The 230,159-nt window shown below is 66.2% G+C and carries 216 protein-coding genes, 1 tRNA gene, 7 pseudogenes and 2 riboswitches (1 of these 226 cut by a window edge); of the genes and pseudogenes, 132 read left to right on the forward strand and 92 right to left on the reverse strand.

Annotated features, from left to right (window positions below; translation table 11 throughout):
* Positions 1-3: 3 nt before the first annotated feature.
* Both crp and A7G45_RS08725 read right to left on the reverse strand, forming a co-directional pair.
* A complete protein-coding gene (gene crp / locus A7G45_RS08720; protein ID WP_020100982.1) occupies positions 4-678 on the reverse strand; it encodes a cAMP-activated global transcriptional regulator CRP in 675 nt (224 codons plus the stop codon).
* A gap of 103 nt (positions 679-781) precedes the next feature.
* Positions 782-1,132: a hypothetical protein gene (locus A7G45_RS08725; protein ID WP_043985070.1), complete on the reverse strand. Its 351-nt coding sequence runs from the start codon at positions 1,130-1,132 to the stop codon at positions 782-784.
* A gap of 21 nt (positions 1,133-1,153) precedes the next feature.
* Between A7G45_RS08725 and nth the strand changes: the two genes are divergently transcribed.
* The 4 genes from nth to marP are packed head-to-tail and all read left to right on the forward strand — an operon-like array spanning position 1,154 to position 4,611.
* Complete coding sequence (gene nth, locus A7G45_RS08730; protein WP_377042065.1) at positions 1,154-1,984, forward strand: endonuclease III; 831 nt, start codon at positions 1,154-1,156, stop codon at positions 1,982-1,984.
* Positions 1,981-2,631, forward strand: a complete 651-nt coding sequence (locus tag A7G45_RS08735) for a TlpA family protein disulfide reductase (protein ID WP_260935885.1) — start codon at positions 1,981-1,983, stop codon at positions 2,629-2,631. Before nth ends, A7G45_RS08735 begins: the two co-directional genes overlap by 4 nt.
* 25 nt (positions 2,632-2,656) lie before the next feature.
* Positions 2,657-3,421, forward strand: coding sequence for an NUDIX hydrolase (locus A7G45_RS08740; RefSeq protein WP_260935889.1), 765 nt, complete (start codon positions 2,657-2,659; stop codon positions 3,419-3,421).
* Positions 3,418-4,611 carry an acid resistance serine protease MarP gene (gene marP, locus A7G45_RS08745; RefSeq protein WP_043397273.1) on the forward strand — a complete coding sequence of 398 codons (1,194 nt, stop codon included), beginning with the start codon at positions 3,418-3,420 and terminating at the stop codon, positions 4,609-4,611. The genes A7G45_RS08740 and marP overlap by 4 nt, the downstream gene beginning before the upstream one ends.
* Here marP and A7G45_RS08750 read toward each other — a convergent pair.
* The gene (locus A7G45_RS08750; protein ID WP_260935892.1) at positions 4,600-5,550 is read right to left on the reverse strand and encodes an alpha/beta fold hydrolase; all 951 of its coding nucleotides are present in this window, start codon (positions 5,548-5,550) and stop codon (positions 4,600-4,602) included. The two genes, marP and A7G45_RS08750, sit on opposite strands and share 12 nt — an antisense overlap.
* Positions 5,550-6,059, reverse strand: coding sequence for a phage holin family protein (locus A7G45_RS08755; protein ID WP_043397457.1), 510 nt, complete (start codon positions 6,057-6,059; stop codon positions 5,550-5,552). Before A7G45_RS08755 ends, A7G45_RS08750 begins: the two co-directional genes overlap by 1 nt.
* Before the next feature lie 117 nt (positions 6,060-6,176).
* Between A7G45_RS08755 and A7G45_RS08760 the strand changes: the two genes are divergently transcribed.
* A complete protein-coding gene (locus A7G45_RS08760) occupies positions 6,177-6,839 on the forward strand; it encodes a S1 family peptidase (protein ID WP_456094106.1) in 663 nt (220 codons plus the stop codon).
* Between the two features lie 55 nt (positions 6,840-6,894).
* Here the strand turns inward: A7G45_RS08760 and acs are convergent, their stop codons facing one another.
* Positions 6,895-8,841, reverse strand: a complete 1,947-nt coding sequence (gene acs, locus A7G45_RS08765; protein ID WP_260935896.1) for an acetate--CoA ligase — start codon at positions 8,839-8,841, stop codon at positions 6,895-6,897.
* A gap of 99 nt (positions 8,842-8,940) precedes the next feature.
* On the opposite strand from acs, the gene A7G45_RS08770 reads away from it, so the two are divergent.
* Positions 8,941-9,711, forward strand: coding sequence for a Fic family protein (locus A7G45_RS08770; RefSeq protein ID WP_043397460.1), 771 nt, complete (start codon positions 8,941-8,943; stop codon positions 9,709-9,711).
* Between the two features lie 447 nt (positions 9,712-10,158).
* Here A7G45_RS08770 and A7G45_RS08775 read toward each other — a convergent pair whose 3' ends face one another.
* Complete coding sequence (locus A7G45_RS08775) at positions 10,159-11,028, reverse strand: HAD-IB family hydrolase (protein WP_043985074.1); 870 nt, start codon at positions 11,026-11,028, stop codon at positions 10,159-10,161.
* A gap of 493 nt (positions 11,029-11,521) precedes the next feature.
* Here A7G45_RS08775 and ssd point away from each other — a divergent pair, with 493 nt between their 5' ends.
* The 7 genes and pseudogenes from ssd to A7G45_RS08805 all read left to right on the forward strand — a co-directional run bounded on the left by ssd (position 11,522) and on the right by A7G45_RS08805 (position 19,387).
* Positions 11,522-12,595, forward strand: a complete 1,074-nt coding sequence (gene ssd / locus A7G45_RS08780; protein WP_043397285.1) for a septum site-determining protein Ssd — start codon at positions 11,522-11,524, stop codon at positions 12,593-12,595.
* Positions 12,592-13,191: pseudogene (locus tag A7G45_RS08785) on the forward strand (ATPase, T2SS/T4P/T4SS family); the annotation flags it as partial. The gene ssd and the pseudogene A7G45_RS08785, both read left to right, overlap by 4 nt.
* 41 nt (positions 13,192-13,232) lie before the next feature.
* A pseudogene (locus A7G45_RS32665) lies at positions 13,233-13,625 on the forward strand (site-specific integrase); the annotation flags it as partial.
* 198 nt (positions 13,626-13,823) lie between these two features.
* Positions 13,824-14,618: a site-specific integrase gene (locus A7G45_RS32670; RefSeq protein WP_377042073.1), complete on the forward strand. Its 795-nt coding sequence runs from the start codon at positions 13,824-13,826 to the stop codon at positions 14,616-14,618.
* Positions 14,602-16,515, forward strand: a complete 1,914-nt coding sequence (locus tag A7G45_RS08795; protein ID WP_260935906.1) for a site-specific integrase — start codon at positions 14,602-14,604, stop codon at positions 16,513-16,515. Before A7G45_RS32670 ends, A7G45_RS08795 begins: the two co-directional genes overlap by 17 nt.
* A complete protein-coding gene (locus tag A7G45_RS08800; protein ID WP_260935909.1) occupies positions 16,512-18,977 on the forward strand; it encodes an integrase in 2,466 nt (821 codons plus the stop codon). The genes A7G45_RS08795 and A7G45_RS08800 overlap by 4 nt, the downstream gene beginning before the upstream one ends.
* The gene (locus A7G45_RS08805) at positions 18,974-19,387 is read left to right on the forward strand and encodes a hypothetical protein (protein ID WP_260935913.1); all 414 of its coding nucleotides are present in this window, start codon (positions 18,974-18,976) and stop codon (positions 19,385-19,387) included. The genes A7G45_RS08800 and A7G45_RS08805 overlap by 4 nt, the downstream gene beginning before the upstream one ends.
* A 105-nt stretch (positions 19,388-19,492) precedes the next feature.
* Here A7G45_RS08805 and A7G45_RS08810 read toward each other — a convergent pair whose 3' ends face one another.
* From A7G45_RS08810 to A7G45_RS08825, 4 genes are all read right to left on the reverse strand, one after another.
* On the reverse strand, positions 19,493-20,221 hold the full coding sequence (locus A7G45_RS08810) for a DNA-binding protein (RefSeq protein WP_260935917.1): 729 nt from the start codon (positions 20,219-20,221) through the stop codon (positions 19,493-19,495).
* 296 nt (positions 20,222-20,517) lie between these two features.
* Complete coding sequence (locus A7G45_RS08815) at positions 20,518-21,222, reverse strand: hypothetical protein (RefSeq protein WP_260935920.1); 705 nt, start codon at positions 21,220-21,222, stop codon at positions 20,518-20,520.
* Between the two features lie 52 nt (positions 21,223-21,274).
* Positions 21,275-21,538, reverse strand: a complete 264-nt coding sequence (locus tag A7G45_RS08820; protein ID WP_260935922.1) for a hypothetical protein — start codon at positions 21,536-21,538, stop codon at positions 21,275-21,277.
* Positions 21,539-21,745: 207 nt separating this feature from the next.
* Positions 21,746-21,949 (reverse strand): hypothetical protein, encoded by a 204-nt coding sequence (locus A7G45_RS08825; RefSeq protein ID WP_260935925.1) that lies wholly within the window; start codon positions 21,947-21,949, stop codon positions 21,746-21,748.
* Positions 21,950-22,064: 115 nt separating this feature from the next.
* On the opposite strand from A7G45_RS08825, the gene A7G45_RS08830 reads away from it, so the two are divergent.
* Complete coding sequence (locus A7G45_RS08830) at positions 22,065-22,337, forward strand: helix-turn-helix domain-containing protein (RefSeq protein WP_260935928.1); 273 nt, start codon at positions 22,065-22,067, stop codon at positions 22,335-22,337.
* An 812-nt stretch (positions 22,338-23,149) separates the two neighbouring features.
* Here the strand turns inward: A7G45_RS08830 and A7G45_RS08835 are convergent.
* The 6 genes from A7G45_RS08835 to A7G45_RS08860 form a co-directional block, all read right to left on the reverse strand.
* On the reverse strand, positions 23,150-23,902 hold the full coding sequence (locus tag A7G45_RS08835) for a nitroreductase family protein (RefSeq protein WP_260938069.1): 753 nt from the start codon (positions 23,900-23,902) through the stop codon (positions 23,150-23,152).
* Positions 23,899-24,528 carry a 7-cyano-7-deazaguanine synthase gene (locus A7G45_RS08840; RefSeq protein WP_260935931.1) on the reverse strand — a complete coding sequence of 210 codons (630 nt, stop codon included), beginning with the start codon at positions 24,526-24,528 and terminating at the stop codon, positions 23,899-23,901. Before A7G45_RS08840 ends, A7G45_RS08835 begins: the two co-directional genes overlap by 4 nt.
* The gene (locus A7G45_RS08845; RefSeq protein ID WP_260935934.1) at positions 24,522-25,772 is read right to left on the reverse strand and encodes a PfkB family carbohydrate kinase; all 1,251 of its coding nucleotides are present in this window, start codon (positions 25,770-25,772) and stop codon (positions 24,522-24,524) included. Before A7G45_RS08845 ends, A7G45_RS08840 begins: the two co-directional genes overlap by 7 nt.
* Positions 25,769-26,095 (reverse strand): hypothetical protein, encoded by a 327-nt coding sequence (locus A7G45_RS08850; RefSeq protein WP_260935937.1) that lies wholly within the window; start codon positions 26,093-26,095, stop codon positions 25,769-25,771. Before A7G45_RS08850 ends, A7G45_RS08845 begins: the two co-directional genes overlap by 4 nt.
* A gap of 9 nt (positions 26,096-26,104) precedes the next feature.
* Positions 26,105-26,635 (reverse strand): 8-oxoguanine DNA glycosylase, encoded by a 531-nt coding sequence (locus A7G45_RS08855; RefSeq protein WP_260935939.1) that lies wholly within the window; start codon positions 26,633-26,635, stop codon positions 26,105-26,107.
* Between the two features lie 248 nt (positions 26,636-26,883).
* Positions 26,884-27,153: a helix-turn-helix domain-containing protein gene (locus A7G45_RS08860; RefSeq protein WP_260935942.1), complete on the reverse strand. Its 270-nt coding sequence runs from the start codon at positions 27,151-27,153 to the stop codon at positions 26,884-26,886.
* A gap of 246 nt (positions 27,154-27,399) precedes the next feature.
* Here A7G45_RS08860 and queD point away from each other — a divergent pair, with 246 nt between their 5' ends.
* From queD to A7G45_RS08885, 5 genes are all read left to right on the forward strand, one after another.
* Positions 27,400-27,792, forward strand: coding sequence for a 6-carboxytetrahydropterin synthase QueD (gene queD, locus A7G45_RS08865; RefSeq protein WP_260935945.1), 393 nt, complete (start codon positions 27,400-27,402; stop codon positions 27,790-27,792).
* Positions 27,789-28,493, forward strand: coding sequence for a 7-carboxy-7-deazaguanine synthase QueE (locus A7G45_RS08870; RefSeq protein ID WP_260935948.1), 705 nt, complete (start codon positions 27,789-27,791; stop codon positions 28,491-28,493). The genes queD and A7G45_RS08870 overlap by 4 nt, the downstream gene beginning before the upstream one ends.
* Before the next feature lie 324 nt (positions 28,494-28,817).
* Positions 28,818-30,164, forward strand: a complete 1,347-nt coding sequence (locus tag A7G45_RS08875; protein WP_260935950.1) for an MFS transporter — start codon at positions 28,818-28,820, stop codon at positions 30,162-30,164.
* Positions 30,165-30,780: 616 nt separating this feature from the next.
* Positions 30,781-31,128 carry a hypothetical protein gene (locus A7G45_RS08880; RefSeq protein ID WP_260935953.1) on the forward strand — a complete coding sequence of 116 codons (348 nt, stop codon included), beginning with the start codon at positions 30,781-30,783 and terminating at the stop codon, positions 31,126-31,128.
* A 1,144-nt stretch (positions 31,129-32,272) separates the two neighbouring features.
* Positions 32,273-32,698 carry a hypothetical protein gene (locus tag A7G45_RS08885; RefSeq protein WP_260935956.1) on the forward strand — a complete coding sequence of 142 codons (426 nt, stop codon included), beginning with the start codon at positions 32,273-32,275 and terminating at the stop codon, positions 32,696-32,698.
* On the opposite strand, the gene A7G45_RS08890 is transcribed toward A7G45_RS08885, so the two are convergent.
* Positions 32,656-33,926 (reverse strand): IS3 family transposase gene (locus A7G45_RS08890; RefSeq protein WP_260932028.1). Its coding sequence is split into 2 segments (ribosomal slippage): positions 32,656-33,653 and positions 33,653-33,926, totalling 1,272 coding nucleotides; the frame shifts between segments, so codons are not numbered across the junction. The two genes, A7G45_RS08885 and A7G45_RS08890, sit on opposite strands and share 43 nt — an antisense overlap.
* Positions 33,927-33,988: 62 nt before the next feature.
* Between A7G45_RS08890 and A7G45_RS08895 the strand changes: the two are divergent.
* The 10 genes and pseudogenes from A7G45_RS08895 to A7G45_RS08940 all read left to right on the forward strand — a co-directional run.
* Positions 33,989-34,342 (forward strand): annotated as a pseudogene (locus A7G45_RS08895) (ester cyclase); the annotation flags it as partial.
* Positions 34,339-35,811 carry a flavin-containing monooxygenase gene (locus A7G45_RS08900; protein WP_260935959.1) on the forward strand — a complete coding sequence of 491 codons (1,473 nt, stop codon included), beginning with the start codon at positions 34,339-34,341 and terminating at the stop codon, positions 35,809-35,811. The pseudogene A7G45_RS08895 and the gene A7G45_RS08900, both read left to right, overlap by 4 nt.
* Entirely contained in the window at positions 35,808-36,677 is an 870-nt protein-coding gene (locus A7G45_RS08905) for a short-chain dehydrogenase/reductase (RefSeq protein ID WP_260935962.1), read from the forward strand. Before A7G45_RS08900 ends, A7G45_RS08905 begins: the two co-directional genes overlap by 4 nt.
* A gap of 2 nt (positions 36,678-36,679) precedes the next feature.
* Positions 36,680-37,826, forward strand: a pseudogene (locus A7G45_RS08910) (acyl-CoA dehydrogenase family protein).
* A gap of 3 nt (positions 37,827-37,829) precedes the next feature.
* Positions 37,830-39,629, forward strand: coding sequence for a fatty acid--CoA ligase FadD11 (gene fadD11 / locus A7G45_RS08915; RefSeq protein ID WP_260935965.1), 1,800 nt, complete (start codon positions 37,830-37,832; stop codon positions 39,627-39,629).
* Between the two features lie 244 nt (positions 39,630-39,873).
* Positions 39,874-40,401 (forward strand): Abi-alpha family protein, encoded by a 528-nt coding sequence (locus tag A7G45_RS08920; RefSeq protein ID WP_260935968.1) that lies wholly within the window; start codon positions 39,874-39,876, stop codon positions 40,399-40,401.
* A 152-nt stretch (positions 40,402-40,553) separates the two neighbouring features.
* A complete protein-coding gene (locus A7G45_RS08925) occupies positions 40,554-41,333 on the forward strand; it encodes an MBL fold metallo-hydrolase (protein ID WP_260935970.1) in 780 nt (259 codons plus the stop codon).
* 379 nt (positions 41,334-41,712) lie between these two features.
* A complete protein-coding gene (locus tag A7G45_RS08930) occupies positions 41,713-42,402 on the forward strand; it encodes a TetR/AcrR family transcriptional regulator (protein ID WP_260935974.1) in 690 nt (229 codons plus the stop codon).
* Positions 42,403-42,547: 145 nt separating this feature from the next.
* A complete protein-coding gene (locus tag A7G45_RS08935) occupies positions 42,548-43,207 on the forward strand; it encodes a hypothetical protein (protein WP_260935977.1) in 660 nt (219 codons plus the stop codon).
* Entirely contained in the window at positions 43,204-44,019 is an 816-nt protein-coding gene (locus tag A7G45_RS08940) for an SDR family oxidoreductase (RefSeq protein ID WP_260935980.1), read from the forward strand. Before A7G45_RS08935 ends, A7G45_RS08940 begins: the two co-directional genes overlap by 4 nt.
* Positions 44,020-44,214: 195 nt before the next feature.
* Here the strand turns inward: A7G45_RS08940 and A7G45_RS08945 are convergent, their stop codons facing one another.
* On the reverse strand, positions 44,215-45,093 hold the full coding sequence (locus A7G45_RS08945) for an SPL family radical SAM protein (RefSeq protein ID WP_260935983.1): 879 nt from the start codon (positions 45,091-45,093) through the stop codon (positions 44,215-44,217).
* Between the two features lie 186 nt (positions 45,094-45,279).
* Between A7G45_RS08945 and A7G45_RS08950 the strand changes: the two genes are divergently transcribed.
* From A7G45_RS08950 to A7G45_RS08990, 9 genes are all read left to right on the forward strand, one after another.
* Positions 45,280-46,056, forward strand: coding sequence for an MBL fold metallo-hydrolase (locus tag A7G45_RS08950; RefSeq protein WP_260935987.1), 777 nt, complete (start codon positions 45,280-45,282; stop codon positions 46,054-46,056).
* A 64-nt stretch (positions 46,057-46,120) separates the two neighbouring features.
* Positions 46,121-46,537 (forward strand): PPOX class F420-dependent oxidoreductase, encoded by a 417-nt coding sequence (locus A7G45_RS08955; protein WP_276555064.1) that lies wholly within the window; start codon positions 46,121-46,123, stop codon positions 46,535-46,537.
* 81 nt (positions 46,538-46,618) lie between these two features.
* A complete protein-coding gene (locus tag A7G45_RS08960) occupies positions 46,619-47,101 on the forward strand; it encodes a MarR family winged helix-turn-helix transcriptional regulator (protein ID WP_260935993.1) in 483 nt (160 codons plus the stop codon).
* A 512-nt stretch (positions 47,102-47,613) separates the two neighbouring features.
* Positions 47,614-48,711 carry a hypothetical protein gene (locus A7G45_RS08965; RefSeq protein WP_260935995.1) on the forward strand — a complete coding sequence of 366 codons (1,098 nt, stop codon included), beginning with the start codon at positions 47,614-47,616 and terminating at the stop codon, positions 48,709-48,711.
* Positions 48,708-50,270 (forward strand): aldehyde dehydrogenase family protein, encoded by a 1,563-nt coding sequence (locus A7G45_RS08970; RefSeq protein WP_260935998.1) that lies wholly within the window; start codon positions 48,708-48,710, stop codon positions 50,268-50,270. Before A7G45_RS08965 ends, A7G45_RS08970 begins: the two co-directional genes overlap by 4 nt.
* Position 50,271: 1 nt before the next feature.
* Positions 50,272-51,132: an SDR family oxidoreductase gene (locus A7G45_RS08975; RefSeq protein ID WP_260936000.1), complete on the forward strand. Its 861-nt coding sequence runs from the start codon at positions 50,272-50,274 to the stop codon at positions 51,130-51,132.
* Positions 51,129-52,553, forward strand: a complete 1,425-nt coding sequence (locus A7G45_RS08980; RefSeq protein WP_260936002.1) for a cytochrome P450 — start codon at positions 51,129-51,131, stop codon at positions 52,551-52,553. Before A7G45_RS08975 ends, A7G45_RS08980 begins: the two co-directional genes overlap by 4 nt.
* Complete coding sequence (locus tag A7G45_RS08985) at positions 52,550-53,473, forward strand: oxygenase MpaB family protein (protein WP_260936005.1); 924 nt, start codon at positions 52,550-52,552, stop codon at positions 53,471-53,473. The genes A7G45_RS08980 and A7G45_RS08985 overlap by 4 nt, the downstream gene beginning before the upstream one ends.
* A 43-nt stretch (positions 53,474-53,516) precedes the next feature.
* A complete protein-coding gene (locus A7G45_RS08990) occupies positions 53,517-54,206 on the forward strand; it encodes a TetR/AcrR family transcriptional regulator (RefSeq protein WP_260936008.1) in 690 nt (229 codons plus the stop codon).
* A 60-nt stretch (positions 54,207-54,266) separates the two neighbouring features.
* Here A7G45_RS08990 and A7G45_RS08995 read toward each other — a convergent pair whose 3' ends face one another.
* A complete protein-coding gene (locus A7G45_RS08995; protein WP_260936011.1) occupies positions 54,267-54,986 on the reverse strand; it encodes a TetR/AcrR family transcriptional regulator in 720 nt (239 codons plus the stop codon).
* A gap of 202 nt (positions 54,987-55,188) precedes the next feature.
* Positions 55,189-56,889, reverse strand: coding sequence for an AMP-binding protein (locus A7G45_RS09000; RefSeq protein WP_260936013.1), 1,701 nt, complete (start codon positions 56,887-56,889; stop codon positions 55,189-55,191).
* Positions 56,890-56,994: 105 nt separating this feature from the next.
* Here A7G45_RS09000 and A7G45_RS09005 point away from each other — a divergent pair, with 105 nt between their 5' ends.
* On the forward strand, positions 56,995-58,239 hold the full coding sequence (locus A7G45_RS09005) for a phosphotransferase (protein WP_260936016.1): 1,245 nt from the start codon (positions 56,995-56,997) through the stop codon (positions 58,237-58,239).
* 754 nt (positions 58,240-58,993) lie between these two features.
* Here A7G45_RS09005 and A7G45_RS09010 read toward each other — a convergent pair.
* Positions 58,994-59,320 carry a hypothetical protein gene (locus tag A7G45_RS09010; RefSeq protein ID WP_260936019.1) on the reverse strand — a complete coding sequence of 109 codons (327 nt, stop codon included), beginning with the start codon at positions 59,318-59,320 and terminating at the stop codon, positions 58,994-58,996.
* Between A7G45_RS09010 and A7G45_RS09015 the strand changes: the two genes are divergently transcribed.
* A complete protein-coding gene (locus A7G45_RS09015; RefSeq protein ID WP_260936022.1) occupies positions 59,319-60,530 on the forward strand; it encodes an alpha/beta hydrolase fold domain-containing protein in 1,212 nt (403 codons plus the stop codon). The two genes, A7G45_RS09010 and A7G45_RS09015, sit on opposite strands and share 2 nt — an antisense overlap.
* Positions 60,531-60,671: 141 nt before the next feature.
* Here the strand turns inward: A7G45_RS09015 and A7G45_RS09020 are convergent, their stop codons facing one another.
* Entirely contained in the window at positions 60,672-61,814 is a 1,143-nt protein-coding gene (locus tag A7G45_RS09020) for a 2-methylaconitate cis-trans isomerase PrpF family protein (RefSeq protein WP_260936026.1), read from the reverse strand.
* Positions 61,815-62,100: 286 nt separating this feature from the next.
* On the opposite strand from A7G45_RS09020, the gene A7G45_RS09025 reads away from it, so the two are divergent.
* The 5 genes from A7G45_RS09025 to A7G45_RS09045 all read left to right on the forward strand — a co-directional run bounded on the left by A7G45_RS09025 (position 62,101) and on the right by A7G45_RS09045 (position 68,091).
* Entirely contained in the window at positions 62,101-63,492 is a 1,392-nt protein-coding gene (locus tag A7G45_RS09025; RefSeq protein WP_260936029.1) for a GntP family permease, read from the forward strand.
* A gap of 116 nt (positions 63,493-63,608) precedes the next feature.
* A complete protein-coding gene (locus A7G45_RS09030) occupies positions 63,609-63,830 on the forward strand; it encodes a hypothetical protein (protein WP_260936032.1) in 222 nt (73 codons plus the stop codon).
* Between the two features lie 75 nt (positions 63,831-63,905).
* Positions 63,906-64,784 (forward strand): GntR family transcriptional regulator, encoded by an 879-nt coding sequence (locus A7G45_RS09035; protein ID WP_260936035.1) that lies wholly within the window; start codon positions 63,906-63,908, stop codon positions 64,782-64,784.
* Positions 64,785-64,832: 48 nt separating this feature from the next.
* Entirely contained in the window at positions 64,833-65,609 is a 777-nt protein-coding gene (locus A7G45_RS09040) for a fumarylacetoacetate hydrolase family protein (RefSeq protein WP_260936038.1), read from the forward strand.
* A gap of 1,228 nt (positions 65,610-66,837) precedes the next feature.
* Complete coding sequence (locus tag A7G45_RS09045) at positions 66,838-68,091, forward strand: alpha/beta hydrolase (protein ID WP_260936040.1); 1,254 nt, start codon at positions 66,838-66,840, stop codon at positions 68,089-68,091.
* Between the two features lie 184 nt (positions 68,092-68,275).
* Here A7G45_RS09045 and A7G45_RS09050 read toward each other — a convergent pair whose 3' ends face one another.
* A complete protein-coding gene (locus A7G45_RS09050) occupies positions 68,276-69,799 on the reverse strand; it encodes a sensor histidine kinase (RefSeq protein WP_260936043.1) in 1,524 nt (507 codons plus the stop codon).
* Between the two features lie 38 nt (positions 69,800-69,837).
* On the reverse strand, positions 69,838-70,620 hold the full coding sequence (locus A7G45_RS09055; RefSeq protein ID WP_260936045.1) for a response regulator transcription factor: 783 nt from the start codon (positions 70,618-70,620) through the stop codon (positions 69,838-69,840).
* 382 nt (positions 70,621-71,002) lie between these two features.
* Here A7G45_RS09055 and A7G45_RS09060 point away from each other — a divergent pair, with 382 nt between their 5' ends.
* Complete coding sequence (locus tag A7G45_RS09060; protein ID WP_260936049.1) at positions 71,003-73,192, forward strand: SulP family inorganic anion transporter; 2,190 nt, start codon at positions 71,003-71,005, stop codon at positions 73,190-73,192.
* Between the two features lie 564 nt (positions 73,193-73,756).
* On the opposite strand, the gene A7G45_RS32675 is transcribed toward A7G45_RS09060, so the two are convergent.
* The 5 genes from A7G45_RS32675 to ctaD all read right to left on the reverse strand — a co-directional run bounded on the left by A7G45_RS32675 (position 73,757) and on the right by ctaD (position 78,294).
* Positions 73,757-74,350: a TFIIB-type zinc ribbon-containing protein gene (locus A7G45_RS32675; RefSeq protein WP_407667531.1), complete on the reverse strand. Its 594-nt coding sequence runs from the start codon at positions 74,348-74,350 to the stop codon at positions 73,757-73,759.
* A gap of 1 nt (position 74,351) precedes the next feature.
* Positions 74,352-74,882 carry a hypothetical protein gene (locus A7G45_RS09070; RefSeq protein ID WP_260936054.1) on the reverse strand — a complete coding sequence of 177 codons (531 nt, stop codon included), beginning with the start codon at positions 74,880-74,882 and terminating at the stop codon, positions 74,352-74,354.
* Between the two features lie 187 nt (positions 74,883-75,069).
* The gene (locus A7G45_RS09075) at positions 75,070-75,774 is read right to left on the reverse strand and encodes an MspA family porin (RefSeq protein ID WP_043985090.1); all 705 of its coding nucleotides are present in this window, start codon (positions 75,772-75,774) and stop codon (positions 75,070-75,072) included.
* A gap of 86 nt (positions 75,775-75,860) precedes the next feature.
* Positions 75,861-76,523, reverse strand: coding sequence for an MspA family porin (locus A7G45_RS09080; protein ID WP_043985091.1), 663 nt, complete (start codon positions 76,521-76,523; stop codon positions 75,861-75,863).
* A gap of 52 nt (positions 76,524-76,575) precedes the next feature.
* A complete protein-coding gene (gene ctaD, locus A7G45_RS09085; RefSeq protein WP_260936061.1) occupies positions 76,576-78,294 on the reverse strand; it encodes an aa3-type cytochrome oxidase subunit I in 1,719 nt (572 codons plus the stop codon).
* A gap of 1,107 nt (positions 78,295-79,401) precedes the next feature.
* Here ctaD and A7G45_RS09090 point away from each other — a divergent pair.
* From A7G45_RS09090 to A7G45_RS09125, 8 genes are all read left to right on the forward strand, one after another.
* On the forward strand, positions 79,402-79,800 hold the full coding sequence (locus A7G45_RS09090; protein ID WP_043987688.1) for a BlaI/MecI/CopY family transcriptional regulator: 399 nt from the start codon (positions 79,402-79,404) through the stop codon (positions 79,798-79,800).
* A complete protein-coding gene (locus A7G45_RS09095) occupies positions 79,797-80,738 on the forward strand; it encodes a M56 family metallopeptidase (RefSeq protein WP_260936067.1) in 942 nt (313 codons plus the stop codon). Before A7G45_RS09090 ends, A7G45_RS09095 begins: the two co-directional genes overlap by 4 nt.
* 195 nt (positions 80,739-80,933) lie before the next feature.
* Positions 80,934-81,170, forward strand: a complete 237-nt coding sequence (locus A7G45_RS09100) for a hypothetical protein (protein WP_260936070.1) — start codon at positions 80,934-80,936, stop codon at positions 81,168-81,170.
* Between the two features lie 256 nt (positions 81,171-81,426).
* Positions 81,427-82,842, forward strand: coding sequence for an SIR2 family protein (locus A7G45_RS09105; RefSeq protein ID WP_260936073.1), 1,416 nt, complete (start codon positions 81,427-81,429; stop codon positions 82,840-82,842).
* Between the two features lie 66 nt (positions 82,843-82,908).
* Positions 82,909-83,784 carry a DNA-processing protein DprA gene (locus A7G45_RS09110; protein ID WP_260936076.1) on the forward strand — a complete coding sequence of 292 codons (876 nt, stop codon included), beginning with the start codon at positions 82,909-82,911 and terminating at the stop codon, positions 83,782-83,784.
* A 164-nt stretch (positions 83,785-83,948) separates the two neighbouring features.
* Positions 83,949-84,539: a ComF family protein gene (locus A7G45_RS09115; RefSeq protein ID WP_260936079.1), complete on the forward strand. Its 591-nt coding sequence runs from the start codon at positions 83,949-83,951 to the stop codon at positions 84,537-84,539.
* Between the two features lie 119 nt (positions 84,540-84,658).
* A complete protein-coding gene (locus A7G45_RS09120; protein ID WP_260936081.1) occupies positions 84,659-85,420 on the forward strand; it encodes a primase 1D-like protein in 762 nt (253 codons plus the stop codon).
* Between the two features lie 181 nt (positions 85,421-85,601).
* On the forward strand, positions 85,602-87,782 hold the full coding sequence (locus A7G45_RS09125) for a hypothetical protein (RefSeq protein ID WP_260936083.1): 2,181 nt from the start codon (positions 85,602-85,604) through the stop codon (positions 87,780-87,782).
* Between the two features lie 413 nt (positions 87,783-88,195).
* Here the strand turns inward: A7G45_RS09125 and A7G45_RS09130 are convergent, their stop codons facing one another.
* A complete protein-coding gene (locus A7G45_RS09130) occupies positions 88,196-88,822 on the reverse strand; it encodes a methyltransferase family protein (protein WP_260936085.1) in 627 nt (208 codons plus the stop codon).
* Positions 88,823-88,897: 75 nt separating this feature from the next.
* Positions 88,898-89,560, reverse strand: coding sequence for a DsbA family protein (locus tag A7G45_RS09135; protein ID WP_260936086.1), 663 nt, complete (start codon positions 89,558-89,560; stop codon positions 88,898-88,900).
* A gap of 46 nt (positions 89,561-89,606) precedes the next feature.
* On the opposite strand from A7G45_RS09135, the gene A7G45_RS09140 reads away from it, so the two are divergent.
* From A7G45_RS09140 to A7G45_RS09170, 7 genes are all read left to right on the forward strand, one after another.
* On the forward strand, positions 89,607-89,984 hold the full coding sequence (locus A7G45_RS09140; protein WP_260936088.1) for an ArsR/SmtB family transcription factor: 378 nt from the start codon (positions 89,607-89,609) through the stop codon (positions 89,982-89,984).
* Entirely contained in the window at positions 89,977-92,136 is a 2,160-nt protein-coding gene (locus tag A7G45_RS09145; protein ID WP_260936090.1) for a heavy metal translocating P-type ATPase, read from the forward strand. Before A7G45_RS09140 ends, A7G45_RS09145 begins: the two co-directional genes overlap by 8 nt.
* 35 nt (positions 92,137-92,171) lie before the next feature.
* Complete coding sequence (locus A7G45_RS09150) at positions 92,172-92,570, forward strand: hypothetical protein (RefSeq protein ID WP_260936093.1); 399 nt, start codon at positions 92,172-92,174, stop codon at positions 92,568-92,570.
* Between the two features lie 223 nt (positions 92,571-92,793).
* Positions 92,794-93,117 carry a TFIIB-type zinc ribbon-containing protein gene (locus A7G45_RS09155; RefSeq protein WP_260936096.1) on the forward strand — a complete coding sequence of 108 codons (324 nt, stop codon included), beginning with the start codon at positions 92,794-92,796 and terminating at the stop codon, positions 93,115-93,117.
* Positions 93,118-93,311: 194 nt separating this feature from the next.
* A complete protein-coding gene (locus A7G45_RS09160; protein ID WP_260936098.1) occupies positions 93,312-94,358 on the forward strand; it encodes a cation diffusion facilitator family transporter in 1,047 nt (348 codons plus the stop codon).
* A gap of 158 nt (positions 94,359-94,516) precedes the next feature.
* Complete coding sequence (locus A7G45_RS32680) at positions 94,517-94,753, forward strand: hypothetical protein (protein ID WP_276554753.1); 237 nt, start codon at positions 94,517-94,519, stop codon at positions 94,751-94,753.
* Between the two features lie 54 nt (positions 94,754-94,807).
* Positions 94,808-95,836 carry a cytochrome c oxidase assembly protein gene (locus tag A7G45_RS09170; protein ID WP_260936100.1) on the forward strand — a complete coding sequence of 343 codons (1,029 nt, stop codon included), beginning with the start codon at positions 94,808-94,810 and terminating at the stop codon, positions 95,834-95,836.
* Positions 95,837-95,918: 82 nt separating this feature from the next.
* Here the strand turns inward: A7G45_RS09170 and A7G45_RS09175 are convergent, their stop codons facing one another.
* The 3 genes from A7G45_RS09175 to A7G45_RS09185 form a co-directional block, all read right to left on the reverse strand.
* A complete protein-coding gene (locus tag A7G45_RS09175) occupies positions 95,919-96,437 on the reverse strand; it encodes a DUF305 domain-containing protein (RefSeq protein WP_260936103.1) in 519 nt (172 codons plus the stop codon).
* A gap of 700 nt (positions 96,438-97,137) precedes the next feature.
* Positions 97,138-97,419 (reverse strand): type II toxin -antitoxin system TacA 1-like antitoxin, encoded by a 282-nt coding sequence (locus tag A7G45_RS09180; RefSeq protein WP_308204048.1) that lies wholly within the window; start codon positions 97,417-97,419, stop codon positions 97,138-97,140.
* On the reverse strand, positions 97,304-97,735 hold the full coding sequence (locus A7G45_RS09185; RefSeq protein ID WP_260936111.1) for a helix-turn-helix domain-containing protein: 432 nt from the start codon (positions 97,733-97,735) through the stop codon (positions 97,304-97,306). The genes A7G45_RS09180 and A7G45_RS09185 overlap by 116 nt, the downstream gene beginning before the upstream one ends.
* Before the next feature lie 374 nt (positions 97,736-98,109).
* Here A7G45_RS09185 and A7G45_RS09190 point away from each other — a divergent pair, with 374 nt between their 5' ends.
* Positions 98,110-98,598: a helix-turn-helix domain-containing protein gene (locus tag A7G45_RS09190; protein WP_260936112.1), complete on the forward strand. Its 489-nt coding sequence runs from the start codon at positions 98,110-98,112 to the stop codon at positions 98,596-98,598.
* Between the two features lie 132 nt (positions 98,599-98,730).
* Positions 98,731-99,120 (forward strand): annotated as a pseudogene (locus tag A7G45_RS09195) (ATPase, T2SS/T4P/T4SS family); the annotation flags it as partial.
* 144 nt (positions 99,121-99,264) lie between these two features.
* Here A7G45_RS09195 and A7G45_RS09200 read toward each other — a convergent pair.
* Both A7G45_RS09200 and phoU read right to left on the reverse strand, forming a co-directional pair.
* Positions 99,265-99,543: a DUF3349 domain-containing protein gene (locus A7G45_RS09200; protein WP_260936115.1), complete on the reverse strand. Its 279-nt coding sequence runs from the start codon at positions 99,541-99,543 to the stop codon at positions 99,265-99,267.
* Between the two features lie 362 nt (positions 99,544-99,905).
* Positions 99,906-100,547 carry a phosphate signaling complex protein PhoU gene (phoU, locus tag A7G45_RS09205; RefSeq protein ID WP_260936118.1) on the reverse strand — a complete coding sequence of 214 codons (642 nt, stop codon included), beginning with the start codon at positions 100,545-100,547 and terminating at the stop codon, positions 99,906-99,908.
* 478 nt (positions 100,548-101,025) lie between these two features.
* Here phoU and A7G45_RS09210 point away from each other — a divergent pair, with 478 nt between their 5' ends.
* Positions 101,026-101,385 carry an XRE family transcriptional regulator gene (locus A7G45_RS09210; protein ID WP_260936121.1) on the forward strand — a complete coding sequence of 120 codons (360 nt, stop codon included), beginning with the start codon at positions 101,026-101,028 and terminating at the stop codon, positions 101,383-101,385.
* A gap of 475 nt (positions 101,386-101,860) precedes the next feature.
* Entirely contained in the window at positions 101,861-102,247 is a 387-nt protein-coding gene (locus A7G45_RS09215; RefSeq protein ID WP_260936123.1) for an STAS domain-containing protein, read from the forward strand.
* Positions 102,248-102,548: 301 nt separating this feature from the next.
* Here the strand turns inward: A7G45_RS09215 and A7G45_RS09220 are convergent, their stop codons facing one another.
* Together A7G45_RS09220 and A7G45_RS09225 are read right to left on the reverse strand one after the other, a co-directional pair.
* Positions 102,549-103,298, reverse strand: a complete 750-nt coding sequence (locus A7G45_RS09220; protein WP_276554754.1) for a GAF and ANTAR domain-containing protein — start codon at positions 103,296-103,298, stop codon at positions 102,549-102,551.
* Positions 103,299-103,646: 348 nt separating this feature from the next.
* The gene (locus A7G45_RS09225) at positions 103,647-103,862 is read right to left on the reverse strand and encodes a hypothetical protein (RefSeq protein WP_260936126.1); all 216 of its coding nucleotides are present in this window, start codon (positions 103,860-103,862) and stop codon (positions 103,647-103,649) included.
* An 891-nt stretch (positions 103,863-104,753) separates the two neighbouring features.
* Between A7G45_RS09225 and A7G45_RS32500 the strand changes: the two genes are divergently transcribed.
* A complete protein-coding gene (locus A7G45_RS32500) occupies positions 104,754-106,451 on the forward strand; it encodes a diguanylate cyclase domain-containing protein (protein ID WP_260936129.1) in 1,698 nt (565 codons plus the stop codon).
* A gap of 305 nt (positions 106,452-106,756) precedes the next feature.
* Here A7G45_RS32500 and A7G45_RS09235 read toward each other — a convergent pair whose 3' ends face one another.
* From A7G45_RS09235 to A7G45_RS09255, 5 genes are read right to left on the reverse strand one after another with little or no spacing between them, the layout of a single operon-like run.
* The gene (locus A7G45_RS09235; RefSeq protein WP_260936131.1) at positions 106,757-107,167 is read right to left on the reverse strand and encodes a DUF6262 family protein; all 411 of its coding nucleotides are present in this window, start codon (positions 107,165-107,167) and stop codon (positions 106,757-106,759) included.
* Positions 107,164-109,398 (reverse strand): site-specific integrase, encoded by a 2,235-nt coding sequence (locus A7G45_RS09240; RefSeq protein ID WP_260936134.1) that lies wholly within the window; start codon positions 109,396-109,398, stop codon positions 107,164-107,166. The genes A7G45_RS09235 and A7G45_RS09240 overlap by 4 nt, the downstream gene beginning before the upstream one ends.
* Positions 109,385-110,587, reverse strand: coding sequence for a tyrosine-type recombinase/integrase (locus tag A7G45_RS09245; RefSeq protein WP_260936138.1), 1,203 nt, complete (start codon positions 110,585-110,587; stop codon positions 109,385-109,387). The genes A7G45_RS09240 and A7G45_RS09245 overlap by 14 nt, the downstream gene beginning before the upstream one ends.
* A 25-nt stretch (positions 110,588-110,612) precedes the next feature.
* Positions 110,613-111,854: an ImmA/IrrE family metallo-endopeptidase gene (locus A7G45_RS09250; RefSeq protein WP_308204049.1), complete on the reverse strand. Its 1,242-nt coding sequence runs from the start codon at positions 111,852-111,854 to the stop codon at positions 110,613-110,615.
* Between the two features lie 58 nt (positions 111,855-111,912).
* A complete protein-coding gene (locus A7G45_RS09255) occupies positions 111,913-112,629 on the reverse strand; it encodes a hypothetical protein (RefSeq protein ID WP_260936143.1) in 717 nt (238 codons plus the stop codon).
* Positions 112,630-112,976: 347 nt separating this feature from the next.
* Between A7G45_RS09255 and A7G45_RS09260 the strand changes: the two genes are divergently transcribed.
* The 6 genes from A7G45_RS09260 (at position 112,977) to soxR (ending at position 115,801) form a co-directional block, all read left to right on the forward strand.
* On the forward strand, positions 112,977-113,765 hold the full coding sequence (locus tag A7G45_RS09260; RefSeq protein WP_377042044.1) for a type II secretion system F family protein: 789 nt from the start codon (positions 112,977-112,979) through the stop codon (positions 113,763-113,765).
* Positions 113,762-114,328 carry a type II secretion system F family protein gene (locus A7G45_RS09265; protein WP_043397291.1) on the forward strand — a complete coding sequence of 189 codons (567 nt, stop codon included), beginning with the start codon at positions 113,762-113,764 and terminating at the stop codon, positions 114,326-114,328. The genes A7G45_RS09260 and A7G45_RS09265 overlap by 4 nt, the downstream gene beginning before the upstream one ends.
* Positions 114,329-114,351: 23 nt before the next feature.
* Positions 114,352-114,555, forward strand: a complete 204-nt coding sequence (locus A7G45_RS09270; protein WP_043397293.1) for a DUF4244 domain-containing protein — start codon at positions 114,352-114,354, stop codon at positions 114,553-114,555.
* Positions 114,533-114,874, forward strand: coding sequence for a TadE family type IV pilus minor pilin (locus tag A7G45_RS09275; protein WP_043397295.1), 342 nt, complete (start codon positions 114,533-114,535; stop codon positions 114,872-114,874). Before A7G45_RS09270 ends, A7G45_RS09275 begins: the two co-directional genes overlap by 23 nt.
* A complete protein-coding gene (locus tag A7G45_RS09280) occupies positions 114,864-115,208 on the forward strand; it encodes an Rv3654c family TadE-like protein (protein WP_082068071.1) in 345 nt (114 codons plus the stop codon). The genes A7G45_RS09275 and A7G45_RS09280 overlap by 11 nt, the downstream gene beginning before the upstream one ends.
* 119 nt (positions 115,209-115,327) lie before the next feature.
* Entirely contained in the window at positions 115,328-115,801 is a 474-nt protein-coding gene (soxR, locus tag A7G45_RS09285; RefSeq protein ID WP_081936734.1) for a redox-sensitive transcriptional activator SoxR, read from the forward strand.
* A 27-nt stretch (positions 115,802-115,828) separates the two neighbouring features.
* Here soxR and A7G45_RS09290 read toward each other — a convergent pair whose 3' ends face one another.
* Together A7G45_RS09290 and A7G45_RS09295 are read right to left on the reverse strand one after the other, a co-directional pair.
* Complete coding sequence (locus tag A7G45_RS09290) at positions 115,829-116,872, reverse strand: PAS domain-containing protein (RefSeq protein ID WP_071287414.1); 1,044 nt, start codon at positions 116,870-116,872, stop codon at positions 115,829-115,831.
* A 55-nt stretch (positions 116,873-116,927) separates the two neighbouring features.
* Positions 116,928-119,291, reverse strand: a complete 2,364-nt coding sequence (locus A7G45_RS09295) for a DNA 3'-5' helicase SftH (RefSeq protein ID WP_260936159.1) — start codon at positions 119,289-119,291, stop codon at positions 116,928-116,930.
* A gap of 224 nt (positions 119,292-119,515) precedes the next feature.
* Between A7G45_RS09295 and A7G45_RS09300 the strand changes: the two genes are divergently transcribed.
* From A7G45_RS09300 to topA, 3 genes are all read left to right on the forward strand, one after another.
* Positions 119,516-119,719, forward strand: a complete 204-nt coding sequence (locus tag A7G45_RS09300; RefSeq protein ID WP_043397302.1) for a cold-shock protein — start codon at positions 119,516-119,518, stop codon at positions 119,717-119,719.
* A 168-nt stretch (positions 119,720-119,887) separates the two neighbouring features.
* Complete coding sequence (locus tag A7G45_RS09305; RefSeq protein ID WP_260936162.1) at positions 119,888-120,481, forward strand: hypothetical protein; 594 nt, start codon at positions 119,888-119,890, stop codon at positions 120,479-120,481.
* Between the two features lie 145 nt (positions 120,482-120,626).
* On the forward strand, positions 120,627-123,452 hold the full coding sequence (gene topA / locus A7G45_RS09310) for a type I DNA topoisomerase (protein ID WP_260936165.1): 2,826 nt from the start codon (positions 120,627-120,629) through the stop codon (positions 123,450-123,452).
* A 17-nt stretch (positions 123,453-123,469) separates the two neighbouring features.
* Here topA and A7G45_RS09315 read toward each other — a convergent pair whose 3' ends face one another.
* Positions 123,470-125,065, reverse strand: coding sequence for an adenylate/guanylate cyclase domain-containing protein (locus A7G45_RS09315; protein ID WP_043397311.1), 1,596 nt, complete (start codon positions 125,063-125,065; stop codon positions 123,470-123,472).
* Positions 125,066-125,148: 83 nt separating this feature from the next.
* Between A7G45_RS09315 and A7G45_RS09320 the strand changes: the two genes are divergently transcribed.
* Together A7G45_RS09320 and A7G45_RS09325 are read left to right on the forward strand one after the other, a co-directional pair.
* Positions 125,149-126,381, forward strand: a complete 1,233-nt coding sequence (locus tag A7G45_RS09320; protein ID WP_260936167.1) for a DNA polymerase III subunit delta' — start codon at positions 125,149-125,151, stop codon at positions 126,379-126,381.
* Between the two features lie 57 nt (positions 126,382-126,438).
* Positions 126,439-126,514 (forward strand) — tRNA-Thr (locus A7G45_RS09325).
* Between the two features lie 10 nt (positions 126,515-126,524).
* Here A7G45_RS09325 and A7G45_RS09330 read toward each other — a convergent pair.
* The 3 genes and pseudogenes from A7G45_RS09330 to A7G45_RS09340 form a co-directional block, all read right to left on the reverse strand.
* A complete protein-coding gene (locus A7G45_RS09330) occupies positions 126,525-126,896 on the reverse strand; it encodes a hypothetical protein (RefSeq protein ID WP_043987664.1) in 372 nt (123 codons plus the stop codon).
* A gap of 51 nt (positions 126,897-126,947) precedes the next feature.
* Positions 126,948-127,292: a hypothetical protein gene (locus A7G45_RS09335; RefSeq protein ID WP_260936172.1), complete on the reverse strand. Its 345-nt coding sequence runs from the start codon at positions 127,290-127,292 to the stop codon at positions 126,948-126,950.
* Positions 127,293-127,386: 94 nt separating this feature from the next.
* Positions 127,387-129,224 (reverse strand): annotated as a pseudogene (locus A7G45_RS09340) (hypothetical protein).
* On the opposite strand from A7G45_RS09340, the gene A7G45_RS09345 reads away from it, so the two are divergent.
* From A7G45_RS09345 to A7G45_RS09355, 3 genes are read left to right on the forward strand one after another with little or no spacing between them, the layout of a single operon-like run.
* Positions 129,190-130,122 carry an NAD-dependent epimerase/dehydratase family protein gene (locus A7G45_RS09345; RefSeq protein WP_260936175.1) on the forward strand — a complete coding sequence of 311 codons (933 nt, stop codon included), beginning with the start codon at positions 129,190-129,192 and terminating at the stop codon, positions 130,120-130,122. The pseudogene A7G45_RS09340 and the gene A7G45_RS09345 sit on opposite strands and share 35 nt — an antisense overlap.
* A gap of 57 nt (positions 130,123-130,179) precedes the next feature.
* Positions 130,180-131,964 carry an N-acyl-D-amino-acid deacylase family protein gene (locus A7G45_RS09350; protein ID WP_260936176.1) on the forward strand — a complete coding sequence of 595 codons (1,785 nt, stop codon included), beginning with the start codon at positions 130,180-130,182 and terminating at the stop codon, positions 131,962-131,964.
* Position 131,965: 1 nt separating this feature from the next.
* Positions 131,966-132,562: a TetR/AcrR family transcriptional regulator gene (locus tag A7G45_RS09355; protein ID WP_043397329.1), complete on the forward strand. Its 597-nt coding sequence runs from the start codon at positions 131,966-131,968 to the stop codon at positions 132,560-132,562.
* On the opposite strand, the gene A7G45_RS09360 is transcribed toward A7G45_RS09355, so the two are convergent.
* The 6 genes from A7G45_RS09360 to A7G45_RS09385 form a co-directional block, all read right to left on the reverse strand.
* Complete coding sequence (locus A7G45_RS09360; protein WP_043397331.1) at positions 132,553-132,912, reverse strand: DUF2304 domain-containing protein; 360 nt, start codon at positions 132,910-132,912, stop codon at positions 132,553-132,555. The two genes, A7G45_RS09355 and A7G45_RS09360, sit on opposite strands and share 10 nt — an antisense overlap.
* Positions 132,909-133,601, reverse strand: a complete 693-nt coding sequence (locus A7G45_RS09365; RefSeq protein WP_260936178.1) for a polyprenyl-phospho-N-acetylgalactosaminyl synthase PpgS — start codon at positions 133,599-133,601, stop codon at positions 132,909-132,911. Before A7G45_RS09365 ends, A7G45_RS09360 begins: the two co-directional genes overlap by 4 nt.
* Positions 133,602-133,622: 21 nt before the next feature.
* Positions 133,623-134,831, reverse strand: a complete 1,209-nt coding sequence (locus tag A7G45_RS09370; protein WP_260936180.1) for a hypothetical protein — start codon at positions 134,829-134,831, stop codon at positions 133,623-133,625.
* Entirely contained in the window at positions 134,828-136,162 is a 1,335-nt protein-coding gene (locus tag A7G45_RS09375; RefSeq protein WP_071287406.1) for a M1 family metallopeptidase, read from the reverse strand. The genes A7G45_RS09370 and A7G45_RS09375 overlap by 4 nt, the downstream gene beginning before the upstream one ends.
* Positions 136,159-140,043 carry a Pls/PosA family non-ribosomal peptide synthetase gene (locus tag A7G45_RS09380; RefSeq protein WP_260936185.1) on the reverse strand — a complete coding sequence of 1,295 codons (3,885 nt, stop codon included), beginning with the start codon at positions 140,041-140,043 and terminating at the stop codon, positions 136,159-136,161. The genes A7G45_RS09375 and A7G45_RS09380 overlap by 4 nt, the downstream gene beginning before the upstream one ends.
* Positions 140,044-140,105: 62 nt before the next feature.
* Positions 140,106-140,621 (reverse strand): 2-oxo-4-hydroxy-4-carboxy-5-ureidoimidazoline decarboxylase, encoded by a 516-nt coding sequence (locus A7G45_RS09385; RefSeq protein ID WP_260936188.1) that lies wholly within the window; start codon positions 140,619-140,621, stop codon positions 140,106-140,108.
* A gap of 118 nt (positions 140,622-140,739) precedes the next feature.
* Between A7G45_RS09385 and A7G45_RS09390 the strand changes: the two genes are divergently transcribed.
* Complete coding sequence (locus tag A7G45_RS09390) at positions 140,740-142,062, forward strand: HNH endonuclease (RefSeq protein WP_260936190.1); 1,323 nt, start codon at positions 140,740-140,742, stop codon at positions 142,060-142,062.
* Between the two features lie 56 nt (positions 142,063-142,118).
* Positions 142,119-142,505 carry a thiol-disulfide oxidoreductase DCC family protein gene (locus A7G45_RS09395; RefSeq protein WP_260936192.1) on the forward strand — a complete coding sequence of 129 codons (387 nt, stop codon included), beginning with the start codon at positions 142,119-142,121 and terminating at the stop codon, positions 142,503-142,505.
* Here A7G45_RS09395 and A7G45_RS09400 read toward each other — a convergent pair.
* The 3 genes from A7G45_RS09400 to A7G45_RS09410 are packed head-to-tail and all read right to left on the reverse strand — an operon-like array spanning position 142,497 to position 145,952.
* Positions 142,497-143,396, reverse strand: coding sequence for an NAD-dependent epimerase/dehydratase family protein (locus A7G45_RS09400; RefSeq protein WP_260936194.1), 900 nt, complete (start codon positions 143,394-143,396; stop codon positions 142,497-142,499). The genes A7G45_RS09395 and A7G45_RS09400 overlap by 9 nt on opposite strands.
* Positions 143,396-144,547 (reverse strand): cytochrome P450, encoded by a 1,152-nt coding sequence (locus A7G45_RS09405; RefSeq protein WP_260936196.1) that lies wholly within the window; start codon positions 144,545-144,547, stop codon positions 143,396-143,398. The genes A7G45_RS09400 and A7G45_RS09405 overlap by 1 nt, the downstream gene beginning before the upstream one ends.
* Positions 144,537-145,952 (reverse strand): ABC1 kinase family protein, encoded by a 1,416-nt coding sequence (locus A7G45_RS09410; RefSeq protein WP_260936198.1) that lies wholly within the window; start codon positions 145,950-145,952, stop codon positions 144,537-144,539. The genes A7G45_RS09405 and A7G45_RS09410 overlap by 11 nt, the downstream gene beginning before the upstream one ends.
* A gap of 130 nt (positions 145,953-146,082) precedes the next feature.
* Between A7G45_RS09410 and A7G45_RS09415 the strand changes: the two genes are divergently transcribed.
* On the forward strand, positions 146,083-146,643 hold the full coding sequence (locus A7G45_RS09415) for a TetR/AcrR family transcriptional regulator (protein ID WP_260938073.1): 561 nt from the start codon (positions 146,083-146,085) through the stop codon (positions 146,641-146,643).
* A gap of 21 nt (positions 146,644-146,664) precedes the next feature.
* On the opposite strand, the gene A7G45_RS09420 is transcribed toward A7G45_RS09415, so the two are convergent.
* Positions 146,665-147,153: an inorganic diphosphatase gene (locus A7G45_RS09420; protein WP_260936200.1), complete on the reverse strand. Its 489-nt coding sequence runs from the start codon at positions 147,151-147,153 to the stop codon at positions 146,665-146,667.
* 101 nt (positions 147,154-147,254) lie between these two features.
* Between A7G45_RS09420 and dacB the strand changes: the two genes are divergently transcribed.
* The 6 genes from dacB to A7G45_RS09450 all read left to right on the forward strand — a co-directional run bounded on the left by dacB (position 147,255) and on the right by A7G45_RS09450 (position 154,761).
* The gene (gene dacB / locus A7G45_RS09425) at positions 147,255-148,625 is read left to right on the forward strand and encodes a D-alanyl-D-alanine carboxypeptidase/D-alanyl-D-alanine endopeptidase (protein WP_260936201.1); all 1,371 of its coding nucleotides are present in this window, start codon (positions 147,255-147,257) and stop codon (positions 148,623-148,625) included.
* The gene (locus A7G45_RS09430) at positions 148,622-149,671 is read left to right on the forward strand and encodes an Rv3626c family coenzyme F420 biosynthesis-associated protein (protein ID WP_260936202.1); all 1,050 of its coding nucleotides are present in this window, start codon (positions 148,622-148,624) and stop codon (positions 149,669-149,671) included. Before dacB ends, A7G45_RS09430 begins: the two co-directional genes overlap by 4 nt.
* Positions 149,650-150,606, forward strand: a complete 957-nt coding sequence (gene tilS, locus A7G45_RS09435) for a tRNA lysidine(34) synthetase TilS (protein ID WP_260936204.1) — start codon at positions 149,650-149,652, stop codon at positions 150,604-150,606. Before A7G45_RS09430 ends, tilS begins: the two co-directional genes overlap by 22 nt.
* A gap of 58 nt (positions 150,607-150,664) precedes the next feature.
* A complete protein-coding gene (hpt, locus tag A7G45_RS09440) occupies positions 150,665-151,240 on the forward strand; it encodes a hypoxanthine phosphoribosyltransferase (RefSeq protein WP_260936205.1) in 576 nt (191 codons plus the stop codon).
* Between the two features lie 123 nt (positions 151,241-151,363).
* Positions 151,364-152,485: a GGDEF domain-containing protein gene (locus A7G45_RS09445; protein WP_260936207.1), complete on the forward strand. Its 1,122-nt coding sequence runs from the start codon at positions 151,364-151,366 to the stop codon at positions 152,483-152,485.
* A 59-nt stretch (positions 152,486-152,544) separates the two neighbouring features.
* Positions 152,545-154,761 carry a molybdopterin-dependent oxidoreductase gene (locus A7G45_RS09450; protein ID WP_260936209.1) on the forward strand — a complete coding sequence of 739 codons (2,217 nt, stop codon included), beginning with the start codon at positions 152,545-152,547 and terminating at the stop codon, positions 154,759-154,761.
* On the opposite strand, the gene A7G45_RS09455 is transcribed toward A7G45_RS09450, so the two are convergent.
* From A7G45_RS09455 to A7G45_RS09465, 3 genes are read right to left on the reverse strand one after another with little or no spacing between them, the layout of a single operon-like run.
* On the reverse strand, positions 154,758-155,468 hold the full coding sequence (locus tag A7G45_RS09455; RefSeq protein WP_260936212.1) for an SIMPL domain-containing protein: 711 nt from the start codon (positions 155,466-155,468) through the stop codon (positions 154,758-154,760). The two genes, A7G45_RS09450 and A7G45_RS09455, sit on opposite strands and share 4 nt — an antisense overlap.
* Positions 155,469-155,489: 21 nt before the next feature.
* Complete coding sequence (locus A7G45_RS09460) at positions 155,490-156,665, reverse strand: LLM class flavin-dependent oxidoreductase (protein ID WP_260936213.1); 1,176 nt, start codon at positions 156,663-156,665, stop codon at positions 155,490-155,492.
* On the reverse strand, positions 156,662-157,585 hold the full coding sequence (locus A7G45_RS09465; RefSeq protein ID WP_260936215.1) for an alpha/beta fold hydrolase: 924 nt from the start codon (positions 157,583-157,585) through the stop codon (positions 156,662-156,664). Before A7G45_RS09465 ends, A7G45_RS09460 begins: the two co-directional genes overlap by 4 nt.
* A 151-nt stretch (positions 157,586-157,736) precedes the next feature.
* Between A7G45_RS09465 and ftsH the strand changes: the two genes are divergently transcribed.
* The 11 genes from ftsH to A7G45_RS09520 all read left to right on the forward strand — a co-directional run bounded on the left by ftsH (position 157,737) and on the right by A7G45_RS09520 (position 167,220).
* Positions 157,737-160,001, forward strand: a complete 2,265-nt coding sequence (gene ftsH, locus A7G45_RS09470; protein WP_260936218.1) for an ATP-dependent zinc metalloprotease FtsH — start codon at positions 157,737-157,739, stop codon at positions 159,999-160,001.
* A gap of 19 nt (positions 160,002-160,020) precedes the next feature.
* Entirely contained in the window at positions 160,021-160,629 is a 609-nt protein-coding gene (folE, locus tag A7G45_RS09475) for a GTP cyclohydrolase I FolE (RefSeq protein WP_043397380.1), read from the forward strand.
* Between the two features lie 50 nt (positions 160,630-160,679).
* The gene (gene folP / locus A7G45_RS09480) at positions 160,680-161,474 is read left to right on the forward strand and encodes a dihydropteroate synthase (protein WP_260938075.1); all 795 of its coding nucleotides are present in this window, start codon (positions 160,680-160,682) and stop codon (positions 161,472-161,474) included.
* Positions 161,467-161,841 carry a dihydroneopterin aldolase gene (folB, locus tag A7G45_RS09485; protein ID WP_260936221.1) on the forward strand — a complete coding sequence of 125 codons (375 nt, stop codon included), beginning with the start codon at positions 161,467-161,469 and terminating at the stop codon, positions 161,839-161,841. The genes folP and folB overlap by 8 nt, the downstream gene beginning before the upstream one ends.
* A gap of 30 nt (positions 161,842-161,871) precedes the next feature.
* Entirely contained in the window at positions 161,872-162,387 is a 516-nt protein-coding gene (gene folK / locus A7G45_RS09490) for a 2-amino-4-hydroxy-6-hydroxymethyldihydropteridine diphosphokinase (RefSeq protein ID WP_260936223.1), read from the forward strand.
* Positions 162,387-162,863, forward strand: a complete 477-nt coding sequence (locus A7G45_RS09495) for a DUF3180 domain-containing protein (RefSeq protein WP_260936224.1) — start codon at positions 162,387-162,389, stop codon at positions 162,861-162,863. The genes folK and A7G45_RS09495 overlap by 1 nt, the downstream gene beginning before the upstream one ends.
* A 67-nt stretch (positions 162,864-162,930) precedes the next feature.
* Complete coding sequence (locus A7G45_RS09500; RefSeq protein WP_260936227.1) at positions 162,931-164,034, forward strand: DUF6779 domain-containing protein; 1,104 nt, start codon at positions 162,931-162,933, stop codon at positions 164,032-164,034.
* An 81-nt stretch (positions 164,035-164,115) separates the two neighbouring features.
* Positions 164,116-165,042 carry a Rossmann-like and DUF2520 domain-containing protein gene (locus A7G45_RS09505; RefSeq protein WP_260936231.1) on the forward strand — a complete coding sequence of 309 codons (927 nt, stop codon included), beginning with the start codon at positions 164,116-164,118 and terminating at the stop codon, positions 165,040-165,042.
* Complete coding sequence (gene panC / locus A7G45_RS09510; RefSeq protein WP_260936234.1) at positions 165,039-166,007, forward strand: pantoate--beta-alanine ligase; 969 nt, start codon at positions 165,039-165,041, stop codon at positions 166,005-166,007. Before A7G45_RS09505 ends, panC begins: the two co-directional genes overlap by 4 nt.
* Complete coding sequence (gene panD / locus A7G45_RS09515) at positions 166,007-166,414, forward strand: aspartate 1-decarboxylase (RefSeq protein WP_043397397.1); 408 nt, start codon at positions 166,007-166,009, stop codon at positions 166,412-166,414. Before panC ends, panD begins: the two co-directional genes overlap by 1 nt.
* A 5-nt stretch (positions 166,415-166,419) precedes the next feature.
* The gene (locus A7G45_RS09520) at positions 166,420-167,220 is read left to right on the forward strand and encodes a type III pantothenate kinase (protein WP_260936236.1); all 801 of its coding nucleotides are present in this window, start codon (positions 166,420-166,422) and stop codon (positions 167,218-167,220) included.
* On the opposite strand, the gene A7G45_RS09525 is transcribed toward A7G45_RS09520, so the two are convergent.
* Positions 167,217-168,476 (reverse strand): alanine racemase, encoded by a 1,260-nt coding sequence (locus tag A7G45_RS09525; RefSeq protein ID WP_260936239.1) that lies wholly within the window; start codon positions 168,474-168,476, stop codon positions 167,217-167,219. The genes A7G45_RS09520 and A7G45_RS09525 overlap by 4 nt on opposite strands.
* Before the next feature lie 24 nt (positions 168,477-168,500).
* Here A7G45_RS09525 and lysS point away from each other — a divergent pair, with 24 nt between their 5' ends.
* The 8 genes from lysS (at position 168,501) to A7G45_RS09565 (ending at position 178,750) form a co-directional block, all read left to right on the forward strand.
* A complete protein-coding gene (gene lysS / locus A7G45_RS09530) occupies positions 168,501-170,003 on the forward strand; it encodes a lysine--tRNA ligase (protein WP_071287392.1) in 1,503 nt (500 codons plus the stop codon).
* A 108-nt stretch (positions 170,004-170,111) separates the two neighbouring features.
* The gene (lsr2, locus tag A7G45_RS09535; RefSeq protein ID WP_043397405.1) at positions 170,112-170,459 is read left to right on the forward strand and encodes a histone-like nucleoid-structuring protein Lsr2; all 348 of its coding nucleotides are present in this window, start codon (positions 170,112-170,114) and stop codon (positions 170,457-170,459) included.
* Positions 170,460-170,717: 258 nt separating this feature from the next.
* The gene (gene clpC1 / locus A7G45_RS09540; protein ID WP_043397408.1) at positions 170,718-173,240 is read left to right on the forward strand and encodes an ATP-dependent protease ATP-binding subunit ClpC; all 2,523 of its coding nucleotides are present in this window, start codon (positions 170,718-170,720) and stop codon (positions 173,238-173,240) included.
* Positions 173,241-173,297: 57 nt separating this feature from the next.
* Positions 173,298-173,443: riboswitch (adenosylcobalamin (AdoCbl) riboswitch) on the forward strand.
* Positions 173,444-173,445: 2 nt separating this feature from the next.
* Positions 173,446-173,673, forward strand: coding sequence for a CbtB domain-containing protein (locus A7G45_RS09545; protein ID WP_043397410.1), 228 nt, complete (start codon positions 173,446-173,448; stop codon positions 173,671-173,673).
* A gap of 13 nt (positions 173,674-173,686) precedes the next feature.
* A complete protein-coding gene (locus tag A7G45_RS09550; protein WP_260936246.1) occupies positions 173,687-174,595 on the forward strand; it encodes a CbtA family protein in 909 nt (302 codons plus the stop codon).
* A 58-nt stretch (positions 174,596-174,653) separates the two neighbouring features.
* A complete protein-coding gene (locus A7G45_RS09555) occupies positions 174,654-175,082 on the forward strand; it encodes a YbjQ family protein (protein ID WP_043397416.1) in 429 nt (142 codons plus the stop codon).
* Between the two features lie 26 nt (positions 175,083-175,108).
* A riboswitch (cobalamin riboswitch) is annotated at positions 175,109-175,315 on the forward strand.
* Positions 175,316-175,427: 112 nt separating this feature from the next.
* Positions 175,428-177,698: a 5-methyltetrahydropteroyltriglutamate--homocysteine S-methyltransferase gene (metE, locus tag A7G45_RS09560; RefSeq protein WP_260938076.1), complete on the forward strand. Its 2,271-nt coding sequence runs from the start codon at positions 175,428-175,430 to the stop codon at positions 177,696-177,698.
* A gap of 134 nt (positions 177,699-177,832) precedes the next feature.
* On the forward strand, positions 177,833-178,750 hold the full coding sequence (locus A7G45_RS09565; RefSeq protein ID WP_260936248.1) for an NADP-dependent oxidoreductase: 918 nt from the start codon (positions 177,833-177,835) through the stop codon (positions 178,748-178,750).
* A 12-nt stretch (positions 178,751-178,762) separates the two neighbouring features.
* Here the strand turns inward: A7G45_RS09565 and A7G45_RS09570 are convergent, their stop codons facing one another.
* The 4 genes from A7G45_RS09570 to prpD are packed head-to-tail and all read right to left on the reverse strand — an operon-like array spanning position 178,763 to position 185,688.
* Positions 178,763-182,158, reverse strand: a complete 3,396-nt coding sequence (locus A7G45_RS09570) for a pyruvate carboxylase (protein WP_260936250.1) — start codon at positions 182,156-182,158, stop codon at positions 178,763-178,765.
* Positions 182,151-183,269, reverse strand: a complete 1,119-nt coding sequence (locus tag A7G45_RS09575) for a bifunctional 2-methylcitrate synthase/citrate synthase (protein WP_043397422.1) — start codon at positions 183,267-183,269, stop codon at positions 182,151-182,153. The genes A7G45_RS09570 and A7G45_RS09575 overlap by 8 nt, the downstream gene beginning before the upstream one ends.
* Positions 183,266-184,186 carry a methylisocitrate lyase gene (prpB, locus tag A7G45_RS09580; RefSeq protein ID WP_260936252.1) on the reverse strand — a complete coding sequence of 307 codons (921 nt, stop codon included), beginning with the start codon at positions 184,184-184,186 and terminating at the stop codon, positions 183,266-183,268. Before prpB ends, A7G45_RS09575 begins: the two co-directional genes overlap by 4 nt.
* Positions 184,183-185,688 (reverse strand): 2-methylcitrate dehydratase PrpD, encoded by a 1,506-nt coding sequence (gene prpD, locus A7G45_RS09585; RefSeq protein WP_260936254.1) that lies wholly within the window; start codon positions 185,686-185,688, stop codon positions 184,183-184,185. The genes prpB and prpD overlap by 4 nt, the downstream gene beginning before the upstream one ends.
* Before the next feature lie 110 nt (positions 185,689-185,798).
* Here prpD and A7G45_RS09590 point away from each other — a divergent pair, with 110 nt between their 5' ends.
* The 5 genes from A7G45_RS09590 to A7G45_RS09610 all read left to right on the forward strand — a co-directional run bounded on the left by A7G45_RS09590 (position 185,799) and on the right by A7G45_RS09610 (position 189,976).
* Positions 185,799-187,223 (forward strand): short-chain fatty acyl-CoA regulator family protein, encoded by a 1,425-nt coding sequence (locus A7G45_RS09590; protein ID WP_260938078.1) that lies wholly within the window; start codon positions 185,799-185,801, stop codon positions 187,221-187,223.
* Between the two features lie 34 nt (positions 187,224-187,257).
* A complete protein-coding gene (locus A7G45_RS09595) occupies positions 187,258-188,151 on the forward strand; it encodes a mycobacterial-type methylenetetrahydrofolate reductase (RefSeq protein ID WP_260936256.1) in 894 nt (297 codons plus the stop codon).
* A gap of 87 nt (positions 188,152-188,238) precedes the next feature.
* Positions 188,239-188,706 (forward strand): DUF4334 domain-containing protein, encoded by a 468-nt coding sequence (locus A7G45_RS09600; protein WP_043400090.1) that lies wholly within the window; start codon positions 188,239-188,241, stop codon positions 188,704-188,706.
* 65 nt (positions 188,707-188,771) lie between these two features.
* On the forward strand, positions 188,772-189,323 hold the full coding sequence (locus A7G45_RS09605) for a TetR/AcrR family transcriptional regulator (protein WP_260936263.1): 552 nt from the start codon (positions 188,772-188,774) through the stop codon (positions 189,321-189,323).
* On the forward strand, positions 189,320-189,976 hold the full coding sequence (locus A7G45_RS09610; protein WP_260936268.1) for a (2Fe-2S)-binding protein: 657 nt from the start codon (positions 189,320-189,322) through the stop codon (positions 189,974-189,976). The genes A7G45_RS09605 and A7G45_RS09610 overlap by 4 nt, the downstream gene beginning before the upstream one ends.
* Here A7G45_RS09610 and A7G45_RS09615 read toward each other — a convergent pair.
* Complete coding sequence (locus A7G45_RS09615) at positions 189,960-191,309, reverse strand: serine hydrolase (RefSeq protein ID WP_377042043.1); 1,350 nt, start codon at positions 191,307-191,309, stop codon at positions 189,960-189,962. The two genes, A7G45_RS09610 and A7G45_RS09615, sit on opposite strands and share 17 nt — an antisense overlap.
* Positions 191,284-191,601, reverse strand: coding sequence for a mycobilin-forming heme oxygenase MhuD (gene mhuD, locus A7G45_RS09620; RefSeq protein WP_043400081.1), 318 nt, complete (start codon positions 191,599-191,601; stop codon positions 191,284-191,286). The genes A7G45_RS09615 and mhuD overlap by 26 nt, the downstream gene beginning before the upstream one ends.
* A gap of 87 nt (positions 191,602-191,688) precedes the next feature.
* Between mhuD and A7G45_RS09625 the strand changes: the two genes are divergently transcribed.
* The gene (locus tag A7G45_RS09625) at positions 191,689-192,447 is read left to right on the forward strand and encodes an alpha/beta fold hydrolase (RefSeq protein WP_260936275.1); all 759 of its coding nucleotides are present in this window, start codon (positions 191,689-191,691) and stop codon (positions 192,445-192,447) included.
* Here A7G45_RS09625 and A7G45_RS09630 read toward each other — a convergent pair whose 3' ends face one another.
* Positions 192,448-192,675, reverse strand: a complete 228-nt coding sequence (locus A7G45_RS09630) for a hypothetical protein (RefSeq protein ID WP_260936277.1) — start codon at positions 192,673-192,675, stop codon at positions 192,448-192,450. It abuts the gene before it with no gap.
* Between the two features lie 72 nt (positions 192,676-192,747).
* Here A7G45_RS09630 and A7G45_RS09635 point away from each other — a divergent pair, with 72 nt between their 5' ends.
* Positions 192,748-193,722, forward strand: a complete 975-nt coding sequence (locus A7G45_RS09635) for a helix-turn-helix domain-containing protein (RefSeq protein ID WP_043984530.1) — start codon at positions 192,748-192,750, stop codon at positions 193,720-193,722.
* Here the strand turns inward: A7G45_RS09635 and A7G45_RS09640 are convergent.
* Positions 193,719-194,069 carry a hypothetical protein gene (locus tag A7G45_RS09640; protein ID WP_260936283.1) on the reverse strand — a complete coding sequence of 117 codons (351 nt, stop codon included), beginning with the start codon at positions 194,067-194,069 and terminating at the stop codon, positions 193,719-193,721. The genes A7G45_RS09635 and A7G45_RS09640 overlap by 4 nt on opposite strands.
* A gap of 103 nt (positions 194,070-194,172) precedes the next feature.
* Positions 194,173-195,060, reverse strand: coding sequence for an iron-sulfur binding domain-containing protein (locus A7G45_RS09645; protein ID WP_260936287.1), 888 nt, complete (start codon positions 195,058-195,060; stop codon positions 194,173-194,175).
* A 37-nt stretch (positions 195,061-195,097) separates the two neighbouring features.
* On the opposite strand from A7G45_RS09645, the gene A7G45_RS09650 reads away from it, so the two are divergent.
* Positions 195,098-195,715, forward strand: a complete 618-nt coding sequence (locus A7G45_RS09650) for a carbonic anhydrase (RefSeq protein ID WP_043400125.1) — start codon at positions 195,098-195,100, stop codon at positions 195,713-195,715.
* Positions 195,716-195,810: 95 nt separating this feature from the next.
* Positions 195,811-196,608 (forward strand): hypothetical protein, encoded by a 798-nt coding sequence (locus A7G45_RS09655; RefSeq protein ID WP_260936290.1) that lies wholly within the window; start codon positions 195,811-195,813, stop codon positions 196,606-196,608.
* Positions 196,609-196,610: 2 nt separating this feature from the next.
* Here A7G45_RS09655 and disA read toward each other — a convergent pair whose 3' ends face one another.
* From disA to A7G45_RS09670, 3 genes are all read right to left on the reverse strand, one after another.
* Positions 196,611-197,732, reverse strand: a complete 1,122-nt coding sequence (disA, locus tag A7G45_RS09660) for a DNA integrity scanning diadenylate cyclase DisA (protein WP_043400066.1) — start codon at positions 197,730-197,732, stop codon at positions 196,611-196,613.
* 30 nt (positions 197,733-197,762) lie between these two features.
* Complete coding sequence (gene radA, locus A7G45_RS09665) at positions 197,763-199,157, reverse strand: DNA repair protein RadA (protein ID WP_043400064.1); 1,395 nt, start codon at positions 199,155-199,157, stop codon at positions 197,763-197,765.
* Between the two features lie 100 nt (positions 199,158-199,257).
* Positions 199,258-199,854, reverse strand: coding sequence for a copper chaperone PCu(A)C domain-containing protein (locus A7G45_RS09670; protein ID WP_192830171.1), 597 nt, complete (start codon positions 199,852-199,854; stop codon positions 199,258-199,260).
* Between the two features lie 358 nt (positions 199,855-200,212).
* Here A7G45_RS09670 and carD point away from each other — a divergent pair, with 358 nt between their 5' ends.
* The 4 genes from carD to rlmB are packed head-to-tail and all read left to right on the forward strand — an operon-like array spanning position 200,213 to position 203,568.
* The gene (carD, locus tag A7G45_RS09675; RefSeq protein ID WP_043400059.1) at positions 200,213-200,701 is read left to right on the forward strand and encodes an RNA polymerase-binding transcription factor CarD; all 489 of its coding nucleotides are present in this window, start codon (positions 200,213-200,215) and stop codon (positions 200,699-200,701) included.
* A 20-nt stretch (positions 200,702-200,721) separates the two neighbouring features.
* Positions 200,722-201,195, forward strand: a complete 474-nt coding sequence (ispF, locus tag A7G45_RS09680) for a 2-C-methyl-D-erythritol 2,4-cyclodiphosphate synthase (RefSeq protein WP_260936301.1) — start codon at positions 200,722-200,724, stop codon at positions 201,193-201,195.
* The gene (gene cysS / locus A7G45_RS09685; RefSeq protein WP_162625486.1) at positions 201,191-202,624 is read left to right on the forward strand and encodes a cysteine--tRNA ligase; all 1,434 of its coding nucleotides are present in this window, start codon (positions 201,191-201,193) and stop codon (positions 202,622-202,624) included. The genes ispF and cysS overlap by 5 nt, the downstream gene beginning before the upstream one ends.
* 2 nt (positions 202,625-202,626) lie before the next feature.
* Entirely contained in the window at positions 202,627-203,568 is a 942-nt protein-coding gene (rlmB, locus tag A7G45_RS09690; protein WP_260936306.1) for a 23S rRNA (guanosine(2251)-2'-O)-methyltransferase RlmB, read from the forward strand.
* Here the strand turns inward: rlmB and A7G45_RS09695 are convergent.
* The 5 genes and pseudogenes from A7G45_RS09695 to A7G45_RS09715 form a co-directional block, all read right to left on the reverse strand.
* Positions 203,565-205,121, reverse strand: a complete 1,557-nt coding sequence (locus A7G45_RS09695) for a purple acid phosphatase family protein (RefSeq protein WP_260936308.1) — start codon at positions 205,119-205,121, stop codon at positions 203,565-203,567. The two genes, rlmB and A7G45_RS09695, sit on opposite strands and share 4 nt — an antisense overlap.
* A 90-nt stretch (positions 205,122-205,211) precedes the next feature.
* Positions 205,212-205,619, reverse strand: coding sequence for a nitroreductase family deazaflavin-dependent oxidoreductase (locus A7G45_RS09700; protein WP_260936311.1), 408 nt, complete (start codon positions 205,617-205,619; stop codon positions 205,212-205,214).
* A gap of 22 nt (positions 205,620-205,641) precedes the next feature.
* Positions 205,642-206,820, reverse strand: a pseudogene (locus A7G45_RS09705) (SLC13 family permease); the annotation flags it as partial.
* Positions 206,763-207,698: an MBL fold metallo-hydrolase gene (locus A7G45_RS09710; protein WP_260936314.1), complete on the reverse strand. Its 936-nt coding sequence runs from the start codon at positions 207,696-207,698 to the stop codon at positions 206,763-206,765. The gene A7G45_RS09710 and the pseudogene A7G45_RS09705, both read right to left, overlap by 58 nt.
* Positions 207,698-208,456, reverse strand: a complete 759-nt coding sequence (locus A7G45_RS09715; protein ID WP_260936319.1) for a LamB/YcsF family protein — start codon at positions 208,454-208,456, stop codon at positions 207,698-207,700. The genes A7G45_RS09710 and A7G45_RS09715 overlap by 1 nt, the downstream gene beginning before the upstream one ends.
* A 24-nt stretch (positions 208,457-208,480) precedes the next feature.
* On the opposite strand from A7G45_RS09715, the gene A7G45_RS09720 reads away from it, so the two are divergent.
* On the forward strand, positions 208,481-209,281 hold the full coding sequence (locus tag A7G45_RS09720) for a sulfurtransferase (protein WP_260936322.1): 801 nt from the start codon (positions 208,481-208,483) through the stop codon (positions 209,279-209,281).
* Positions 209,282-209,300: 19 nt separating this feature from the next.
* On the opposite strand, the gene A7G45_RS09725 is transcribed toward A7G45_RS09720, so the two are convergent.
* The 3 genes from A7G45_RS09725 to A7G45_RS09735 are packed head-to-tail and all read right to left on the reverse strand — an operon-like array spanning position 209,301 to position 211,868.
* Positions 209,301-210,143: a metal ABC transporter permease gene (locus tag A7G45_RS09725; protein ID WP_043400032.1), complete on the reverse strand. Its 843-nt coding sequence runs from the start codon at positions 210,141-210,143 to the stop codon at positions 209,301-209,303.
* A complete protein-coding gene (locus A7G45_RS09730) occupies positions 210,136-210,948 on the reverse strand; it encodes a metal ABC transporter ATP-binding protein (protein WP_260936327.1) in 813 nt (270 codons plus the stop codon). The genes A7G45_RS09725 and A7G45_RS09730 overlap by 8 nt, the downstream gene beginning before the upstream one ends.
* 20 nt (positions 210,949-210,968) lie before the next feature.
* Positions 210,969-211,868: a metal ABC transporter solute-binding protein, Zn/Mn family gene (locus tag A7G45_RS09735; RefSeq protein WP_260936329.1), complete on the reverse strand. Its 900-nt coding sequence runs from the start codon at positions 211,866-211,868 to the stop codon at positions 210,969-210,971.
* Positions 211,869-211,965: 97 nt separating this feature from the next.
* Here A7G45_RS09735 and A7G45_RS09740 point away from each other — a divergent pair, with 97 nt between their 5' ends.
* Positions 211,966-213,066: an Rv3575c family transcriptional regulator gene (locus A7G45_RS09740; RefSeq protein ID WP_260936330.1), complete on the forward strand. Its 1,101-nt coding sequence runs from the start codon at positions 211,966-211,968 to the stop codon at positions 213,064-213,066.
* Here A7G45_RS09740 and otsB read toward each other — a convergent pair.
* A complete protein-coding gene (gene otsB / locus A7G45_RS09745) occupies positions 213,063-213,806 on the reverse strand; it encodes a trehalose-phosphatase (protein ID WP_260936332.1) in 744 nt (247 codons plus the stop codon). The genes A7G45_RS09740 and otsB overlap by 4 nt on opposite strands.
* A gap of 3 nt (positions 213,807-213,809) precedes the next feature.
* Positions 213,810-214,475 (reverse strand): cholesterol catabolism transcriptional regulator KstR, encoded by a 666-nt coding sequence (gene kstR / locus A7G45_RS09750; protein ID WP_043400021.1) that lies wholly within the window; start codon positions 214,473-214,475, stop codon positions 213,810-213,812.
* A gap of 195 nt (positions 214,476-214,670) precedes the next feature.
* Here kstR and A7G45_RS09755 point away from each other — a divergent pair, with 195 nt between their 5' ends.
* Positions 214,671-216,779 carry an acyl-CoA dehydrogenase family protein gene (locus A7G45_RS09755; protein WP_260936339.1) on the forward strand — a complete coding sequence of 703 codons (2,109 nt, stop codon included), beginning with the start codon at positions 214,671-214,673 and terminating at the stop codon, positions 216,777-216,779.
* Here A7G45_RS09755 and A7G45_RS09760 read toward each other — a convergent pair.
* Positions 216,776-217,630, reverse strand: coding sequence for a helix-turn-helix domain-containing protein (locus A7G45_RS09760; RefSeq protein WP_260936342.1), 855 nt, complete (start codon positions 217,628-217,630; stop codon positions 216,776-216,778). The genes A7G45_RS09755 and A7G45_RS09760 overlap by 4 nt on opposite strands.
* A gap of 208 nt (positions 217,631-217,838) precedes the next feature.
* On the opposite strand from A7G45_RS09760, the gene A7G45_RS09765 reads away from it, so the two are divergent.
* The gene (locus A7G45_RS09765) at positions 217,839-219,209 is read left to right on the forward strand and encodes a hypothetical protein (RefSeq protein ID WP_260936346.1); all 1,371 of its coding nucleotides are present in this window, start codon (positions 217,839-217,841) and stop codon (positions 219,207-219,209) included.
* 75 nt (positions 219,210-219,284) lie between these two features.
* Here A7G45_RS09765 and A7G45_RS09770 read toward each other — a convergent pair whose 3' ends face one another.
* The gene (locus tag A7G45_RS09770) at positions 219,285-220,139 is read right to left on the reverse strand and encodes a LysR family transcriptional regulator (RefSeq protein WP_260936349.1); all 855 of its coding nucleotides are present in this window, start codon (positions 220,137-220,139) and stop codon (positions 219,285-219,287) included.
* Positions 220,140-220,210: 71 nt separating this feature from the next.
* Here A7G45_RS09770 and A7G45_RS09775 point away from each other — a divergent pair, with 71 nt between their 5' ends.
* Entirely contained in the window at positions 220,211-221,215 is a 1,005-nt protein-coding gene (locus A7G45_RS09775) for a bile acid:sodium symporter family protein (RefSeq protein WP_260936352.1), read from the forward strand.
* A 10-nt stretch (positions 221,216-221,225) separates the two neighbouring features.
* Here A7G45_RS09775 and A7G45_RS09780 read toward each other — a convergent pair whose 3' ends face one another.
* A complete protein-coding gene (locus A7G45_RS09780) occupies positions 221,226-221,843 on the reverse strand; it encodes a TetR/AcrR family transcriptional regulator (protein WP_260936354.1) in 618 nt (205 codons plus the stop codon).
* Between the two features lie 83 nt (positions 221,844-221,926).
* Here A7G45_RS09780 and A7G45_RS09785 point away from each other — a divergent pair, with 83 nt between their 5' ends.
* Positions 221,927-222,415 (forward strand): Rv1443c family protein, encoded by a 489-nt coding sequence (locus A7G45_RS09785; RefSeq protein WP_260936356.1) that lies wholly within the window; start codon positions 221,927-221,929, stop codon positions 222,413-222,415.
* On the opposite strand, the gene A7G45_RS09790 is transcribed toward A7G45_RS09785, so the two are convergent.
* Positions 222,376-223,140, reverse strand: coding sequence for an amidohydrolase family protein (locus A7G45_RS09790; protein ID WP_260936359.1), 765 nt, complete (start codon positions 223,138-223,140; stop codon positions 222,376-222,378). The two genes, A7G45_RS09785 and A7G45_RS09790, sit on opposite strands and share 40 nt — an antisense overlap.
* 85 nt (positions 223,141-223,225) lie before the next feature.
* Here A7G45_RS09790 and A7G45_RS09795 point away from each other — a divergent pair, with 85 nt between their 5' ends.
* Positions 223,226-223,684 carry a MarR family winged helix-turn-helix transcriptional regulator gene (locus A7G45_RS09795; RefSeq protein ID WP_260936361.1) on the forward strand — a complete coding sequence of 153 codons (459 nt, stop codon included), beginning with the start codon at positions 223,226-223,228 and terminating at the stop codon, positions 223,682-223,684.
* Positions 223,685-223,737: 53 nt separating this feature from the next.
* Here A7G45_RS09795 and A7G45_RS09800 read toward each other — a convergent pair whose 3' ends face one another.
* Both A7G45_RS09800 and A7G45_RS09805 read right to left on the reverse strand, forming a co-directional pair.
* Positions 223,738-224,310, reverse strand: coding sequence for a hypothetical protein (locus tag A7G45_RS09800; RefSeq protein ID WP_260936364.1), 573 nt, complete (start codon positions 224,308-224,310; stop codon positions 223,738-223,740).
* A 22-nt stretch (positions 224,311-224,332) separates the two neighbouring features.
* Positions 224,333-225,394: a ferredoxin--NADP reductase gene (locus A7G45_RS09805; protein ID WP_260936367.1), complete on the reverse strand. Its 1,062-nt coding sequence runs from the start codon at positions 225,392-225,394 to the stop codon at positions 224,333-224,335.
* A gap of 154 nt (positions 225,395-225,548) precedes the next feature.
* On the opposite strand from A7G45_RS09805, the gene hsaA reads away from it, so the two are divergent.
* The 4 genes from hsaA to A7G45_RS09825 are packed head-to-tail and all read left to right on the forward strand — an operon-like array spanning position 225,549 to position 229,576.
* Positions 225,549-226,739, forward strand: coding sequence for a 3-hydroxy-9,10-secoandrosta-1,3,5(10)-triene-9,17-dione monooxygenase oxygenase subunit (gene hsaA, locus A7G45_RS09810; protein ID WP_133763993.1), 1,191 nt, complete (start codon positions 225,549-225,551; stop codon positions 226,737-226,739).
* Between the two features lie 15 nt (positions 226,740-226,754).
* The gene (gene hsaC / locus A7G45_RS09815; RefSeq protein ID WP_260936373.1) at positions 226,755-227,657 is read left to right on the forward strand and encodes an iron-dependent extradiol dioxygenase HsaC; all 903 of its coding nucleotides are present in this window, start codon (positions 226,755-226,757) and stop codon (positions 227,655-227,657) included.
* Between the two features lie 10 nt (positions 227,658-227,667).
* Positions 227,668-228,237 (forward strand): 3-hydroxy-9,10-secoandrosta-1,3,5(10)-triene-9,17-dione monooxygenase reductase subunit, encoded by a 570-nt coding sequence (gene hsaB, locus A7G45_RS09820; RefSeq protein WP_260936374.1) that lies wholly within the window; start codon positions 227,668-227,670, stop codon positions 228,235-228,237.
* Positions 228,238-228,244: 7 nt separating this feature from the next.
* The gene (locus A7G45_RS09825) at positions 228,245-229,576 is read left to right on the forward strand and encodes an MFS transporter (protein ID WP_276554758.1); all 1,332 of its coding nucleotides are present in this window, start codon (positions 228,245-228,247) and stop codon (positions 229,574-229,576) included.
* A 1-nt stretch (position 229,577) separates the two neighbouring features.
* Here A7G45_RS09825 and A7G45_RS09830 read toward each other — a convergent pair whose 3' ends face one another.
* On the reverse strand, positions 229,578-230,159 hold the 3' portion of the coding sequence (locus A7G45_RS09830) for an Abi-alpha family protein (RefSeq protein ID WP_260936377.1). It continues 234 nt past the right edge of the window; the window shows 582 of its 816 coding nt (coding positions 235-816); the start codon falls outside the window, past its right edge — the gene reads right to left on this strand; the stop codon is at positions 229,578-229,580.

A 230,159-nucleotide genomic window follows, 5' to 3' on the forward strand; every position in this document is an offset into this window, starting at 1 on the left:
GAACTACCTCGCTCGGCGCGCCAGACGCTCCGAGTCGGAGATCAGCACGCTCTTGCCCTCGAGCCGGATCCAGCCGCGGTGCGCGAAGTCGGCGAGCGCCTTGTTCACGGTTTCGCGGGAGGCGCCGACGAGCTGGGCGATCTCTTCCTGGGTCAGGTCGTGGGTGACGCGCAGCGCGCCGCCCTCCTGCGTGCCGAACCGCTGGGCCAGCTGCAGCAGCTGCTTGGCCACGCGACCGGGCACGTCGGTGAAGATCAGGTCGGCCAGGTTGTTGTTGGTACGGCGCAACCGGCGGGCGAGCACGCGCAGCAGCTGCTCGGCGATCTCCGGGCGGTCCGCGATCCACGCCCGCAGCGCCTCGCGGTCCATCGAGACCGCGCGCACCTCGGTGATGGTGATGGCGCTCGACGTCCGGGGACCCGGATCGAAGATCGACAGCTCACCGAACATGTCCGACGGACCCATGATGGTCAGCAGGTTCTCGCGGCCGTCCGGTGACCGGCGGCCGATCTTCACCTTGCCGGAGATGATGATGTAGAGGCGGTCGCCCGGCTCGCCCTCGGCGAACACGGTGTGTCCGCGGGGGAAGTCGACCGGTTGCAGCTGTTTGGTCAGTGCGGATACCGCGGTGGGCTCGACACCCTGGAAGATTCCGGCCCTCGCCAGGATCTCGTCCACGTTGCTCCCTAAGGCTGGTGAGTGATAAAAAACGCGCGCAAGCTAGCCAGTGAACTGGTTAACAAAGTCAGTCTAGTGGTAAGCCGTTTCGCAACCAGCCACGCTACACACGATTCGCCTGGCGAGTCTCGCGAAATTGCGGATTGCTCGCATAGTGGGCATAGGTGCGGCTGGGTAGTTCGGGTTCACCGAAGGCTCCGAGCGGGTTGTCCCGCGTCGGCGACGGGGCCGCCAGCGCGCGAGGTTCCTCGAATCGGGGTGCCGATCGGTGCGGCAATGTGTCCGCGGCTGCGGCCTGCTGTGACCACGCGGTTTTCACCTTGTCGACGAACGCTTTGACGTCGGCTGCGGTGTACGTCTCCTTGGACGTATCGAGCATGGCTTCGAGGCGGCTCAACCCGAAGGTTGCCAACATCAGCAACCCGGGAATGCACACAACCAGCAACCAGGACACACGCAGAAGTAAACACGCCGAATGTCTCAGGGTGATCACGAAACGACGCCGGTCAAAGTATCCTTACCGACTTCTCTCAGTACGCTTACCGGCGTGCCTGCGCGACGATCCACCGCAAAATACGACCGCGAAACCCACCTGGGTCTGGTGCGTCGCGCTCGGAGAATGAATCGTGAACTCGCGCAAGCGTTCCCGCACGTCTACTGCGAGCTGGATTTCACCAATCCGCTGGAGCTCGCGGTGGCCACCATCCTGTCGGCGCAGTGCACGGATAAGAGGGTGAACCTCACGACGCCGGCGCTGTTCGCCAAATACCCGACCGCGCTGGACTATGCGCAGGCCCACCGGACCGAGCTCGAGGAGCTGATCCGGCCCACCGGTTTCTACCGCAACAAGGCCAACTCGATCATCGGCCTGGGTCAGGAACTGGTGGCCCGCTTCGACGGCGAGGTGCCGGACACCCTCGACGAACTCGTCACGCTGCCCGGGGTGGGCCGCAAGACCGCCAACGTCATCCTGGGCAACGCCTTCGACGTCCCGGGCATCACGGTGGACACCCACTTCGGCCGGCTGGTGCGGCGCTGGCGCTGGACCGCCGAAGAAGACCCGGTCAAGGTCGAGTTCGCGGTCGGCGAATTGATCCCGCGCAAGGAGTGGACCCTGCTGTCGCACCGCGTGATCTTCCACGGACGCCGGGTCTGCCACGCCCGCACGCCGGCGTGCGGTGTGTGCGTGCTGGCCCGCGACTGCCCGTCCTACGGCATCGGGCCGACGGACCTCGCGGCCGCCGCGGCCCTGGTGAAGGGACCCGAGACCGAGCATCTGCTGGCGCTGGCCGGGATCACCGAGTGAATCGGTCCGCCCGCTGGACCGTCGTCGTGCTGGCGGTGTTCGTCGTTCTCGGTGTGGCGCTGTGGCGTCAGCTCGGCGACGACCGGACCGCATCCGGGCCGTCGGGCCAGCAGACCGGCCAGCTGAACGGGACCCGCGCCCATCGTGACGCCGACACCCCGGCGGCACTGGCCGGACCGCGCGCCAAGGCGGCGTTGCCGCCGTGTCCCGCGCCGCAGACCGGGCCCGGACCGCAGGCCCTGCAGGGCATCACGGTCGACTGCGCGGGTGACGGTGTGCCGGTCGACGTCGCGAAGGCCGTCGCCGGGCGTGCGGTGGTGCTGAACCTGTGGGCCTACTGGTGCGGCCCCTGCGCCGACGAACTGCCCGCGCTGGCCGAGTATCAGCGCCGCATGGGCACCAAGGTGACGGTGCTGACGGTTCATCAGGACGAGAACGAGACCGCCGGCCTGCTGCGCCTGGCCGACCTCGGCGTCAAGCTGCCGATGCTGCAGGACGGCCGCCGCCTCATCGCGGCCGCGCTGCGCGTGCCCAACGTGATGCCTGCGACCGTGCTGCTGCGCCCGGACGGTAGCGTTGCGCAGGTCCTGCCCCGGCCGTTCACCAGTGCCGACGAGATCGCCAGTGCAGTGAATTCAAAGTGGTGAATCTTCAAGCGTTAGGAGTGTCGGGGTGAACGTGCTGAACCCACAGGCCGCCCCGGCCTGGCTGCGGCCACTCGTCGACAACGCACCGGACCTGCCGCAGGCCTACCGCCGCCGGGTGCCGGCGACGGTGCTGGCGGCCATCACCGCAGCGGGTGCCACCGCGACACTGACCGGCAACAAGCGCGACGCCGCTGTCCTGGTGCTGTTCTCCGGGGCGCCGGACGCCCCGGCCGGTGCGCTGCCGCCCGACGCCGACCTGCTGGTCACCGTCCGCGCCTCGACGCTGCGGCACCATGCCGGGCAGGCCGCGTTCCCGGGCGGTGCGTCCGATCCGGGGGACGACGGTCCCGTCGGGACCGCATTGCGCGAGGCGACCGAGGAAACCGGTATCGACACGTCTCGGCTGCACGTGCTGGCGACGCTGGACCGAATGTTCATCCCGCCCTCGGGTTTTCACGTTGTCCCGGTGCTCGCGTACTCGCCCGATCCCGGTCCGGTCCTCGCCGTCGACCCGGCGGAGACCGCGATCGTGGCGCGGGTTCCGGTGCGCGCCTTCGTCAATCCGGAGAACCGGTTGATGGTGTACCGCAAGGAGAACACCCGCCGGTTCGCCGGTCCGGCATTTCTGCTCAACCAGATGCTGGTGTGGGGCTTCACCGCTCAGGTGATCTCGGCGATCCTGGACGTGGCGGGCTGGGCACAGCCGTGGAACGCCGACCGGGACTACGAACTCGAGGCGGCAATGGCGCTGCTGGGGGACTCCAACGGCTACCGTGTGGATCAACCATGACACCTTCACAATGGCTGGATCTGGCCGTTCTGTCCGTCGCCTTCGTCGCCGCCGTCTCGGGCTGGCGGTCCGGGGCGCTGGGCTCGCTGCTGTCTTTTCTCGGTGTGGTGCTCGGCGCTGTGGCCGGCGTGCTGCTGGCGCCCCATGTGGTGGCGCACGTGGACGGCGCCCGCAGCAAGCTCTTCATCGCGCTGTTCCTGATCCTGGGTCTGGTCGTGGTCGGCGAGATCGCCGGTGTGGTGCTGGGCCGCGCGGTCCGTGGCGCCATGCGCAACGAGGTGGTGCGCGGTCTCGACTCGGTTGTGGGCATGGCCCTGCAACTGGTCGCGGTGCTGGTCGCCGCCTGGCTGCTGGCCACGCCGCTGACGTCGTCCGACCAGCCGAATCTGGCTGCGGCGGTGAACGGCTCGCGGGTGCTCTCGGAGGTCAACGACCTCGCGCCGGCGTGGCTGAAGCGCGTGCCCACCCGGCTCTCGGCGCTGCTGAACACCTCAGGTCTGCCGTCGGTGCTGCAACCGTTCGGTCGCACCCCGATCGTCAGCGTCTCGGCTCCCGATCCCGCGCTCGTGGGCGATCCGGCGGTGGCCGCGGCCAAGGGCAGCGTCGTGAAGATCCGCGGCGTCGCGCAGAGCTGCCAGAAGGTGCTCGAGGGCACCGGCTTCGTCGTCGCGCCCGGCCGGGTGATGTCCAACGCCCACGTGGTGGCCGGCTCCAACAGCGTCACCGTCCAGGTCGACGACAAGAGCTACGACGCCAAGGTCGTCTCCTACGACCCCGAGGCCGACATCTCGATTCTCGACGCACCCGACCTGCCCGCGCCGCCGCTGAAGTTCGACATGCAGGAGGCCGCGACCGGGACCGGCGCGGTGGTGATGGGCTACCCGGGCGGCGGCGAGTTCGCCGCGACCCCGGCCCGCATCCGCGAGGTCATCAAACTCAACGGGCCGGACATCTACCACTCCACGACCGTCACGCGTGAGGTCTACACCATCAGAGGCAATGTCCGCCAAGGTAATTCGGGTGGCCCGCTGATCGACGGCAGCGGCAAGGTGCTCGGTGTCGTGTTCGGCGCAGCGGTCGACGACGCGGATACCGGCTTCGTCCTCACCGCCGACGAGGTGGCCAAGCAGATGGCCAAGGTCGACAACTCCGAAGCGGTGCCGACCGGAAAGTGCATCTCAGCCGGGTAGCTGGTGCAGGAACGTCGACAGCTCCGAGGTGACGGCCGACGGCTGCTCTTCGTGCGCGAAATGGCCTGCGCCGGTGACGGATACGAAGCGGGTCTGCGGGGCGTAGCGCTGGGTCCGGCGGACCGGATCATCGAGCACGTAGGGATCCGCGGTGCCGTGTAGGTGCAGGATCGGTACCGGGGTGCGCTGTTTCATCGCCCGCATGAAGCGCCGGCCCTCGCCGCGGACCTGACTGCGCGCCGCCCAGCGCTGGTACTCCAGCGCGGAGTGCGCCGCCGACGGGATTTGAATCGCGGTGCGCAGGTGCGCGGCGGTCTGGGCGAAATCCTCCGACGCCGGCCAGGCAGCGCCGGCGCGGCTGCGGACCAGCTGCTCGACGGCGGCGCCGCCCCGGCGGGTGAGGACATGTTCGGGCCACCACGGCACCTGGTTGCGCAGCATCGCGGGCAACAGGGCCGCGCGCTGGTCCCGATCGGTCAGCGTCGACGAGCGCAGCGCCACCGGATGCGGTGAACTGACCAGTGCGATACCGCGCACTGATCGCGGATGCAGCATCGCGGTGGCCCAGCAGACCAGGCCGCCGTCGGCGTGCCCCACCAACACAGCGGAACTGTGCCCCAGAGCGCGCACCAGGCCGGCGGTGTCGCCGGCCAGCGTCCAGCCGTCGTAGCCGGTCGGCGGTTTGTCGCTGCCGCCGTAGCCGCGCAGGTCCACCGCGACCACCCGGGCGCCGCGCAGGTCGCGCAGCTGATGCCGCCACGAGTACCAGAACGAGGCGAATCCGTGCAGCAGGATCACCAGCGGGCGCTCGCCGGCCGAACCGGTCTGGCTTGAGCCCGGATCTGCCTCCACGACGTGGAAGCGAATCCCGTTCGCGTGCACCTGAAGGTGTCGCCACGGACCGTCGATCCGGACGACCGACGGATCAGGTGGCGGCACTACCAGCCTGAGGTGTCGCTAGAAGCCGAGCGGGCGGTGATCTGACTCGAGGGCTTGTCGTGGCCAGGCGTCAGCGCCACCTTGGCCTCCTTGACCGTCGCGATGGTGTCCCGTGGGCCGCGGATCTTGCGGACCTTCAGGAACCCGACGAACGCCAGCGCTCCGGTCGTCAGCACCATGAGCGCGAAGACGATCAGGTACGACGCCCAGCTCGGCAGCCACAGCTCCAGCAGCGAACCGAGGAAGAAGAAGAAAAAGAACGTCGAGTAGAACAGCACCACGAGTGCGGCGATGAACAGGACGCTGCCGGTCAGGCCCTTCTTTACATCGGCGGTGATCTCGGCGCGCGCCAGTTCGACCTCGGCCCGCACCAGCGTCGACATCTGCGCGGTGGCTTCCTTGACCAGATCGCCGATCGACGGATCAGCCTTGGGCGCATGCGGATCCACCAGCGGGATCGAGGTCACCGTGGCTGGAACTGCGCCATTCTTGCGATCGCCATTGCTCACGAACACGTCCTCCCGGCGTCGGTGTAGTCCTGGCATATGTTGCCACGTAGGGCGCCGGTTAACGATCCGGGCCAGCGATACACTGCCCCGATGCGTTCGGCACCCGTGCTTGCTTCGATGTTTGGGATGGCCATTGCCCTGTTCGGTACGTCGGTCGGGGTGCCTGCCCACGCGGACGCACCGGTCCCGTTGGGCGGTGGCTCGGGCATCGTCGTGGACGGCGACACCTTCTGCACCCTGACCACGATCGGGCATGACAACCGCGGCAAGCTGGTCGGCTTCACGTCCGCGCACTGCGGCGGTCCCGGCCACCTGGTGTCGGCCGAGGGCGCGGAGAACCGCGGCACGCTCGGCGTCATGGTGGCCGGCAGCCAGCCCCTGGACTACGCCGTCATCGAATTCGATCCGGCCAAGGTGCAGCCCCTCAACAACGTCAACGGATTCCAGATCGACGGCATCGGCCCGGACCCGGCCTTCGGTGAGGTGGCGTGCAAGCTCGGCCGCACCACCGGCTACACCTGCGGCGTTACCTGGGGCCCGGGCCAGGACCCGGGCACCATCGTGGACCAGGTGTGCGGCCAGCCGGGCGACTCGGGTGCGCCGGTCACCGTGAACAACAAGCTGGTCGGCATGATCCACGGGGCCTTCAGCGACGACCTGCCGACGTGCGTCGTCAAGTACGTGCCGCTGCACACCCCGGCCGTGACGGTGTCGATCAACGCGGTGATCGCGGATCTCGACGCCAAGAGCCGGCCGGGTGCGGGTTACCAGCCCATCTAGCCCATCAATGTGAAACGGCCCCTTCTCGTCGGAGAAGGGGCCGTTTCACATTGACCTACTTGCTGGCGCGGATGGCCTCGAAGACGCTGGGGTCGACGAGGGTGGAGGTGTCACCGAGGTCGCGGCCTTCGGCGACGTCGCGCAGCAGGCGGCGCATGATCTTGCCGCTGCGGGTCTTGGGCAGCTCGGGGACGATGTGGATTTCTCGCGGCTTGGCGATGGGGGAGATCTCGGTGGAGACCTGGGACCGCAGTTCCTCGACGATGTTGTCGCTGCCGCCGTGTGCTGATTCCTTGAGGATGACGAACGCGCAGATGGCTTGGCCGGTGGTGGCGTCGGTGGCGCCGACGACGGCGGCCTCGGCCACGCCGGAGTGTCCGACGAGGGCGGATTCGACCTCGGCGGTGGAGATGCGGTGGCCGGAGATGTTCATGACGTCGTCGATGCGGCCCAGGACCCAGATGTTGCCGTCGGCGTCGTAGCGGGCGCCGTCACCGGCGAAGTACCAGCCCTGCTCGGCGAAACGCGACCAGTAGGTCTCCTTGAACCGTTCGTCGTCGCCCCAGATGCCGCGCAGCATCGATGGCCACGGCTTGTCGAGCACCAGGTAGCCGGTGACGTGTTCTTCCTCGTCGGCGCCGGGGACCAGTTCGTTGCCGTCGTCGTCGACGATCTTGGCGCTGATGCCGGGCAGCGGGGTCATGGCCGAGCCGGGCTTGGCGGCGGTGACACCGGGCAGCGGTGAGATCATGATCGCGCCGGTCTCGGTCTGCCACCAGGTGTCGACGATGGGGGTCTTACCGGCACCGATGTGTTCGCGGTACCAGCGCCAGGCTTCGGGGTTGATGGGCTCGCCGACCGAGCCGAGCACCCGCAGGCTCGACAGGTTGTGCGCCTCGGGGATCTGGTGGCCCAGCTTCATGAAGGTGCGGATCAGCGTCGGCGCCGTGTAATAGATGGTGACGCCGTACTTTTCGATGATCTCGAAGTGCCGGTGCTCGTTCGGTGAGGTGGGGGTGCCCTCGTAGACCACCTGCGTCACGCCGTTGGAGAGCGGGCCGTAGACGATGTAGGTGTGCCCGGTGACCCAGCCGATGTCGGCGGTGCACCAGTACACATCGTCGGCTTTGATGTCGAAGACGTTGTGGTGGCTGTAGGACGCCTGGGTCAGGTAGCCGCCGCTGGTGTGCACGATGCCCTTGGGCTTGCCGGTGGTGCCGGAGGTGTACAGCAGGAACAGCGGCTGTTCGGCGTCGAACGCTTCAGGCGTGTGCTCGGTGGATTGTGAGTCGACGATCTCGTGCCACCAGACGTCGCGGCCTTCGGTCCAGTCGACGTCGATGCCGGTGCGCTTGACCACCAGGACGTGCTGCACCGACGGCTGGCTCGCGACCGCTTCGTCGACGGCGGACTTGAGCGAGGCGGCCACGCCGCGGCGGTACTGGCCGTCGGTGGTGATGACGAGCTTGGCTTGGGCGTCTTCGACGCGGGCGGCGAGCGCGGTGGCCGAGAACCCGGCGAACACCACCGAGTGCATCGCGCCGAGCCGGGCGCAGGCCAGCATCGCGACGATGGCTTCGGGCACCATCGGCATGTAGATGGCGACGCGGTCGCCGGCGCGCAGGCCCAGGGCGGTCAGGGCGTTGGCGGCCTTGCTGACCTCGTCCTTGAGTTGGGCGTAGGTGATGTCGCGGGCGTCACCGACGGGCTCGCCTTCCCAGTGGATCGCGACACGGTCGCCGTTGCCGGCCTCGACGTGGCGGTCCACGCAGTTGTAGGCGACGTTGAGCTTGCCGTCGCCGAACCACTTCGCGAACGGTGCGTCTGACCAGTCCAGGACCTCGGTGAACGGGGTCGCCCAGGACAACCGCTCACCCTGGCGGCGCCAGAAATCCAGGCGGTCGGCGTCGGCCTCTTGGTACAGCGCGGCAGTGGCATTGGCCTGCGCGGCGAACTCGGCAGGCGGCGGGTAAGCCTGTGGCACAGCGGTGTCTTGTGTCATGGCTGTGAGCGTAGTCACTGGCAGGTTGCAATGACGTTGGTGGTGGCCCGCCACCGTGACGTTGGTGGTGGCCACCTGGTGGCACTACCCTGTGCGGTCGTGGCTGCACCTGACCCGCTGGCTCCTTTGGCAGAACTGCCCGGCGTGGCCGAGGCCGGAGACGAGGCGCGTGAAGCGCTCGGTAAGGCCCATCGGCACAAGGTGAACCTGCGTGGTTGGCCGGCCACCGCGGCCGAGGCCTCGATGCGGGCTGCGCGGGCGTCGTCGGTGCTCGACGGTGGCTCCCTGAGTTTCAGTAAGGACGGCGAGGCCCCGGCGAAAGGCGAGCGTGCCGACGCCGTGCTGGCCGGTGCGCTGCGGGTGGCCGAGGCCCTCGAAGGTGGCGCGACAGCGCTTGTCGGGGTGTGGCAGCGGGCGCCGCTGCAGGCGATGGCCCGGTTGCATTCGCTGGCGGCCGCGGATCTCACCGACGCGGACCAGCTCGGCCGGCCTCGCACCGATGACCCCGACGTGGGCCGGCGGCTGGAGCTGCTCGGCGAGCTCGTGGGTGGCGGGAGCCGGGTGCCGGCGACGGTGCTCGCGGCCGTCGCTCATGGCGAACTCCTGAGCCTGGCTCCGTTCGGTGTGGCCGACGGTGTGGTGGCGCGCGCGGTGTCGAGGCTGATCACCATGTCCAGTGGACTGGACCCGCACGGCCTCGGTGTGCCCGAGATGTACTGGATGCGCGAGGTCGGCCAATACCGTGCCGTGGCACGGGGCTTCGCGTCGGGGACGGCTGACGGGCTGACCGCGTGGTTGATCTTCAGCAGTCGCGGTCTGCATTCCGGGGCTCGTGAAGCGCTGTCGATCGCACAGGCTTCCGCCAAGTAGCGGCCCGGCGCGACCGCCCTCCAGCAAACACGCAGACATAAAAGCGGGCGGCGCTCCGTCGTCAGAGTGCATCTGACTCGGCTCGCCGCCCGCTAGCACGGAACCCCGGTTACCAAGCGTGCTTGTTGGGTTGTGTGGGTGGCCTCGGCGTCTTTGCAATGCGCTGCGGCTACAACTCCACCCAAGGAATTCTCTTAGCCGTTCGCTCTTCGCAATTACGCAGGCCCACAACGCTTTTACCATCATCGCGGTATGTGCTCCGCGTGGGTGCCGGTATTCCGTGCTGGGATGCCCGCTTCGGGAGGTCGAACCTTCTCTTCCGGTTCGGTCTTGGCCTTGGGGGCTTCCGTGCTTCCTTTGTACTACGTGACCGCAGTCACATCAAGGGCCAATCGCCGGCGATTTGTGATTGTTACTCCAAGGGACCCAGCAACTCGCCAGTAGCTTTCAGAAGTTCAGGCGGCGGAGCAGCGAGTACGTCACCGCGCCGGCGGCGAGGGCGCTGGCGCCGACGGCCAGAGTGGTGGCGACCGCAGCGCCGGACGGAGCCGGCAGCCGGTCCCGCAGCGAGACCGGACGCGTGAAGGTCAGCACGGGCCAGCCGCGAGCGACGGCCTCCTTGCGCAGGGCGCGATCGGGATTGACCACCGCGGGGTGACCGACCGCCGTGAGCATCGGCAGATCGGTGATCGAGTCCGAATACGCGTAGCAGTGCTCGAGCACATAGCCCTCGCGGGCGGCTAGCTCCTCGATTGCCTGGACCTTGCCTTCGGCGAAGCAGTAGAAGTCGACGCCGCCGGTGTACTTGCCGTCCTCGACCACCATGCGCGTGGCCATCGAGTGGTCGGCCCCGAGTTCGCGGGCGATGGGTGCGACGATCTCCTCGCCGGACGCCGAGACCACCACGACGTCGCGGCCGCACAGCTTGTGGTCGGCGATCAGGTTGGCGGCCTCGGCGAAGACCAGCGGGTCGACGATGTCATGCAGCGTCTCGGAGACGATCGACTTGACCTGTTCCACGTCCCAGCCGGTGCACATGTTGGTCAGGTAGGACCGCATCCGGTCCATCTGATCGTGGTCGGCACCTGACATCAGGAACAGAAACTGGGCGTAGGTGGACTTGAGCACAGCTTGCCGATTCAGCAGACCTTGGTTGAAAAAAGGTTTGCTAAAAGCGAGGGTGCTGGACTTGGCGATCACCGTTTTGTCGAGATCGAAGAAGGCTGCGGTGCGCACCGGACCGCTCGACTCGGCTTCCTGGCGCGGCGCGGCCGCGGCCTGGGCGGCCGGATCGGATGCGGTCACGGCTCCCAGCATATGCCCCGGAACGTCAGTACCGGGTTGGCAACGGCGTCGCCGTGTCGGTCGCCGGTGGCGTGACTGTCGCGGCGATTGACGTGCTGACACGCCCCTTTCACAGACAATCAACAGTTGCGCAGAGCCCTGTTGACGTGTGTATAGTGGGCTTTACCCGGCTAGCGCCGGGTGTGCATCAGCCCGACCCCCCGGGGCTGATCCACGACGACCTCCGCCTCCTCCCCCCCTGGCGGGGGTCGTCCCTTTTTCAGGGGTGGTGAATTTTCCCGAGGCGGGGCCTCTTCGGCGCCTTTCTATCGACGCCAGACTTTTCTTTTCCGCGTGTGGCGCGGCCACCGCAATCCCGGTTCTCCGAACATCGCGGGTAGTCCGCGAAAAGTTGCGGAACGACATTCTCACGAGTCCGTCAATAAAGTTGTCCACAGTTTGCGATCCATCCACATTCTGCGTGTGCGCTCTGGTGCCGCGGCCTGCTGCGCAGCACGGTGGACCCATGGCAACCACCGGGGCCTTGGCGCTGATCTCCGACGCCGGACTGCGCGCTGAGATCGAGCGGATCGCGGCGGCGGCGGGGATTCGGGTGGTGTACGCGGCAGAGCCTTCCGGCCGTAAAGCCTGGGTCGGCGCCGCGGCAGTGCTGCTCGATGTCGAGGCAGCACAGCGCTGTCGCGAGCTGGGGATGCCACGGCGGCCCGCGGTGCTCCTTATCGCCGCCGACACGCCGGGGACCCGCGAGTTCGAGGCCGCGATGGTGATCGGTGCGCAGGCGGTCATCACCTTGCCCGGCCAGGAGTCCGGACTGGTCGGTGTCCTGTCCGAAGCCGCGGCCGGCGAATCCGATGGGCGCCGCGGCGCCGTCGTCGCGGTGATCGGTGGCCGCGGGGGCGGCGGTGCATCGGTGTTTGCGATCGCCTTGGCGCAGGCCGCGGCCGAACCGGACCGCGAGTGTCTGCTCGTTGATGTCGACGCCTGGGGCGGCGGCATCGACCTGGCCCTCGGCGCCGAGTGTGATGCCGGCCTGCGCTGGCCGGATCTCGCGGCAGCGGGCGGGCGGCTCAGCTTTCCGGCCTTGCGTGATGCGCTGCCGCGCCGGCGCGGGGTGGTGGTCCTGTCGGCCGGACGCGCCGGCGTCGAGTTGAGACCGACGGCGCTCGCCGCGGTGGTCGAGGCCGGGAGCCGCGCCGGCGCCACCGTGATCTGCGACGTGCCGCGGCAGTCGTCGCCCGCGGCCGAGACGGTGCTGGCGGCAGCCGATCTCGTGGTCGTGGTGGCACCGGCGGAGCTGCGGTCCTGCGCGGCGACCCGGGTGGTGGCCGACTGGGTGACGGCGGTCAACCCGAATGTCGGCCTGGTGGTCCGGGGCCCCGCGCCCGGCGGCCTTCGCGCTGCGGAGATGGCGACGATCCTGGGGCTGCCGCTGCTGGCGGCCATGCGTGCGGAGAGCAACCTCGACGGTGCGCTGGAGCGGGGCGGTCTCGGTCGTAGTCTGCGGCGCCGGTCGCCACTGACCGTGGCCGCCCGCCGTGTGCTCGCGGTGCTGCACCAGCAGCCGGGGGAGGCGGCATGACGTCGTCATTGGTGGACCGCGTCCGGGAACGACTGGCCGCGCAGACCAGCGGTGCGCTGCATCCGAACGCGGTGGCTGCCGCCATCCGCGCGGAGTCCGGCGGTGTGCTCGCCGACAGCGACGTGCTCGCCGGCATGCGGCTGCTGCAGACCGAACTGACCGGTGCCGGGATTCTGGAACCGCTACTGCGGGCACCCGGTACCACCGACGTGCTGGTCAGCGCACCCGACGAGGTGTGGGTAGACGACGGAAACGGGTTGCGCCGCAGCACGATCCGTTTCCCGGACGAGACCGCCGTGCAGCGCCTGGCGCAACGGCTGGCGCTGGCTGCCGGCCGCCGCCTGGACGACTCGCAACCCTGGGTCGACGGCCACCTCGGTGGGATCGGCGGTGGCCTGAATGTGCGGTTGCACGCCGTGCTGCCCCCGATCGCCGCGGCAGGCACCTGCCTGTCGCTGCGGGTGCTGCGACCCGCGACCCAAGACCTGACCGGCCTCGTCGGGTCCGGGGCCATCGCGCCGCCCGCCGCCTCGTTGATCGCCGACATCGTTGCGGCGCGGCTGGCGTTCCTGGTCTCCGGCGGAACCGGAGCCGGTTATGTTGTGATGAGACATTTGTTTCATCCAAGGGGGAGCCAATGCCTGGCGACGGTAGCCGCATCGTCTTTAGCGATGTTTCGCAACTAGCACTAGCAGATGCGAGGTTCCCAGGCTCGACGCGTTGTGTATCTGAGTCGAGCGACCGGGTAGCGGACGGATTCCCACTGATTGTTGATGAAGATGGAGTACCAGTTGAGGTTTTCCTGGCCTACTTCATGGACAAGAGAGGGCTGGCGGCGAGCACACTGGCCCAGTATGCATATGCGTACGTGAGGTTTGCGGAGTTCCTGAACGATCGTGGAGTCGCCTCCCTGCTTGATGCGCGATCGCAGGACCTGACAGCGTATAGGCTCTACCGAACGAAGACACCGGAGAAACCGATTGCTCCGTACTCGTTTCGGGTCGAGGCTTCCGCGCTGCGCAGTTTTTACGGGTGGGCGACTGAGACCTCTCGGATTGACCGAAACCCTGTCAAATTGCTGTCTCGATCGGGTCGAGATGATCTGTCCACCAACAGAGTTCGACACTCGAAGATTCGACACGTGGATAGTCGACTGTGTGAGCTGCTCCTACGTACCGCGGGGAGCGGTTCAGCGGATTCAAGCGTTCGATGCTCCCCTCAGCGGAATGTGGCAGCTGTCAAGACCCTTGTCACGACAGGGTTGAGGCTGCAAGAACTCGCCAGTCTCCTCACTTTCGACCTTGATCACGCGGTCTCTATGGAGCGAGCAAATTCCATAGAGATGGAGTCCATCACCAAGAACCAGGTAAACCGGAACGCCGTGATTCCGTCCTATGCTCTCGATTCGATCCGCCGTTATCGCAGGACGGAACGACCGAATGTTGTCCTCCGCAATCAACGAAGTCTTCGGCGAAATCTTGACCGTTGCTTTGTGGTGGAGCATTTCGACCCGATGACCAGGGTTCTCGCCGGCTGGTGGCAAGGCGGTAGTCGAGAGTTTCGCCTACATCTGGTTCCCGTTGAAATGCGATTGCGTGCGGTAACGGTTGGCGTCGACGGCAGGATTGACCCGTTGTGCGTATTCCTCAGTGAAAGTAGAGGTTTGGGGATGACGCGGTCGGGGTGGGAGGGGGTGTTTGTTGCGATTAGCGATCAGATGCTGCGGGCGACTCCCGCTGAGCGCTGGGTGCGAAAAGTGACCCCACACGATCTGCGCCATACATTCGCGATCAACTATCTCCGGGCGGCGCTCGCTGAGAAGCTGAAAACTGTATCTGTGCCTGCGAATAACGCCCCGCCGCTGCGGGATCCATTGATCGATCTACAAGAGCTGCTAGGCCACGCGTCCTCCGCCCAGACGCTGCGGTATCTGCGGTATGTGGAAGACATCGATCGCATGGTGTCGGCAGCGGTGCCTGATTTTGGTCTCGATGAGGACTGCGACGATGCCCGCGAAGAATGAACGAAAGACCTTCAACCGCGAGGCGGCCGACGCGACCCGGGCTGTGACAAGGAAGCGGTTGCCGACAGTAGGTATCAGGGAGGTCCGTCACTCGGGGTGGGGGAGGGGTGCGGGTGCCGCCCAGATTGATCCGCGCGCGTACCGGTGCGCGCGGCTAGCGGGCCAGTTGGCTGATCAATGGGAGCAGATCGCTGCAGGCCAATCGCGATCTGTCGTTGCGGTTCATCGCCAGGCGCTCGATGCCTACCTCGATTACGTTGCCAATAGTGAGGATTGGTCTGCAAGTCTCGACAAGAACCCCGCGGCCGTTGTTCGGACGCTTTATGCCTGGACCAGGACGCTGATCGACAACTACGACGAGGTGTCGATCATGCCTCATCGGCTGTCCAACATTATCCAGACCCAAATCGCAGGGGCAACGGCTGACGGGATTGTGACCGACAGCGTGCTGGCCGCAGTGGCACAGGGGCCCAGCCTTGTGCGGAAGCCATCGACACAGCAACTAGACGAATTCACAAAAGATGAGCTCAACAACATCGTGCGCGCTGCTCGCGCCCATGTCCGGGCCATTAGGGCAACCCGGCGTTGGGCGCAAGCGACGATCGAGCAGTATGACGCGGGTACGCTAACAGACCCGAGGCTCTGCTGGATCGCACAGATGATGAAACGAGCCCAGGTTGGTGAACCGGTCGATCGCCCACCAGACAAATGGAGCTCAGCATCCCTAAATGAGTTGTTCCCCAACAACGTTCAGAAACTCTTCCGATCAGGCACCAGCACAGCGAAAGGCCGCGGCGGCGGTAGTTCCGTGCCAGCGTGGTGTCGCCGCGCGGTACTGCCATATGCAACTGATCTGACACCATTTCGGCTACTGCTCATGGTAGGAACAGGGGTCAGCGCCGACGAACTCACCTCGCTATGCATATCCGATATCGAGTGGACTGACGACGGAGTCCGACTCCAGATGACGAAGGCCCGCGCACAGCGATCTAAAGGCCGATTCTTCCCTGGGGCGCCGGGAAACAGCGGGTGGAGTGTTCCCAATGTATTGCGGTACTTAGTCGAGTACACGCAGCCGGCCCGCCGGCTTGCATCGGATGACTTGATCAATCAACTCTGGATCAGGGTCTACGAGTCCGCCAAAGATGAACGCGCGTACCGGCCGGCGCCAGCCTCGTTCGGCGCGCGAAATACCACCCTGCATCAGTGGATCAACACGGCTCAATCAGTGTATGAACTCGCGCCGATCTCTTCTCCGCACGATGTGCGACGAATACGGAAGGCAAAAGTCAGCCAGCGTGCTATCGACTTGGGCGGTGTGGTGGCCGACATTGCCGGCGACGACCACACCACACGGGTGTTCCATCAGCACTACGCGCACACCACGTCACTCAAAGTGTATGCAGCGAAGGTGATGTCGCGATTCCAAACCACGTTGGCAGAGGCGGTAACGACAGGTTTTACGGCATTCCTCTCCGCGCGATCCGCAGTACCTCTGGCAGCCCTGACTCAAGATTTAGATATCCAGCAATCGCAAGCAAAAACTCTGAAATCGGGCGGACTCGACATGGGCGTGGTCGACTGCCGCAACCCGTTCGACTCTCCGTTCACCAAGAAAGGGAAGTTGTGCGCATCGGCACCACTGTCATGTCTGCTGTGTGAAAACGCCGTCGTCTTCACCGACCATCTGCCCAACATCATCGCCCTCGTAGCAGCCATGGACACCGCCCGCAGCGCGCTCGGACCCGACGAGTGGATCGCCACATGGGGCGCTCAGTACAACGCAGCACAAGCACTGATTGCATCGCTGCCTGACGGTGTGCGCAAGGCGGCCGAGCATGAATCCATCAACGCGGGCACTGACCTGCCGGCGTGGACTTACGGGAGTACGCGGTGACCTCAGCTGAGACTCCACGAGAATCGACGTCCGGGAAACACCTGGAATCACAGCTGTTTTCCGATACGGAAGACGTGTTCGCCTCGCGCGCAGATCGGGTCAAAGGTGCACCGACCAGAGCTTTCGGAGATCAAATCTGGGATGGGAGGGGTGTGGTGCCGAGGCGGGCCAACGTCGGCGCCGATCGACTGCGCATCGTATTTCCGGATCACCCTGCGTGGTCGCTGCGCAGCCGAGAGGTTGCCATGGCACTACTAAATCCTCATGATCCGCGGCTGCTGGAGAGGTCAATCGCGTTCGGCAGCCGAAGTTTCGCGATAGGGCACGTCAGGGGTCGCTGTGATGCGTACCGCGTATGTGCTGCGTGGCAGCAGGATAACGATCGTCCCGATGACATCGCGTTGTGGGCCGCTGGCGATTGGGACGCTCTGGTCCGAAGTCAGATCGCGAAAGGATCGAGACGAGGGACAGTACGGAATCTGATTTGCGCGATTCGAGACCTCGTAGTGCTGGCGCCAATACTCACCGGTGGTGGGATCGAATCGGACCCGTGGGCAGGGCGTACACCCACACAGATAGCCAAGAACGCAAAGACCGGTGCTACCCAGGTGATCTCGCCGACGCAGTGGATACCGTTGATGACCGCTTGCTGGGCGTACATCAACACCTTCGCTGACGACATCCTTAGCCTGCGAGATACCCACCGATGCGACGTGCACTTGCACACGTCAGATCGGTCGGTTGCTGGGCGCACGGTCGTTAACTATGAGGAACTGTTCCAGAAATACCTCAGCTTGCCCGACGCGGTGATTCCGGTCCGCAATCACCCCAACAGTCCTCCGAAACCAAATTGGGTGCAGCTCTCTCGGCTGATCACTGCCGACCTGACCTCCCGCTTGTTCGAAACCGGTTCCGCGGCTGGCCGAGCACGCAGGACACGTGTCTATGAAGCCATCGCCGAAAAGCGAGTCACACTCACGGCAGTTAAGAGCCGCGAATACGACGACCTGCTAGCCCAACGGGTCGCCGCCGGTGTACTCGCCCCCGACATCGACCCGAGGAGAACTGGACGGCTTTGTGACGAGCTTTTGGACGACTGGATCGACGACGAAGCGAACCGCGTTCCGGTCTGGGACAGAACTATCACTGGCGTGCCTGGGGACATCACCGAAGCGGATATCAACTGGGATGCGGTGGAACGCCTCGTCTGGGGTGCGCGAGAGCCCAACAACCTGACTGAATCGACTCGCAGACGAGACAGAATCGTTCAAGTAGCCCGCTCCGGGCGAACATTCGCAGTGAGAAGGGGCTACGGGGGCCACCAACGTGCCTGCGTCGAGTTCGTTGAGGTCGGCTCTCCGGACGGACAGCGACGTCCATGGCGAACCGCAATGTCGGACTTAGAAGCCCGCGCCGAACTGCGCGCCCTGCGAGCCGCGTGCTACATCTACATCACGGCAATGACCATGATGCGTGACAGTGAAGTTCAAGACCTACAACGCGGATGTGTCCAGACGTTCCATGGCGTTGCGGCGGTCAAGTCACACAGCTACAAGGGCCGAGCATCAAAAACAGTCGCGCATTGGTGGATTGTGGATGGGGTGGCGACCGCGATCTCGGTTCTTGAACGCCTCAGCACGCATCCGGAGTACTTGTTCGCGCGGTTTGTCGACGGAGAGCGCGAAGACGCGGAACCCGGTATCAGGGCCGGCCATGAGATCGATTTCTTCGTGAACCATATTGCTGCGACGGGCTTTCACAGTGAGATCGCCCCAATCCCCGCTGGTCCCTCGATCGGACCGCGCGCACTGCGGCGCACCACTGCGTGCATCAGCCGTGAACTTGGCGGCACCGAAATTGCGCTCAGCCACCAACTCAAACACGCGATCAGCTACGGGTACAACAACGTGACATCGCGTTACATGGCTCCCGATCCAGAATGGGCCGAACTGCTGAACACCAACAGGTCTGCCGAAAATCTCGAGCACATGGTCAACGTCCTGCAGGAATCGGTGCGCAGCGCGCACCCGCTGGCGGGGCGGGGAGGCGAACGGTTAACCCAAGCCATGGTCGATGCGTCCGGGGGAGCATCTGGTGGTCCGAAGGCCATGCTCTTGGCGGATCAGGAGGTGCTGGCGCTACTGAAGAAGATCGCGCCGGAAATTCACTTCGGCCCAGCCAATGCCTGTGTCTTCGCAGAGGAAACGGCGCTCTGCCGTACACAGGCCGCTACCGACGTACCGGGTCCCCTGCTCGGGTTGTGTCAGCCCGCCCGTTGCCCAAACTCAGTGATCGGTGTGGAGCACCTTCCCGTGTGGATCAGCGAACTCAAGATGCTGGAAAAGACGATCGCCGATCACCGATTGAGCGCACCGCGGCGCGCCGCGCTGTCGAATCGCCTGAGCGATGTCAAACATGTTCTCGGCCAAGCTAAAAGCGATGTGAGCGGTGGCGCCGAATGACTCCGCGCGATGAGATCTATGCAGCGATGAACCGTCTTCTGGCCGGACAATCCCAGCACACCGATGGGCGATTGACCAAAACCAACCTCGCCCTGGAAGCGGGCATCGGTCGTGCCACGCTCTACCGTCAGCACGACCTCCTCGACGAATGGACGCGCCGGGTCGTCGAATCCGATGGTATGGATCTGCCGTCCTCGACAGCGTCCACCATTGCCCGCCTGACACGCCAGCTGGCCGATGAACGAGATCGTCGACGCGAATCCGACCGCGTTGCACAGGGTTTAGCTGTGGTCGTAGCGGAGCTATACCGCCAACTTGAATCCGACAGTCGCCACGATTCAGCGGGACGGATCATTCCTCTCAAGCCCCAATCTGTCGCCAGACGACGCTCAGCACGCACCGTCGACTGACCCCCGGTACCACTGCGATCCGGCCATTGCATCTCCCGGCGACCTGGGCAGCTAGCGCTGCGTGCGGTCGCCAACGGTGCGTAGATCTAAACAGCAGTCAACTTATCAGCCATCGACGGCATCGCGATCGGCGTATCGCACAGTGACCCTGCGTGTGGGCCGATCGCCCGCACGGAATCTGTCGAGCAACTCCTGCAGGACTCGGCGGCCGGCCGCTGATTCACGGGTGCCCAACGAAGCTGACATCAGGTCGACCGCAACGGCAGCGGTGAGCGTGCGGTCCACGGCGTAGCCGGCGTCATCGGCAACCACCCGCACCTGCACATCCCCGGACAGTGATTCGACCAGACCCAGAGCCGAGGTCACAGCAGGGAAATCGCGGGCACGGACGTAACCGTCAGTTCCGCCGCCGACTGCGGTCAGATCAAACAGCTCGCACATCGACGGGTCACGTAATGCACTGAGCCCGGTCCCGAGCAGCCCAGTGTCATCGCCCCATCCCTGCATCCGATGCACCACAGCACGGCGACGCACCATCCATGCCAGCGCGGCTGCGTCACCGGCGCGTAGTCGATGGCGTAGCCGGGACATCGCCGCAGCGCTGAGCCAATCGACTCGTTCGCCGGAAAGCAGCGCCAAGGCCGCCCACGCGGTCGCCGCCGACCAGGGGCGGCCCGGGTTCCGGCTCATCTGCGCCCACTGGTGGACCGATGCCCCGTCGAGCAGCAGCGCACCGCCGACGGTGCGCGTGACCGTCAACTCGCCGGAACGGGCCAGGCGTTCAACTTGCCGCGTCGATGTCGACAGGTGCACCGCCGCGTTCGCGGTCGTCATCTCGCTGATACATAAATAGTCGCTTAAGCGACGTATTTACTCAATATGAGCAGCTGAACGGCATGCTGCTGCGAGTTCTTGGTTCATCGGAACTGAATCGGGGCGCACGGCTCTGTGCGGCGGCCTTCGCGGCGGGGATTGATCCTTGATCGATTGGGTGCCCTCCAAACTGGCCGCAAGGAGAGGAGTGGATACGGTCGGCCAACGAGCGACCTGCGCCGCCGATTGCGATCGGCAGCGGCAAACACGGTGCTGGCGCCGGGACGGCTCTGGGACGCCGCAACTGATCAGCCCGCCTAGCGGCTGTACCAGTCAGACTCGGCCGCGCAGGTCTCGGCCGAGCTGATGTCGCCACCGCCACGCAGCCATTCCAGTGGTGTCTGTGGTCGGTCCCGATACAGGCCGGGCTGCGAGGTGTGCAGGAAACCGTCGACCGCTACGGGATGCAGATCCGCTGGCAATGCGGAAAGTACTCGCGCCAAGCCGCGTACCTGCCGCATCGGCCGCCGCCATGTCGCGTCGATATCGAACTGGCACGCCGGGAATCGCCACGACGAGCCGTCCGGGATTGCCCACAGCTCGCCGGCCACTCGCTTGTGCGCCACTTGTGAAGCGGTGATGCCCAATCCCGTCGCCACGTCCTCGGAGTCGTATGCAGTCGCCAGCAGTCGCGTGACGTGTTTGGTGACCTGTTCACGTTCAATCGCATCGGGCGACACCGCAGGTTCCTCGTGGCGGCCAGCGGGACTCGCAGGAGTTTGGTGTTGGGCGTAGTCGGCTACGCGCTGGAACTCGTCGTCGGTGAGTTCGCCGCGATAGAACGCCATACAGATGTCGTCCCAATCGCCGGAGATATAGGCATCGGTAACAAAGCTATCGACGTACACCACACTGCCGAACGAGTACGACCAGCTCAACAGCGCGCCCATCATCTCCTCGGTGGTGATGAAGCCGGCACCGCGCTGCGCGATGATCTCCGCGGGTGTCACGCGACTCGGCACGGGTGACATGATTTCATGGCGTTCTTCGATCCTTCTGACGAGCAGCGCCGACCTATGGCAGCGCGATACTGTCCGGTTCGCCCCAGATCCGTGCCACGGTTTCTCGCTGCTGCGGCGTGAGCATGTCAGCCGTGTAGCCCTCGACCACAAGGGCCCACCACGCCGTCTGGTTGATAACGCAGCCGGGGCATACGCGCGGGCTGACGACCCCGAACGTGCCCATTCTCGGCGGATAGTCCCACCCCGCTTCGAAGGCGGCATCAGGCGTGAGGTTTTCGTCAGCCCCGCACACCTCGCAGATGTGGCGCAGGATCACGTGTTTGGCGATGTCGACGCCCCCTCAGCACCCAACCTGCGAGCTTTGTGCGGCATCTCCGGTCGCATAGCCTCTACCGGAATACCGGCTTCGCCAAGAGCTTTCATCACCAACATCCTTCTCATGGGACTGGACACACGGTGCTGTGCCTTCGTCGAGGCGGCTTGCAGTTCGCCGCGGAACCGGAAAAGCTTTCAGCACAGCCGATTACGACGACTGGTGCGTGGACGAGGCAATGAGCGGCTCCAGCGTGGCGAGAATCAACGCTTGGCGACTGGCGTGGCCGTGTTTCTCAGCCAGCAAGCTCAGAGCCGCGCCTTCAGCGGGCAGTAATCGAAGGGACACCGTATCGGTGCGCTGCCGCGTTTCGGATCCGCTGCGCCGCGTCTTTGTGCTGGTGGCTTCCGACATGCGTTGCCTCCCTTTCATTTGTCGCGGCCCCTAGATGTGCGATGTGGCAAATACCTCCCGCAATATACAACTAGTTGTACAGACTTTTGTCGGCCGGACGCCATGACTACAGTGTGTGCCGACACGCCCCAGCCAAGACGATCCTGACCGAGCCGCGAAGTGGTCCGCGAGCCGCGCCGCGGTCGGTGGCCGCATCCGACAACTGCGGATCGAGCGGGCCTTGACCCAGGAGGAAGTTGCGCATCGCTCGGGAGTGGCCCGCCACATGCTCGTTCAGGTGGAACGCGGCCAGCGGGGGCTGCTGTATGAACGGCTTTTCGACATCGCAGACGCCCTCGATGTGTCGATCGTCGAACTGTTTGACAGCCGCCCTATCGCGGCCGGCTGAACCGGAATGCTTGTGCGGCTAGGGCAGTGATGTGTGCCTGACTCCATCGGCACGTGTTCGATCGCAACGGTGCGCAACGAGGAGCTAGGCCCTGATCGCTTCCGGCGGTCGCCATCGGGTTGCGGTCAGTGAAGACCGCTGGTTGCCGCTGTGTGCGGTGAGTTCAACGGCGGCGATCTGCAAACTGTCCGCCTGTCTGACCCATGCGAGCTGGTGCCTGGGGCATCTCGCAGTCGAGGTGCGGTCCACCGTTGGCGGGCAATGGCCGTCGGGCTGGTTGAACCCGCCGTGCGCGGCGCCAACCCCCGGCATCTGAAGCGATCCATCGAGTCCAACGGGGATTCGGCGCAACGTATTTGGGCGGGGTACCCCGGCATGCGTCGGCATCTAGAAGGCCAGACCTGGAGGTCGGCACTGACGACAAGTAGAGCCAAACCCGAAAGTTGGCAGAGGGGCACCCCGCCGTCGTATTGTACAAGTAGTTGAACAAAACTGTCATCCGGTTCGGCGGGGAAGCCGATGATCTGCACGTAGTCGGGGAATGCGGGACAAGCTCACGCTGACACTCGGTCGCCTTCTCGATTATCCGTAGGAAGTTGCGCTATGCGGTGTACCCGTTCGCGTGCATTTTTTTCGTGGTGGCGGCGTTGCGGACTGGAACCCCAAATGTGTGCCCCTGCGCTAGTCGGCCTGGGTGAGCCCTTGCTGTCGGCGTTCTTCACGTAGGGCGCGGCCCATGCGGCGCGGCTCACCGATCAGATACACAAATGTCACCGTACGCAGACATGGCACGAATGTCGTCGAACGATGACTTAGATTTGATTGCGGCTACTCACGGTGTTGCCGACTGCGACGGCGCCCAGATCGACGGGGGCGGCCAGTGTCTCGCCGATAGGGTAGAGCGCACCGCAGGTGCCTATGAGACACGAACCGAGCCCAATGTCCGTGGCGGCCAGCTGCACCAGCATGAGTAATGCACCAGTTTCGCGCCACAGCAGCGATACCCCATCGGGATAACGGCTGAAGGTCCGCTGCGGCACCCCGACTGCAACGACCGCCGCCGGCGGTGGTTCGTCCACGCCTAACGCGGCAGCGAAACGGTCTAGTGCGCTATCAATGGCGGCCGCGGTCAACGTGGCTGGGCGCAGCACCGCGGCGTCAGCGTCGAGGACCCAGGCGCGATCGTGCCTCGGCTGATCGAGCGGCTCTGCGGTGATGAGCACGAGCTGCAGCGGCTGGCGTGCGCCTGCCGAAGGTGCCGGGCGACTGGAGACCGGGTTGCCAAGCTCGGTGGTGGCTCCATGTCGCGTGAGGCCGGTCCGCGCTGCGATCAGTGCGAGATCAGCCATCGTAGGCGTCGATAGTCTCCGGACGCTACGGCGTGTTCGTGCAGTCTGAGCGAACGGTTGAGTGGGGCCGAGATCGGTGACCGGGATCGCGTAGCGGTCGGACCACAGGCGCGGCGCGCTCTCGGTAAGCGCACCGGCAGTTGTGGGTGTCGCTCGACGGGCTTGCTGCAGCGCATCGAGCCACGGGTGGTCTTGCGGCAGAGGTGGTTTCGTCACATTGATTCGTGTTGGCTTGCGCCGCAAAGGATTCCGACCTGTGCGAGGACCTCTGTGCGCTTGTGGCAGCCGGGGCAGGTGCCGCAAGGGAAGTTGGCACGGTGGCAGGACACGGTCCATCCCAATACATCCTCGCCCAGGCCACTGCGGGTAATCAGTTCCGCAGTGGTGTCGTGTAGGGCCGGGGCGCAGACACGGATGCTCCCTTCTTGCATGCTCACCAGCTGATCAAGGGACTCGTAGAACGCGGTGGTGCCATCGACGTGTCGTGCGCCGTCTGACCTGACCGAGCCGATCAGCACGGTGTCGAGGTGTTCGCGCAGCGCGACCGCGGCGGCGACGGTGACGAGAAGCTGGTTGCGGTACGGCCACCATTCACGACTCGGAGCGCCGGCGATCGGTTCGTCACTGTGCAAGAGGCCGGCGCCGATGTCGCGCAGGTCGATTGCCAGTGTCCGCACCGGTAAGCGGAGTGCTTTGGCTACGGCAGTCGCGGCCTGCGTCTCGGCTGTCGCGCACCGTTGGCCGTAGTCCACCACCACACATTGGGCTGGCCGGTGGAGGGCCGCCAGCGCGGTGCTGTCGAGTCCGCCGGAGAGCAGCAGCACGCTGCGTTCGCTCACCATGGGCTGGGGGTGCGGTCCGCGCTGATCGGATGGCCCTGGGCTGCCCACACCGCCCGGTACAGGGCGCTAGAGAGGTCTTCGTGCAATTCGGCACCGGACCCGACGAGCATCTTGGTGCCTTCGTGCCCGGCGGTGTTGAGGAACCCGACCACCGGCAACTGGTGGCGGTGCGCCCAGCCGACTTCATAGACTGTGCCGGGGTCCCAGCCGTCGAGCAGGGCCAACACCGCGTGAGCGTTGCGTAGGCCGTCCAGGTCCGGCTCGGCGACCTCGTCGCCGCCGCGCCCGACATCATGCAGCGGGCTGAACACGGCCGCTCCGAGCCCGCCGAGCACGGCCCTGCAGGTTTCCACCAGCCATCGTTCGGCCAGGCTGAAAAACGGGGCCGCGAGGTAGACGACCGGTGCGGTGTCCGGGGGACACAGTTCGGGTCCGGCGGTAGTAAGGACGGCGCTGACAGGTTGACCGTCGAGGATTTCCGCCGGTAGCCGGCTGCGCCGTGTCCCACACCACCACGCCGCACAACTGCTGGCAATCCGCGCGGCCTCCACCGGGGTGGCTCCGCGGCTCCACGCATGCGTGAATCCTGCGGCGAACACGTCCCCGCTGCCCAGGGGCCAGACTGTGCGAGTGGGAAACGGGCCGACACGCACGGCCTCGTCGCGGCCGCGCTCGAGCACGACACAGCCGCGCCCGCTGTCTTTGACCACCACGACGTCAGCGTCGCTGCGGCCCAACACATGTCGGGCCGCCTCGGTCAGATCGGTTCGGGTGCCGGACAGGGCGCGGGCTTCGCGAGCGTTGAGCAGGACCGCCAGCTGGTCGGCGGCGACGCCGGTCATGTCGAGGACGCGAAGGTCGCGGGGGCGTTGTGGGTCGACGACCGCGCGGCGCGCACGGATATCACGGTCACCGCTTTCGACCATGCCGAACACCAGGGCCGTGTCGTCGTCCGCGACGATGCTCGGGGCGTATGTCGCCGAGGGGCCATCGATGGTGGGCGGGGTGACGGGGGAGAAATACCGGAACCCTACGGGCGAGTCGCGGTCGACGGCATGCGCGACGACACCCAGTGTGGCGAACGACGATTCGGCTGCAATGCGCTGACTTTCGTCGAGCGCGGTGTGTAGTTCAACCCCGGGTTGGGCTGACAGCGCGGCGGCGGCGCGCAGACCACTACCGCCGATGACGTCGTATGCAGGGACTACAACATGTTCGGCGTAGGTGCCGCCAATGACAATCACCGAGCAGCCCGCACGTCCAGCTCGATGGCGGCGTCATTGATACGAACCACCTGCGCGACGTACTCGACACCGCGTTGCAGGCATTCGATGAGCTGGCCGGTGGGAAGGATCCCCCCGGCTTCGGCTCCGTCGGAGGTGATCGCCACGACCAGCGGCGGCGTCTCGCCGCGCAGGACAATCGACAGGGTGTCTCCCACGGCCAGACCGTCGATCACATCGGGAACCGGCCCTTCCAGGAACCGGGTCAGGCGCAGCTTGTCGCAGGCGTCACCACCGGACGCCGGCCCAACGTACCCTCCGACGTCGTTGCCGCTTCCACTCATGATCTCCCCCTAGGTCGTCATTGCATCCGTGATCCGGTCCCCACCGTGCAGCATCGCGTATACCGCGGGACGCCGCGCCCGTTCCGACCAAATTACCGAATCCAGGTCCGCCGGATCGACGCTGCCGTGGTGGGCCCATTCGAGGAACAGTGCCTCCAGCAAGTCGTAGTGGCGTGCGGCGGTGGCGTGCGCGGCGAACACCCCGGCGCTGATTCCTGCGCGCAACACATGGATGTCGATGATGGCCACATCGTTGCTGCCCAAGTGATTGCGCACAATCCAGCTGGCCGTCTTCGGTCCGATACCGCGACAGTTGAGCAGCCACTGCCGCAGATTCAGTGCGTCGGTCGGTGGCGGGTCCTCACGCAGCCGGGCCAATGCTTCGGCGAGATATGCGGAGCGCTGAACAGCGAATCGATATCGGACAGTCCGAGCATCGATGCGCAACGGTTCACTGAGCGCCACCTCGATGTCGTGGCGCGTCGCCGCTGCGCGCAATGCGCCACTCGACTTCACCGCCTCGAACGCTGCCAGCCCCACGTGGTGCGGAATCCCGTGTCCACCAAGCAGACACGCAGCGATTTCTTCAGCGAGGTCGGCGCCCAGCCTGTGCCGTGTCGTTTCACCGTCGTGTGTGCCATGGACTCGCGATTCGTGGGTCAACGCGATCCAGTACGCGGGTGTGCCGACCTGCCAGGAGTGTCCCCAAGCCACGTCGCGGGGTGGGTGTCCCGGGGGGTGTAGTCGCACGCGCGCTCCCGGATCGCGCAAGCTGGGAGCCGCGGCGGTCATGACGCCACACCGCCGCCAGCGGATGCCGATGCCTGGGCATGAAGGGTGTCGAGGCTGACACCCAACGTCGCGGCCAGCCGGGCCACCGTCAAGAACCCTGGTGCGGGCACTCGGCCGGTCTCCATGCTGCGGATCGCATCAAGGGAAACGTCTGCGTCCCTAGATATTTCGGATGCCGAGCGATTGGCCTGCTCCCGTGCCTGCGCTAGGAGTGCGCCGATGTTTTTCCCATGCGCAATCTCGAAGTCTTGCAGCTTCCGTCGCATGGTCGATAACAATACATGTATTTATATCGAAAATTAGGAACGCATCGCCGCGCTGACCTGCAAGCTGAGGTGGAATGGGCGACCGTTGTTGGTAGAAGGAAACGGTGTCCGGCCAGGGAGCGGGCGCTAGTGTGGCGGGGTGATCGCTGAGGGCGTGACCGGGGAGGTGGCGGGTTGAGGATTGGTCGACAGCGCGCCCATCTCATTGCCGTCCGCTGATCCAACTCCTGGGGAGGGGAACACACCGTGGGGCTTCGGATTTGCAAGGACTTCGAGTTTTCGGCGTCCCACGTCATCGCCGGATTGCCCGAGAGTCACAAATGTGCTCGCCTGCACGGACATTCGTACCGAGTCCGGGTCGCGGTGAGCGGCGCTGTCGACGAGGTCGGGTTCATCATCGACTACGGTGAGCTCGCCTGGATCCGGGAACTGATCGACACACGCCTTGACCACCGTCACCTCAATGACGTTCTGGCGGTCAATCCCACCGCGGAGAACATCGCAGTATGGCTTGCCGAGCAGGTCTGCTCCTGGCTGCAGTCTCGTCCTGAGCGCCAACGGATCCGCGGCGTGGAGATCGGCGTGTCAGAAACACCGACTACCTGGGCTATCTATTCCGCAGAGTTGCCATCAGTGTGAGCGCATTACCGATTTCGGAGATCTTCGGCCCGACGGTGCAAGGGGAAGGCCCGTACGCCGGACACCGCGCCATGTTCATCCGCTTCGGCGGCTGCAACCTGTCGTGCAGCTGGTGCGACACTCCATATACGTGGGATTCGTCGCGGTTCGATCTGCGTACGCAGATCGCCGCACGGACCGTCGAGGACATTCTCGGGCAACTGCCAGCATCGGGTGGACTGGTCGTCCTTACTGGCGGGGAACCGCTGATGTACTCCGAAAGGCCGGTGTTCGAGGAGCTTTTGGCGCAGCTACGAGCCCGCCAGTTCGTCATCCACGTCGAGTCGAACGCCACCATCGCACCCCCTCCGCCGGTGATCGAGTTGGTCGATGTGTTCGTCCTTTCGCCGAAGCTACCCAACGCCGGCCGTCACAAACTCCAGCAAGACCCGGCGCTTGCCCGGCGCTGGATTCCCATCGCCGCGGACAAAGAAGTGCACCTCAAGTTCGTGTGCGCCGGCCGGTCCGACGTTGAGGCCGCGGCCACCCTGGCCGCAACATGGGGCTGGCCTCCGGAACGGACCTGGGTGATGCCGCAGGGCGCAAACTCGCGCGATCTTCAGGCGCGCTGGCCACTGGTTCTCGATGCCGCAATCGACCACGGTCTCAACGCATCCCACCGCTTGCACGTTCTAGCTTGGGGAGACGTCCGCGGCAGGTGATGCCGGCGCATCAGGTCCAGGATCACCCACCGCATCCGCCGCGGGCGCGGCACTTGGCTCTCGCAGCCGAGATCGGCGACCAGGTCGCGCTGCATGTAGCCGACCGTGGCGATAGGCCCGCGTATCCGATCGCCCCGAGTTTGAGGAAGTAGAGCAGGAACCGCTCGAATCCCGGTGGCTGCACCGGTGCGTCATCGGCAACCGGGCCGGGAAACCGCGGGCCGGCGCGGTTGATTTATTATCTACGCAATCATGCAGATATAGGCTGGCCCGACAGCATCTGAGCAGCCACCTGCCCGACTACGCAGCTCCCGAGGACGACCCATGTCTCTGTTCAGCTACCGCGACTACCGGCACCTGTTCGCCGCACAAGTCGTCGCGCTGTTCGGCACCGGCCTGACCACCGTGGCCTTGAGCCTGCTGGCCTACCAGCTCGCCGGCGCCGACGCCGCTGCCGTACTTGGAACCGCGCTGACCATCAAAATGATCGCCTACGTCACCGTCGCACCAATCGCCGCGGCATACGCCGACCGCGTCCCACGCCGGCTCATGCTCGTTGCCCTGGACCTCGTCCGCGCCACGGTCGTCGTTGCGATGCCGTTCATCGACCAGGTCTGGCAGATCTATCTGCTCATCGCCCTATTGCAGACCGCATCGGCGGCGTTCACCCCCACGTTCCAGGCCGTCATCCCCGACGTGGTCACCGACGAAAACGACTACACCCAAGCGCTTTCGGCCTCCCAACTCGCCTCGACCATGGAAAGCCTGCTCAGCCCCGTCCTGGCCGCCCTCGCGCTGACCGTGATGAGTTTCCACTGGCTCTTCGCCGGCACCGTCATCGGATTCCTGCTCTCGGCGGCCCTGGTCATCAGCTCCCGCATCCCGGACGCCAAACCCAGCGACCGCCGGAGCATCTGGGATCGCACCGCCGCCGGCATCCGCATCTTCGCCGCCACCCCACGCCTACGGGCAGTGCTGGCCCTAGACCTCGTCGTGGCCGGATGCGGCTCCATCGTCATGGTCACCACCGTCAACTACGTCCGCGACGCCCTCAGCCGACCACAAGCCGACGTGGCCTGGCTGCTCGCCGCATCAGGCACCGGCACCATGATCGTCGCACTGGTGCTGCCGCCGATCCTGCACCGCATCTCCGAACGGCCCGTAATGTTCTGCGGCGCAGCGGTACTCCTGATCGCCGCGGCCAGTGCCGTGGCATTGTCGACCGCATCAGGGCCACAGCGCTGGACAGCGGCCCTGTTCGTCTGGTGGTTCATCGGCTCCGGGATGAGCCTGATCGTGACCCCAGTAGGCAGGGTGCTGCGCCGCTCCTCCTCACCAGCCGACCGGCCGGCCATCTTCGCCGCCCAATTCTCCCTATCGCACCTATGCTGGCTGCTGACCTATCCGATAGCGGGCTGGGGCGCAACACTTCTCGGGTTCACCACCACCTGGGCGATCCTCGCCGGGATCGCCGTCGCCGGGGCGCTCGCTGCTATCTTCGCCTGGCCCCGGCACGATCCCGAAGAGATCGCCCACACCCACGACGCCGCGACCACCAGTGACGACCACCTCTCACACGACGCGACCCCCCTCGGCAACGGGCTGTTCGAGCACGCCCACACCTTCATGATCGACCAAGACCACCTGCGCTGGCCCGAACCCACCAAGTGACACGACACCGCGCACCGCTGGCGTCTTACGCCCCAACGGTCAACGCCCAATCAGGACACCTGGGCAGCAACCTGTTACCGCTCACACACATTGACGATCTCGATGCCTAAGCGGGAACAGCAATACACGGGGAATCAAACCCCAGATAACCCATCGGCCCGGGAGCCCGGGTGCAGATCATCAAGTGCAGCCCTACAGATAAGACTGCCCTTCACCATCGAGACCGCAGCAATCCCATCCGTGAGCGACAGTCGAGTACACCCCACATCGGCCTACAGATCAACCGGTCGCGCCATTGAATTCCTCATCGACCACGACACGCAATGCGACCGCATCAATACGGGCGCGGCCGCGCAGATCGTTGCCGAGGGCTTAGGTCGGCAGTGTGAATGCAGTCGGCAGCCACCGAACCTCAGCGCCCCACTCCGGCGGACGCGCTGGGCATGAGATCGTGATCGACATCGCACTAAGCCGCAGTGAAGGATGCAGCAATCTGCTGTCGAGCCTTCAATTCGCAATGTCATTGTTGCTGTGTTGAGAACGAACGTGGCGCCGATGAGAACCATTGAATCCCAACGTTGTTAGATGTCTCGAACCTTTGAAAGGTGGAGCTGCGATGAAGTACATCGAAGACCGACGCGTGTTGGAGCTAACTGCCCGCAACATCACGACGTTGCTGGCGAAGCTGGACGATCGCATGTCGGCCCGAGCTCTGACCTCCCCGGAGGGACTGATGGTGCGCGCCGTTGAGGACGTTGCGGCACGCGGAAGTGAGGCAGCGACGCTGGCCGCTGGTTCTGAAGGCATCGTGACCCTGACCCGAGATGAGCTGCATGAGTTGGCAGCGCCCGGCGCAACGGTAGTGGTGGCGGGGTACACGGTGCAATCAGTGCCCGACGACGCGCACTACCGCGACAGAGCGCCGGGTACGGTCTACATGCCGGAGTCCGGGACGGTCTGGTAGCTACGTTCGGCAGACTTGAATAGTCCACTCGCACTGCGCAACTCGGTCGAAAAGGTGGGGCAAGGCCGTGGCCGGGGATTTCTTCCACGGTGCGTTCTCGTTGGCATCCGGTGCGCACTAGTCCGGTGCGTTTGACGATGTGAAGTAACGGCGTGACTTCGAGACCGCGCACGTGTTCGCGCGACGTAGTCGGCGACTTTGCCCACGGCCACGTCCGGCTCGGACGCCACTACAACAAGCTGCAGCGGCAATCCACCGACGCGCCTGACGGCCGACTAGGACATCCATTAATCCGTGTTCATTGAGTTGGTAGCGGTCCACCGCCGAGCACTGGAAGAACTGCCCGTTGCCGCAGATCGCGGGAGCGCTGTCGTTATTGGGGTGCAACCTCAGTGGTCCTGTCCAGCCTCCAGCGTCCACTGCCGATGTACCGAATGTCTATGCGCACCTTGGCTTCTAGCGAAACGTCGATGTACACCTGGTCTGGCAGCCGATCGTACCGCCAGCCCTGGACTGCTTCGAAACGGCACGGCCCTATTGGGCTTGAGGTATTCGGGCACCTCACCGCGAGTGGCGTCTGGCTGCACGCCTGCTGAAAGTGTTCTTCGGCGAACACGCGTTGTATCTCCTGGCGACGTTGTGATCGGGTCTGTCAGGCGTTCCGCGGCCGTGGAGCGCGGCGAGTCCGCCTCCCGCAAACCGGTAGTGCTCTATCGCTCGATGACCGACCATGCGAGGTCGGTGCAGTGGTGGATGAACTTATCCTGCGATGCTGCGAACCGGCCTGGTAACCGGCCGAGGAAGCCGAGGAACAAGACACACAGCGTGCCGGATAGGTCGCTGATCCGGAGAGTCTGGCGGCTGGTGTCGGTACTGGGTCGTTGCCGAATTCGCCTTCAAACGTCGCGACTATGAGGGATACGGACTGTGGGACGGCCTGGATGCTGCGCTCGCTGCAATGTTGACCAGTGTTTTGCGGTCACCACGAGGCGGTGTCGCGGCAGGGAACGATGCGCACCAAAAATGTGGTACAGTTTGGTGCCAGATTGGCGTTGGGTCGGACCGGGCCGCGGGCGTCAACCGCTGCGGAGGGCTGACTACTTGCCCGAATCTGGGGCGGCGTAAGCACGCCTCGCAGGTCGCGATGGACGGTGAGTGCGAACTTGATACATGTCAAAGCACAAGGAGGCGTGGGCTTCCCGTCGCCGAAAACTGTGGAGAGGTGACGGTGCAACAAACAACGAGGTTGGTCGAACAGGCGGCGTTCGACGAGTACTTCAGCGAGTTCGACGCCCGCCTGACCGACAGTTTCGAACTGTGGCGCCGTGGCGACTGCGATCCGGTCGGGTTCGTCTGGCGGTGGGTGCTGCACGGCTATCTCCGTCGCGATAGCGATTTTCTGGCGTCGATGGTCACCGAAGACTTTGCGCACCGGGACCCGTTGAACTTCGGTCATGTGGTGCGTGGTCCGCGCGAGTTCCGCCGGGTTCTCCAGGTGAACCGCCCCGGGTTTGATGCACACCGGTTTTATTGGTGTGCAGCCTCTGATTGGGCTGTCGCTGCAGCGTAGTAGATGGTCTCGTATTCGATCGGCGGGATGCGTCCGAGACGGTGCATGAGCCGGTCAGTGTTGTACCAGTGCACCCAGTCGGCGGTGAGCAGTTCCACGTCGGTGAGCCTGTTCAGTGGCCCTCGCCGAAACGGTGAGTCATCACGGACAGCTTCGGTCTTGTACAGGCCGATGGTGGTCTCGGCCAAGGCGTTGTCGAAGGCATCGCCGACGGATCCGATCGACGGCAACAGCCCGGAGAACAACAGCGTTTCACCAAACCGCACCGATGTGTACTGCGAACCTGCATCGGAGTGATGAATAGTGTTGCCCGACAATGGGTTACCTTCACGGCGCCGGAGTTCAGCGGCGTGCCGGATCGCCTGGCGCACGAACAGATCTGCCTTGCTGGTCGAGCAGGTCCAGCCCACGATCCGCCCGGCGTACGCGTCGATGGCGAATGCGGTGTAGACGAACACCCCGGTGGCCAGCGGCACGTAGGTGAAATCAGCCACCAACAGCATGTTGGGGGCGGGGACTCGGAATTGGCGGTCCACCAGATCCGGGGCACGCCCGGCGGCCGGATCGGCGATGGTGGTGCGGACCTTCTTGCGCCGGCGCACGCCCTGCCAGCCGTTGGCGCGCATCAAGCGTTCCACTGTGCAGCGGGCTACCGTGATGCCGTGGCGCTGCAGGTGCGCCCACATCTTGACCGCGCCGTACAACGACTCGGGCTTGCGGCGACCGTGCTCATCGGGCTCGTAGTAGCCGGCCAGCACCTCGGTGATGACGGTGTCCCACAAGGCCCGCGCCGACGGCGGTCGAGCCAGCCAGGCGTAGAAGGTTCTCGGGGCGATCTGGCAGCCATGCTCAGAGAGCACGCGGCAGATCGAAGCGACCCCGAACCGAGCACGATGCTCGGCGATGAACCCGCAAATCAGCGGCGTCGCGGGTCGCTCTCCCGCGCGAAGAAACTTGTTGCCGCCTTGAGGATTTCGATAGTTTCCTCAAGCTCACGATTCTTGCGTTTGAGCTCCCGTAACGCCCGTGCGGTATCGGACGGGACACCCTCGCGGACCCCAGTATCGACCTCGCCCTGGTTGACCCACCGGCGCAGCGATTCGTAGGACACCCCCAACCGCTTGGCCACCGCGGTGATGCAGGCCGTACGGGTGTCGTACTCCTCGGCATGGTCACCGACCAACCGCACCGCCCGGGCCTTGAACTCCTCGTCGTACTTCTTCGGCATGATGCGAACTACCTTCCCTCGAAAGAAGGTGTGCATCAAACCCGGGGTGATTCAAGGACACGTTTGTCGCGTTTCCGGATGCACGGTTTGCTGCCGCCGGTGCGCCCTATCTGGGGCTGGAAACAGGTGCGCTGATGATTCCCTGGCGGGCAATGGGCACTTTCAGCGGACCGTTGAACTGGGGCGCCCCGGGCTCGCGGCGTCATATCGCACCGACAGGCCGCAGGTTCGACTTCACGGGGGTGGACGAGTACATGTTGCGCGACGGCAAGGTGTGCCAGAGGCGCAGTCTGTATGACGCTATCGATGTGATGCGGCAGTTGGCACTGCTGCCCGATCCGGACTGCCTGGCGATGCGGTTGGCGCCCTGGGCGCAGGCCGCCGCGGCGGCAGTGATTAGGGCGGTGTCCCGATGAGCCGCCGCCGACCTGAACACTGCGAGATTGTCATCGTCGGAGCGGGTTTCGGTGGCATCGCATTGGCGACCAAGCTCCGCGACGCGGGGATCGATGACTTTGTGATCCTTGAGCGGGCCAACGACCTCGGCGGTACCTGGCGGGACAACACCTACCCGGGATGTGCATGCGACGTACCGTCGCATCTCTACTCCTTCTCGTTCGCACCCAATCCGGACTGGTCGCGAACCTACGGCAAGCAGCCCGAGATTCTCGCCTACCTCAAATCCGTGGCCGAGCGCGCAAATATCGTGCACCACATTCGATTCAACACCGAGCTGATGGAAGCGAGTTGGGACGAGAGCGCGAGGCGCTGGCTACTGCGCAGCAGTGCCGGTGCACTTACGGCCAAGGTGCTGGTCTCGGCGACGGGCGTCTATGGCGAAGCCAAGTACCCAGATATCCCAGGGCGAGAGTCCTTCACGGGCAACACTTTTCATTCGCTGCACTGGAATCATGACCACCAGCTCACCGGAGAGCATGTCGCGGTATTGGGTACTGGCGCATCCGCCGTGCAGATAGTGCCGGAGATCGCGCCCACCGTTGGGCGACTGCTGGTGTTCCAGCGGTCCGCACCGTGGATCATCCCGCGACTGGATCGCACGACCTCGCCGACTGAGCGTGCCCTACTAAGGCGAATTCCCTTAGTTAACAAGGCTCTCCGCAGCCTGTACTACATCGCCATTGAAGGTTTCGGTCTAGTGGGTTTCGTCGATAAGCGTTTCCGGCACCCGTATGAGCTGCTCGGCAAGCTCCAACTGCGCCGACAGGTGCGCGACAAGCAGCTGCGGCAGACGCTCACACCCGACTACATGATCGGCTGCAAACGTGCCATCTTCGCCGATGGCTATCTGCCCGCACTCACCCGTGACAATGTCGACGTCATCACTGCGGGTATCAAGGAGATTCGGGCACATTCGATCGTCACCCGCGACGGGGCCGAGCATCCGATTGACACCATCATCTACGCCACCGGATTCGTCGTCCCGCCAGCGGTCTATGAACGGATCCGCAGCACAGACGGCCACACCTATGCCGAGCTGAATGCCAAACGGCCGCAAAGCTACCTGGGCGTCGCAACCGCAGGATTCCCCAACATGTTCGCCACACTCGGACCGTTCGGGGCGGTCGGAAACCAGTCGGCCATCTACATGATCGAAGCCCAGGCGCGGTACATCGTCGATGCGATCGCCACGATGCGGCGCGAGGGCATCACTCGGGTGGAGGTACGTTCGGCCGTCCAAGAGGAGTTCATGGACGAGATGGACACCCGTAGCGCAAACACCGTGTGGCTCACCGGTGGATGCGCCAGCAGCTACTACCACACCGACGACGGTCGCAATAGCGGTCTCTACCCGGGATGGAGTTTCGAATATGCCTCCCGCACTAAGCAGTTCGACCGCGACGCCTATGAGCTGAGCAACCGATGAAGTTTCCGGTATTCCGCATTCACGGTCGCGCGCCACGTATGGAGTTGGCGGACCGGGTCGTACTGATCACGGGCGCTGCCCAGGGCATCGGACTGGCCCTCGCGCGAGCCCTGTACTACCAGTGCGCCGCTATCGCGTTGGTGGACGTCGATGAACGCGCGGTTCGTCAAGCGGCGGCCGACCTCGGTCCCCGCGCGGTCGGTCTCACAGCGGACGTCCGTGACCGCCGCGCCATGGCCGCAGCGGTCGACGCCGCCGCACAGCAGTTCGGCCGCTTGGACATCGTCGTCGCCAATGCCGGCGTCACACCGTCGCCGTCCACCGTGCGCATGATGGACAGCGACGAGTTCGATCGCGTCATCGGCATCAATCTGACCGGCGTGTACAACACTGTGAAGCCAGCGCTGCCGCATATCGTCGAGCGGCACGGGCACATCGTGGTGGTGTCCTCGAGTGCCGCGTTCGCTCCGGCCGTTGGTGGGTCGCCGTACATGGCCAGCAAGGCCGCTGTCGAACAGCTCGGCCGGGTACTGCGGGTCGAGCTGGCGGCCCATGGGGCGAGTGTTCAGATCGCGTATTTCGGCATCGTCGATACCGCGCTGACGCACAATGTGCTCGACGCCGACGACATTGGACGCCGGCTCGACGAGATGCTGCCGTGGCCGCTGAACCGCCGGATCACCGCCGACCAAGCGGCCCGCTCGATCGCCGACGGGATCCGCAACCGGTCGGCGCACACCATCGCACCGGCCGGTTGGCAGGTCTACAGCTGGCTGCGCGGAGCGGTGAACCCGTTACTCGATCACCTGCTCACCAAGGACGCCGACGTGCGCGAATTGGTCGGCGACCTGGAAAAAAGGAGATGACGATGAGCCTGCAGCTCACCGACGAACAAAACGACCTGGTACGGACCGTCCTGGATTTCTGCCAGAAGCACTGCGACACCCGTGAGCAGCGTCTGGTGCTCACTGATGGCGGAAAAGAGTTGCACAGCAATAAGATTGCCGCTGACATGGCCGCGCTCGGCTGGTTGGGACTATCCATACCCGAGGCGTATGGCGGTTCGGGCGGCAGTCTTTTCGACGCGTGTCTCTTCGTGGAAGCGATGTCGCGAGGCCGGGCGCCGTTGTCGAGCTACCCAGTGACCCTCATCGTGTCCCATACCTACCTGAAATTCGCCAGCGAATACCTCAAGCAGGAGGTCCTCGGTGGTGTGGCCACGGGGGCGGTCACCTCGATCGCGATGAGCGAACCGGGTTCAGGATCGGATGTGGCGTCGCTAACTTGCCGGGCAGACAAGGTCGACGGCGGTTACGTGCTCAACGGACAGAAGACGTGGTGCTCCAACGCGCACCTCGCCGAGTACGTGGTCATTGTTGCGCGGACTTCCCACACCGGTGCCAAACACGAAGGCATTTCGATGTTTTCGGTCCCCGCGAGGTCCCCGGGTATGGACATTCGTCAGATCGAGACGATGGGTGGTCGGGAGGTCAACGACATCTACCTCACCGACTGCTTCGTGCCGGAAGGCCGAGTCGTCGGTGTGGAAGGGCAGGGCTGGGGTCAGCTCGTCGCCGGCCTCAACATCGAGCGGATCATCATCGGCGCCATGTTCCTCGGGCTGGCTCAGCGCGCTTTCGATGACACACACCCTTGCCTACGTCAAACAGCGGACCCAATTTGGCAAACCCGTCGGGTCGTTTCAGGCGTTGTCGCACCGATTGGCTGATCTGGCAACGGAGTTGGAAGCGTCGCGGCTGCTCGTTTACGACGTGGCGCAGCGGGTCGACGAGCATCCCGACCGACTGCTGCCGCGCGAAGCGTCGATGGTCAAGTTGAAGACCACCGAGTTGGCCAAGCACGCTGCTCTGGAGGGTGTACAGATGCTCGGCGGCTACGGCTACGCCTGCGAGTACGGCATGGAAGAGATGCTGCGCGCCACCGTTGTCGGCACCATTGTCGGTGGCACCAGTGAGATTCAACGCGACGTCATCGCCAAGACCTTGGGGCTCTAAATCATGGCGCAATTACCCGGCACGACGCTCCCAGCGGCCTTCCAGCACACTGCCGCCATCGCCCCCGACGCGATAGCCTTGCGCACCCCAGGTGACGCCGAAACCATGACGTGGCGGCAGTACGCCGAGCAGGTGCAGCAGGTCGCCGCGGGCCTGGCCGCCCTCGGCGTCGAGCGGGGCGACACCGTCGCCCTGATGATGGCCAACCGCATCGACTTCTACCCACTGGAGGTCGGTGCACAGCACGTGGGGGCAACATCGTTCTCGGTCTACAACACCCTGTCGGCCGAGCAGCTTGGCCACGTGCTTGGCAACGCCGGGCCCCGAGTGATCATCTGTGAGGCCCAATATGTCCAACGAATCAACGCCTGCGGGGTTGTGGTCGATCACATCGTGTGCGTCGATGACGGTCCAGTGGGAACGCTCACAGTTGCACAGCTGATTGCCGGTGGGACAGCGGATTTCGACTTCGACGCGGCCTGGGGTTCGGTCGAGTCAGACGACGTCGCAACCCTGATCTACACTTCCGGCACCACCGGTAACCCGAAAGGTGTGGAAATCACCCATGCCAACTTGCTGTTCCAGGTGCACGGTCTGACCGACGTACTGGGAATCGAACACGGCGACACGATCACGTCGTTCCTACCGACGGCGCACATCGCCGACCGGCTGACAGCGCTCTACGTGCAGGAAATCGTCGGCACCCAGGTGACGGTGGTCGCTGACCCGGCACAGATTGGCAGCGCACTGGCCGACCTGCGACCGACCATCTGGGGCGCGGTACCGCGGGTGTGGGAAAAGCTCAAGGCGGCAATCGAACTCAGCGTCGCCAACGAGCAAGACGAAACGCGCCGCCAGGGGCTGCAATGGGCACTGGACATCGCTGCCCAACGCACCCGCCGCCAACTGGCCGGCGAACCGATTCCCGCGGAACTGCTCAACCAGTGGGCGGCCGCCGACAAATTGGTCCTCTCACACTTGCGCGCAAAGCTAGGCTTTGACCGGTTGCGCTGGGCAATGTCGGGGGCCGCGCCAATCCCGCCCGAGACGCTGGGATTCTTCGCCGGGCTGGGCATTCCGATCGCCGAGATCTGGGGCATGTCCGAGTTGTCGTGCATCTGCAGCGTCAGCCACCCACGCGACGCGAAACTCGGAACAGTAGGCAAGCTACTGCCCGGCATGCAGGCGCGCGTCGCCGAGGACGGCGAGATGCTCATCCGGGGTCCACTGGTCATGAAGGGGTACCGTGGCGAGCCGGACAAGACCGCCGAAGCCATCGATTCCGAAGGCTGGCTACACACCGGCGACATCATTTCCATCGATGACGATGGATTGCTCCGGGTGATCGATCGCAAGAAGGAAATGATCATCAATGCGGCAGGCAAGAACATGTCGCCGTCGAATATCGAAAACGCGATCAAGGCTGCCACACCACTGATTGGTGCCATGGCCGCCATCGGAGACGGGCGGGCGTACAACACCGCTCTGATCGTGCTCGATGCCGAGAGTGCCCGGCCTTACGCGATCAGCCGTCAGTTGCCTGATTCATCGGCGGCCAGCCTGGCTGCCGATCCGGATCTGATCAAACAGATTCGCGCGGGCGTGGCCGCCGGTAACGCCAAATTGTCCCGAGTGGAGCAGATCAAACGTTTCCGCGTCCTGCCCACTTTTTGGGAGGCCGGCGGCGACGAACTGACCCTCACTCTCAAACTCAAACGCAACGTCATCAGGGAGAAATATGCCGACGACATCGAGAACCTTTACGGTGTCTGCCCCCAGGAAGGTGTCCATGAATCTGACTGAGCTAGAACACCGTCACGGCCCAAAGTCGTTGGCCCCGGTACATACAGCGGCGCGATACGCAGCCACCGGCATCGCTGTGACCAACGCGTGCGCCCACATGGCGCTTCCGGGTCCCGCCGCCGCTCTGGCCAAGCTGAGTCGGCGACTGGTCAGTTGGACAGACGAACACGTCCGGGTGGTAGCGATCCACGGCCACGACCCGCTCGACGACCATTCGCAGACGATGCGCCGCACTGGCCCACCGGTGACCGGCGGCGGCGAACCCGAAACACGCCGATCGCTGCACGACAAGATGAACGGGCTACTGGATCGGGCCGTCGAACAGACCGCACACGACAGCCGCATCGAGCTCTACGGCCGGATCATCGAACAGCTCGTTGCCGACGAAGCACGGATTGTCGGTGCACTATCGGACGGATCGTCATCGCCGTTGGTCAACGTGTACGCAGCGGCTCCGATGCGCGGAGCACGGCGCGTAGTGCTGGAGCACGCGTCGCTGATCGGCAGAACGGCCGGCGTCGCGCTACCCGGCTTGGCCGCAACGTATGTCGCGCATTTGTTGGCACTCGGCTTGGTCGAGGTTGGCGGCGAGGACCCGGCAATGACAACCGAGTACGAAATTCTGATGAACGAGAGAACGGTTCTCCGAGCGATGAATATCGCCTCAACGGGCCCATCATCCGCACGAGTGGAGCGGCGCAGCCTCAAACTGTCCCCGCTGGGGCGAGACCTGTGGGACGCGACGATGACTTCTGCGCCAGCGGAAAACTAGAGGCAGCAACGCTTATCGGTCAGCTGAATGTTGGTTGGTCGATTCCGCGCTTCGCTCGGCATGTGCTGCGCAGGCCACCGTTGCGGCACTGTTCCCCGGGCCACGCAATGGCCCGCTCGCACTGCACCACTACCTCAGGAGGTTCCCGACCAATGTCCAATGATTCCAACAAAAAGGTCTCCGTACGAGTGCTAAGCGGGCCAACAACCCTCATCGAGTACGGCGGACTGCGGTTACTGGCCGACCCGACATTCGACCCACCCAGCGAATATCCCGTTCCCGGTTTCGGGGAGTACTACGCGCTGATCAAGACTGAACCCACCCCCGTCACTGTCGACGACCTCGGCTACATCGACGCGGTACTGCTTTCACACGACGAGCACCCAGACAATCTCGACGTGGCTGGTCGCGCTCTGCTGCCCACCGTGGCGGCGGTGTTCACCACCATCAGCGGCGCCGGCCGTCTCGGCGGCAACGCCCGGGGTCTGGAGTTCTGGGAAGCCGCCAAGGTAACCCGTCCCGACGGCGGCACGATCACTATCACCGGTGTGCCCGCCCGCCACGGCCCCATCGGCAGCTCCGACGTTAACGGCGACGTGGTCGGGTTCATGCTGACCGCCGACGATCTGCCATCGGTTTACGTCAGCGGCGACAACGTCGGACTGGAACACGTAGAACAGATCGCCGAGAGGTTTGCGCCCGTGGACATCGCAATCCTCTTCCTCGGCGCTGCCCGTCATGCCCCGATCCTCGACAATGCGCTGGTCTCGATGACCAGCGCACAGGGTGCCGAGGCCGCGAAAATCCTGGGCGCGCGTCGGGCGGTCGCCGCACACTTCGATGGTTGGGCACACTTCAAAGAAGGTCGCATCGAGATCGAGCAAGCATTCAGTGCCGCCGGCCTGGCGGATCGGCTCGACTTCGCCCGCTAGGCCCACCATTGTAGACCATCCCCGCCGAAGTCGGCTGGGGCACAACGGGAATCGACGTCTCCAGGAGGGCCTTGACAGTGACGCCGCGTGAGTCTGGCTACCCGCGGGTGGTATCAGCCCCGCCACGCGACTGGCTTTCTATGCCACCGTCATTCCGAGAAGTAGATATCGGAGAGGCTGATCGCGATGTCGGTGCCGTGAGTGCCGATCCTCTTGTGCTTCAAGAACTCTCCCTGGCGATGGCCTGCAGAGTCAAGATTACCTCCGGCGGGGCGTGCCCGAGGTAGTGCTGCACCCCAAGGATCGGCTGCGGGCTGTCTTGGCTTCGCTCGACTCTGAAAATTGGTCCACGGCGCAGCCCGTTTGCGAAGATGTCTTGGTGCCGCCACAGAGCGAACGAGCCTACGCGGGCCTGACACCTGCGCAACGACAAACGGAACGCCGCCAAGCCCTGTTGGCTGCCGCCCTGGACGAGATCGCTTCAACCAGTTGGCGTCAACTGCGAGTCGAAGCCGTCTGCAGTCGTGCTCAAGTTAATCGGAGATACTTCTACGAACTGTTCGACGACGTCGATGATCTTGCCGCTGCGCTGGTCGATCAATTGGCCCACGACGCCGTCGCCGCGTGTTCGGTGGTTCCGTCGAGCACGCCGATGCCCGAGTTTGCCCATGCAACCTTGGGGGCCTTCGTTCGGCATCTCACCGACGATCCCCGGCGAGCGCAAGTGCTCTTCGGCGAGATCATCAGCAGTCCTGCCGTGGACGCGCACCGCACCGCAGCATTGCGCCGGATCGCCACTGAAGTCGCTGCTCACGCGCGCCGAACGCACCCCACCCGCAGCAACGCCGACCCCATCGCTGAACTGACCGCCTCGGTGCTGGTTGGAGGCACCGCGAGAGCGATCCTTGACTGGCTCGCCGGAACGATTCCGATGGCCCGTGACCAGTTCATCGCTGACCTCGCGTCGCTGTGGTTAATCACGGGCGAGGGCGCCGTCGTTCACTTCGCACGTCGCCGCCACACACTTCCGCCCGCGTCATCGGTCGAGCAGCAGTCGCCGAGTCAATAGGGGCGCGGGACGCCCCGTCGTGACGGCAGAGCGCGGACGATCGTGCTGGTCGCCGGGCGACTCAATGTCTTCCGTTGGGGGTTGTGCAGAGCTGCGCATTCTGAAACAGTAACTGTAACGTTACTGTTTTAAATTAGGGAGAACCGTGAAGGTCAACATCCACGAGGCGCCCGGCGTGAAATTTACGGGGGCCGACCGCGTCGCCGCCCTCCGTGACCTTGCGCAACACGACGCTGCATTCGCCCGGGATGCGGGCTGGCAGATGCTGCTGGACCTAGGCAGAAAAGACGACCGAGCGACCCTGCACGAACTCTGGCTGGCAGGCGCCACCCCGTCGACTCCGCCCGGCCGAACCGAAGGCAAGAATCTGGGCCGCCAACACAGCACCCCGACCGCGCGTAGAACCAATCTCGTCAACCGCATCGACGACCCCTGGATTGGTAAGACGATCGGCGAACACGACGGGTACAACCGCCTCAAACTGCACAGCGCCCCCCTGGTGTTCGCTCTCGCGCGTAGGGTGCGGCCGCGGCTGGAGGGCCGCGAACTCGCGGTGTTCGGCTTCGATGTCGAGATCACAACCGGGGCCATTGAGCCCGCTCGCGAGGTGCTGGCACTGAAATACGATGTCGAGCGTCATGGCAATTCTCGTTCCGGAATCTTTGCGCTCGCCCGGATCCGGGATGAGATTGTCGAGATCGTTGACGGCCTCTATGTCGCCCGAGTGCTGTACCAGGCACGCGGTCAGTTCACGCATATCGGCGCGTTTGGTCTGCGCCGCATTGACACCAAGGGCAGCCGATGAGCGCACAGTTGCAGGGCGCGGTCGTCTGCGTGACTGGTGGTGCACGCGGCATTGGGCGGGCCACCGCCCAACTCTTCGCACAGCACGGCGCGAGGGTGTGGATCGGTGACCTCGATGAAGCACTGGTCAAAGAAGCCGCCGCCGAACTAGGAACCAATGTGCGCGGCCATCATCTCGACGTCACAGACAGCACCTCATTCAGCAACTTCCTGGGCGCCGCGGAGGTCGACGGCCCGCTTGCGGTATTGGTCAACAACGCCGGCATCTGGCGAGTGGGAGACTTTCTGGATCAACCGCTAGCCAGCATCACCCGTGAGATCGAAGTGAATCTCTGCGGCACTGTCATCGGGATGCGACTGGCCCTACCGGGCATGATCGAGCGCGACTGCGGCCATATCGTGAATCTCTCGTCAATGGCGGGCAAGATCACGCTGCCCGGCGGCGCCGTCTACAGCGCGAGCAAATTCGGTGTCGCGGCGCTCTCTCGTGCCCTGCGCGCTGAACTGCCGACCCAGAACGTCCGGATCTCGACGATCTTCCCCGCCACGGTGCGAACGGAATTCCAAACCGGCGTCTCTCTGGCCGGCACAAGCGCCATGCCTCCAGAAGAAATTGCTGCACAGATCGTCAATGCTCTGAGTCATCAGCGAAGCGAGATCGCGATTCCGCGTTGGGCACTCGCGCTGGGCGCTGTCGAGGAAGTCCTGCCTGAGCGGCTCTTCAATGCAGTCAAGCGCAAGGCAACCGCCAGCCGATTCGGGGCAGTCGATCACGCGAAACGCCAGAACTACTACACGGCCCGGGGAGGTTAGGTTCGCCGGCCTGATGCCCACTAGGCCCAGCGACAACCTGACGTGGAACGGCCCAACGATTTCGGTTCCCGCCGGAAGGAAACCCGCTTGGGTTCAATCCGGCTCCTCGGTGTATCGCGGGCGAGCGCATGGGCCACTGTGGTCCAGCAGTGGCGGTCGCTGGCGAGATTCAAGGAAGATCGCTGACGGCGATCTTCACAGTTGCCCTGCCGTGTGCGGCAGTGTGTTGACGTCGTCGTGGTAGATGACTTGGTCGAAGCGCAGCCGCAGCCCATGTTTGACCAGCAGCGATGCGACGATGGTGTCGAGTTGCTCGCGGTGCTCAACGCTGCGGGCCTGCACATACGCCGTGCGCACATCGTCAGGTTGGTCGGCCAGGACGGTGTTCATGCGTTCGCGGATATAGCGTTTGAGGTTGATGTGCTCCATGAAGACTTCGGTAATGCCCGCGTCGGCGAGCTGGCCGAACAGATCGTCGAGAAGTTCTGGGCGCGTGGCGAAATGGGGCAGCAGGGGGCCGACGAAGGCGAAGGTGGGGATGCCGGCGTCGCGGAGTTCGGTGAGGGTACGCAGGCGGCGCGAGGCCAGCGGTGCCCGTACCTCCAGCCAGCGGCCGAGTTGGTCGTCGGTGGTGGTGACGGTCATGCCGACCTCGGCGCGCGGCAAGCTGGTGAGCAGGTCGATGTCGCGGGTGACGACGGGGGATTTGGTGAGTATGCGTACCAGCCCCGGATACGCGACCTCGCGAAGTTCAGTGAGAATGCCGCGAGTGAGTCGGTAGCGGGTCTCGTGGCCCTGGTAGGGGTCGGTGACCGAGCTGAGCAGCATCGTGCCTTGGCGCTTGTCCTCGCGCATCCGGGCTAGCTCTTTGCGGGCGAGCTCGACGGCGTTGGTCTTGACATAGAGGTAGTCGCCCCACTCGCCGACCGAACGTCCGAACTGCCGTCCGGCGAAGCTTGCGAAGCAGTACGCACAGCCGAAGACGCATCCGGTGTACGGGTTGATCACGTAGTCGTTTGACGGGGTTTTTGACTTCTGGATCAGTGTTTTCGCTTCAATTTCGATCGGTTCCATGTACCGGTCTCCTTTCTGGGCAGTACGACAGGCAACATCATTCCATGGAAGTTGATTCCATGGAATGAACTGTGCTACGGTCGCTGTACAAGCGGTCGAGGCGAGTCCCGTGCGATTGCGGTTTCGGACTGTCCGCCAAACTCGGCCAATCAGTCACCAACACAACAACATTGGGGATACGCAACCATGTCCAGTAGTTCCGGTGAAGGCATCTCTGTCCGTGTGCTTGGCGGGCCCACCACTCTCATCGAGTACGGCGGGCTGCGATTCCTGGTTGACCCGACGTTTGATCCACCCAGCGAATATCCCGTCCCTGGCTTCGGTGACTACAAGATGGTCAAGACCGAACCGACGGCACTCGCCATCGCCGATGTCGGCCACATCGACGCGGTGCTGCTCTCCCATGACGAGCACCCCGACAACCTCGACATCGCCGGACGCGCCATGCTGCCCGCGGCCGGAGCGGTGTTCACGACCGTCGGTGGAGCCGACCGCCTGGGCGGTAACGCCCGCGGCGTGTCCTTCTGGGAAGCCGCCGAAATGACCCGCCCCGACGGCGGCACCATCACCATCACCGGTGTGCCCGCACGCCACGGTCCCCTGGAGGCTGCAGAGATCAACGGCGACGTGATCGGGTTCGTGCTCACCGGTGACGACCTGCCGTCGATCTACGTCAGCGGCGACAACGTGGGGTTGGAATACGTGACAGAGATCGCCGCGAAGTTCGCCCCACTGGACATCGCGATCCTGTTCCTCGGCGCGGCCCGCCACGCCCCGATCCTCAACAACGCGCTGGTCTCGATGACCAGCGCCGAAGGCGCTGAGGCGGCGAAGATATTGCGCGCTCGGCGGGTCGTAGCCGCGCATTTCGACGGCTGGGCACACTTCAAAGAAGGCCGCAACGACATCGAACACGCCTTCAGCACTGCTGGCCTGGCTGACCAGCTCGATTTTGCCCGCTAGGCCGACCCCGCGGCACAATGATCCAGAATCCACGAGCGCGGAAGGGCAGGCAGTCGTGCAGACGATGACCGACGAGCAGTGGCGTGCGTTCGTCACCCACGGAACCCGCACCGGCAAACTGGCCACCGTCCGTGCTGATGGCCGCCCACACGTCGTGCCGGTGTGGTTCGCACTCGACGGCGACGAGTTGGTTTTCCAGTCCGAAAAGGCTGCGGTCAAAGCCCGCAACCTGGCCCGCGACCCACGATTTGCCCTGACCGTCGATGACGACCGGCCTCCATACGCGTTCGTCGCCATCCAAGGCCACGCCACGATGTCCGACGAACCTGACGAGGTGCGGTATTGGGCCGGGCGTCTGGGCGCCCGCTACATCGGCGAGGACCGGGCCGAAGAATACGCTGCCCGCAACGGCGGCCCTGGCATAGTCGTTGTCCGTGGCAGTATCGATAGGGTCCACGCCATTGACGGAATCGCGGACTGAAACCAGGTCGGCAACACTGGCCGTTCTGCCACACGGCCGGCGGCGTTCTACGACGCCATGCAGGGATGGGATAGCCGAGCATTGGGGATAACAGACCTGAAGTTGTTGTATGACAACCTGATCCGCTACGAGATCGAGCTGTGGAACGACATCGACGTCGCCCTGCGCGCGGGATGCGACTTGCAGCTCACCTGGTTTGAGATCCTGCGGTTCCTGGACGGCAGCGGTCCCTGCCGCGTACAGGACATCGCAGAAGAATTCGCCATCACTGTCGGCGGCACCAGCAAGGTGGTCGACCGAATAGAAGCGGCCGGATACTGCGCACGCCGCGCCCACCCCAACGACCGTCGCTCGTCGCTCGTCGAACTCACATCCGCGGGACACCACGTGCTCGAGCAAGCCGAGATCGTGTTCGAACGCGAACTCGAACTTCGGATCGGCGCAATCATCGACGAGGCGGCCATCCGCACGACCGCCGCCACCCTAGCCACACTCCGTGCCCACGGACACGTCCTCAACCGCGCGCGCACGTCCCACGCAGGAGCCAACGCCGCGCGTAGTTAGCGGACACCGCAGCCCCCAAAGCCGCACTGGTTCAAATGATCAGCGAGCTACGACTCGACCTCGCTTCGAGGATGTCGAATCGCCTGCCACAGTGCCCGCGATTCTCGACTGACGGCGATTCCTTATCCAAACCCGAGGGTACGCTCGGTCGGGTCAGATCGCTTGTGCCACTTGCGATGTAATGGCAGCCCACTGCGCCGAGCGATCTCAACGTGCGCCTGTTCGTCCCCGAATTGACGTGCTGTCGCGGGGGCATTCGATCTCTCAAAAGGCGTACCGCCGAATGGGCCTACCTGGGCACGTACGCGGTCCGCCGCCAACTGGCGCAGTCGCTTTGCGTCGACCGCGGCAATGACGGTATCGCTCAACACCTCCCGCGCTAGCGCGCCGTATTGGCGCTACCCAGATTCGATCACACCGTGGTCCTCTGCACTTCTTGACGCGCCCGGCTCGCATCTGCCATAGTCCGTATCAACATTCTGGCACAAATTCGTACCACATTTGGAGGAGCGATGGCGTACGTCGTGACGCAGTCACTGGCTGAGTCGGTAGTCGGCGAGGTTTCAGTACCCGGGCACCCGGTGCAGTGGTGGTACGTCAACGCGTTATTGGACGCTCCGGGAACACCTTTGGAGGGGCTGGCGCTGGTTGGCGTCTTCTCGCTGTTTGAAGGGGTCGTGGAGGAAGGGCGACATCTCTTGGTGTCACCGGACGGCGGAGTGTTCGCTGACTTTGGCACCGGGCCGCTACGACCCGGCACCATCCAGTCCAGCACTCATCGCCTGGAAGTCCGAAACGGTGCCAACTATCTCACCGGCACGTTCCCGTCCTACGAGCTTCATCTCGAAGGTGAGGCAACCAACGGCAGCTTCATCGCCGCCACCCTGTCCTATTCGGCGCAGATCGCCCCGGAACGGGAGGGCTATGTCGATGCGCAACTCAAACATTTCGTGGTGTACCGCGCCGAGGCCGCCGGCAGCATCGCGCTCGGTGACCGCGAATACCCGGTCCGCGGGGTGGGCTACGTCGAGCACCTCTACGGAACGTTGGGGTGGCTGGAGCCATTTCTCGGCGACCCCGATCCGCCCGTGTTCATCGACGGGTGGAACTGGTATTGGTCACCGGCAGCCGGACCCAACGGGCTGGCCATACAGGCCGGCGGCACCATCACCGAGGGGCAGCCGATGCCGTTCGTATCGGTGTCAGCCGATTCCGATACTTTCACGCATTTCACCTCGGGGCGATTCGACGTGCTTGAGGCCCGGACGGTGGAAGGCGTGCGTTATGCACACAAGTTCCGCATCACTGACCGCACCGACGACGGCGCCGTCGAACTCATCTACACCCGACGCGATGCGGCGCAACGCGCGATCAAACGCGCCCCGGGCGGAAACAAAGTCGTCTTCCTCACCGGCTTCGCCGAGATCGAGGGCAAAGTCACGCTCGGTGGTGTGACACACGACGTGTCGGGCCCTGCCTTCGGCAGCGTCTTCACCGCATCCCTGAGTCCGTTGATGCAACGAGTTCGGGAGCTCCCCCCGGTTATACGGGTACCCCTGGGGCGGGGCCTCCGCGCCGCTCAACAAACGATCGCGAAGGTACGGCCATGACACCTCCCACAAAGGCATTCTCAATCGTCGACACCGACGCCGAAGTCCTCCATGTCTATCGCCCCGCTGACGGCACCCACCTGCGCGACGTCAAACTCGACACCCCAGCAAGTGTGACCGCACGGGCGCAACAGCTACGCGCCGCACAGCGCGACTGGGAACGGTTGGGTGTGCGCGGCCGCACGCACTGGATCAATCAATTCCGCCAATGGATCCTCGATAACACCGACCGCCTGCTGCAGATCTGCGCCGAAGAAGGCGGGCGCCCCATCAACGAACCGATGCTGGAAACCACACTGCTCGTTGAGGTCATCGACTACTACAGCAAGGCTGCGCCGAAGCTGTTGGCTCCGAAGCGGTTACGGCCCCATTCGCTGCTCGTGACCGGCAAGAAACTCGTCGTTCATCGGCACCCCCATCCACTGGTCGGCGTAATCGGAGCGTGGAACTTCCCGCTACTGCTGACCGTGGGCGACGCAGTCCCGGCATTGTTCGCCGGCTCGGCGGTGCTGTTGAAATCTTCTGAACTGACCCCCATCGGGGTACGCGCCCTGGTTGAGGGCTGGAATGAGATCGGTGCACCGCCAGTTCTCGATGTCGTCGACGGCGACGGCGCCATCGGCGCTGCCCTGATCGACGAGGTCGACTTCATCCAGTTCACCGGCTCGGTGGCCACTGGTCGCCGCGTTGCCCGTCAGGCCGCCGACCGGCTCATCCCCGTCAGTTTGGAGCTGGGCGGAAAAGACTCCTGCGTGGTCCTGTCGGGGGCCAACGTGTCCCGCGCTGCCCGATGCGCTGTGTACGGCGGCTTCGCCAACAACGGCCAGGTATGCATGGGCTTCGAGCGGGTGTATGTACAGGACGACATCTATGAAGAGTTCGTCTCCCGCGTCGTCGACAGCGTGCGGCGACTGCGCTCAGGTGTCGGTCAGCACGGCGACGTCGGTGCGTTAACTTCGCCCGCGCAAGTCGACATCATCGAATTCCATGTCGCCGATGCCGTAGCCAAGGGCGCGAGCATCCTGACCGGAGGCCGCCGCCTCGACCGAGCGGGGAACTGGTTCGAGCCAACCGTTCTGGTTGACGTCGATCACACGATGACGGTCATGCAGGAGGAGACGTTTGGTCCGGTGCTGCCGATCATGCGTGTCGCTGACGCGGACGAAGCCGTCCGACTGTCAAACGACACCGAGTTCGGGCTCAGCGCATCAATATTCGCCGCGACGACCGAGCAAGCTGAGGGGATTGCGGCACGGCTGGAGGTCGGAGCAGTCAACATCAACGACTTCTTGATCAACATGACTTGCGCCGAGGCTCCTCAAGGCGGCTGGAAGCAATCGGGCATCGGATCCCGCGCCGGCACATACGGCCTGCTCAAATTCACCCGTACCAAGGTGGTATCCGAGAATCGAATCGGGTTCAGCGACAACGAGATCAACTGGTTCCCGTACACCGCCGCGCGCCGGAAAATCTTCCGCACAGCCGTGCAGCTGGTGCAGCGACGCGGACTTGACCGTATCGGCTGGTTTCTGCCGACAAACAAGCGAAAAGAGCACTGACATGGCCCGAACACCCAAGTACCCGAGCATCCAACTCCAGGGCGCCACCGTGGCAATCACCGGGGCGGCGCGCGGGATCGGCCGCGCCACCGCCGAAGCGTTCCTGGCCGCCGGAGCCAACGTCGTCATCGGCGACCGGGACATCGCCATCGCCGAAGAAACGGCAACAGCGCTGGGCTCCCGGTGCCGCGCAGTGGCGCTGGATGTCGGCTCGCGCAGCGATTTCGATGCCTTCATTCGCGCTACAGAGGATGCATTCGGCCCGATCGACGTCCTGGTCAACAATGCGGGCATCATGCCTTTGGGCTTGTTCGTCGATGAATCCGACAAGTTGACCGCTGCCCAGATCAATGTGAACTTGTGGGGCCCGATCAACGGGATGCGTAGCGTCCTACCGCAGATGATCACCGCGAAGCGTGGGCATGTGGTTAATGTTGCCTCCCTGGCGGGTAAGACGCCCACCCCCGGCGCCGCCACCTACAGTGCCACCAAGCATGCCGTGGTGGGGTTGAGCTTGACCGTGCGTGACGAGGTAGCCGCGCACGGCGTCAGCGTCAGCGTCGTCTGTCCCAGCCTGGTGAACACCGAACTCGGCTCTGGGCTGCCCATCCCTGCGTCCGTGAGCCTGGAACCGTCGGCCATCGCCGCCGAAATCGTGGCAACCGTGCGCACGCGACGCGCCCAAACAGTGATCCCCAGGTGGCTCGGCGCCGCCGTAGACACGGCTAACTTGCTACCGAGCGGCATCCAGGAGCGCGCGCGAAAGTTGGTCAAGGCCAACGAGGTCGGTGCCACAGCCAACAGTGACCCGGCGCGTGAAAGTTACTTGCGTCGCATTGACGAGCAGGTCACCGGTTCGTGAGCACGCTGACTCAACAGGTCGTCGGTGCCCTGTCGGCCGCGGCGCTGCGCCGACCGGCGCGGACGCGCATCCTGGCCGAACCTCCCGCCGGCAGCGATCTACTTCCGGTGCCGGGAGACGCGGGCTTACCCCTCATCGGATACTCGCTCAACGTCTTTGACGATCTGCTGACGCTGCAGCGCCAACTCTACGACCGGTACGGCCCTGTGCACTGGGTCGAAGCGTTCGGCACAAAGTTGGTACTCGCCGTTGGGCCCGATGCCATCGGCGAGGTGCTGGCCAACCGAGACAAGGCTTTCGCCAACGATGGCTGGGAACCATTCCTCGGTCCCTTCTTCACCCGCGGCATCATCTTGCTTGACTTCGACGAGCACCTCCACCACCGCCGCATCATGCAGCAGGCATTTACACGGGGCCGCCTTGTCGACTACCTCGACATCATCAACGACTCGGCCTCGGAGGCGTTGGCGCGGTGGAACGCAGGTCCGGACATTCATGTCTACACTGCGGCAAAACAACTGACCCTCGATATCGCGACAGCGGTATTCGTGGGAGCCGCGCTCGGTCCGGAAGCCGACCAACTCCAACACGCCTTCGCTGCCACAGTCCAGGGCGGACTGTCCCTGCTGCGGGCGAACATCCCCGGCGGCAGTTGGCACGCCGGACTTCGCGGCAGACGGGTACTGGAGACGTACTTTCGCGATCGCCTGGGCGCGAAGCGGGCCAACCCGGGAACCGATGTCTTCGGTGTGCTCTGTGACGCGGTCGACGAAACAGGTGCGCGTTTCACCGACGACGACATTGTCAACCACATGATCTTCCTTCTCATGGCCGCACACGACACAACGACAACCACAGTGGCGATGATGATCTACCACCTTGCCGCGCACCCCGAGTGGCAAGAACGTGCCCGCGCTGAATCCCGGGCGCTGAACAAACCATTCATCGGCTACGACGACCTGGACCAGCTGCCAATCCTGGACCGGGTCTTCAAGGAAACCCTGCGCATGTGTTCCCCAGTGGGCACATTGGCGCGCAAGACCGTGAAAGACACGGAACTGTTGGGCCACTATCTGCCGGCCGGCACCCTGATCGGTGTATCCGTCTCATCGTCGCACCGGATGCGGCCGTGGTGGGACGAGCCCGACACCTTCGATCCAGACAGATTCGGTGACGAGCGCCGCGAAGACAAGAACCACCGTCACGGATTCGTCCCTTTCGGTGGGGGAGCCCACAAATGCATCGGAATGTTTTTCGGCGCCATGGAATCCAAAGCCATCCTGCATCAGATGCTGTTGCAGTTCAGCTGGTCGGTGCCCACCGGATACCAACCCCCGATCGGCTACCTCACCGGGCCCTACCCCTCAGACGGGCTCCCGATAACCCTGACACGTAATACTTTTCAAGGATCCAGCAGATGACCGGCCACTCCTCTCCTGACGCCGCTTTCGGTTTCGCTCGGTATGTCCAGGAAGCTCAGCCCGCCATCGTCGATTCCTCGTCCGATTGCGCTGCACTCGGCCCCGACACGTTGATCTGGAAGTTCTACGGCGACATCCGAGTCCAGCTGTTCGGATTCCAACGCCTGGCCTCGACGGAGAACGCCATCGAACAGCTCGGGACCGCCGTCGACCAGCACTCGGTCATCTTCGGCGATTTTCTCGGTCGTGCGAAGCGCACTGCCATTCCGGTACTGAACGCGGTCTACGACGCCGACGCCACCACGTGGGGCCACAAGGTGCGCGACTTCCACCGCGACATCAAAGGCACCATGGCCGACGGGAGCCGCTACCACGCACTCAACCCCGAACTGTTCTACTGGGCGCACGCAACCTTCATCGACCAAATCATCTATTGCACAGATACTTTCGTTCGACGACTGAGCCGCGACGAGAAAGAACAGATCTTCGAAGAAGGCAAACGGTGGTACGGCCTCTACGGCGTGAGCGCACGCAACCAACCAACCACCTATGCCGAATTCGAACAATACTGGGCTGACATGGAGCAGCGGTTCGCTGCCACCCGGACCGTGCGATACGGCACCGGCTACATCCGTAAAGGCCTACCAGCCCCAAAGGGCATTCCGACGCCCGTGTGGAAGGTCTTGGCCGCGCCGCTCAACGGTTATGCCCGCACGGTGATCGCCGGAACCCTGCCTCCACGCCTGCGTGACGTGTGCGGGTTGTCGTGGTCGGACGGAAGGCAACGAACGTTCGACCGCATTGCTGCGTTCTCGCGCGCCCTCAATCCCTTGATCAGCCGGCTCCCCGTCTCGCTGCAGTATGCGCCGTGGGCCGCTAGAGGCTGGAAGAGAACGGGAATTGACCCGCGCACGGTGTAGCGGTGGCCGGGCTCCAACCACCAAACCGCGGAAAGTGCCGAAAGTGTCCTGGACGGGAAACGACGACCACGCCGCCCCGCCACCGGGTGGGGATACTGATTCGAAGCAGCGTGTGCACGGTCGCCGCGACGACACCGTCGACCTCACCCGGCAACGAGGTGACGAAGCGAAGAAAGCAATCCTCGCGGAGCTACGCCTGCAACTGGAAAGTCATGCGCTGCACGAGATTCGAGTTGAACAGCTTGCTCAAAACGCAGGACTGACGAGGACAGGGTTCTATTTCTACTTCGACTCCAAATTCGCTGCGCTGGCCGATCTGCTCCACGATCACGGCTGCCGGCTGGAGCAATGGGCCGAGTTGTCGCCATCGACGACACCGGACGCCCTGGTCGACAGCATCGTCGACCGGATCGTCGGCGCCCTCGCGACCGACGATCCCGTCCTTCGAGCGTGTCACGCGGCCCAATTCCACAACCGCCGCGTCAAAACGGAACTGCACCACCTGGAAGAACTCACCAAAGCCGAAATCCTGAGAATCCTGACGGATAACGGTATCAACGTGCCGCGGCCCCAATGCGAGCTTGCGGGACTTGTGCAGGTTCTCGTGGCCACCACCGTCCGTGTGGCGTCGGGTGATCCTCAGTTTGTGCATGGAATCGACAACGACGGTCTTGCCGGCATCGTCAGAACGCTGTGGCTGCAAACGCTTTGGCCGCCCGCGGCATCCGTCTAGCCAGACGCTCCGATCGGCTGCCGGGTCCGGCACGGTGCAGTGCACCGAGGCGTCACCGCGCTAGTTCGCCACATCGCGTGCGGTTGCGCGGGCTGCACGTTGGCGCCTTGGTCGACCAGATGCTTTCCGCGCCGCCGACGAGCCAGTGCGTTGGCGTGCGCGTTCGACGGCGCCGTCACCGGCGACAAGCCACAGAGCGGCGAGATCCTCCACGAGTTCCTCGCTGCTCACATCAAGCCTGCCATCGAGCCAGTCGAGGATCGCCTGGCCCGTCCCGCCAAGAAGCACGATCGCCGTGATCCGTGCGATTGGGTCCCGGGATTCACTTTCGTGGTGAATGACACGGGCTTTCGCCACCACGATGTCAATGATCATGTCGACCGCGTGCTGACGATACGTATTGATGGACCCAGATACCTGGAGCTCTCCGAAGAGCAGACGAGCACGTCGCGGATCGTGGGTGAGGTATTGCACGACAGCAGCCAGGACGGCGCGAGCGAGGTCGGGGCGCGACAGCGAGGGATCGAGGGCGCCCGCAGCGACAGCCTGGAAACCCTCGGCGACCCGGTTGACGACCGCTGCCAACAACTCATCGATGTCGGCGTAGCTTTCGTAGAAGTACCGCTTGTTCAGCCGCGCCTGGCGGCAGACGAGATCCACGCTGACTTGGCGCCAGCTGTCGCTGTCGGCTAGCTCCAACGCCGCCTCGATCAGGGCCGACCGGCGCGACTCGACCCGCTCGACCGCGCCTATCCCGCCATACGGTCTGTTCGGTGCCATCCCCGTCGCCCCCTTCGCTGTCGCGCCACAACTTTCTGGCGCGGAATAGTACCTAAATTACGGTGCTGGCGCGGTGCAGCCAACGCGGTCCTGCTTCGCCGTTCGAGAACGTTGGCGATGGCGTCGAACAAGGGCGCTGTCGAGGGACCGATCTGGTAATCCAACAAGGGATCGAATGCACCGGACGCGTCGGAAGCGACAGTCAGCTCAAACGGGAATCGCTGGTGTGGTCGATGGCTGACTCGACCGTGTCGCACGCCCGCGTTGCCGGTGGCTTCGTCGCGCTGTTCAACCGGGCGTCGATCTGGTCGAGCGTTGCCTTCATGACCTTGCCCGCAGGTGTGCGGGGCAGGTCGGGAGTGACGATGACGTCGCGCGGGACCCGGGACCGGGACAGCTCGGTCGAGATGTAGTCCTTGATCGTGTCGGCATCCAGGATCCTGCCGGCGGCCGGCACAACGTAGGCCCGAAGCCGCTGGCCGAAGTCGGCATCGGGTACGGGGACGACAACGACGTCGGCGACGTCGGGGTGGCGCAGCAGGCACTCTTCGACTTCTTCGGGAAACACGTTTTCTCCGCCCGAGACGATCATGCCGTCGCTGCGGCCCTCGATGAACAGGCGCCCTCGCTCGTCCAGCCGGCCGGTGTCGCCGGTGCTCATCATGCCGCGCACCCACTCTTTCGACGAGCCATCGGTATAGGCGCGGATTTGTAGTCCGGTGTCGGCGAAGATGCGGCCAACAGTGCCGCTGGGGACGGGATTGCCCGCCTCGTCCAGGATCTCGACCCGGATGCCCAATGGTGCTGAGCCCGCGGTGCTCGGGGCGTCGATGAGCTCATCAGGCGTTGCGATGGTAATGAAGGAACACTCCGAGGTGCCATAAAGGTTGTGCAGCACGGGACCAATGCGGGCGAACACTGCCTGGACTGTGGCGCGATCGATCTTGGCGCCACCGGTACCGAGGATGCGCAGCCGGCCTCTGCCCAAGTGTGCAACCTGGTCATCGGGAAGCGCGAGGATCCGGCGGATCATCGTTGGCACCGCGATGACGACGTCGACATGTTGGCGCTTCACGATGTCGATGGTGCGCTGAGGATCGAAGCGTCCGTCGAAGACGACGGTGCCGCCGACGGCGAAGGTATTGATCGCGTTGATCTGACCCCAGCCGTGAAACAGCGGAGCGGCAATGAGAACCCGGTCCGTCCGACGCAAGGGAATCTTCGCCAGGTAGCCACCCAGAGCCGCGAGCTTGACGCGGACATCGCCGCGCTCGGCACCACGCGGGGCACCGGTCGTGCCGCTGGTCAGGAGGACGGCTGAGCCGCCCTTGGCGGTGAGCGGAGGAATCGGCGAGGCGCCAGCAGTGTAGGCATCCAGTGCTTCGGGCGCATCATCGCCGCACCAAGCGACCAGCCGGGTAATCGAGGGGTCAACGAACTCGAACCTGTCTGCGAACTCCTCGTCATGGATTAACACGTCGATCTGTTCGTGCTCAACCACTTCGGCGATGTGGCGGGGCCCCATATCGGTGTTGAGCATGATCGCGCGCGAGTCCGAAGCGAAAGAGGCGACGCAGATGACGGCGGCGTACCGGCTATTTCGGACGAGTGCTCCGATGCGTGGCCGGACCCCTGAGCGAGGGGTGACCGGGACGATCACCGCATTGATGTAGCGGCCGACCATATCGGCGAATTCGCGGTAAGAGAGCGGACCCTTCGCGTCAATGATCGCAACCCGGTCGCCGTGGAGATGAGCCAGTGTGGCGGCCAACCCGCCGGCCCCCTGGCGGCGACGGATCGAGAGCATGCCGGGGATCTTGGTGACACGGGGCAGCAGGCCTGCCCGCCACATCAGGCGCAGACCTTGGAGCTCAGTCAGGATCGTGGTGGTCGACGGAATCATTGCGAACCTCGGCTTGCAGTAGGACGGATCGACGGGGGGAGAAGTCAAGGCGCCCCCAGACTGACCACCCAGCGCCGCGTCCGGAAGGTCAGGTCTGTATGGCCCTTGATTCTGGTCAACATCTGTACCAGAATTGTCCGGGTGATGTCATATGAAATGCAGCCCGAAGTGCCGGACGACGACTCGTCGGCGTTGAAGCGCGGCGTTGCTGTTGCGCGCCAAGTAATCCCGCTTACTAGGGTCAGCGCGCATGCGCTCGCTGAATCGGTGCGGCGGCCAAAGGCGCGGACGGCTGCGGACATTCCGGTCGACCACCGCCGCATCACATCCGAATGGCTAACTGCCGTCTTGTGCAGGGACCACCCCGGTGTGTCGGTCACGGCATTCGTGGCAGAGCCCGCTCCTGGCGGAACGTCGACGAGGTGGCGGGTGAGCGTTTCGTACAACGCCGACGCGGAGGGTCTCGGGTTGCCCACGCATCTGTTCGCCAAAACCACCCGAGATCTGAGCCAGCGAATGCTCATGGGGATATCTGAAACGCTCTCGGGTGAGCCGATGTTCTTCTCCACCCTGCGGGCAGAACTTCCGATCCAGGCGCCCCAGGGCTACCACGGTGCCTGGGACACCGCGAGCTGGCGATCGATCGTCCTCATGGAGGACGTCGTGGCCACTCAGGGCGCGAAATTCCTCAGTGCCGCAGACCCGATCACCCGGCCTCAGATGAGTGATCTGCTCGCCAACATGGCCACCTGGCACGGCAAGATGTGGCAACACCCGCGTCTGGAGGGATTTGCCGACCCAGCGGACATCGGCCGTGTTTTCGCCGCATACACCGATATGCAGGCTCGATACCGGGCCGGAACGGCTCGGGCGGGCGCGGTCATCCCTGCAGAACTTGTGGGACGCCACACCGAGCTGCACCATCGGCTCAAGGCCGCCCTCGCGATAGCCAGCACCGGTCCCCAGACGATGCTGCACGGCGACGCGCACATTGGAAACACCTACATCACGGCATCAGGTGCGATGGGCTATGGGGATTGGCAGGTTGTGCGAAGGGGCAGTTGGGCATTCGACTTCGCAATGACTGTCATCACGGGCACAGACGTCGCTGATCGTCGGGCGTGGGAACGCGAACTTCTGGCCGAATACCTCGACCGGCTCGCTGCGGCTGGAGGCCCACGCATCGACCCGATGCACGCATTCAGACTTTACCGTGAGCAGAGCGTGTATCCGTACATGGCTTGGCTTACCACGCTGGGCCGCAGCAAATTTCAGCCCGCAATGCAGCCAGATGATCTCTGCCGAATTGTCATCGGTCGGGCGGCGGCGGCGGTGTGCGATCTTCAGTAGGACCGCCAGAGTCTGATACCGAACTGTGCGCCGCGGTGCACCTCCTACAGAGCCAAGCATTCAAGTTTCAGGTTGACGTGAGACAGATGCGCGAGTTGCCGACACATGGTCTGCGTGCGTTTTCCACCGTCGATTGAATTCGGTTGGTGTGCCGGAAGGTCAACGCGCGCACCAGCTTCACCAGCCGCACTCGTCATCGAGCGCGGCACGTGAGCCGGCCATGTGTCAGGGTCATCGCAACTATTTGGTTGGGCGAAAACCACTTTGATCTCGGCGAATGAATGTGGGCCCGCGCACAGTCGGCGAAAGCCGGCACGGGCCGGCTATGGCGAAGGGACATCTGAATGAACCCTGTTACCACGCGAATCGGTCGAGCCGGTGGACTCGTTCTGGCGTTCGGAGTGTGGTGGTCGGTGACAGGTGGCTTTGTGTGCGGGTCGGCGTGGGCTGACGCCTCAGGGTCCGCGATTGGCTCAGGTAGCGATTCATCGACATCTGCCCGACCAACCGACGGAAGGGCCAACTCGAAACCTGTGACCGCACCGGCAACGCAGCCAGCGACTCGAGCTGCAGATGGCGGATCGACGGCACCGAAACCTGAGCGGACGGGTACGCAGTCGAGGCAACGAGACAGCGGCACGCCGACGCGGAACAAGGCCCAGCCAGCGACCGAAGCCGGTGAATCCGCCGGGGGTTCGGCAGCCGAACCACCCATCGGCGAATCGCCCACGTTGTCGGCGATACCCGTTGCACCTCACGCATTTCCACCGAAAGCCACTGAGGGTTCAACGACGCACAGCACGTCGAGTACACCGTCGGCTGCCCCGCCTTCTGCCGGGCGGCCGAAATCTCGCGCCACGACGACGATCAGGCCCGCCGGTACCATGCGAGCATCCACCGGCGACGCCGTGGCCACGGCCGACCCACCGAGCGCGGCGCCCGCCAAGGCGGTACTTGTACCAAGCATCCCGATCTCCTCAGCACCGCCAATTGCCGCCGTCGCCAGCAGAACGCCGGCTGCTCTGACTGTCTCGGCGGCCACCCCCGCCAATCCCATCCAGGGGATCGTTCTTGGACTCATGAAGACGGTCCTCGGCCCCTTTGCGGACGCCAATGCCGCGGGACACCCGATACAGACACCCTTGCCGTGGACGCTGATGGCCTTCGCCAGCCGGGTCCTTGGGCAGTCCCTGCTGGGCGGCTCGCCGACCGCTGGATCGGCGACGGGGGCTGCTCCCACCTCTGAAACAGTCAGCGCTGCAACGGCTGCGGGACCGTCTATGAACGGCGCTCCGAAGACGAGTGTCACCGTTTCGGAACCTAGCGAACCGGTCTTCACCGGCAGACCGTCGATCAGCACCCAAATCTTCGTGGCGGCCCTGCGCCTGCTCAATCCGGTTTTCAAACTTCTTGGCGTAGACCCCGGCGGATCGTCGGCCTCAATCCCGTTCGTGTCCGACGGTATTCCGCCGTTCTTCGTGACATACGGGCTCAAGGTGGCCAGCTCTGAATACGACGGTTGGAAGGTTTGGACTCTGACGCCCGCCCGTCCTACAGGTCAGGTCGTCGTCGGTGTGCACGGCGGTGGATTCGTCATGCAGGCGAGCATCTTTCACTGGATGGCCTACGCGGACATGGCCCGTGCTACCGGCGCCACCGTGGTTGTCCCGCAATATCCCCTCGCTAAAACCGATGGAACGGGGGGCACGGCTGCAACTGTCGTACCCGTGATGGCCGATTTCATCGCGGACCAGGTCGCCGCGCACGGCGCAAACAACGTCAGCGTTATCGGCGATTCCGCCGGAGGCACGATCGCGTTGGCCGCTGCGCAGATGCTGGTGCAACAGTGCGGTACTGACCTCAAGTGCCGCGCCAGAGTCCTACCCGGACACCTAGTCCTAGTCTCCCCAGCCCTGGACTCCGGATTGAGCAATCCGGACGCGGCGAAGATCGATGATCCACTGCTCAACGTCGCCAGGTCACAACGTAACGGCAAGCTGTGGGCAGCCGGGCTCGGTACACCCGAAGACCCGGATGGAACAAAGAACCCGCTCGCCAGCCCCCTGTACGGTTCGCTGGAGGGGCTACCGCCCACCACGGTCTACGCCGGTTCCCTCGATCTGCGCACGCCGGATGTACTGGTCTTGCAACAGCGGGCCGCCGCAACGCCAGGTGCTGATTTCTCCTTCGAACTCCGGAACGGCATGGTGCACGACTGGACTTTCTTGCCGTTCCTATCCGATGCCATCGCAGCCCGCCCAAGTATCTATCAGCACCTGGGCTTGCGCTGAGCCCTGGACCCGCAACAGGCTGGAAGAGGCAATATTCAGAGCTTTGCTTGGCTCACTGACTCGGGCGCCGCAAGTCAGCGGATGCGGTTGGTTCTGCGACTCGACCTCACGTTGCCCGTGCACATGCGGTGGATGTGGCACTCAGGTATTCGGGCGTGCCGCATTCCGAGGGACTGCGACGGAGCCTTGCATGAGTCTCCGGCACGTCCGGTACAGCGAGGCGCTACGGGCATGCAACGCGTCGGGGTCGACGTCGGCGTCAACTGCGAAAACCCCTGAGGGACTACCGATTCGTAGGGATCGAGGTGTGCGGACGGCGAGATCAGAGACGAGGGTACCGGGCAGTTGTTGGGCGACCGCGGTGCACAAAGCGCCCGTGACGGTGACGGCGCGATGCACTTGTTCCACCGAGATCATGCGCACGCTTAGGTCGTATTCTGTTGCAGTGACCAGGGTTCCGTCCAGTGTGGCGTAATCGTGGGGGCCGGCGATGATCGCAACCTTGGGATTGGACAGCGGTGCGTCTTCGGGCCTGGTACTGAGACCCATCGCTACTGCAGCATTGCGGCGTATCTGGTCGATGTGCACCAGCACTGCGGTTTCGGCTTCTAGTTCGGCGACAGATTCGTGGCCGCGGAGGCCGAGCATGGATGCGGCGATGAATACCACGGGGTTGGTGGCGTCAACGAGCGACACCAAGACCTCGCCGCGGTCGGTTGCCAGCCGGTCGCAGACGTTGCCGGTAGGCAACAGTCGGCCGGTGCGAGCGCCTCCGGGGTTGAGGAAGTCGAGTTTGATCGGCGACCCTGTCCCGCTGACGCCGGGGATGCTGAAGGTGCCAGAGGCCTTCGCGGCGCCGTCGGCGACCTCGAAGTGGGCATCGATGACTTTGTCCGTGTTGGTGTTATAGAGCCGCACGGTGACTGGCCCGTCTGGTCGGTCAACTAGCCCTTGGTCCACGGCGTATGGGCCAACCGCGGAGGCAAGGTTGCCGCAGTTGGCGGCATAGTCGACGATCGGTTTGTCGACCGCGACCTGGGCGAAGGTGTAGTCGACGTCCACGCCGGCACGCGTCGACGGTTCGACGATGACGGCCTTCGACAGCGACGATAACCCACCGCCCATGCCGTCGAGTTGACGGCCGTAACGATCCGGCGAGCCGAGGGCGGCCAGGAAGACAGCGTCGCGTTCCTGCGGCTCCGCGGGCAGCGTCCAGGCCTCAAAGAACAACCCTTTGCTGGTGCCGCCGCGAACGAATGCAGCTGGAATCCATTGTTGCGCCATCTATCTCGCCTCTCGCTCCCTTGTATCGGTGCACGGCGACAATCGCCGTGGTCGATCATGTTGTCCTTATGCCACTTATCTTCCGGTCCGGCAGGGAAGTCCATTGGCAGGTGAATGGGCTTTCACGTGGTGCCGCAGTGCCTTTGGGTAATTCATGGATCTTCCGATCCGCCGATAATCCGTGACGCTAATGGTACTACAGATTGACAAAATACCAATGATAGTCATAGTGTCCGGGATCACTGCCCGTCGCAGAAGAAACGCAGGACACAAAGGAGCCGTCCGCATGAAGCTCGAGTTCGACCGATTGAGCACCGGACCGTTGTTGTTCATCGCCGTGGCCGCAATCGCCACGCTGCTGGTTTTGATCCTCGTTGTGAAGCTGCACGCGCTGATGGCCCTGGTCATCGTCAGCGTCGGCACCGCGATTGCCACCCGGATACCGGTGGGCCACATCATGGACGTCATCTTGGGCGGGTTCGGCGAAACCCTAGGGGAGATAGCACTTCTCATCGCCTTCGGCGTGATGTTCGCGCGCTTGCTGGAGACCAGCGGCGGATCCTTGGCGCTGTCGAACTACCTCATCGACAAACTCGGCGAGAAGCGCGCACCGCTGGCGTTGGGCATCGCCTCGCTGCTATTCGGCCTACCGATCTTCTTCGACGCCGCGTTCATGGTGATGCTGCCGCTCTACTTGGCGGTCGCCCGGCGTCTGGGCGGCAGCATGCTGATGTACGTGCTGCCGCCGGCCGCCGCACTGTCGACGATGCACGTGTTCATGCCGCCCCACCCTGGCGTGGTGACCGCTGGGGTTCTCCTCGGCGGTGACGTCGGCCTCGTCATGATGCTAGGGCTGATCATCGCCATTCCTACTTGGCTGTGCGTCGGCTACGTCTACGGCAGTTGGATCGGCAAGAGGATTGTGCTCCCCATCCCGGAGGTGCTGGCCGGCGGACCCAAGATCGCCGAAGACTCAGACGCCGCCCAGAGCCCGCCCAAGGTGATCACCCTGCTGGGCTTGCTGACCCTGCCGCTGGTCCTGATCTTCGGCAACCTCTTGTCCACGACGCTGGCCAAGACCGGTGCGGTCGACAAGAACGCTACTTGGGTCGGAGTGCTGCAATTGGTGGGCTCCATCCCGGTAGCCCTGTTGATCACCGTGCTTGCCTCAACCTGGTTGTTGGGCACCCGCCGCGGCCGCGGCCGCGCGGCGATCGAGGACATGCTCGAGAATTCCCTCAAGCCGATCGCCCCGGTTTTGCTCGTCACTGGCGCCGGCGGCATGTTCAGCGCCGTGTTGCTCCTCAGCGGCATCGGTGATGCACTCGCACAGACGCTGCGGGCCTCCGGCCTTCCGTTGACTTTGGCGGTCTTCTTCATCAGCGGCATCATGCGGCTGGCCCTCGGAGGCACCACCATCGCCATCACCACCGCCGCGGGCCTGCTGGGCGGCGCGATCATGAACTCGGGTCTTTCCCCGATTCAGACCGCGGCAATCGTGCTGGTCATGGCCGGCGGATCAGCGATCCTCCCACACGTCAACGACCCCACCTTCTGGCTCATCGGACGTCTCCTCGGGATGGACGTCGTCCAGACACTCAAGACGTGGACAGTCCTCAAAACCCTGATGGGAACCGTCGGAGCCCTGTTCGCCTCCGCCATCTTCTACCTCGCCTGACTCGCCACCACCACAACTTGAGGAGCGCGCCCAATGGCCATCATCGCAGTCTTCGACAACACCAGCCTGGTACAACAGCATTGCACGCTCCTGCCGCGCAGGCCGCATTGCCCGCCATGAATCTGATTGTCGCAGCGGCGCTTTCGGGCTTGATCCAGCCTGCGAGCCGCGACATGAGATCCGCGGCCGTGCGCGCCCAAAATCACTTCGATGCTCAAGCCCGACGGCTGCTCGAAATCCACGAGCCGATCGTTCTGATGAACCTCGCGCGGACCGGAACCGAGACCATGATCCCCGATACGTCGCCTGATGGACCGCTGCCACAACAGCGACCCTGAGCATTCAAAGTTTTTTGTCCTCGCGTAATACCATCGATTGGTATCTACCCTGGCCGCACTCGAAGGTGATCTGCGATGACAACCCAAGCAACCGAACTGGTCAGCCAGATTGCCATGCAGATTGTTGACTACATCCAGACCAACAATATTCAGCCGGGACAGCGCCTGGTCGAACGGCGGCTCGCTGAAGACCTTCGAGTGTCTCGATCACCGATACGCGGCGCGCTCAGGCTGCTTGAGCAAGACGGGGTCGTCGGTGTCGCCGAGCGCGGAGGATACGTGGTCAACAACTCCGCTGCGACTCTGACAGCCCACGCCGCCGAGACGAAACAGGCTGCACGAGAGCGCAACTACTTGCTTGTGGCCAAAGACCGGCTCGAGGGCGCGCTCCCTGACAAGATCACCGAGAAAGAACTCATTCGGCGTTACGCGCTCACTCGCGCAGAAGCCACCGAACTGCTGCGGCGAATGACCCAGGAAGGTTGGATCGAACGGCTACCAGGGTACGGGTGGGAGTTCCTGCCCATGCTCACGTCCGAAACCTTATACCGCGATAGCTACAACTTCCGGCTCGTGATCGAACCGGCCGCGATGTTGGAACCCACCTTCGTGCTCGACCGCCCCGTATTGCAGGCCTCCCGCGACCAGCAACAACGACTCGCCGACGGATGGATCTGGGATCTCTCCGACGCTGAAGTATTCGATCTCAACTCCCACCATCACGAAGTGATCATCAGCTGCAGCCGCAACGCCTACTACATCGACGCGCTCAACCGCATAAACAAGACACGTCGCCTGATCGAATATCGCCACACCCTCGAACGCGACAACGGTATCGTCAAGTGTCGCGAGCACGTCCAGATCGCGGACCTTCTCCTCGACGGCCACAACGCCCGAGCGAGCACACTCATGCACCGCCACCTCATGACCGTCATCGCCGACAAATCGTCGTAAACGCGAGTGTTCCCCGCCGACTCATACATTCACCGAACGGACTCTCTGATGAAGTATGCACGCATCGACGTCAGCGGAACGACTCACTGGGCAACGGTGCACGACAACACTTTTACGCTGCTCGAGGGGAGCCCGTTCGACGGTGCCCGCGCCACTGGCCGGCAGGTCTCGGCAGACGAGGTGCGACTACTCGCCCCGGTTGTGCCGTCGAAGATCTTCTGCCTCGGCAGGAACTACGCCGACCACCGTGCCGAAATGCGCTACCAGCATGACGACTCACCGTCCGTGTTCATGAAGGGGCCCTCGACGATTATCGGGCCCGGCGACAACATCGTTTTGCCGCCAACACATTTGAGCACCCACGTCGAACACGAAGCCGAACTTGCCATCGTCATCGGCAAGACCGCACGCAACGTTGCCGCGGCCAACGCACACGACTACATCCTGGGCTTCACCTGCGCCAACGACGTCAGTGCGCGCGACCTACAGCGCACAGATCCACACCCCACCCGCGCAAAAGGATTCGACACCTTCTGCCCAGTGGGTCCGTGGGTGGACACCGAGGTCAATCCAACTGCCGGAATTCGCTTGCGCTGCAGTGTAAATGGCGTTCTACATCAAGACGGCTCTACCGCCGACATGGCCTACGGCATCGGCTATCTGATCGAGTACCTCACCGGCTTCGCCACCCTCCACCCGGGGGACCTGATCCTTACCGGGTCGCCCGGCGGCACCCAATCACTGCATCCAGGAGACACTGTCGATGTTCACATCGAGGGTATCGGCACCCTCACCAACGGCGTCGTCAGCGCCGGCCAGTTGTGATGTCCAGAGTTGTCGTGGCACGAGTGCCCGTCGGCGACTGGGCGACCGGGGTCACACCGGGTGCGGGTGTCCAGGCAGCGCCCGCATGACCGTGCCAGCGCTAACGCTCGGTGTCGATCTGTATCCGAGCTCTTAGCACTCCACGCCCACGAAGACGGGCGGCCGATTGAGTTTGGACCCACGGGTCATCCTGGAGGACTGCGGGGTCCGGACCGGGTTCACTCTCGTCACCGTGCACTTCGATAGCGCGTCGTCGCCTTGTTTGCTGATAATCGCATGCCCGCCTTGCGATTGGATGCGGGCGATGGTGTCAACGGCGCCGCCGCCCGCCGCGGGGGCTGCTCCAGCAGTCCCCGCCCCTCCTAGTGCGAGGGAAGCGACGACACCCGCGGTGCAGAGGCTGATGATGCCGGTTGTGCTCTTACGCATTGCGTGCTCCTTATTGTGCGAGACGCCCGGTTAGTCGTGAGTGCCGTGGCCGCCGAATATGTGGTAGTAGTGCGGTGTTTAGTAGCCAATGCCCGGAACGACACTGAATTGTTGTGTGGCACAGTCTGAACAGGTACGGATCGGCTTTGTGATCCTCGTTGCGATGGCAATTGCTCGCGCCGATCCTGCACGGTTGCGCGACTCCTCGTGGGTTGAAACGTTCCCGAATGTTGCTCAACGCAGAGTTCAAATGTGTTGGAACGAAAGGATCTACGTTGTGGCTGGGTTCAAATGGCGATCGTGACAGTATTTCTCGTGGCAAAGCGGCGTCAATGCTCGCTGCGGGACTCATAGAGGATTCATATCGCCGTCTGCTGCTCGATGTGTGCACCGATAAGCGTTGTGCTCGTTCGTGTTAGAGGTACTGGCGTAAGCGATGCTTTTCCGATGCGCGGTATCCGGCACGTTGGCAGTCGAGGCGCGCAGTAATTGCGATCACGTATTATCAGAACTCCCTATGAACTACGTGACAACTACGTAGTTCGGATTCAGGGTGGAGGGATGAGCCCGTCCGCGCGCAGACCGCGCCTTCTGTGAGCCGCGGGCTGCGACTGTTGGCTGAGATGACAGGCCCAGGACCGATCAGCACTGCGGTCGGTGGCGCCGGTGGACGCGCGCCGGGCGATCGGGGCTACGTGTGTGTGCGCCGAATAGCCGTAAGCACCACGCATGGATGGCAGTGCGCAGCGTCGCGGAGGTGATCCTGGACCTGTCGTTGTTGTCGGGACCGTTCGCGGCAGTGCTGCAGGTCGTGGCGATCGGCGCGGGAGCATGGTTGCTGTGGAGAGTGTGTCGGTCGGCGCCGGCAACGATGCTCGGGGTCTGTGTGATCTCGGCGGCGGCCCTGACCGTCGCACTGGTGTTTGTGGCGCGCTATGTCTGGTACTTGTTTCCTGATCAACTCGAGCCAACCGCATACGGCTGGTTGGCGACCGCGATGCTGGCGCTGACCCTTGTGGTGGCAGGCATGGTGATCGATCGGCGCTGGCAGCAGGCGGCCCTGAGGACAGCTGCCGCAGTCTTGGTCATCGCCGGCTGCGCCAACCAGATCAACCGCACCTTTGAGGCGTATCCGGCGCTGCGTGATGTCTTGGGCATCGCATCGGATATCGAGGTGCCTTTCGCTGATCTGTCTCGCCCGACAACTGGCTACCGTGCGGGACGTCCCGTTGAGACGCATTGGCAACCACGGATTCTACCGGCGGGGCAAGGACAACTCGCCACGGTGCGCATTCCCGCAGCTACTTCGGGCTTCGCTGCACGCCCTGCCGAGATCTACTTTCCACCAGCATATTTCGCCGAGCCGCGACCGGCACTGCCCGTGATTGTCCTCATTTCCGGACAACCGGGCGGCCCGCGCGACTGGATCACCGCAGGGCAGTTGAAATCGATCATGGACCGATTCGCCGCCGAGCACCGTGGGCTCGCGCCGGTGGCAATCGTTGCCGACGCGACAGGCAGTCGCTTCGCCAATCCGCTGTGCCTCGATTCTCGGCTTGGCAATGCCGCAACCTACCTCGGGGTCGATCTACCCGCATGGGTGAAGAACAACCTCACTGTTGACACCGATCCCAGCGGGTGGGCGGTGGCCGGGTTCTCTTACGGCGGCACATGTGCCCTGCAGCTAGCCACCAACTACCCTCACGTGTACCCGACGTTCGTTGACATCGCCGGTGACACCGAGCCCACCCTGGTGGATCGCCGCAGTACGGTGGAAGCCGCCTTCGGCGGCGACGCCGCCGCGTTCGCCCGAGTCAATCCACTTGACCTGCTGCGCACCCGCACCTATCCCGGTTCTGCCGGAGCGATCGCTGCTGGCGCCGGCGACGACGAGTCCCGAACCGCCGCGCGAGCCGTCCTGCAGGCAACCCGCACCGCCGCGTTGGACACCCACTACACCCAAGTCCCCGGACGCCACGACTGGGGCGCCGCCCGAGCCGCGCTCGCCAGCGAATTACCTTGGCTAGCTGCAAGAATCGGGCTCATTGCGTGACCAAACCCGTCGTGCGCTTACCGTGAAACTGATGTTGAAACGCGTGCAGATCGCGGTCCTATTTCTGCCGGCCTCCGACATTCGGTGATCATCACGCCGACACGATGCGGTCGCGACTCTGCGGGCCGGCTGGTACGCACCGACATCTCAACTTGCCCACCGAATCCGAATTCAGTCGATCGGATCAATGGCATGCAGAGGTCGATGCGGTGTGCTTGTGCGTCTGCGCGCTGGCGTTCTGGATGCGGGGTAGTTGAATCCGGAAAGCCGTTCCACTGCTGTTTGATTCGACGTCGACGGTCCCGTCGTGCGCGGCGACGATGGAGGCCACGATGGCCAGGCCGAGTCCGGTGCCCCCGACTTCTCGTGACCGCGCGGTGTCGGCGCGCACGAATCGGTCGAACAGATTCGGCACGACCTCGGCATCGATTCCCGGACCGTTGTCGGACACCGTCAATTCCACGCGGTCAAGGCCGGCGGTCAGAGCGGTGGTGACCGTCACCCCGCCGGGCGTGTGCACACGGGCGTTGGCCAGCAGATTGCTGATCACCTGGTACAGGCGGGCGGGGTCTCCGGGCACCCATACAGGGGTATCAGGGATGCGGCGGCGCCAGTGATGCCCAGGGGAGGCCACGGCGGCATCGTTGACGGCGTTGATCACCAGGTCGCTGAAGTCGACCTCGCTGGTCTCGAGGTCCTGCCGCTCGTCGAGGCGGGAGATGAGCAGCAGATCTTCGACTAGGCCGGTCATCCGGTACGTCTCCGATTCGATGCGGGCCAAGGCGTATTCGGTGTTCTCCGGCAGTGTCGCGCTGTCCTGGCGGGTCAGCTCGGCGTAGCCACGGATCGCGGCCAGGGGGGTCCGGAGTTCGTGGCTGGCGTCGGTGAGGAATTGCCGGGTCCGACGGTGCGACGCGGCGGCATCTGCCAGCGCGGCGTCGACGTTGTCCAGCAGCCGGTTCAGCGTGTCGCCCATGATGCCGACTTCGGTGCGCGGGTCGGTGTCCTCGGGCCGGACCCGTTCGGTGATGCGGTGATCGTCGTGGTCGAACTCGCGGGTCGCGACCTTGGCGGCCGTGGCGGCGACGCGGCTCAGCGGCCGTAGGGCGTAGTTCACCACCACCAGGGTGCCGATAGCGGTCAGGACGATGGAGATGCCGGTGATGATCGCGACGGTGACGGTTTTGCGGGCCACGACCACGGTCGCCGGCGCTAGAGAAACACCAGAAACCAGCACGTCGCCCCCGCCCGCATCCTCGCCGGCTAAGCGGTACCAACCTAGCTGGGGGAGTTTGACAGTGCGTGGACCCATTCTCGCCCACGATTGCGCACCAACGGCTTTCGCCACGTCGGGACCGGCAGGTTTGGGTTCCCCGTACGGGAACACGGCCGACTGCGCGACAACACCGTTGTGCACGACCGCGATCAAGTTCCCCGGAGCTTGGCCGCCGAACGCCGTCAGGCCGTCCTCCCCGGCGTCGATCGGGTGGGCCGGGTCTCCGCGCTTAATTTGTAGCCGGTCATAGGAATGGCCGAGGGCATCGAGCGAACGGGCGAGTTCCCCGTCGCTGATCGCGGTGATGTAGCTGTTGAGGCTGTATACCGACAGTGCGCCGACGGTCAGCAGCGCCCCGGTGACAACCGCGGTCACACCGAACGCGAGCTGTCGGCGCAAGGTTCGCGGTCGCCACCACGGCCCTCGGGTCATCGGTACGTCACCAGGCTCGCCGCACGGCACGCGAGGGCTTAGCCGTCAACGTCGACGGGGCGCAGCATGTAGCCCACGCCACGCACGGTATGGATCATCGGCTCGCGATCGGAGTCGATCTTCTTGCGCAGATACGAGATATAGAGATCCACGATGCTCGACTTGCCGCCGAACCCGTAGTTCCACACCCGGTCGAGAATCTCCGCGCGGGCGATGGCCCGCCGCGGGTTACGCATCAGGTACCGCAGCAGCTCGAACTCCGTGGCGCTCAACGCGATCGGCTCACCGCCGCGGGTCACTTCCCGGCTGGCGCCGCCCAGCACCATGTCGCCGACCTTGAGCACCTCGTCGGATTCGGGCGCCAGGTGGCTGGACCGGCGCAGCAATCCACGCAGCCGCGCCACGAGTTCTTCGAGGCTGAACGGCTTGGTCATGTAGTCGTCGGCACCGGCGGTCAACCCCGTCACCCGGTCCATCACCGAGTCCCGCGCGGTGAGAAACAGCGTCGGGGTGTAACCCTCCGCCGCGCGCACCTGCTGCAGCAACTGCAGGCCGTCGGTGTCGGGCAGCATGATGTCCAGCACCACGATGTCCGGTTCCATCTCGCCGAACTTGGTCACCGCATCGCGGCCGTTGTGGGCGACCTCAACAACCCAGCCCTCGTAGTGCAAAGCCATCTTGACCAGGTTGGTCAGCGCCGGCTCGTCGTCGACCAGCAACACCCGGATGGGGGATCCGTCGGCTCGTTCCATGCGCGGCAGCTGGCCGAGCACCGCGGGCCGAGGATGGCGCTCACGTGGCGGCACCGACATCGTCGTCATTCCTCCATTGTGTGGAGAACACATTTTGCTGTCATCGACTTCATGTCGAGTTCACATTTTCGATATGATCCACGTCACCCTCGATATCGCGAGGTGAAGCGGCGAGAGTCGTTGTTCCGCAAATATTTCGGTCACCGACGCCTAGTGCGATATTTGCATTCTCTATGCAAAGGCCAATCCTTCTTGACCGCTTCGATGGACGATAAATACTCTCGCCCTTAGCAATTGATGCCGCACCCCTGTAGGGATGTCGGAAATGCTCTGAACCACGTTGTTGCGCAATGTGTTTCGTCGACGATGCTGTCGGTGATCCGCGCGGTTCGAGATGTCGGAACAGTGCCCGCACGGGCCCACCACATTTTCATCGAGAACGGAACTCGGCATGCTAGAAACCGCCCCGCCGGCAAAGGGTCTGCGCGCCATCCTGCGCTATGACCTGCCTGCGTCACTTGTCGTATTCCTGGTGGCACTGCCACTGTCGCTCGGCATCGCCGTCGCCTCGGGTGCTCCGATCCTGGCCGGCATCATCGCCGCCGTCGTCGGTGGGATCGTCGCCGGCGCGCTCGGCGGCTCGCCACTGCAGGTGAGCGGCCCGGCCGCGGGCCTGACCGTCGTCATGGCCGGACTGATCGCCGAATTCGGCTGGGGCGTGACGTGCGCCATCACCGTCGGCGCCGGCATCCTGCAGATTCTCTTCGGCCTGAGCCGCGTGGCCCGCGCCGCACTGGCGATCTCGCCGGTCGTCGTGCACGCCATGCTGGCGGGCATCGGCATCACCATCGCGCTGCAGCAGATGCATGTCCTGCTCGGCGGTGCCTCGAAGAGCTCTGCGTGGGAGAACATCGAAGGACTGCCGGCGCAGCTGATGAGCATCCGCGGCGCCGGGTTCCTGCTCGGGATGCTCGTCATCGTCACGCTGGTGGCGTGGCGGTGGGTGCCGGCCCCGGTCAACCGGATCCCCGGTCCGCTGGTCGCCATCGTCGGCGTGACGGCGCTGTCCGTGCTGTTGCCGTTCGACGTCAAGCGCATCCAGATCAACGGCTCGCTGCTGGACTCGCTGTCGCTGCCGACCATGCCCACTGGTGACTGGGACGGCGTCCTCGCCGGCGTGCTGACCGTCGCGCTCATTGCCAGCGTCGAGAGTCTGCTGTCGGCGGTCTCTGTCGATCGCATGCACAACGGTCCCCGCACCAACTTCGATCGTGAGCTGATCGGCCAGGGCACGGCCAATGCCATCTCCGGCGCCATCGGCGGCCTGCCGATCACCGGCGTCATCGTGCGCAGCGCCACCAATGTCAAGGCCGGCGCCAAGTCGCGTGCCTCGGCGATCCTGCACGGTTTCTGGATCCTGGCGTTTGCGGTGCCGTTCGCCGGCTTGGCACAGATGATCCCGACCGCGGCGCTGGCCGGCCTGCTGATCGTCATCGGCTGCCAGCTGGTGAAGAAGGCGCACATCGAAACCGCCCGTCGCACCGGCGACATCGCGGTCTACGTGATCACGGTGCTCGGCGTCGTCTTCCTCAACCTGCTCGAAGGTGTGCTGATCGGTCTCGCCCTGGCGGTCGCCCTGACCGTGTGGCGCGTGATCCGGGCCAAGATCGTCACCGAGCACATCGCCGGCAACGACTGGCGCATCGTGATCGAGGGTTCGGTCAGCTTCCTGTCGCTGCCGCGGCTGACCTCGGCGCTGGCGTCGGTGCCGGCGGGCTCCGATGTGACGATCGAGCTGTCGGTCGACTTCATCGACCATGCCGCCCACGAGACCATCGACGAGTGGAAGCGTCAGCACATCGCCGGCGGTGGTTCGGTCGAGATTCACGAGCACGGCACCGCCGACCTGCATAGCGCGGCGGTCGGCCCGCCGGCCCGCATCTTCACGCCGTTCGACAAGCGGTCGGGTGTCGTTCCGTGGAAGTCGCAGCCGCAGACCAACTCGGTCATGGAGGGTCTGGAGACCTACCACCGCCGCACCGCACCGATGCTGCGGTCGCACATGGAGGAGCTGGTTCACGCCCAGAAGCCGCAGACGCTGTTCATCACCTGCGTCGACTCGCGGGTCGTGCCCAACGTGATCACCAGCAGCGGGCCCGGTGACCTGCTCACGGTCCGCAACGTCGGCAACATGATCCCGGAGGGACGCGCCGACGCCTCGATCGAAGCGGCCATCGCCTTCGCCGTCGACGTGCTGCAGGTTTCCTCGATCGTGGTGTGCGGCCATTCCAACTGCGGCGCTATGACCGCACTGCTGGATGGCGCCCAGGGCGGCGGTATCGATCGCGATGAGCACCTGCACACCTGGTTGGAGCACGGTGAGTCCACCCTGCGGGCGTTCGACCAGGGCCGGCACCCGGTGGCGCGGGCTGGCGGGGAAGAGGGGTTCGGCATCGTCGACCAGCTGTCGATCGTGAACGTCTCCCTGCAGGTCCAGAGCCTGGCCGCCCATCCGCTGGTCCGGGACCGGCACCGCGCCGGAAACCTCGAGGTGATCGGCCTGTTCTACGACATCGGCACCGCAGCCGCCCTGCGGGTGACGCCGGCAGGCGTGGACCGCCTGGTCGAGGTGGCTGAGTAAAGCCTGATTGATCCTGCGCCCAGGGCCGTAAACCGCGACGGCGGCGGGCCCTGGGCGCAGTGCCATGTCCGCGCCCTTTCCCGGTCGGCGGCAGCAGCACCCGCGAGTGCCGAAGCTGGCGTCGTCGGACGGCAGGTGATGGGTGCCAGGGTGCTGTGGTGCGGCCCGATAGCGAAGGCGTAACGGGAGCCCAAGGCGCCCAAGAGCAGGGAGAGCATGAGTGCAGTGACGGCATCGGCGCGACACTTCCCATCCTGACGGGCCGCCGTCGGTTCGCGGCCAGGACTTTCGTCAAGGGCCAAGCGAGGTAGCTGTGTGGCCGGATAGGGGTGCCGTAAGGAAGAAGATCGGGGTTCCCTGCACACCGACAGACCGCTCGTCGGTCACGTCGGCTCGGATGTGTTCCAGGGGTGGCCGAATCCCGTTAAGCCGCGTCCAACGCCGTTGCGGTTTCCGATCCCGGAGTCCTCTCGTTCACGTGTCGGTGCCAAAACTCCTACACGGCGTAGAGGGTTTGGCGACGTCCACCTTTGCGCTCGTGACGGTGGTGTCGGATGCGCCAAGCTAGTGGTGGCCCCGCCGGTGGCCGTATCCGTGGCTCTCACTGCTGAACAGTCCGCCGAGGAACCCTCCACGACCCGGTGGATACGGGGATTGCTGATACCCGGGCTGGGGGTATTGCTGCGCCGGCGGCGGTTGCGACGCGGCATAGAACCTGGCCTCGGCCTGGCTGAGCTGCTCAAGTTCGCCTTGATCCAGAAAGATGCCCCCGCATCCGGTGCACTGGTCGATTTCAACCCCGAAACGCGCGACGGGCAGCATCTGCGACACGCATTTGGGACAGAGCACGACCGGTTTGGCGCTCGGACTGTTCGGTAGTTGCGACATGCTTCGCTTCCTCTCCTCGGGTGATGCGGCCAGTACCATAAATAGTAACATTCGCATATATGCATATATAGATCGTGATCTCGGCCCTGGTGCGGCTGTCGGCGCGCTGCCAGGGGATGCGTGGGGCGGGGCCGCTGCAGGCTTCGCGAGTTGTTTCTGGGAACCCCGAGTACGCCATGTGCATGCGATGCTCGCGAGGTTGACCGCTGAGCTCTTGCCACTGCCGGCTACCGCAGGTCGGGACGGAACTGACGTCGGCCTGAGGCGCATATCAGGGGTCCGGGGGAGTAGGCGCAGCCCCAGACTCAGAGGACACGTTGGCGGGATCGGGCAGGTACTGGCTCAGGCCTGGTGGGATGTTGGTGCCCGGTGGCGGCGCGGTACCGGGCAGGGGTTCTGCGAGTTGCTGCTGAGGCATCTGTCCGAGCAGTCCGCCTTTGAGACGGCCATCGCGATACATGTCGATGTACCGGCCCAGCCATTGGTGGGCAGGGACATCGGCGTTCTCCTGACCGGGCTCGACCCCGAACTGCTGGCATTGTCCGGGCGCTGATGGTTTGAGGCACAGCTGCTGGCCGTAGGCGTTGTTGAACACGTTGAGGTTCGGCGGAGTTCCTGGTCCGGCACCGGGTGCCGACGGCGCTGTGTTCTGGCCCAGGATGTCCGAACGGCTCAGTCCACTCGTGCCCTGTGGCAGGCCCAGTGCACCGGCCACTGGGCTTGAGGCGGTGCTCTGCCCGAAGATGTTCAGCCCGGCCGGCCCTAGCGGGACACCAAAACTCGAAGTCAGCTTGTCGGTCAACGTTGCGGGTGCTGCCGGGGGTGAGGAGGGTAGTGCGCCGAGGTCTGTGGGCGCCGCTGGTGGTGCCGGCGTTGAGGGCGCCGCAGGCGGATTGCCGGGGTAGGCCGCCGCGACCGGTGGTAGAACGATCGCCGCTGCGGCCGCGAAAACGCTAGCGGCGGAGGCAATGTTGGGCATGGCGTTGCCTTCAGACGCTCTTGGTGACGCCGTAGTACGCCACAACGTCATCGGTGTCCGTCGTCGTGCTGGTTAGTGTGGCGTATGACCGCAGGAAAGACTGGCCTACGCAGCCATCGATCTTGATGTGGTTGTCTTTGAGTGTCACGCGCGCTGGGGTGGCCTTGAAGGATTTTTTGTCCACTGGAACGCGGATCACCTGACCGGGCTTGGGGTGGATCTCGATCATTCCGGACATCGGGAAGCTCACCCCGGTGGGAATGAGGTTTGCCAGTGATCCGTTGGTTGAGGCGCCGATTTGGCCGATCAGACGGACCTGGCCAAGTTCGATGCCGCAGCCGATCTCGTAGCCGACTTCCAAGGTGCCGCCGTTGAGCTTGGTTGTACCGGCGCCGGTGACGTTGCCGGTGAAGGTGCCGCCCACCAGATACTCACGAGAGGAGACGGCGGTAGTCAACGGTGCGACGGGCAGTTCACTCTCTTTCTGCGCTTTCACTGTCAGGATCCAGCCGTCGGGGGTCGTGACGGCGACCGGATCAGCCGAGGGCACCACGCCATCGTCTGGCGGGGCGCCGCCGTCGGCGACAGCGTCCGGCGGCGCCGCGGCAGGCGATGGCTGCGGATCGGGTGCTGGTGGGTCGGCCAGGGAAACTGGCGCAGTTGTTACCGTTAGCACCGTGCAGGCAGCGGCTAGCACGACGAAGCGATTCAACATGGGGTTGTGTAGCCTCTCGTCGCCAGTTCGTTTCAGAGGTGAAGCGTGAAATGCTCTGGCGGGGAGTCGAATTCCAAGGGGCAGGGTCATACGGCCTTCGTGACACCCAGGTAGGTGATCACGTCATCGGTGTTGTCGGTTGAGCTGGTCAAGGTGGCGTAGGACCGGATGAACGACTGTCCCGCGCAGTAATCGGTCTTGATCCGCACACCCGTCACGCTGATCCGGGTTGAGGTGCCTTTGAACGTTTTCTTGTCGATCGCCACCGGGGTCACCGTCCCCGGCTTGAGGTAGACCTTGCCCTGCAGGCTCACACCGGTGCCATCGCCAATTCCGCTCAACGCTGGGGTGAGCGGAATTTTGATTGACGGTGTGAAGCTCGCGCCTGGGGTGATCTCACCCTCGTCCGCGACGATGCCGCAGCCAATTTGCTCGCCGACCTCCAGGGTTCCGCCAGTGAGCTTGGTTGTGCCGTCGCCGGTCACACTGCCGGTGAAGGTGCCTGCGACGAGGTACTCGCGGGAGGTGATCGCGGTAGTCAGCGGCGCGACGGGAAGCTGAGATTCGTTACTGCCCACTACCGACAGGTGCCATCCATCGGGAGTATCGAGCAAGCCTGGGGAAGCCGATGGAACGGCACCGTCCACCGGCGGCCCCGGTGCGCTCGCGTCAGCGGTCGCGGAGGGCACAGTCCCCGCAGTGAGCAGAACGCACACCGCGACCGCCAGCACCGCATAGCTGTTCGACATGACTCTGTGCGTGCCTCTCGTGTTCGATCGTCAGGTTTGATGCCGATGGCGGCTACGCTGACGCGTCGTCGTGGCGTTCGTGTGATCGACCGATGTGCGCTTCGGCCCGTATCCGCTCGACCATGTGCGGGTAGTGCAGCTCGAATGCCGGGCGCTCCGAACGGATCCGGGGCAGCTCGGTGAAGTTGTGCCGCGGCGGCGGGCAGCTGGTGGCCCACTCCAGGGAGTTGCCGTAGCCCCACGGGTCGTCCACCACGACGGGCTCGCCGTAACGCCAGCTCTTGAACACGTTCCACACGAAGGGCAGCGTGGATACCCCAAGGATGAACGATCCGATGGTCGAGATGATGTTGAGCGTGGTGAAGCCGTCGGTGGGCAGGTAGTCGGCGTAACGACGCGGCATACCCGAATCGCCCAGCCAGTGCTGGACCAGGAAGGTGGTGTGGAAGCCGATGAAGGTCAGCCAGAAGTGCAGCTTGCCCAGGCGCTCGTCGAGCAGCCGGCCCGTCATCTTCGGGAACCAGAAGTAGATGCCCGCGTAGGTGGCGAACACGATGGTGCCGAAGAGCACGTAATGGAAATGTGCCACAACGAAATACGAGTCCGTCACCTGAAAGTCCAGCGGCGGGCTGGCCAGCAGCACGCCCGACAGACCACCGAGCAGGAAGGTGATCAGGAAGCCGACCGAGAACAGCATCGGCGTCTCGAAGGTCAACTGCCCCTTCCACATGGTGCCGATCCAGTTGAAGAACTTGATACCGGTCGGGACCGCGATCAGGAACGTCATGAAGGAGAAGAACGGCAGCAGCACGGCGCCGGTGGCGTACATGTGGTGCGCCCACACAGCAACCGACAGTGCGGCGATACCGAGCGTCGCGTAGATCAGGGTGGTGTAACCGAAGATCGGCTTGCGGCTGAACACCGGGAAGATCTCCGACACGATGCCGAAGAACGGCAGCGCGATGATGTACACCTCGGGGTGGCCGAAGAACCAGAACAGGTGCTGCCACAGCAGGACGCCGCCGTTGGCGGGGTCGTAGATGTGCGCGCCCAGGTGGCGGTCAGCGGCCAGGCCGAACAGCGCGGCGGTCAGCAGCGGGAAGGCCAGCAGCACCAGGATCGAGGTCACCAGGATGTTCCAGGTGAAGATCGGCATGCGGAACATGGTCATGCCCGGGCAGCGCATGCAGACCACGGTGGTGACCATGTTGACGGCGCCGAGGATGGTGCCAAGACCACCGACGGCCAGGCCGACGATCCACAGGTCGCCACCGGCACCGGGCGAGTGGATCGCGTCGGTCAGCGGCGAGTAGGCAGTCCAGCCGAAGTCAGCGGCACCACCGGGGGTGATGAAGCCGGCCAGGGCGATCATCGCGCCGAACAGGAACAGCCAGAACGAGAAGGCGTTCAGCCGCGGGAACGCCACGTCCGGGGCGCCGATCTGCAGCGGCAGCACCAGGTTGGCAAAGCCGAACACGATCGGGGTCGCGTAGAACAGCAGCATCACCGTGCCGTGCATGGTGAACAACTGATTGAACTGCTCGTTGCTCAGGAACTGCAGCCCCGGCATTGCCAGCTCGGTGCGCATGAACAGCGCCATCAAGCCACCGATGAAGAAGAACATAAAGCAGGCGACGCAGTACATCATCCCGATCAGCTTGTGATCGGTGGTCGTCACCAGCTTGTAGATCAGGCTGCCCTTGGGGCCCATACGTTCCCGGAACGGACGACGAGCCTCAAGGCCTCCGATTGGGAGCGCTTTGGTTACCACCAGATCCTCCAAATGTTGCCGGCCCGCCATACCTCGCACGAACTGTTCAGTTCGTTGAACCGTAACCTACGTAGGAACATAGTAGATCCGATCGAGCTGGCGTTTTCGTTAACCGCAGCTCACCCGCACCTCCAGCGGCACATTCATATTTAGTTCAAATCATTTGTGTCTCATGTGATTTGACCTGAACCGATTCGCAACCGCTTCTAACGGGCCGGTTCTCAACGCGTTTCAACATCGCTCCCTTCGCCACGGGAATGACGTGGCACTAACAGAATGGACGAACCGCGTGCGTTCAGTCCGTCACATTCCTGAGCACCATCGACGCGGTATGTGTTGACACGGCCGCCTTATGCGCAGGTCCGGTGACGCGACCCCGGCGAGGCGTCGCCAGCCTCCAAGTCAAATGCAACCAGCCTCCAAGCCGACAGTCAGGCTCAACACGATTGCTCTGAGTCGAGATCAATCGACGTTCAGCGCCCCGCGCTCCGTCACGGCACCGCGCTTCCAATCGTGGGCTCTCGACGCTGCGCCGATCCTGCAGCGGACGGTCACAGCGTATGCGCCACAGTGAACGTTGGGTGCGGCATCAGGATGGGATTCGCGGGTGATCTGTTCAGTTCCAAAATTACCTCGTACCAACCCATTACGTGAAGCAGGACAATCAGGTGAAACCGCGTCGCCATTGGGCAATCGTGTCCGATGGATCTCTGGTGCGGCCGAGTGGATCGGCGATCCCAAGGCTCGATGCAGCCGGTACAGCCCTTGCGGCGCGGGCCACTGCGTCGACGTCCAACGGCGGTGGTGTGCAACTCGTGACCCCCGCCAAGGGCTCGGCGACGACGCGACTGTGGTACTGCCCCAAGTAATCCCGACGCCAACCCATCGGAATCGGGTAGGGCTGAACGGCAGGCTGCACTTGCCGCTCGTGAGTGTTAGTCATCGTCACCTGAGCTTCGATCACCGCGGCCAGCGGCTAGGAGGCAACTCAATCGGTCAGCGCCCGCGCGTCGAAGTCCGTATGAACGGCGTCAACGTGTTTGATCCGAAGGCGTGGCTGGCGTATCACCGACTAGGCTATCTAGGTATACAACCGGGAGGGCGGGCATGGCGCGCGTGCGGGGCTTCGGTGAACTGGAAGCGACAGTGATGGATCGTCTCTGGAATCGAGAGTCCGCCGACGGGACCTCCGTCCGGGAGATCTTTGAAGAGCTCTGCACCGAGCGCAATATCGCGTACACCACGGTGATGTCCACGATGGACAACTTGCACGGAAAAGGCTGGTTGACGCGCTCTCGCAACGGAAAGGCCTACCAGTACCGGCCTGCCCTCACCCGAGAAGAGCACAGCGCCCACTTGATGCGAGAAGCACTGACCGGCGGTGGACGGCCCGACATGATTTTGAGTCACTTCGTCGAGCAGATCGATTCGGATGAGTCGGCTGATCTGCGGGCTGCGCTGCGCCGGCTGGCACGCCGCAATGCCCGAAAATCGGGTCCGCGATGAATGCTGCAGCAGGACTGTTGCTCTATGCCGTCGTCGTTCTGGTCGCGGGGCCTGCGCTGCTTCTGCAGCTCACCGCCAATGGTGTCGCACCCCGTCTGGCCATCACCGCATGGCTCACCGCGATTGCGAGCGTTCTGGGGTCTTTCACCGCCGCAGTTTGTGTGATGATCGTCGAAGCAGCAGGCCACTGGGGCAGGCCGGACGAACTGCTCACATCGTGCCTGGAGCGCCTGACCGCCATTCTGCTGGGCCACGGCGGCCAGATCCCCCAAGCAATCACCTCCGTAGCGGTGGCCGCTGCGCTGGGCATCCTGGTATGGACGAGTGTGCGGATCGCGCGGTCGTTGCTCCGGGCGCGGGATCGCACGTTCGCCCATGCCGAGGCAGTCCGCCTGGTGGGCCGATCCACCACAGACAACATTGTCGTCGTCGACACCAAGGAAGCTGCCGCCTACTGCGTCGCCGGACGCCCACCGGCCATCGTCATCACCACGGCGGTATTGACTGCCCTCGACAGCAGGCAACTGGCTGCAGTACTGGCTCACGAACGCGCACACCTGGATGGCCGCCACGCGTACATCGTCGCTTCGCTGCGCAGTCTGGCCACGATCCTGCCGTACTTCGCCCTGTTCACCGAAGGTGCGGCGCGCATCACCGCCCTGCTCGAAATGTGCGCCGATGACGTTGCCGCGCGTCGACATGGACGCCGGACCCTGCTGAGTGGTCTGCTGGTCCTGAGCCGCGCTCATCCCTCTCACGCGCTGGGTGCGGCGAGCGTCGCTGTCCTCACACGTGCGCAACGCCTCACCGACGATCACGACGCACTCCGATGCTTGCCTACCTACCTGGCGTTGGTCACCACGGCCTGTGCGCTGACAGCGGCGCCACTCAGTGTCGGTGTATTGGCGTGCGCAGGGATGCTTCCCTGCGCTGCCTAGACAATGTGCCGTGAGACGTTGCGGCATCGGCGGTCAGCAATCGGACGGCCGTGATGTCGGTGCGTTGCTCTGCCCTGCACCCTTTGCTCGCGCCGTTGATGGTCGGCCTCGTCGATCCGGACGAACGCGTCGCCGCGTCCACCGGTGATGGGGTCGCCATCGCAGACGTGTACCGCTGGGTTGCCGTCCAGCAGGATGCTCATCGCCGATGAGAATTCGCGACTGCTCGCCGATCTGGCCAACGCGCTGGACACGGCGAGGGTCCTGCTGCAGTCGGATTCGACCTCATCCGCCCGTACTTGTATGACGATCCACCTCTGGCCGCCAGCGATCTCGACTGAGCCCGTCGATGTTGAAATGCCAGCGATGGAACCGACCGGCCACCGTGTGCGTCTAAACAAGATGTGGATGCAGATGAACGCGCCGCGCTGATAGCCGAAGGACTCGATCCCGACGACCCACAAGTCGTTGCGGCGATCGACTGGGTGCGATGGGAGTTATCTCTGATGTCGGGGTGATGGACCGACGCACGATCACAGTGTCCCGAAAGGCGGCAACACCGAGTGCCGATGACGCCGGCGGTTGGCGATGCCACCGCGTTGCAGCCGCAATGGCGTTGTGCTGCCAGGTGGAGACCGGCATTGCTACCGTTTGCGATCGGGTTCAGACAGCTAGATGGGGGTTCGTGGTGAATAGGCTCGAGCTGATCGACACCTTCGGTGCGGCAGTGTTGGAGGGCAATGCGGCATTGTTCGTCGGCGCGGGTTTGTCGCTCGACGCCGGGCTGCCTGGCTGGTCAGATCTGCTGAACCCACTCCGCAGCAAATGCGATGTACCCGACGAGCTCACCGACCTACCGCTGGTCGCCGAGTACATCACCTCCGACGTCCGTGACGGCGGCCGCGACCGCCTCGAACACCACATCCTGGACCGGATCGTCACCGCCAACCCCACCCCAGCCGAGAGCCACCACTTGATCCCGAAGCTGCGGGTCAAAGAAATCTGGACCACGAACTACGACGAGCTGATCGAACAGGCCGTGCCCAATGCGGCGGTCGCCATTCAAGAAGAAGACATCCGGTCGATCGGCAGCGCCAAGGCCACGATCATCAAGATGCACGGCAGCGTGGAAACCGCCCAGCGGCGCTGGGCCAAAGCGCCCGTGATCACCCGCGGCGATTACGAGGCTTACGAGATCAACCGCCCACGCACCTGGTCGTTACTTCGTGCCACCTATCTCAGCCGCACCTTCTTGTTCCTTGGTTTCAGCTTCACCGACCCCAACATCGAGATTCTGCTGCGCCTGGCGCGAACACTCGGAACCAACGTGCACGACCGTCACATGACGGTCCTGCGGCGACCGTCAGCCGAGGACTCCACGCAGCGACGACTCCACGAGCTGCGCGTCAAAGACCTGGAATCCAGTGGGGTCCAGGTGCTCGAAATCGATGAATACCGCGAGATCGTCCCGCTGCTCAATGACCTTGTCCGCCGGACTCGCCCGCCCCGAATCTTCATCTCGGGCAGTCAAGGACCGGGCGCCGACGGCGGTGAGCCTGACCGCAACATCATCGTGCCCTGGTCCAGTGCGATGGCCAACGAGCTCATCGGTGAAACGGGATGGGAGCTGACCTCATTGGGCGGTCACGCCGGATGGGACGTCACCAGTGGCGTCGCACAAGCCCGCCGCGCCGAGGCAACATACGACCCCGACGCCCTGACGTTCCACTTCAGGGCCAAAGACGAGCCGCCACCGCCGATGGATATGCGCCTGGGGACCGCCGTGTACACCGACCTTCCCCGTGAACAACTCGTGGGGCAGCTCCTCGACGACTGCCGCGCGATGGTCGTGATCCGGGGAGGCACACGAACCGCGGAGGAAATCGCCGCGGCCGAAGCCCGCGGCGTAGGGATCATCCCGATCGCTGCCTCCGGCGGCACTGCACAGGACTACTGGGCAGCGCACACCGCTACACCTCCAACACTCGGCGGCCAGCCGGTCAACCAGCAAACCTGGCAGAACCTCAACAGCGACCAACACGCCGTCGTAGCCCGAGCCGCCCACGCACTGTTGAAACAGGCGATGTATACACCTCCGGAATAGACGTTGTGCAGGCATTTCTGCGGTGAATCCAGGGAGATGTCGGACCCCTGACCTACAGTCGAAGCCATGGATACCGACGCCCTCATGGCAGTGGCTACGGTCATGTCTGTCCAGGAATTACTGCCCGCCAGCCCGAGCGATCTGACTCAGATTCTGCGGAACAGCGCAGAACGCGAGGCGCTGCTCAGCCTCAACCATCACGCACCGTCCAGCGACCTCGTCAGCTACCTCTGCGAGCACATCGACCTCGGCCGACGCGAATGGTGGTTCAAGGCACTGTCGGAGATAATCGAGTCGAACACCGCACGTCCCGTCCTCGCCGGCACCCCGGAGTACCCCATCCGACTGGCGCGATGCTGGGACGCGCCACCGGTCCTGTTCACCACCAATGCCATCCCGGATATGCCCGCGATAGCGATCATCGGCAGCCGCGACGCTGATGATCAAGCTCTGGCCGACGCGCACGAACTCGGCTACACACTGGCCCAGCACGACGTGGCAGTAGTGTCCGGGCTCGCCGCCGGCGTCGACACCCAGGCACACATAGGTGCTCTCGCCGCCGGCGGCGTCACCCTTGCTGTCCTCGGAACTGGCATCCGTCGCATCTTTCCCGCCGACAACGGACCCTTGAGCGACGAGATACGGCGTGACGGCGTCCTCATCTCGCAATTCGCTCCCGACGCACCGCGCACGGGAACGACCTTCCTGCGCCGCAACCACGTGATCGCGGGGCTCTCGGACATCAGCGTCGTCATCGATGGGCGCTACCGCAGCGGCAGCCGACACGAGATTGAACAGGCCGTGGGGTACGGCCGTCCAGCGCTACTCTGGGAGCCCATCCTGGCATCCCAGAACTGGGCACAAGAGCTCGCCGACACAGGGCGCGCGATGTTTGTCAGTTCAGCCGCCGAAGTGCTCGCCCAGATGGGAGTCCCGACCTGACCGCGACGTGGCCATCACCCGCGGACCTGCAGCGACACGCTCAATCCCTGGTTGCCGAGCTCGTGCCGCCACCACACCCGGGTCCCGGAATCTGTCCGAGGTGCCGGACATGGAACGACCAACCAGACCACGCGGTATGCAGCAACTGCACGCTCGTTGAGGAAGTGCTCGCGGCAACCGCCCTGACACTCGACGTCATCACGCTGTACCGCAAACCCTCGCCCCTGCGCGACTGGCTCACCTCCTACAAGGGGCGTCTCGATGGCAGCGATCCCTATATTCCGGAGTACGAGCACAACATTCGAGCGCTGCTCTGGCAGTTCTTCCACGACCACGCTCAACGACTCACATCGCGAAGTGGCGGGCTCGACTGCCTCGTCGTGGTCCCGTCGACCCACCGTGAACCTCCACACCCACTGGAAAAGGCCTTAGCCACAATCGATTTGCCTGCACCCGTGAGGACGATGCTCGTCCGTGGTCCCGGCGAACTCGACTTCAACAAGCCTGCGGCGGACGGATACGAATTGGCCTCGCACCAGTCGCCCCAACGCGTGCTGCTGGTCGATGACGTCTACACCACCGGGGCACACATCAACAGCGCGGCGACAGTCCTGAGGAAGGGCGGACACACCGTCACCGGTGCCGCCGTGATCGCCCGGCGCGTGAGGACTGAATTCCACCCCGATGCGCAGGCACTGTGGGACCAGCAGACCGCGACCGGATTCGCCTGGTCGACCGGGCCTATCGTCAGCTGACACCACCGAGAATCGTCGAGTCCGACATCGGGTCGCACAATTCCGGTAGTGAAGCGCGCCATGCTCGTGCAGTCAGCGGACGCCGGCGTCAACGAACTCCGAGAAGAGGCTCCCAAGTCGTGGATTCACCCGCACACCCGCCGAGCACTTGGCATCACGCAGACGTGCCCATCGACCTGGTCACTGTCCTGCCTGACCTGTTGGAAAGCGTTGGGGCACTTGGCGTGGAATTGATCGCCTTGCAGCGACCACCGTCGCTGCACACCGGTGACCTCACCCCGGCTGCTGACGAATTGATCCGTGGCGCACGCGTCGAGTACCGCGACCGAGGGTACGGATTCTGGGACAGCTTGCTCACCACCGCGGCATCCGCCGACGAACCAACCCGACGCGCACTCCTGTTGCGCGCCACCCAACACAACGCCGCCCCACCCACAGCAGTGCCCGTCGAGGAGTTCACCGCCGCACTGCGGCAAGGCGCCTACCTCGGTCTGCCGGCCCGGGAAATAGTGTCGCTCAGTTCACGGATCACAACCCCCAACGGCTCCGAGCACCTTCCGATGCTGGACTTTTCGGTACCGCACAGCGCCGGCGCCGACGACATCGCCATAGAAGTCGCCACCACACTCGGTATCGCTGGCGGCTACCTCCTCAGGTCGGGCACCTCGTACCACCTGCTGGGCGACTACCTGCTTACCTGGGACGAATCAACCGACCTGCTGGCACGAGCTCAGCTTCTCAGCCCGCTCATCGACCACCGATGGGCTGCGCACCAACTCATCGACCGCCACTGCGCACTGCGTATCTCCACCGACGACGCACGACACCCCATCACCCACACGCTGATCGCATCCACACGCCTCGAGGCGGGGAAACGGTGAGTACTGACCATTTGGGGCATTTGGGAACCGAATTCGACCACGCCAAGGGGACCTTGTTCGTGCCGTCGGCAACGTCGACGACTTTCCAAGGCACCTACAAGAGTTTTCCAAGGGACCTACAAGAGTCCCGCGGGACCGAGTAGGTTATTGACGTCAGCACAGGCAAATGCGGGGGTTTGTCATGGCACTAGGAATTCCGTCCGTCGTCGGACCGATCACCGAATGGGCCTCCACGGTCCTCGTCGAAGGATGCCTACCCGGTGCCACGATCACCATCGCCACCACCGGCGGGCAACCCGTGGCCAACGCGGTGAGCGGCGGCGGATCCGACCTCGTCCCGCTGCCCGCCGGAGCGCCACTGGCTGCCGGCCAGCGCCTCGTCGCCACCCAGCAACTCAACGCCGACACCAGCGCGCCCACACCCGACGAACTCGCCGTCACGGTCAGCGCATCACCCACCAACCACAACCAATTACCGCCGATGTCGTTCCGGAGCCGACTATTCGAATGCGGCCGCGCAGCATGGCTTTCCGGCGCGGCTCCTGGCGCCGCAGTGACCGTCACCAACGGCGGAACAACCATCGGAACAGCCCGCGCCGACGCCCTCGGCGACGCCCGCATAGCGCTGACCGCCTCACTTCCGGCAGCCGGCACCCTCATCGAAGCGACCCAGGCAGCCCCCGCTGGATTCCCTGCCCTGGCGGGAGCCCCGGCGATCACCAGCGCACGGACCCGAGTACTACCAGAAGGTCCGCTACCCCCACCCACCTTGCGCGATCCGATGCCACTGGGCTGCGAGAGCCAACTGCTGGTCGGCGACGTCATCGACGGAGCCCAAGTCACCGTCACCCGCAGTTCCGATGGCGCCGCCTGGACGGCGACGTTCGAAGTCGACGAAGAATGGTTCCTCCTGGACAAGCCCTTCCCCGCTGAGGGCGACCACGTCGCCGTCACCCAATTCCTACCCGAGTGCCGACAGCACGACCTGGAGCCATCCAAACCCGCCGAAGCCGACATTGCTCCCGCAGCGGCCCCGCCGCCGGTCTCCATCGCACCGCCCTGCGCAGGTTCAACGCTGCTGCACGTGGAATCGCTGCGTGGCGGCGCAGCCCTGACCGTCACTATCACCGTCCCCACCATCTCTGTTGAGTCGTTGGCCTACCTGACACCTCCGGGACGGACCAGTTGGGACATCCCGGTGCCAGCGTTGCCGTCCGGCGGCACCGTTCAAGTCACCGAATCGGTGTGCAGCTTTCAAACCTCCACGACGGCACCCGTGATCGACGACGCGCCGCCGCCCAACCCGGACCTGGCGGTCCCGCTGTACAGCTGCGGACGGGCCGTATCGGTGAAAACCCGCGCCGGCACGTTCATCGAGATATGGGCTGACTCAGGATCAGGTCCTGCACAAATCTCGGCACGAATCCGCGCCGACCGAGACCTGGTCACCGTCGGTGTCTTTCCGTACCTCACTGAGCCACAAACAGTCTGGGCCCGCCAACTATCCTGCGGCGGCCTGCAACAAGACAGCCCCAGTTACAACACCGAAGCCCACCCGCCGCTGCAACCCCTAGAACTCCGAGACCCCCTGATAGCGGGAATGGCTTCGGCGGCCACCATCAACGCCGTCTCGGGGGCCCACGTCACCGTGCTGGCCTTCACTGACGAGCGCGAAACCCCGGAAATCCTGGGGCAGCGCGATGTCACCGCCGCCGATCCTGTTGTGCCACTTGTCCGCAGGCTCACCGAACGTGACACGGTCTGGGCTCTGCAAGAGCTCTGCGGCGACTCAACAGAGGACGACGAACAGCACCGATACGGAGTACTTCGGGGCGAGATGCTTTTCACCATGCCCGGACCTCGCACTCAGCTATCCGGATTCAGCGACGACGGAGCGTTGGTCTATCACTCAGCCACGTTTGCCTGCCGGTACGCCGACGCGGCATGGATACTCTTCGTCGACGTCGAGAACACTGAGACCGGATATGACGCGTCAACAGTTTTTGGGGTCAACCTGAACCTGCCGGCGCCGTACCACTTCGGTGGGTCGGTCGATGTTGACCTCGCTGCCGCGGACAACGGACTTCCCATCGGACTGGCATCTCTGGGCTATCCCAGCCGTGCCACGGTCACCCGCCGCGCTACATCAAATCTTCTGCAGGACACCGGCTTGTGGGCCGCCCTGCTGACCGCAACGGCGCAGTGGATCACCCACTTCGTGGGGTGGCGCAATTACGAACCTCCCCCTGAGAAATCAGACTGGGTTGACGGAGACAACGCACCTCCGGATCCGAACCAGCTGTTCCCACCGCTACCGAACGAGACCAACGACGCACCCGACTACTGGGTCAAACAGCACTGAGCACCCGACCCTCCCACCGTCGGCCGCACCGCCTTCGACCGCCACCGCCGTGAACCCGCGCGGTCGCTGGGGACCATGCTCAGCGCCTGTCAATGCGAACACGCGGACAACAGCCGACGACCCCATCGGTGGTGACGGCGGGGCTCACATCGACAAAGCAGAAATGGATGCCAGTTCTCAAAACCGTGGTCATTTCGGTGTGCGCTTGTGTGTAGACGGGAATGGCGCACAACCCGAAGCTGCACGGTGTCGACGGTGACGTCATCGAACGGCAAGTGGTGGGCGCCAGCCTGTTACAGGGTGTCGATCGAAGACCGCACTCTCACGGTTCATCGGTGCGGGGGTTCGTGTGCCAGCGTTCTATTGGGCGTGCGATCACTCGAGATGGCCCCACGGTTCACCTCCCGTCGGATTCAGACAATGTTTGATTCGGACGATTGGATGTGGCCGATGTGGGGAACGAACCGGCCAACGGTCTTGCAGTAGTCGCGGTAGGCCTTGCCGTGGGTGGCCATCAGGTAAGGCTCTTCGACCACACGGACCTGCAGTTCGATCGTGACCGCCAGCACCGCAAACGCGATCAGCGCGAGCGGGTTGGGGGCTATCAGGGTGGCGCCGGCAGCGAAGACCAGCATGGCGGTAAAGATGGGATTGCGCACCAGGTTGAATACACCATGACGCACCAAAGTGGTTGTCTCGCTGCGGTCGACGCCGATACGCCAAGATGCGCCCATGTCGCGTTGGGCATAGAGGGTGGCCACGATCCCGGCGACTGCCAGCACGGTTCCGCTCGCCTGTATCCATGACCCGTGCAGCGGTGCGACGGGGCTGAGGACGCCGAGTAGCTGCAGCAGGGGCGCGGCGATCCCGGCGAGGATGGCGGCGATAAATCCGACCCCGGCGAACCATTCCAGGGAGCCTGGGTGGCCGTTGATTCCGCGGAATCCAGTCGAGCCGGTGCGGCGGTATTGGGTCCAGCTGCGCCAGCCGAACCCCAGCAGGCCGAAGATCAAGTAGAGGGTGAGCGCGGTGATCGGCATCGGGGTGAATTCTCCTGTCCGAGGGTGGATTTCGCCTGGTTGGGTGTGGCCGACGCGGTTGCCGGTGGGTGGCCACTAGTGGGCGAGCGCCTGATCGAGTGCTGTCGCCAGGTCCGGGTAGCTTCGGGGTTGGATTCGGGCGCCGTTGAGGAAAAAGGTCGGGGTGCCCTGCACCCCCAACGCGCGACCGTCGGCCACGTCGAGCCGCACACGCTCCAGCGTCGCGGGGTCGGCGTAGGCAACGTCAAAGGCCGCCATGTTCAAGCCGAGTTCGGCGGCAAACCCGCGGAAAACATCGTCTGCCGAGGTTCGTTTCTCACCCCACTGGGCCTGGGTGTCGTACATCTTCTTGTACATCGCCTCCAGGCGGCCTTGCCGGGCCGCCGCTTCCACCGCCCGCGCTGCCCGCTCGGAGTTGACGTGCGCTTGGAGTGGGAAGTACCGGATGACGAAATTCACCCGGTCCCCGTACTCGGCCCGCAGCTGTTCGATCACCGGATATAGGGCGCGGCAGCCTTCGCATTCGAAGTCGAGAAACTCCACGAACGTCACGTCACTGCCCGCCACTGTGTTCAGCCGGCGACTGTTCTCGCGCACCACCTGCCCAATGACCTCGCTGGTGGTCGGCATCTGCGTCGTGGTCGGGCCGCGGTCACGTACCGACAGGTAGACCAGCACTCCGATCGACAGGGCGACGATCACCAATGCGGTGAGCAACATACGACGGGAGCGAGCCATCCCGACCTCCTTTCATTCTCATATCAACATACATTAGGATATTGGTATGGACGATCAATTGGTAGATGCGTGCGACCTGCTGTGCCTGGACCTGCCGCACGCAGAGGCGATCCGCGCGACCCTTCCCGCTCTGGGGCACGTCGAGCCGGCGGCGGCGGCCGCCCGCGCCCTGGGTGACCCGACGCGCCTGACGATCGCCGCCGCCCTGCACCGCGGCGGGGAGATGTGTGTCTGCGATATGGCCTGGGTGGTCGGGGCCCCGCAAAACCTGGTGTCCCATCACCTGCGCCAACTGAAGATCGCCGACATGGTGATCTCACGCCGCAGCGGACGGCTGGTGATGTACCGGCTCACTGAGCGGGGCTTCGCCCTGACCGCCGCGGTGCTCGGAACATCGGCGCGAATCGTGGCCGACCATGTCTGATGCCTGCTGCGGACCCCAGGACGACACCGAGCCGCAGGCCGGGCCCGAGAAACTGTGGCAGGTCCGCGAACTGCAACTCGCCGCGCTGGCGGCCGCGCTGCTGCTCGGCGGGTGGCTGATCGCGCGAGCCGGGCACGGGTCGTTTGCGCTGGCCCTGGAACTGGTCGCCGTCCTGGTCGCCGCGACCACGTTCGTTCCCGATGCGCTGCGCAACCTGCGGCACGGCCGCATCGGTGTCGGCACGCTGATGATGATTGCCGCGATCGGTGCGGTCGCGCTCGGCCAGATCGCTGAAGCCGCATTGCTGGGCATCCTGTTCTCGATCGCCGAGGGGCTCGAACATTACGCGGTCACCCGCACCCGCCGAGGCCTGCGTGCCCTGCTGTCGCTGGTCCCGCCCAAGGCCACCGTCATCCGCGGCGGCCGTGAAATCACCGTGTCCCCACAGGATTTGGTGATCGGCGATGTGATGGTGCTGCGGCCCGGGGAACGCGCCGCCACCGACGGCACCATCGCCTCGGGCCGCACCAGCTTGGACCTGTCGGCGATCACCGGCGAATCCGTTCCGGTCGAGGCCGGCCCCGGCAGCGAGGTGCACGCCGGGGCGATCAACGGCGGCGGGGCCATCGAGGTCACGGTCAGCGCGCTGGCCGCCGACAGTTCCCTGGCCCGCATCGTGCACATCGTCGAACAAGCCCAGGAACGCAAAGGCGCCGGCCAACGCCTGGCCGATCGGATCGCCAAGCCGTTGGTGCCGGCGATCATGGTGCTCGCCGCGGTGATCGCCGGCCTCGGTGCGCTACTGGGGGAGCCGATGCTGTGGCTGCAACGCGCCCTGGTGGTCCTGGTCGCAGCCTCCCCGTGCGCCCTGGCCATCGCGGTGCCGCTGACCGTGGTCGCAGCGATCGGCGCCGCCAGCCGCCAAGGTGCCCTGATCAAAGGCGGGGCCGCGGTCGAAGAACTCGGCCGCATCAAGGTCATCGCCCTGGACAAAACCGGCACCCTAACCCGTAACAGACCCCAAGTCGTCGCGACCGTCGTCGTGGGCGGCATCACCGAAGCCGAGGCGCTGCGCACCGCGGCCGCGTTGGAGGCACGCAGCGAACATCCACTCGCACAAGCGATCCTGGCCGCCGCCGACGACGCGGCCCCCGCCAGCGAGGTGACCGCGATCCCCGGCCACGGAATCAAGGGCCGCCTCGACGGCTCCGCTATCCGCCTCGGCAAGCCCACCTGGATCCCACCGGGCCCGCTCACCGGCGACGTCGCACGCCTGCAGGGTGACGGCGCCACCGTCGTCGTCCTCGAACGCGACAGCCGCGTCGTCGCCGTCATCGCCGTGCGTGACGAACTGCGCCCGGAAGCCGCCGAAGCCGTCGACATGTTGGACCGGATCGGGATCCGGGTGGCGATGCTCACCGGTGACAATCAGCGCACCGCCGAGGCGCTGGCCGCCCAGGCCGGCATCACCACCGTGCACGCCGAACTGTTACCCGAAGACAAGGCCCGGCTGTTGCCCGAGCTGGCGGCCGGCAAGCCAATCGCCATGGTCGGCGACGGCGTCAACGACGCACCCGCGCTGGCCACCGCCGACATCGGAATCGCTATGGGCGCTATGGGAACCGACGTCGCCATCGAAACCGCCGACGTCGCACTCATGGGCGAGGACCTGCGCCACCTGCCCCAAGTCCTGGCCCATTCCCGGCGCGCACGCCGGATCATGGTGCAAAACATCGGATTCTCCCTCGCCATCATCGCAATCTTGATCCCACTGGCAGCCTTGGGCGTGCTCGGGCTGGCCACCGTGGTGTTCATCCACGAATCCGCCGAAGTCCTGGTCATCCTCAACGCCATCCGCGCCGCACGCACCAAACCCTTGCCCGGCCTGACAGTCTCACCGGTGACCCGCACGACGACACACCACCTCGATATCGGCGCCCCACCACCTGCGACCGATGCATGCTGCGGCGGCCCCACCGGGCCCCGGCCAACGGCCCAACTGCTGACCCTGCACACCGTCGGGGACCAACCCCACGACGCCGGTGGCTGCGACTGCTGCCACGACACAAGCGTCCAAGCGCCCGCGGGGGCCAACACGCTTGCGCCCCACCGGACCCAGCGCCCCATCGATGCTTCGCCTGCAACCGAATGATGATTCTGCACGCCGCGACGGCAAGAAGCGTGCAGATGTTCACTGACGGCGCACTACCGTCCGCCAATCCCGGCGGGGATCCTCTCGAACGCCCCACGACAACATTCTCGTCGTCGGCCGTGCGCCGCTTCCCCCGCAACATCTTCCCCGCCTGCCGGCGAGCCTGCGCGACAGGCTCATTTCGCGCACTACTCACCAACGCGGCCACGGCGGAACCGACGCCCGCAGCCCCGACTGCGCTGGGGATCGCGGCGGGCCGCGGCGTCACCGCGAGCCGGGCGGCCTGTCCACCGCCGTACGCCGCGCTGCACCGACGGCTCGGCCAGCAGCGCCGCGAGGCTGTAGCCGATCGGACACACCACCGTGTGCTCACTGTGGTGGCCGCGCGTTTGGTCAATCGCCGCAACGTCGCCGGCAACTCGGCCGACTCGTGATCACTGATGTGCCCCACAAGAAATGAGTGTGCACCCGGTAATTGTCTGCGATGCAAGAACATTCGACGACTGACCGTTCACCGTGGCGATGGCATCACGTCACCCAGCCGTCGTACATTTCACTGCGTGACCTTGGGGCTTGAGGACTCAGCGCTAGCCCATATATGCTTATGCGCATGTGTTTATGTATTGACGGCTTCGGGCGTGATTGGGGACACCGGTCATGACGCAGGCGTCGTCGGTGCCGATTCAGTGCCCACGGTGCGCGGCGCAAATGCTTCCCGCTGCGCGATTCGGCGTGGAGATCGATCAGTGCACCGGTTGTGGGGGCATTTTTCTTGACTGTGGTGAACTCGAACAGTTGGCCGGCGCGGAAGCGAACTTCTACGCCGGCCAGCCCGGGAGCCCGCCTCAGCGCCCAGCGATGCCCGCCGCTCCGGCCGAAGGCGACCGATCGCGCGGCGGATTTCTCACCGGCTTGTTCGCGCCCGGTCATGGCCAGTACGGCGGAGGCCACCACGGCGGCCGCCGAGGTGGACATCACTGATCACCCCCAACGAGCGCAGTGCGCCTGCGTTCAGGTCCACCTCGAGTTGAGCGGGACAGGGAGCTGAACCGGGCGCCAGACCCGGCAACACCATCAGGCATCGGCCGAGAGCCATACAGAGCTGTGCGGGAAGCGCGCCGATCCCCTGGCTAGACCATCCGTTGAAGACTCGGCAGGACGAAGGAGACACCGTTATGAGCGCTGACCACGACCACGACCACGACAGCGAGCAAGACCACGACCACGACGATCACGGGCATGGCCACGCCGGTCATTCCCATGGCGTGTCTGCTGATGCGGATCGACGTTGGCTGACCCTTGCGCTTGGGTTGATCGTCGGGTTCATGTTGGTCGAGGTCACCATCGGTGTTGTTGCGCATTCGCTGGCTTTGCTGTCCGACGCCGCGCATATGCTCACCGATGCGGCATCGATCGTGCTGGCGCTGACCGCGATCCGCCTGGCTGCCCGCCCGGCACGTGGTGTGTACACCTTCGGCTTCAAGCGCGCGGAAATCCTCTCGGCGATGGCCAACGGTGTCACCCTGTTGGTGCTGTCGGTGTGGCTGACCGTCGAAGCGGTCCAGCGGTTGGTGTCCCCTCCGGAGGTGACCGGTGGATTGGTGTTGGTGACGGCACTGGTGGGGATCGTGGTCAACATCGCCGCCGGGTGGGCGATCAGCAAGGCCAACCGCACCAGCCTCAACGTTGAGGGCGCGTTCCAGCACATCCTTACCGACCTGTACGGGTTCATCGCCACCGCGATCGCCGGACTCGTCGTGCTGACCACCGGATTTGCCCGCGCTGATGCGATCGCCTCGCTGGTGGTGGTCGTCCTCATGGTCAGAGCCGGAGCAGGACTGGTGCGTGATTCGGCGCGGATCTTCCTGGAGGCGGCCCCTGCCGGAACTGATCCTGACCAAATCGGCGACAAGATCGTCACCCTCGCCGGCGTCGACGAAGTCCACGACCTGCACATCTGGACGATCACCTCAGGCCAGATCGCGCTGTCGGCACACGTGCTCGTCGAACTAGGACGCGATTGTCACGGTCTGCGCCGCCAGATCGAGCAATTCCTGCGCCAAGACCACGGGATCACCCACACCACCTTGCAGGTCGACCACACGCCGACACCCGGTGCCATCGACGACGCTGCCGCGCCGGGCCTGACCGTGCCGCTGGACCATGCACACTGCGACGACGCGCACGGCCCGGTCCACCGCGACGAACCTCACGAGCACTAGCGGATGACGCCAGCGAGCCCATGGCATCTGGCACCGGCAGCACCTTTCGGGCTGTCTGCAGAGGCGCCGCGCCGCGCGGCCAGGGCATGGCAGCTGCTCGCAGATCCACCTGATCACACATTCGTTGACGACTCGGCAGGACGAAGGAGACACCCGTTGTGAAGGCCGACCACGACCACGGCAGCAATCACGGGCGTGACCACAGTGGTCATTCGCATGGCATGTCCGCTGATGCCAATCGGTGGTGGCTACCCCTCGCGCTGTGGTTGATCGTGGGGTTCATGTTGGTTGCCGCGGTCGACATCTACGCGTCGCGCACGGTGCTCCCGCTGGCCCTTGTGCACTGTGCCGATGTTCACGGCCCGGTCCACCGCGACGAATTTCACCTGCGCTAGCGTCGGGTGCTTTGGTCGAGTTCAGTGAACGATGCCTTGGCGCTGCGAGGAACCATGATCGGTCAGGTCGTGCTACCCATCGAGCCGCCGTCAGCGGCGGCGATGCTTGGATGGTTTCCGCCGCCTGTTCCGCTATTGCCCGTTGTGGCCGTCGGTTTGGCGGTCTGGTACTTGTGTGCCGTTCGGATCGTCACGTTGCACGGCCGACACTGGCCCGCGTCCCGGACAGCGAGTTTCCTCGCGGGATGCGTTGCCCTGGCGGCGGTAACCGGACTGGCGATCGACGGATACGGCTATCGCCTGTTCAGCGCCTTCATGTTTCAGCACCTCACCTTGTCGATCCTGGTTCCCCCACTGCTGGTGCTGGGCGCGCCCGGGCGGCTACTGCTCAGGTCGACACCTCACCGGGGCGTTGGACGTTATGTCTTGATCGGTGCGCTGGGCGGATTGCGCTGCCGGGGGAGTCGGATCGTGTTGCATTCCGGCTTCACGATCCCGGTCTTCTTGCTCAGCTACTACGGTCTCTATCTGTCCAACCTCTTTGACGCTGCGGCGGCCAGCGTTACCGGTCATGTCGGCCTGCAGGTGTTCTTCCTCGTCAGCGGTCTACTGTTCGTGGTCCCCATCTTGTCGACCGGTCCGCTGCCAGTTCGGCAGAGCAATCTGGGTCGTCTCTTCGACATCTTCGTTGAAATGCCGCTGCACGTGTTCATCGGCGTGATTCTGATGATGGCACCGCGACCGCTGACCGAAACGTTCGCTCAGCCGCCGCCGAGCTGGAACGTTGACCCGGTTGCCGATCAGGCGGTCGCCGGTGGTTTGGCGTGGTCCTACGGCGAGCCCATTGCTCTGCTGACCACGTTAATCTTCGCGATCCGATGGCGTCGTGATGAAGAGGTCGAGTCGGCGATCAGGGAGGCTGACGTCGAGCGCGGCGATGCCGAACTCGCTGCATACAACGCGTTCATGCGCGGGCTGCATCAACCGTCGGTGCGCCGTATCGACGCACCGAGCGTGCCAGCGCCGGACACGCCTGATCCATCCGCGCCGGGACCGTGTCGGGATCGCCCGCACGACAAGTGAATTCACCGCCAAAGTTGAGCTGACTGGCCGTGGCCGTCAGCGCTTCAGGGCCGCCAGAGCCGAGATCTCAGCCTGCTGGCCATCAATTAGCGCGCGCCGTCGTCAACGCCCCGGGATGCGATCCGGACTGCAGTTCATCACGCGCCGCCGAGATCGTGAACGTGTGCTGCCTAATCATCAGGTCGACATACACCGCCGCCGCCTGTGGGCCGCCGGCAGCGCCCGCCAGGCGGCGCACGTCGACATCGGAAAATAGAGGATGCTCACCCGGCTGCACCGCGACGCTGGGCATCGCCGCCGCAGGCGGCGGTCCGGGGGTCATGGGGGCGAATCCCCAGTCCAGCAGCAGTGACTGCAGCTCGTTGGTGCGGTTGGTGCTGCTGGCGATGATTCGGTTGGCGATGGCAGCGACCTCGGCTGCGATGCCTTTCATGCCGGTGATCTGACTGCTCAGTCCGACAGCTTGTGCGCTGTGTTCGATGATGTCGCGCGCGAATAGGACGTCGACGCGGGTGTGAGCCTCGTGGCTGACAGCGACCTGGACGCCGGGACGCGCCGATGAACCCTCGATACCCGTACATCCGGCTAGCACGCTGATCATCAGAACGCCGGACGGCACCGTTACCAAACGGAACAGGTGGCCACCGGTGGAAGAACCTCTGCACGCCCTGCGCCTCATCGAGTCGGCCCGGGGTATGAGCCCGCGCCTGCATTCACTTTCCGTTTCATGATCCATCGCTGCACCTCGTATCAGGTGACCGGCGAAGCGATGGTCACTTTTTGTACCGCCATCGTAGTTTCGTCCGCAAAGGGCATGTGGTCACTGCCTCGGCGGGTCTGCGGCTCTCGTTGTGCCGGTGCCATCGGTCATCATGGGCTTAGACCCGCTGCGCGCCAACACCTTCGGCCGATACGGTGACAATCCTGGCAACAAGACCGGCACCGACGCACAAATGTACCGCCCGCGACGCAAACCACAGACCGGCTAGACCCGGCCAATCAACACCCACACGACGCTCGCCGTGGTGCGTAATACGGGAGATGAACAAGAGGCCAGCAAAGCCCTACCCGGAAACATATGGTGCTGCCACTGTTCCCGCTGAGGTCGATGCTGTCCCCTCCGACCTCAGCCGGGAGTAGTACCCATCCAGGTCGTCGCCCGCGGCGACAGTGCAGTGCCAGTCGCATTGTTATGCGACGTCGGCGCGCGTGATCAAACAGTCTGTGCTGCAAGGCTGCCGGGGAAATCGACTGCGCAGCCTACGCGCCCGCGCCAGGCATGGGTTGGGCATTGTTGCCGGTCATGCCTCGTCAAAGGGCGACGGCTCGGCTAGCAGCCGCGTCAGCCGTGGCTTGTGCGACGCCGGTCGCTCCAGCATCGCCAGGAACTCCGTCCAGGCCGCGTCCTCAATTGCAAAGAGCCGCTGATCGGCTGGCGCGTCGCCTGCGCCCGTTATCTCCGCTTTGTCACGAAGACGGTGGTCTGACAAAGCCACAGATTTCCTCGTATTCCTCGTCGGTGAGCAAACCGCGCACATGCGCTGCGCCAACTTGGGTCCAAGTTCCCGGAATTGACCCCTCATGCGGGGGCGGCGCGCACTTGGAAAAGGTGTAATCCATGGTGCCGAGGTCCCTGATCAGCTTCTCGCGGGGAGTTCCGTTGAGCGCTGCTCGGAGAATCAGCTCTTCGGGTGTCTGGCTCTCATCCAGCGGCCCGGAGCCCCGCAGCATCCGGTGTACGCGTGGCTGGGTGGTGTTGAGGATCTCGGCGATTTCACGCGGGCTTTTGCCGGCCAGACTGAGTCGTTTGGCGTCGCGCATCTCTTCGATAGCGTTGAGGCGCTCGCGAATCTGGCGTATGTGGGCCTTGTAGGCGATCTGTTCGACTGAGTGGGTCATCGTCGCCTCCCTACCGTGATACGTAGCGTATCGCGTGTGGTTTGCGGTCAGGCGGAGCGGTAGCGCTGTTGGTTTGGCATCTCGGGGTCAGGGCCTCGGGCAGGGCAGCGGCAGGACCTCCTCCGGGGGTACGTCCCTCGCGGGATGAGCAGGTACCGGCTAGGGGTATCGGGCTAGCCCCGGCTCACGTCGATGCCACCGATGACGCATTCTTGAAGGCAATCCACAGTCACGGCATCCCCCCCAAGTAGCAACGATGACCGTTCTCTGTCGGGCTACGACACGCCCGATCAGCGCGATTATCCGCCGATCGCTGTTACACCACTTCCCTGGACGCAACTAGAGCTCGCCCGGGAATGTATAAAATGAGATACATGCCTGCGCGGAGCCCTGCCGTAGCGAAACGCGCCGAGGAGGTGCTGATCGAGCTTGGTCGCGCACTCCGCGACAGGCGACGGAACCTCGGTGTCAGCGCCGTGACTACGGCCGAAGCTGCGGGAATGTCACGGGTCACCTTGCATCGCATCGAGGCTGGATCACCGTCGGTGACGATCGGCGCCTACATGAACGCGGCTACGGCACTGGGCCTGGAGCTAACGCTCGAGAAGCTCCAGCCTCGCCAGCGGCCATCACGAGCCTCCGCTGGGTCAGCGGCGCAGACGACGGTCCGGGTCGGGGACTACCCGCAACTGCGCCTGATCGCGTGGCAGCTGCGCGACGACACCGAATTGACCGGTGCCGAAGCGCTGGAACTGTACGAGCGCAACTGGCGCCACGTGGACCAAGCTGCGATGAACGATGAGGAGCGTGCATTCCTCCAGCAGCTGGCCGACCGACACAGCGGAGGAGTCCTCCCTGGTTGAGGCGTGCGCACCATATTCGGATCGCCAGCCTCGGATCTCCATCACTCCTGTGTAACGCCTGACGTCCCCGCCCGGTTGTCGATTGTGGCGCCGAGAGTGTCCCGATGAGACAACTTGACGTCCGTACCTAACATGGGCAAGACCACCATGCTGTCGGCGCTCCTGGGGGCCGTCGATCCCGCCGAGCGGATCGTCTGCGTCGAGGATGCCGCCGAGCTGGCGCCGCGCCATCCGCACCTGGTCCGCTTGGTGGCTCGCGGCGCCAACGTCGAAGGCGTCGGCGCGGTGACGGTGCGCGACCTGGTTCGGCAGGCACTGCGGATGCGCCCCGATCGCATCGTCGTCGGCGAAGTGCGCGGTGCGGAGGTCGTGGATCTGCTCGCCGCGCTCAACACGGGCCACGAGGGCGGTGCCGGGACGGTCCACGCGAACAGCCCCGCCGAGGTGCCCGCCCGTATGGAGGCGTTGGCGGCGGTCGGCGGGTTGGACCGGGCGGCGCTGCATTCGCAACTGTCGGCCGCGTGCTTATCTGTAGGTCGATAGGGGGTGTACTCGACTGTCGCTCACGGTCGGGATTGGCGCGGTCTGGATCGTGAAGGTCAGTGTTATCTGTGGGCCTGTACTCGATGATCTGCGCCGGTGTTCCGTGGGGCGGAAGATTCTCTGCTATTGCAGACCGAACAGTGATCGCCTGACGCGTTCGATGTCGGTGCGGGCCGCCAGGCGGTCGGTGATGGCCATGATTGCCACGGCGATGTCGACGTCTGATACGGCCCGGTGCTGTTGCGCTAAGCGGGTTTTCAGTGTGTCAACGTCACTGTCGGTGAGACGTCGCGGCAGCAGCGCCAGCAAGGGGTTGTAGCCGAGAGATGGGGCCATGTGCGGCTGCCCGCGGCGCAAGTAGGCGATCAGCGCTGCGAACGCTCTGCGGAATGCGCCCCTCATATCGCTGCTCGTCTAGTGGTCACGCAGTCGGGAAACGCCGCGCTTGCAGCACGTCGCAGTCGTGCTGCCTTCGTGTGTGCGCCGAATCAGGGAAAGGGGCTGGTGGCGCCGGCGCCAAGTCTGCGGGATGCGGGTGTGGAAGGTGGTAGCGGCCGCGCACCACGCACGGCGCAGCATCGAGCCGGGCCGCTGCAAAGGCGTCGATGAACTCGGCCGGCATCGACACACGATCGCAAATCCGCTGGCCAGAATCGGTTTCCCCGCGGTATACATCCAGTAAGTAGCTGTTCACACCCGGTTCATCCGGGTTGTGAGCGTCAGGCGCCGCGGGCTCGTCGAGAACCGCGGCAGCGGGCACTGCGTCAGTCGCGTGTGCCGGTGCTTCGATAGATGACATTGTGGGCGATTTCGACGGCGTGATCGGCGAAGCGTTCGTAGTAGCGGCTCAGCAGGGTGACATCAACGGCGGTGGTGGTGCCATGGGACCACTGTGGGTCCATCACCACCACGAACAAGCGCCGATGGATGTCATCCATTGCTTCGTCGTCAGCGTTGAGCTGGGCCGCCTTATCGGTATTTTCATCCAGCACAACCCATTTGGTGTCGCGGGTGATCCGCACGGCGATGCGCCCCATCTCGGCGAAATAGCCAGCCACATCCGCTGGCACGGCGGTCTCGGGGTGGCGGCGGCGACTGATCTGAGCGACGTGTGCGGCCAGGGCGCCCATGCGTTGCAGGTCGGCCACATTACGCATGCCGACAAGAACGGAACGCAGATCGCGGGCCACCGGCGCTTGGCGAGCCAAGATGGTGAACGTGTCCGCTTCCAGAGCGGTACATGTGACATCGATGTCCTGGCGGCGGTCGATCACATGCTCGGCGGCGGCGAGGTCGGCATGCAGCAACGCGTCGGTCGCCAGCTGCATCAAGGCGGCGGCGCGGTCACACAGGTCAGCGATGCCGTCGTTGAGAGCGTCGAGTTGCTCGTGGAAGACAGTTCGCATGGGTTATCAGCGTACGACGTCCACGGGAATATGTAAGGCGTGAAGGATAATGTCAGCTAACAACACCGGAGATCGATCTGGTCGTCGATGGCTTCGGGTAGCCGGGGGTCGGCGGGCGAGTTCGCCGTGCAAAGTGCCGATGCCGGTATCGCGTTCGTGCAGATGGTTTTTCAGCTCAGCGCCGGTGTGGGGTGCGTCGGTGTCGACAATGAATGCCGCCGTGGATCGGGCCAGCGACGAGAAACAATTGCCAACTTGCCCCCACGCGTCGACACATACAGCAAACACTCGCCCCGGCAACCGGGAACGCCCGAATGGCTGCGACACGTTTGCGCCGCGCGTACTGCCCCGACAGCCAGTATCTGGCGATCGTGGTCGTGCTGAAGCGACCTATCGTGGTGGTGACGGACGCGGTCGGCGGACTTGCCGCAGAGTGCGCGCGGGCGCGTTCCTCGCGCACTCGGATAGGAGGGCTGGCATGCCGCGTACCGACGAGAACGGCAGACAGCTCGCGGCGGTGCTGGACTACCTGCTCGACGGCGAAATCCACGCCGCCGACATCAGCGCGGCACTAGGCATCTCGCACAGCACGTACTACCGGCGGATCAAGCAAGGCGACTACCCCGACGCCGAGGAGTTACGCCGCGTAGCCGCATCGTTCGAGCTGAACCTGCTGGACCTACTGGTGGGGTTCGGGCTCATGAGCGACGAAGACATGGCACGCGCGGCGCAAGACTTCTGTGAGCGGCGCCAGATTCTGCGTGCGCCGATCGTTACCCCGGCGCCGCCCTCAGACCGATCGCCGCAGCAACGCCGTCAACGCCCCCCACGTCCGTGAGGTGCCGCTGGTCGATCTCCGCGTTCGCATGTTTCAGCTCAGCGGTCCGATCTCGGGCCTACTCCGAAAAGCGTTAAGTCCCACTGAGGGTGCGGTGGCGTGGTGACCAGCGTGGTGGGTGTTTGCACGTCGTGGAACACCTCGACGCGAGTGCAGCGTGCAGTACCGCAGCGAATCTTCACCGGGCCTGGCCACACGGCGTACAGTCATAATCGCCGAGGGATGGGGAACGGTTGCTTCCATGTCCGTCGTTAGGCGACCAAGTGGACGCAACCACGGTGTTAAGCAGCAGCATCGACCCTGAAGTCGCCGCCCCACACCGCAGACGCGTCCCCCCGGGCCGGGCGTCACTGACCCGATCACCATCGACACCTCACGTGAGGCGCTTGGGCCTGCGCCGGTACGTCCCGCGCCAACCACCGCGACGAACGACTGGTTTGCGATGTCCGGGGCCGGAGAGAGTTAGGCTCGGCTCATGTGCGCAGCTGGCGGTGCCGCCACCGACGGATCGGACGCATTGACCGGCGCAGTGGCGACGTCGGTGGCACGCCTGGGCAGCGCGATGGTGTTGAGCGTGAGCGGACCGATCGACCTGCTGACCGTGCCGGCTCTGGACGCGGCGATCGCTGATGCGCTGACCGACAAGCCCGCGGTGTTCGTTGTCGATTTGTGCGCGGTGACCTTCCTCGGGACCGCTGGCTTGCGGACGCTGCTGCTGACCCACGAGGCGCTAGTGGGCACCGGCCACTTCGCTGTCGTCGCCGATGGCCCCGTGGCGGCCCGACCGATCGAGCTCACCGGTTTGAATGAGGTCTTCGGGCTGTACCGGTCGGTGGATGATGCGCTGAGCGCGTTGGGCTGACCGGGCGAACATCACGATGGTTCGCGCAGGGTTGCCGCTCTCGGCGCGACGGCCCCATGTCGTGAGCGGGATCGCCCTCGCGGTCAAACGTCGTCTGGCTCGGACCTCTGCCGACAACACCGCTATTCGCTCGTGTCGCAACAGCTCTCGAAAAACGCTGCGCCGCTTGGTCACGGGGCTGTGGTGGTTGTCCCTGCGATCACCGTCGCGCCCTTGCCAGATATCGACCGGGGTGAAGGGTGCGGCCTACAGCCGGGGACCAGGCAATAGGGTGTGCAGCGGGTAGCGGCTCGGCCCACGGTTATGGCGAGCTGGGGTTGTTGGGCCGGAAGTGTCCGCGGTGCGTCACGATGCGCGCGGCGACATCGGCGAGCTTGATATTCATGTCTTGGGAGACGCGCCGCAGCCGGTCGAGGGCCTCGGTGTCACTGATATCGAACAGCACCATCAGCATGCCCACGGCTTTGCCGATTTCCCGATTGGACGCCACGGCGTGCCGTAGCCCAGCGACATCCTGGCCCAGCGCGACCGCGGTGGCCGCGACCGAGGCAAACGATGCCAGCACCGTCGCTTGCGCGGCGGAGGTGGTATCGAACGCTCCAGGGTTGTCCGAGAACAGATTCAGGGCGCCGACTTTGCAGCCGTCGACCAGGATGCGAAAGCCCATCGCCCCGCGCACGGGAGTGGCGGCCAGCACGCAGGCCGCCAGCGCTGGCCATTGGCTACGGGTCGTTAAATCGGGGTCGATTTGGACGGCGTCGGTGTCGATCACATCCACACAGGGCCCGTCGCCGACCGCGCGTTCGAGCGCGTCGATGTCGGCGGCGACCTGATCACTGGCGGCGACGGTGAGATAGGTTCCGCCGGGGCCGCGCATCAACACACTGGCATGGTCGCAGCCGTTGACCATGATCGTGGCGGCCACGCAGATGGCGTTGTACACATCGTCGGTGTGGGTGCCCTCGTAGATCAGCCGGGCCAGCTCATCGAACGCCGCCAGCGCGTCGGCGGTGAACACGGAAGTCAACGGGACGTCAGCCACAGCCAACATCTACCACCAACGGTGCCCGCTCGCGGCTGGCCGGCACTACTTTGCGATGACCCGCCCTGCCCGGGCCGGCCGGACCGTGACCGCCTAGCTGTGCCTAGCCGTCGCCGGGTCGTGGGGCGGTGATGCGGGTCCAGCGCTGGCTCCTCAACGCTGCGGTTGCCGCCCACGCATCACCTGGTGGAGGCGCAGACCCAACCCGAGCCCCGGCCTCCGGCCGATGCCATGCCCGCCACCAGAACACCCTAAACCCCTTGCGGCGCAGCGGTGTTGCGGCCTCCGGTGGCTCGGAAGTTGGCCATCGCGGCGTTGAGCCGTTGGTGCCGGTCGCTGAACTCCTGCGGTCTGGGCTCAGCGACCCGCCTGGATTCCCAGATTGACCTGATCGATTGCCTGTTGGACCAGGTTGATCGCGGCTACTCGGTGCCCACCTTTGTCTGGTTCGGCGGCCTGAAGAGCGCTTTTGGCGTTCTGCAGGCTGTCGCGGGCGTCGAACATCCGCCACTGATCCGCCGCGGCGACCCCGGTACCCAAGGCTGTGAAGCAGAGCGCGATGAGGGTGCCCACAATCCACAAGGTGAGCTTAGAAACGTACATGACCCCAGCCTTTCGTCATCGATCAGCAATATGGGGCCGACGCTAACAGCCGAGTCGGGACTAGCCGGCCGGTGCGGTCTGATCTTCAGCGATACCTCAGCAACCAGGCAGCCTGACCGCTCATCCCGACGTGCGTCGGCTACACCGGACGCGCCGTCGCGGTCACGATCAACCGAAGGCGCGGGCGACCGGACTCAACTGCGGGTACGACACCGTGGTTCGTCCGAGGTAGCAGGTGCAACGCCATCGACGCCGCGTCGCGGGCCGGGTACGAGTTGGCGTTGGCCGGGGGTCGGGCCGTCGCTGGCGGCGACACATCACCACGTTGTCGTCCAGAAATCGTTTCTGAAGGCGCGCCAGCGCTGACCCAGATAATTAGCTGACATAGTCGACAGTTAACGCATGTAGATCGCTCGTCCCGCAGCGTGTCTTGAAGGCCGCTATCGCCGGACACGGTTATGGAGGGCCGGGATCAGCGCAAAACACCGTGGATACGTCTGATAAATATGGCGCGATGCCTCCGCGAGGCGATGGACAACGCGACCCACCGTGGACGTGCCGACTAGATTTTTCCGACCTACGAGCTAATGTAGCCATTCAATTAGCATTTGCTACGATCGTATATCGTGACGATTCCGCACGCGTTTGGGATGGTCGCGTGACGGCGCGACGCGGGGAACGGCGGTCACGCACCGCTGAGGGGGCTGAGACATGGCAGCGAGATACGTCGCCGACGAGGTGACGCAACGACATAGACCGACGGTCACGACCGCCGGGATGCGTGTATTCCCGGGCCCGGCAGAGCGGGGTCCCCGGCTGCCCTTGTGCTGCGCCCGCCGGACGCGGAACGGGGCGTGAGGCGTGCATAACAATCATGTGCCCCACCGTGATTCCGACGACTCGGCGCCCGCGGCGACGGGGGCATCGGCGGCCAGTTTCCGCAGCCTCAGCGAGAACAGCCCCTATGCCATCGTGGTGCACGACCGCGGACGTGTGGTGTTCGCGAACGCTGCGGCGGTGAACTTGACGCTTGCAGGGTCGCCGGACCAGATGGTGGGTGCCCTCATCACCGACTTCGTGCATCCCGCAGCCATCTTGACCGCACTGACCGCCCCCAGCGGGTCTAGTCAGGCATCGAGACCGGTCACGTCGGTCCTGCTGCGCTGCGATGGCACAACGCTCGACGTCGAAGCCATCACCGCGCCCACCGAATGGGAAGGCCGCAGTGCGCATCAGACCGTGCTGCGCCAGATAACCACACCAACATCGGTGCATCGCAACACAGTTGACCATGAAACCTATGTCCGCCATGCGCCCGAGGCCATCATCACCACCACCGCTGACGGCGTGATCACCGAGTGGAACCGCTCGGCCGAACGGCTCCTGCACCGCACGGCCGCCGACGCCCTCGGACAACCGATCGGCGAAACGCTCGGCGTGCAGCTTGATCTGGCTGCCATCGCCGCCGATGCAGCCGCCACCCACGTGATGTGCCACACGCCGACCGGATCAGCTGTGCCCGTGCGCGTCTCGGTCGCAGCGGCCGATACCGGCTACATTCTCGTCTGCACCGACCACGCCGACGGGCACGCCACGGCGCAGCACTATCGATCGGTGGTGACATCGCTGGACCGGGGCATCGTGGTGCTCAATCGTGACGGCACCATCGCCTCGATCAACCCCGCCGCCATCCGCATCCTCGGCCCCGGCGCCGGCCGCTTCCCCAGCACCCACGCTGAACGTGCACTGGACTACCCCGTCTTCGACACCGAGGGGAACATGGTGCCGCCCCCGCAGCGGCCCGGCAACATCACCCTGCGCACCGGGCAGCCCGTCCACGCACGCGTACTCGGCCTGCGCCGCCACGACGGCCACCAATCCTGGATATCGTTCACCACCACCTTGCTCAACCCCGACGAACCCGACCGTTCGCCGATTCTCATGTCACTCACCGACGTCACCACCGAACACCAGACCACCCAGCATCTGCGCCACGCCGCCCACCACGACGCACTCACCGGACTACCCAACCGCGCCCGCGCCCTGGCCATGATCACCGCAGCCATAACACCCAGCGACGACCCCCACCTGGCAGCCCTGATGTTCATCGACATCGATCAACTCAAACAAATCAACGACTCCCTGGGCCACCACGTCGGCGATCTGGTGTTGCAAACCTGTGCCCAGCGCCTCCAAGCGGCCATCCGCCCAACCGACACCCTCACCCGTGTCGGCGGCGACGAATTCGTCCTTCTCGTCGCCGCCCCCGCCGGCGCCGCAGACCTACGCCACATCGCCGCCCGCCTCCACCACGCACTCAAACACCCCTTCGGCATCGACGTGCACACCCTCGCCGTCAGCGCAAGCATCGGCATCGCCGCCGTCGACCCCACCCGACCAACAACACCCACCGACCTTCTGCGCCAAGCCGACGCCGCGATGTATCAAGCCAAGACCACCGGGCCAGGCGAAACCCGTTCCTTCTCCACCCCCACCCCCACCGCACGGCACCGATCCGACACCGCCCCACCCCGCGCCAGCACGCCGCCCGAACACTGATCGAACCCGCACGCGACACGACCACCCGGGCGCGGAGTCGCCAAGCGGGGCTGAAGGTCAACTCCGATGGCGCAGCGGCCAATTGGCCTCAACCACAGACGGACGGACGACATTAGCGCGTTGCGGGAATCGGGCGCCGTCGCGTTCGGCCGCCGCACACGTCATCACGACAGCCAGCAGAATTGACTGTTCACAGCGCCCCACGTCTCCGCCCCGTCCTCGGGCAGTGACACGCCCGGATCAGACCGTATCGAGTAAAGGCGACGTGCTGAACAATCGAGACGTCTCGATCAGATTTCTGGCGTTTAGCGCACCTCGCCTAAGGGAGGGCGGTGGGCGAGTTCGCCGTGCAGGGTGGCGATGATGGTGTCGCGTTCGCGCAGTTGGCTTTTCAGCTCGGCGATCTGAGCGTCTTTGGCTTTGAGGCGGGTCCGCAGTGCGGCGACGATGCTGCTTTCGGTGTCGGTTGCGGGCGGCGGCGGCTCGTCGGGAACGGTGGTCAGTGGCTGGTAGGCGCGGATTTGTTCGCGAATTTTGGGTCGGCGGTGGATGACGCTGCGGGATACGTGCGCTTCGCGGGCCAGGCCGCTGAGGGTGATCGGCTTGCCTTGCTTGCGCATCTTTTTGAAGGCCCGTTCGATCCGTTCGTCGACTTCTCGGGTGCGTCGCGCAGCGTCGGCGTGCAGTGCCGCCTGCGATTGGGGGCTGACGCTCATGCGGGCCGGTGGGGGTCGGCTTTACGTAGAGCTGAGTCGTGGGAGCCGCGGGTGGCCACCGGCTCGATCGGGATGCGGCCTTTGGTGCCGGCCCCGGCGATCGCCTGCGCGTGCACCGCTTCGTCGGCGGCCAGGCGGTCCAGGATGGCCTGCAGGGAGTGCAGTTCGCGGCGCCGGGCGGCGATCCACACATTGTCGTCGGTCAACTCGCGGCCGGTGCGCTGCAGGTGCTGGGTGCGGCGCAGCTCGATCAGCGCGGCCGTCTTGGCGTACTGGTCCTTGAGTTCGGCGGTGTGGGTGGCGTCGGTGGCGAAATGCCCACACGACAAACAGCTATTGCCCTTATCGCAGGATTTGAGCGGCGGCAGCAGGCACACTCCGTTGGGCAGCACTCGGTCGGTGCGCGCCGAGAGTTGGGTCATGTCCAGGATGTCGGCGGGGCTGATCCCGATTTCGGTGCCGTGGGCGCCGATCTTCTTGTGCTTCAAGAATTCTGCTTCGGCGGTGGCCGCCAGGGTGGCGGCGTAGCGCATCGTCATCTCGGGGCTTTTGTGACCCAGATACCGCTGCACCACGTGGATCGGGACGCCATCGTTGAGCAGTTCGGTGGCGCGGGTGTGGCGCAGCCGGTGAGTTTGAGTGAACCGCAACGGGTTCCCCGCGGTGTCGGTCAGGCCGTGCAGCTCGTCGAGTTTGGCCAGTGAGGCCCGGTAGGTGGCATACGGGCGGGGCCGCAGCCCCGCCAGGTTCTGCTTGATCGCGATGAACAGATACTTCGGCGCCAGCTGCGGGTGGGTGTCGGCGAGCCAACGCTGCTGCTCCCGGATGACGTTGACCACGGCCTGCTCCACCAGGATGGTCGGGGTGACGCCGTCGACTTTGGTTTGTTGGTAGCGCAGTTTGGCCACGAACGCATCCGGGTCATCGCTATCGGTGGGCCGCTCCGCCCCGGGGATCGCTTCGAGCGGATTGTGGTCGAGCATCAGGATTTCCGAGGCCCGCCGCCCGGTGAGGGCCTGCAATAGCCACACCCGTGCCGCTTGCGGATCGCCCAACCCTTTGACCAACGACACGGTCCCGTCGGTATGGGTCACCGGGACTCGGGCACCCCGCGCGGCGGCGAGCACGTCGAGGTAGCCGAGCATCTGCTGCAGCTCCCCGGTGGAATACCAGGTCAGCTCCCGGGTGCCCCGGGCGCGGCGCGCTTTGAACGCCGGCCCCCACAACCGCAGGTGCGCCGCATTCAGGTTCTCCCAGCGGGGGTCGCCGGTCGCGGCGGCGGCCTCGGCGCTGTGGTCGAGCATGAACGTGTAGAACGCCTGCACCACCGACTGAACGGCGTCGATGGTGGTCGGGGTCAGTGGTTTGTCCGGATTGGCCGCTGCCGCAGGGGTTTTCAGGTATTCGGTGAACGCGGCGAAAATCAGCCGCAGCTGCGCCGGATCCTCGGCGAGCACGGGATCGGTGTAGCCGTGGTCGGTCAGGAAGGTGCCAAACAGTCGGGACATGTCCCGGGCCCGGGATACCGCTGAGGACCAGCGCAGCAGTTCGGCGTCCAGGCTGATCCGCAGCCAGAACCGCACCCCCTCGCGCAGCCAGGCCGGCTGCATGGTGGCGAATTTGATGGTCTGCTCGTGCAGGGGTTCGTGTTCGCGCTGCGGGATCCGCGGATCGGCGACCACATCCCAGGTGTCGGCGGCCCACCATTGGCCGGCGGTGCAGCGCACCGTGACATACAGGTGCAGGTGCTCGATCAGCCCGGTGATGTTGCGGCGGGTGCCCGGCGCCGGTAGGCGCCCGTTGCGCCGCTCGAACACCACGATCGCGTGCCGCTCGATCGCCTCGGCCGGTAGGTCGGCGATACTCGTTGGCGCGCAGCCATGTTGGTGGCGGTAGTCGGCCGCGGCTGCGGTGAGGGCGCTGGTGGCCCAGCGCAGCATCGACGGCTCGATCCGGCGCAGTCCCTCGTGCTGGCACACCCAGACCCACCAGGCGATTTCGTCGGCGAACCGGCCCGGAGCCCCGACCGGGGTGAAGTCATGTTGGTCGGCGCCGCGGTATTCGCGCAGGTAGTACTGGTTGCGTTTGAACACCGCATCGGCCGGCGGCTCGTGGATGCGGTAGACCGGCCGCTTCCATTCCTGCGGCACCAGTGCCCACTGCGCCGCCCACGCCGCATCATCAGCACCGCTGGGTGGGGCTGCGGAGCGGTGGTCGTCACGGCTGGCCATCGCGCAGCCCCTTCCATCCGGCGACGTAGTTCTTCCAGTCGGCCAGCGAGCGCATCGCGGCGTCCTGGGTGACCCACCCGTAGGTGTTCAGGGTGGTCTGCACATCGGCGTGCCCGAGACGGCGCATCACCACATGCTCAGGAACCCCGGCCAGCAGCAGCGCAGTGGCGTGGGTGTGGCGCAGCCAGTGCGGCGACCAGTCCGGCGGCAGGCTCGGATGCGCGGCGCGCAGCGCCCGCACCTTGACGTACACATTCTCCTGGCGCATCGGCGCAAACAGCTGTCCGCGTTGCAGATTCACGAACACGAAATGGTGCGCCAGGTCCTCGACCAGGGTGTCGGCGTTCATCGAGACCAGCTGCCACACGTATTCCGAATACAGGGCCTCCAGGTCATCGCCGATGTAGAGGCGCCGCGCCCCGGTCTTGGCCCGAGCCCCATGCGGATGGTCCTGGCGATCCTCAACGTCGATCCACGGTGTCCCACCAGCGCCGATATGAAAATCATTGTGCCGCAGCGACAACGCTTCACCCAGACGCATCCCGGTCTCGGCCAGCACGGCGAAAAACAGCCGGTTGCGCACCGCGACCGGCCCGCCGGACCATTCCCCGTCGGCCTGCACCGAGCAGCCGTCGAGGATCGTGGTGACCTGTCCGGGCGAGAGCACCGGGGTGGTGGAGCGGTTCGGGGCGCGCAGCCGGTAGATCGGCCGGTCGCCGTCGCGACGGGGACCGACACCGTCCAGGAACCCGACGTAGCGGCTGTAGCGGCGCCAGCCGCCCCGCCCGGTGAACAACCGCTGATACGGCACGTCAGTGGTGCCGGCATCGGCGTGAAACCGGTACATCGAGAGCACCGCCGCCGCCCGCGGCTGCAAGGAACTGGCGGCCATCTTCTGCACCGGGGCACCGATCCGCGCCGCCCCCGGCAGCACCCCCGTGCGCAGATACCGCAGAAACTGCCCAAACAGGATGGTGGGGAAGTCATCCCACGCAGCCCCGGTGTACTCCAGCACGGTGAACCACTCGGCCAAACCGGCGGCATAGGAGCGCACCGTGTTCGGGGAGGCCGCGCTGTCGGTCAGAAACTCCAGGTACTGCGCGGCCGGGGCGACCGGCAGATGATCAGCACCCACCACCGTGTAGGTGGCCGGTTCATCGGCGAAAAGCACTCGCTGCACCCGTGCCACCGGCCCCCCGACCCCCTTCCGCCCGTCAGCCGCGCCGGTTACGGGGCCGCAACGCGATCACCTTGCCGCCGGCCTCAGCAGGCGGGGCGGCCTGGGCCACCGCGGTGCGCCGCCCATGGCCGACCGCGGCCGCCGGCGCGGTAGGGGCCGCGCGCTGGCCGGCCATGAAGTCCTCCATCAAATCCTGCGGCCACGGCAAGTCATACGGGGCCAGCATCGCCGCCGACCGGGCCGAGAACCCCATCTCCAGCCACTTGCTGATTAGCCGGGGCCGCTCCACCTCGCGGTCATTCCAGCCCGGCTCCACCCGGCCCCAGGTGGTGCCGGTCTCAGTGTTGGCCCGGGTGTAGAGCTGGCGGCGCAACGCCTCAAAACGCGGTTCGGTCAACAACTCCGAGGTGTGCAGATGCTTCAGCAACGCCCCCAGCGATAGCCCCCACTTGGCTTTCACCGGCAACAACTCCGCCAGCGACGGGGCCCGCGAGACCTCCTTGGCCAGCGCCGCCGCCGGCGCCAGCAGCTCGGAGGCGAACTGCGATGCCTGCTCCTCGCAGGCCTCGGTGACACTGCCCGAGGCATGCAGGCTCAGATGACCCACCTCATGGGCCAGTGTCCAGCGGGTGCGTTCCCACGAATTCGACTGCCGCACAACGATCAACGGCCGAGTATTGAACTCCCCGACCCGCACCGAATACCCCAGGTGCTTGTCGAGCTTGCCGGTGGAATCACCGTCACCGAGGATTCGCCGCGACGACGACGTCAACAGCCGGCGCACGACCACCGCCGCGCCGCTGCGCTCAATCTCGTGAATCAGGTACTCGATCGGGGCATCGGGCTCCAAACCCCAAGCGCGGCGCACAGTTTGAGCGGCCTGATCGACGGGGGTGTCCACCGGCTGGATCGGCAGCTTCACCGGCGGCAACTGGGTCCGCGTGTTCAGCTCGTCCAGGAACTCCCCGGCCAACGCCGCGAACTGCGCCAGATACTCCCGCTCGGTCGCGGTGATCGACCGCGGCGCCCGGAACAACAGATCACTCTGGTGCACCCGCGACGTCGGAGCCGTGGTGAAGAACTTCGCTGGGAACCGCAACACCTCAACCAGCCGCTCGAAATCGGTGGCCGACAGCGTCGCGGTGGTCGACTTTTCCACCCGGTTGAGCCGAGAATGCTTCCAGCCCAACGCTTCCATCACCGCGGTGACCGTCATGGCGCGCATCACCCGGGCCTGGTTGACCCGCAGTCCATACACATCCACGGTCGACATCATCGCGACCCCGATTCAACAACCACCCGCCGACAAACATCGCGCCCCCCGCACAACCCAGCTACGCCGGTGAGTCGTCCGGATCCTCGCCGGTGCCCAGCACCGGCCGCTCGAACTCGGTGAAGTCGTCCCGGTCGCGCGGACCCTGCGTGGGCTGCGCCGGCGAAACCAGCGGCGACTCGGTCACCGGGGGCAGCGGCTCGGTTGCCAGAATCTGCACCCGCGACGCATTGTCCACGTCCACCACGAACGCCAGCACCGCCTCCGACAAACCCCATCCATCGTCCGTCGGCCACCACAGGGCGAAGATATCCGGTACCCCGGCCGGGGTCACAATCGGCGACGGAAACAGCGGCTGCGGCTCGTTCTCGTCCAACACCATCTGCTCGTCGGGCTGCGCTTTGGCCCGCCGGATCGGATACGCCCCACCCTCGGCGGTGGTCACGATCCGCGTCCGCTCGCCGTGCAGCACCTTCGAGGGCCAGCGCCGCACCCGGAAATCCATCCCCCCGGAATCGGCCACCTGCACCGACAATCCGCTGCCCCGCGAGGTCAACAGCGAGTCTCCGCGAATATGCGGCCGCAGCTCCCGCATCCGCAGAATCATCTGCCGCACGCAGGTGGAGAACGCCTGCCCGTGAATATCGAGGGGATCGGTGAACCACGGTTGCCACATCTCGCCGACCTTCGGAATCACCAACTCCAGGTCGTACCGCAGCGTCGCCAGCGACGGCCCGTGATCGGCCACCGCCTTGCGCAACTGCTCTTGTAGGTTCATGCGGCGAATTTCGCACACTAAAGCAGTCGGCGCAAGCGACACGCTCAAACCCCATGTCACCGAAAATTCTGTTGCTCGGCATGCCCGTAGAATACATGTAGTTGACGATATAAGCGCAGATCACCACACCTTTATGGGGTTAAAAATCGGGTTAGCTACTGATAAGTGCTGCAGGTGGTGCTGCACACCGCGCGTGCTCGTGATGGGCGACGGCACCTGAGCGAGATCGCGGTGCTGCGCCGCGCCCCGGACGGGACTGTCACGGCCGTGACCGCATGGCACGTCGAGCGGGGCCTCGGCCCTGGGCGGCCCGCGCTGGGCGAGTTGCTGGCAGCTCGGGGCCGGCCGTGAGTCCGGCGCTGATACTGGCACTGGCCGTGCTGGTCGCGCCCCGGCCGGGCGGCGCCAGGCGCCTCGGGCAACGAAAACAGTTGGTGGGATTCGGGTCTCGCGGTAGAGCGCGGATGCCGTGGTTGGTGGCGGCAGCGGCCGCGGTAGCGTCGCTGGTCGTCCTGCCGTTGCTGGTGACGCTGGCGGGTGCGGCCGTGGTCGGGACCGCCGGGCTCCGCTGGCGGCGGTCGCGGCGCGCGGCCGAACGTGTCAGAGAAGCGCAGACCCTGCAGGGCGCCCTCGGCATCCTGGTCGGCGAACTGCGGGCCGGGGCGCATCCGGTGGCGGCGTTCGACGCCGCGGCACACGAAGTGGACGGACCCGTCGCCGCGGCGTTGGGGGAGGTCGCGGCGCGGGCCCGGCTGGGCGCCGATGTCTCGGCCGGTCTGCGCGCGGTCGCGGGATCGTCGGCGCTGCCCGCCCACTGGCAGCGCCTTGCCGTGTACTGGCAACTGGCGCTCGACCACGGCCTGGCGATCGCCCCGCTGATGCGTGCCGCCGAGCGTGATGTCGTTGCGCGCGAACGTTTCTCATCGCGGATCAGGGCCGGTATGGCCGGAGCCCGAACGACGGCCGCGGTGCTGTCCGGACTGCCCGCGCTCGGAATTGTCCTGGGGCAGTTGATCGGTGCGCATCCGGTGCGCTTCCTGCTGGGCGACGGCGCGGTCGTGCTGGCGGTCGGGGTGGTGCTGTGCTGCCTCGGACTGCTGTGGTCGGACCGGATCATCGCAGGGGCGCAGCGATGAGCGGAATCTTCCTGATGGCGTTCGCGCTCTTGCTGCTCCCCGGCCCAGCGGTGCACCGAATCCGGCCCCGTCTGCCGGACCGATCGTCCCCGCCGGCGGCGCCGCGCGACGACCCGCTGGCGGTGCCATCGAGCTTGGACGTGCTGGCGGCCTGTCTGTCGGCGGGCATGGCGACCAGTGCCGCGGCCGCGGCGGCGGTGTCGTCAGCGCCTTCCGGTTTGGCCACCGTGCTGCGGCGTGCGGCCGAACTCCTGGCCCTGGGCGCCAGTCCGGCGACGGCCTGGTCGGAGCCGGGTGGCGGTACTGATCCGCACGTGGTCGCGCTGCTCCGGCTGGCGCGACGGTCGGCGTCGTCGGGCGCCGCGATGGCTCAGGGCGTCGCCGAACTGGCCGAGCAGGCCCGGGCCGACGCCGGTGACGCGGCGGACGCGGCCGCCGAGCGGGCCAACGTGTTGATCGCCGGTCCACTGGGGCTCTGCTACCTGCCGGCATTCGTTTGTCTCGGCATCGTGCCGGTGGTCGCCGGCCTGGCCGGTGACGTGTTCCGTTCGGGGGTGTTCTGATCACAACAAGGGGAGGAAAAACCATGAAAATCAACAGCTTTCGCAACTGGGAAGCCCGGGCGACCCTGCTGCTCACCGATGAGAGCGGCATGTCCACCGTCGAGTACGCCATCGGCACCGTCGCTGCCGCGGCTTTCGGCGCCATCCTGTACACAGTGGTCACCGGGGACTCGATCGTCAGCGCCCTGACGGGCATCATCTCCCGTGCTCTCACCACCAAGGGATGACCGCGGCGGCGTCACGGTGGAGGCGGCGTTCGCGATTGCCGCCCTCATCGCGGTCGCGGTCCTCGGTATCGGCGGGCTGGCGGCGGTCTCGATGCAGGTGCGCTGTATCGACGCGGCCAGGGAAGCGGCCCGGCTCGCGGCCCGTGGCGACGACCGCGCCGCCGTCGATACGGCCCGGCGTACCGGACCCGACGGCGCCTCGGTCGAGGTGCGGCGCGACGGCGGGCGGGTCGTGGCCCGGGTCCGGGCGCCCGCCCCGCTGCTCCCTGGCGTCACGGTGGGGGCGGAGGCCGTGGCGGCGCCCGAACCTGGCGCCTGACGACCGGGGCGCGGCGACGGTGTTCGCGGTCGCGCTGATCGTGGTGCTCGTCGGGATCCTGATCGGGGCGGCCGCTGTCGGCACCGCGGTGATCGGCCGGCACCGCGCGCAGTCAGCGGCCGATCTGGCCGCGCTGGCCGCCGCAGGCGCATTGGCGGCCGGACCCGGCCAATCCTGTCGTCGGGCCGCCGCCGTCGCCGAAGTAATGGACAGCCGGGTTGATCACTGCTCGGTGCAGCGGCTGGACGTGGTGGTCGACGTGGAGGTGCCGGTGCGGTTCGGCCGGTGGCACCTGGGCGAGGCGCACGGACGGGCCCGCGCCGGGCCAGGCTGAGGACAGTCCGGTGGCCACAACGATCAGAAGGCCGCAGAAGAACACATCACCCCACCCGGGTTTGACCGCGGCCCGATCTGCTGTGTCACTTCGCATGTCACCACCGTAGAATCTCAACTATGGTTGAGATCAAGCGTATGGGTCCGACCGATCTGCTCACCATCGGGGAGATCGTGAAGCGGACGGGGGTCCCCGCGTCGGCGCTGCATTTCTACGAGCGAAAAGGGCTGATCCATCCCGAGCGCACCTCCGGCGGGACGCGACTCTATCCACGGCACCTGGAGCGTCGGATCGCCGTCATCCAGGTGGCCAAGCGTCTCGGCATTCCCCTCAGTGAGGTCGCCGAGCACTTCCGGACGCTGCCTGATGACAGGATGCCGTCACTGCGGGACTGGACCAGGCTCAACAAGAGATGGCGTGCGCAACTGCGCGAGCGGCAGCTCGAGCTGGAGCGGCTTCAGTCGGAGATGGACCAGTGCATCGGGTGCGGGTGTATCTCGCTGAACCACTGCCTGGTCATCAACCCTGGGGACGAGCTCGCCGCCGAAGGGCCGGGAGCGCGGCGATTGATGCCCATCGACGAATCGAACTAGGCAGGCGCCGAACAGGTTTCGACACCGTCAGGACTCGGGAACCTCGTCGTCGGCCAGCCGGTCTTCGGCGGCCATCAGTTCGCCGTAGGTGGGCAATCGCAGCGACAGCAGCCCGGCGAAGGTGTCGTCGGCGACTTCGAGTCGGTGCGCGGTGACGTGAATCGGCACCCAGCCGCCGTCGTGCGCACGCAGTCGCAGTACCCGTGACGTCGGCCCGCTCGCGAACTCGATTGTCATGACGGCCATTTCGGGCAGCTCGTTCGGGTGTACCACCAATTCGGGCTTGTTGTCGGCGCTCCAGTCGAACAGCGGACAGGTTTCGTCGATCCACTTGATCAACTTCCAGCTGTTCAGATCGACCATGGCGCGGTAGACCCCGGGCACCGCGGGGCCGTTCATGATCTGGCGTGCCCGGTCGAGCGGCGTGGCAGACGAATTGTCTCGGACTGCCCGCCAGTTCATGGCCCGGCAGATGAGCTGGTCCTCTCCGTCTTCGTCGGGCTCGTTCAGTACCCGCGCGGCGAACCCGACCGAGATCGGCCGCCCCCGGAAGTCGGTCATCTCCCAAGTGCTGGTGAAGGTTTGGCCGGGCTCGGGCTTGATCACGGCCGAGATGACCCGAGCCTCGTTCGGCTTGAGCTTGCGGGTCTGCAGGTCGTCGGCGAAGGCACGGCCGTGGGTGGCCTCGGCGGCCGGGTTGAGGCCGCTGTTGGCCAGCGACTCCATGGTGTCGGTCGCGATGCCGTTGGTCAGGTCCCACTTCAGCGGGCCCGGGATGATCCGGTCCGGTGGATCGGCGTCGGGCGTGCCGACCCACACGTGGACGCCATGGATGCGGCCGTCGGTCATCTGCACCACTTCGGTCCGGATCACCCGGTCGCTCTTGGGGGTGATGCTCGTCAGCGGCAGGCCGGCGCGCACGGTTTCCCCGATCGCCGACTGGATTGCCATCAGACTGGAGTTGCGCCGCAGAAAAGCGCTGATGGGCACCATGTCTACGGTTTGCTGCCCCTGCGCGACGACGGCAGGTTCAGCGCCGAGGGTCTCGACGAGGAGCCAGTCGTCCGTCATGGCCGTAGTTTATCCGTTTCGGCGCGCTTTGCTCTGCCCGATGTCGGGCGGCGGCCTACTTTCCGTGGGCCGCCAAAGTGCGGACAACCAGACGAAGTACCTGGACAGCACCGGCTTTGTCCAGCGGATCGTTCGCATTGCCGCACTTGGGCGATTGCACACAGGAGGGGCAACCGTGACGGCACTCACATGCTTCGATCGCCGCGGCCGTGGCGGACCACCAGGTGGACAGCTGCCGGAACCCGCGGTCGGCGAACCCGGCGCCGCCCGGATAGCCGTCGTACACGAAAATCGTTGGCAGACCGGATAAATCGCCGGGTGCGGGTCCGGATGCGGTGGACACACCGCCGATGTCACCCCGGTCGCAACTGGCCACCAGCGGCAGCAGGCCGATCGCGGCGTGCTCGGCGGCGTGCAGCGAACCGGGCACCCGTAGTGGGTCAATCCCGTTGTCGAGCAACACTTCCGGGGTCATCGTGCACATGACCGCCATGGTGTCCAGGGTGCGGGTCGGCATGTCGAGGTCGACGAAATCGAGCACGGTGCCGTCCATGGCGCGGCGTAGGAACCCCACCACGGTGTTGGACACCGACACCGGGACCAGGCCGATGGCCACCGGCCCGAACCGGTGAATCTCACCGGTTCCTCTCACGCTGATGTCCGTGACCTCCCGGGCCGATGTGGTGTAGCCGGGATCCTCGGCGTGCACGAAGGCGACGCCGGCCTCGAAATCGAGGGCGTCCACCAGGAAGGTCTCGCCCTGGTGCAGGTGGACGGCGCCCGGGTGCACCGAGGCCGGCGCCTGCCCGGCGCCGGTGCTGCCCAGCATGCGTCCGGTACCGGACTCCAGGATGGCGATCTGCCCGCCGGATGAACCCCGGATGTCCACGGCGGGGTGCGGATCCACCCCGGGCGCCGGGAAGTAGCCGGCGGGGCGTTTGCGCAGCAGGCCATCGTCGACCAGTGCTTCGGCGACCGCCTCGGCGTCCCACATCCGCACCTCGGCCGGCGTCAACGGGAGTTCGGTTGCCGCACAAAGCAATTGCGGCGACAGCACGAACGGGTTGCCGGGATCGATGACGATCCGCTCGATGGGCTTGTCCAGCAGCGCGGCGGGATGGTGCACCAGGTAGGTGTCGAGCGGGTCGTCGCGGGCGATCAGCACGATCAGGGCGCTCTGGCCGCGCCGCCCGGCCCGGCCGGCCTGCTGCCAGAACGAGGCCACCGTGCCGGGGAACCCCGCCAGCACCACCGCGTCCAGTCCGGCGATGTCGACACCGAGCTCCAGTGCGTTCGTGGTGGCCAGGCCGCGCAATTCCCCTTCCGTCAGGGCATGTTCCAGGGCCCGACGGTCCTCGGCCAGGTACCCGGCACGGTAGGACGCCACCAGCGGGGCCAGGTCAGGAGCGATGTTCTCGAGCCGGGCCCGCGCGCCGAGCGCCGTCAGCTCGGCGCCGATGCGCGACCGGACGAAGGTCAGGGTGCGGGCGCCTTCGGCGATCAGGTCGGCCATCACCCGTGAGGCCTCGGTACCGGCGGACCGCCGGACCGGGGCGCCGTTCTCGCCGACCAGATCGGTGAGCAGCGCGGGCTCCCACAGCGCCACCGTGCGGCCGCCGTGCGGCGACCCGTCCTCGGTGATCGCGGTGACTGTCTGGCCGAGCAACTCGGACGCCGTCTGCGCCGGGGCGGCGGTGGTGGCGCTGGCGAACACCACCGTGGGTGCCGACCCGTAGCGATCGCACAGGCGCAGCAGCCGGCGCAGCACCATCGCCACGTTCGAGCCGAAAATGCCCCGGTAGTAATGGCATTCGTCGATCACCACGAACTTCAGTTGACGCAGGAACACGGCCCAGCGGGAATGGTTGCGCAGCAGGGACAGATGCACCATGTCGGGATTGGAGAAGATCCAGCGGGACCGTTCCCGGGCGAATTGCCTTGCCTCTGTTGAGCTGTCACCGTCGTAGGCGGACGGGGCGACATTGCCGAGGCCGGGAATCGAGGCGCACAGCGACTGGGCGGCACGGAGCTGGTCGTGGCCCAGTGCCTTGGTCGGGGACAGGTACAGGGCGCGGGCGTGCACATCGGTTTGCATCGCGTGCAGGATCGGCAGTTGGTAGGCCAGGGATTTGCCGGATGCGGTGCCTGTCGCGATCACCACGTGCCGGCCGGCGTGCGCCAACTCGGCCGCGGATACCTGATGCGACCACGGCTGCGCCACACCGCGATCGGTGAAAGCGCGCACCACGTCGTCGCCGACCCAAGTGGGCCAGGGCATTCGGCGAGCCTGTCGTGGGGCCAGGTCGGCGACGTGCCGCAGCGGCTGCTCGTCGGCCGGGGTGCCGTCGAGTGCGGAGGACAACAGTTCACGCCCGAAGTTCGGCTGCGCTGCAGCGTCATCGGACTCCGCGTGTGTCACTGTGATCCCTTCTCGGCCATGGCTGCCGCCCGTTGAAGCGGGCCAAGATGAATTGTTAACCACACATCGTCGTGCGACTGTTGCGACAGCGCCCGACATGGTTGACTGAACTCGGTCGCAGCTGCTGTATTCGTGTGTCAACACCCGCGAACGTCGTTGCGCTCCCGGTACATCGGAAGACTCGGTGGATCGCACCCGCAGTAACAGAAGGAAATGAACGACAAATGCCACAGGGGACTGTGAAGTGGTTCAACCCGGAGAAGGGTTACGGCTTCATTGAGCAGGAAGGCGGCGGCGGCGACGTCTTCGTCCACTACAAGCAGATTCAGTCCAACGGGTTCCGCACCCTGGAAGAGAATCAGAAGGTCGACTTCGAGGTCGAGCAGGGCGCCAAGGGCCCGCAGGCTCTCAACGTCCGCCCCATCTGAGGCCAAGAGACTGACAAACGCCCCCGCATCGTCTGTGACGAAGTGGGGGCGTTTCGCGTAGCGTGGCCTGATCGCCGCGCTCCTCGACGCGGCTCGTGCCGCGCCGCCTGATCGTCGCGCGGCTTTGCCTCCACACCTTTCTTTGTGGGCTGGCCTACTGTCGGCAGGGTGAGCCAGCTGTCCTTCTTCTCGGCCGAGTCGGTGCCGCCCGAGGTGGCCGACCTGACCGGGTTGCTCGCTGCGCCGGGACAGCTGGTCCAGGCCGGCGATGCGGCGGACGGCCGAAAGATCCGCTTGTCCGTGGTCGTCGACGCGTTGTGGCGGGCCGAGGCGCTGGCCGAGATGATCGCCGAAACGGGCTTGAAGCCGGAGATCACCCACACCGACGAGAAGACCCCGTTGGTGCGCACCGAAGCCGACGCCAGGCTGGCGCCCATGGCGGAGGACTGGACTCGCGGAGCCGTCAAAACCGTCCCCGAAGGGTGGTTGCCGGGCCCCCGGGAGCTGCGCGCCTGGGTGCTGGCCGCGGGCATGGCGGAACCGAACGGCTACTTGTTGGGTTTGGATCCCCACGCACCGGATACTCATTCGGCGTTGGCGTCGGCACTTATGCGAGTCGGTATCGCGCCAACCTTGATCGGGACCCGAGGCCATCATCCGGCCCTGCGGATCAGCGGCCGGCGGAGGCTGTTACGCCTGGTAGAGAACGTGGGGGAGCCACCCGGGTTCACCGAGGCGTTTCTCCAATGGCCCCGGACTTAGTGGGTGCACACCGTATATTTTGGCCGCAACCGGTTTGCGTAGGCTCGCGCGGAGTGTCAAATTGTGACTTGCCTTGGGACCGGATGACCGTTAGGCATTCATTCGGTGTCGTAACGCAGACCAAGAAGTGGAGCGGATAGATACGGTGGCTGACCTCGATGGTGCCGGTAGCGGCAGCCGGGTCCGGCGACTCGTCATAGTCGAGTCGCCTACCAAGGCGCGCAAAATTGCCGGTTACCTCGGCGCCAACTATGTCGTTGAATCGTCGCGCGGACATATACGTGACCTCCCGCGGAACGCCGCGGACGTGCCGGCCAAATATAAAGGTGAGGCCTGGGCCCGCCTAGGCGTGAACGTCGACGACAACTTCGAGCCGCTGTACATCGTGAGCCCGGACAAGAAGGCCACGGTCACCGAGCTCAAGGACCTGCTCAAGGGTGTCGACGAGCTCTACCTCGCGACGGACGGTGACCGCGAGGGTGAAGCCATCGCGTGGCACCTGCTGGAGACGCTGAAACCCAAGGTGCCGGTCCGGCGCATGGTGTTCCACGAGATCACCGAGCCCGCGATCCTTGCGGCCGCCGAGAACCCGCGCGACCTGGACATTGCCCTGGTCGACGCGCAGGAGACCCGCCGCATCCTCGACCGTCTCTACGGCTACGAGGTCAGCCCCGTGCTGTGGAAGAAGGTCGCGCCGAAGCTGTCGGCCGGCCGCGTGCAGTCCGTCGCGACCCGGATCATCGTGCAGCGCGAGCGCGAACGCATGGCGTTCCGCAGCGCCGGCTACTGGGACGTCACCGCCGAGCTGGACGCCAGCGTGTCCGACGCGACCGCGTCACCGCCCAAGTTCACCGCCAAGCTCAATTCCGTCGACGGCCGACGGGTCGCCAGCGGTCGCGATTTCGACTCCCTCGGTGCGGTCAAGAAGCCCGACGAGGTGCTGGTGCTCGACGAGGCCGGCGCGGGCGCCCTGGCCGCCGGTCTGCGCGGCGAGTCGCTGACCGTCAGCTCGGTGGAGCAGAAGCCGTACACGCGCAAGCCGTACGCGCCGTTCATGACCTCGACGCTGCAGCAGGAAGCCGGCCGCAAGCTGCGGTTCTCCTCCGAGCGCACCATGAGCATCGCGCAGCGGCTGTACGAGAACGGCTACATCACCTACATGCGTACCGACTCCACGACGCTGTCGGAGTCGGCGATCAACGCCGCGCGTACGCAGGCCGGGCAGCTCTACGGCCAGGAGTACGTCCACCCGACGCCGCGGCAGTACACGCGCAAGGTCAAGAACGCGCAAGAGGCACACGAGGCCATCCGCCCCGCCGGTGACGTCTTCCAGACGCCTGGCCAGCTGCACGGCGCCCTGGACACCGACGAGTTCCGGCTCTACGAGCTGATCTGGCAGCGCACCGTCGCCTCCCAGATGGCCGATGCCCGCGGCACGACGCTGTCGTTGCGCATCTCCGGCACTGCCCGTACGGGCGAGCAGGTCGTCTTCAGCGCCTCCGGCCGCACCATCACCTTCGCCGGCTTCCTGAAGGCCTACGTCGAGAGCCTCGACGAACAGGCCGGCGGCGAGGCCGACGACGCCGAGAGCCGCCTGCCGAACCTGACGCAGGGCCAGCGGGTGGATGCCGCCGACCTCACCGCGGACGGGCACACCACCAACCCGCCGGCCCGGTACACCGAGGCCTCGCTGATCAAGGCGCTGGAAGATCTGGGCATCGGTCGTCCGTCGACGTACTCGTCGATCATCAAGACCATCCAGGACCGCGGCTACATCTACAAGAAGGGCAGCGCCCTGGTGCCGGCCTGGGTGGCGTTCGCCGTCATCGGGTTGCTGGAACAGCACTTCGGCCGTTTGGTCGACTACGACTTCACCGCCGCGATGGAGGACGAGCTCGACGGCATCGCCGCCGGGACTGAACAGCGCACCAACTGGCTGTCGAACTTCTACTTCGGCGGCGAGCACGGCGTCGAGGGTTCGGTGGCCCGCGAGGGTGGCCTGAAGAAGCTGGTCGGCAACAACCTCGAAGGCATCGACGCGCGAGAAGTCAACTCCATCAAGCTGTTTGACGATGCCGAAGGCCGCGCCATCAACGTCCGGGTCGGCCGCAACGGGCCGTACCTGGAGCGGATGATCGCCGATGAGGAGAACCCCGGTGAGCTGAAACCGCAGCGCGCCAACCTCAACGACGACCTGACGCCCGACGAGCTCACCCTCGAGCTGGCCGAAAAGCTTTTCGCCACACCGCAAGAGGGCCGGGTGCTGGGTGTCGACCCGGAGAGCGGGCACGAGATCGTCGCCAAGGACGGCCGTTACGGGCCGTACGTCACCGAGGTGCTGCCCGCGCCGCCGGAGGAGCCGGACGCCGGCGCCGGCGCGAAGAAGACCAAGAAGCCCGTCGGCCCCAAGCCGCGCACCGGATCTCTTTTGCGCTCAATGGATTTGGAGGCGGTGACGCTCGACGACGCGCTGAAGCTGCTGTCGTTGCCGCGCGTCGTCGGCGTCGACCCGGAGAACAAAGAGGAGATCACCGCGCAGAACGGCCGCTACGGCCCGTACCTCAAGCGCGGCACCGACTCTCGTTCGCTGGCCACCGAAGAGCAGATGTTCACCGTCACGCTCGAAGAGGCGCTGAAGATCTACGCAGAGCCGAAACGTCGTGGGCGCCAAGGTGCGGCGACGCCGCCGCTGCGCGAGCTGGGTACCGACCCGGTGTCGAACAAGCCGATGGTGATCAAGGACGGTCGTTTCGGTCCGTACGTCACCGACGGTGAGACCAACGCCAGCCTGCGCAAGGGCGACGACGTCATGTCGATCACCGACGAGCGGGCCTCGGAGCTGCTGTCCGACCGGCGTGCTCGTGGCCCGGTGAAGAAGGCCGCCAAGAAGACCCCGGCGAAGAAGACGGCGGCGAAGAAGACCGCTGCCAAGAAGGCGCCGGCGAAGAAAGCCGCCGCGAAGAAGGCCTAAGGCCTAAGGCCTAAGGCCTAGCTGGCGGCTTCGGTTTCCGGAGTCGGTCTCGGCGAGGCCAGCGACAGCGGCCGCGCCAGCTGGGTGGGCGCGGACCGGCCGCGCAGCTCGACGGTCTCACCGACGTCCCAGCACAGTGCCTCGGCGTCCAGCGCGCCGCTGACGGCGATCGCAGAGGCCAGCACGTGGCCCTCTTCGAGCTTCGCGAGCTCGGTCAGGCGGGCGGCCTCGTTCACGGGGTCGCCGATCACGGTGTACTCGAAGCGGGCCAGTGCGCCGATGTGGCCGGCGATGGCCCGGCCCGCGGACACGCCGATGCCGAATTCCGTGGTGCCCAGCACTGTCACCAGTTCGTCGTGCAGCTCGCGGGAAGCGGCCAGCGCCGCGCCCGAGGCATCCGGGTGCTCGATGGGGGCGCCGAAGATGGCCAGCGCCGCGTCACCCTGGAACTTGTTCACGAACCCGCCGTGCCGGTTCACGGTGTCCACGATGATCCGGAAGAACTCGTTGAGGATCGACACGACCTCGGCCGCGGGCCGGGTGGACGCCAGCTGTGTCGACCCGATCAGGTCGATGAACAGCACCGCGACATCACGTTCCTGGCCGCCCAGCTCGGTGCCGCGCTCCAGCGCGCGGCGGGCGACGTCCTCGCCGACGTAGCGGCCGAACAGGTCGCGCAGCCGTTGCCGCTCGGACAGGTCGCGCACCATGTCGTTGAACCCGGCCTGCAACAGGCCCAGCTCGCTGGCGTCGTAAATCTGCATGTGCGCGTTGTAGTTACCGCGCTGCACCTCACCCAGGGCCCACCGCAGCTGGCGCAGCGGGTCGGCGATCGACATGGCGACCAGCACGTTCCCGGCCAGGCCGACGGCCAGGGCGGTGATCGCCAGCAGCAGGATCGGGGTATTGAGCTGCTCGTTCTGCGCGATGAAGGGCGTGTACTGGCCGGCGAGCCGAGCCACGATGATCGCCAGCAGCGGCACACCGGTGGACAGCACCCAGGTCAGCACCTGGCGCTGGATGACGCCGGGCGCCTTGAAGTTCTCGGGCACACCGTCGCGCAGCGCGGCGACCGCGACGGGCCGCAGCACCCGCTCGGACTGCAGGTAACCGATGATCGCGGTGGCGGTGGCGCCGAGCGCGCTGGCGACCGCGACGAAGGGTGCCGAGCGGCTGGCCACCGGCCAGCTCGCGATGATGAACACCACTGAACCCAGGAACCAGTTCCCGACGCTGATCAGGGTCCGGTAGTACGGCATCTTGAGGGCCCGGGTCCGGGCCAGTTCGGTGAAGGCCGCGTCGGTGGCGTCGCCGTGCAGGGTGTCCCGCCTTTGCCAGCGGATCACCGGGATCAACAGCCGCAGACTCAGCCACGCGGCCACCACGAACGAGACGAACAGGACGGTGAGGAACACCGCCAGGTTCACCGCAGGCAGGTCCTGTAGCTGGATGCGGTCTTCGGCCGGGAGACCGAACCGCAGGAAGCCCAGAACGAACAGCGCGCCGATGATGTCGGCCTGCAGCAGGCTCAGCGTGAACACCGGCCACGGCGTGCGCGCCACCCACCGGACGAACCCCCTGATTCGCCCGATGTCCTTCACATCGGTGGCCACCCGCTAACCGTATCCGGCCGGGGCGACGGATATTGCCGCTGCGCGCAGGTTCGTGTCGCCGGCGACGGTTACTGTGGGGCCCGATGAGCGGAGTTTTCTCGCGTTTGGTCGGCCAGGATGCCGTGGAAGCCGAGTTGGTGGCCGCAGCGCGAGCGGCCCGGGGTGATTCGGCTCACAGCGGCCTCACAACCGGCAGCATGACGCATGCCTGGTTGATCACGGGGCCGCCCGGTTCGGGCCGGTCCATCGCCGCTGTGTGCTTTGCTGCGGCGCTGCAGTGCACCGCGGAGGCCGCAGACGGCGGTCCGGGCTGCGGGGCCTGCCGGGCGTGCACGACGACGATGGCGGGCACCCACGCCGATGTGCGCCGCGTGATTCCGGAGGGGCTGTCCATCGGTGTCGACGAGATGCGCGCCATCGTGCAGACCGCATCGCGGCGGCCGGGTACCGGGCGCTGGCAGATCGTCGTGGTCGAAGATGCCGACCGGCTCACCGAGGGCGCGGCCAACGCACTGCTCAAGGTCGTCGAGGAACCGCCGCCGTCGACGGTGTTCCTGCTGTGCGCACCTTCGGTGGACCCCGAGGACATCGCGGTGACGCTGCGGTCGCGGTGCCGGCACATCGCGTTGACGACGCCGCGGGTCGACGCCATCGCCCAGGTGCTGATGGACAACGACGGACTGCCCGAGGCCGACGCGCGCTGGGCAGCGTCGGTCAGTGGCGGCCACGTCGGCCGGGCCCGCCGACTCGCCACCGATGAGCAGGCCCGGTCGCGCCGGGAACGCGCTCTGGGCCTGGCCCGGGACGCGGCGACGCCGGCGCGGGCATACGCCGCGGTCGAGGAGCTCGTCGCCTCGGCTGAGGCCGAGGCGGTGGCACTGACGGCCGGCCGCAACGAGACCGAGACCGAGGAGCTCAGGACGGCTCTGGGTGCCGGTGGCACCGGAAAGGGTGCGACGGGCGCGCTGCGGGGCGCCGCGGGTGCGCTGAAGGACCTGGAGAAGCGGCAGAAGTCGCGGCAGACCCGGGCGTCGCGCGATGCCCTGGACCGGGCGCTGATCGACCTGGCCACGTACTTCCGCGATGCACTGGTGATCTCGTCCGGGGCCTCGGGCGTGGCGGCGGCCAACCATCCGGACATGAGCGACAAGGCGGCGGCGATGGCCGCCCACGTGCCTGCCGACCAGCTGTTGCGCTGCGTCGAGGCGGTGCTGGCCTGCCGCGAGGCGCTGGCCACCAACGTCAAGCCGAAGTTCGCCGTCGACGCCATGGTGGCGACCATGGGACAGGCCCTGCGGGCCGGACAACGGAACTGACTTTGGCGGCGTGCGGGCCGTCCCGTAGACTCGTCCCGCCCCGCCTCGGTGGGGCACGCCACCCTAGCTCAGTCGGTAGAGCAATTCACTCGTAATGAATAGGTCAGGGGTTCGATTCCCCTGGGTGGCTCCACAACTTTTCGCTACCGACGTTGGTCGGGGAGCGTGTGCGGCCCCGCGGACGGGGTTACGTCAACGGGTGTGACGGCGCTCGGGTCCAGGTTGAACTTCGGCTTACGCAACGGAACCGCGATGCAGCCCTGAGCCTTTCCGTCGACGTACGAGCATTTGGTCTTGTCACCGTTCTTGTCGGTCGTGGTGCAAGCCTCGTACAGGTGTCCATTACCGACCTTGGTTTCGTATGTCTGGTTCGAACCCATGCAATCGCTGCCGACGGTGGCGTTGGCGCTGGGTGCGGTGAGGATCACCGGTACGGCATAGAGCGCGGCAGCGCTCAGCAGGCCGGCGAATGCCGCTGATTTGATCTTCGAGTTCGGTCGGATGGTGGTGTTCATTGATCGACTTTCGTTTCGGGTGGCTGTGGATGGCGGGCAGGGCGGGAGACGTCAGGAGCGATCGACCTGAACCGGGGCGAGGTCACCGGTCGGGATGTGGGTGCCCTTCACTGCCGTCCTCGGCACGGTGATGCAGCCCTGAGGTTTGTGATCTACCTCGGTGCACTGTGTTTTGACGCCCTCTTTGTCGACTGTCGTGCAGCTCTCGATGATCGACCCGTTCGACCGGGTGCCAATGGCGAAGGTGCCACCGCCTTTTCCGCAGCGGGTCGCCAGGGACTCTGCGCCGGCGATGGGCGTGCTCAGGGCCAACGGGGCGATGTACAACGCGGCCGTGCCGACGAGGGCAGCCAGCGCGATACGCCTGCCGTTCGCGGTCCCGGTGTTGGCGTTCATGGGCGTTCTCCTTTTCGGGTGGTCGCAATCCCGGCCGGGCTTGCTGACACCGGTAAGAGCACGCACCACCTCGAAAGGGGACAGTTTTTTGCGCCTACTTGGGCGCCAGGAACCCCACCGGCCCGGACGCCACGCACACCGACAGCGCCGACGTGTTGGCCTTCACCTGAATCGAAGCCCCGGCGCCGGGGAGCCGGACGAACACCCGGTTCAGTCCGGGGTGCACCGGCACCCGTGCCTCGCGCCCCTCGGGCAGGGACATGGTCAGCGACCCGTCGCTGTTGGCCAGGTAGTTGAGCTCGGCGGTCCAGTCGGCCGGCAGCAGCGGGCCGTCGAGCGGCATGGTCACGGGTGCGTCGGTCTGCACCAGGTAGCCGCAGTTCGGTGCCGGGCCAGGGGCGATGGTGCGGGTCCAGGTCACCTTGGCCGGCACCAGCTGGCCGGTCGCGGTCAGCATCTGCAAAGACGTTGTGCTGGAGGCGAATTCAGGCCGGTCGCGCAGCAGGGCGAACATGTGGCTGGCCAGGTTCTCCGGAAACGCCACGCGTTGCAGCACCAGCGGGTCGACTTCCTGGTCGAGCAGCGGCACGCCGCGGGGCGCGGCGGCCAAGGATGCCTCGGCATTGACGAGATAGGCGCGGGTCGGGTTGTCGCGCCAGCTGGGCAGGAAGGTCGCCCACGAGTACAGGCTGCTGGCCACGAATAGCGTTGCCGCACAAGCAACCACGACACGACGGCGGACGGAGTCGTCGAACCTGGTACTGCGGTTCGGCGCACAGAACGCGACCGCGGCCACCAGCGCCAGCACCACCACCAGATCGGAGAGGTAGCGCAACGTCTGCGCCAGTTCGAGGGCGGTGAACTTCGACGACCGCATCAGATAGATCGGCACCTGGCACGCCACGACGTATCCCACCGCGGACAGCCAGACGGGTCCCAGTCGCCGCTTTCGCAGCAGCGACACCGCAACCACGCCGGCCAGCACCAGCCAACCCAACGCCATCACGACCGGGCCGGGCGTCGCCCACGGTGACGCGGGAGCCCAGCGCTGCCAGTCCCACGGCCCGCCGGCCAGCGTCGGCACCAGGCCGTGCGTGACGGACCGCGCCAGCAGCTCCCACGTCATCGGCAGGTCCAAGGTCCAGCGCTTCTGGTTGACCACCAGCAGATAGACCCCGACCCACCCGATCGTGATGGTGAGCAGCCCCAGCCACAGTCGCAGACCCGTGCGCCACGCGGACTTCAGCGAGCCGGTTCCGGTCACGTACAGCAGCAGCCAGCACACGGCGAAGGCAGTGAACGGGATCACCGCGGACTTCTCGAAGAACAGCAGCCCGCCGAGATAGGCGACGCAGCCGGTCCAGACGTACCGCGGATTGCCGGTGCGCACCAACAGGATGGCGTCGGCGCAGACCCAGGCCATGGCCGCCGCCATCGGCAGCGCGTTGAGCCCGGCCGACCACCAGGCGAAGGCCGGCACACCCAGGGGCGTGAACAGTGCGAACGTCAGCGGCACCAGCAGCACCGGACGCCAGCCGAGGATCACCCGCAGGGCGCGCACGAGCGCCACCGAGGCGACCAGTTGCAGCAGCACCAGGCTCAGCGCCGGCCAGAACCAATTCAGCGGTGCCAGGCGCGTCAGCGCTCCGGCCAACAGGAACCCGGCAGGCATGACGTGCCCGTCGTGGTCGTTGAACAGGAAGTCGGGCGACAGCAGGGAATGGGTGCCGGCCTGGCCGATCAGGATCAGGTCGTCCCAGTAGAAATAGCCGCCGAAAGCGAGAACCGCCCGCAGTATCAGCTGCAGCACCACCAGTGCGGCGGCAGTTCGGGCGACCCAGTTCACTCTTGTCGACTGTACGGGGCAGTCGGCAGCGACCGTCGGTATGGTTGCCCCGTGCGAACACTTGTCACTGGTGCTGCCGGGTTCATCGGGTCGACGCTCGTCGACCGGCTTCTGTCCGAAGGGCACGAGGTCGTCGGGCTCGACGATCTCAGCAGCGGCAAGGTCGACAACCTCGCCGATGCCGAGGGCAACGCGCAGTTCCAGTTCGTCAAGGCGGACATCGTCGATGCTGATCTGCACGGCATCGTCGCCGAGGTCAAGCCTGAGGTGATCTTCCATCTGGCCGCGCAGATCTCCGTCGCGCGGTCGGTGAACGAGGCGCCGTTCGATGCCGGGGTCAACGTCGTCGGCACCGTGCGGCTGGCCGAGGCGGCCCGCAGCAACGGCGTGCGCAAGGTGGTCCACACCTCGTCGGGCGGGTCCATCTACGGCGTCCCGCCGGGCTACCCGACCAATGAGGACATGCCGGTGGACCCGTCGTCCCCGTACGCCGCCAGCAAGGTGTGCGGCGAGGTCTACCTCAATATGTTCCGCAATCTGTACGGGCTGGACTGCTCGCACATCGCGCCGGCCAACGTCTACGGCCCGCGCCAGGACCCGCACGGTGAAGCCGGTGTGGTGGCGATCTTCAGTCAGGCCCTGCTGGCCGGGCGGCCCACCAAGATTTTCGGTGACGGCAGCGACACCCGTGACTATGTCTTCGTCGACGACGTGGTCGACGCCTTCGTCCGCGCCGGTGGGGAGGCCGGGGGCGGGCAGCGGTTCAACGTCGGGACCGGGGTGGAGACGTCGGTGGCGCAGCTGCACACCGCGATCGCCGCGGCCGTCGGCGTGCCCGATGCGCCCGAGTTCCACCCGCCGCGCCTCGGCGACCTGCGCAAATCCTGCCTGGACATCAGCCGGGCGGGCGCCGTGCTGGGGTGGAGCCCCAAGGTGACGCTGGCCGAGGGCGTGGCCCGGACGGTGGACTTTTTCCGCCCCTGACCTGCAAATACGCAGAAAAAGATTGTAAGTACTCACTTTCTGCCCTAACCTCAGGTCATGACCTACGACGTGATCGTCAAAGACGGCCTGTGGTTCGACGGCACCGGCCGCACGCCGCAACTGCGCAATCTGGGTATCCGCGACGGCGTCGTCGTGACGGTGTCGGCGCAGCCGCTCGATGAGACGGGCTGCCCCGACGTCATCGATGCCAAGGGCAAGTGGGTGACGCCGGGCTTCATCGACGTCCACACGCACTACGACGCCGAGGTTTTGCTCGACCCGGGCCTGCGTGAGTCGGTCCGGCACGGCGTGACGACCGTGCTGCTGGGCATGTGTTCGCTCTCGACCGTCTACGCCGAGAACGACGACGCCGCCGACCTGTTCAGCCGCGTCGAGGCGGTGCCGCGCAAGTTCGTCGTCGGCGCGCTCGAGCAGAGCCGGTCGTGGTCCGGACCCGCCGAGTACGTGCAGGCGCTCGAAGCCCTGCCGCTCGGCCCCAACGTCAGCTCGCTGCTGGGCCACTCGGACCTGCGCACCTCGGTGCTCGGCCTGGACCGCGCGACGACCCCGAACGTCACCCCGACCAACGCCGAGCTGGAGACCATGGCGTCGCGGCTCGAGGCGGCCCTGGATGCCGGCATGCTCGGCATGTCCGGCATGGACGCCGCGATCGACAAGCTCGACGGTGACCGCTTCCGGTCCCGTGCGCTGCCGTCGACCTTCGCCACCTGGCGGGAACGTCGCCGCCTGATCAAGGTGCTGCGCAAGCGCGGCCGCATCCTGCAGAGCGCGCCCAACGTCGCCAAACTGCAAGAGGCACTGAACTTCTTCCTCGAGAGCAGCGGCTGGTTCGGCCGTCGTGCCGGCGTGCGGATGAGCCTGCTGGTGGCCGCCGATGCCAAGTCCGCGCCCGGCGCCGTGTACCTGTTGGGCCCCGTGACGCGCCTGGCCAACAAGGTCCTGAACTCGAAGGTGCGTTTCCAGCATCTGCCGGTGCCGTTCGAGTTGTATTCGGACGGAATCGACCTCCCGGTTTTCGAGGAGTTCGGTGCGGGTACCGCAGCGCTGCACCTGAAGGATCAGTTGGAGCGCAACAAGCTGATGGCCGACCCGGAGTACCGGCGCCGGTTCCGCAAGTCGTTCGACAAGAAGGTGCTGGGCCCGACCCTGTGGCACCGTGACTTCCACGACTCGACCATCGTCGAGTGCCCCGATAAGTCGTTGATCGGCAAGAGCTTTGGGCAGATCGCCGACGAACGCGGCAGCCACCCGCTCGACGCCTTCCTCGACGTCCTGGTGGAGCACGGCGAGCGCAACACCCGCTGGACCACCATCGTGGCCAACCACCGCCCCAAGCAGCTCGACAAGCTGGCCACGGAGCCGGCGGTCCACATGGGCTTCTCGGATGCCGGTGCGCACCTTCGCAATATGGCGTTCTACAACTACGCGCTGCGCATGCTGCGCCGGGTACAGGACGCCGACAAGAGTGGCCGTCCGTTCATGACCACCGAGCATGCCGTGCACCGGCTGACCGGCGAGGTCGCCGACTGGTTCGGCCTGGAGGCCGGCACCCTGCGGCAGGGCGAGCGCGCCGACTTCGTGGTGATCGACCCGGCCGGGCTCAACGCCGAACTCGAGGCGTACCACGAGGATTCGGTCGAGTTCTACGGCGGCCTGAGCCGCATGGTCAACCGCAGCGACGCCGCCGTCGTGGCGACCGGTGTGGGTGGCCAGGTGGTGTTCCGCGACGGTGAGTTCCGCGACGGCTACGGCCAGACCATGAAGTCCGGCCACTACCTGCCGGCGCGCGGGGCGAAACTGCCGGTGGCGCAGCCGGTCTGACATGGCCAGAACGCAACAGCAACGCAGGGAAGAGACGCGGGCTCGGCTCCTCGACGCCGCGATCGAGACCATCGTCGAGGTCGGCTACGCCCGCGCCTCGGCGGCGGTGATCGCGCGTCGGGCCGAGGTCTCCGACGGTGCGCTGTTCAAACACTTCGCCACCATGGGCGACTTCATGGCCGCGACGGCGCTCGAGGTCATGCGCAGGCAGCTCGAGCAGTTCAGCAAGCAGGTCGCCGAAATCCCTTCGGACCGGCCGGCTCTGGAAGGCGCGTTGATCGCGCTGCGGGACATCAGCGGCAACGCCACCAACGCGGTGATGTACGAGCTGATGGTCGCGGCGCGCACCGACGAGAAGCTGCGGGCGACGCTGCAGGGCGCCCTCGTCGAGTACGGCCGCAACATCTACGAGACCGCGCAGGAGATGCCCGGCGCGGATCAGTTGCCGCCGGAACTGCTGATGCTCATCGTCGCCGTGATGGTCAACACCTTCGACGGCGCGGCGCTGATCCGTGCCGTGCTACCGCAGCCCGAACTCGAAGACGGCCGCATCCAGCTGCTGGCCACGATGTTGGGGACTCTGGGCGTTCAGACCTGACGGGTCGGCGGATCGGGCTCGGGGACGCGCGCACCTTCCAGCGCCACCGCCCGGGCCAGTTGGGCGTAGCGCAGTTCGAGGTCCTTGAACCGCATGTATGCGCTGATCGTCGTGAACAGGAACGCGATGACCAGCGCGTACAACAGGAGATCGGCGCCGCGGCCGATGCCGAGCCAATGCGCCACCACCGTGGTGTCGTTGGGGCGCAGGATCGCGTAGATGGCGCCGACCACGAACAGCACGTAGCCGACCTTCACCCACGCCCGCGACTGTGCGTTGCGCCGCGAACTGAACAGGTAGGCCAGCAGCAGGACCACCGCGCCGATCAGCAGTGCCTTGGTCCAGATCATCGGCGCAACCTTCCGCGCAGCAGCCCGTCGACGACGATGTTGACGCCGTTGACCAGCGGTTGACCCTTCGACATCGAATAGTCGGTGTACAGGATTTGCACCGACTGTTCGGCGACCCGCCAGCGGTTCTCCACGATGAGGGAGACGAATTCGCTGGCGTGGCTCATGCCGTTCATCGTCAGGTTCAGCCCGTCGGCCACCGTCTTGTTGAACACCCGCAAGCCGTTGTGGGCGTCGGTCAGGCGCAGTTTGCGACTGGACCGGCTGAGCTTGGCGACGACGGGCAGCAGCAGCCGCTTGAGGATCGGCATGCGTTCGGGCGGTTGGTCGGCGAACCGGGTGCCGATCACGATGTCCAGCTCCTCGGTCCGCAGCCGCTCGATCATCCGCACGACATCCTTGACCCGGTGCTGGCCGTCGGCGTCGAACGTGGCGAAAACCTCTGCCCCAGGCCGGGATCGGGCGTACTCGACGCCGGTCTGGATGGCCGCTCCCTGACCGAGGTTCACCGGGTGCCGCACCACGTGGGCGCCGGCGGCGAAGGCCCGGTCGCCGGTGTCGTCACGGCCGCCGTCGTCGACGCAGACGACATTGGGGAAGACGGCCCGCACATCAGCGACGACGTCGGCAATGACGCTCGCCTCGTTGTAGGCGGGGATGACGATCCAGACGTCGCGATACAAGGACATGTTGATGCCGAAAATACACGCTCAGCGGCGCCTGATCGCGCCAAGCGCGGCCAGGTGGACGACGATGCCGACCAGCGGCCCGCACATCAACGCGACAATGGTGCGGGTCTGCAGGTCCAAAGGCAGCAGCAACAACAGTGCCGCGGCCACCGTGGCACTCACCCAACCCACCGCATAGGCCCGGTGCAGCGCGGCGGCGACCGTCGCGGCGCCGGTGAGCGTCAGGAAGGCGATGGCGACGGCCCCGGCGGTCAGCCAGGCCAGCAGCGCACCGCTTGCGGCGTACTCGGGACCGAACAGCGTGCGCAGCAGCCACGGCCCGACCAACCCGGCGGCCAGCACCGCCAGCGCGCCCAGCCCGGCGAGCACCAGGGCCGGGGTGAGCAGGGCTCGCAGGCGCCGGTTGTCGACGAAATGCGCGATCAGGTTGCCCTGCATCGCGGTCAGCGGCACCAGCAGTGGGGCGCGGGTCAGCGTCACCGCCAGGATGATGACGCCGCCGGTGGCGCCCAGGTCCCGGGACGTGGCCTGCAGCAGCACCGGGAAACCCATCACCAGGACGGCGCTGGCGCCGGCGGCGGCGATCGAATGCGCCGACCCGGTCAGGAAGGTCCGGGGTGTGCCGGGGGTGTGGATGGCGGCCGCGGACCGGGCCACCCCGGAGGCCAGCAGCAGGATCAGCCAGGACATCGAGCCGGCGACGGTGGCCCACAGGTAACCGTCCAGCCCCCAGCCCAGGACGAACGCGGCGACGGCGACGGCGACCCGGATGCCCGCGTCGGTCACCATCAGCGTGCCGTACTGCGTCCAGCCGTCCGCCCCGGCAAGGACACCCAGCAGGGTGGCGTGCAGGCAGAAGCCCACCAGGCCGACGCTCAGCAGCAGCACGCTCAGCGGGGTGGATTCGACGAACACGTGGCCGGCCCACAGTGGGGCGGTGCCGGCGATCAGCAGGCCCGCGGCGACGGCCACCAGCGCGGCCACCCGGATGGGCTGCAGGTGCGGCCCCGGCTGGGGCTCGGCGGTGCGGGCGATGCGGACCTCGCGGGTGGCTTCCTGCAGCAGGCCGTTGGCCGCTCCGGTGAACAACCCGAACGCACCCCAGAAGACGCTGAAGACCGAGAATCCCGCGGGGGCCAGGTCGCGCGCGGCGAGGTACAGGATCGCGTAGCCGCACAGCGCGCTGAGCACCGTCGCGACTGCGACCCGCGCCACACTGCTGGGATTCACAGCGCCGGCAGTTCCACCGTGTAGAGCCACGCGGTCCACAGTCCGCGCAGGGACTGGTCGGTGTAGTTCGCGGCCAGGCCGGTGAAGTCGTCGGTGACCGCGGTCGAGTGCCGGTAGCGGGTCGTCCAATCCCGCAGCAGTGCAAAGAAATTCGCGTCGCCGATGGTGCGCCGCAGGGCGTGCAGGGTGAGGGCGCCGCGCTTGTAGACGCGGTCGTCGAACATGTCCTCGGGTCCGGGGTCGGCCAGCAGCAGATTCTGCGGCAAGCCCCGCAGCTTCTGCAGGTTGTGGGCGGCCAGTTGGTCGGCGGTCCGCCAGCCCGACTCCTCGGCCCACAGCCACTCGGCGTAACAGGCGAATCCCTCATGGAGCCAGATGTCCCGCCACCGCCGCACCGTCACCGAGTTGCCGAACCACTGGTGGGCCATCTCGTGCGCGATCAGCCGCTCGGCGCTGCGGCGGCCGTCGCAGTGGTTGGCGCCGAAAATCGAAACACCTTGCGCTTCAAGCGGAATTTCCAGCTCGTCGTCGGTGACCACGACGCTGTACCCGCTCGACAACGGGTACGGCCCGAACAACCGCGTGAACAGCTGCATCATCTGCGGCTGCCGGCCGAAGTCATATTCGAAATTGCGGATCAGCCGCTGCGGCAGGGCCGCGGACATCGGCACCGGCGACTTCGACAGCCGCAGCGACTCGTACCGGCCGATCTGCAGGGTGATCAGGTAGGTCGACGTCGGCTCGGCCAGCTCGTACACCCACATGGTCTGTGCCGCACGGGTTTTGCGGCTCACCAGCTCGCCGTTGGCGACGACCCGGTACGGGCTGTCGGTGCTGACCGCGATGCGGTAGCTGGCCTTGCTGCTCGGGTGGTCGTCACATGGGAACCAGGACGCGGCACCGTTCGGCTGCCCGGCGACCAGGGCGCCCTCCGTCAGCTCCTCGAAACCGACCGTGCCCCAGATGGATTTGATCGGGCGCGGGTTGCCGCCGTAGCGCACCGTCACGGTCATCGCGGCCCCGGCGGGCAACGCGCTGGGCAGGGTGATGTGCAGCTTGCCGTTGACGGTGCGGTACTTGGCGGGGCGACGGCCGTTCACCTCGACCTTGGCCACCGACAACGCGTCGGACAGATCCAGGGTGAACCAGTGCAGCGACGCCAGGGTGACCGCGGTGATGGTGGCGATGCCGGTCAGCCGGTTGCTCTCCACCCGGTATTCGAGGCTGAGTTCGTAGCGGGACACCCGGAAGCCGAAGTTGCCGTTGTTCGGTAGATACGGATCGATCACCGGGGCTACGGCCTTGCGGTCCTTCTTGTTCGTCCGGGTCATGCGGCCTGCGCCTTATTTCGGCCGCTGGACTTGCGCTTCTTGCCCACCCACGGGGCGATCGGATTGCCCTGCCAGCGAGTCGACGCCGGCACCGCGTCGCCGCGCATCACCAGTGAGGCCGGGCCGACCGTCGCGCCGGCCCCGATACTGGCCGCGGGCAGTGCCACGCAGTGGGTACCGAGCGTGGCGCCCGGCTCCAGCACCACGGTGTCCAGCTGCATGATGCGGTCGTGGAACAGGTGGGTCTGCACGACGCAGCCCCGGTTCACCGTCGCGCCCCGGCCCAGCGTCACCAGGTCGGCCTCTGGCAGCCAATAGGTTTCGCACCACACGCCCCGGCCGATGGCCGCGCCGAGGGCCCGCAGCCACAGATTCATCACGGGGGTACCGCTGGCGGCGCGGGCGAACCACGGGCCGGCGACGGTTTCGACGAAGGTGTCGGACACCTCGTTGCGCCACACGAACGGGGACCACAGCGGATGCTCGACGGCCCGAATGCGCCCGACCATCAACCATTTCGCGACCACGGCGATGGCACCGGCGACCGCACCCGCGTTCAGCAGCACCAGTCCGGCGCCCAATGACGCCCACAGCCAACCGAATTCGCCGGCCAGGGCCTGCAGGACGCCGAGGACCGCGACGCCGATGCCGAACGTCACCATCACCGGGACGATCCGCAGGGTCTCGACCGTCGACCGCATGATCTTCAGCTGCAGCGACGGGTGGAAGGTGCGCAGCTTGTCCGATTCAGTTGGCTGGCGGCGCAACCGGATCGGCGGGCTGCCCAGCCACGACGACCCGGCCTTGGCCTTGTGCGGGGTGGCCGACAGCACGGCGACCAGTCCGTCGTCGGGGACGCGGCGTCCCGGTTGCGTGATGCCGGAGTTGCCCAGGAACGCGCGGCGGCCGACGGTCGCCTTGGCCACGTGAATCCAGCCGCCGCCGAGTTCGTACGACGCCACCATGGTGTCGTCGGCCAGGAAGGCGCCGTCGAGTACCTCGGTGAACTTGGGCGTCAACAGCGCCGTCGAAATCTCGGTGTCCTTACCGACTTTCGCGCCGAGGATCCGCAGCCACCACGGAGTCAGCAGGCTCGCGTAGATCGGGAACAGGTAGTTGCGGGCGGCGTCCATCAGCCGCTCGGTGGCCCACAGCTGCCAGCCGACCCGGCTGCGCACCGGGTGGTAACCCTCGGTCAGGCCGAGGGCCAGCAGGCGTACCCCGATCACGGTCAGCGCGGCGTACACCGCCATGGCGGCCACCGCGGCGACGGGCGTCCACAACGTGACCGGCAGGATCGCCTCCGGCAGCGAATGGGTATGGCGCACCGGCAGAATCAGCACCGCCAGCCCCGCGGCGAGGGCCAGGATCGGCAACCCGCCCAACAGAACCGACGTCAGCCCGTACATCGCGATCCACTGCGGGGCGCGGCCCGGCCGTTCGTCGGGCCACGGGTGGTGCGCCTTGCCGGACTTCACCGCCGGTGAGCCCTTCCAGTACTGCCCGGCCTTGACCTTGCCGATCACGCCGGAACCCGGTGCGACGTCGGCGTTCTTGCCGACCACCGCACCCGGCAGCAGCGTCGTACGGGCGCCGATGGTGGCGTCGTTGCCGATGCTGATCGGGCCGACGTGGAACAGGTCGCCGTCGATCCAGTGCCCGCTGAGGTCGACTTCCGGTTCGACCGAGCAGCGGTCCCCGAGGGAGAGCATGCCGGTGACCGGCGGGGCGGAGTGCAGGTCGACGCCGTTGCCGACCTGGTTGCCCAACGCCCGGGCGTAGTACACCAACCACGGTGCGCCGGCCTGGTTTTCGGCGCCGCTGGCCTCACCGAGGCGTTCGGCGAGCCAGACCCGCAGGTGTTCGGAGCCGCCGCGTTTGTAGGTGCCCGGTTCCAGACCGGACAGCAGGGCGCGGGCGCAGAACACGGCGATACCCATGCGGCCGATCGGCGTGACGAACACGAGGAACCCGATCAGGACCACCCACCAGTTGACGGTGTGGGCCCAGGGCAGCAGGTGCAGAGCGGCGGCGATGTTGTTCAGCAGCGCCAGCCACACGACCCACTGCATGCCGGCCAGGGTGGCGAGCGGGATCGCGACGAGGGACTGGATCAGCTGGGTCGTCAGCGGAACCGGTGTGACGCTTCGGGTTTCGACTGCCGGCGGCGGGTCGAGTTCGTCCAGGTAGCCGGCCAGTGAGCCCAGCCGCGGGTGGTCGTAGAGGTCGGCGACGGTGACCTGCGGGTACTTCTCGCGCAGCAGCGAGACCAGCTGCGCCGCGGACAACGAGCCGCCGCCGAGGGCGAAGAAGTCGGCGCCGGGGCCGTCGATGGGGGACGCCAGCACGTCACGCCACAGCCCGGCGAGCCAGCCCATGGTGCCGTCGAGGTCGGGGCTGTCGTCGCCCGCCGAGTCGACGGGCCATGGCAGCGCGTTGCGGTCGACCTTTCCCGATGTGCGCGTGGGCAATTCGTCGACCAGGACGAGCCTTGGCACCAGCGCAGCCGGCAACGACTGAGCAAGTGCCTTGCGGGCCTTGGCGATATCGAATTCGGGGTCGGCGCTCGCGATATAGCCGACCAGCAGGGGAGTGCCGGTGGCCGTCTTGCGGACCGCGGCGGCTCCGCCGCTGACGCCGGGCAGATTGACAAGTGCGGCGTCGACCTCACCGAGTTCGATGCGCCGGCCGCCGACCTTGACCTGATCGTCGGCGCGCCCCTGGAAGTAGAGGCCGTCGGCCTCGAGCCGGACCAGGTCTCCGCTGCGGTAGGCGCGGCCCCAGCCGAGTGTCTCCATCGGGGCGTACTTCTCGGCGTCTTTCTCGGGGTCGAGGTAGCGGGCCAGGCCGACGCCGCCGATCACCAGTTCGCCGACGTCGCCGTAGCCGACCTGCAGGCCGTCCTTGTCGACAACGGCCAGGTCCCAGCCGGGCAGGGGCAGGCCGATGCTGACCGGGCCGCTGCCGAGCGGCGCGAGGCACGCGACGACCGTGGCTTCGGTGGGTCCGTAGGTGTTCCACACCTCGCGGCCCTCGACGGCGAGGCGTTCGGCGAGCTCCGGCGGGCAGGCTTCACCGCCGAAGATCAGTAGGCGCACGGCTTCGAGGGCCTCGGCCGGCCACAGTGAGGCGAGCGTCGGGACCGTCGAGACGACGGTGATGTCACGGGATACCAGCCAGGGACCCAGGTCCATGCCGCTGCGCACCAGCGAGCGCGGCGCCGGGACGAGGCAGGCGCCGTAGCGCCAGGCCAGCCACATCTCCTCGCAGGACGCGTCGAATGCCACCGACAATCCGGCCAGCACCCGGTCGCCCGGGCCCAGCGGATTGTCCCGCAGGAAGATCTCGGCCTCGGCGTCGACGAACGCCGCGGCGTTACGGTGTGTCACCGCAACGCCTTTCGGGGTCCCGGTGGAACCGGAGGTGAAGATGATCCAGGCGTCATCGCGGGTCAGCGGCTGGCCGGCCAGCCAGCCTCGCGTCGAACCGGGCCCGCGGACCAGGCCGGCCTCGGTGATGATGCCGACGACGCCGGCCTCGCCGAAGACCAGCGCGGCACGCTCCTCGGGATCGTCGGCGTCGACCGGGACGTACGCGGCGCCGGTGGCCAGCGTCGCCAGGATCGACACGTACAGCGCGTAGCTGCCCGACGGCATGCGGATGCCGATGCGATCACCGCGGCCGATGCCCCGTGCGGCCAGCCAGGCCACGCTTTCTTCGACGTCGGCGATCAGCTCGGCATAGGTGAGCTGGACGGTGCCGTCGTCGATGGCCGGCGCATCGGGATATTGAGCGGCCGTGGCGTAGAGGATGTCGATGAGTGTCCGGGCCTGCGGTGCGTTCGCTGAACGCACGTACTGCGGGGGGATCTCCTGATGCACGGGTACAAACTACTAAGGCTTGGCGAACTGTTCCTGGCGGCGGGCTTGCCGTGGCAGCTTCGTTACCAGTTGTTGTAGCCGCCCTCGGGTCCCAGCATGCGCTCCAGCCGGGTCCGATTGATCCGGGCCAGCTCGTTACGGACCACCTTGCGCTCGGTCTCGTGGTCGTTGTGCATCCGGTCGGCCATGTGGGTCAGTACTTCGTCGGCGCTCATGGCGCCGACGAACATCACGAAATCGAACCCGAAGTGGTCCCGGTAGGTCGATGCGTTGGTCTGCAGCGTTGCCATCAGCCCGGGGTCGCGGTCGCACACGGCGCACTGCTCGAACTGCGAGCGGGCGCTGCCCGGCCGGCGTCCGACCTGCGGATAGGCCTGCAGGATCGCGTCCACCGAGGTGTCACCCAACGCGAACAGCAGGTCGTCGGCCCGCCGATACAGATGGTCGTGGTCGTCGTAGCTTCGCCCGTCGGCCAGGCTGCCTGCCAGGGGCACGCTGTAGCAGCACTCGTACAGTGCGTGCACCGCCCGCTGCTTTGGCATGGCGTTGAACGCGTCGAGACCAATGCCCTGATGCATCAACACATGGACATCATCGAATGTGCAGGGTACGTGCAGATTTCCTTGTGTTACAGCGGGGCAAATTCGTGCATCGGTGGTCTGGCGCGCATCACAGGTATGGCGTAGCATCGAACGTATGTTCGAACATCTAGCGTTGGATGACCCCGGCGCTGACGAGGCGGCGCTGTTGGGTCGCATCGCCGAGTTCGAACGTGTGAAGGCGGCTGCGGCGGCCGGGCAGGCTCGGGCGGCGGCTGAACTGGAGGCGCGGCGGGAGGCTGCGGCGCGGGCGGGTGGTCCGCGGGTGTCACGTGCCGCGTTGGGGTCGGAGGTCGGGCTGGCGCGGCAGGAGTCCCCGCATCGCGGTGAGCGGCTGATGGCGATGGCCCGGATCTTGGTGCCGGATATGCCGTGCACGTTGGCCGCCCTGGAGTCCGGGCGGCTCTCGGAGCATCGGGCCGAGCTGATCACCAAGGAAGCGGCGTGCCTGTCGGGGCTCGATCGTCGGCTGCTCGATATCGAGTTGTGCGGGGACCCGGCCACTGTCGAGGGCATGGGCAATGCGGAGATCGTGGCGGAGGCCAAACGCATCGCCTACCGGCTCGATCAAGAGGCGGTACTGGACCGGATGCGTCAGGCCCCGGCCGGGCGGCACGTGCGGTGCCGGCCTGCCCGTGATGGCATGGCGACGGTGAGTGTGCTGCTGCCCGCTCACGAGGGTCGGGCGGTGCACGCCGCCCTGTCGCAGGGCGCGGCCACCACGCTGGCGTCGACGATCCCGGGGACATCGGTGCCGGCCGGGCTGGGCCGCACCCACGACCAGATCATGGCGGACCTGGTGGTCGAGCGGGTCACCGGCCGTAACCCGGTGGATGCGCCGGTATCGGTGACGGTGAACTTGGTGCTCTCCGACGAGAGCCTGCTTGCCGGCGGGGACGAGCCCGCTCATCTGGAGGGCTATGGCCCGGTGCCGGCGGAGATGGCGCGGCACCTGGTGCTGGTGGCTGAGGCCGACCCACAGGCTGTTGCGGCGGTGCGGCGGTTGTATGCCCAGCCGGGCACGAACAAGTTGGTGGCGATGGAATCGGCGGCCCGGGCGTTCCCGAAAGCTCTGGCCCGGTTCATCGCACTACGGGATCAGATCTGCCGGACTCCGTACTGCAACGCCCGTATCCGGCACACCGACCACGTCAGGCCGCACGCCCATCTGGGGCCCACCAGCGTGCACAACGGCCAGGGCTTGTGCGAGCACTGCAATTACGTCAAAGAAGAACCCGGCTGGCACTCCCGCACCAGCTATGACCGGTACGGCCGGCACACGACGGAGCTCACCACGCCGACCGGCGCGGTCTACGCCTCGACCGCGCCGCCGATGCCGGGCGGATTGCAGATCCTGACCCGCCGGGTCCACCTCGCGATCATCGACAAGGGATCGCGTCCGCGGGTGCTGCGTGACTAGCCAAATGTGTGGCGACTCACGGCAACCGATCGTGCGCGAAGGCGCATGATGAGGTCATGGACGGTGTGCTGTTCTTCGACGGCAAGTGCGGGATGTGTACCCGCGCGCGTAACGCGCTGCTGCGGATGAATCGCACCGGCGGGGTCCGCACCGAACCGCTGCAGAAGCCCGGTACCGCCGAGCGACTCGGCGTGGCACCGGAACATCTCATGGAATCGGTGTGGTGGCTGGATTCGTCCGGCGACGTGTTCGGCGGTGCAAAGGCGGCCAACGCGGCGCTGTCCGCGGCCCTGGGCACTCGGTTGCCGTTGTGGGTCTACGCCATCCCGGGAGTCGGTGCGATCCAGGAGCGCGTCTACCGTTGGATCGCCACGCATCGGTACCACTTCCGTGGCGTCACGCCGTGGTGCGAAACCGCACCGTCGGAGTGTGTTTCAGCCTAGCTGCGCCATCGCGCGGTACCCTTCGGCGGCGCTGGGGTACCGGGGCCGCCAGCCCGAAACATCGCGAAAGCGCTTGTTGCTCACGCGAAGTGATCGCGTTATGGACGTAAGTCGGTCACCGAGCAGAAGTCCGACCCGTCCCGGCCCAGTGATCCAGATGCGGCGCCCGACAGCCGCGGCGCAGGCGTCCGCATATTCGCGTTTGGTCAGCGGAGTGTCGTCGACGATGTTGTACGTGCCACCGGGAGCCGCGAGCGCCGCGACGACGGCACTCGCCGCATCCGCGACGTGGATCGACGAGATGTAGGTACTGCTGCGGCCCGGGGCAAACCCGATGTGCCACTTGGCCATTTCGAGGATCTGTTCACTGTGTGCGGCGTGCGGACCGTAGAACACCCCGAACCGAAGGATCGTCGACTGTCCGGCGAACCGTCGCGCGCTGGCTTCGGCGGCGTGGTTGCCACGCGTGATGGGGTAGTGGTCGACGGGCTGGTCTTCGTCGACCCAGTCGCTTCCGCCGTCGCGGTAGATCATCACGACAGACTCTTGAATCATCCTCTGTACGCCCGCATCTCGGGCCGCATCGACGACGGTGGCGGACCCCTCTGAACGCACCCGCTCGCATTCTGCCCACGCCGATTTGCGGATGAACGCCGTTGTGGAAGGGAGCGCTGATGCCAGGTTGACCACCGCATCGTGGCCGGCGAATGCGCCGGCCAATCCGCGGCGGTCGAACAGCGACACCGAAACCGGTTCGGCGCCTTGGCTCCGCAACACCGCAGCCTTGGCGTCGCCGCGGGCCAGAGCGGTGACGGAGTGGCCGGCAGCGACCAGTGCGGGGACGGTATGGGTGCCGATGGCACCCGTGCCTCCGGTCACGAACACCCGCATCAGCGGAACACCACCGGCAACGTCTGTGGTCCGCGGATGGCCGGCGTATCCCGCCAGGTGACGGCCCCGCTCACATCAGGTTGGCGGGCAACGACTTCCCGCAGCGCCACGGTCAACTCCAGTTGGGCCAGGGCGGAACCCAGGCAGTAGTGCGCTCCGTATCCGAAGGCCACGGGTGGTGGGCCGGTGCGGTCCACGCGGAAGCGGCCGGGCTCCTCGAACACCGCCGGGTCACGATTGGCGGCCGCCACCACCACGACGACGCTGTCACCGGCAGCGATATCGACGCCGCCCAGTCGGTGGTCCTCGGTGGCGGTGCGCACCGTCGACTGCACGGGACCGTCGAGCCGCAGTAGTTCGGTGATCACCGCCCCGTCCACGGTGTCGACCCGCTCATCCACGATCCGAATCAGCCCCGCGCCAAGGAGATTCGCCGTGGTCTCGTGCCCGGCGACCGCGATCAGGATGGCCGTCACCACGACGTCCTCGAGGGACAGCTCGGGATCGGTGGCGATGAAGCTGAACAGGTCATCGCCCGGATGCGCCCGGCGGTCGGCGGCGAGTGGCAGGAACTCCGCCATCAACGCGGCGGCCGCACCTAACCCCTCGGCCACCTCCACGGGATCGGCCAGGGTGCCGAGCATCCGGATGATCGACGGCGACAGTTCGCGCAGCGACGCCGCGTGCGCCGGATCGAGCGCGAGCCATTCACCGACCACCGCGATCGGTAGGGGCAGCGCGATCTGCGACATGAAATCAAACGGCTCGCCGGTGGGCGCCTGCGCGATGACCTCGGCGGCGATCGTCTCCACACCCTCGGTCAATCCGGCCACCGTGCTGCGCGTGAACGCGTCCCGGACCGCGCCGCGCAGCCGGTTGTGATCGGCGCCGTCGGTGAAAAGCATTGAGGCCTTGGTGAATTCCGGTGCCATCATCGTCATCGATACGCGCGCCACCGGGTTGGCCAGCGGATCGCTGGTCCAGCCGGACCCGCCGAGCACCTGCCGGGCCGCGTCGTAGCCGAGCACCAGCCAACCTTGGGCGACGCTGTCCCACACGACATCACCGGCGCGTCGGCGGGCCTCGTAGAAGGGGTAGGGATCAGCGGCGTCCCAGGGCAGCCGGGCCGCTGCGACGTCGTTAGGCGACATGATCGTCCGTCCCGTGCGGCAGTCCGCGGCGCTTGACCCACGCCTCGTGTTCGAGGCCCAGATCGGTGACGGGCGCTGCGACGCCGTCCATTTCGTCCAGCATCCCGCGGGCGTGGAAGGTGGCGTTCAGTGCGGTGAAAATTGCATTCATCGATAGGTTCAGGCGCGAGAAGAACACGAAGTCGGCGGGCACCCTGATGTGCCTCATCGGGTGGTCGGCCTCGCGGACGTCCAGCATCGAGGCGATGGCGCGCCGCGATGCCTCGTCGGTGTAGGTCACCGGCTGCGGCGCCAGGATCTCGTAGATGATGCCCTCCCACCATCGGTAGGCATCATCGGCGGTCAGTACCGAATCGGTTGCGAAGAAACCACTTTCGACCATGTTCGACCGCAGATCGTCGCGGCGCCCTTCGACCGCGCAGCGCATCAGGTTCACGATGCGCCGGCGCTGGCCTTCGGGAAGGATCTTCGCGCAACCGAAGTCGACGAATCCGACGGTGCCGTCGAGGCCGAATCGGTAGTTGCCCGGATGCGGGTCGGCGTGGAACAGATGGCCGTGCCGGTAGGAGCCGGTGACGAACCGCGCGATCACCTCGGACCACGTGTCCTTGGTGTTCTGGTCGGCGTCTTGCGCTGCGCCCCAATTCAATCCGTCGAGGTACGTCATGGTCAGGACGCGGTCGCCGGAAGCCTCGCCGACCAGTTCGGGCACGCGAACGTAGGGGTGGTCCCGCCAGAGTTCGCTGAACGCGGTGATGTGGGCGGCTTCCCGGCGGTAGTCGATTTCCTCGGAGATGCGTTCGGATATTTCTGCGGCGATCGGGGCGACGTCGGGCAGGATCGCGCCGAGCGTGCTGGCCGCGCCGGCCGCGAATCGGAACATGGTCGCCAGCAGCTCGGTGTTCGACAGATCGTCCCGAATCGCTTGCGCCACACCGGGGTACTGGATCTTCACCGCGACGTCACGGCCGTCGTGCAGGACGGCCCGGTGGACCTGGCCGATGGACGCGGCCGCCATCGGTTCGTCGGAGAACGACGCGAACACCGCGGAGATCGGGCGTCCCAGGTCGTCCTCGACGATGCGCCGGGCCAGGGCCGAATCCATCGGCGGCGCGTCGGCCTGCAGCCGGGTCAGGGCCCGCTGGTACGGCGAGAGTTCGCCGGCGCCAATGGCATTGGCGTCGACCATGGACATCAGCTGGCCGGCCTTCATCAACACGCCTTTGGAGTGGCCGAGGAGTTCGGCGTATTGCTCTGCGGTGCGCTCGTGGAACCGTTCGACCGCGCCGGTGTTGCCGGCCCTCTCCTGCAGGGCCGCGACCATCCGCCCACCCGCGGCGCGGGCAGTGAAGCCGGCGACCGGCATGGTGCGGCGGATACGTCCGCGCGGCACATTTCCGGCCATTGCGCCTCCAAGCGTTATATGGTGACCTAGTACGAAATATATGGCCCTTCTTATATGCAGTCAATGGTGGGAGTCAGTGGTGGAAACCTCGACAAAGGAACGGACCAGGGAACGTCTGGTCACCGAGGCCATGCGGCTGTTCAGTGAGCAGGGCTACCAGGCCACCAGCATCACCGCGATCGAGAAAGCCGCCGGCCTGGTGCCCGGCTGCGGCGCGCTGTACAACCACTTCAAGACCAAAGAGGCCCTGCTGGCGGCAGGCATCGACAGGCAGCTGGACCGGCGGCGGGCGATGCACGACATCAGCGCGCTGTTCGCCGGTGAGGGGGAGCTGCGGACAGAACTCACGCTGCTCGGCCGGTATGTGCTCAGTGTGCTGAACCAGGAAAGTCAGTTCCTGCAGGTCGCGGCTCGCACGCCGGCGGGTCAGTCGGACCGGCTGAACGCCGCTTACGCCGCCCTGGTCGACGGCTTGTACTGCGAACTGGCCGACTGGATCGTGGGTTGCGCGCCTGGCCTCGATCAGGCCGAGGCCAGGCGGATCGCAGTGGTCGGGGTCAACGCGCTGCTGGGCAAGCAGGCGACGCGCGTCGTCTTCCTTGCCCCGCAGGCGGACACCCCGGATGAGGAGTACATCGCGGACTGGACCGCGATGCTGGCGGGCCGGATCGAAGCGGCCCGAACTGCTTAGTGCTCTTCAGCAGCGAGCAGCTCAGTGCTCTTCGGTCTCGAACCGGGCGATCGAGCGGGCCAGCTCTTCTTCGGCCTCTTTACGGCCGACCCAGTCGGCGGCCTTGACGAACTTGCCGGGCTCCAGGTCCTTGTAGTGCACGAAGAAGTGCTTGATGGCGTCCAGCTCGAACTCCGAGATGTCGCCCAGGTCCTGGATGTGGTCCCAGCGCGGGTCACCGGCGGGTACGCACAGCAGCTTGTCGTCGCCGCCGGCTTCGTCTGTCATCCGGAACATCGCGACCGGGCGGGCGTCGACGATGGCACCGGGGAACACCGACTCGGGCAGCAGCACCAGGGCGTCCAGCGGGTCGCCGTCCTCGCCGAGAGTGTTCTCGAAGAACCCGTAGTCGGTGGGGTAGCCCATCGGGGTGTACAGGTAGCGATCCAGCTTGACCCGGCCGGTCACGTGGTCCACTTCGTACTTGTTGCGCGAACCCTTGGGGATCTCGATGACGACTTCGTGCTCCACCGGGAGGCTCCTTAGCTCTGTGCTGATAACCGGGTACACCTTAGACGAGCGATACCCTGCACAGTGACATCCCCGACGACCCGGATCAGTTCAGGAGCAGCATGCGGCCCACCCAGTGGCGCCGATCGACCCACTTGGTGATCGGTGTGGCAGTTCTGGTGCTGGTCGCCGCGCTGGTGGCAGCGGCCGCGGTGATGACGCGCCACGAGGCCGCCCCGGCTGCCGGATCGACGGTCAAGGCACAACCCGCGCTCGTCACGGCCCAACCCGGGGTGCAGCCGGTGTCCGACGCCGCGGCGCAACCGGTGCCCGCGCAGCTGGCCGCGGTGCTGGCGCCGCTGGCGGCCAACCCGAATCTCGGCATGCTGGGCGGCCGGATCACCGATGCCCTGACCGGGACGCAGCTGTGGGCGCAAGGCGCGAACATTCCCCTGCAGCCCGCGTCCACCAACAAGACACTTACGGCAGCCGCGGCGCTGCTCACCCTCGATCGCAACGCGCGGCTCACCACCACGGTCGTGTCGGGTGACACGCCGGGCGTGGTGGTCCTCAAGGGCGGCGGCGACCCGACGCTGTCCGCGGCGCCGCCCGGCACCGACACCTGGTACGGCGACGCGGCCCGCATCTCTGACCTGGCCGACCAGGTCCGCAAGGCGGGCGTCACCCCCACGGCCGTTCAGGTCGACGTCAGCCTCTACTCCGGCCCGACGATGGCGCCGGGCTGGGACGTCGCCGATATCGAGGGCGGCGACTGGGCCCCGATCCAGTCGGTGATGGTCGACGCCGGTCGCGTCCAGCCCACGACCGTGGAGTCCAAGCGGTCGACCACCCCGGCCCTCGACGCCGGCCGCGCCCTCGCCGCGGCCCTGCGGGTCGACCCCGCCAACGTGACGGTCCGCACCACACCGGCTGCCGGCCAGCAGATCGGCGCGGTGCAGTCCCCGCCGCTGATCGAGCGCCTGCGCGAGATGATGTGGGCGTCGGACAACGTGATGGCCGAGTCGATCGGCCGTGAGGTCGCCGCCGCGGTGAACCAGCCGGAGAGTTTCGACGGCGGAGTACGTGCCGTCCTCGGCCAGTTGTCGAAAGCGGGACTGACCACCTCGGGTGCGACGCTGTTCGACGCCAGCGGCCTGTCGGTCAACGACCGGCTCACCGCGGCCGTCCTGGACGACGTCGTCAACGCCGCGGCGGGCAACAGCGAGCCCCGGCTCCGGCCGCTGCTCGACGTCCTGCCGATCGCGGGCGGCAGCGGCACGCTGTGGAACCGCTACGTCGACACTCCGTCTGCCGGATATCTGCGGGCCAAGACCGGCTCGCTGACCGGGACCAACGCGCTGGCGGGCATCGTCACCGACCAGAGCGGACGGGTCCTGACCTTCGCGCTGATCTCGAACAACGCCGGTCCGGAGGGACGTACCGCGCTCGATGCCCTGGCCGCGGCGTTGCGGCCCTGCGGGTGCGGCTCGTGAGCCGGACGCCGACCGTCGGCCGCGCCGTCGACTGGGGCTTCGCCGCCACGGTCGGGGCCAAGCTGACCCGCCCGGAACCGGCGACCACCGACTACACCCGCAACCAGGTGCGTGAGCAGCTCGCCGATTCCGCGCGCCGGGCCGAGCTGCCGGTGCGGGAGGTGACGCTGCTCAACGAAGGTGCCGAGGTACCCGAGGCCCGCGTCGTCGACCGCCAGGACTGGGTGCGCGCCGCCACCGAATCCATGCGGGTCATGACGGGCGGCGAAACATCAAGTGCCACAGGCCTTGCCGCGATGCTGGCGGGCCGGGTCACCGGCGCGCAGACGGGCGCGGTGCTGGCGTTCGTATCGTCGGGCATCCTCGGGCAGTACGACCCCTTTGCCGCCAATGGCGGTACGCTGTTGCTGGTCGCCCCGAATGTGCTTGCCGCAGAACGGCAATTGAAGGTCGACCCCGCTGACTTCCGGCTCTGGGTGTGTCTGCACGAGGTGACGCACCGCGTGCAGTTCCGTGCCAACCCGTGGCTCACCGAGCACATGTCGCAGGCGCTGGCGGTGTTGACCGACGACTCCGGTCTGGATGCCGGTGATGTCGCCGGCCGGTTGGCCGAGTACGTGCGGACTCAGCGGGGCGGCGAGTCCGACCCGAATTCGCAAGGCATCCTTGGCGTCATGCGCATCATGCAGTCCGATGAGCAGCAGCGTGCGCTCGATCAACTGCTGGTGCTGGGGACGCTGCTGGAAGGTCACGCCGACCATGTGATGGACGCCGTCGGTCCGGCGGTGGTGCCGTCGGTGGCCGCCATCCGTAGCCGGTTCGACGAGCGCCGCCATCGCAAACAGTCTCCGCTGCAACGGATCGTCCGTGCCCTGCTGGGGGTCGACGCCAAGATCGCCCAGTACACCCGCGGCAAGAAGTTCGTCGACGAGGTGGTGTCGACCGTCGGCATGAAGCGGTTCAACGCGGTCTGGACCGATGCCGAAACCCTGCCGCTGCCAACCGAAATCGACGAGCCGCGGCGATGGATCGATCGAGTGCTCTGAGTCGACTGCGCCCTGCGGTCATGGCGTTCGCGCGCCGGCATCCGGCCGACCGGTGGTGCGTCGGGCTTTCCGGTGGTGCCGACTCACTGGCGCTGACCGCGGTCGCCGCCGCCCTCAAGCCGACCACCGCCTTGATCGTCGACCACGGTCTGCAACCTGGATCGGCCGATGTGGCAGCCACTGCAGCCGCTCAAGCCAGGCAGTTGGGTTGTGTTGATGCCCAGGTGATTTCCGTGCACGTGGGCACCGACGGCGGCCCGGAGGCCGCGGCCCGCACCGCGCGGTACGACGCACTGGATGCTGCGCGGGACGGCGCGCCGGTGCTGCTCGCGCACACCCTCGATGATCAGGCCGAGACCGTACTGCTCGGGCTCGGTCGGGGTTCGGGCCCGAGATCCATTGCCGGCATGCAGGTTTGGGACCCGCCGTGGGGACGGCCCCTACTGGAGATGCGGCGCGCCGACACCGTGGCGGCCTGCGCCGAGCTCGGGCTCACACCATGGCAGGACCCGCACAACACCGACCCGCGCTACACCCGGGTCCGCCTGCGCACCGAAGTGCTGCCGCTGCTGGAGGACGTGCTGGCGGGCGGCGTCGCGCCGGCCCTGGCCCGCACCGCCGCTGCGCTGCGGGAGGACAACGACGCCCTCGACGCCCTGGCTGCCGGGCACCTGGCGACCCTGCTCACCGGCGACGGCCTGACCGTCGCCGGGCTCGAAGACCTCCCCGCCGCGCTGCGCCGCCGGGTGATCCGCGGCTGGCTGCTGGGCGTCGGGGCGGCGGCGCTCACCGACGTGCAACTGCGCGCAGTCGACGCGCTGGTCGGGGACTGGCACGGGCAGGGCGGTGCGGCGGTGACCTCGCCTTTGCGGTATCAGCGCCTCGTCGTCAGCCGACACGCCGGACTGCTCACAGTGGCTGCCCGACCTGTGTGAGCGACCGCCGAGCGGGACGGTCTTGGTGCTGGGCCAGGCGGCATGGCACGCTGTTGCCGTGGAGCTGTATCCGGGTGACATCAAGTCAGTTCTCCTGTCTCAGGAGCAGGTTCAGGCGCGCATCGGCGAGATGGCTGCGCTGATCGCCGAGGACTACCGAGCCGACTCCGGCGACCAGGATCTGCTGCTGATCACCGTGCTCAAAGGTGCGGTCATGTTCGTCACCGACCTGGCCCGCGCGATCCCGCTGCCGACCCAGCTCGAGTTCATGGCCGTCAGTTCGTACGGGTCGTCAACCTCGTCGTCGGGCGTGGTGCGCATCCTCAAGGACCTCGACCGTGACATCAACGGCCGCGACGTGCTGATCGTCGAGGACATCATCGACTCCGGGCTCACCCTGTCGTGGCTGCTGCGCAACCTGGCGACCCGCGGCCCGCGTTCGCTGCGGGTGTGCACGCTGCTGCGTAAGCCCGACGCCATGCGCGCCGACATCGACGTCGCGCACATCGGGTTCGACATCCCCGACGAGTTCGTCGTCGGTTACGGCCTGGACTACGACGAGCGCTACCGGGACCTGCCCTACATCGGCACGCTCGACCCGAAGGTCTACAGCCCGGAAACATCGCTCGGCTGAGTTAGCCGTAATTAGCGGTCGAGTCACTGTTCTCGGCATCAATGCACTTAAGTGCCCGCTGTGAATAGCTAACGCCAGAATCTAATCCTTTGCTGGACGTGGCTGTTCCACTAGCATCCAGATGTGCGGCTGACTACCTGCCTGGCCAGGCTCCGGGACTGGTTCAGCCTGCCGATTCGGTACGACTGGTTGCGTAGCTACCTGGAAGCCCGTGGCCTGGAACGGTTGGCACGCCACTCGGCGGCGGCGCTGTGCCTGGCGTGCGCGCTGCTGTGGTCGCTGATGGTCATCGGCGAGACGCGTGCCATGGCACCGCTCGGGATCGCCGTCGCCATCGGCAGTGCAATCACGTGCACCGGTTTCAGCATCCTGTGGGCGGTGCGCTGGCCCAGCGCCGCCATGTCGAAGGCCTTTGTCCTGGCGTTGGCGGTGTTGGGCGCGTTGCTATTTCTCTCCCAGCGGGCCCACCCGGTCGACGGCGCCGGCATCGTCGGTTTCTTGTTCGTCAACAGCTATGCGGCGTGCGTGCACACCCGCCGGTTCCTGGCTGCGCCGATCGCGATCGGGGTGGCGGTCACGGGCGTGTACTTCGTGCGGGTGACCGCGGAGGGTGATCTGATCCGGGCACTCAGCGATTGCGCCTTCTACCTGGTGGCGATCGTGGTCACCCCACTGTGCTTCCAGTACATGATGTATCTGCTCAGCAGTGACGCCGATGATTCGGACTTCGACCCATTGACCGCACTACTCAACCGGCGTGGGTTCGATCGGGCGGTACGGCAGATGGTCGGCGCCCCGACGGCGGACCGGACCACGGATCTGTCCTTCGTGATGATCGACCTGGATCGCTTCAAGTCGATCAACGACACTTTCGGCCATACCGTCGGCGATCAGGTGCTCATCATGGTCGGCGAGATTCTGCGGCGGGCCTGCCGCGGCAGCGCAACATTCGCCCGTATCGGCGGCGAGGAATTCATCGTCGCCTACGCGGGTGATCGCAGCGTCGCCTGTGCCATCGCCGAACACGTGCGCCGCCAGCTCCTCGACACCCGCTGGTGCTTGACGGCCAGCTTCGGTATCGCTTCGGCCCCGCTGCTCGACGGTCAGACCGGCGACACCGAATGGTTCACCGAACACCTGCTGCGAGTCGCCGATCAGCTGATGTACACAGCCAAACGGGCCGGCGGAGATCGGATCGAGTCGATCGAATTCGGCGGCGAGTACGAGCTTCGCCGAGCCGGCTGAGCCGCAGGTATGCCCATGGGCACTTACCAAAGGGCGCGGCGGGGCGCAGAATCGCAACCATGCCTACCGCGCTCCGGATCTGCCCCTTCTGCGAAGCCACCTGCGGCCTGACCCTCACCATCGACGACGGCCGCGTCACCGGCGCGCGGGGTGATCACGACGACGTCTTCAGCGCAGGATTCATCTGCCCCAAGGGGGCCAGCTTCGGAGAGCTCGACAACGACCCCGACCGGCTGACGCGCCCGCTGGTGCGCCGGGACGGCGTGCTGACCGAGGCCACCTGGGACGAGGCCTACGCCGTCGTCGCCGAACGGCTCGGTGCGGTGATCGCCGCGCACGGCGGTGCGGCGGTCGGGGTGTACCTCGGCAATCCGAACGCGCACACCGTCGCGGGCGCCCTGTACGCGCCGCTGATCCTCAAAGGTTTGGGCACCCGTCAGGTGTTCAGCGCCAGCACCCTCGACCAGATGCCGAAACATGTTGCGCTGGGCCTGATGTACGGCAGCCCCATCGCGTTCACCGTGCCGGACCTCGACCGCACCGACTATCTGGTGATCATCGGCGCCAATCCGCTGGTGTCCAACGGCAGCGTGACCACCGCCGCCGACTTCCCCGGCAAGCTGCGGGCGCTGAAGAAGCGCGGCGGCAAGCTCGTCGTCATCGACCCGGCCCGCACCCAGACCGCCAAGCTCGCCGACCGCCACCTCGCCCCGCGCCCGGGAACCGACGCGGCGCTGCTGCTCGCCGTCGTCCACGTGCTGTTCGACGAGGACCTGGTCGACCTCGGTGGCGTCGCCGAGCACGTCGTCGGCATCGAGCAGGTCCGGGCGCTGGCCGCCGACTTCGCGCCGGAAGCCGTCGAGCAGGCCTGCGGGGTCGGCGCCGACGAAATTCGTGAGCTGGCCCGTGAACTCGCGGCAGCGCCGACGGCGGCCGTGTACGGCCGGATCGGTACGTCCACAGTCGAGTTCGGCACGATCGGCAGCTGGCTGGTCGACGTGATCAACGTGCTCACCGGCAATCTGGACCGGCCGGGCGGGGTGATGTTCCCGCTCGGTGCGGCGGCCGCGGCGCCGCGGCCACCCAAGCCCGGTCGTGGGTTCCGGACGGGACGGTGGGCCAGCCGGGTCTCCGGCTACCCCGAGGTGCTGTCCGAGTTGCCGGCTGCGGCGCTCGCCGAGGAGATCGACACCGCGGGCGACGGGCAGATCAAGGCGATGATCACCATCGCCGGGAACCCGGTGCTGTCGGCGCCGGACGGTGACCGGCTCGACAAGGCTTTGGACAGTGTCGAATTCATGTTGTCGGTCGACCCCTACCTCAATGAGACGACACGGCACGCCGACGTCATCCTGCCGCCGCCTCCGCCCGCGCAGAGCCCGCATTTCGACTTCGCGCTCAACAACCTCGCTGTGCGCAACAACGTGCGCTATTCACCGCCCGTGCTGCCCCTCGCGGACCGACCGGACGAGGCGGAGATCCTGTCGCGCGTCGCGCTGGTGCTGTATGGCATTGGGGTACAAGCAGATCCCGTCCTGGTCGACGCCCAGGTGATCGCGATGACGCTGACCAAAGAGGTGTCCGACGCTGATTCTCCGGTCGCCGGACGGGACGTCGACGAACTGACCGCGATGCTCGGTACCGGTCCCGGCTATGAACGCCGGCTCGACATGATGCTGCGGCTCGGGCCCTACGGCGACGGGTTCGGCACCAGGCCCGACGGGCTCACGCTGGAAAAGCTCAAGGCCAACCCGCACGGCATCGATCTGGGGCCGCTGCGGCCGCGGATTCCGGAAGTACTGCGAACCCCAAGCGGGAGAATCGAACTCGCGCCCGAGCCCGTCGTCGCCGACGTGGCACGGCTCCGGGATGCGCTCAGCCGCTCGGCCGGCGGCTTCCTGCTGATCGGCCGGCGTCACCTGCGCTCCAACAACAGCTGGATGCACAACCTGCCGGCGCTGTCCGGCGGGTCCAACCGGTGCACCCTGCAGATTCACCCCGACGATGCCGCAGACCTGGGCCTCACCGACATCGCGATCATCAAGGGTCCGGGCGGTGAACTGCTCGCCCCGATCGAGGTGACCGACGTGATGCGGCGCGGCGTGGTGTCGCTGCCGCACGGCTGGGGCCACAACCGTGGCGGCACCGGTCAGCAGCTCGCGAACAGCCATCCCGGGGTCAACGTGAACCAGCTCAACGACGGCACGCACCTGGACCGGTTGTCGGGTACCGCGGTGCTCAACGGGATTCCGGTGGAAATCAGTGCGGCAGGCTAACCCAGCTCCCAGATCACCGTCACCGAGAAGTTGACGGTCTGCTGGCCGGGGGACAGCGGCACGGCTTCGGCCATGGCCATCCGCGGGGCCGGCATGGGCGTCGGGGTGGTGCCGCCGGTTGCCTCGGAGATCGAGACCACCTTGCCCAGGTTCAGCCCGGACAGCTGGGCGTACTGCTGGGCGCGGTCCTTGGCGTCGTTGAAGGCGCGGGTACGGGCATCCTTGACCAGCTGCGAGTCGTCGTCGATCGAGTAGGCGACGCTGTTGATCCGGGTGGAATTGCCACCGGCAGTGACGATCTTCGCCAACACCTGTGATGCGGTGTCGAGCTTGCGGACCTTGATGTCGATGGTGTTGCTGGCCCGGTACCCCGTGATGACTGAGTCGCGGTAGTCGGGCTGCAGCTCGACCTGCTTGGTGGCGATGTCCTTCTTGTCGATGCCGGCGCCTGCCAGTGCGTCGATCACGGCTTGCTGGCGGCTGCTGGTCTGGTTCATCGCGGCGGTGACGTCCGGCGCCGTCGCCTCGATGGAGGCGGTGACGTTCAGCGTGTCCGGCGTGCCCTGCACCTTGCCGCTGCCGACGACGGTGACTTCGCGGGTGGCCGGTTTGGTGTCGTCGGAGCCACAGCCGGCGACGCCGACGGCGCCGGCGATAGCAAGTCCGGCGAGGGTGAGAGCGGCGGTACGTCGGGTCGCAAGTGGCATGACGTCCACCGTACCCATCGTTCAGGAGTCGCTGGTGTGCTCGGCGATCGCGTTCACGACGGCTTCGCCGACCCGGCCGAACAGCTGGTCGCGCATGCCCTTGGCCCATTCGTGCGAGGCATGCGGCGCGGTGAGCTGCCCCTTGAAATGGGGGATCACCTCGCGGGCGAACAACTCGTACGAGTGCATCGTGGCCGCGGGCGGCGCCCAGTCGTGGCCCAGCATCAGGAACGTGCCGAAGCCGCCGGAGCGGTCCAGCATGTCCTGGATGTAGCCGATGCAGTCGGCGGGCGTGCCGATGCAGCAATTGCCTTTGGCCGCATAGTCTTCGACGAACTGCCGGGACGTCGGCGCCGGGCCGGTCTGGCTGCCCAGCGGCACGAACCCGGCCGCGCCGAAGTAGTTCGAGAAGTCCTCCAGGCCGTAGGTGCAGTCCTCGATGGCCTGCTCGCGGGTGTCGGCCAGGTGCACCACACCCAGCACCCGCCAGCCCTTTCGGTCCGGCTCGGGCCGGCCGGCCTTCGCGGCCTGGTCGCACACGAGGTCCCAGGTGGTCTCCAGTGCGGCGTAACCGCCGGGCACCGACATCGACAGCGACACCAGCGACGTGCCCAACTGCCCGGCCAGCCGCGGTCCTGACGGGGAAACCATTGCCGCCGTGGATATCTCGGGATACGGCCAGGTGTACGGCCGGATGTGCAACGCGGCGTCGCGCAGGGTGAACCAGTCGGTCTCTCGCGAGATTCGCTCGTCGGGTGCGGCCCGGAACAGGGCCAGGATGGCTTCGAGGGACTGCTGCATCATCGGCCGCTGGTTCACCGGGTCGATGCCCATCATGTAGGCGTCCGACGGCAATGCCCCCGGACCGGTGCCGAACATGACGCGACCGCGGGTCAGGTGATCGAGCAGCACCCAGCGGTCGGCCACCATCAGCGGGTGGTGGTAGGGCAGTGACACCACGCCGGTGCCGAACCGGATGTTCCTGGTGCGTTCGGCTGCCGTGGCGATGAACACCTCGGGACAGGCGATCAATTCGTAACCGCCGGAATGGTGTTCGCCGAACCACACCTCGTCGTAACCCAGCTGGTCCAGCCTGACGGTGCGTTCCAGGTCGTATTCCAGTGCGGTGGTGGGAGATTGGCCGACCGGGTGGAACGGGGTGATGAAAGCGCCGAAATCCAGTGGGCGACCCGTCATTTCAGTCCTTCGATGAATTCGATGAGTGCGGCGTTGACCTCGTCGGGGCGCTCCTGCTGCAACCAGTGCCCGGCGCCCGGGATCATCACCTCGCGGTAGTCGCCTGCGGCCACGTCGCGCACCCGGTCGCGCGGGGTGAAGCTCAGCACCGGGTCGGCGGTGCCGGCCAGGAACAGTGTCGGAACGGTGATGGCCGGGGCGGGGGTCGTCGCCGTCAGCTCCCAGTTCCGGTCGAAGTTGCGGTACCAGTTCAGCGGACCGGTGAAGCCGCTCTCGGTGAAAGCTGTTACGTACGGCTCGAATTCGTCTGCGGTGATCCAGTCCGGCAGCGGCGGCAGCGGATCGTCGGCGAGCGTGTCCGGCGGTGCGGACAAGCCTTCCTCCGCGATCATGCGGCGCATCGTGCTCCGCGGATCGCGACCCAACGCCGCGTCGGCGACGCCGGGTTCCTGGAAATACAGCATGTAGAAGTAGTTGTCGCCGACGCGCCGGCGCCAGATCTCGGTCGGCGGGGCAGCCGCGCGCGGCACCGGCGGCACGCTCAGCGCGGCGACGGCAATCACCCGGTCGGGGTGCAGCAGCGCGAAGTTGCACACCACCGGCGAGCCCCAGTCATGTCCGACGACCACCGCGCGCTCGGCCCCGACGTCGTCGAGCAGCCCGGCCAGGTCTGCGGTGAGGTGGACGATGTCGTAGTCCTTGACCGCCGGCGGGCGTGACGAGCCGCCGTAGCCCCGCTGGTCGGGGGCCAGGACGTGGTAGCCGGCCGCGGCCAGGGCCGGGATCTGGTGCCGCCAAGAATGCGCGAGTTCGGGGAAGCCGTGCGCCAGCACGACCACCGGGGCGCCGCGCTCGCCGGCTTCGGTGACCTGCAACTGCACGCCGTTGGTGTCGACTAACCGCTTGGTGGACGTGATCACGGTCTCACCAAAGCACAGCGGCGGTCCGGCCGGAAGGAGGTATCACTGCCGGGAACTGCCGATCGTTTGCATAGCGGTAACCTGTGAACTATCCCGCATCTGTGTATCGGAAGGACCTGGCCGACGAGTATTCGCCGGCCGAAATATGTCGATGAAGCGAAAAAACGTCATCCGCACCCTGACCGTCGTCGCGGTCGTGTTGCTGCTGGGTTGGTCTTTCTTTTATTTCAGTGATGACACCCGTGGTTATCACCAGGTCGACACCTCGGTGGCGGTCGCCCAGATCAACGCCGGGAACGTCACCGGCGCCCAGATCGACGACCGGGAACAGCAGGTCCGGCTTGATCTGAAGAGCGTCACCCCGGACACCGACAACAGCAACAAGATCATCACGTCGTTCCCCACGGGCTACGCGGTGCCGCTGTTCGATGCGCTCAACGGCAAGAACGTCAAGACCAAGACGGTGGTCAACCAGGGCAGCATCCTCAGCTCGCTGCTGATCTACCTGCTGCCGCTGTTGCTGCTGGTCGGCCTGTTCTTCATGTTCTCCCGTATGCAGGGCGGCGGCCGCATGGGCTTCGGCTTCGGCAAGTCGAAGGCGAAGCTGCTCGGCAAGGACATGCCGAAGACGACGTTCGCCGACGTCGCCGGTGTCGACGAGGCCGTCGAAGAGCTGTACGAGATCAAGGACTTCCTGCAGAACCCGAGCCGCTACCAGGCCCTGGGCGCCAAGATCCCCAAGGGCGTGCTGCTCTACGGCCCGCCCGGAACGGGTAAGACGCTGCTGGCTCGTGCCGTCGCGGGTGAGGCCGGCGTGCCGTTCTTCACCATCTCCGGCTCGGACTTCGTCGAGATGTTCGTCGGTGTCGGCGCCTCCCGCGTGCGCGACCTGTTCGAGCAGGCCAAGCAGAACAGCCCGTGCATCATCTTCGTCGACGAGATCGACGCCGTCGGTCGTCAGCGTGGTGCCGGCCTGGGTGGCGGGCACGACGAGCGCGAGCAGACGCTGAACCAGCTGCTGGTCGAGATGGACGGCTTCGGCGACCGCCAGGGCGTCATCCTGATCGCCGCGACCAACCGGCCCGACATCCTGGACCCGGCGCTGCTGCGTCCCGGCCGCTTCGACCGGCAGATCCCGGTGTCGGCACCCGACCTGGCGGGCCGCAAGGCCGTGCTGCGGGTGCACTCGGCCGGCAAGCCGATCGCCCCCGACGCCGACCTCGACGGCCTGGCCAAGCGCACCGTCGGCATGTCCGGCGCCGACCTGGCCAATGTCATCAACGAGGCCGCGCTGCTGACCGCCCGCGAGAACGCCACGGTGATCACCGGGCCGGCGCTGGAAGAGGCCGTCGACCGCGTCATCGGTGGTCCGCGCCGCAAGGGCCGCATCATCAGCGAGCACGAGAAGAAGATCACCGCGTACCACGAGGCCGGGCACACCCTGGCCGGCTGGGCCATGCCGCACCTGGACCCGGTCTACAAGGTGACGATCCTGGCGCGCGGCCGCACCGGCGGGCACGCCGTCGCCGTCCCCGAGGACGACAAGGGCATGCAGACCCGCTCCGAACTGATCGCCCGACTGGTGATGGCGATCGGCGGCCGGGCCGCAGAGGAGCTGATCTTCCGCGAGCCCACCACCGGCGCGGTGTCCGACATCGAGAACGCCACCAAGATCGCCCGCGCCATGGTCACCGAGTTCGGTATGAGTGCCCGGCTGGGCGCGGTTCGGTACGGCACCGAACACGGCGACCCGTTCCTGGGCCGCACCATGGGCACCCAGGCCGATTACAGCCACGAGGTGGCACAGCTCATCGACGACGAGGTGCGCAAGCTCATCGAGGCCGCCCACACCGAGGCCTGGGATGTGCTGACCCACTACCGCGACGTCCTGGACAAGCTGGCCGGCGAGCTGCTCGAGAAGGAGACGCTGCACCGCGCTGATCTCGAGGTCATTCTGGCCGGCGTCGAGAAGCGTCCTCGCCTGACCCTGTTCGACGACTTCGGTGGCCGCGTGCCGTCCGACAAGCCGCCGATCAAGACGCCCGGCGAGCTGGCCATCGAGCGCGGTGAGCCGTGGCCTCCGCCCGTCGAGGAGCCGGCGTTCAAGGCGGCGATCGCTGCGGCCAGCCAGGCCGCGGGCACCGTGAACGGCACCAACGGCGTGCACGCCGCGCCGAACGGTCAGCCGCAGCACGGCCAGACCCAGCCGAACTACGGCGCGCCCGCGGGCTGGCAGGCCCCGGGCTGGCCGCCGCAGGGACCGCCTCAGCATGGCCACCACCCCCAGCAGGGCCAGTGGTACCCGCAGCAGGGCTGGGGCCAGCCCACGCCGCCGCCGGGCTACCAGCCCTATCCGCAGCAACCGGCGCCGCCGGCGCAACCGAACGACGAGCAGGCGCCGCCTGCGCACGGCTGACCCGAACGGAGCCACATAGATGACGCGGTCGCAGATCCATTCGGCCAGGCTCACCGCCCCGAAGTTCGATCATGATCGAGCCGAGGCCGCGGTGCGCGAGCTGCTGCTCGCGGTGGGCGAGGATCCCGACCGTGACGGGCTGCGGGACACGCCGGGCCGGGTGGCTCGCGCCTTCGAAGAGATCTTCGGCGGGCTCTACACCGACCCCGATTCGGTGCTGAACACCACCTTCGACGAGGGTCACGACGAGCTGGTGCTGGTCAAGGACATCCCGATGTACTCGACCTGCGAGCACCATCTGGTGTCGTTCCACGGCGTCGCGCACGTCGGGTACATCCCGGGTGAGGACGGCCGGGTGACCGGGCTGTCCAAGATCGCCCGCCTGGTCGACCTGTACGCCAAGCGGCCGCAGGTGCAGGAGCGGCTGACCGGCCAGATCGCCGACGCCCTGATGCGCAAGCTGAACCCGCAGGGCGCCATCGTGGTGATCGAGGCCGAGCACCTGTGCATGGCGATGCGCGGGGTGCGCAAGCCCGGCGCGGTGACCACCACCTCGGCAGTGCGCGGCCAGTTCAAGACCTGCGCTTCGTCACGAGCCGAGGCGCTGGACCTGATCCTGCGGAAGTGAACGCACTGCCAACTGGGGCCCCTCCCGTCGCTCCGCTCGCCCCGGTGGTGATGGGCGTCGTCAACGTCACCGCCGATTCGTTCTCCGACGGGGGACGGTTCCTCGATCACGATCGCGCGATCGAGCACGGTCTGGCGTTGGCTGCCCAGGGCGCGCAGATCATCGACGTCGGCGGGGAATCGACGCGGCCCGGTGCGGCCCGGCTGGACCCGGAGGTCGAACGCGGCCGGGTGCTGCCGGTGATCAAAGAGCTTGTCGCCCAGGGCATCACAGTCAGCGTCGACACCATGCACGCCGACGTGGCCGAGGCCGCCCTGGAATGTGGCGTCCACATCGTCAACGACGTGTCCGGCGGACGGGCCGACCCGAACATGGCGCCGCTGCTGGCCGGCGCGCGGGTGCCATGGGTCCTGATGCACTGGCGCGAGGTCGACGCCGAGCAGCCGCACCGGATTCCGGAGTACTCCGACGTGGTGGCCGACGTGCGGGCCGAACTGCTCGCCGCGGTCGACGACGCCGTCGCCGCCGGGGTGGAACCGGAGCACCTGATCATCGATCCGGGTCTGGGTTTCGCCAAGTCGGCACAACACAATTGGGCCTTGCTGCGGGCGCTGCCCGAGCTGGTCGCCACCGGCATCCCGGTGTTGGTCGGGGCGTCGCGCAAGCGATTCCTCGGCACCCTGCTGGCGGATGCCGACGGCACGCCGCGCGAGCCCGACGGCCGGGAGACGGCCACGGCGGTGATCTCGGCGCTGGCCGCGCAGCACGGTGCGTGGGGGGTGCGGGTGCATGATGTGCAAGCCTCGGTGGACGCGGTGAAAGTGGTGGGGGCCTGGCATGGCTGATCGAATCGAACTGCGGGGCTTGACCGTTCGCGGGAATCACGGCGTCTTCGACCATGAGCGCCGGGACGGGCAGGACTTCGTCGTCGACATCACGGTGTGGATCGACCTGGCTGCCGCCGCGCTGAGCGACGAGTTGTCGGACACCCTGGACTATGGCGCGCTGGCGCAGCAGGCGGCGGACATCATCGCGGGGCCGGCGCGGAATCTGATCGAGACGGTGTCCGCCGAGATCGCCGATTCGGTGATGACCGACCAGCGCGTCCATGCCGTCGAGGTGGTGCTGCACAAGCCCAGTGCGCCGATCCCGTTGACGTTCAACGATGTTGCGGTCGTGGCGCGCCGGTCCAGGCGGGCTGGTCGTGGCTAGCGTGAGCGAGAAGCCGGAGGCGGATCGCGCATGAGCTCAGTCGTGCTTTCCATCGGCTCCAACCTGGGCGACCGGCTTGCCCATCTGCAGTCGGTGGTCTCCGGGCTCGGCGGCGCGGTCCGGGCCGTCTCCCCGGTCTATGAGACCGACGCCTGGGGCGGCGTCGAGCAGGGGCCGTTCCTCAATGCCGTGGTACTGGCCGAGGCTCCCGACCTCGACGGTCCGGGCTGGCTACGCCGGGCTCATGAGTTCGAGAACGCCGCCGACCGGGTGCGCGAACAGCGTTGGGGTCCACGCACTCTCGATGTCGACATCGTGAGCTGTCACGATGGCGATGGCGAAGTGCGGTCTGACGATCCGGTCCTGACGCTGCCGCACCCGCTGGCGCATCAACGCGCCTTCGTGCTGGTGCCGTGGCTGGCCGCCGCCCCCGACGCGGCGCTGACGGTGGCCGGGCAGCCGGTACTGGTAGCCGATCTGCTGGCTGGGCTGGCTGCCGACGAACGCGACGGCGTGCGCCGCACGGACCTGGAGCTGGTGCCCTGATGGGGCCGACGCGGAAGCGCGATCTGTCGATCGGCACAGCGCTGGCCACGGTCGTCGCGTATGGGCTGGTGATCCTGGTGTACGGCTGGCTGCCGCCGATCACGGTGTGGACGGGGTTGTCGCTGTTGGTTTTTGCCGGCGCTGAAGCGGGGTGGGCGTTCTACGTGCGCGCCAAGATCCGTGCCGGTCACATCGGGGTGGGCGGCGGCCGGATCGATCCGCTGGCGGTGGCGCGGTCGGTGGTGGTGGCCAAGGCGTCGGCGTGGGTCGGCGCGATGGTGCTGGGTTGGTGGCTCGGCGTGCTGGGCTACCTGCTTCCGCGACGGTCGCAATTTGCGTATCCCGCGGCCGCGACGCCCGGTGCTGTGGTTGCGGCGATCAGCGCGCTGGCGCTCGTGGTCGCGGCGTTGTGGCTGCAGCATTGCTGCCGCGCTCCGCTGGACCCGCAGGAGAAGTCTGACGGCGCAACCGAATAGGTAACGATCCGACCGGACCGGGTGTCGGTCAACCTGCGAGGGGAACGCAGAACGGTACAGTCAGCGCATGATTGATCCGACCCGGACGGCGCGCGGCAGGCGCGCGAACCGCAGGCCGGGTTGGTTGCTGCTGACGGCATTGCTGGTGCTGGCCATCGTCGCCAGCTCGGCGCTGGTGTTCACCGATCAGGTCGAGTTGCTGAAACTGGCTGTGGTCATTGCCTTGTGGGCCGCGGTGGCGGCGGCATTCGCGTCGTTCGTGTACCGGCGTCAGGCCGATCTGGACCAGGCCCGGGCCCGCGACCTCAAGCTCGTCTACGACCTACAGCTGGACCGCGAGATTTCGGCGCGCCGCGAATACGAGCTGTCGCTGGAATCGCATCTGCGCCGTGAGCTCGCCTCCGAACTGCGTGCCCAGTCGGCCGACGAGGTCGCGGCGCTGCGCGCGGAGCTGGCCGCGCTGCGCGCGAACCTCGAGTTCTACTTCGACGCCGATCTGGCGCACCGCCCGGCGCTCGAGACCGACCGCAGTGGCCAGGCCGTGCCGGTCGGCCGCGTTGTCGCCAGCCGGATCGACACGGAAGACCGGCCGGACCTGATGTCGGAGCCGAACACCGAAGAGAGCCCCATCATCGACGTGGCGGCCGAGCCGCATGTGCCGCCGGACCCGTGGGCGCCGCCGCCTCCGCCGCCGCAGCCACCGTTCGGCGGGGCGCACCGCCTCACCCCGCGGCCGGCACCATCCGACTGGCAGCCCTCGCCGGCCGAAGGCCAGTGGATCCCGGCCGGCCAGCCGGGCAGCAACTGGGCACCCGCGGCGCCGGAACCCGCGCAGCCGCCGGTGCAGCCGCCCGTGCCGCCGGTCCAGGACCGCGGACCCGAACCGACGATGACCCTGCCGGTGGTTCCGCCGGTGCCGACGTACACCCCGGAACCGCCCCCCGCGCCCACGCCCGAACCCGAGCCGCAGCCCACGCGCCGGGGCCGCCACGGCGCCTCCGAAGAGCCCGCCCAGCCAGAGACCCCTGTCACATCCGGTCGTCGGCGTCGTGCCGAACCCGACGATGAACCCGCAGGTCAGCACGTTGGTGGGCAGCCGGCGGCCGAATTGCTGGCGCGGCTGCAGGCCAACACCAGCGGCGGCGGCCGTCGACGTCGCCGCGAGGACTGAGCTACGCTCTGCGGTGACCGTCCGGTACCTGCCAGGCAGGACTGGAACGACTGAATACCACCACTTTGTGAGGTCGCTGCAATGAAGCAGCTCGACGGACTGCGTCCGGCCCGGCTCGCTGTCGGAATCATTTCCGCAGGGCGGGTCGGCAGTGCGCTGGGTGTTGCGCTCGAGCACGCCGACCACGTCGTCGTCGCGTGTAGCGCGATCTCCCATGCGTCGCGCGGACGTGCCGAGCGCAGGCTGCCCGACACCCAGGTGCTGCCCGCTCACGACGTCGCCGCCAAAGCCGAACTGCTGCTGCTGGCCGTGCCGGACGCGGAGCTGACGTCCGTCGTCGCCGGACTGGCTGCCACCGGATCAGTGCGTCCCGGCACCATCGTCGTGCACACCTCGGGCGCCAACGGCATCGGCGTGCTGGCCCCGCTGACCGAGCAGGGCTGTATTCCGCTGGCCATCCACCCGGCCATGACGTTCACCGGCGCCGACGAGGACATCGCCCGGCTGTCGGAGACCTGTTTCGGGATCACCGCGGCCGACGACATCGGCTACGCCATCGCCCAGTCCCTGGTCCTCGAGATCGGCGGCGAACCATTCCGGGTTCGCGAAGACGCCCGCACGCTCTATCACGCGGCATTGGCGCACGCCGGCAATCACGTCACCACCGTCGTCCTCGACGCCGTCGAAGCCCTGCGCGCCGCGCTGGCCGGTCAGGAACTGCTCGGCCAGGAACTGGTCAGCGGCGACCCCGCCGGCATCGCCGAACGCATTCTGGCGCCGCTGGCTCGCGCCTCCCTGGAGAACGCGCTGCAGCGCGGACAGAGCGCGCTGACGGGTCCGGTGGCCCGCGGTGACGCCGCCGCGGTCGCGGCCCACCTGCACGCGATGAACGAAACGAATCCCGAACTGGCGCAGGCATATCGAGCCATGTCGCTACGCACCGCACAACGTGCCCATGCACCTACCGAAGTTTTCGCCGTGTTGACCGACTCTGGGAGTGCGCAGTGACCGATCGCAGGCCGCCGAAGTTCACCGCCGGCGAGCTCAACCTCTACACCAATCCGACCGACGTGTCGGACGTGTCGCGGGTGCTGCGCGCCACCGGGCGACGGGTCATGCTCGTGCCGACCATGGGTGCGCTGCACGACGGCCACCTGGAGCTGGTGCGCGCCGCCAAGAAGGTGCCCGGCGCTGTCGTGGTGGTGTCGATCTTCGTCAACCCCTTGCAGTTCGGCGCGGGGGAGGACCTGAACGCCTACCCGCGCACCCTGGACTCCGACGTCGAGCAGCTACGCGCCGAGGACGTCGACATCGTCTTCGCGCCCACCGCCGCCGACATGTACCCGAACGGCCAGCGCACCACGGTCATGCCGGGTCCGCTCGGCGCCGAGCTGGAGGGCGGCTCGCGGCCGACGCACTTCGCCGGGATGCTGACCGTGGTGCTCAAGCTGCTGCAGATCGTGCGCCCCGATCGCGCGTTCTTCGGCGAAAAGGATTACCAGCAACTGGTTCTGGTGCGCCAGATGGTCGACGACCTCGACCTCGACGTGCGCATCCAGGCGGTGCCGATCGTGCGCGAGAACGACGGTCTGGCCATGTCGTCGCGCAACCGCTTCCTGGATGCCGAACAGCGCGAACAGGCCGGTGCGCTGTCCGCGGCACTGCTCGCCGGCAAGTACTCCGCGCCGCACGGCGCGGCCGCCGCACTCGATGCGGCCCGGGCGGTCCTCGACGAGGTACCCGCCATCGACGTCGACTATCTGGAGGTCCGGGACCCCTGGCTGGGTCCGGCACCGGTGTCCGGGCCGGCCCGGATGCTGGTCGTGGGCCGGCTCGGCAAGACCAGATTGTTGGACAACATCGCCATCGACATCGGCGCATCCGCAGGGATCGACGGTCACCCCAATGTGGGGTCTGCCATCGGCCATGACGGAGCCGAGACCGGTAACAACGAATTACCCTGGAGGAACTGATGTTTCGCACCATGCTGAAGTCCAAGATTCACCGGGCCACGGTGACCCAGGCGGACCTGCACTACGTCGGCTCGGTGACCATCGACGCCGACCTGCTCGACGCCGCCGACATCCTCGAGGGTGAGCAGGTCACCATCGTCGACATCGACAACGGCAACCGGCTGGTCACCTACGCCATCACCGGTGAGCGCGGCACCGGCATCATCGGGATCAACGGTGCCGCAGCACATCTCATCCACCCGGGTGACCTGGTGATCCTGATCGCCTACGCCACGATGGACGACGCCGAGGCCCGCACCTACCAGCCGAACGTGATCTTCGTCGATGCGCAGAACCGGCAGATCGACTTCTCGCACGACGCCGCGCACGTCCCGGACGGTGTCGACGGCCTGCTGTCGCCGCGGTAACGCCGGTGCTGCTGGCGATCGATGTCCGCAACACCCACACCATCGTCGGGTTGATCTCCGGTTCGGGAGATCACGCAAAAGTGGTGCAGAACTGGCGGATTCGCACCGAGTCGGAGGTGACGGCCGACGAGCTCGCGCTGACCATCGACGGCTTGATCGGTGACGACGCCGAAAACCTGCTCGGCGCAACGGGTTTGTCGACAGTGCCGTCGGTGCTGCACGAAATCCGGGTGATGCTGGAGCAGTACTGGCCGTCGGTGCCGCATGTCCTGATCGAACCGGGTGTGCGCACCGGCATCCCGCTGCTGGTCGACAACCCGAAAGAGGTCGGCGCCGACCGGATCGTCAATTGCCTTGCGGCGTACCACAAATACGGCACCGCGGCCATCGTCGTCGACTTCGGCTCGTCCATCTGTGTCGACGTCGTCTCGGCCAAGGGCGAGTTCCTCGGCGGCGCCATCGCGCCCGGCGTCCAGGTGTCCTCGGACGCCGCGGCGGCCCGCTCGGCGGCGCTGCGCCGCGTCGAGCTGACCCGGCCGCGGTCGGTGATCGGCAAGAACACCGTGGAGTGCATGCAGGCCGGTGCGGTGTTCGGTTTCGCCGCTCTGGTGGACGGTTTGGTGAACCGGGTGCGCGAGGACGTCGACGGCTTCGACGGCCACAATGTCACGGTGGTCGCCACCGGTCACACCGCGCAACTGGTGCTGCCCGATCTGCGCACCGTGCAGCACTACGAGAGGAACCTCACCCTCGACGGCCTGCGCCTGGTCTTCGAGCGCAACCAGCGCAACTCCCGGCGCGCCTAGAAGAAGGTCCGGACCAGTTCCACCACCCGGTGGTCGGCGTCGAGCACCGGGATCAGCTGCCACTTGTCGAACACCGTGCAGGGGTGCGAGACCCCGAACTCCAGCCAGTCACCGACCTGGAGGCTCTGATCGGCCGGTGCCAGCCGCAGGTAGGCGTGCTGGTCGTTGAGCTTCTCGACACGGCTGTCGGGCCGCCCGTACGGCATGGGCAGGTCCTGGTCGAACGACACGTCCCGGCGGCCCATGCCCACGATGGCGAGGTCGGGCTCGGGCCGGGACAGCACCTGCGCCCACACGCTCAGCGCGGGCTGGAAGTGCCCGCCGGAGTGAATATCGGAGGTGCGGCCCAGCGGAGTCGTGCGGGCGTAGAGGCCGTCGTCGTGCGTCAGGTAGCAGCCGCTGCGCACCACGGTGCGCACCGACATGCCGTCGGGCCAGCCGGTCAGGATGTCGGCGACCAGGTCGAAGTAGGTGCTGCCGCCGGCCGTCGCCATGATCTCGTCGGTTTCGAACATCGGACGAAGCCGGATGACGGCGTCGCGCAGAGTCTGGAGATACCCGGCCACCGCGGTCACCGCGGCGTCGCTCACCTCGTGGCCGGTGGCCGCCTCGTACCCGGCGACGCCGACCAGTCGCAGCCTGTCCGAGTCCACCACCGCACGCGCCACCGCGTCCACGGTGTCGGCGTCGCGGCAGCCGGTGCGGCCGCCCGGCTGGCCGACCTCGACGCAGACGTCCACCGGGCGGCGCCGGCCCGTCAGGGCGGCCGTCATCAGCTGCACCCCGCGGACCGAGTCCACCCAGCAGGTCAGTTCGAAATCGGGGTTGGCATCCAGCTCGGCGGCCAGCCAGCGCAGGCCGGTGGCGTCGACCAGTTCGTTGGCCAGGATGATCCGGCGGACCCCGAACGCCCGGAATACCCGGACCTGGCTGATGGTGGCGGCGGTGACGGCCACCGCCCCGGCGCCGAGCTGGCGGGCCAGCAGCTGCGGGGCCATGTGGGTCTTGCCGTGCGGCGCGAGCTGTACGCCCCGGCGCCGGCACCAGCGCGCCATGGTGACCATGTTGTGCACCAGCGGCTGGGTGCGCAGCGTGGCGACCGGCGAAACCGCGCCATCGTCGAACAGGCTGGGCCGCCGACGGCACACCTGGGCGGGCGTCTGACCCCACCACGAGGACGGCAGGCCCTTGTATTTCCAGTCGATCGGTTCGTGGTCCAGGGCGTCGACGGTGGACTGCTCCAAACTGGCTGCCATGGCCTTCATTTAAGCTGGCATTTCGTGAGCGACGCCGAAAGCCCCGACATTCCCGAGCAGTTCCGGATCCGCCAGGCCAAGCGTGAGCGGCTGCTCGCCGAGGGCCGCGACCCTTATCCGGTCGAGGTGGCTCGTACCCACACCCTCGCTGAGCTGCGCGCGGCGTATCCGGAGCTCGTCGCGGACACCGCGACCGGCGATATCGTCGGCGTGGCGGGCCGCGTCGTGTTCGCCCGGAACTCGGGCAAGCTGTGCTTCGCCACGCTGCAGGAAGGCGACGGCACCCAGCTGCAGGCCATGCTGAGCCTGGACAAGGTGGGCCAGGATTCGCTCGATGCCTGGAAGGCTGACGTCGACCTGGGCGACATCGTGTTCATCGAGGGCGAGGTCATCAGTTCTCGGCGCGGAGAATTATCTGTGCTTGCCCAGAACTGGCAAATTGTGTCGAAGGCCCTGCGACCGCTTCCTGTCGCGCACAAGGAATTGAATGAAGAGACCCGGGTCCGGCAGCGGTACGTCGACCTGATCGTGCGCCCCGAGGCTCGCAATGTCGCCCGGCAGCGTATTGCCGTGGTGCGGGCATTGCGGTCGGCGCTGGAGCGGCGCGGTTTTCTCGAAGTCGAGACCCCGATGCTGCAGACGCTGCCCGGTGGCGCCGCGGCGCGCCCATTCATCACGCACTCCAACGCGCTCGATGCGGATCTGTACCTGCGCATCGCGCCGGAGTTGTTCCTGAAGCGCTGCCTGGTCGGTGGTTTCGAGAAGGTTTTTGAGCTTAATCGGAACTTTCGCAACGAGGGCGCGGATTCGACGCATTCACCGGAATTTGCGATGTTGGAGACATATCAGGCCTACGGCACATATGACGATTCCGCGATAGTGACGCGTGAGCTTATTCAGGAGGTTGCCGACGAGGCCATTGGTACCCGAATGGTGCCACTGCCGGACGGCTCCACCTATGACCTCGATGGTGAATGGGCGACCGTCGAAATGTATCCGTCGTTGTCCGAAGCCCTGGGCGAGGAGATCACGCCGGAGACTTCTGCAGAGTACCTGTGGAAGGTGGCCGAGCGACTCGGCGCCGAGATTCCCCGGGACCGTGGATACGGGCACGGGAAATTGATCGAGGAACTGTGGGAGCACACCGTCGGTGATCACCTTTGGGCGCCGACCTTCGTCCGGGATTTCCCGGTGGAGACGACCCCGCTGACTCGGGCCCACCGCAGTATTCCGGGGGTTACCGAGAAATGGGATCTATATGTCCGCAAGTTCGAGCTCGCCACCGGATATTCGGAGTTGATCGATCCGGTGATTCAGCGGGAGCGTTTCGAGGCGCAGGCCCGTGCCGCTGCTGCCGGTGATGACGAGGCAATGCGACTTGATGAGGATTTTCTTATCGCATTGGAGTATGCGATGCCGCCGACCACCGGAACAGGAATGGGACTCGATCGCTTGCTGATGGCGTTGACGGGGTTGACGATTAGGGACACGGTTTTGTTCCCGATTGTGCGCCGTCAGGGCGACTGAACACTGCCTAACCCTGGACTTGTTGAAGGAATTCCAGTCCTATGCCAGCATTGTTGTGGCAGAGTCGTTTCTGCGTTCTTATCGAGGCAGAAGGGTTAGTGTGGGCCGATGGCAAAGAAAGTGACTGTCACTCTTGTCGATGATTTCGACGGTGAAGGTGCGGCAGATGAGACGGTCGAATTTGCTCTCGACGGGGTGAACTACGAGATCGACCTCACCACCAAGAACGCCACCAAGCTTCGGAATGATTTGAAGAAATGGGTGGAGGCCGGCCGTCGTGTCGGTGGCCGCCGTCGCGGCCGCGCCAGCACCGGTTCGACAGGCCGCGGCCGCGCGTCCATCGACCGTGAGCAGAGTGCCGCCATCCGGGAATGGGCTCGCCGCAACGGCCACAACGTGTCCAGTCGCGGTCGGATCCCGGCGGAGATCATCGACGCGTTCCACGCCGCGACCTGAGTCTGCGGGCAACGTCATTCAGGGTTGCCCGAGGTTTTTCTGTTCGCTTTCGGCGTAGCCCGGTCGGGCCGATCCGGGAAACGTTTCGAAGCCGCAGCGCGTTGGTGTTTTCGCAGCGCTGAGTGGCCTTGCGAGCTAGGGGATACCGCAGGGCACGCATGGTCGCCGCCCATTAGAGTGGACGGTAGGCGCACAGCGTCGCGACACGCGAAGTGACGTGGCAGGAGCTGCGCTACGAGGGAGAGCAGGTAACCACCGATGTTTGAGAGATTCACCGACCGGGCCCGTCGGGTCGTCGTCCTGGCTCAAGAAGAAGCCCGGATGCTCAACCACAACTACATCGGCACCGAGCACATCCTGCTTGGACTCATTCATGAGGGCGAGGGCGTCGCCGCCAAGTCTCTGGAATCGCTGGGCATCTCGCTGGAAGGCGTGCGCAGTCAGGTCGAGGAGATCATCGGTCAGGGCCAGCAGGCTCCGTCCGGGCACATCCCCTTCACTCCGCGCGCCAAAAAGGTCCTCGAGCTGTCGCTGCGCGAGGCGCTGCAGCTCGGCCACAACTACATCGGCACCGAGCACATCCTGCTCGGCCTGATCCGCGAGGGTGAAGGCGTCGCCGCTCAGGTGCTCGTGAAGCTGGGCGCCGAGCTGACCCGCGTGCGTCAGCAGGTCATCCAGCTGCTCTCGGGCTACCAGGGCAAGGAGACCGCCGAAGCCGGCACCGGTGGCCGCGGTGGCGAGACGGGCAACCCGTCGACGTCGCTCGTGCTCGACCAGTTCGGCCGCAACCTGACCGCCGCCGCCGCCGAGGGCAAACTCGACCCGGTCATCGGCCGCGAGAAGGAAATCGAGCGGGTCATGCAGGTGCTGAGCCGCCGCACCAAGAACAACCCGGTGCTGATCGGTGAGCCCGGTGTCGGTAAGACCGCCGTCGTCGAGGGCCTGGCGCAGGCCATCGTGCACGGCGAGGTCCCCGAGACGCTCAAGGACAAGCAGCTCTACACGCTGGACCTCGGTTCGCTGGTCGCCGGCAGCCGCTACCGCGGTGACTTCGAAGAGCGCCTGAAGAAGGTGCTCAAGGAGATCAACACCCGCGGCGACATCATCCTGTTCATCGACGAGCTGCACACGCTCGTCGGTGCGGGTGCCGCCGAGGGCGCCATCGACGCCGCCAGCATCCTGAAGCCGAAGCTGGCCCGTGGCGAGCTGCAGACCATCGGTGCGACCACCCTCGACGAGTACCGCAAGTACATCGAGAAGGACGCCGCGCTCGAGCGCCGGTTCCAGCCGGTGCAGGTGGGTGAGCCGACTGTCGAGCACACCATCGAGATCCTCAAGGGTCTGCGCGACCGTTACGAGGCGCACCACCGCGTCTCGATCACCGACGGTGCGCTGGTCGCCGCCGCGACGCTGGCCGACCGGTACATCAACGACCGGTTCCTGCCGGACAAGGCCATCGACCTGATCGACGAGGCCGGCGCCCGCATGCGCATCCGCCGGATGACCGCTCCGCCAGACCTGCGCGAGTTCGACGAGAAGATCGCCGACGCGCGCCGGGAGAAGGAATCGGCCATCGACGCGCAGGACTTCGAGAAGGCAGCCCGGCTGCGCGACTCGGAGAAGACGCTGGTCGCCCAGCGCGCCGAGCGTGAGAAGCAGTGGCGTTCGGGTGACCTCGACGTGGTCGCCGAGGTCGACGACGAGCAGATCGCCGAGGTCCTGGGCAACTGGACCGGCATCCCGGTCTTCAAGCTGACCGAGGCCGAGACCACGCGCCTGCTGCGCATGGAAGATGAGCTGCACAAGCGGATCATCGGCCAGGTCGACGCCGTCAAGGCGGTCTCGAAGGCCATCCGGCGTACCCGGGCCGGCCTGAAGGACCCGAAGCGTCCGTCGGGCTCGTTCATCTTCGCCGGCCCGTCCGGTGTCGGTAAGACCGAGCTCTCGAAGGCGCTGGCCGAGTTCCTGTTCGGCGACGACGACGCGCTCATCCAGATCGACATGGGCGAGTTCCACGACCGCTTCACCGCGTCGCGGCTGTTCGGTGCCCCTCCGGGCTACGTCGGCTACGAAGAGGGCGGCCAGCTCACCGAGAAGGTGCGCCGCAAGCCGTTCAGCGTGGTGCTGTTCGACGAGATCGAGAAGGCCCACCAGGAGATCTACAACAGCCTCCTGCAGGTCCTCGAAGACGGCCGCCTGACCGACGGTCAGGGTCGCACCGTCGACTTCAAGAACACCGTGCTGATCTTCACCTCGAACCTCGGTACGAGCGACATCAGCAAGGCGGTTGGCCTCGGCTTCACCTCCGGTGGCGGCGAGAACAACTACGAGCGCATGAAGCTCAAGGTGCACGACGAGCTGAAGAAGCACTTCCGCCCGGAGTTCCTGAACCGTATCGACGACATCATCGTGTTCCACCAGCTGACGCAGGACGAGATCGTCCAGATGGTGGAGCTGATGATCGCCCGGGTCGGCAAGCAGCTCAAGGCCAAGGACATGGAGATGGAGCTGACGCCGAAGGCGAAGGCGCTCCTGGCCCGTCGCGGTTTCGATCCGGTGCTCGGTGCGCGGCCGCTGCGTCGCACCATCCAGCGCGAGATCGAGGACCAGCTCTCGGAGAAGATTCTCTTCGAAGAGGTCGGCCCCGGTCAGCTGGTCACCGTGGATGTCGAGAACTGGGACGGCGAGAGCGCCAACACCGAGGACGCGAAGTTCACGTTCGCCGGACGTCGCAAGGAATCGGCCGACCTGGCCGAGGCCGCGGCCACTGCCGCCGAATAACGGATCACGAAAAATACCCTCCCCGAACTTCGGGGAGGGTATTTTTCGGTGGGGGTGTATCTTGATCCCGGTATGACGGGGCATGGAAGCCGGTGAGAATCCGGCACGGTTGCGCCACTGTGAAGCCCCCCGGGGTGAGTCAGATCTTTCGCCGTCGTACAAAACCGAACACGTAGGGGCGCGTGACCCCATAGGAGGTTTGACCATGACGAGCAGTGCAGTTTCGAAGACTGGGCTGGTTTCCGCCGAGGCCCACCGGGCACTCTCGGCCACTCGGGTAGCGGTGCTGCTGGGTGTGACGATCTTTCTGGCGGTGCTGGCGTACTACCTGGTCGGTGTCGACGAGGGCATGATGTCGATGTTCGGCAAGACCGTCGTGGTCCACGAGTGGGTGCACGACTCGCGGCACTTCCTCGGCTTCCCCTGCCACTGATTCAGGGGACCTTGTGGAAATCCGCGTCATCGGGCGCGGAGCCCTCGCCGGTCTGATCGCCGGCATTCTGGGGTTCCTGGTTGCCCGCATTTTTGCTGAACCCGCCATCGACAAGGCCATCGACTACGAGTCGGGTCGCATGGATGTGCTCTCGACCATTCACACCGCCATGGGCCATCCGGTCGAGCCGGACGGACCGGAGCTGTTCAGCCGCTCCATCCAGTCGGGTATCGGTGCGGCCACCGGCATCATCGCCTTCTCGGTGGCGATGGGTGCGCTGGTCGCCGTCGCCTATCTGGTGCTGCACGGCCGCTTCAAAGTGCGGCCACTGGTGCTGGGCTGGGCTATCGCCGGCTTCGGTTTCCTCGGCGTGTACCTGCTGCCGTTCGTGAAGTATCCAGCGAACCCGCCGGCCATCGGCCACGAGTTCACCATCGAGACCCGGGGCTTCCTGTACCTGGGCATGGTGTGGGGATCGCTGACCTTGCTGGGGCTCGCGGTGTTCGCCGCGCGCAAGCTGTCCGCGAAGGTCGGCTGGGCACGCGCGGTCGGGACCGCGGTGCTCGGGTTCTTCGTGGTGTTCGGCGGCCTGCTGGCGGCGCTGCCGTCGCTCGGGGATCTGGCCGCCAACGTCGAGCACTCCGGCGAACTCGGCTTTGCGCGCGCCGCAACCGAGACACCGCAACCCATCACCAACACCTTCACCACGCCGGTGACCATCGACGGCAAGGTCTACGCCCCCGGGCAGCTGATCTACCCGGGCTTCGACGCCGACCTGCTGTGGAAGTTCCGGTGGTACTCGCTGCTCGATCAGGCACTGATCTGGGCGGTCATCGGGCTGGTGTTCGGCGGGCTCGTCGAGCGTTATCTCGGTGGGGCGAAGAAGGCCGTGCCCGCACAGGATGTGGCAGCAGCCGTCTGACGATTCCGGTTGCTGCGCACTACAGTTCGAGGCGTACCGACCAACGAAAGGCTGCAGCATGCTGGTTGTCACGACGAATGACCTGCCCGGGTGGGAGATTCAGCGAGTCTGCGGTGAGGTGTTCGGCCTTACCGTCCGGTCCCGGAACGCCTTCGCGCAGATGGGTGCCGGCTTCAAGGCGATGTTCGGCGGCGAGCTGCAGGGCATGACCAAGAACCTGGCCGAGAGCCGCAACGAGGCCATGGGCCGGCTCCTCCAGGAGTGTCAGGCCCGCGGCGGCAATGCCATTGTCGCGATGCGGTTCGACACCACCGAGATCGGTGATGTGTGGACCGAGATCTGCGCGTATGGCACTGCGGTGCAGGCGGTTCCGGTCACCGATGCCGCTCGCTACACGGCGCAGCAGCTGGGTTACGGCGGCGGCCCGGCGGGTCCGGGCGGTCCGGCCGGACCGGTTGGACCGGTTGGCCCGGGTCCGACAGGGTAATCTCCTCGGCGCAGCTGGTTTACCCATGACGCTTCGGTGTCATGGGTATCGAATGGCGGTGATTCGCCATGAGAGGGAACCCGGTGAGAATCCGGGACTGTCCCGCAGCGGTAAGCAGGAACGACCGCCGTCATCCGCACTGGTTCATCGCGAACCGGGAAGCGACGGCCACTAGGAGCACCAGAGGGTGCGCGCCTGCGAGTCCGAAGACCTGCCAGCTGTGCCGGATGCGCCGCGTCCGGCGGTGCATCGCCTCGTGGAATGGGCTGATCGCCGAGGGCGGTTTCGGCTGTCTTCGATGGATGTCCTTGGGCGGTGTGCACTTCCGTCGCATTTGAAGGACGTCTGTTGTCAACACCATTCACCGCCACCATTCTCGGTGCGCCCCGCATCGGCCCGGACCGGGAACTCAAGCGGGCCGTCGAACGCTACTGGGCCGGCCGGATCGACCGGGCCGCGCTAGAAGAAATCGCCGCGGGCTTGCGCCGCGATACTCTCGCCGCGTTGTCGGCCGCCGGCCTGGATTCGGTTCCGGTCAACACCTTTTCGTACTACGACCAGGTTCTCGACACCGCAGTGCTGCTCGGCGCCCTGCCGGCCCGAGTGGGCGGCGTAGTCGACGGCCTCGACCGCTATTTCGCCGCGGCACGCGGCACGGCGGACATCGCACCATTGGAGATGACGAAGTGGTTCGACACCAACTACCACTATCTGGTCCCGGAGATCGGCCCGGACGCCGTGTTCACCCTGCATCCGGAGAAGGTGCTGGCAGAGCTCAAAGAAGCTCAAGTGCAAGGGATTTCGGCTCGTCCGGTGATCGTCGGGCCGATCACCTTCCTGGCGCTGAGCAAGGCCGTCGATGGAGCACAGGCGCCCGTCGAGCGCCTCGGCGAGCTCTTGCCGCTGTATGCCGACCTGCTGGGCCGACTCGCCGATGCCGGTGCCGAGTGGGTGCAGATCGATGAGCCGGTGCTGGTGACCGACATCGTGGACAACGGTCCGGAGCTGGCCGAGCACGTCTACTCGACGCTCTCGGGTGCCGCCAACCGCCCGGCGATCCTGGTGGCCACCTACTTCGGCGCGCTGGGCGCCGCGCTGCCGGCGTTGGCCCGTACGCAGATCGACGGTGTCGCAGTCGATTTCGTCGCCGGTGGTGACCAGCCGGTAGCCGATGTACCGGGCCTGGCGGACAAGCTGGTGGTGGCCGGCGTCGTCGATGGCCGCAACATCTGGCGCACGGACCTGGCGGCGGCGCTGTCCCGGCTGGGTGCGCTACAGGGATCGGCAAAGGCCGTTGCCGTGTCGACGTCGTGCTCGACGCTGCATGTGCCGTACTCGCTCGATCCCGAAGACGGCCTCGATGACGCGCTCCGCAGCTGGTTGGCATTCGGTGCGGAGAAGGTCGCCGAAGTGGTGACGCTGGCCGCGGCGCTTCGCGATGGCCGGGGCAGGGTGGCCGCCGAGATCGCGGCATCCGATCGGGCAATCGCATCACGGGCACAGGACCCCCGCCTGCACGACAGAGCCGTCCGGGAGCGCCTGGACGCGGTGCTGGCCGAAGGCATCGGCCGCGGCCCGGCCGAGCAGCGTCGCAAGGCACAGGACGCCCGGCTGAACCTGCCGTCGCTGCCGACCACCACCATCGGCTCGTTCCCGCAGACCGTCGACATCCGAAAGGCCCGCGCCGCGCTGGTGGCCGGCGAGATCGGCGAGGCCGAGTACACCAAGCGGATGAAGGCCGAGGTCGAGACGGTCATCCGATTGCAGGAGGACCTGGGCCTGGACGTGCTGGTGCACGGCGAGCCCGAGCGCAACGACATGGTGCAGTACTTCGCCGAACAGTTGCATGGCTTCTTCGCCACCAAGAACGGCTGGGTCCAGTCGTACGGCAGCCGATGCGTGCGCCCGCCGGTGTTGTTCGGTGACGTCACCCGCCGGCAGCCGATGACGGTGGAATGGGCCAGGTACGCCCAGACTCTCACCGACAAGCCGGTCAAGGGCATGCTCACCGGTCCCGTGACGATCCTCGCCTGGTCGTTCGTCCGCGATGATCAACCGCTGGCCGACTCGGCCAACCAGGTGGCGCTGGCCATCCGGGACGAGACGGTCGATCTGCAGTCCGCAGGGATCGTCATCGTGCAGGTGGACGAGCCTGCGCTGCGTGAGCTGCTGCCGCTGCGTGACGCCGACAAGGCGGCGTACCTCGACTGGGCGGTCGGTGCGTTCCGGCTGTCCACCTCGGGCGTCAGCGATGCCACCCAGATTCACACGCACCTGTGCTACTCGGAGTTCGGTGAGGTGATCGGTGCCATCGCCGATCTCGATGCCGATGTGACGTCGATCGAGGCCGCCCGTTCCCACATGGAGGTGCTCGACGACCTCAACGGAATCGGGTTCTCGAACAGCGTCGGCCCGGGGGTATACGACATCCACTCGCCGCGCGTGCCCACCGCCGACGAGATGGTGACGTCACTGCGTCATGCGCTGGATGCCGTTCCGGCTGAGCGGCTTTGGGTGAACCCGGACTGTGGCCTCAAGACCCGCAGAACCGACGAGGTGACCGAGTCGCTGCGCAACATGGTGCAGGCGGCGCAGTTGGTTCGCGCCGCGCAGTAAGTCAAAGGCGATGCCCCGGAATCTGATTCAGATTCCGGGGCATCGTCTTGCTTCATGAAATAAATCCGGCGATCGACAGCTTGTCTTCAGGAGACCGGCGAGACTGCTGTCGGAACCCGATTGGAGACGGATAGATGTCGAGAATTGCGCAATTCGCCGAATACGGCACACCTGAGGTGCTACGCGTGGTCGACGCCGAGCCACCGGCTCCCGGACCCACCCAGGTACGGATCGCGGTACGCGCCGCGGGGGTGAACCCGATCGACTGGAAGATCGTTGCCGGGTACATGCGCGAACTCATTCCGCTCGAGCTGCCCGCGGGTGCAGGGTCCGACGTGGCGGGTGTCATTGATGCCGTCGGCTCTGAGGTCACCGAGTGGGCCGTCGGCGACGAGGTTCTGGGCCGATCGACGACCGGGTCGTTCGCCGATCATGCGCTGGCCGAACCTGCCGAGATCGTCCGCAAGCCCGAGGGTATTGCCTGGGAAGTTGCCGGTTCGCTGGCAGGTGCCGGTGGTACCGCGTATGCCGTGCTGAAGAAGCTCGGCGTCAAGGCCGGCGAGACACTGCTGGTCCACGCGGCCGCAGGCGGCGTGGGCACCTTCGCGGTCCAACTCGCAAAGGCCCAGGGCGTCAATGTCATTGGCACGGCAAGCGAATCCAACCACGACTACCTGCGGTCGCTCGGCGCGACGCCGGTCACCTACGGCGATGGTCTGCTCGACAGGGTCCGCGCAGTCGCGCCCCAGGGAGTCGACGCCGTTCTCGACGCCTCGGGCCGCGGGGAGATTCCGTTGTCCATCGAACTCACCGGAGATCCGGCGCGCGTTCTCACGTTGGTCGCCTTCGACGCTGCCGGCACCGGTATCCAAGTACACGTCGGCGGAGCGGGAAGCGAGCTGGGCGACGCTCTGCGGGAGCTGGCCACGCTCATCGCACAAGATCTCCTTGCCGTCTCGATCAGCCAGACATACCCGCTGACCGAAGCCGGTGCCGCGCTCGCCGCGAGCACGACAGGCCATGTTCACGGCAAGATCGTCGTTGTGCCGTGAACATGACCTCGGTCAGCTGACCACCACGAGCAGGTCGTTGCCTTCGACACTTGCGGTGGGAGCCACCGCAATCCGCTCGACGGTGCCGGCCTTTGGTGTCGTGATGGCGGCCTCCATCTTCATCGCCTCGATGGTGGCGACCGTCTGGCCGGCCTGCACCTGCTCACCCACCGCCACCCCGATGGTCACCACGCCGGCGAACGGCGCCGCGACGTGTTCGGGGTTGGTGCGGTCGGCCTTCTCCGCCGCGGGGACCGCGCTGTCGATCGACCTGTCCCGCACCAGGATCGGGCGCAGCTGGCCGTTCAGCAGGCACAGGACGGTGCGCATGCCGCGGTCGTCGGGTTCAGAGATGGCCTCGAGCCCGATGAGCAGTTCGACGCCTTTTTCCAATTTCACCCGGTGCTCCTCGCCACGGCGCAGCCCGTAGAAGAACTGGTTGGCGCTCAGACTCGAGGTGTCCCCGAATTGCCTTCGATGTGAAAGGAATTCGCGGGTCGGTCCCGGGAACAGCAATCGATTGAGGGCAGCTCTGCGGGTCGGCCCCGGCTCCGCCAGTTCGGCGTAGTCCTCGACGGTGAGTTCGGTGTCCGGTTTTGGTTCTGCCCGCCCTTGCAGGGCCTTGGTACGCAACGGCTCCGGCCAGCCGCCGGCCGGCTCACCGAGCTCGCCGCGCAGGAAGCCGATCACCGAGTCCGGGATGTCGTAGCGGGCCGGGTCGGCCGAGAACTCCTGGGCGCTGATCCCGGCGCCGACCAGAGCCAGCGCCAGATCCCCGACCACCTTGCTCGACGGGGTCACCTTCACCAGCCTGCCCAGTGCGTGATCGGCGCCGGCGTAGGCATTCTCGATGTCCTCGAACCGTCCGCCCAATCCGAGGGCGACGGCCTGGGTCCGCAGGTTGCTGAGTTGCCCGCCGGGAATCTCGTGGGTGTACACCCGGCCGGTCGGGGACGGTAGTCCCGCCTCGAACGGGGCATAGACCCGACGCAGCGCCTCCCAATACGGCTCCAGCTCACAGACATCCGCCAACGACAGCCCGGTGTCGTGGACGGTGTGCGCGGCAGCGGCCACGATCGAACTCAGTGCAGGCTGGCTGGTGGTACCGGCCAGCGGCGCTGCTGCGCCGTCGACCGCCGATGCGCCGGCCTGCCAGGCCGCGACGTACGTTGCCAGCTGGCCACCCGGGGTGTCGTGGGTATGGACGTGGATCGGCAGATCGAATCGGGAACGCAACGCCGACACCAGTGTTGCCGCGGCAGGCGGCCGCAACAGCCCGGCCATGTCCTTGATCGCCAGCACATGTGCGCCGGCTTCGACGATCTGGTCGGCCAGCTTGAGCCAGTAATCGAGCGTGTACAGCGTCTCGTTGGGGTCCGACAGATCGCCGGTGTACGACATCGCCACTTCGGCTACCGCGGAACCGGTTTCGCGCACCGCGTCGATCGCCGGACGCATCGAGTCCACGTTGTTCAACGCGTCGAATATCCGGAAGATGTCGATGCCGGTGGTCGTGGCCTCCTGCACGAACGACGACGTGACCGACACGGGATATGGCGTGTATCCGACGGTGTTGCGTCCTCGCAGCAGCATCTGCAGGCAGATGTTGGGCATTGCCTCCCGCAGTGCGGCCAGCCGCTCCCACGGGTCTTCCTTCAGGAACCGAAGCGCCACATCGTATGTCGCGCCGCCCCAGCACTCGACCGACAGCAGCTGCGGTGTCATCCGGGCGACGTACGGTGCCACCTTGACCAGGCCGGAGGTACGCACCCGGGTGGCCAGCAGCGATTGGTGCGCATCGCGGAACGTGGTGTCGGTGACCCACAATCGCGGCGATTCCAGCAGAGACCGGGCGAAACCTTCTGGCCCGAGTTCGGTCAGCAGCTGCTTGCTGCCTGCCGGTGGCGGCCCGCCGAGATCGATGTCCGGCAGCTTGTCGCGTGGGTACACCGCTGACTGGCGCACGCCGTGCGGTTTGTTGACCGTCACGTCGGCGAGGTAGTTGAGGATGCGCGTGCCGCGGTCCCCAGGGGTGTGTGCGGTCAGCAACTGCGGCCGCTGGTCGATGAACGACGTAGACACATTGCCCGCGGCGAAGTCCGGATCATCCAGAACTGCTTGCAGGAAAGGGATATTCGTCGATACCCCACGGATCCGGAACTCGGCGAGAGCTCGCCGGGCCCGTTTGACCGCCGTCGCGAAGTCGTGACCCCGGCAGGTGAGTTTGACCAGCATGGAATCGAAATGCGCGGAGATCTCCGCGCCGACATTTGTGCCTCCGTCCAACCGCACCCCGGCGCCTCCGGGGCTGCGGTAAGCGGTGATCCGGCCGGTATCCGGCCGGAACCCGTTGACGGGATCCTCGGTGGTGATCCGGCATTGCATGGCGGCGCCGCGGATCCGGACGCTGTCCTGGCTCAGACCGAGATCGGCCAACGACTGACCGGCCGCGATCCGCAGCTGCGAGGCCACCAGGTCCACATCGGTGACTTCCTCGGTCACCGTGTGCTCGACCTGAATCCGGGGATTGCACTCGATGAACATGTGGCGCCCGCGCTCATCGAGCAGGAACTCGACGGTGCCGGCGCAGAAGTAGCCGATCTGGCGGGCGAATCTCACGGCGTCAGAGCAGATTCGGGCCCGCAGCTCGTCGCTGAGGTTCGGGGCCGGTGCCAGCTCGATGACCTTCTGATGCCGGCGCTGCACACTGCAGTCTCGCTCGAACAGGTGGATCACCTCGCCGGTGCCGTCGGCCAGAATCTGCACCTCGATGTGGCGTGGATTGAGCACCGCCTGTTCGAGGTAGACCATCGGGTCGCCGAACGCGGACTCCGCCTCCCGGGACGCGGCTTCGATGGCCTCGGCCAAGGCGGCGGGCTCGGTCACCCTGCGCATGCCGCGGCCACCGCCACCGGAGACGGCCTTGACGAACAGCGGGAACTCCATATCGGCTGCGGCCGTGAGCAGTTCGTCGACCGATGCAGATGGTTCGGACGAAGTCAGCACCGGCAGGCCGGCGGCCCGGGCCGCCGCGATGGCGCTGGCCTTGTTGCCGGTCAGTTCGAGCACTCCGGCGTCGGGACCGACGAACGTGATCCCCGCGGCGGCGCATGCCGATGCCAGTTCCGGGTTCTCCGAGAGGAACCCATAACCCGGATACACGGCATCGGCGCCGGACAACCGGGCCACCCGGATGATCTCGGACACTGCGAGGTAGGCCCGAACGGGGTGGCCCGGTTCGCCGATCTGGTAGGACTCGTCGGCCTTCAACCGATGTGGAGAATTCCGATCCTCGTACGCGTAGACCGCGACGGTCGCGATGCCCAGCTCGAAGGCCGCCCTGAACGCCCGGATCGCGATTTCACCGCGGTTGGCAACGAGGACTTTTCGGATTGCGTGCTCAGGCAATGGAACGCTGAGGTCGGCCCGAGTACTCGCTCAGGGGGCGGATCAGGGCGTTCGACGCTGCCTGCTCCATGATGTGCGCGGTCCAGCCGGTGATCCTCGACATCACGAAAAGCGGTGTGAAAACGGGGATATCGAACCCCATCAGGTAGTAGGCCGGTCCGGTGGGGAAATCGAGGTTCGGTTTGATCTTGGTTGCGACGAACATCTCGCGTTCCAGCACGTGGTAGATGTCCAACCATTGCTGACCGCCGCGCGCGGCCACCACGCGGTCCAGTGCGGCCTTCATGGTCGGCACCCGGGAGTCGCCGTTCTTGTAGACGCGGTGCCCGAAGCCCATCACCTTGTCCTTGCGAGACAGCTTGCCGTGCAGCCATTTCGCGGCGTTCTCGGCAGAGCCGATCTCCAGCATGTCGTGCATGACCGCTTCGTTGGCGCCGCCGTGCAGCGACCCTTTGAGCGCCCCGATGGCAGCGGTCACGGCGCTGTAGATGTCCGACTGAGTAGAGGTCACGACCCGGGCAGCGAAGGTCGACGCGTTGAAGCTGTGCTCGGCGTACAGCACCATCGACTGGCTGAATGCCTCGACGATCGCCGGCTCCGGTACCTCGCCGAAGCACATGTTGAGGAAGTTCTCGGCATAGCCCAGGTGACTGTGCGGCGCGATGGGCGGCAGCCCCTGTCTGCGGCGGATGTCGGCGGCGACGATGGTCGGCAGCACGGCGAACATCCGTAATGACTTGGCGTAGTTGGCCGTCGGGGTGCTGACGTCCTCTTCGGGATCTTCGGCGCCCAGGTAGCTGATCGCGGTACGTACCACGTCCATCGGGTGGCAGCTGTCCGGCAGCTTGGCCAACAGCGAGTACATCGACCGGTCGACCCGGCGGGACGCGCGCTCGCGCTGGCAGAACAACGCCAGCTCCTGGTCGGTCGGCAGCTCGCCGTGCCAGAGCAGATACGCAACCTGTTCAAAGCTGCAGTGCGCCGCCAGATCCTGCACCGGGTAACCACGGTAGGTCAGGCTGTTGGTCTCGGGCACGACCTTCGAGATGGCGGTGGTGTCGACGACGACGCCGGCGAGGCCCTTGCGGATGTGAGACGTTTCGGTGGTCATGCTTTCACGTCCTGGAGGGTGAAATTGAAGATGTCTGAATCGAATTCGTTGTATTCGGCATAGCGCAGCAGCTCGTAGAGCCGGCTGCGATGCTGCATCTGGTCAAGCAGGCCGGCTTGCGTTCCAGCAGTGTGGATTTCGCGCAAGCCCACCTCGACCGCGTACATCGCCAGGCGCAACGTGGTGACCGGGTAGATCACCATGTTGTAGCCGATGTCGGACAGCTGCTGGGCCGTGACGAGTTCCGACTTCCCGAACTCGGTCATGTTGGCCAGCAATGGCGTATCGACCGCTGCCCGGAAGCGCTCGAATTCGCTTGGGCTGGAGAGCGCCTCGGTGAAGATCAGGTCGGCGCCGGCATCGGCGTAGGCCATTGCCCGGTCGATGGCGGAGTCGATGCCCTCGATGCCTGCGGCGTCGGTCCTGGCGCAGATGACGAAGTTGGGGTCCCGGCGGGCCGCGACCGCCGCACGCAGCCGCTTGATCATCTCGGCTGCGGGCACCACGGCCTTGCCGTCCAGGTGGCCGCAACGCTTCGGGTTCACCTGGTCTTCGAGATGACAGCCGGCCAGCCCGGCGTCCTCGAGGACCGTGATGGTGCGCGCGGCGCTCATCGGCTCACCAAAGCCGGTGTCGGCGTCCACCAGCGTGGGCAGGTCGGTGGCCGCGGCGATCTGGGCGCTGCGGCCGGCCACCTCGCTCAAGGTGGTCAGCCCGATGTCGGGCAGGCCGAGATCAGCCGACAGCACCGCGCCGGAGACGTAGACCCCCTCAAATCCAATCTCCGACACGAGCTTTGCCACCAGCGGCGAGAACGCACCCGGATAGCGTTGCAGCTGGCCGGAATTCAGTGCGGACCGAAACTTGGCGCGCTTGTCGGCGGCAGACACCGTCGCCCCCAACAGTCCGGCGCTCATCGGAAGATCCCCGAGGGGATCGTCGGAGCCTTGTCCAGGACGACCTGCTCGACCCGCAGGTTGAGCGCGTCGAGGCTGCCCGGCTTCATGGCGGCGAGGCTGTCGACGACGGTCAGGAACCGCTGCTGTTCGTCCTCGGCGATCACGCCGTCGGCCAGCACGGTGAACTTGTTGCGGTACTGCTCACGCTCGAACGGGCGGGCGCCCAGCGGGTGCGCGTCGGCGACGGCGAGTTCGTCGACGATCACCTCTCCGCTCTTGAGCGTCACCACAGCCCTGGCGCCGAATGCCTTCTCGGCCGGGTCATCCGAGTGGTAGCGCCGCGTCCACTCCGGGTCCTCGACGGTGGAGATCTTGCGCCACAGCTCGATGGTGTCCGGCCGGTGCGCACGTTCGGGGGCGTACGACCGCTCGTGGTGCCATTCACCGTCCTGCAGGGCCACCGCGAAGATGTACATCACCGAGTGGTCCAGGGTTTCTCGTGAAGCATCGGGGTCGAACTTCTGCGGATCGCCCGAGCCGGTGCCGATGACCACGTGGGTGTGGTGGCTGGTGTGCAACACGATGGTGGCGATCTGGTCCAGATCGCCGATCCGCGAACGCATCCGGCGAGCCAGGTCGATCGGCGCCTGACTCTGGTACTCGGCGCTGTGTTCCTTGGTGTAGCTGTCGAGGATGGCCGCCTTGGGCTCCCCGGGACCCGGCAGCGGCACCTGGTAGATGTGCTCGGGTCCGGACAACAGCCAGGCGATGACGCCGTCCTCGCCTTCCCAGATGGGAGCGGGGGAGCCCTCGCCGCGCATGGCGCGGTCGACGGCCTCGATGGCGACCTTGCCGGCCAGCGCGGGGGCGTAGGCCTTCCAGCTCGAGATCAGGCCCTTGCGGGACTGCCGGGTCGCGGTGGTCAGGTGCAGCGCCTGGCCGACTGCGGCATAGATGGTCTCGGGGTCCAGTCGCAGCATGGTGCCGAGGCCGGCCGCGACCGACGGGCCGAGGTGTGCGACGTGGTCGATCTTGTGCTCGTGCAGGCAGATTCCGCGGACCAGGTCCATCTGCACCTCGTAGGCGGTGGCGATGCCGCGGATCAGGTCGCTGCCACGGACGTCGAGCTGCTGGGCCACCGCCACCAGTGCCGGAATGTTGTCACCGGGATGCGAGTACTCGGCGGCCAGGAAGGTGTCGTGGAAATCGAGTTCGCGGACGGCGACCCCGTTGGCCCAGGCGGCCCACTCCGGCGAGTAGGTGCCGTCGACGCCGAACACGGTCGCGCCGCGCTGCGTGCGGTGAGCCTGGGCCTGGGTGCGGGCAACGGTGACCGGCCGGCGGATCACCGACGCGGCAGACACGGAGGCGTTGTCGATGATGCGGTTGATGACCATCGCCTCGACTGCAGGCGTGACCTCGACGGGGTCGGCGGCGATCTCGGCGATCTTCCAGGCCAGGTGTTCCGAGCGGGGGAACTCTTCGGCGCTGCGTCGGGTGCGTACCTCGTGTGTCTGCATGATTCGCACGGTACGCAGCTGGTTGGGTACGCAAAAGCCCCTGTAAATGCGTAATTTTGTGTCCTCGTACGGACGAGTTTGCAAACTTTGTGTAAGTGGATCGAGTTACGCTGGCGGCGGTGCCGAAGACATTCGTGGGCGCCCGTCTACGACGGCTGCGCGAAGAGCAGGGCCTGACTCAGGTCGCGCTGGCGCGCGCCTTGGATCTGTCGACCAGCTACGTCAATCAGCTCGAGAATGATCAGCGACCGGTGACGGTGCCGGTGCTGCTGGCGCTGGCTGAACGGTTCGAGCTGCCGACCAACTACTTCGCGCCCGATTCGGATGCGCGCCTGGTGTCGGACCTGCGCGAGATCCTCGTCGACACCGCGGCCACCGCCGGCCAGATCGAGGAGCTGGTGGCGAGAATGCCGGCCGTCGGTCAGATGCTGGTCAGCATGAACCGCCGATTGTTCGACGCGACAACCGAACTCGACGCCATGCATACCCGGGCGAATGTGGACACCTCGGTGGCCGCGCAACAACCGATGCCGTTCGAGGAAGTACGGGACTTCTTCTACGACCGCAAGAACTACATCGGTGAACTCGACGAAGCGGCCGAATCGTTGTTCGTCGCGAGCCGTCTGCGGCTCGGGGGTCTGGACGCTCAACTCGCCGATCTGTTGGCAGAGGAGTTCGGGGTCATCGTGGTGATCGACGACGGTGATGTGTTGGGCCCCAACACACAACGGTCCTATCGGCCCGACACCGGCGTGTTGTACATCGCGCGCTGGCTGCATCCCGGGCAGCGCGCCTTCCAGCTGGCCACCCAGGTGGCGCTGCTGAGGCATTCGGAATTGATCTCCGCCATCGTCGCCACGGCCGACCAACTCAGTTCCGAGGCAACGGAAGTCGCGCGCATCGGCCTGGCCAACTACTTCGCCGGCGCGTTGCTGTTGCCGTATCGGATGTTCCTGGACGCGGCCGAGGAATTGCGTTACGACATCGATCAGCTGGCGCGACGGTTCGACGTCGGGTTCGAGACGATCTGTCACCGTCTCTCGACGCTGCAGCGGCCGGATGCGCGTGGTGTGCCCTTCATCTTCGTTCGCACCGATAGTGCCGGGAACATCTCGAAGCGTCAGTCCGCCACGGCATTTCACTTCTCCCGGGTGGGTGGTAACTGTCCGCTGTGGGTGGTGCACCATGCCGCCGAGCGGCCCGGTGAGTTCATCACCCAGGTCGCGGAGATGCCCGACGGTCGGTCGTACTTCTGGATCGCGCGCACCACGTCGTCTGCTCCGAGTCGATATCGCGGCCCCCGCAAGCGTTTTGCCATCGGACTGGGCTGCGACCTGGTCCATGCCGAGAAACTCATTTATGCGGCGGGAATCGATTTGGCAGATCCCGACGCGGCGGTGCCGATCGGGGCGGGCTGCAAAATCTGCGACCGCCCGGCGTGCCCGCAACGAGCCTTTCCCTACGTCGGCCGGCCCGTGCACGTCGATCCGTACAACAGCAGTGACTTGCCATACTCGTCCGCCGCGCAGGCGTGACCTTCCCGACCGTCTTCAGAGCTGGAGTTCCCGAATGTCCCTGAAAACCATTGCGCTCGAACTGGTTCCGCCCAACCTTGAATTGGGTTTACAGATCGCCGTCGACGAGGCGCGCAAGGTGTTGTCGTGTGCCGCCTCGGTGGGTCTCGAGGGCCGTATTCGGCACGTGATGATCCCGGGGATGATCGAGGAAGACGGCGATCGGCCCATCGAGATGAAGCCGAAGATGGACGTCCTGGATTTTTGGCAGTTGATGAAGCCTGAGCTGCCGGGGATGCGTGGGTTGTGCACGCAGGTGACGTCGTTTTTGGATGAGGATGCGCTCGGCAAGCGGCTGAGGGTGTTGCAGGATGCGGACTTCGATGGCATCGCGTTCGTGGGTGTGCCGCGCACCATGAGCGACGGCGACGGTACGGGTGTGGCCCCGACTGATGCGTTGACGATCTACCGGGATCAGGTGCCCAACCGGGGTGTCATCTTGATCCCGACGCGTGATGGCGAGCAGGGACGCTTCAACTTCAAGATTGAGCAGGGCGCCACGTACGGGATGACGCAGTTGCTCTATTCGGACACCATTGTGGGGTTTTTGAAGGAGTTCGCTGCGACCACCGTGCATCGGCCGGAGCTGTTGTTGTCGTTCGGGTTTGTGCCGAAGATGGAGTCCAAGGTCGGTTTGATCAACTGGCTGATTCAGGATCCGGGTAATCCGTTGGTGGCCGCGGAGCAGGAGTTCGTGACGCGGCTGGCCGGTGAGGAACCGGCGGTCAAGCGGACGTTGATGCTCGATCTGTACAAGCGCGTTATCGATGGGGTCGGTGAGTTGGGTTTCCCGATCAGCATCCACCTGGAAGCCGCGTATGGGGTGTCCAAGCCGGCGTTTGAGACGTTCGCCGCGATGTTGGACTACTGGGCACCCGACCAGCCCTAGCCTTTTCCCCCGCCGAGCCGGGGCTTGCCGAACCGGTTGGTTCGGGATTACAGTCAGTTTCCGAACCAACTGACTTGGGAGGTCCTTGTGGACGTCGATACCGCTCGTGCTCGTTTCACCGAACTGCGGGGCCAGGCCCATGTCGATTCGGCCGAGCTGGACGAAATCTGGGCCTCGCTGCAGCCGGTCCGTGCCGAAGACATCGTCGGCAACTGGAAGGGCGACGAGTTCGACACGGGACACAAGATGAACGGCCAGCTCCAGGCCGCCCGGTGGTACGGCAAGATCTTCAAATCGGTCAACGACGTCGAGCCCATCGTCTGCTACGACGAAGCGGGGCAGCTGTTTTCGAACCGCGACCTGAGCCGCGGCGGAGCATCGTTGTGGGACATCGAGTTTCGCGGCGAGGTTACGGGGACCATGGTCTACGACGGCCAGCCGGTGTTCGATCATTTCAAGCGGGTCGATGACGACACGCTGATGGGCATCATGAATGGCAAGCGCCAGCGGACCGGCGACAAGTTCCTGTACTTCTTGTTGGAACGTGACCAGTGAGGTAGCTGGCTGTTACCCTGGCGATTGCTATGAGGGCGGCCGGACATGCAACGCGTGAGCGCATCATGGCTGCCGCCAAAGCGGAGTTCTCCGCCCTCGGGTTTGCCGGCGCCCGGCTGAATCGCATTGCGGCCGAGGCCAATGCCAGCAAAGAGCGGCTGTACAGCTACTTCCAGAGTAAGCAGAACCTCTTCGAGGCAGTCGTCGAGCAGTGGATTCAGGACGCGCCGTATGACGCGATATTCAAACCCGACGACGTCCCGGCGTACACCGTCGCCCTCTTCGACTACATGGTGGCCGATCCGGTCGGGGCGCGTCTGCAGCGCTGGATCGAGTTGGAGGCGGCCGGCGGGATGTTCGGTGACCACGTGCTGCGCCGCATCTTCCAGTCCAAGCTCGATCGCATCGCCGAAGCGCAACGCAACGGGATCATCGACGCGTCCTGGCGCCCGATCGACCTGCTGATGTTGCTCAACGACATGACCTACGCGCTGGCCGCGGGCGGATTCGGGATCGACCGCATCGTCGATCAGCCGATGTCGCCGGAAACCGCCGCCGTGCGCCGGGCCGCTGCCGCCGAAGCCGCTCGCCGGCTGGTTCTGCACCCCCAGCAGTGAACGACCAGTTGGCCGCGTTCGGCCCCTTCTTCGGCGTTGTGCGGCAGGCCGATTCACCGGCCGCACAGTGGCGGCCGATGGCCGAGCTTGCCCACGATCCCAGCGTCTTGGCGGCGCGAGTGGACCGCGTCCGGTCGGCGCTGGCGGCCAGTGGACAGCGCCGGCCCGAGCAGATCGACGGCCGCGTCGCTGCGTCGGTCGCGCATCTCGGGCTGGTGGCGCGGCTGATCGCCCCGATGATCGGCACTGCGGCTCTCGGCGAACCGGTGTCGTGGTCGCTGGCCGACCTGTCCTGGCAGGACCAGTTGGGCGGGCCCTACCCGCTCGCGGTGTCGACGTCGGCCACCGCGGGCCCGCCCGCCGTGGAGACCATCACCGAAGTGTTCGCACCATTCGGCGTCAGCCCAAAAGTGTTGTGGGGCAACGTGGGATCGGCAGCCAACAGTGCGGCCAAGCAGATCATCCAGGCCCGGCCGGACCTGACCGGGCCGGCCGGAAAAGCGGCCGACGCCGTGCTCGCGGACTCCAGGGTCGACGGGGGAGTGCTGCGGTCAGGGCCCGCATTCCGCCGCAACAGCTGCTGCCTGATCTACCAACTGGCAGGCGGCGCGGGCGGTTACTGCGGCGACTGTGTGCTCACCGCACCGGGATGAGATCGAACGCCTGCTTGATGATGCTCAGCAGCCACTGCGCCGCGGTCTGACCCTTGAACGTCGGCCAGGTCAGCTGGAAGTTCACCACCCATGGCTGGCCGGTGTGGTCGACGGCGTACCAGCTGAAGCCGAGGTCGCCGGGCAGGTTGCCACCCTTCGAGCCGAGGTAGGGCCACTTGGCCCGGTCCAGGTCGATGCCGGCGACCTTGGACATGATGTCGCGTACCGGCGCGGCGGGTCCGGCAGCGGCAGCCTGCACCGCGACGTGCTCGCGGCAGATGTCGGCGGCGCTGCCGTACCACTCGGCCCCGATGCTGGACGCCGGCGTGCGGGTGCGGTACGGGTCAGGCTCGTACGGGCGCGAACTCACCTGCTGCAGCAGGGCCGTGCGCTGCTCCTTCGTGCCGTTCTTCCACTGGTCGCGGACGTCGGGCTTGCCCCAGCCGATGGAAAACAGCTCGTGCATGGTCGGGTAGGGCGTCAGGCTCGCCGGGTCGTGATGCCCGGCGACGACGAGCGCCTCGTCCACGGCGGCCGGACCCACCTTGTTGATCAGCATGTCGGTGGCCATGTTGTCGCTGACCGAGATCATCTGCTGGGCGGCCTCGTGCACCGTCACCTGCGTGCCAGGGGCCAGGTTGTCCAGGCCGGCAGAACCGAGCTTCTTGCCTTCGGCGGTGACGGTGACCTTGTCGTCCCAGCTGAGGGTGCCGGCTGACACCGCGCGCGCAACGGCAAGCAGCACATAGATTTTCATGATCGAGGCCAGTGGCATCGGTTCGTCGACATTGGTGCCGGCGACCTTGACGCACTTGCCGTCGACGACCTTGGCGACCTGATACGAGTAGTGGGCGCCGGACTTCGCGATCTGCGTGTCGACGTCCGCCCAGGACTTGACGGGCGGCGGCCGCAGCGAGACCTCCATGCGGTCGACGGTGCCCTTGCTGTCGACGTGCAGCTCGATGTCCTGGTTCACGCCGTACGAGTTGGTGACGTGCAGGGTCGAATGCCCGGCGCCGATGTCGATGCCCGTGAGCTTGAACGGGCGGTCCCACCAGATCCACTTCATCCGGTAGGTGATGTCGTCCACTTGGTCGGGCGCCGCGAGCGTCTTGACCCCGGCGGGCTCGATGGACCAGTCCGAGTTGAGCATGTCCATCGTCTGCCTGGACCGCATGCCCTGAGGCGTGGTCATGTCGATCAGCGCGCCGTAGGCAGCGCTCGACAACGGCGGGGCGGCTGCAGGCGTGCTGCAGCCACCCAGTACCACGATGACTGCGCCGGCCAGGGCCAGTGCAGTGCGGGTCTTACGACTGCTGGTCGGAACCGGCAACGTCCAACACAACCTCGAATTCGAGAAGTGATGCTCCGGTGGCGACGGGGTTGGCCCGCTGCCCGGCGTGTGCCTCGACGGCGGGGCCGGTGGCCCAGGCCTGGAACGCCTCGTCGGACTCCCACTGCGTCACCACGAAGTAGCGGTTCTCGCCCTTGACCGGGCGCAGCAGCTGGAACCCGAGGAAGCCGGGCTGGCCGTCCACTGCGTGAGCACGGTTCGCGAACCGCTTCTCCAATTCCGGACCGGCGTTGGGCGGAACTTCGATCGCATTGATCTTCACCACAGGCATGTGGTTCAGGCTACCGCGCTGGCCCGCAGGCAGGGTGGGCCGCTGCCGGCAGGCAACAGGGGCGCTGCCGCCAGGCAATATAGGGCTATGACGACCGACCTGCTCACCGCCCGCGGCGGTACCGGCGAGCCGATTGTGCTGGTGCACGGATTGATGGGCCGTGGGACGACGTGGGACCGGCAGTTGCCGTGGTTGACCGACCTGGGCGAGGTCTACACCTACGACGCGCCGTGGCATCGCGGCCGCGGGGTCCACGATTCCGAGCCGATCAGCACCGAACGGTTCGTCGCCGACCTGGCCGACGCGGTCGGCTCGCTGGGGCGCCCGGCGCGGTTGATCGGACATTCGATGGGTGGGCTGCACAGTTGGTGTCTGGCTGCGGCCCATCCGGAACTGGTCACCGCGCTGGTGGTCGAGGACATGGCCGCGGACTTCGTCGGCTTCACCATCGGTGCCTGGGATCCGTGGACCCACTCCATTCCGGCCGAATTCAATTCGGCGCAACAGGTTTTGGACCTGTTCGGCCCGATCGCGGGCCAGTATTTCCTGGACGCCTTCGACCGCACCGAGACCGGCTGGCGGCTGCACGGCGAGGCCGGGCACTGGGTGGCGATCGCCGCCGAATGGGGCACCCGGGACTACTGGCAGCAGTGGGCGGCAGTGCGGGTGCCGACGCTGCTCATCGAGGCCGGGAACTCGGTCGCACCGCCGGGGCAGATGCGCAAGATGGCCGAGATCGGCTACCGGACAACATATCTGGAGGTTCCGGGCGCCGGGCACCTGGTGCACGACGACGATCCGGACGCGTACCGCCGTGCGGTCGAGGATTTTCTCGCGTCCGTCTGACTAGTCGAATCGGGAACGCACCGCGGCGAGGTCGTGCGCGGCGCGGTCCAGGTCGCGGCTGTCGCCGACGTTTGTCCAATCTCGGCTGTCGCCGACGTCGGTCCAGTTGAAGTTGCCGAAACCATTGCGCGCACCGGGATTTCGGGTGATGGCGCTCAGCGCGGCGCCGAGTGCGAATGGGGCGACCATGATCGCGACCATCGCAATCAGGGTCAGGACGGTGTTCATGTCAACAATTGTCGAATCAGGGGCAACCGAATAAACAGTGGCAGTTCGGACGGCATTCGATAAAATGCTGCCATGATCAACAGTGTCTCGGTCCTGGTGATGGACGGGGTCGCGCCGTTCGAGTTCGGCGTGGTGTGTGAGGTGTTCGGCATCGACCGATCGGGCGATGGCGTGCCCAACTTCGATTTCAAGGTGTGCGGACCGGAGGCCGGGCGGCCGGTACGAACGTCGGTCGGTGCATCGTTGATTCCCGACCACGGCATCGACCAGCTCCTGGGGGCCGACTTGGTCGCCATTCCGGCGGTGGCGGGTCCCAACTATCCGCAGTCGGCGCTGGATGCCGTGCGCACCGCCGCGGACTCGGGTTCGATCATCCTGACCATCTGCTCAGGAGTCTTTGTCGCAGGCGCTGCCGGGCTGCTCGACGGTCGCGCCTGCACCACGCACTGGATGCACTCGGACCGGCTGGCCCGGCAATACCCGACCGCGCGGGTCGATCGCGACGTCCTGTTCGTCGACGACGGGAATCTGATCAGCAGCGCGGGGACCGCGGCAGGCATCGACGCCTGTCTGCATCTGGTGCGCCGCGAGTTGGGCAGCGAGATCACCAACAAGATCGCGCGGCGCATGGTGGTGCCGCCGCAGCGTGACGGCGGGCAGCGTCAGTTCATCGAGCAGCCGATCCCGGTGCGGTGCTCGGAAGGCTTTGCGCCCCATCTGGATTGGATTCTGACCAACCTGCGCGTCCCGCACACGGTGGACAGCCTGGCCAAACGGGCGAGCATGTCGGGGCGCACGTTCGCGCGGCGTTTCGTCGAGGAGACCGGGCGGACGCCCATGCAGTGGGTCACCGACCAGCGTGTCCTCTATGCCCGCAGGCTGCTCGAGGAGACGGATCTCGATGTGGACCGGGTGGCCGACAAGGCCGGATTTGGTACCGCAACTCTGCTGCGGCACCATTTCCGGCGCGTTGTCGGCGTCAATCCGTCGGATTACCGTCGACGGTTCTCCTGCCCGATTGGGCTTGCGTCACAACGGGATGGCTAGCCCTGCGGCCGGCACTGCACGTTGACGTACACGGTGTCGAACTGGCCGGAGTTGATTCGCTGGCCCCGGTTGTCGACGTTGGAGCCGGACAACCCGTGCACATCGGTCACCGAGCACGCGGACAGCGGCCCAGAGGTGCTGGTGTTGACCTGGACGTGGTAGCCGCGGGACTGCAGCTCATTGATGGTGTCGACGGCGGACCCTCCGCCGGTCGGCAGCGCCGACGCCGTGCCCACCGCGGGCGAGATGGCCACTGCGGCAAAGGCGGCTGCCGCGGCTCCAGCGATGACGAGGCCGCGACGACGGTTGTTAACTTTCTGTTCACCTGAAATTCGGTATGCGGTCATGCTTCCGTTCTATCCGAGGATCACGGCGTGTGGTACTGACTCATGCCGTTCTCATCGGAAAGCGCGTGATTTCATGCCGTTCTCATGTAAACCGGCAATCGGGTCAGTTCTCGCCCTCGCCTGCCAGCGCGTATCGGTCATCGGCGGTTTGCTCGACCAGGCCGTCGACCAGCAGTGAGTCCAGTGCCCGGTCACGTTGCGCGGTATCGGTGAGCCAGGCCACATCCAATTGCGCCCGGGTCACCGGAGTTGCGCTGCCGCGCAACACATCCAGTAGCCGGCCGCGAACTTGGCGATCGGTACCGGCGTATTTCTGCACCGGACGCGTCGGCGTGTCCATCTCCGGATGGCCCGCGCTTCGCCAGGCGCACGTCGTCAACGGGCATATCCCGCATTTCGGATTGCGGGCAGTGCAGACGATCGCACCGAGCTCCATGAGTGCCGCCGAAAACACATGCGCCGTACCGTCTTTCGGCAGGAGTGCCGCGACGTCGTCGAGGTCGCGGGTGCGCGCAGGGGTGTCGGCCACGCCGCGCACCACGCGGGCCACCACCCGGCGCACATTGGTGTCGACCACGGGGACGTCCTGTTGATACGCGAAACAGGCGACGGCCCGCGCGGTGTAGGCCCCGACGCCCGGCAGCGTCAGCAGGGTCTCGACGTCGCGGGGCACCACGTCGCCATGCTCGGTGCTGATGACCTCTGCGCATTCGTGTAATCGCTTGGCGCGGCGCGGATAACCCAGCTTGCCCCAGGCCCTCAGCACGTCAGCCGCGCCGGCCGCGGCGGTCGCGGACGGGGTGGGCCAGCGCGCGATCCAGTCCCGCCAGATCGGTTCGACCCGCGACACGGGGGTCTGCTGCAACATGAATTCGCTGACCAGAATTTGCCAGGCAGTCACGTCCGGGGCGCGCCACGGCAGGTCGCGTTGTGCCGTCCGGTACCAATCCAGGAGCTCGTCGGCGGGGATGAGAATTTGCCCTGAACTCATTGCGCGGCGTCTATGTGTTGAGGGCACAATGGGCGGCATGCCCAACTCGAACCCGATAAACGCCTGGAAAGCACTGAGAGAGGGTAACGAGCGATTCGTTGCCGGTGAACCAGCGCATCCCAGCCAGAGCATCGAGCGTCGGACGCAGTTGGCCGGTGGTCAGAAGCCCACTGCAGTGCTGTTCGGCTGTGCGGACAGCCGCGTCGCCGCCGAGATCATCTTCGATCAGGGCCTCGGCGACATGTTCGTGGTGCGCACCGCCGGCCACGTCCTCGATTCCGCGGTCATCGGGTCCATCGAATACGCCGTCGTAGTCCTCGAAGTACCGCTGATCGTGGTCCTCGGCCACGACAGCTGTGGCGCGGTGAAGGCCACCATCACCGCGCTGGACGACGGTGCGGTGCCCGGCGGGTATGTCCGCGACATCGTCGAGCGCGTCACCCCGTCGATCCTTGTCGGCCGCCGCGAAGGGCTGACCGAGGTCGACGAGCTCGAGGCCAAGCACGTAAACGAAACGGTGCGTCTGCTGAGCGAGCGATCCAACATGATCGCCGAACGGCTGGCATCGGGCAAGGTCGCCATCGTCGGTGCGACCTATCACCTGGCCGAGGGTCGGGTCACCAAGCGCGACCACGTCGGTGACATCGGCGAGTAGTCGGCCGGCCGACGTGGCGAACAACACCGCAGTTCACAGGCGACACGCCGCACCGGGTCAGGGCGCACTACGTTTCGTGCCCTTACCGTGACAATGTGCCGGATCTAGAACCGCATGGCCCGCTGCCATCCCAAATCTATTGGCGACGGCGGATGCTGGCCATCGGTGTCGGCGCTGTCGTCCTGCTCCTGGTTGTGATCATCGGGGTCGTGGTCTTCAGCAACAGCACCGGCGACTCCAAGCAGACTCAGTCCACCGCGAAGACGTCGACATCCGCGACACCACTGCCCGGCGAGACGCCCGGGGTGAAGAGTCCGATCGAGCCGCCGCCGAACGCGTCTCCCGCGCCGACACCGACCCCGACCACCGCCGTCACCCCGCCGCCGGTGCTCAAGGCAGGCGACGATTGCCCGGACACCACGCTCGCGGCCAAGGGCATCACCAACCAGCCGAACTACGTGATCGGCGATCAGCCGAAGTTCACGATGGTGGTCACCAACATCGGGCTGGTCGAATGCAAGCGTGACGTCGGTGCCGCTGTGCTGGCCGCGTACGTCTACTCGCTGGACAACAACCGGCTGTGGTCCAACCTGGACTGCGCGCCTTCGAACGAGACCCTGGTTCGCGCCTTCAAGCCGGGCGAGCAGGTGACCACCGAGGTGACCTGGACCGGCATGGGCTCGGCGCCCAACTGCCCGCTGCCGCGGCAGGCGATCGGGCCGGGCACCTACAACCTGGTGGTCCAGCTGGGCAACCTACGGTCGGCTCCGGTGCCGTTCGTGCTGTCCGAGGCCCAACAGCCCGGACCGGGTGCGCCGCCTGCGGGCGAGGCTCCGCCGCCGCCGGCTGCACCGGCGCCCGGCGAGCCGACGCTGCCCGGACCCGCCAACTGATCTCAGGCCAGCCGGTCGGCGATGGTCGATTCGGCGAGCAGCGACAGACCCTCTCGGATGTGGCGGGCCCACATGGACCCGATGCCCTCCACCGACTGCAGGTCGTCGGCGCTCGCGGCCAGTAGGCCCTGCAGCGATCCGAACGAGCGCACCAACAGGTCGACGTGTGCGAACTGCAGGCGCGGGATGCCCGCCATCGCGCGGTAGCCGCGCGAGCTCATCGCTGAATCCTGTGCCTCTGGCGTCGACGGATAGCCGAAAACCCTTGCCAGCGTGGTGAAGTCGAGAAGTTCGTTGTCGCTCAGCGCATCGAGTTCCTCGAGCGTTGCGGTCACCTGATCGGCGGCCGGTGGGTCGGGGTTGGCGTGGTAGTCGCGAACGATCAGTTCGCGGGCGGCGTCGTTGTCGCCGACCAGTTCGTCGAGCTGCAGCTTGAGCTGACGCCCGTCGGTACCGAGCTCGACGACGTCGGCGTCGATCTCGAGGCTGATCCGGCGGACCATCTCCATGCGCTGCACGACGGTCATGACGTCGCGCAGTGTCACGAAATCCTCGATCTCGGCCATCGACAGCTGCTTGCTGACTTCGTCGAGCCGGAACTTGTAGCGCTCCAGGGTCGCGATGGTCTGGTTGGCGCGCGACAGGATGGTCGGGGTTTCCGGTACGACGTGGCGTTCACCGGCCACGTAGACCGTCACGATGCTCATCGAGTGGCTGACGGACACCACCGGGAATCCGGTCTGGATGGCCGCGCGCTCGGCAGAGCGGTGCCGCGTGCCGGACTCGTCGGTGGGGATGGAGGGGTCGGGCACCAGCTGCACGTTGGCCCGCAGGATCCGGGTCAGGTCGCTGGAGAGCACGACGGCGCCGTCCATCTTCGACAGCTCGCGCAGCCGGGTCGGTGCGAACCGGACGTCCAGCGGGAAGCCACCGTCGCAGATGGCCTCGACGCTGTCGTCGTAGCCCAGCACGATCAGCCCGCCGGTACGGCCACGCAGGATCCGCTCCAGACCGTCTCGCAGCGGCGTTCCGGGCGCCAGCTTGCCCAACGTCTCGCGCAGCGTCGGTCGGGCCAGGTGCACGACGTTGCCCCGTCCGGACCGATTGGCCGATTTCACCGACATCGGTGTACTCCTCGGGTTTCCGGCCGGGCTCTACCCGGTCCGGTCCACATTCTCTGTGATCTTGCGCAACACCCGCAACGCCGCGGTGATGTTCTCGGCCGGCAGGACCCGAAGACCGCGCGGTGGCGACTCGGTTCCGGTGGGCACCACGGCCGTCGTGAAGCCGAGTCGGGCGGCCTCGGCGAGCCTGCGGTCCATGCCGGTGACGCGGCGCAGATCGCCGGCCAGACCCACCTCGCCGATGGCGATCGCGGTGGCCGGCAGCGGCAGGTCCGTGTACGCCGAAGCGATGGCCAGTGCCACCGCCAGATCCGACGACGGGTCGGTCAACCGCATACCGCCGACCGTGGACAGGTAGATGTCGTTGGTACCGACGGGCAGGCGCGCCCGCTTCTCCAGCACCGCGGTGATCATGGCCGCGCGGGCCGAGTCGATGCCGCTGACCGCGCGGCGCGGGGAGCCGGCCGACGGCGATCCGATCAGTGCCTGCACCTCGCCGATCAGGGGCCGCTTGCCGTCCAGGCTGACCGTTACCGCGGTGCCGGACACCGGGGCCGGCCGCTGGTCGAGGAACAGCCCCGACGGGTCGGCAACGCATTCGATTCCGTTGTCGTGCAACATGAAACAGCCGACCTCGTCGGCCGCGCCGAAGCGGTTCTTGACGCCGCGGACCATGCGCAGCGTCGAGGCGCGGTCGCCTTCGAAGTGCAGCACCACGTCCACCAGGTGCTCGAGCGAGCGCGGCCCGGCGATGGCGCCGTCCTTGGTGACATGGCCGACCAGGACCATGGCGATGCCCGTCGTCTTGGCGGCCATGGTGAGCGCGGCGGTGACGGCGCGGACCTGCGTCACGCCGCCGGTGACGCCGTCGGTCTCGGCGGTCGACATGGTCTGCACCGAATCCACCACCACCAAAGTGGGCTGCACCGCCTCGATGTGGCCGAGCGCGGTCTGCAGGTCGGACTCGGCGGCCAGGTAGACGTTGTCGTGGGTGCAACCGGTGCGCTCGGCGCGCAGCCGGATCTGCCCGGCCGATTCCTCTCCCGACAGATAGAGCGCCCGTCGCCCGGACATGGCCCAGCGGTGTGCGACTTCGAGCAGCAGCGTCGACTTGCCGACGCCGGGATCACCGGCCAGTAGCGTCACCGAACCCGGCACCACACCGCCGCCCAGCACCCGGTCCAATTCGCTGATCCCGGTGTGGAAGTGCCTGGTGGTGCCCGGATCGATCGAGCTGATCGGAACGGCAGGGGAGGTGGGTGCGACAGCGCGGTGCGTCGCGGGCGTCAGCGAGCTCAGAACCGCTACTTCATTGACCGTGCCCCAGGTGCCGCAGTCCGGGCAGCGTCCCACCCATTTGGCCGTGGTGTGCTGGCACTCCGAGCACCGAAACTGCGAACGTACTTTCGAACCGGTTCTGGCCATGCCGCGAACTTAGTCGTTGGTACCGACAGATTGCGTCAGGCCGGCGGTGTGGGTGCTTCCCGCAGCGCGACCGGAAGTGGCTGCGAGGAACGAGGCGAGGTTAGTGATGGCCCTCGCCGCCGCCGGCGGGTGCCGGAGCAGCTTCGCCGGCGCCGGCCTCGCGGCGCGGGGCTTCGCCGGCGGAGATCGGGACCTCGATGGTCTTCTCGCCGGCGTTCTGGAACTTGAACGTGAAGCTGTAGTTCAGGCCGTTCGAGATGGGCTTGGTCAGCGCGACCATCGCGATGGAGGTCGTGGCGTCCTCGGAGCGCGGCAGGGTCTGCTTCTGGCCGTCCGGGGTGCCGACCAGCAGCACGCCGCCGGCGGGCACCGTGGTGCCGCCGTTGACCAGCACCTCACCGGTGTCCGAGGTGATGCCGACCAGCTTGTCGGGGTTGTCGGGCGACTTGTTGGTGGCGACGAACAGCAGCTCGACCATGGTGCCGGGCTTGACGAAGTCGCGGGTCTGCGGGGCGCGCAGGTACACGTTGCGCAGGTCCACACCGGCCTTCTCGTCACCGATGCTGGTGGCGGTGCCGTTGACCGCAGGCAGCTGGTTCGCGCTCTGCGAGACCTGGCCAGCGCTGCAGCCGGTGAGCGTCACCGCGGTGGCCAGCCCGAAGGCGGCCAGCGTGACGGCAGAAGTGCGCGATTTCATGCGGTTCACTCAAGCCTCCTGCTTGGGCGCCAGCGGCGATGCGCGTGACGGCCTTGGGTATGTCTGCTGTGCTCCCCGGACTGGTCCGGCGTTCGACTATGCAGAGTAGTAGGTGGCCGTGGGCGGCGGTAGCGGAGGCCCGCTATCGGCCTGGTTCAGGCGTATTTCCGGCCGCGAATGACCGGTGAATGGGACGTGAATCGGGTGCAATTCGGCCGTAATGTGGCCCTCGCCACTGCACGTAAATGCCGTGCTGTCAACCCCTTTCACGCATCTGCATGGCCCCTGACCTGCATTGTTGATCCGCGGGTGTCCGACGCCCGTGCTAACATTGCTATGTGAAAGGGGCCCGAATCTGATGATTTTCAAGGTCGGAGACACCGTCGTTTACCCACACCACGGTGCAGCATTGATCGAGGCGATTGAAACCCGGACCATCAAAGGCGAGCAGAAAGAATATCTCGTCCTCAAGGTTGCGCAGGGCGATCTGACCGTTCGAGTACCCGCAGAAAACGCTGAATACGTCGGTGTTCGCGACGTGGTGGGTCAGGAAGGCCTCGACAAGGTGTTCCAGGTGCTGCGCGCCCCGCACACTGAGGAGCCGACCAACTGGTCCCGTCGTTACAAGGCGAACCTGGAGAAGCTGGCCTCCGGTGATGTGAACAAGGTCGCCGAGGTCGTTCGCGACCTGTGGCGTCGTGATCAGGAGCGCGGTCTGTCCGCCGGCGAGAAGCGCATGCTGGCCAAGGCTCGTCAAATCCTGGTCGGTGAACTGGCTCTGGCCGAGAACACCGATGACGCGAAGGCCTCCACCATCCTGGACGAGGTTCTCGCCGCGGCGTCCTGAACGCCAGCCCCAACGGAGCAGTGAACTTCCGTATCGGTCTCGGTACCGACGTACATCCCATCGAGGCAGGGCGGCCATGCTGGCTGCTCTGCCTGTCATTCGAAGGTGTTGACGGCTGTGCCGGGCACTCTGACGGCGACGTGGCCGCGCACGCACTCTGTGATGCCTTGCTGAGTGCGGCCGGCCTCGGCGACCTGGGCAGCGTGTTCGGCACCGACCGTCCCGAATGGCGCGGCGTCACTGGCGCCGACATGCTCAAACATGTCTCCACGCTGCTGGCCGCTGCCGGTTTCCGCGTGGGCAATGCGGCGGTCCAGGTGATCGGTAACCGCCCGAAAATCGCTCCCCGCAGGGAAGAGGCGCAGCAGGTGCTGTCGACGCTGCTGGACGCTCCTGTCTCGGTTTCGGCGACCACCACCGACGGCCTCGGACTGACCGGCCGGGGCGAGGGTCTGGCCGCGATTGCGACGGCGCTGGTGGTCTCGCTCGATTAGGCCGGTAAGCTGGCCCGTCGTGACCGAACACCGTCTCGAGGGCCTACGGCTCTACGACACCATGACCGGTGCCGTGCGGGACTTCACCCCGGTGCGGCCCGGACACGCATCCATCTACCTGTGTGGCGCAACCGTGCAGGGCCTGCCCCATATCGGCCATGTGCGCAGCGGCGTCGCGTTCGACGTGCTGCGGCGCTGGCTGACGGCCAAGGGCTACGACGTCGCGTTCATCCGGAACGTCACCGACATCGACGACAAGATTCTCAACAAGGCTGCCGACGCCGGCCGGCCGTGGTGGGAGTGGGCCGCCACCTTCGAACGGGCCTTCACGGCCGCCTACGACGCGCTGGGGGTGCTGCCGCCGTCGGCTGAGCCGCGGGCGACCGGACACATCACCCAGATGGTCGAGGTCATCGAGAAACTGATCGAGCGCGGGCATGCCTACGCCGCCAATGGCGACGTCTACTTCGACGTGCTGAGCCTGCCCGACTACGGCAAGCTCTCGGGCCACCGCATCGACGACGTGCACCAGGGCGAGGGCGTGGCGACCGGCAAGCGCGACCCCCGGGACTTCACCCTGTGGAAGGGCGCCAAGCCCGGCGAGCCGTCGTGGCCGACGCCGTGGGGCCGGGGCCGCCCCGGCTGGCACACCGAGTGCGTCGCGATGTGCCAGGAGTACCTGGGCTCCGAGTTCGACATCCACGCCGGCGGTATGGACCTGATCTTCCCGCATCACGAGAACGAGACCGCCCAGGCCAACGCCTGCGGTGACGAGTTCGCGCGATTCTGGCTGCACAACGGCTGGGTCACCATGGGCGGCGAGAAGATGAGCAAGTCGCTGGGCAACGTCCTGGCGATTCCGGCTGTGCTGCAACGGGTTCGGGCTGCCGAGCTGCGCTACTACCTGGGCAGTGCGCACTACCGGTCCATGCTGGAGTTCTCCGAGAACTCACTGCAGGACGCGGCCAAGGCCTACACCGGCATCGAGGAATTCCTGCACCGGGTCCGCACCCGGGTGGGTGCCGTCGAGGTCGGTACCTGGACCGAGAAGTTCGCGGCCGCACTGGATGACGACCTGGCGGTGCCCGCGGCGTTGGCCGAGGTGCACGCCGCCCGCGCGGATGGTAACCGGGCACTGGACGCCGGTGATCACACCGGCGCGATGGAGGCTGCGTCGTCGATCCGGGCCATGATGGGCATCCTGGGCTGCGATCCGCTCGATGAGCGCTGGGAAACCCGCGACGAGACGTCCGCCGCACTGAATGCTGTTGACGCCCTGGTGCAGTGGGCGCTCAAGAGCCGCACCGAGGCCCGCGAGAACCGCGACTGGGCCGCCGCCGACGCGATCCGCGACCAGCTGAAGCTGGCCGGCATCGAGGTCACCGATACCGCTGATGGCCCGCAATGGGCCCTGACTGATGGGGCCTGACGATGGCTGGAAACTCCCAGCGCCGCGGCGCAATTCGTAAAGACGGCACCAAGAAGGGCCCGACCGTCGGCTCCGGCGGTCAGCGCCGTCGCGGCCTCGAGGGCAAGGGCGCAACTCCGCGCGCCGACCAGCGCCCGAATCACAAGGCGTACAAGGTTGCGCAGAAGACCGCGCGCTCGAATCAGGGGCGGCACAAGAAGACCGACGATGTCGAGGTCGTGGTCGGCCGCAACCCGGTGGTGGAGTGCCTGCGGGCCGGCGTGCCCGCCACCGCGCTCTACGTCGTGCTCGGGACCGAGGCCGACGAGCGGCTGACCGAATCCGTCACTCGGGCAGGCGATGCCGGCATCGCGATCCTCGAGGTGCAGCGCCACGACCTGGACCGCATCACCAGCAATGGCATGCACCAGGGCATCGCGCTGCAGGTGCCGCCGTACCAGTACATACATCCGGACGATCTGCTGAAGTCCGCGACCACCGACTCCATGCCGGCGTTGTTGGTCGCGCTCGACAACATCTCGGACCCGCGCAACCTGGGCGCCATCGTGCGCTCGGTGGCGGCGTTCGGCGGGCACGGCGTGGTGATCCCGCAGCGGCGTTCGGCGTCGGTCAGCGCGGTGGCCTGGCGCACCAGCGCCGGCGCGGCGGCCCGGCTGCCGGTGTCGCGGGCCACGAATCTGAATCGGACGCTGAAGGATTGGGCCGATGCCGGCCTGACGGTCGTCGGGCTCGATGCCGGCGGCGACACCACGCTGGACGAGCTGGACGCCTCCGGGCCGATGGTCGTCGTCGTGGGCTCCGAGGGCAAGGGCCTGTCGCGATTGGTGCGGGAGAACTGCGACCACATCGTCTCGATCCCGATGGCCGGGCCCACCGAGTCGCTGAACGCGTCGGTGGCAGCCGGTGTGGTGCTCGCCGAAATCGCCCGGCAGCGAAGGGACTAGCGGTCGGTGCGGGGCCGCGTGAGGGTGAATTTGTCGACCGCCCGGACCTCGCCGAACGGACCGCTCACCGCGTAATAGGTGGCGTCCATCGACGTGTTGCCGCCAGGCTGGCCGGGATCGACATCGAAAGCCACGAAGCCGCAAGGATTTTCCCGGTCCCGGAAGACCGACCAGGGCGCCGCTTCCTCGGTGTAGTTCGGCGTCTTTCTTCCGGTGCCGGGGTTCACCTCGCCCACGGACATGAGGACGCGGCATCGCGGCTCGGGAAAGAGCATCGCGTTCGACGGAATCGACGTGCCTCCGCCGCCGATGACCAGATGTACTGTGCCTTTGCTGGTATCGATCGAACCAGATTGTGCATCAACCGGATTCGGCGTCAGGGTGTCGGTGGGTAAGGTGCCGCGAAGTGCATGGCTACGTTCGTAGTGGTGCTCGTGCCCGCAGACCACGAGGTCGACGTTGAACCGGTCGAACAGGGGCAGCCAGTTCTCGCGGATGCCCAGGTCGGCGCCGTTGGTCTTGTTGCCTGTGGAGATCGCTGTCTGGTGCATGCACACCACCACCCAATCGATCTCTTTGCTGCTCCGAGTCCGCTCCAGTTCTTGTTCCAGCCAACGTTTTTGGGCTCCGCCCGAGTAGCCGCGCACGTATGAGTTGCCGCCGTCCTGGTAGCACACGTCATCGTTGGCCAGGATGATCACGCGGACCGAGCCGGCGGTGAAGGCGTACCACAGGCCGCGGAGTTCGGGATCGGAACCGGAGTCCGGCAGCCCGAAATAGGCCTGGTAGGCGCCGTAGCCGATCGGGCCGTTGCCCAACTCGTTCTCGTGGTTTCCCGGTGCCGGCATCCACGGTCGATACCGCGCTGACCGGGTGTTGTTCTCGAACCACTCCGACCAGGTGCGGACCCGGTCGTGAGCGAGGTTGGCATAGCAGAGGTCGCCGTTGACCAGGTGGAACAGCGGGGCCACTCGCTCGACGGCGGTCGTGATGTCACCCGCGGCCGGGGACCCGACGTGGTCGCTGCCGAAGGATGCCGCCACCTTGGCGTCCAGCATGGGGGTCGATTGATCGCCGAAGCTGGTGAAACGGATGGGCGCCCGGCCCCGAGGTGCGGTACGCACTGTGCCCAGCTCGGGACTGGCGCCATCATGTACAGCGGCGTAGACGTAGTCGGTGTCGGGTGCCAGGCCAGTCAACCGTGCATGGTGGACACGAATCTCGGTGCGGGAGGCCGCGTCTCGGTAGGTGACGGTCTCGGCTGCGACGGCATTGCCGAACCCGCCGTCGGGGGTGCCCACCGTGATGCGGGGGTTCGTCACTGCGGCGGCGGTGTGCCAGGACACCACGGCCTCGGTAGCTGCGTCGGCGCCGAACTGGGTGTGCAATCCCGTGACCGGTGGTGCGCCGCTGCGGTCAGCGCGCTGCCACAGCACCGGGCCGGTGCGCTTGGTGGTGAGGTACCCGGTGGCGCCGGCACCGACGCCTGCGCCGACGAGCGCCGACGTACCTCCCACAATCAGCGTTCTGCGGCTCACGTCCACGACAGCCATCTTGCCTACGAAGCGCCTGGTCCGCTCGGCCGCAACGCCGCCCGGCTACGAATCGACGCGCGCTGTTCTCGTTCAGGTAACCGCGCTGATTCAGCGCCGCTGCAGTTCGAAGACCGGGATGAGGCGGTCGGTCTTCTTCTCGTACTCGGCGAACCCGGGCGCGCGCTCGACGATGTGGGCGTAGGCGGCGTCGCGCTCCGCACGAGGCAGTTCACGCGCCACGACGTCGTATTCGTAGGTGCCGATTTCGATGTGGGCGTTGGGATTTGCCCGCAGGTTGTGCACCCACGCCGGATCGGCGTCCGCGCCGCCGGCGGAGCCGACGATCCACAGCTTGCCGTCGCTGTCGAAGGTGGCCGCCGGGTTCACCCGCGGCTGACCGCTCTTGGCGCCGGTGGTGTGCAGGACCAGCAGCGTCAGGTTCGCGAACTGGCCGCCGACCTTGCCGCCGTTGGCGCGGAATTCATCGATGATCTGCTGGTTCCAGCTGTCGGCCATGATCTTCCAAGCCCCTCCCGTATCAGTGCATCCCCAACAACGAACAGCCCAACCATAATCCGGTCACGGCCAAAACCAGCGTGACCGGCACGGTGACCAGCCCGACGGCCGTGAACTCCCGGGCCCGCGCGGTCATCTCTGGGCGGACCACGTTGCGCCACAACAGGTTCGACAGCGATCCGGGGTAGGTCAGATTGGGGCCGATGTTCACCCCGATGAGCACCGCCAGCACCGCGACGGGGCCGCCGGCGGCGACCAGGGGCAGCAGCACCAGCACCGCGGGCAGGTTGTTGATCAGATTCGACAGCACCGCCGCCACCGCGGCGATGCCGAGCAGCGCCGGCAGCGTGGTGCCGTGCGGCAGCAGCGCAGACACCGCGCCACCCAGGCCGAGGTCCAGTACCGCGCTCACCAGCACACCCAGCGCCAGCACCGCGACGAGGAACGGCACGTTGGCTGCCCGCACGATGCCGAAGACCGTCTCGTGACCGCGGACGACGGCCCGGATCGCGAGCACCGCGGCGCCGGCGAACGCGGCCCACGCCGGCGCCAATCCGAGTAGCGACGTCGCGCCGAAGCCGATGAGCGTCAGGATCAACACGGTCAGGACGAAGTACGGGATCTCCGGCGGGGGTGGGGCCGGCCGGTCCACCATGGCGACCCGTAGCTCACGCCGGAACAGCCACCGCAGCAACACGAATTCGGCCGCGACGGCGACCAGCCAGGGCAGCGTCATCGCCGCGGTGAAACTGGTGAAGCTCAGGCCCGCGGTCGAAAACGCCAGCAGATTGGTCAGATTCGACACCGGCAGCAGCAGCGACGCGGTGTTGGCCAGGTGCGCCGCGGCATAGCCGTGTGGCCGCGCCGGCACCCCGAGCGTGCGTGCGGTCGACAATACGACGGGCGTTAGCAGGACGACGGTGGCGTCGAGGCTCAGCACGGCGGTGGTCCCGGCCGCGATCAGGAACACGGTCGCCAGCAGCCGCCGGGCCGCGGATTGACCTGCGCCCCAGCTGTGCCGGGCCATGTACACGCCGGCGGCGTGAAACAGCCCTTCGTCGTCGCAGAGCTTGGCGAGCACCAGGACGGCGGCCAGGAATCCGACCACGGGCAGCAGTCGGCCGACCTCCTGCAGAGCGGTGTTCACAGCCAGGGATCGGCGCGTTGCCAGAGCGTCGGAAGATGCAGGGGCAGGCCATCTTCGGCGGCCAGGCGGCCCAGCACCCGCATCGAGACGTCCAGGTCGTCGCCCACGTAGGGCAGGGCGCGCAGCGGTTCGTGCAGGGGTCGGAAGAAGTCGTCCCAGTGCGTCAGCACCACGCGGCGCGCGCCGACGGTGCGGACCGTCTCGTTCCAGTAGTCGAGGAGATACTGCTCGGGCTGCAGGCCGAGTTGCCCGATCCCGAGGTACACCACGTCGGCGTGCTGCCCGGCCAGGGCGCCCGGCACGAACCCGGCGCTGCCGACGGCAAGCAGGCTGCGCCCGCTGGTGCGGTGCGCGATGAGCGTCGACCAGGCCTCGCCGCACTTGTACGCCGACGCCCGCACCGGCGGCACCACCGGGGCGGTGATGGTGCCGGGGAACCGGTCGGGCGGGCAGTGGTGACCGGTGAACAGCGTTACGTCGAAGGCGCCCAAGGCGATCGACTCGCCGGGGATGGCAACGGTCAGCTGGGAGTCGGTGAGCCCGCCGCCGCGGCCGATGAAGGCGGCCGAGGTGCCGCCGACCAGTTTCGCGCCGGTCCGCGCTGCGACGGCCGCGGAGTCCATGGCGTGGTCGAAATGGGTGTGCACCGGCAGCACCGCGTCCAGTCGGTCGATGCCGAGGCGGTGCAGGCAGCCATCAATGCGAGGTAGTGCCGGGCTCAACTTGCCCAATCCGACCGACAGGAGACTCGGCCGGGAGAAGAAGCCGTCGGTCAATAGGGCTGACGTCGAACCGGCCGGATCCGTCGCGGTGACCAGCATCGTGGTGACGCCCGCCCAGGTGACGGTCAGCGGCGAGCCGACGTCTGCGGCAGGCTGATCGAAGTAGCGGCTATAGGAGGCCAGGTCGGGCCGGCCAAGTTTCAGTCGCATCAGCAGAAGGCCTCGATCTGTACGTTCTCTGCGGTCAGGCGTTCGCGGACCGCGCGGGCGATGTCGACGGCGCCGGGCGAATCGCCGTGGACACAAATCGAATTCACGGTGATCTTGATGGTGGAGCCGTCGACGGCGGCAACCCGTCCCGCGGTCACCATGGAGGCCACCCGATCGGCGATGGTCGAAACGTTGTGCAGCACCGCATTGCGCCCTGTGCGCGGCACCAGTTGTCCGTCGGGGCGATACGAGCGGTCCGCGAAAGCCTCGGGCACGGTGCGCAATCCGAGCTCGCCGGCGGCGGCGAAGAATGCCGAACCGGCCAGCCCCAACACCGGCAGCGAAGGATCCACGGCATGCACCGCGGCGGCCACCGCGCGCGCCTGCGCGTGGTCGGTGACGATCGTGTTGTACAGGGCGCCATGGGGTTTGACGTAGCTGACGGTCGCCCCGGCGGCCTGGGCCAGGGCCTGCAAGGCGCCGATCTGGTAGATCACGTCGGCGGTGAGGTCATCGGAGCTGACGTCGATGTAGCGGCGGCCGAAGCCCGCCAGGTCGCGGTAGCCCACCTGCGCGCCGATCCGTACGCCGCGTTCGGCGGCGGCCCGGCAGACCCGCAGCAGCCCGGCCGGGTCGCCTGCATGGAACCCGCAGGCGATGTTGGCGCTGGTGACCAGATCGAGCATCGCGTCGTCGTCACCAAGGCGCCACACCCCGAAGCTTTCGCCGAGATCGGCATTGAGGTCCACCGCTGACATGTCTGCCAGCCTAGGCTTGCCGCCATGTCCACTCGTGACGACGTTCTCATCACCGCCTTCGGTCTGGCCCAGCTGATCGCCGCCGGCGACGTGACGCTGCTCGACGTGCGCTGGCAGCTGCCGAAGCCCGACGGCCGCGACGACTACCTGGCCGGGCACATTCCCGATGCGGTGTACGTCTCGCTGGAGGACGAGCTGTCCGACCACACCGTGACAGGGCGGGGCCGGCACCCGCTGCCGTCGGGTGCCGCGGTGCAGGAGGCCGGGCGCCGGTGGGGTGTGCGCCAGGGCGTGCCGACCGTCATCTACGACGACTGGAACCGCGCCGGCTCGGCTCGCGCCTGGTGGGTGCTGCGCGCCGCGGGCATCGAGAACGTCCGCATCCTGGACGGCGGGCTGGCGGCGTGGACCACCTCCGGTGGGCCGCTGGACCGTGGCGACGTCGAGCCGGAACCGGGCGACGTCACCGTCACCCACCAGGACCTCTACGCCGGTGCCATGCCCACCTTGACCGCCGATGAGGCCGCTGCGCTGGGGCCTCGTTTGGGTGACGTCCGCGCGCCGGAACGGTTCCGCGGCGACGTCGAACCCATCGATCCCGTGGCTGGACACATTCCGGGCGCGGTCAATCTGCCGAGCGTGCTGGCCGCCGACGGCACGCTGCGCACCGACGGCGCCGACGTGGACGCTGTCTATTGCGGATCTGGCGTCACCGCGGCGGTGGCGGTGGCCGCGCTGGCGGCTGCGGGTCGAGAGGTGGCGCTGTTCCCCGGCTCGTGGTCGCAGTGGAGCAACGAGCCCGGACGACCGGTGGGGCGAGCGTAGCGAAGGGTGGTTGGTTCTGCTACCGGCGACTGACTCGTCCCGCGCCCCAGCACAGCAGGTAGATACCGAACGAGATCGACGTCACGAAGACCGACACCGGGACGCCCGGCGCCAGTGACAGCACGATGCCGCCGACTGCGGCGATCTCGGCGAACACCACCGACGCCACCATCGTGGTGATGGGGGAGCTGAACACCCGGCCCGCCGCGGCGGCGGGGGTGATCAACAGCGACATCACCAGCAGTGCCCCGACGATCTGCACGCCCTGGGCAGCCGCGACGCCGACCAGTGCGGCGAACACGATGCCCAGCGCCCGCACCGGAACCCCGCGTGCGGCAGCCACTTCCGGGTCGGCGGTGGCGAACAGCAGCGGCCGGTAGCAGGCCGCGAGGATCGCGACCACCAGCACGGTGACCACTGCCAGCAGCGTCAGACCCGAATAGCCGACGCCGACGATCTGCCCGGTGAGCAACGCGAAACTGGTGCCGGTCCGGCCGGGATAGAGGTGGATGAACAAGACGGCCAGGCCCAGGCCGAAGGCCAGCACGACGCCGATGGCCGAGTCCCGTTCCCGCGACCGCTGCCCCAGGATGCCGAAAAGGATTGCCGCCAGGGCACTTCCGACCAGGGCGCCGAGGCCGACGTTGAGCCCGGTCAGCAGCGCGAACGCGGCGCCGGTCAGGGACAGCTCGCTGGAACCGTGCACCGCGAACGACATCTGCCGCATCACGATGAACGGACCGATCAGGCCGCCGAGCAACGCCAGCAGCGCCGCGGCCAGTACCGCCTGCTGGACGAAGTCACGGCTCAGCAGGTCCGCGGTCAGCGCGGGGTTCCAAAAGGCATTCACAGCCTCATTCATGACAATGCCCGCTCGCATGCTCAGAGTTGTCGACGCCCGCACCGTCCTGGCCGACCACGACGTACTGGCCGCCGATCCGCGCGACCTGGATGTCGGCGCGGTACAGCGCGGACAGCGTCTCGGACGTCATGACCTCCTCGACGGTGCCGATCCGGAAGCGGCCGTCGACCAGGTACAGCACCCGGTCCACGTACTGCAGCACGGGATTGACCTCATGGGTGACGAACAAGACGGCGGTGCCGGCGTCCTTGCGGCGCTGGTCGATCAGGCCCGACACCAGCTTCGCGTTGGCCGGGTCGAGGTTGAGCAGCGGTTCGTCGCACAGCAGCAGCGCGGGATCGGAGGCCAGGGCCTGCGCGATGCGGACTCGCTGCAGTTCGCCGCCGGACATCACCGACACCGGGACGTCGGCCAGCCGGGCGCCGTCGACCTGGCCCAGGGCCTGGGTCACCACGGCGCGCCGCTGTGCCCGCTTCCGTGGGCCGGCGAAACCCCAGCGGTGCCCGTCGCAGCCGAGCCCGACCAGATCGCGGCCGCGCAGCGTCAGCCCGGTGTCCAGTGAGCGGTGTTGGGGGACATAACCGATGGCGCCGGTGGTGGTCATCCGGCCGGCCGTCAGCAGCTGTTGGCGCAGCAGCACCTTGAGCAGTGAGGTCTTGCCGGTGCCGTTCGGGCCGAGCACCGCGATGAATTCGCCGCGGCGCACCGTCAGATCCAGCCGGTCCCACAGCACGCGGTCACCGAATGACAGCCGCGCGCCGGTCAGTTCGGCGACCGCCGTGGTGGACGAGGGATCAGTAGGCACGGGTTACAAATTATCTCGGCTTATCGCGCCGCAACGGCTGCGGTATCCAACTGGTGTGCCAGTGCCTCGGCGGTCTGGCGCTGCCAGGTCAGGAAGTCCTGTCCGGCGGGCAGCGTCTCGGTGACCTCGACGATGGGCAGTGCCGCTTTGCGGGCGGCATCCTGCAGTTGCTTGGTGACGGCGGTCTCGGTCTGCTTGTTCACCACCAGCGCGTCGACCTGGTGGCCGTTGATCAGGTCGAGCACGGCGGCCACGTCGGCCGGGGCGGGGTCGTGGCCTTCTTCGGCGGCGGCGGCGAACCCGTGCGGGGTGCGGTCGACGACGCCGGAGGCGGACAGCAGGTAGTGCGCGACGGGTTCGGTGGAGACCACCGCGCTGCCGGGATGCTTCTGCCCGATGGCGTGCTCGGTCGCGGCGATTTCGTCGGTCTTCTTGCCGAATTCCGCGGCATTGGCCCGGTATGCGTCGGCGTGCGCGGGATCGGACCCGGCCAGGTCGTCGGCGATCTTGGTGGCGACGGCCTTGGCCACCGCCATGTTGTAGAAGACGTGCTCGTTGGCCTCGCCCGCCGCGCTGTGCGGCAGCAGCGAGTACGCATCCACGGTGGTGACGTTCTTGTGGTTCTTCAACACGTCGTCGGCCCAGTGGTCGTAGCCGCCGCCGTTGATGACGACCAAGGTGGCGTCGGCGATGGCTGCGGCGTCGGCCGGGCTCGCTTCGAACGAATGCGGGTCGGCGGCGTCGTTGGTGAGGATCGCCTTGACGTCGGCATGCCCGCCGGCGACCGCGGTGGCGACGCTGCCCCACACGTTGGTGGTGGCGACGACCTTCGCCGAACGGGCGGAGTCGCCTTGCGACCCGCAGGCGGCGATGGTCAGCGCGGTGAGGGCGGACAGGGCGATGAGGCTGGTCCGGGTCATGGCGGCTCCTGCGGGCTAGTGTTAATGAAAACCGTTTGCAATAAATCTAGTGCACCATTGCCTTGCGGCGCGAATCGGATGCGCTAGCGTCACAAAGATGCCGAGGAGTCCGAACCCGAGGCGTCGGGCCACCCTGGCCTCGCTGGCTGCCGAGTTGAAGGTCTCGCGCACCACGATCTCCAATGCCTACAACCGGCCCGACCAGCTCTCCCCAGAGCTGCGTGAGCGGGTGCTCGCCGCGGCCAAGGAGATGGGCTACGCCGGCCCCGACCCGGTCGCACGCTCCCTGCGCACCCGAAAGGCCGGCGCCTTCGGACTGATCATCACCGAGTCGCTCAACTACTCGTTCCGCGACCCGGCGGCGCTGGATTTCGTTGCCGGGCTTGCCGAATCGTGCGAGGAGGCCGGGCAGGGCCTGCTGCTGGTGGCGGCCGGCCCGAATCGGTCGGTCGAGGAGGGTGCCGCGGCGGTGCTCTCCGCCGGGGTCGACGGGTTCGTGGTCTACGCCGCCTCCGACGACGATCCCTACCTGGCGGTGGTGCAACAGCGCGGCGTCCCGATCGTCATCGTCGACCAGCCCAAGGACGTCCAGGGGGCCTCCCGGGTCTGCATCGACGATCGGGCGGCCATGCAGGAGATCGCGGAATATGTTGTGGGACTTGGTCATCGGGAGATCGGCCTACTGACGATGCGGCTCGGGCGGCACTGGCCGCACGGCGATGCGCAGTCGGCCGTCGCGGACCCGGAGCGGCTCACCTCGCAGCATTTTCACGTGCAGTGCGAACGGATTCTCGGTGTCCGCGACGCGATGGCGGGCGCCGGGCTGAACCCCGATGCCCTGACCGTGGTGGAGACCTACGAGCATTTGCCGAGTTCCGGCGGGTCCGCTGCCGCTGTTGCGCTGCAAGCCAATCCGCGCATCACCGCATTGATGTGCACCGCCGACGTGCTGGCCCTCTCGGCCATGGACCACCTGCGGTCCCGCGGCATCTACGTGCCGGGCCAGATGACCGTCACCGGATTCGACGGCGTCCCCGAGGCGTTGGCCCGCGGGCTGACGACCGTGGCCCAGCCGAGCCTGGAGAAGGGCCGGCGGGCCGGATACCTGTTGAACAATCCGCCGCGGTCGGGGATCCCGGCGATCGAGGTGCTCGGCACCGAGCTGGTCCGCGGCCGCACCTCGGGCCCACCGGCCTAACGCGCGCGGCGCCCCGCCAGGTACGCCAGCGCCTCCGCGACGTCCTCGGGGGAGTCGATGCGGTACTGCGCGGCCGACGGTCCCGGACCGACCTTCACCCCGACGTCGCCGTCGCGCAGCCGGGCAAAGGCCTTCTCGTCGGTGACGTCGTCGCCCAGGAACACCACGGCGGTCGCGTCGTCGCGCTCCCGCAGCGCATCGATGGCCGAGCCCTTGTTGGTGGTGATCACCGCGAACTCCAGCACCGCCTTGCCCTCGGTGGCTTCGGCGGTCCATTGCGTGCCGGCCGTCCGCGCGGCGGCCAGCGCCGCGTCGCCGTCGTCAGCCGAGGCGTTGCGCACGTGCAGGGCGACGCTGGCAGGTTTGGTCTCGACATTCACGCCCGGATACCGACTTGCGATCTCGGTGAGCGAATCGACGATCTGGGCCAGCAGCGCGCCGTCGACGGTCTGGGTGAACCCGGTGTCGAACTCGGCACCGTGGCTGCCGACCAGATGTACCGACGCGGGCATGCCGGAGAGTTCGCGCAGGACCTCCAGCGCACGGCCCGACACCAGCGCGACGAAGGTGTGCGGCAGGTCCGCCAACGCCAGCAGGGCGGCAGACCCGGCAGGCAACGCGCGCGCGTCGGCAGGGTTGTTGACGATCGGCGACAGGGTGCCGTCGAAATCGGAGGTGACGAGCAGTCGGGGCGTCGCGGCCACGGTGTCGAGCGCCGCGATCAGATCAGCCGGGAGCACCGGTCAGATATTAGGTTGCTCCCCGTCACCGATCAGCAGGCGCACCGCCAGATCGAGCCGCTTGCTGACGTCGGTGGCCGACGCGCGACGGGTCAGCCAGGCCAGCAGGTTCGACAGCCAGACATCGGAGATGACGCGGGCGATGTGGTACTGGTCCTCGGTGGGCTCGCCCTCGCTCATGGCGCGGGCGAACATCGAGTCCATCAGCTTGCCGACGTGATCAACCTCACCGGCCGCGGACGCGTCCGCGAACACGAATGCGCGCGTCATGGCCTCGGTCAGCAGCGGATTGCGCTGCATCGACCGGTTCAGCTTGCCGACCATCGCATTGAGCCGCTGGTACGGCGTGCCGCCGGTCAGCGCGGCGCGATCGGTCTTGGCGTCGATGCGCTCGAACTCGCGGCCCAGCGCGGACACCAGCAGGTGCACCTTGGACGGGAAGTAGCGGTACAGCGTGCCCACGGCGACGTCGGCGCGTTCTGCCACCGCACGCATCTGAACAGCCTCGTAACCGCCCTTTGAGGCGATGGCCAAGGTGGCGTCGAGGATGCGCTTGCGGCGCTCGCGCTGCGCTTCGGATCCGAGTTCGGATTCGGCGAGTACAGCCATGGTCGTCACCTCCCTCGGGCGAACGGCGGAATCGGATTCAGGTGTTGCTGGCGTCGGCATGCCGCGGTCAGCTCCTTCGGGTAGCGCATTGGGTGAAAACGATACGCAAAGTGTGCGGTAATTTCCCACCTCCAGGCGCCCCGGGACACCCAAGTGTCCTGCTGTAATGGCGATCGACTTGACGTCTGATTGCTGTCACCATTAGAACACGTTCTAGTGAGAAGCGTGTTCTTCTCGCCCAAACGCTAGGAGCGCATGGTGTCCATCACTTCCACAACTATCGACTCTGAGCGGGCCGAGGTCCGCGAAATGGTCCGTAGCTGGGCTGTCGCGTCGGGTTCCATTGATGCGGTCCGGGCTGCCGAGGATGACAACGCTAACTCCTGGCGTGGCCCGTACGACGGTCTGGTCGAACTAGGGACCTTCGGCGTCGCGGTGTCCGAGGACCTCGGCGGCGCCGGTGGATCGATCGCGGACCTGTGCGTGATGGTCGATGAAGCCGCCGCCGCACTCGTGCCCGGTCCGGTGGCCACGACCGCTCTGGCAACTCTGGTGATCACCGACGCCGCGCTGCTGGAGGCGCTGGCCTCCGGGCAGCGCACCGCCGGCCTGGCCCTGAGCTCCGACATCGCCTTCGACGGCCAGTCCGCGACCGGCACCGCCAAGTTCGTGCTGGGCGCCCTGCCCGACGGCCTGCTGATCCTGCCCGCCGGCGACGTCTGGCTGTTGGTGGACGCCACCGCGCCCGGCGTCACGGTCACGCCGCTCGAGGCCACCGATTTCTCCCGCCCGCTGGCCCGGGTCGAGCTGGACGGCGCTGCGGCGACCGTCATCGACGCGCCGGTGGCCGACCTGGCCGTGACCGTGCTGGCCGCAGAGGCCGCCGGTCTGGCCCGCTGGCAGCTGCAGACGGCTGCCGAATACGCCAAGGTGCGTGAGCAGTTCGGCAAGCCGATCGGCAGCTTCCAGGCGGTCAAGCACATGTGCGCCGAGATGCTGCTGCGCTCGCAGCAGGTCGCGGTCGCCGCGAGCGACGTCGCCGAAGCCGCTATCGACGGTGATGCCACGCAGCTGTCCATCGCCGCGGCGGTGGCCGCCGCGGCCGCCATCGACGCTGCGAAACACAATGGGCGCGACTGCATTCAGGTGCTCGGTGGCATCGGCTTCACCTGGGAGCACGACGCGCACCTGTACCTGCGGCGCTCGTACGCCACCGCGCAGATCCTCGGCGGCCACGGCATCTGGCTGCGCCGGGTGGCCGCGCTGACCCGCTCGGGGCTGCGCCGCCAGCTGCACGTCGACACCGGCGAAGCCGAGTTGACCCGTCCCGAGATCGCCGCCGCGGTGGCCCAGATCGCCGCGCTGCCCGTCGAGAAGCACCAGGCCGCGCTGGCCGAGGCCGGCCTGATGGCGCCGCACTGGCCCGCGCCGTACGGTCGCGCCGCGTCGCCGGGCGAGCAGCTGGTGATCGACGACGAGCTCAGTGTCGCAAGCGTTGTGCGCCCGGACATTTCGATCGGATGGTGGGCCGCGCCGACCATCCTTGGTCACGGCACTCCCGAGCAGATCGACCGCTTCATCCCCGGCACCCTGACCGGTGACGTGTACTGGTGCCAGCTGTTCAGTGAGCCCGGCGCCGGCTCGGACCTGGCGGCGCTGCGGACCAAGGCCGTGAAGGTCGACGGCGGCTGGAAGCTGACCGGCCAGAAGGTGTGGACCTCCAACGCGCACCGCGCCAACTGGGGAATCTGCCTGGCGCGCACCAACCCTGACGCGCCGAAGCACAAGGGCATCACCTACTTCGTCGTCGACATGAGCTCGCCCGGCATCGACATCCGTCCGCTGCGCGAGATCACCGGCGAGGCGCTGTTCAACGAGGTGTTCCTGGACGACCTGTTCGTGCCGGACGACTGCGTGATCGGCCCCGTCGACGGCGGCTGGGCGCTGGCCCGCACCACGCTCGCCAACGAGCGCGTCGCCATGGCGGCCGGTGGCGCGCTGGACAAGGGCATGGAGCACTTGCTGGACGTGCTCGGCGACCGCGAGCTGGACGCCGCCGACGCGGAACGCCTTGGCGCACTGATCGTTGCGGCCCAGGTTGGTTCGCTGCTGGATCAGCTGACGGCGCAGATGGCCGTCGGCGGCCACGACCCGGGTGCCCCGTCGAGCGTGCGCAAGCTGATCGGTGTGCGCTACCGCCAGGCCCTGGCCGAGACGATCATGGATGCCCAGGACGGTGCGGGTATCGAGGATTCGCCGGACGTCCGGTACTTCTTGAACACCCGCTGCCTGTCGATTGCCGGTGGCACCGAGCAGATCCTGTTGACCGTGGCCGGCGAGCGCCTGCTGGGTCTGCCGCGCTAGCGGCCCCTGCGGAAGTCTCGCGGGGTCAGGCCGACGCGCTGCCGGAATGTGGTGGCGAAGTGGTTGGGTGTCGAAAATCCAACCGCGGCACTGATTTCGGTGATCGACAGCCGCGTCGAGGACAGTAGCGTCTTCGCCCGGTCGATGCGGCGGTCGAGCAGGAACTGGTACGGCGTCGTGTGAAACGCGGCCCGGAACGCCTTGATGAACGTCGCCACCGACATCTGGGCAAGGCGCGCAAGCGATTCCAGGCTGATGTCGGATTCCAGGCTGTTCTCCAGGAACTCGACGATCGACGCCCGCGCTGACGGGTGCAGGGCGTCGCGTTCGGCGTCCGGCGGTGGCGCGACCGTGTAGGTGTCCCGGATCAGCAATCGCAGTGTCTCGCCGGCGGAATCGAGCAGTAGCCGGGCCAGGGCGTCGTCGCGGCCAGCGACGCTGCGCATCTTGGTCACCAACGCCAGCATCAGTGGATCGTGATGCTTGCGCCGGGGCACGTGCACGACCTCGCCCAGTGCGTTCTCGGGTATCGAGATTTCGCAGAAGCCCGAGATGTCGCCGGTGACGACCGACGTGCAGCGCACGCCTGCCGGCACCACCCAGGTATCGCCGATGCGCGGCAGCGTGCGATCGGTCGGGCCCCAGTCCAGGTTGGCCTCCATCGACCGGAGTTCACCGTGCCGGTGGATGTAGATGAGGTGCCGACTCGAATCGTGGCAACACCAGTCGGTGGTGCGTTCGATCCGCTCGGTCGCGAACCGCAGCGACATACTGCGACTGTCGACGGACCTCTCGCCGACCACGATGCGAGGCGTCATGGGCCGGTCGTCGTTCCATGGCTTGAGGGCCACGCCGAACCTCCGGGGTATCCAGCTTGGCCACGATCATGCGCCGTGATTTGTCGGCTCGTGACGGCTTTCTCGAAAGATTCTGTGTAAAACCTGCGAGCCCGTCAATAGAAATTAGAACTTGTTACAGATTCCGAATGTTTGTTTTCGGCTTGGTCACTACCGTCTGCGCGGCCAGAAGTGCTGACACCCCAGAGTCCAAGGAGAATCTATGGCATTCGAGTTGCGCCGATATTCGACGGCGGGAATCGCAGTCGCGACCGCCGGCGTCATCGCCATCAGTCCACTGACGGTCCCGCCGCCACAACTTCATCTGGCGGCACCGTCGAGCTTGGTGTCGACGCGGACCGTCGACCTCACCGCGTTCGTCAACCCGATCGCGGCTTGGGGCGACGTACTGACAACTACGGTCGGTGACATCGGGAAACTTGGTCAGGCGTACGCCGCCGACCCGTTCCCGATTGTTCGTCAGGTCATTGCCAATCAGGTCGGCTACGCGCAGCAGATCATCTCGATCGGTGAGCAGATGGGCAATGGATTGCGCTTCTGGGCAAACCGCGCGCCTGGGGTGTTCCGGACCTCTTTGCAGCAGTTGGCCTCGGGTCAGTTCTACAACGGCGTGACTGGCCTCTACGGCTTGGCGCTCAGCGGGGTGTTCGGCGTCATGTTCCCCCTGCTGCAGTTCGACATTCCCAAGAAGATCGCCCAGAACGTCACCAACGTCATCGGCAGTCTCAGCACCGTCGGCGTGCAACTGGCCGTTGGCGCGTTGTCGACGATGGGTCAGGGAGTGCAGGCGTTCGCCGACACTGGCCAGAAATTCCTCGACGCGGTCAAGGCCGGAGACGGGGCCACGGCCGTCAGCGAGGTGATCAACTTTCCGGCGACCATGGTCAATGCCGTGCTGAACGGATATGGACCGTTCAAGGGTCAGTCCGGCGTCTTCGGAACCAACGGGTTTGTCGCTCAGGTCATCAATGCCCTCAAGACGATCGCCAACGCGATCAAGCCTCCGGCCCCGAACACCCCGGTCGCGGCGACAGCCGACGGCCCGGCGGCTGTGCCGGCTGCGGCAGATATGGCGAGTAAGGCCCTGGCGCCGGCCATCAAGCCGGCGGCCACCGCGGCGGTCAAGGTCGGCGACGCCGACAAGGTGTCGGCGAGTCCGGCGAAGTCGAAAGCGTCTGTGACCAAGGAGGATCCGAAGCCTGCGACCCCGGTCGTGACCGAGGCTCCGGAAACGCAGCCGGTGAAGGTCGCGGAGCCGGTGAAGGTCGCGGAGCCGACGAAGGTCGACACGTCCACTCCCGCTGCGGAACCGGTGTCAGCCGAACCGGCCAAGGTCGAGACCACGAAACCGGTTCACCAGGACAGCACCAAGGCCGAACCCGGCACCAAGGCCGAATCCGGCGCCAAGCCGTCGGGCGCAACCTCGTCGGACTCCGATTCGGCAGGCAAGACGGACAAGCCGGCTAAGAAGGCCGAGAAAGCACAGAACGCGCCGAAGGCCCCGAAGGTCGCGAAGACCGGTAAGCAGGGGAAAGCGGCGTCGTCGACGCATCAGGCGGCCAACGCCGGCTGATCGGGGGCGAGATCGGCGAAATGGTTGCGAAAGCCGTTCGGTAAGCGACCATTTCGTCGATCTCGGCCGAGTTCTTCAGCGCCGCATGCGATGTGCGCCGGCGACGATGGCGTCGTGCAGCGCGACCTCGGCTTCGGACGGCGTGCTGCGCCGGTGCAGCAGGACGAACTCCAGATGGCCGAGATTCGGCAGTCGGCTGTCGGTGAGCGGTTGAAGCCCTGGCGGCAGAACCGATTCGGAATGGGCGATGATGCCGAGTCCGGCAAGTGCCGCGGCCTGCAGGCCGAGCAGACTGTCGCTGACGCACGCGATGCGCCAGCTGCGGCGCTCACGTTCCAGTTCACGTAGTGCGACGTGGCGGGTCAGGCTCGGCGGTGGGTAGGTCACGATCGGCACCGGGTCGGTGATGTCGGTCAGACCGGGCCGGCCGGCCCACACGAGGCGGTCTCGCCACAGCAGTTCGCCGTGTTGCTCGCCGGGCAGCCGTTTGGCCACCATCAGGTCCAATTCGCCTGCGGCCATTCGGGTTTTGAGGTTCTCGCTCAGGCCCACCACCAGCTCCAGGTCGACGCCGGGATAGGACCGCCTGAACTCGACCAGCACGTCGGAGAGCATCCGGCCGACCAGATCGTCGGAGGCGCCGAGCCGGATCAGGCCCGTGGGTTGCGATTCGGAGAAATAGCGGTCGGCTTTGGCTTGTGCGTCCAGGATGTCGTGCGCGAAGCCCACCATCGCCGCGCCGTCGGCGGTGAGCGCCAGATTGCGGGTATCGCGCCGGAACAGCTCGCGGCCGACGGCCTGCTCCAGCCGTGCGATGTGGCCGCTCACCGTCGATTGACGGAGCCCCAGCAGGTGGCCGGCGGCAGTGAATCCGCCGGCGCGGTCGACTGCGAGGAAGGTGCGCAGCAGCTCGGGGTCGAACACATTCATCACGATATCCGGTTAGAGATATCAGATCTATCGCCTAGCGCTATGAGTTGGCAGAGCAGTACGTTCTTCCCGTGAACCTGCTCGCCAAGCTCCGCATCGACGGCTTCCTGCTCGGGCTGTTCGCGGCGATGGCCATCGGCGTGCTGCTGCCGGCCCGTGGTGACGCAGGTCAGGCAGTCGAGACGGCGACCAAGGTCGCGATCGCCGTGCTGTTCCTGCTGTACGGCACTCGCCTGCACCCGCGTGAGGCGCTCGAGGGGCTGAAGCATTGGCGGCTGCACACCACGGTGCTGGCCGCGACCTTTGTCCTGTTCCCGCTCCTCGGGCTGGCGATGAAGCTGCTGGTGCCGTCGGTGCTGACCGACGAGCTCTACACCGGCATGCTGTATCTGTGCCTGCTGCCGTCCACGGTGCAGTCGTCCATCGCATTCACCTCAATCGCCCGTGGCAATGTCGCGGCGGCTGTCGTGAGCGCATCGGCCTCGAACCTGCTGGGCATCTTCCTCACCCCGCTGTTGGTGACCCTGCTGATGCAGACCACCGGCGCTGCCACGGTGTCGGCGAACTCCGTCCTGGAGATCGTCGTGCAGCTGTTGCTGCCGTTCCTCGCCGGTCAGCTGCTGCGGTCCAAGCTGCACCGGGTGCTGTCTCACACCACTCTCACCAAGGTCGTCGACCGCGGTTCGGTCTACCTCGTCGTGTACGCGGCGTTCAGCGCCGGTATGGCCGAACACATCTGGACGGGAATGAAGGTCACCAATGTGCTCGCGGTGATCGCAGTCAGCGTGGTGTTGCTTGCGGTGGTGCTCGGCATCACCGCGGGGGTGGCGCGGTTGTTGAAGTTCGACCGTGCCGACCGCATCGTGATCATCTTCTGTGGATCGAAGAAGAGCCTCGCGACCGGGTTACCGATGGCCACCGTGCTGTTCGCCGGCCACCCGGTGGGCCTGATTGTGTTGCCGCTGATGATCTTCCATCAGATCCAGCTCATCACCTGCGCGACTTTGGCCGCTCGGTGGGGACGTCAGGCCGACGCCGCGGCGTCGGAACAGGATCTCGCGGCCGCGCGGAGCTGAACCGAAATCGTCACTCGCCCCGCAGATATGCGGTGAGCATCGCGACGATCGAATCCTCCAACTGCCGTGCGTCGGCGGGCTGCGCGCAGGCAATGAGCCGGTGGGTTAGCGACTCGATGGTCGCGACCGTCATCCGGGCCGCGAATTTCAGATCGGGGACCCGAACCTCGGGATGTCGGGCGAGCAGAGCGTATGCGGCCGCCACCGCGGTTTCTTCGGCATCGCGCAGCCGGGCCAGGAGCGCGGGTGACCGGGGTGCCTCCGCGAACAACACCTGATGCAGATGTGGATCGTCCCGGTGGTTGTCGATGGTCGCGCGCGTGAACAGCCGCAGTTGGTCCTCGAGCGCGGCCGGTACCCCCGCCGCCGCCCGTGCCGTCAACAGTGCCGCCCCGGCATCGATGTGGGCATCGGTGAGCGCGGCCAGGATCGCGTCCTTGTTCGGAAAGTATTGGTAGAGCGAGCCGATCGAGATGTTCGCGGCCTCGGCAATGCGATTGGTGGTGCCGCCGCGGTAGCCGAACTCGGCGAAAACGCGAGCAGCCGCATCGAGAATCCGTTGCCGGGTCTCGGCAGATCGTTGTTGTTTCGGCTGCTTGCGGGCGCGAAACCGATCCGGTGGTGCCACGGTCACCTCCGCGCGGAAAGCGAGTAGTCACCGGCTTCTCACCGGCGGATGATTAGGTGACCCTAACTCAAAGGAGCGTCATCGTGAAGACGGTGTACATCGAGTCCGAGCTGTCCGCCGACCTGGATCGGGTATGGCGCGACATGCAGCTGCCGGCGACCTTCCTGTACCTGTGCCGAGGTCTGTTCGGGGTGCCGGCGCTCGCCGGCCGCACCGAGCCGCTACACGCGGGGGAGCGCGGGACCGGCTGGCTCATGGCATTTCACGTGCTGCCCGCCTACCGGCACACCATCGAAGTGCTGTCGGTCGACGAGGCCACACACACCATTCGCACCCATGAGTACGGCGGGCGGATCAGGTCGTGGAATCACACTCTGCACGCCGAGTCGATCGGCCCGGGGCGGTGCCGGTATGCCGACACCATCGACATCGATGCCGGGTGGTTCACCGGTGTGGTCGCGCTGGGCGCGGCCAGCATCTTCCGCTACCGGCATCGCCGGTGGCACAAGCTGATTCGATCCCAGGTGACGAATCAGACGCCGAAAATCCGGGCCGCATTCCCGCCGAGATAGAGTTCGCGCGCCTCGGTGTCGAGGTTCAGCTCGTCGAGTCGCTCCAGGCAGCGCTGCGCGGACAGCATCGGCCAGTTGGTCCCGAAAAGCACTCGGGTGCGGCCGGATCCGCGCAGGTAATCCACCAATGCCGGGGGCAGGCGGTGCGCGGCGTAGGCGGAGGTGTCGATATGGAAGTTCGGAAACTTCTTGGCCAGGAACAACACTTCGTCGATCCACGGTGCTCCGACGTGGCCGCCGATGACCACGAGTTCCGGGAATTCGAGTAAGACCGTTTCCAGATAGGGGATCGGCCGGCCGGGCTCGGACGGGCACAGTGGGCCGGTGTGCCCGATCTGCGTACAGAACGGGATGCCGAGTTCGACGCAGGCCTGCAGCAGAGGATAGTAGCGGCGGTCGTTCGGTGGCAGGTTCCACAACCACGGGACGACGCGCAGGGCAACCATGCCCAGATCGGTTACCGCACGCCGTAATTCACGGACGGCATCCACCGGGCGGGTGAGGTCCACGGAGGCGACGCCCGCGAATCGGTCGGGGTGCGCGCGGACGTGTGCCGCCGTCTCGTCGTTGTCGATGAGTGCGCCGTACGGCCCGACCCACGCACACAACAGCGACTTCTCGACGCCGGCGTCGTCCATCGCTTTCAGCGTGACGTCGATGGGCAGGGCCGGTAGATCTTCTTGGCGCGTCCAGCGCAGCAGTGGCTGCAGCCACTGCTGGCGCATGAACAACTCGTTCGGTTGTTGGGACCACGCGTCGATAACTCGTGTCATCCCTCAATTACTTCACTAGTGAAGTAATAATGCAAGGGTGAATTCGAAGAACAGGTCGCCGGCCGGCAGGCGGCGCGCGTATTTCCAGCTGCAGACCGTCGCGCAGCGGCTGCGCACCACCGCCGACCGGCTGTTCGTCGAAGAGGCCGGCATCACCACAGCGCAGGCTGCCGCGCTGATGCTGATCGTGAGCCATGCCGGGTGCCGGCAGTCGCTCGTCGCGGCGCAGCTCGGCCAGCGGGAGTCGGCGGTCACGGCGATGGTCGGACGCCTCGAGAAGGCGGGGTTCGTCGAACGCCGGCCCAGCGAGAGCGACGGCCGCGCCTGGGAACTGTGGCCCACCGACGCCGGCGCGGATGCCCTGCGCCGGCTGGATTCCGCGCTGGCGACCGTCAACGGCTACATCGACGAGGCCATCGGGGTCGACGATGTCGATGGCCTCGTCGACGCGCTGCAACGGCTTAGCGAGCTGCTCGAATCCGACCGCCGAGAGTGAAGTAGATAGCGAAGAATTCGCGAAAGTTCGCGATCTACTTCACGTTCGGCGACTCAGAAGTGGGTGGTGGCGCAGGCTGTCGGCGTGGTGAGGTTCACCCCTGGGTAGGTGACCTGAATGTCCGCGCAGGCAATGAAATTGGACTCGGTGTTCGGCCTGCCGGTCCGGACGTCGAGCGGCAGCGAGGTGCCGTCGACCGCGAACTCCTCGAACGTGCCGCCGCCGTTGAAGGTGACCGAAACCAAAGCGCTGTTCTGGGACTTGAGCTGCCGCGAGTTCACCGGGCCGTTCCACGAGCCACGGTTGATAGGCGGCGCGCCGGTCGGTGCGCTGTACGAGACGTCCTGGTACACGTTCCGGTTGGCGCTGCGCAGCGTGATGTTCTCGCGAGCCCAGGTATTCGGCGGCAGCGGAACCGGATTGCCACCGACCACCAGGTTCGTGGCGGTGTTGAAGGTGCACGCACCTCCCGAGCACTGCGCGGTCACGTGAATCTGAATCTTGGTGCCCTCGTCGACCGGCACGAAGGCGTCCGCTGAATTGACTGCGGCAGCAGCCGTCACGGGGGACATCAGGGCGGTCGCGGTCAGCACAGCGGCCGCACTTGCTGCAGTAAGCCGGTTCACAGTCAAGAAAGTAATCCGTTCGCTACTCGTCGTAGGTGACTTCGACGGAATCCGTCTTGGGCACCGCTTGGCATCCGAGGATGAGGCCCTCTTCGAGGTCGGACGGCTCCAACACGTCGTTGATGGCCATGTCGACGTCGCCCTTCTTCATCAGCACCGCACACGCTCCGCAGTGCCCCTCGCGGCAGGAGAACGGTGCGTCCAGTCCCTTGTCGAGCAGCACGTCGAGCAGTACGGCATTGCGCGGCCAACGCAGCTCGTGCGTCTCGCCGTCGAGCGTGACGATTGCGGTGGCCGGGCCCTCATCGCTGTCATCTTCGGCGAGCACGACAGCTGCGAACGGGTCGGAGTCCAGTGACTGGAACACCTCGAGATGGACATTGCTCTTGTCGGCGCCGGATTTGAGCAGCGCTTCCTCGGTGGCGGCCATGAACGGCGCCGGGCCACAGATGAAGGCCTCGCGCGTGACGTAGGGCGCCAGCTGGGTGGCCAGGATGGTCGGGTTGGGCAGCCCCTGCACCGACTCCAGCCAATGCACGACGGACAGCCGGTCGGGGTACAGCGAGGTCAGCTCGCGCAGCGCCTTGCCGAAGATCACCGAGTTCTCATTGCGGTTGGCGTAGAACAGCGTCACCTTTCCGGTGCCCTCGGACAGTGCGGACTTGAGGATCGACAGCATCGGGGTGATGCCGCTACCGCCGGCCAGCAGCAGGAAGTCGGCGTCCAGGTTCTTGGGGACGAAGGTGCCGGACGGCGCCAGCACGTGCATCCGCATGCCGACATGCGCGTTGTCGCACAGCCAGTTCGACGCGTAGCCGTCGGCGGTGCGTTTGACCGCGACGGTCAGCGCATCGTCGGCGTACGGCGAACTGCACAGCGAGTAGCAGCGGGCGACGGATCCGGTGCGGGTGCTGGGGACGCGCAGGGTCAGGAATTGACCGGGGGAGTACTTCAGCCGGTCTGCCGGGATGTCGCTGCCGTCAGGCGTCTTGAACACCAACACACGTGCGTCGGCGGTCTCTGCGACGACGTCGGCCACCACAAGTTCCAGCACGTGGCTGCCCAGCGGCTCGTCCACAACCATCACCCTTCTTTCAAGCCAGCCCACGGTCACTAACTAGAACAGGTTATAGAAGCCCACTTTTGCGGGTCTACCTGCTGTAGGAGAGCCGTGCTCGACACAAATCGTAACGTGTTCTAATCTTCTGTCTAGATGACCACTCCCCGGGAGGCAATCCGTGACGTCAATTGAACAACGCGACGTGCAGGCCGTGCTGGCCGGTATCGACGACCTGTTGCCGGTGCTGCGCGAGCGCGCACAGCTGACCGAAGACCTGCGCCAGGTGCCGCAGGAGTCTATCGACAGTCTGAACGACATCGGCTTCTTCAAGCTGCTGCAGCCCGCCCAGTGGGACGGCCTCGAGGCCGATCCCACGCAGTTTTACGAGGCGGTCCGCCGCATCGCCAGCGCCTGCGGTTCCACCGGTTGGGTCGCGTCGATCATCGGCGTGCACAACTGGCACCTGGCACTGTTCGATCAGCAGGCCCAGGAAGACGTCTGGGGCGACGACTCCACCGTGCGCATCTCGTCGTCGTACGCGCCGATGGGTGCGGGTGTCGTGACCGAGACCGGTGACGGCTACATCGTCAACGGCGCCTGGAACTGGTCCTCGGGTTCGGAGCACGCCACCTGGGCGTTCCTCGGCGGCCCGGTGATCAAGGACGGCCGCCCGGTCGACTTCGGCAGCTTCCTGATCCCGCGCACCGAGTACACCATCGACGACGTGTGGAACGTGGTCGGCCTGCGTGGCACCGGTAGCAACACGGTCGTCGTCAAGGACGTCTTCGTGCCGCGACACCGCTTCCTGTCGTACAAGTCGATGAACGACGGCACCGCCGGCGGCTACCAGACCAACACCGCCCCGGTCTACAAGATGCCGTGGGGCACCGTGCACCCCACCACCATCTCGGCGCCGATCGTCGGTATGGCCTACGGCGCCTACGACGCGCACGTCGAGCACCAGGGCAAGCGCGTCCGTGCGGCGTTCGCCGGTGAGAAGTCCAAGGACGACCCGTTCGCCAAGGTCCGCATCGCCGAGGCCGCCAGCGACATCGACGCAGCGTGGCGTCAGCTGATCGGCAACGTCGCGGACGAGTACGCCCTGCTGGTCGCCGGCAAGGAGATTCCGTTCGAGCTGCGGGCCCGCGCCCGTCGCGACCAGGTGCGCGCCACCGGCCGCGCCATCGCGTCCGTCGACCGGCTCTTCGAGGCGGCCGGCGCCACCGCGCTGGCCAACGGCACTCCGCTGCAGCGCTTCTGGCGTGACGCCCACGCCGGTCGGGTGCACGCCGCCAACGAGCCCGAGCGGGCCTACCTGATCTTCGGCAACAACGAATTCGGTCTGCCGCCTGCAGACACCATGGTCTAAGGGGATATTCGGTCAATGACTGTGATCAAGGCCCTCGGCTACATGCGCATCGAGGCCACCGACATGGCGGCCTGGCGCGAGTTCGGGCTCAAGGTGCTCGGCATGATGGCGGGCGAGGGCACCAACCCTGACGCTCTCTACCTGCGGATGGACGACGTCGCGGCTCGCCTGGTGATCGTGCCGGGCGAGAAGGACCGGCTGCTGGCCTCGGGCTGGGAGGTCGCCGATGCGCCTGCCCTCGAGCAGCTGAAGGAAACCCTGACCGCGAATGGTGTCGCCTTCTCCGAGGGCACCAAGGACGAGCTGCTCGACCGCAAGGTCGAGGGCATGATCAGCTTCCAGGATCCCGCCGGCAACACCCTCGAGGTGTTCTACGGCATCCAGTACCTGGGTCGTCGTTTCGTCAGCCCCTACGGCCACAAGTTCGTCACTGCTGAGCAGGGCCTCGGACACGTCGTCCTGACCTGCGACGACGACGCCGCGGCTCAGGCGTTCTACCAGAACGTCCTGGGCTTCCGGCTGCGTGACTCGATGCGGCTGCCACCGCAGATCGCGGGCCGCCCGGCCGATGGCGACCCGGTGTGGCTGCGCTTCTACGGCTGCAACCCGCGTCACCACGCGCTGGCGTTCATGCCCATGCCCAACCCGACGGGCATCGTGCACCTGATGGTCGAGGTGGAGAACTCCGACGACGTCGGCCTCTGCCTGGACCGCGCCAACCGCAAGAAGGTCAAGATGTCGGCCACCCTCGGCCGGCACATCAACGACAAGATGCTGTCCTTCTACATGAAGACGCCGGGTGGCTTCGACATGGAATTCGGTTGCGAGGGACTCGAAGTCGAGGACGAGAGCTGGATCGCCCGCGAGAGCGTCGGCATCAGCCTGTGGGGCCACGACTTCAGCGTCGGGTTCAAGTAGGCTCCGGCCAATGACCGAGACACCGCAGATCGACCCCCGCACATTCCGAAATGTGCTCGGGCAGTTCTGTACCGGCATCACCGTCATCACCACCGTGCATGACGGTGTGCCGGTCGGTTTCGCCTGCCAGTCGTTCGCGGCGCTGTCGCTGGATCCCCCGCTGGTCCTGTTCTGCCCGACGAAGCACTCGCGGGCCTGGAAAGCGATCGAGGCCAGCGGCAAGTTCTGCGTCAACATGCTGCACGAGAACCAGCAGCACGTGTCGGCGCAGTTCGGTTCCCGGGCCGAGGACAAGTTCGCCGGAATCGGTTGGAGCCCTTCGGGATTGGGTTCCCCGGTGCTCGACGGCACGCTCGCGCACATCGACTGCGAGGTGCATTCCGTGCACGACGGCGGCGACCACTTCGTGGTGTTCGGCGCGGTGCAGTCGATGTCTGAGCCCCCGGCGGTCAAGCCCCGTCCGCTGCTGTTCTACCGCGGCGAGTACACCGGCATCGAGCCGGACAAGAACACCCCGGCGCAATGGCGCGATGATTTGGAGGCGTTCTTGACCACGACAACCGAGGACACCTGGCTATAGTCGCGCCATGAGCGCGCCGATCCGGTCCGGATTGCGTCGGGTTGTCCTGGCCTCCATGGCCGGCACCGTCGTGGAGTGGTACGAGTTCTTCCTGTACGGCACCGCTGCCACGATCGTGTTCAGCAAGGTGTTCTTCGGGCAGAGCGGCAGCGATCTCGACGCGATCTTCGCGGCCTTCGTCACCTACGCGGTGGGCTTTGTCGCGCGCCCGCTCGGCGGTGTGGTGTTCGGTCATTTCGGTGACAAGTTCGGCCGCAAGACGCTGCTGCAGTTCTCGCTGCTCCTGGTCGGTTCGGCCACCTTCCTGATGGGCTGCCTGCCGACCTTTGGGCAGATCGGTTATTGGGCACCGACCATGTTGGTGGTACTGCGGTTCATCCAGGGCTTCGCGGTCGGCGGCGAATGGGGCGGTGCGGTGCTCCTGGTCGCCGAGCACAGTCCCGCGCAGAGCCGGGGATTCTGGTCCAGCTGGCCGCAGGCCGGGGTGCCGGTGGGCAACATCCTGGCGACCGTCGTGCTGCTGACTCTGACCGGTACGTTGCCCGAATCGGAGTTCCTGTCGTGGGGCTGGCGGGTGGCGTTCTGGCTGTCGGCGGTGGTGGTGCTGGTCGGCTACTACATCCGCACCAAGGTGACCGATGCGCCGATTTTCGTTGCGGCGCAACAGGAAGCCGAGGCGTTCAAGGCATCGTCATTGAGCGTGGTGGAGGTGCTCCGGTACTACCCGGGCAAGGTGCTGACGGCCATGGGTCTGCGGTTCGCCGAGAACATCATGTACTACCTGGTGGTCACGTTCTCGATCACCTATCTGAAAGTGCATGCGGGCGTGAGCACTTCGTTGATCCTGTGGTACCTGCTGGTGGCCCACGCGGCGCACCTGGTGGCAATCCCGTTGGTGGGAAAGCTCTCCGACCGCATCGGCCGCCGGCCCGTGTACCTGATCGGGACGCTGCTCACCGCGGTTTGGGGCTTCGTCGCGTTCCCGATGATGGACAGCAAGCAGTACTTCGTCATCATGAGCGCGATCACCGCGGGCCTGGTGGCGCACGCCTTCATGTATGCGCCGCAGCCCGCGTTGATGTCCGAGATGTTCCCGACCCGGATGCGCTATTCCGGTGTGTCCCTTGGCTATCAGGTGACGGCGATCTTCGCCGGTTCACTCGCGCCGATCATCGCGGTGCGGTTGTTGAAGGACTTCCACTCGTCGGTGCCGATCGCGCTGTATCTGGCGGGGGCCTGCGTGGTGACGCTGGTCGCGCTGGCGTTCGCCAAGGAGACCAAGGGGATCGATCTGGCCGACGTGGACCGCGCCGACAGCGAGCGAGCAGTGGTCGGGTGAGCTAGGACCCGTCCTGCATGGCGGCTTCCCACAGCCCGCGGCCCAGCTCCGAGAGGCGCAGCGCGTGCTTCTCCACGCGCGCTGGGAAGGGACCGCGGGAGGCGTCCTTGATGGCCTTCAGCACCATCGATTCCGCGCTGAGGATTTCGTAGTCGGCCTTCAGATCCGGATCCTCGGGGACGGTCTCGACCAACCCGAGCGCCAGCAGGTGGCTGACGTACTGCGGCACCATCAGCGGCAGGGCGACATTGGCGGTGCGGCCGATGAGGCACGCGTTCTCCAGCGTCGCGACACTGCGGTTCCGGGGGTAGATGTTCACCAGCGGTGACGACTCGTTGTCGGACAGCGCGCCGATGATGCGGGCCTCGTCGGCCACCAGCTGATCGAGCAGCCGGTGATAGAGCTCGGTCTTACCGTCGGAAGTGCTCTGATCCAGGGCGCGGTCGAGCAGGCCGCCGAGCTTGCCGTGCAGTGACTGGGTGGCGGGCTGCTTTTGCTGCTTCTGCGGCGCCGGAGCCGGAGTGCGGTCCGGGGACATCTCGATGGCCTCGACGGTGGTCTTGGTCGCGATCGCAATCTGCTC

It is taken from the genome of Mycolicibacterium llatzerense (assembly GCF_025331195.1).
Lineage (GTDB): Bacteria > Actinomycetota > Actinomycetes > Mycobacteriales > Mycobacteriaceae > Mycobacterium > Mycobacterium llatzerense.

Coding starts and splice junctions, on each gene's coding strand:
- nth (WP_377042065.1), top strand. CDS start 1,154: ATGTCTCAGGGTGATCACGAAACGACGCCGGTCAAAGTATCCTTACCG.
- marP (WP_043397273.1), top strand. CDS start 3,418: ATGACACCTTCACAATGGCTGGATCTGGCCGTTCTGTCCGTCGCCTTC.
- A7G45_RS08760 (WP_456094106.1), top strand. CDS start 6,177: ATGTTTGGGATGGCCATTGCCCTGTTCGGTACGTCGGTCGGGGTGCCT.
- acs (WP_260935896.1), bottom strand. CDS start 8,841: ATGACACAAGACACCGCTGTGCCACAGGCTTACCCGCCGCCTGCCGAG.
- A7G45_RS08775 (WP_043985074.1), bottom strand. CDS start 11,028: ATGCTGGGAGCCGTGACCGCATCCGATCCGGCCGCCCAGGCCGCGGCC.
- ssd (WP_043397285.1), top strand. CDS start 11,522: ATGGCAACCACCGGGGCCTTGGCGCTGATCTCCGACGCCGGACTGCGC.
- A7G45_RS08795 (WP_260935906.1), top strand. CDS start 14,602: ATGCCCGCGAAGAATGAACGAAAGACCTTCAACCGCGAGGCGGCCGAC.
- A7G45_RS08805 (WP_260935913.1), top strand. CDS start 18,974: ATGACTCCGCGCGATGAGATCTATGCAGCGATGAACCGTCTTCTGGCC.
- A7G45_RS08810 (WP_260935917.1), bottom strand. CDS start 20,221: ATGACGACCGCGAACGCGGCGGTGCACCTGTCGACATCGACGCGGCAA.
- A7G45_RS08825 (WP_260935925.1), bottom strand. CDS start 21,949: ATGTCGGAAGCCACCAGCACAAAGACGCGGCGCAGCGGATCCGAAACG.
- A7G45_RS08840 (WP_260935931.1), bottom strand. CDS start 24,528: ATGGTGAGCGAACGCAGCGTGCTGCTGCTCTCCGGCGGACTCGACAGC.
- A7G45_RS08850 (WP_260935937.1), bottom strand. CDS start 26,095: ATGAGTGGAAGCGGCAACGACGTCGGAGGGTACGTTGGGCCGGCGTCC.
- A7G45_RS08860 (WP_260935942.1), bottom strand. CDS start 27,153: ATGCGACGGAAGCTGCAAGACTTCGAGATTGCGCATGGGAAAAACATC.
- A7G45_RS08875 (WP_260935950.1), top strand. CDS start 28,818: ATGTCTCTGTTCAGCTACCGCGACTACCGGCACCTGTTCGCCGCACAA.
- A7G45_RS08880 (WP_260935953.1), top strand. CDS start 30,781: ATGAAGTACATCGAAGACCGACGCGTGTTGGAGCTAACTGCCCGCAAC.
- A7G45_RS08885 (WP_260935956.1), top strand. CDS start 32,273: ATGGACGGTGAGTGCGAACTTGATACATGTCAAAGCACAAGGAGGCGT.
- A7G45_RS08900 (WP_260935959.1), top strand. CDS start 34,339: ATGAGCCGCCGCCGACCTGAACACTGCGAGATTGTCATCGTCGGAGCG.
- A7G45_RS08905 (WP_260935962.1), top strand. CDS start 35,808: ATGAAGTTTCCGGTATTCCGCATTCACGGTCGCGCGCCACGTATGGAG.
- fadD11 (WP_260935965.1), top strand. CDS start 37,830: ATGGCGCAATTACCCGGCACGACGCTCCCAGCGGCCTTCCAGCACACT.
- A7G45_RS08925 (WP_260935970.1), top strand. CDS start 40,554: ATGTCCAATGATTCCAACAAAAAGGTCTCCGTACGAGTGCTAAGCGGG.
- A7G45_RS08940 (WP_260935980.1), top strand. CDS start 43,204: ATGAGCGCACAGTTGCAGGGCGCGGTCGTCTGCGTGACTGGTGGTGCA.
- A7G45_RS08945 (WP_260935983.1), bottom strand. CDS start 45,093: ATGGAACCGATCGAAATTGAAGCGAAAACACTGATCCAGAAGTCAAAA.
- A7G45_RS08950 (WP_260935987.1), top strand. CDS start 45,280: ATGTCCAGTAGTTCCGGTGAAGGCATCTCTGTCCGTGTGCTTGGCGGG.
- A7G45_RS08955 (WP_276555064.1), top strand. CDS start 46,121: ATGACCGACGAGCAGTGGCGTGCGTTCGTCACCCACGGAACCCGCACC.
- A7G45_RS08965 (WP_260935995.1), top strand. CDS start 47,614: ATGGCGTACGTCGTGACGCAGTCACTGGCTGAGTCGGTAGTCGGCGAG.
- A7G45_RS08970 (WP_260935998.1), top strand. CDS start 48,708: ATGACACCTCCCACAAAGGCATTCTCAATCGTCGACACCGACGCCGAA.
- A7G45_RS08975 (WP_260936000.1), top strand. CDS start 50,272: ATGGCCCGAACACCCAAGTACCCGAGCATCCAACTCCAGGGCGCCACC.
- A7G45_RS08985 (WP_260936005.1), top strand. CDS start 52,550: ATGACCGGCCACTCCTCTCCTGACGCCGCTTTCGGTTTCGCTCGGTAT.
- A7G45_RS08995 (WP_260936011.1), bottom strand. CDS start 54,986: ATGGCACCGAACAGACCGTATGGCGGGATAGGCGCGGTCGAGCGGGTC.
- A7G45_RS09000 (WP_260936013.1), bottom strand. CDS start 56,889: ATGATTCCGTCGACCACCACGATCCTGACTGAGCTCCAAGGTCTGCGC.
- A7G45_RS09015 (WP_260936022.1), top strand. CDS start 59,319: ATGAAGACGGTCCTCGGCCCCTTTGCGGACGCCAATGCCGCGGGACAC.
- A7G45_RS09010 (WP_260936019.1), bottom strand. CDS start 59,320: ATGAGTCCAAGAACGATCCCCTGGATGGGATTGGCGGGGGTGGCCGCC.
- A7G45_RS09020 (WP_260936026.1), bottom strand. CDS start 61,814: ATGGCGCAACAATGGATTCCAGCTGCATTCGTTCGCGGCGGCACCAGC.
- A7G45_RS09025 (WP_260936029.1), top strand. CDS start 62,101: ATGAAGCTCGAGTTCGACCGATTGAGCACCGGACCGTTGTTGTTCATC.
- A7G45_RS09030 (WP_260936032.1), top strand. CDS start 63,609: ATGAATCTGATTGTCGCAGCGGCGCTTTCGGGCTTGATCCAGCCTGCG.
- A7G45_RS09035 (WP_260936035.1), top strand. CDS start 63,906: ATGACAACCCAAGCAACCGAACTGGTCAGCCAGATTGCCATGCAGATT.
- A7G45_RS09040 (WP_260936038.1), top strand. CDS start 64,833: ATGAAGTATGCACGCATCGACGTCAGCGGAACGACTCACTGGGCAACG.
- A7G45_RS09050 (WP_260936043.1), bottom strand. CDS start 69,799: ATGACCCGAGGGCCGTGGTGGCGACCGCGAACCTTGCGCCGACAGCTC.
- A7G45_RS09055 (WP_260936045.1), bottom strand. CDS start 70,620: ATGACGACGATGTCGGTGCCGCCACGTGAGCGCCATCCTCGGCCCGCG.
- A7G45_RS09060 (WP_260936049.1), top strand. CDS start 71,003: ATGCTAGAAACCGCCCCGCCGGCAAAGGGTCTGCGCGCCATCCTGCGC.
- A7G45_RS32675 (WP_407667531.1), bottom strand. CDS start 74,350: ATGCGCCTCAGGCCGACGTCAGTTCCGTCCCGACCTGCGGTAGCCGGC.
- A7G45_RS09075 (WP_043985090.1), bottom strand. CDS start 75,774: ATGTTGAATCGCTTCGTCGTGCTAGCCGCTGCCTGCACGGTGCTAACG.
- A7G45_RS09080 (WP_043985091.1), bottom strand. CDS start 76,523: ATGTCGAACAGCTATGCGGTGCTGGCGGTCGCGGTGTGCGTTCTGCTC.
- A7G45_RS09090 (WP_043987688.1), top strand. CDS start 79,402: ATGGCGCGCGTGCGGGGCTTCGGTGAACTGGAAGCGACAGTGATGGAT.
- A7G45_RS09095 (WP_260936067.1), top strand. CDS start 79,797: ATGAATGCTGCAGCAGGACTGTTGCTCTATGCCGTCGTCGTTCTGGTC.
- A7G45_RS09100 (WP_260936070.1), top strand. CDS start 80,934: ATGCTCATCGCCGATGAGAATTCGCGACTGCTCGCCGATCTGGCCAAC.
- A7G45_RS09110 (WP_260936076.1), top strand. CDS start 82,909: ATGGATACCGACGCCCTCATGGCAGTGGCTACGGTCATGTCTGTCCAG.
- A7G45_RS09125 (WP_260936083.1), top strand. CDS start 85,602: ATGGCACTAGGAATTCCGTCCGTCGTCGGACCGATCACCGAATGGGCC.
- A7G45_RS09130 (WP_260936085.1), bottom strand. CDS start 88,822: ATGCCGATCACCGCGCTCACCCTCTACTTGATCTTCGGCCTGCTGGGG.
- A7G45_RS09135 (WP_260936086.1), bottom strand. CDS start 89,560: ATGGCTCGCTCCCGTCGTATGTTGCTCACCGCATTGGTGATCGTCGCC.
- A7G45_RS09140 (WP_260936088.1), top strand. CDS start 89,607: ATGGACGATCAATTGGTAGATGCGTGCGACCTGCTGTGCCTGGACCTG.
- A7G45_RS09145 (WP_260936090.1), top strand. CDS start 89,977: ATGTCTGATGCCTGCTGCGGACCCCAGGACGACACCGAGCCGCAGGCC.
- A7G45_RS09150 (WP_260936093.1), top strand. CDS start 92,172: ATGTTCACTGACGGCGCACTACCGTCCGCCAATCCCGGCGGGGATCCT.
- A7G45_RS09155 (WP_260936096.1), top strand. CDS start 92,794: ATGACGCAGGCGTCGTCGGTGCCGATTCAGTGCCCACGGTGCGCGGCG.
- A7G45_RS09160 (WP_260936098.1), top strand. CDS start 93,312: ATGAGCGCTGACCACGACCACGACCACGACAGCGAGCAAGACCACGAC.
- A7G45_RS09170 (WP_260936100.1), top strand. CDS start 94,808: ATGATCGGTCAGGTCGTGCTACCCATCGAGCCGCCGTCAGCGGCGGCG.
- A7G45_RS09175 (WP_260936103.1), bottom strand. CDS start 96,437: ATGATCAGCGTGCTAGCCGGATGTACGGGTATCGAGGGTTCATCGGCG.
- A7G45_RS09180 (WP_308204048.1), bottom strand. CDS start 97,419: ATGAGGGGTCAATTCCGGGAACTTGGACCCAAGTTGGCGCAGCGCATG.
- A7G45_RS09185 (WP_260936111.1), bottom strand. CDS start 97,735: ATGACCCACTCAGTCGAACAGATCGCCTACAAGGCCCACATACGCCAG.
- A7G45_RS09190 (WP_260936112.1), top strand. CDS start 98,110: ATGCCTGCGCGGAGCCCTGCCGTAGCGAAACGCGCCGAGGAGGTGCTG.
- A7G45_RS09200 (WP_260936115.1), bottom strand. CDS start 99,543: ATGAGGGGCGCATTCCGCAGAGCGTTCGCAGCGCTGATCGCCTACTTG.
- phoU (WP_260936118.1), bottom strand. CDS start 100,547: ATGCGAACTGTCTTCCACGAGCAACTCGACGCTCTCAACGACGGCATC.
- A7G45_RS09210 (WP_260936121.1), top strand. CDS start 101,026: ATGCCGCGTACCGACGAGAACGGCAGACAGCTCGCGGCGGTGCTGGAC.
- A7G45_RS09215 (WP_260936123.1), top strand. CDS start 101,861: ATGTGCGCAGCTGGCGGTGCCGCCACCGACGGATCGGACGCATTGACC.
- A7G45_RS09220 (WP_276554754.1), bottom strand. CDS start 103,298: ATGTTGGCTGTGGCTGACGTCCCGTTGACTTCCGTGTTCACCGCCGAC.
- A7G45_RS09235 (WP_260936131.1), bottom strand. CDS start 107,167: ATGAGCGTCAGCCCCCAATCGCAGGCGGCACTGCACGCCGACGCTGCG.
- A7G45_RS09240 (WP_260936134.1), bottom strand. CDS start 109,398: ATGGCCAGCCGTGACGACCACCGCTCCGCAGCCCCACCCAGCGGTGCT.
- A7G45_RS09250 (WP_308204049.1), bottom strand. CDS start 111,854: ATGATGTCGACCGTGGATGTGTATGGACTGCGGGTCAACCAGGCCCGG.
- A7G45_RS09255 (WP_260936143.1), bottom strand. CDS start 112,629: ATGAACCTACAAGAGCAGTTGCGCAAGGCGGTGGCCGATCACGGGCCG.
- A7G45_RS09265 (WP_043397291.1), top strand. CDS start 113,762: ATGAGCGGAATCTTCCTGATGGCGTTCGCGCTCTTGCTGCTCCCCGGC.
- A7G45_RS09270 (WP_043397293.1), top strand. CDS start 114,352: ATGAAAATCAACAGCTTTCGCAACTGGGAAGCCCGGGCGACCCTGCTG.
- soxR (WP_081936734.1), top strand. CDS start 115,328: ATGGTTGAGATCAAGCGTATGGGTCCGACCGATCTGCTCACCATCGGG.
- A7G45_RS09290 (WP_071287414.1), bottom strand. CDS start 116,872: ATGACGGACGACTGGCTCCTCGTCGAGACCCTCGGCGCTGAACCTGCC.
- A7G45_RS09300 (WP_043397302.1), top strand. CDS start 119,516: ATGCCACAGGGGACTGTGAAGTGGTTCAACCCGGAGAAGGGTTACGGC.
- A7G45_RS09320 (WP_260936167.1), top strand. CDS start 125,149: ATGAGCGGAGTTTTCTCGCGTTTGGTCGGCCAGGATGCCGTGGAAGCC.
- A7G45_RS09330 (WP_043987664.1), bottom strand. CDS start 126,896: ATGAACACCACCATCCGACCGAACTCGAAGATCAAATCAGCGGCATTC.
- A7G45_RS09335 (WP_260936172.1), bottom strand. CDS start 127,292: ATGAACGCCAACACCGGGACCGCGAACGGCAGGCGTATCGCGCTGGCT.
- A7G45_RS09350 (WP_260936176.1), top strand. CDS start 130,180: ATGACCTACGACGTGATCGTCAAAGACGGCCTGTGGTTCGACGGCACC.
- A7G45_RS09355 (WP_043397329.1), top strand. CDS start 131,966: ATGGCCAGAACGCAACAGCAACGCAGGGAAGAGACGCGGGCTCGGCTC.
- A7G45_RS09360 (WP_043397331.1), bottom strand. CDS start 132,912: ATGATCTGGACCAAGGCACTGCTGATCGGCGCGGTGGTCCTGCTGCTG.
- A7G45_RS09365 (WP_260936178.1), bottom strand. CDS start 133,601: ATGTCCTTGTATCGCGACGTCTGGATCGTCATCCCCGCCTACAACGAG.
- A7G45_RS09375 (WP_071287406.1), bottom strand. CDS start 136,162: ATGACCCGGACGAACAAGAAGGACCGCAAGGCCGTAGCCCCGGTGATC.
- A7G45_RS09385 (WP_260936188.1), bottom strand. CDS start 140,621: ATGCATCAGGGCATTGGTCTCGACGCGTTCAACGCCATGCCAAAGCAG.
- A7G45_RS09390 (WP_260936190.1), top strand. CDS start 140,740: ATGTTCGAACATCTAGCGTTGGATGACCCCGGCGCTGACGAGGCGGCG.
- A7G45_RS09395 (WP_260936192.1), top strand. CDS start 142,119: ATGGACGGTGTGCTGTTCTTCGACGGCAAGTGCGGGATGTGTACCCGC.
- A7G45_RS09400 (WP_260936194.1), bottom strand. CDS start 143,396: ATGCGGGTGTTCGTGACCGGAGGCACGGGTGCCATCGGCACCCATACC.
- A7G45_RS09405 (WP_260936196.1), bottom strand. CDS start 144,547: ATGTCGCCTAACGACGTCGCAGCGGCCCGGCTGCCCTGGGACGCCGCT.
- A7G45_RS09410 (WP_260936198.1), bottom strand. CDS start 145,952: ATGGCCGGAAATGTGCCGCGCGGACGTATCCGCCGCACCATGCCGGTC.
- A7G45_RS09415 (WP_260938073.1), top strand. CDS start 146,083: ATGCGGCTGTTCAGTGAGCAGGGCTACCAGGCCACCAGCATCACCGCG.
- dacB (WP_260936201.1), top strand. CDS start 147,255: ATGCGGCCCACCCAGTGGCGCCGATCGACCCACTTGGTGATCGGTGTG.
- tilS (WP_260936204.1), top strand. CDS start 149,650: ATGGATCGATCGAGTGCTCTGAGTCGACTGCGCCCTGCGGTCATGGCG.
- A7G45_RS09450 (WP_260936209.1), top strand. CDS start 152,545: ATGCCTACCGCGCTCCGGATCTGCCCCTTCTGCGAAGCCACCTGCGGC.
- A7G45_RS09455 (WP_260936212.1), bottom strand. CDS start 155,468: ATGCCACTTGCGACCCGACGTACCGCCGCTCTCACCCTCGCCGGACTT.
- A7G45_RS09460 (WP_260936213.1), bottom strand. CDS start 156,665: ATGACGGGTCGCCCACTGGATTTCGGCGCTTTCATCACCCCGTTCCAC.
- ftsH (WP_260936218.1), top strand. CDS start 157,737: ATGAAGCGAAAAAACGTCATCCGCACCCTGACCGTCGTCGCGGTCGTG.
- folE (WP_043397380.1), top strand. CDS start 160,021: ATGACGCGGTCGCAGATCCATTCGGCCAGGCTCACCGCCCCGAAGTTC.
- folP (WP_260938075.1), top strand. CDS start 160,680: ATGGGCGTCGTCAACGTCACCGCCGATTCGTTCTCCGACGGGGGACGG.
- folB (WP_260936221.1), top strand. CDS start 161,467: ATGGCTGATCGAATCGAACTGCGGGGCTTGACCGTTCGCGGGAATCAC.
- folK (WP_260936223.1), top strand. CDS start 161,872: ATGAGCTCAGTCGTGCTTTCCATCGGCTCCAACCTGGGCGACCGGCTT.
- A7G45_RS09495 (WP_260936224.1), top strand. CDS start 162,387: ATGGGGCCGACGCGGAAGCGCGATCTGTCGATCGGCACAGCGCTGGCC.
- A7G45_RS09500 (WP_260936227.1), top strand. CDS start 162,931: ATGATTGATCCGACCCGGACGGCGCGCGGCAGGCGCGCGAACCGCAGG.
- A7G45_RS09505 (WP_260936231.1), top strand. CDS start 164,116: ATGAAGCAGCTCGACGGACTGCGTCCGGCCCGGCTCGCTGTCGGAATC.
- panD (WP_043397397.1), top strand. CDS start 166,007: ATGTTTCGCACCATGCTGAAGTCCAAGATTCACCGGGCCACGGTGACC.
- A7G45_RS09525 (WP_260936239.1), bottom strand. CDS start 168,476: ATGGCAGCCAGTTTGGAGCAGTCCACCGTCGACGCCCTGGACCACGAA.
- lsr2 (WP_043397405.1), top strand. CDS start 170,112: ATGGCAAAGAAAGTGACTGTCACTCTTGTCGATGATTTCGACGGTGAA.
- clpC1 (WP_043397408.1), top strand. CDS start 170,718: ATGTTTGAGAGATTCACCGACCGGGCCCGTCGGGTCGTCGTCCTGGCT.
- A7G45_RS09545 (WP_043397410.1), top strand. CDS start 173,446: ATGACGAGCAGTGCAGTTTCGAAGACTGGGCTGGTTTCCGCCGAGGCC.
- A7G45_RS09555 (WP_043397416.1), top strand. CDS start 174,654: ATGCTGGTTGTCACGACGAATGACCTGCCCGGGTGGGAGATTCAGCGA.
- A7G45_RS09565 (WP_260936248.1), top strand. CDS start 177,833: ATGTCGAGAATTGCGCAATTCGCCGAATACGGCACACCTGAGGTGCTA.
- A7G45_RS09575 (WP_043397422.1), bottom strand. CDS start 183,269: ATGACCACCGAAACGTCTCACATCCGCAAGGGCCTCGCCGGCGTCGTC.
- prpB (WP_260936252.1), bottom strand. CDS start 184,186: ATGAGCGCCGGACTGTTGGGGGCGACGGTGTCTGCCGCCGACAAGCGC.
- prpD (WP_260936254.1), bottom strand. CDS start 185,688: ATGCAGACACACGAGGTACGCACCCGACGCAGCGCCGAAGAGTTCCCC.
- A7G45_RS09595 (WP_260936256.1), top strand. CDS start 187,258: ATGTCCCTGAAAACCATTGCGCTCGAACTGGTTCCGCCCAACCTTGAA.
- A7G45_RS09605 (WP_260936263.1), top strand. CDS start 188,772: ATGGCTGCCGCCAAAGCGGAGTTCTCCGCCCTCGGGTTTGCCGGCGCC.
- mhuD (WP_043400081.1), bottom strand. CDS start 191,601: ATGCCTGTGGTGAAGATCAATGCGATCGAAGTTCCGCCCAACGCCGGT.
- A7G45_RS09625 (WP_260936275.1), top strand. CDS start 191,689: ATGACGACCGACCTGCTCACCGCCCGCGGCGGTACCGGCGAGCCGATT.
- A7G45_RS09630 (WP_260936277.1), bottom strand. CDS start 192,675: ATGAACACCGTCCTGACCCTGATTGCGATGGTCGCGATCATGGTCGCC.
- A7G45_RS09635 (WP_043984530.1), top strand. CDS start 192,748: ATGATCAACAGTGTCTCGGTCCTGGTGATGGACGGGGTCGCGCCGTTC.
- A7G45_RS09640 (WP_260936283.1), bottom strand. CDS start 194,069: ATGACCGCATACCGAATTTCAGGTGAACAGAAAGTTAACAACCGTCGT.
- A7G45_RS09645 (WP_260936287.1), bottom strand. CDS start 195,060: ATGAGTTCAGGGCAAATTCTCATCCCCGCCGACGAGCTCCTGGATTGG.
- A7G45_RS09650 (WP_043400125.1), top strand. CDS start 195,098: ATGCCCAACTCGAACCCGATAAACGCCTGGAAAGCACTGAGAGAGGGT.
- disA (WP_043400066.1), bottom strand. CDS start 197,732: ATGTCGGTGAAATCGGCCAATCGGTCCGGACGGGGCAACGTCGTGCAC.
- radA (WP_043400064.1), bottom strand. CDS start 199,157: ATGGCCAGAACCGGTTCGAAAGTACGTTCGCAGTTTCGGTGCTCGGAG.
- A7G45_RS09670 (WP_192830171.1), bottom strand. CDS start 199,854: ATGAAATCGCGCACTTCTGCCGTCACGCTGGCCGCCTTCGGGCTGGCC.
- carD (WP_043400059.1), top strand. CDS start 200,213: ATGATTTTCAAGGTCGGAGACACCGTCGTTTACCCACACCACGGTGCA.
- rlmB (WP_260936306.1), top strand. CDS start 202,627: ATGGCTGGAAACTCCCAGCGCCGCGGCGCAATTCGTAAAGACGGCACC.
- A7G45_RS09695 (WP_260936308.1), bottom strand. CDS start 205,121: ATGGCTGTCGTGGACGTGAGCCGCAGAACGCTGATTGTGGGAGGTACG.
- A7G45_RS09700 (WP_260936311.1), bottom strand. CDS start 205,619: ATGGCCGACAGCTGGAACCAGCAGATCATCGATGAATTCCGCGCCAAC.
- A7G45_RS09710 (WP_260936314.1), bottom strand. CDS start 207,698: ATGCGACTGAAACTTGGCCGGCCCGACCTGGCCTCCTATAGCCGCTAC.
- A7G45_RS09715 (WP_260936319.1), bottom strand. CDS start 208,456: ATGTCAGCGGTGGACCTCAATGCCGATCTCGGCGAAAGCTTCGGGGTG.
- A7G45_RS09720 (WP_260936322.1), top strand. CDS start 208,481: ATGTCCACTCGTGACGACGTTCTCATCACCGCCTTCGGTCTGGCCCAG.
- A7G45_RS09725 (WP_043400032.1), bottom strand. CDS start 210,143: ATGAATGAGGCTGTGAATGCCTTTTGGAACCCCGCGCTGACCGCGGAC.
- A7G45_RS09735 (WP_260936329.1), bottom strand. CDS start 211,868: ATGACCCGGACCAGCCTCATCGCCCTGTCCGCCCTCACCGCGCTGACC.
- A7G45_RS09740 (WP_260936330.1), top strand. CDS start 211,966: ATGCCGAGGAGTCCGAACCCGAGGCGTCGGGCCACCCTGGCCTCGCTG.
- kstR (WP_043400021.1), bottom strand. CDS start 214,475: ATGCCGACGCCAGCAACACCTGAATCCGATTCCGCCGTTCGCCCGAGG.
- A7G45_RS09755 (WP_260936339.1), top strand. CDS start 214,671: ATGGTGTCCATCACTTCCACAACTATCGACTCTGAGCGGGCCGAGGTC.
- A7G45_RS09765 (WP_260936346.1), top strand. CDS start 217,839: ATGGCATTCGAGTTGCGCCGATATTCGACGGCGGGAATCGCAGTCGCG.
- A7G45_RS09770 (WP_260936349.1), bottom strand. CDS start 220,139: ATGAATGTGTTCGACCCCGAGCTGCTGCGCACCTTCCTCGCAGTCGAC.
- A7G45_RS09790 (WP_260936359.1), bottom strand. CDS start 223,140: ATGCGCCAGCAGTGGCTGCAGCCACTGCTGCGCTGGACGCGCCAAGAA.
- A7G45_RS09805 (WP_260936367.1), bottom strand. CDS start 225,394: ATGGTTGTGGACGAGCCGCTGGGCAGCCACGTGCTGGAACTTGTGGTG.
- hsaC (WP_260936373.1), top strand. CDS start 226,755: ATGACTGTGATCAAGGCCCTCGGCTACATGCGCATCGAGGCCACCGAC.
- hsaB (WP_260936374.1), top strand. CDS start 227,668: ATGACCGAGACACCGCAGATCGACCCCCGCACATTCCGAAATGTGCTC.
- A7G45_RS09825 (WP_276554758.1), top strand. CDS start 228,245: ATGAGCGCGCCGATCCGGTCCGGATTGCGTCGGGTTGTCCTGGCCTCC.